This window comes from Streptosporangium sandarakinum, from assembly GCF_050942225.1.
Lineage (GTDB): Bacteria > Actinomycetota > Actinomycetes > Streptosporangiales > Streptosporangiaceae > Streptosporangium > Streptosporangium nondiastaticum.
Map to the genome: position 1 here is coordinate 4,073,118 of NZ_CP192034.1, position 221,895 is coordinate 4,295,012.

Annotated in this window: 225 protein-coding genes and 17 pseudogenes (1 of these 242 cut by a window edge); 130 read left to right on the plus strand and 112 right to left on the minus strand. The window is 69.8% G+C overall.

What is annotated here, in order from left to right; genetic code table 11:
• Both ACQP10_RS18845 and ACQP10_RS18850 read left to right on the plus strand, forming a co-directional pair.
• Positions 1–101, plus strand: the final stretch of a protein-coding gene (locus ACQP10_RS18845; protein ID WP_346021421.1) for a polyprenyl synthetase family protein. The gene continues 889 nt to the left of window position 1, outside the view; 101 of the gene's 990 nt are visible here — the last part of the coding sequence; the start codon falls outside the window, past its left edge; it ends in the stop codon at positions 99–101.
• A complete protein-coding gene (locus ACQP10_RS18850; protein WP_433541841.1) occupies positions 94–1,269 on the plus strand; it encodes an oxygenase MpaB family protein in 1,176 nt (391 codons plus the stop codon). Before ACQP10_RS18845 ends, ACQP10_RS18850 begins: the two co-directional genes overlap by 8 nt.
• 232 nt (positions 1,270–1,501) lie before the next feature.
• Here the strand turns inward: ACQP10_RS18850 and ACQP10_RS18855 are convergent, their stop codons facing one another.
• Positions 1,502–2,194, minus strand: a complete 693-nt coding sequence (locus tag ACQP10_RS18855; protein ID WP_433541842.1) for a TetR/AcrR family transcriptional regulator — start codon at positions 2,192–2,194, stop codon at positions 1,502–1,504.
• A gap of 3 nt (positions 2,195–2,197) precedes the next feature.
• On the opposite strand from ACQP10_RS18855, the gene ACQP10_RS18860 reads away from it, so the two are divergent.
• A complete protein-coding gene (locus ACQP10_RS18860; protein WP_433541843.1) occupies positions 2,198–3,421 on the plus strand; it encodes an FAD-dependent oxidoreductase in 1,224 nt (407 codons plus the stop codon).
• Between the two features lie 105 nt (positions 3,422–3,526).
• Here ACQP10_RS18860 and ACQP10_RS18865 read toward each other — a convergent pair whose 3' ends face one another.
• Both ACQP10_RS18865 and ACQP10_RS18870 read right to left on the minus strand, forming a co-directional pair.
• Positions 3,527–4,762 (minus strand): epoxide hydrolase family protein, encoded by a 1,236-nt coding sequence (locus ACQP10_RS18865; protein WP_346021417.1) that lies wholly within the window; start codon positions 4,760–4,762, stop codon positions 3,527–3,529.
• Positions 4,763–5,402: 640 nt separating this feature from the next.
• Positions 5,403–6,050, minus strand: coding sequence for a TetR/AcrR family transcriptional regulator (locus tag ACQP10_RS18870; RefSeq protein WP_346021416.1), 648 nt, complete (start codon positions 6,048–6,050; stop codon positions 5,403–5,405).
• A gap of 165 nt (positions 6,051–6,215) precedes the next feature.
• Between ACQP10_RS18870 and ACQP10_RS18875 the strand changes: the two genes are divergently transcribed.
• From ACQP10_RS18875 to ACQP10_RS18895, 5 genes are all read left to right on the plus strand, one after another.
• Entirely contained in the window at positions 6,216–6,350 is a 135-nt protein-coding gene (locus ACQP10_RS18875) for a hypothetical protein (RefSeq protein ID WP_346021415.1), read from the plus strand.
• 30 nt (positions 6,351–6,380) lie between these two features.
• Positions 6,381–6,770, plus strand: coding sequence for a VOC family protein (locus ACQP10_RS18880; RefSeq protein ID WP_346021414.1), 390 nt, complete (start codon positions 6,381–6,383; stop codon positions 6,768–6,770).
• A gap of 64 nt (positions 6,771–6,834) precedes the next feature.
• A complete protein-coding gene (locus tag ACQP10_RS18885; RefSeq protein WP_346021413.1) occupies positions 6,835–7,491 on the plus strand; it encodes a CatB-related O-acetyltransferase in 657 nt (218 codons plus the stop codon).
• Entirely contained in the window at positions 7,488–7,619 is a 132-nt protein-coding gene (locus ACQP10_RS18890) for a hypothetical protein (protein ID WP_346021412.1), read from the plus strand. Before ACQP10_RS18885 ends, ACQP10_RS18890 begins: the two co-directional genes overlap by 4 nt.
• A gap of 24 nt (positions 7,620–7,643) precedes the next feature.
• The gene (locus ACQP10_RS18895; protein WP_433541844.1) at positions 7,644–8,297 is read left to right on the plus strand and encodes a DUF5701 family protein; all 654 of its coding nucleotides are present in this window, start codon (positions 7,644–7,646) and stop codon (positions 8,295–8,297) included.
• A 233-nt stretch (positions 8,298–8,530) separates the two neighbouring features.
• Here ACQP10_RS18895 and ACQP10_RS18900 read toward each other — a convergent pair whose 3' ends face one another.
• A complete protein-coding gene (locus tag ACQP10_RS18900; protein WP_346021410.1) occupies positions 8,531–9,271 on the minus strand; it encodes a TetR/AcrR family transcriptional regulator in 741 nt (246 codons plus the stop codon).
• 102 nt (positions 9,272–9,373) lie between these two features.
• On the opposite strand from ACQP10_RS18900, the gene ACQP10_RS18905 reads away from it, so the two are divergent.
• Complete coding sequence (locus ACQP10_RS18905) at positions 9,374–10,123, plus strand: DUF2306 domain-containing protein (protein WP_346021409.1); 750 nt, start codon at positions 9,374–9,376, stop codon at positions 10,121–10,123.
• A gap of 620 nt (positions 10,124–10,743) precedes the next feature.
• Positions 10,744–12,585, plus strand: a pseudogene (asnB, locus tag ACQP10_RS18910) (asparagine synthase (glutamine-hydrolyzing)); the annotation flags it as partial.
• A 114-nt stretch (positions 12,586–12,699) separates the two neighbouring features.
• Here asnB and ACQP10_RS18915 read toward each other — a convergent pair.
• Positions 12,700–12,912 (minus strand): hypothetical protein, encoded by a 213-nt coding sequence (locus tag ACQP10_RS18915; protein WP_386151152.1) that lies wholly within the window; start codon positions 12,910–12,912, stop codon positions 12,700–12,702.
• 646 nt (positions 12,913–13,558) lie between these two features.
• Between ACQP10_RS18915 and ACQP10_RS18920 the strand changes: the two genes are divergently transcribed.
• From ACQP10_RS18920 to ACQP10_RS18930, 3 genes are all read left to right on the plus strand, one after another.
• The gene (locus ACQP10_RS18920) at positions 13,559–15,643 is read left to right on the plus strand and encodes a prolyl oligopeptidase family serine peptidase (protein ID WP_433541845.1); all 2,085 of its coding nucleotides are present in this window, start codon (positions 13,559–13,561) and stop codon (positions 15,641–15,643) included.
• Positions 15,644–15,734: 91 nt separating this feature from the next.
• Positions 15,735–16,229, plus strand: a complete 495-nt coding sequence (locus ACQP10_RS18925) for a helix-turn-helix domain-containing protein (RefSeq protein WP_433541846.1) — start codon at positions 15,735–15,737, stop codon at positions 16,227–16,229.
• Between the two features lie 629 nt (positions 16,230–16,858).
• Entirely contained in the window at positions 16,859–18,262 is a 1,404-nt protein-coding gene (locus ACQP10_RS18930; protein ID WP_346021405.1) for a non-reducing end alpha-L-arabinofuranosidase family hydrolase, read from the plus strand.
• A 207-nt stretch (positions 18,263–18,469) separates the two neighbouring features.
• Here ACQP10_RS18930 and ACQP10_RS18935 read toward each other — a convergent pair whose 3' ends face one another.
• From ACQP10_RS18935 to ACQP10_RS18945, 3 genes are all read right to left on the minus strand, one after another.
• Positions 18,470–19,201 (minus strand): hypothetical protein, encoded by a 732-nt coding sequence (locus ACQP10_RS18935; RefSeq protein ID WP_346021404.1) that lies wholly within the window; start codon positions 19,199–19,201, stop codon positions 18,470–18,472.
• A 236-nt stretch (positions 19,202–19,437) separates the two neighbouring features.
• Complete coding sequence (locus ACQP10_RS18940; RefSeq protein ID WP_433541847.1) at positions 19,438–19,635, minus strand: hypothetical protein; 198 nt, start codon at positions 19,633–19,635, stop codon at positions 19,438–19,440.
• Between the two features lie 138 nt (positions 19,636–19,773).
• On the minus strand, positions 19,774–20,760 hold the full coding sequence (locus tag ACQP10_RS18945; RefSeq protein WP_433541848.1) for a GlxA family transcriptional regulator: 987 nt from the start codon (positions 20,758–20,760) through the stop codon (positions 19,774–19,776).
• Positions 20,761–20,885: 125 nt separating this feature from the next.
• On the opposite strand from ACQP10_RS18945, the gene ACQP10_RS18950 reads away from it, so the two are divergent.
• Entirely contained in the window at positions 20,886–21,476 is a 591-nt protein-coding gene (locus tag ACQP10_RS18950; RefSeq protein WP_346021402.1) for an isochorismatase family protein, read from the plus strand.
• Positions 21,477–21,498: 22 nt separating this feature from the next.
• Complete coding sequence (locus ACQP10_RS18955) at positions 21,499–21,936, plus strand: hypothetical protein (protein WP_433541849.1); 438 nt, start codon at positions 21,499–21,501, stop codon at positions 21,934–21,936.
• A gap of 162 nt (positions 21,937–22,098) precedes the next feature.
• Here the strand turns inward: ACQP10_RS18955 and ACQP10_RS18960 are convergent, their stop codons facing one another.
• The 7 genes from ACQP10_RS18960 to ACQP10_RS18990 all read right to left on the minus strand — a co-directional run bounded on the left by ACQP10_RS18960 (position 22,099) and on the right by ACQP10_RS18990 (position 28,130).
• Positions 22,099–22,737, minus strand: a complete 639-nt coding sequence (locus tag ACQP10_RS18960) for a LuxR C-terminal-related transcriptional regulator (protein WP_390004279.1) — start codon at positions 22,735–22,737, stop codon at positions 22,099–22,101.
• Entirely contained in the window at positions 22,725–23,936 is a 1,212-nt protein-coding gene (locus ACQP10_RS18965) for a sensor histidine kinase (RefSeq protein ID WP_346021399.1), read from the minus strand. Before ACQP10_RS18965 ends, ACQP10_RS18960 begins: the two co-directional genes overlap by 13 nt.
• The gene (locus ACQP10_RS18970; protein WP_433541850.1) at positions 23,933–26,344 is read right to left on the minus strand and encodes an FtsX-like permease family protein; all 2,412 of its coding nucleotides are present in this window, start codon (positions 26,342–26,344) and stop codon (positions 23,933–23,935) included. Before ACQP10_RS18970 ends, ACQP10_RS18965 begins: the two co-directional genes overlap by 4 nt.
• On the minus strand, positions 26,341–27,066 hold the full coding sequence (locus tag ACQP10_RS18975) for an ABC transporter ATP-binding protein (protein ID WP_346021397.1): 726 nt from the start codon (positions 27,064–27,066) through the stop codon (positions 26,341–26,343). Before ACQP10_RS18975 ends, ACQP10_RS18970 begins: the two co-directional genes overlap by 4 nt.
• Positions 27,063–27,230 carry a hypothetical protein gene (locus ACQP10_RS18980; RefSeq protein ID WP_346021396.1) on the minus strand — a complete coding sequence of 56 codons (168 nt, stop codon included), beginning with the start codon at positions 27,228–27,230 and terminating at the stop codon, positions 27,063–27,065. The genes ACQP10_RS18975 and ACQP10_RS18980 overlap by 4 nt, the downstream gene beginning before the upstream one ends.
• A 176-nt stretch (positions 27,231–27,406) precedes the next feature.
• On the minus strand, positions 27,407–27,550 hold the full coding sequence (locus ACQP10_RS18985) for a hypothetical protein (RefSeq protein WP_433541851.1): 144 nt from the start codon (positions 27,548–27,550) through the stop codon (positions 27,407–27,409).
• A gap of 58 nt (positions 27,551–27,608) precedes the next feature.
• Positions 27,609–28,130 (minus strand): helix-turn-helix domain-containing protein, encoded by a 522-nt coding sequence (locus ACQP10_RS18990; RefSeq protein ID WP_433541852.1) that lies wholly within the window; start codon positions 28,128–28,130, stop codon positions 27,609–27,611.
• 282 nt (positions 28,131–28,412) lie between these two features.
• Between ACQP10_RS18990 and ACQP10_RS18995 the strand changes: the two genes are divergently transcribed.
• The 3 genes from ACQP10_RS18995 (at position 28,413) to ACQP10_RS19005 (ending at position 31,003) form a co-directional block, all read left to right on the plus strand.
• Complete coding sequence (locus tag ACQP10_RS18995) at positions 28,413–28,958, plus strand: RNA polymerase sigma factor (RefSeq protein WP_433541853.1); 546 nt, start codon at positions 28,413–28,415, stop codon at positions 28,956–28,958.
• Positions 28,955–29,857 (plus strand): hypothetical protein, encoded by a 903-nt coding sequence (locus tag ACQP10_RS19000; RefSeq protein WP_433541854.1) that lies wholly within the window; start codon positions 28,955–28,957, stop codon positions 29,855–29,857. The genes ACQP10_RS18995 and ACQP10_RS19000 overlap by 4 nt, the downstream gene beginning before the upstream one ends.
• Before the next feature lie 318 nt (positions 29,858–30,175).
• Complete coding sequence (locus tag ACQP10_RS19005; protein ID WP_399500810.1) at positions 30,176–31,003, plus strand: MarR family winged helix-turn-helix transcriptional regulator; 828 nt, start codon at positions 30,176–30,178, stop codon at positions 31,001–31,003.
• 72 nt (positions 31,004–31,075) lie between these two features.
• On the opposite strand, the gene ACQP10_RS19010 is transcribed toward ACQP10_RS19005, so the two are convergent.
• Together ACQP10_RS19010 and ACQP10_RS19015 are read right to left on the minus strand one after the other, a co-directional pair.
• A complete protein-coding gene (locus tag ACQP10_RS19010) occupies positions 31,076–31,345 on the minus strand; it encodes a hypothetical protein (protein WP_346021390.1) in 270 nt (89 codons plus the stop codon).
• Between the two features lie 253 nt (positions 31,346–31,598).
• Entirely contained in the window at positions 31,599–32,585 is a 987-nt protein-coding gene (locus ACQP10_RS19015; RefSeq protein ID WP_433541855.1) for a phosphotransferase family protein, read from the minus strand.
• Between the two features lie 239 nt (positions 32,586–32,824).
• Between ACQP10_RS19015 and ACQP10_RS19020 the strand changes: the two genes are divergently transcribed.
• Entirely contained in the window at positions 32,825–33,484 is a 660-nt protein-coding gene (locus ACQP10_RS19020) for a recombinase family protein (RefSeq protein WP_346021388.1), read from the plus strand.
• 13 nt (positions 33,485–33,497) lie between these two features.
• On the opposite strand, the pseudogene ACQP10_RS19025 reads toward ACQP10_RS19020, so the two are convergent.
• Positions 33,498–34,648 (minus strand): annotated as a pseudogene (locus ACQP10_RS19025) (transposase).
• Here ACQP10_RS19025 and ACQP10_RS19030 point away from each other — a divergent pair.
• A complete protein-coding gene (locus ACQP10_RS19030; protein ID WP_433541856.1) occupies positions 34,584–35,246 on the plus strand; it encodes a GntR family transcriptional regulator in 663 nt (220 codons plus the stop codon). The pseudogene ACQP10_RS19025 and the gene ACQP10_RS19030 sit on opposite strands and share 65 nt — an antisense overlap.
• A 356-nt stretch (positions 35,247–35,602) precedes the next feature.
• On the opposite strand, the gene ACQP10_RS19035 is transcribed toward ACQP10_RS19030, so the two are convergent.
• Complete coding sequence (locus ACQP10_RS19035; RefSeq protein ID WP_433541857.1) at positions 35,603–37,168, minus strand: glycosyl hydrolase family 18 protein; 1,566 nt, start codon at positions 37,166–37,168, stop codon at positions 35,603–35,605.
• 303 nt (positions 37,169–37,471) lie between these two features.
• Here ACQP10_RS19035 and ACQP10_RS19040 point away from each other — a divergent pair.
• Positions 37,472–38,071 (plus strand): annotated as a pseudogene (locus tag ACQP10_RS19040) (IS256 family transposase); the annotation flags it as partial.
• Between the two features lie 232 nt (positions 38,072–38,303).
• Here the strand turns inward: ACQP10_RS19040 and ACQP10_RS19045 are convergent.
• On the minus strand, positions 38,304–38,675 hold the full coding sequence (locus tag ACQP10_RS19045) for a DoxX family protein (RefSeq protein ID WP_346021385.1): 372 nt from the start codon (positions 38,673–38,675) through the stop codon (positions 38,304–38,306).
• A gap of 83 nt (positions 38,676–38,758) precedes the next feature.
• On the opposite strand from ACQP10_RS19045, the gene ACQP10_RS19050 reads away from it, so the two are divergent.
• From ACQP10_RS19050 to ACQP10_RS19065, 4 genes are all read left to right on the plus strand, one after another.
• Complete coding sequence (locus tag ACQP10_RS19050; RefSeq protein ID WP_433541858.1) at positions 38,759–39,637, plus strand: LysR family transcriptional regulator; 879 nt, start codon at positions 38,759–38,761, stop codon at positions 39,635–39,637.
• A 37-nt stretch (positions 39,638–39,674) separates the two neighbouring features.
• Positions 39,675–40,331 carry a HAMP domain-containing sensor histidine kinase gene (locus ACQP10_RS19055; protein WP_433541917.1) on the plus strand — a complete coding sequence of 219 codons (657 nt, stop codon included), beginning with the start codon at positions 39,675–39,677 and terminating at the stop codon, positions 40,329–40,331.
• 396 nt (positions 40,332–40,727) lie between these two features.
• Positions 40,728–41,210, plus strand: coding sequence for a hypothetical protein (locus ACQP10_RS19060; protein WP_346021383.1), 483 nt, complete (start codon positions 40,728–40,730; stop codon positions 41,208–41,210).
• A 976-nt stretch (positions 41,211–42,186) separates the two neighbouring features.
• Positions 42,187–42,615 (plus strand): endonuclease domain-containing protein, encoded by a 429-nt coding sequence (locus tag ACQP10_RS19065; protein ID WP_433541859.1) that lies wholly within the window; start codon positions 42,187–42,189, stop codon positions 42,613–42,615.
• On the opposite strand, the gene ACQP10_RS19070 is transcribed toward ACQP10_RS19065, so the two are convergent.
• The 3 genes from ACQP10_RS19070 to ACQP10_RS19080 all read right to left on the minus strand — a co-directional run bounded on the left by ACQP10_RS19070 (position 42,588) and on the right by ACQP10_RS19080 (position 47,330).
• Positions 42,588–43,115: a hypothetical protein gene (locus ACQP10_RS19070; RefSeq protein ID WP_433541860.1), complete on the minus strand. Its 528-nt coding sequence runs from the start codon at positions 43,113–43,115 to the stop codon at positions 42,588–42,590. The genes ACQP10_RS19065 and ACQP10_RS19070 overlap by 28 nt on opposite strands.
• Positions 43,116–45,190: 2,075 nt before the next feature.
• A complete protein-coding gene (locus tag ACQP10_RS19075) occupies positions 45,191–45,889 on the minus strand; it encodes a hypothetical protein (protein WP_433541861.1) in 699 nt (232 codons plus the stop codon).
• 595 nt (positions 45,890–46,484) lie between these two features.
• Positions 46,485–47,330: an SDR family oxidoreductase gene (locus tag ACQP10_RS19080; protein WP_433539387.1), complete on the minus strand. Its 846-nt coding sequence runs from the start codon at positions 47,328–47,330 to the stop codon at positions 46,485–46,487.
• A 103-nt stretch (positions 47,331–47,433) separates the two neighbouring features.
• On the opposite strand from ACQP10_RS19080, the gene ACQP10_RS19085 reads away from it, so the two are divergent.
• Positions 47,434–48,441, plus strand: a complete 1,008-nt coding sequence (locus tag ACQP10_RS19085; RefSeq protein ID WP_346021374.1) for a helix-turn-helix transcriptional regulator — start codon at positions 47,434–47,436, stop codon at positions 48,439–48,441.
• 441 nt (positions 48,442–48,882) lie between these two features.
• On the opposite strand, the gene ACQP10_RS19090 is transcribed toward ACQP10_RS19085, so the two are convergent.
• A complete protein-coding gene (locus ACQP10_RS19090) occupies positions 48,883–49,884 on the minus strand; it encodes a GlxA family transcriptional regulator (protein WP_346021373.1) in 1,002 nt (333 codons plus the stop codon).
• A gap of 173 nt (positions 49,885–50,057) precedes the next feature.
• Between ACQP10_RS19090 and ACQP10_RS19095 the strand changes: the two genes are divergently transcribed.
• From ACQP10_RS19095 to ACQP10_RS19110, 4 genes are all read left to right on the plus strand, one after another.
• Positions 50,058–50,642, plus strand: a complete 585-nt coding sequence (locus tag ACQP10_RS19095) for an HD domain-containing protein (protein ID WP_346021372.1) — start codon at positions 50,058–50,060, stop codon at positions 50,640–50,642.
• Between the two features lie 596 nt (positions 50,643–51,238).
• A complete protein-coding gene (locus ACQP10_RS19100; protein ID WP_346021371.1) occupies positions 51,239–52,423 on the plus strand; it encodes a tyrosine-type recombinase/integrase in 1,185 nt (394 codons plus the stop codon).
• A gap of 189 nt (positions 52,424–52,612) precedes the next feature.
• Positions 52,613–53,011, plus strand: coding sequence for a hypothetical protein (locus ACQP10_RS19105; RefSeq protein ID WP_346021370.1), 399 nt, complete (start codon positions 52,613–52,615; stop codon positions 53,009–53,011).
• Between the two features lie 604 nt (positions 53,012–53,615).
• A complete protein-coding gene (locus ACQP10_RS19110; RefSeq protein WP_346021369.1) occupies positions 53,616–53,861 on the plus strand; it encodes a hypothetical protein in 246 nt (81 codons plus the stop codon).
• A gap of 372 nt (positions 53,862–54,233) precedes the next feature.
• Here ACQP10_RS19110 and ACQP10_RS19115 read toward each other — a convergent pair whose 3' ends face one another.
• Positions 54,234–54,740, minus strand: a complete 507-nt coding sequence (locus ACQP10_RS19115; protein ID WP_346021367.1) for a hypothetical protein — start codon at positions 54,738–54,740, stop codon at positions 54,234–54,236.
• A 471-nt stretch (positions 54,741–55,211) separates the two neighbouring features.
• Between ACQP10_RS19115 and ACQP10_RS19120 the strand changes: the two genes are divergently transcribed.
• Positions 55,212–55,448 carry a hypothetical protein gene (locus tag ACQP10_RS19120; RefSeq protein ID WP_346021366.1) on the plus strand — a complete coding sequence of 79 codons (237 nt, stop codon included), beginning with the start codon at positions 55,212–55,214 and terminating at the stop codon, positions 55,446–55,448.
• 265 nt (positions 55,449–55,713) lie between these two features.
• On the opposite strand, the gene ACQP10_RS19125 is transcribed toward ACQP10_RS19120, so the two are convergent.
• Entirely contained in the window at positions 55,714–59,187 is a 3,474-nt protein-coding gene (locus ACQP10_RS19125) for a protein kinase domain-containing protein (RefSeq protein WP_433539388.1), read from the minus strand.
• A gap of 57 nt (positions 59,188–59,244) precedes the next feature.
• On the opposite strand from ACQP10_RS19125, the gene ACQP10_RS19130 reads away from it, so the two are divergent.
• Complete coding sequence (locus ACQP10_RS19130) at positions 59,245–61,842, plus strand: AfsR/SARP family transcriptional regulator (RefSeq protein WP_346021364.1); 2,598 nt, start codon at positions 59,245–59,247, stop codon at positions 61,840–61,842.
• A gap of 437 nt (positions 61,843–62,279) precedes the next feature.
• Here ACQP10_RS19130 and ACQP10_RS19135 read toward each other — a convergent pair whose 3' ends face one another.
• Entirely contained in the window at positions 62,280–62,702 is a 423-nt protein-coding gene (locus ACQP10_RS19135) for a Rid family hydrolase (protein WP_433539389.1), read from the minus strand.
• A gap of 92 nt (positions 62,703–62,794) precedes the next feature.
• On the opposite strand from ACQP10_RS19135, the gene ACQP10_RS19140 reads away from it, so the two are divergent.
• A complete protein-coding gene (locus ACQP10_RS19140) occupies positions 62,795–63,295 on the plus strand; it encodes a MarR family winged helix-turn-helix transcriptional regulator (protein ID WP_346021362.1) in 501 nt (166 codons plus the stop codon).
• 546 nt (positions 63,296–63,841) lie between these two features.
• Here ACQP10_RS19140 and ACQP10_RS19145 read toward each other — a convergent pair.
• Entirely contained in the window at positions 63,842–65,035 is a 1,194-nt protein-coding gene (locus ACQP10_RS19145; protein ID WP_346021361.1) for a hypothetical protein, read from the minus strand.
• A gap of 150 nt (positions 65,036–65,185) precedes the next feature.
• On the opposite strand from ACQP10_RS19145, the gene ACQP10_RS19150 reads away from it, so the two are divergent.
• From ACQP10_RS19150 to ACQP10_RS19170, 5 genes are all read left to right on the plus strand, one after another.
• On the plus strand, positions 65,186–65,983 hold the full coding sequence (locus ACQP10_RS19150; RefSeq protein WP_189251355.1) for a hypothetical protein: 798 nt from the start codon (positions 65,186–65,188) through the stop codon (positions 65,981–65,983).
• Between the two features lie 7 nt (positions 65,984–65,990).
• Positions 65,991–67,100: a sensor histidine kinase gene (locus tag ACQP10_RS19155; protein ID WP_346021360.1), complete on the plus strand. Its 1,110-nt coding sequence runs from the start codon at positions 65,991–65,993 to the stop codon at positions 67,098–67,100.
• Positions 67,097–67,738, plus strand: a complete 642-nt coding sequence (locus ACQP10_RS19160) for a response regulator transcription factor (protein WP_229812086.1) — start codon at positions 67,097–67,099, stop codon at positions 67,736–67,738. Before ACQP10_RS19155 ends, ACQP10_RS19160 begins: the two co-directional genes overlap by 4 nt.
• 180 nt (positions 67,739–67,918) lie before the next feature.
• A complete protein-coding gene (locus tag ACQP10_RS19165) occupies positions 67,919–68,194 on the plus strand; it encodes a hypothetical protein (protein ID WP_346021359.1) in 276 nt (91 codons plus the stop codon).
• A gap of 500 nt (positions 68,195–68,694) precedes the next feature.
• Positions 68,695–69,099 (plus strand): Ig-like domain-containing protein, encoded by a 405-nt coding sequence (locus tag ACQP10_RS19170; protein WP_433539390.1) that lies wholly within the window; start codon positions 68,695–68,697, stop codon positions 69,097–69,099.
• Between the two features lie 45 nt (positions 69,100–69,144).
• Here the strand turns inward: ACQP10_RS19170 and ACQP10_RS19175 are convergent, their stop codons facing one another.
• Entirely contained in the window at positions 69,145–69,519 is a 375-nt protein-coding gene (locus ACQP10_RS19175) for a hypothetical protein (RefSeq protein WP_433539391.1), read from the minus strand.
• A gap of 331 nt (positions 69,520–69,850) precedes the next feature.
• A complete protein-coding gene (locus tag ACQP10_RS19180) occupies positions 69,851–71,185 on the minus strand; it encodes a serine/threonine-protein kinase (RefSeq protein WP_433539392.1) in 1,335 nt (444 codons plus the stop codon).
• On the opposite strand from ACQP10_RS19180, the gene ACQP10_RS19185 reads away from it, so the two are divergent.
• Entirely contained in the window at positions 71,184–71,543 is a 360-nt protein-coding gene (locus ACQP10_RS19185) for a helix-turn-helix transcriptional regulator (RefSeq protein ID WP_346021355.1), read from the plus strand. The genes ACQP10_RS19180 and ACQP10_RS19185 overlap by 2 nt on opposite strands.
• 104 nt (positions 71,544–71,647) lie before the next feature.
• Here ACQP10_RS19185 and ACQP10_RS19190 read toward each other — a convergent pair whose 3' ends face one another.
• Entirely contained in the window at positions 71,648–71,878 is a 231-nt protein-coding gene (locus tag ACQP10_RS19190) for a hypothetical protein (RefSeq protein ID WP_346021354.1), read from the minus strand.
• 38 nt (positions 71,879–71,916) lie between these two features.
• Entirely contained in the window at positions 71,917–72,351 is a 435-nt protein-coding gene (locus tag ACQP10_RS19195) for a hypothetical protein (protein WP_346021353.1), read from the minus strand.
• Between the two features lie 154 nt (positions 72,352–72,505).
• Here ACQP10_RS19195 and ACQP10_RS19200 point away from each other — a divergent pair, with 154 nt between their 5' ends.
• Positions 72,506–73,687, plus strand: a complete 1,182-nt coding sequence (locus ACQP10_RS19200; protein WP_346021352.1) for a sensor histidine kinase — start codon at positions 72,506–72,508, stop codon at positions 73,685–73,687.
• The gene (locus ACQP10_RS19205; RefSeq protein ID WP_433539393.1) at positions 73,684–74,352 is read left to right on the plus strand and encodes a response regulator transcription factor; all 669 of its coding nucleotides are present in this window, start codon (positions 73,684–73,686) and stop codon (positions 74,350–74,352) included. The genes ACQP10_RS19200 and ACQP10_RS19205 overlap by 4 nt, the downstream gene beginning before the upstream one ends.
• 979 nt (positions 74,353–75,331) lie before the next feature.
• Here ACQP10_RS19205 and ACQP10_RS19210 read toward each other — a convergent pair.
• The 3 genes from ACQP10_RS19210 to ACQP10_RS19220 are packed head-to-tail and all read right to left on the minus strand — an operon-like array spanning position 75,332 to position 78,620.
• Positions 75,332–76,096 carry an ABC transporter permease gene (locus ACQP10_RS19210; protein WP_433539394.1) on the minus strand — a complete coding sequence of 255 codons (765 nt, stop codon included), beginning with the start codon at positions 76,094–76,096 and terminating at the stop codon, positions 75,332–75,334.
• 32 nt (positions 76,097–76,128) lie between these two features.
• The gene (locus tag ACQP10_RS19215; RefSeq protein ID WP_433539395.1) at positions 76,129–77,706 is read right to left on the minus strand and encodes a hypothetical protein; all 1,578 of its coding nucleotides are present in this window, start codon (positions 77,704–77,706) and stop codon (positions 76,129–76,131) included.
• Positions 77,703–78,620 (minus strand): ATP-binding cassette domain-containing protein, encoded by a 918-nt coding sequence (locus tag ACQP10_RS19220; RefSeq protein WP_346021348.1) that lies wholly within the window; start codon positions 78,618–78,620, stop codon positions 77,703–77,705. The genes ACQP10_RS19215 and ACQP10_RS19220 overlap by 4 nt, the downstream gene beginning before the upstream one ends.
• Before the next feature lie 169 nt (positions 78,621–78,789).
• On the opposite strand from ACQP10_RS19220, the gene ACQP10_RS19225 reads away from it, so the two are divergent.
• Both ACQP10_RS19225 and ACQP10_RS19230 read left to right on the plus strand, forming a co-directional pair.
• Positions 78,790–79,125, plus strand: coding sequence for a hypothetical protein (locus ACQP10_RS19225; protein WP_433541918.1), 336 nt, complete (start codon positions 78,790–78,792; stop codon positions 79,123–79,125).
• 234 nt (positions 79,126–79,359) lie between these two features.
• Positions 79,360–79,743, plus strand: coding sequence for a hypothetical protein (locus ACQP10_RS19230; protein ID WP_433539396.1), 384 nt, complete (start codon positions 79,360–79,362; stop codon positions 79,741–79,743).
• Here the strand turns inward: ACQP10_RS19230 and ACQP10_RS19235 are convergent.
• Positions 79,678–80,283 (minus strand): Cgl0159 family (beta/alpha)8-fold protein, encoded by a 606-nt coding sequence (locus tag ACQP10_RS19235; RefSeq protein ID WP_433539397.1) that lies wholly within the window; start codon positions 80,281–80,283, stop codon positions 79,678–79,680. The genes ACQP10_RS19230 and ACQP10_RS19235 overlap by 66 nt on opposite strands.
• Positions 80,284–80,443: 160 nt before the next feature.
• Here ACQP10_RS19235 and ACQP10_RS19240 point away from each other — a divergent pair.
• Both ACQP10_RS19240 and ACQP10_RS19245 read left to right on the plus strand, forming a co-directional pair.
• Positions 80,444–80,839: pseudogene (locus ACQP10_RS19240) on the plus strand (VOC family protein).
• Between the two features lie 37 nt (positions 80,840–80,876).
• A complete protein-coding gene (locus ACQP10_RS19245) occupies positions 80,877–81,530 on the plus strand; it encodes a Tn3 family transposase (protein WP_433539398.1) in 654 nt (217 codons plus the stop codon).
• 19 nt (positions 81,531–81,549) lie between these two features.
• Here ACQP10_RS19245 and ACQP10_RS19250 read toward each other — a convergent pair whose 3' ends face one another.
• A complete protein-coding gene (locus tag ACQP10_RS19250; RefSeq protein ID WP_346021344.1) occupies positions 81,550–81,909 on the minus strand; it encodes an ArsR/SmtB family transcription factor in 360 nt (119 codons plus the stop codon).
• An 81-nt stretch (positions 81,910–81,990) separates the two neighbouring features.
• On the opposite strand from ACQP10_RS19250, the gene ACQP10_RS19255 reads away from it, so the two are divergent.
• The 7 genes from ACQP10_RS19255 to ACQP10_RS19285 all read left to right on the plus strand — a co-directional run bounded on the left by ACQP10_RS19255 (position 81,991) and on the right by ACQP10_RS19285 (position 87,791).
• Positions 81,991–83,094 (plus strand): flavin-containing monooxygenase, encoded by a 1,104-nt coding sequence (locus ACQP10_RS19255; protein WP_433539399.1) that lies wholly within the window; start codon positions 81,991–81,993, stop codon positions 83,092–83,094.
• 112 nt (positions 83,095–83,206) lie between these two features.
• Positions 83,207–83,359, plus strand: coding sequence for a hypothetical protein (locus ACQP10_RS19260; protein ID WP_433539400.1), 153 nt, complete (start codon positions 83,207–83,209; stop codon positions 83,357–83,359).
• A 26-nt stretch (positions 83,360–83,385) separates the two neighbouring features.
• A complete protein-coding gene (locus ACQP10_RS19265) occupies positions 83,386–84,792 on the plus strand; it encodes an FAD-dependent oxidoreductase (RefSeq protein WP_433539401.1) in 1,407 nt (468 codons plus the stop codon).
• 14 nt (positions 84,793–84,806) lie between these two features.
• Positions 84,807–85,070 carry a hypothetical protein gene (locus ACQP10_RS19270; RefSeq protein WP_346021340.1) on the plus strand — a complete coding sequence of 88 codons (264 nt, stop codon included), beginning with the start codon at positions 84,807–84,809 and terminating at the stop codon, positions 85,068–85,070.
• Complete coding sequence (locus tag ACQP10_RS19275) at positions 85,067–86,341, plus strand: MFS transporter (RefSeq protein ID WP_433539402.1); 1,275 nt, start codon at positions 85,067–85,069, stop codon at positions 86,339–86,341. The genes ACQP10_RS19270 and ACQP10_RS19275 overlap by 4 nt, the downstream gene beginning before the upstream one ends.
• Positions 86,338–86,736: a metalloregulator ArsR/SmtB family transcription factor gene (locus ACQP10_RS19280; protein WP_399501586.1), complete on the plus strand. Its 399-nt coding sequence runs from the start codon at positions 86,338–86,340 to the stop codon at positions 86,734–86,736. The genes ACQP10_RS19275 and ACQP10_RS19280 overlap by 4 nt, the downstream gene beginning before the upstream one ends.
• Positions 86,733–87,791 (plus strand): ArsO family NAD(P)H-dependent flavin-containing monooxygenase, encoded by a 1,059-nt coding sequence (locus ACQP10_RS19285; protein ID WP_433539403.1) that lies wholly within the window; start codon positions 86,733–86,735, stop codon positions 87,789–87,791. Before ACQP10_RS19280 ends, ACQP10_RS19285 begins: the two co-directional genes overlap by 4 nt.
• A gap of 42 nt (positions 87,792–87,833) precedes the next feature.
• Here ACQP10_RS19285 and ACQP10_RS19290 read toward each other — a convergent pair whose 3' ends face one another.
• On the minus strand, positions 87,834–88,655 hold the full coding sequence (locus tag ACQP10_RS19290) for a sulfite exporter TauE/SafE family protein (RefSeq protein WP_346021336.1): 822 nt from the start codon (positions 88,653–88,655) through the stop codon (positions 87,834–87,836).
• Between the two features lie 244 nt (positions 88,656–88,899).
• On the opposite strand from ACQP10_RS19290, the gene ACQP10_RS19295 reads away from it, so the two are divergent.
• Positions 88,900–89,139 (plus strand): hypothetical protein, encoded by a 240-nt coding sequence (locus tag ACQP10_RS19295; protein WP_346021335.1) that lies wholly within the window; start codon positions 88,900–88,902, stop codon positions 89,137–89,139.
• Positions 89,136–90,374 carry a M28 family peptidase gene (locus tag ACQP10_RS19300; protein WP_399501588.1) on the plus strand — a complete coding sequence of 413 codons (1,239 nt, stop codon included), beginning with the start codon at positions 89,136–89,138 and terminating at the stop codon, positions 90,372–90,374. The genes ACQP10_RS19295 and ACQP10_RS19300 overlap by 4 nt, the downstream gene beginning before the upstream one ends.
• A 43-nt stretch (positions 90,375–90,417) precedes the next feature.
• Here ACQP10_RS19300 and ACQP10_RS19305 read toward each other — a convergent pair whose 3' ends face one another.
• The 6 genes from ACQP10_RS19305 to ACQP10_RS19330 all read right to left on the minus strand — a co-directional run bounded on the left by ACQP10_RS19305 (position 90,418) and on the right by ACQP10_RS19330 (position 94,977).
• On the minus strand, positions 90,418–91,110 hold the full coding sequence (locus ACQP10_RS19305; RefSeq protein WP_399501589.1) for a hypothetical protein: 693 nt from the start codon (positions 91,108–91,110) through the stop codon (positions 90,418–90,420).
• An 89-nt stretch (positions 91,111–91,199) separates the two neighbouring features.
• Positions 91,200–91,616 (minus strand): arsenate reductase ArsC, encoded by a 417-nt coding sequence (locus ACQP10_RS19310; RefSeq protein WP_346021332.1) that lies wholly within the window; start codon positions 91,614–91,616, stop codon positions 91,200–91,202.
• Complete coding sequence (gene arsB, locus ACQP10_RS19315) at positions 91,609–92,718, minus strand: ACR3 family arsenite efflux transporter (protein ID WP_433539404.1); 1,110 nt, start codon at positions 92,716–92,718, stop codon at positions 91,609–91,611. The genes ACQP10_RS19310 and arsB overlap by 8 nt, the downstream gene beginning before the upstream one ends.
• A gap of 11 nt (positions 92,719–92,729) precedes the next feature.
• Complete coding sequence (locus ACQP10_RS19320; protein ID WP_346021330.1) at positions 92,730–93,071, minus strand: ArsR/SmtB family transcription factor; 342 nt, start codon at positions 93,069–93,071, stop codon at positions 92,730–92,732.
• 328 nt (positions 93,072–93,399) lie between these two features.
• On the minus strand, positions 93,400–94,629 hold the full coding sequence (gene arsM / locus ACQP10_RS19325) for an arsenite methyltransferase (protein ID WP_433539405.1): 1,230 nt from the start codon (positions 94,627–94,629) through the stop codon (positions 93,400–93,402).
• A 12-nt stretch (positions 94,630–94,641) separates the two neighbouring features.
• Complete coding sequence (locus ACQP10_RS19330; protein ID WP_346021328.1) at positions 94,642–94,977, minus strand: ArsR/SmtB family transcription factor; 336 nt, start codon at positions 94,975–94,977, stop codon at positions 94,642–94,644.
• Between the two features lie 68 nt (positions 94,978–95,045).
• On the opposite strand from ACQP10_RS19330, the gene ACQP10_RS19335 reads away from it, so the two are divergent.
• Positions 95,046–95,909: a tyrosine-type recombinase/integrase gene (locus tag ACQP10_RS19335; protein ID WP_433539406.1), complete on the plus strand. Its 864-nt coding sequence runs from the start codon at positions 95,046–95,048 to the stop codon at positions 95,907–95,909.
• A 415-nt stretch (positions 95,910–96,324) separates the two neighbouring features.
• Here the strand turns inward: ACQP10_RS19335 and ACQP10_RS19340 are convergent, their stop codons facing one another.
• The 4 genes from ACQP10_RS19340 to ACQP10_RS19355 form a co-directional block, all read right to left on the minus strand.
• Positions 96,325–97,200: a cytochrome c biogenesis CcdA family protein gene (locus tag ACQP10_RS19340; protein WP_346021327.1), complete on the minus strand. Its 876-nt coding sequence runs from the start codon at positions 97,198–97,200 to the stop codon at positions 96,325–96,327.
• Between the two features lies 1 nt (position 97,201).
• Positions 97,202–97,981 carry a DsbA family protein gene (locus tag ACQP10_RS19345; RefSeq protein WP_433539407.1) on the minus strand — a complete coding sequence of 260 codons (780 nt, stop codon included), beginning with the start codon at positions 97,979–97,981 and terminating at the stop codon, positions 97,202–97,204.
• On the minus strand, positions 97,978–98,142 hold the full coding sequence (locus ACQP10_RS19350) for a hypothetical protein (protein ID WP_433539408.1): 165 nt from the start codon (positions 98,140–98,142) through the stop codon (positions 97,978–97,980). The genes ACQP10_RS19345 and ACQP10_RS19350 overlap by 4 nt, the downstream gene beginning before the upstream one ends.
• A 192-nt stretch (positions 98,143–98,334) precedes the next feature.
• Positions 98,335–98,487, minus strand: coding sequence for a hypothetical protein (locus ACQP10_RS19355; protein WP_346021324.1), 153 nt, complete (start codon positions 98,485–98,487; stop codon positions 98,335–98,337).
• Positions 98,488–98,619: 132 nt separating this feature from the next.
• On the opposite strand from ACQP10_RS19355, the gene ACQP10_RS19360 reads away from it, so the two are divergent.
• Positions 98,620–99,057 (plus strand): MarR family winged helix-turn-helix transcriptional regulator, encoded by a 438-nt coding sequence (locus ACQP10_RS19360; protein ID WP_390004950.1) that lies wholly within the window; start codon positions 98,620–98,622, stop codon positions 99,055–99,057.
• Positions 99,054–99,398: an ester cyclase gene (locus ACQP10_RS19365; protein WP_433539409.1), complete on the plus strand. Its 345-nt coding sequence runs from the start codon at positions 99,054–99,056 to the stop codon at positions 99,396–99,398. Before ACQP10_RS19360 ends, ACQP10_RS19365 begins: the two co-directional genes overlap by 4 nt.
• Positions 99,399–99,443: 45 nt before the next feature.
• Here the strand turns inward: ACQP10_RS19365 and ACQP10_RS19370 are convergent, their stop codons facing one another.
• On the minus strand, positions 99,444–99,839 hold the full coding sequence (locus ACQP10_RS19370; RefSeq protein WP_433539410.1) for a hypothetical protein: 396 nt from the start codon (positions 99,837–99,839) through the stop codon (positions 99,444–99,446).
• A gap of 571 nt (positions 99,840–100,410) precedes the next feature.
• Here ACQP10_RS19370 and ACQP10_RS19375 point away from each other — a divergent pair.
• The 5 genes from ACQP10_RS19375 to ACQP10_RS19395 all read left to right on the plus strand — a co-directional run bounded on the left by ACQP10_RS19375 (position 100,411) and on the right by ACQP10_RS19395 (position 104,215).
• On the plus strand, positions 100,411–101,229 hold the full coding sequence (locus ACQP10_RS19375; protein WP_433539411.1) for an alpha/beta fold hydrolase: 819 nt from the start codon (positions 100,411–100,413) through the stop codon (positions 101,227–101,229).
• Positions 101,226–101,699, plus strand: a complete 474-nt coding sequence (locus ACQP10_RS19380) for a GbsR/MarR family transcriptional regulator (RefSeq protein ID WP_433539412.1) — start codon at positions 101,226–101,228, stop codon at positions 101,697–101,699. The genes ACQP10_RS19375 and ACQP10_RS19380 overlap by 4 nt, the downstream gene beginning before the upstream one ends.
• A gap of 263 nt (positions 101,700–101,962) precedes the next feature.
• Positions 101,963–102,691 carry a hypothetical protein gene (locus ACQP10_RS19385; protein WP_346021318.1) on the plus strand — a complete coding sequence of 243 codons (729 nt, stop codon included), beginning with the start codon at positions 101,963–101,965 and terminating at the stop codon, positions 102,689–102,691.
• A gap of 364 nt (positions 102,692–103,055) precedes the next feature.
• Entirely contained in the window at positions 103,056–103,646 is a 591-nt protein-coding gene (locus ACQP10_RS19390) for a CGNR zinc finger domain-containing protein (protein ID WP_433539413.1), read from the plus strand.
• Positions 103,647–103,687: 41 nt separating this feature from the next.
• Positions 103,688–104,215, plus strand: a complete 528-nt coding sequence (locus ACQP10_RS19395) for a phosphatase domain-containing protein (protein ID WP_399501605.1) — start codon at positions 103,688–103,690, stop codon at positions 104,213–104,215.
• Positions 104,216–104,449: 234 nt separating this feature from the next.
• On the opposite strand, the gene ACQP10_RS19400 is transcribed toward ACQP10_RS19395, so the two are convergent.
• Positions 104,450–104,644 carry a hypothetical protein gene (locus ACQP10_RS19400; protein WP_433539414.1) on the minus strand — a complete coding sequence of 65 codons (195 nt, stop codon included), beginning with the start codon at positions 104,642–104,644 and terminating at the stop codon, positions 104,450–104,452.
• A gap of 1,346 nt (positions 104,645–105,990) precedes the next feature.
• On the opposite strand from ACQP10_RS19400, the pseudogene ACQP10_RS19405 reads away from it, so the two are divergent.
• From ACQP10_RS19405 to ACQP10_RS19420, 4 genes and pseudogenes are all read left to right on the plus strand, one after another.
• Positions 105,991–106,422: pseudogene (locus ACQP10_RS19405) on the plus strand (LuxR C-terminal-related transcriptional regulator); the annotation flags it as partial.
• A 183-nt stretch (positions 106,423–106,605) separates the two neighbouring features.
• Positions 106,606–107,964 (plus strand): erythromycin esterase family protein, encoded by a 1,359-nt coding sequence (locus tag ACQP10_RS19410; RefSeq protein ID WP_433539415.1) that lies wholly within the window; start codon positions 106,606–106,608, stop codon positions 107,962–107,964.
• A gap of 201 nt (positions 107,965–108,165) precedes the next feature.
• Positions 108,166–108,506: pseudogene (locus tag ACQP10_RS19415) on the plus strand (helix-turn-helix domain-containing protein); the annotation flags it as partial.
• Positions 108,507–108,547: 41 nt separating this feature from the next.
• Complete coding sequence (locus tag ACQP10_RS19420) at positions 108,548–108,742, plus strand: DUF397 domain-containing protein (RefSeq protein ID WP_433539416.1); 195 nt, start codon at positions 108,548–108,550, stop codon at positions 108,740–108,742.
• Here the strand turns inward: ACQP10_RS19420 and ACQP10_RS19425 are convergent.
• Positions 108,714–109,583, minus strand: a complete 870-nt coding sequence (locus ACQP10_RS19425) for a DUF1963 domain-containing protein (RefSeq protein WP_346021313.1) — start codon at positions 109,581–109,583, stop codon at positions 108,714–108,716. The genes ACQP10_RS19420 and ACQP10_RS19425 overlap by 29 nt on opposite strands.
• 284 nt (positions 109,584–109,867) lie before the next feature.
• On the opposite strand from ACQP10_RS19425, the gene ACQP10_RS19430 reads away from it, so the two are divergent.
• Positions 109,868–110,674, plus strand: coding sequence for a transposase family protein (locus tag ACQP10_RS19430; RefSeq protein WP_433541919.1), 807 nt, complete (start codon positions 109,868–109,870; stop codon positions 110,672–110,674).
• 51 nt (positions 110,675–110,725) lie between these two features.
• Here ACQP10_RS19430 and ACQP10_RS19435 read toward each other — a convergent pair whose 3' ends face one another.
• The 3 genes from ACQP10_RS19435 to ACQP10_RS19445 form a co-directional block, all read right to left on the minus strand.
• The gene (locus ACQP10_RS19435; RefSeq protein ID WP_433539417.1) at positions 110,726–111,376 is read right to left on the minus strand and encodes an Lsr2 family DNA-binding protein; all 651 of its coding nucleotides are present in this window, start codon (positions 111,374–111,376) and stop codon (positions 110,726–110,728) included.
• Positions 111,377–111,946: 570 nt separating this feature from the next.
• Complete coding sequence (locus ACQP10_RS19440; RefSeq protein ID WP_390004930.1) at positions 111,947–112,798, minus strand: LLM class flavin-dependent oxidoreductase; 852 nt, start codon at positions 112,796–112,798, stop codon at positions 111,947–111,949.
• Positions 112,786–113,175 (minus strand): hemerythrin domain-containing protein, encoded by a 390-nt coding sequence (locus ACQP10_RS19445; RefSeq protein WP_346021311.1) that lies wholly within the window; start codon positions 113,173–113,175, stop codon positions 112,786–112,788. The genes ACQP10_RS19440 and ACQP10_RS19445 overlap by 13 nt, the downstream gene beginning before the upstream one ends.
• Positions 113,176–113,278: 103 nt before the next feature.
• On the opposite strand from ACQP10_RS19445, the gene ACQP10_RS19450 reads away from it, so the two are divergent.
• Positions 113,279–113,638 carry a winged helix-turn-helix transcriptional regulator gene (locus ACQP10_RS19450; RefSeq protein WP_308426318.1) on the plus strand — a complete coding sequence of 120 codons (360 nt, stop codon included), beginning with the start codon at positions 113,279–113,281 and terminating at the stop codon, positions 113,636–113,638.
• 1,372 nt (positions 113,639–115,010) lie between these two features.
• On the opposite strand, the gene ACQP10_RS19455 is transcribed toward ACQP10_RS19450, so the two are convergent.
• A complete protein-coding gene (locus ACQP10_RS19455) occupies positions 115,011–115,247 on the minus strand; it encodes a hypothetical protein (RefSeq protein WP_346021310.1) in 237 nt (78 codons plus the stop codon).
• On the minus strand, positions 115,247–115,846 hold the full coding sequence (locus ACQP10_RS19460) for a DUF6245 family protein (protein WP_433541920.1): 600 nt from the start codon (positions 115,844–115,846) through the stop codon (positions 115,247–115,249). Before ACQP10_RS19460 ends, ACQP10_RS19455 begins: the two co-directional genes overlap by 1 nt.
• A gap of 622 nt (positions 115,847–116,468) precedes the next feature.
• Here ACQP10_RS19460 and ACQP10_RS19465 point away from each other — a divergent pair.
• On the plus strand, positions 116,469–116,648 hold the full coding sequence (locus ACQP10_RS19465; protein WP_346021308.1) for a hypothetical protein: 180 nt from the start codon (positions 116,469–116,471) through the stop codon (positions 116,646–116,648).
• Between the two features lie 183 nt (positions 116,649–116,831).
• Here the strand turns inward: ACQP10_RS19465 and ACQP10_RS19470 are convergent, their stop codons facing one another.
• On the minus strand, positions 116,832–118,340 hold the full coding sequence (locus ACQP10_RS19470) for an MFS transporter (protein WP_433539418.1): 1,509 nt from the start codon (positions 118,338–118,340) through the stop codon (positions 116,832–116,834).
• A gap of 103 nt (positions 118,341–118,443) precedes the next feature.
• Here ACQP10_RS19470 and ACQP10_RS19475 point away from each other — a divergent pair, with 103 nt between their 5' ends.
• The gene (locus tag ACQP10_RS19475; RefSeq protein WP_346021306.1) at positions 118,444–119,295 is read left to right on the plus strand and encodes a helix-turn-helix transcriptional regulator; all 852 of its coding nucleotides are present in this window, start codon (positions 118,444–118,446) and stop codon (positions 119,293–119,295) included.
• A gap of 718 nt (positions 119,296–120,013) precedes the next feature.
• On the plus strand, positions 120,014–120,340 hold the full coding sequence (locus ACQP10_RS19480; protein ID WP_433539419.1) for a hypothetical protein: 327 nt from the start codon (positions 120,014–120,016) through the stop codon (positions 120,338–120,340).
• 19 nt (positions 120,341–120,359) lie between these two features.
• Here ACQP10_RS19480 and ACQP10_RS19485 read toward each other — a convergent pair whose 3' ends face one another.
• The 5 genes from ACQP10_RS19485 to ACQP10_RS19505 form a co-directional block, all read right to left on the minus strand.
• Positions 120,360–120,662 carry a hypothetical protein gene (locus ACQP10_RS19485; protein ID WP_433539420.1) on the minus strand — a complete coding sequence of 101 codons (303 nt, stop codon included), beginning with the start codon at positions 120,660–120,662 and terminating at the stop codon, positions 120,360–120,362.
• A 66-nt stretch (positions 120,663–120,728) separates the two neighbouring features.
• Complete coding sequence (locus ACQP10_RS19490) at positions 120,729–122,156, minus strand: DJ-1/PfpI family protein (protein ID WP_346021303.1); 1,428 nt, start codon at positions 122,154–122,156, stop codon at positions 120,729–120,731.
• A gap of 169 nt (positions 122,157–122,325) precedes the next feature.
• A complete protein-coding gene (locus ACQP10_RS19495) occupies positions 122,326–123,297 on the minus strand; it encodes a GlxA family transcriptional regulator (protein ID WP_346021302.1) in 972 nt (323 codons plus the stop codon).
• A 397-nt stretch (positions 123,298–123,694) separates the two neighbouring features.
• The gene (locus ACQP10_RS19500) at positions 123,695–124,417 is read right to left on the minus strand and encodes a hypothetical protein (RefSeq protein WP_433539421.1); all 723 of its coding nucleotides are present in this window, start codon (positions 124,415–124,417) and stop codon (positions 123,695–123,697) included.
• A gap of 65 nt (positions 124,418–124,482) precedes the next feature.
• Positions 124,483–124,686 (minus strand): hypothetical protein, encoded by a 204-nt coding sequence (locus ACQP10_RS19505; protein ID WP_346021300.1) that lies wholly within the window; start codon positions 124,684–124,686, stop codon positions 124,483–124,485.
• A gap of 234 nt (positions 124,687–124,920) precedes the next feature.
• On the opposite strand from ACQP10_RS19505, the gene ACQP10_RS19510 reads away from it, so the two are divergent.
• From ACQP10_RS19510 to ACQP10_RS19520, 3 genes are all read left to right on the plus strand, one after another.
• The gene (locus ACQP10_RS19510; RefSeq protein ID WP_428837523.1) at positions 124,921–125,874 is read left to right on the plus strand and encodes a helix-turn-helix domain-containing protein; all 954 of its coding nucleotides are present in this window, start codon (positions 124,921–124,923) and stop codon (positions 125,872–125,874) included.
• A 300-nt stretch (positions 125,875–126,174) separates the two neighbouring features.
• On the plus strand, positions 126,175–127,158 hold the full coding sequence (locus ACQP10_RS19515; protein WP_346021298.1) for a hypothetical protein: 984 nt from the start codon (positions 126,175–126,177) through the stop codon (positions 127,156–127,158).
• 273 nt (positions 127,159–127,431) lie between these two features.
• Positions 127,432–127,830: an excalibur calcium-binding domain-containing protein gene (locus tag ACQP10_RS19520; protein WP_433541921.1), complete on the plus strand. Its 399-nt coding sequence runs from the start codon at positions 127,432–127,434 to the stop codon at positions 127,828–127,830.
• A 113-nt stretch (positions 127,831–127,943) separates the two neighbouring features.
• Here the strand turns inward: ACQP10_RS19520 and ACQP10_RS19525 are convergent.
• The 7 genes and pseudogenes from ACQP10_RS19525 to ACQP10_RS19555 all read right to left on the minus strand — a co-directional run.
• Positions 127,944–128,380, minus strand: a pseudogene (locus ACQP10_RS19525) (MBL fold metallo-hydrolase); the annotation flags it as partial.
• A 139-nt stretch (positions 128,381–128,519) separates the two neighbouring features.
• Positions 128,520–128,885, minus strand: a complete 366-nt coding sequence (locus tag ACQP10_RS19530) for a thioredoxin family protein (protein ID WP_346021297.1) — start codon at positions 128,883–128,885, stop codon at positions 128,520–128,522.
• 26 nt (positions 128,886–128,911) lie between these two features.
• Positions 128,912–129,796, minus strand: a complete 885-nt coding sequence (locus tag ACQP10_RS19535; RefSeq protein ID WP_346021296.1) for a sulfite exporter TauE/SafE family protein — start codon at positions 129,794–129,796, stop codon at positions 128,912–128,914.
• A gap of 17 nt (positions 129,797–129,813) precedes the next feature.
• The gene (locus ACQP10_RS19540; protein ID WP_346021295.1) at positions 129,814–130,401 is read right to left on the minus strand and encodes a rhodanese-like domain-containing protein; all 588 of its coding nucleotides are present in this window, start codon (positions 130,399–130,401) and stop codon (positions 129,814–129,816) included.
• Positions 130,402–130,432: 31 nt separating this feature from the next.
• The gene (locus tag ACQP10_RS19545; protein ID WP_346021294.1) at positions 130,433–131,773 is read right to left on the minus strand and encodes an MBL fold metallo-hydrolase; all 1,341 of its coding nucleotides are present in this window, start codon (positions 131,771–131,773) and stop codon (positions 130,433–130,435) included.
• A gap of 205 nt (positions 131,774–131,978) precedes the next feature.
• Complete coding sequence (locus tag ACQP10_RS19550; RefSeq protein ID WP_433539422.1) at positions 131,979–132,248, minus strand: metal-sensitive transcriptional regulator; 270 nt, start codon at positions 132,246–132,248, stop codon at positions 131,979–131,981.
• A gap of 466 nt (positions 132,249–132,714) precedes the next feature.
• Positions 132,715–133,305 (minus strand): GNAT family N-acetyltransferase, encoded by a 591-nt coding sequence (locus ACQP10_RS19555; protein ID WP_346021292.1) that lies wholly within the window; start codon positions 133,303–133,305, stop codon positions 132,715–132,717.
• 322 nt (positions 133,306–133,627) lie between these two features.
• Between ACQP10_RS19555 and ACQP10_RS19560 the strand changes: the two genes are divergently transcribed.
• The gene (locus tag ACQP10_RS19560) at positions 133,628–133,855 is read left to right on the plus strand and encodes a hypothetical protein (RefSeq protein WP_433539423.1); all 228 of its coding nucleotides are present in this window, start codon (positions 133,628–133,630) and stop codon (positions 133,853–133,855) included.
• Here ACQP10_RS19560 and ACQP10_RS19565 read toward each other — a convergent pair.
• Positions 133,814–134,362, minus strand: a complete 549-nt coding sequence (locus ACQP10_RS19565) for an NUDIX hydrolase (RefSeq protein WP_346021290.1) — start codon at positions 134,360–134,362, stop codon at positions 133,814–133,816. The genes ACQP10_RS19560 and ACQP10_RS19565 overlap by 42 nt on opposite strands.
• 121 nt (positions 134,363–134,483) lie before the next feature.
• On the opposite strand from ACQP10_RS19565, the gene ACQP10_RS19570 reads away from it, so the two are divergent.
• From ACQP10_RS19570 to ACQP10_RS19600, 7 genes are all read left to right on the plus strand, one after another.
• Positions 134,484–134,621, plus strand: coding sequence for a hypothetical protein (locus ACQP10_RS19570; protein ID WP_433539424.1), 138 nt, complete (start codon positions 134,484–134,486; stop codon positions 134,619–134,621).
• Positions 134,587–134,748, plus strand: a complete 162-nt coding sequence (locus ACQP10_RS19575) for a hypothetical protein (protein WP_433539425.1) — start codon at positions 134,587–134,589, stop codon at positions 134,746–134,748. Before ACQP10_RS19570 ends, ACQP10_RS19575 begins: the two co-directional genes overlap by 35 nt.
• 45 nt (positions 134,749–134,793) lie before the next feature.
• Positions 134,794–135,063, plus strand: a complete 270-nt coding sequence (locus ACQP10_RS19580) for a hypothetical protein (RefSeq protein ID WP_433539426.1) — start codon at positions 134,794–134,796, stop codon at positions 135,061–135,063.
• Positions 135,064–135,266: 203 nt separating this feature from the next.
• Positions 135,267–135,626 (plus strand): hypothetical protein, encoded by a 360-nt coding sequence (locus tag ACQP10_RS19585; protein ID WP_346021286.1) that lies wholly within the window; start codon positions 135,267–135,269, stop codon positions 135,624–135,626.
• A 59-nt stretch (positions 135,627–135,685) separates the two neighbouring features.
• Entirely contained in the window at positions 135,686–135,850 is a 165-nt protein-coding gene (locus ACQP10_RS19590) for a hypothetical protein (protein WP_433539427.1), read from the plus strand.
• A complete protein-coding gene (locus ACQP10_RS19595; RefSeq protein WP_433539428.1) occupies positions 135,847–136,365 on the plus strand; it encodes a signal peptidase II in 519 nt (172 codons plus the stop codon). The genes ACQP10_RS19590 and ACQP10_RS19595 overlap by 4 nt, the downstream gene beginning before the upstream one ends.
• A gap of 424 nt (positions 136,366–136,789) precedes the next feature.
• The gene (locus ACQP10_RS19600) at positions 136,790–137,080 is read left to right on the plus strand and encodes a hypothetical protein (protein WP_346021283.1); all 291 of its coding nucleotides are present in this window, start codon (positions 136,790–136,792) and stop codon (positions 137,078–137,080) included.
• Between the two features lie 712 nt (positions 137,081–137,792).
• Here the strand turns inward: ACQP10_RS19600 and ACQP10_RS19605 are convergent.
• Positions 137,793–138,650, minus strand: a complete 858-nt coding sequence (locus ACQP10_RS19605; protein WP_346021282.1) for an aminoglycoside phosphotransferase family protein — start codon at positions 138,648–138,650, stop codon at positions 137,793–137,795.
• A 171-nt stretch (positions 138,651–138,821) separates the two neighbouring features.
• On the opposite strand from ACQP10_RS19605, the gene ACQP10_RS19610 reads away from it, so the two are divergent.
• Both ACQP10_RS19610 and ACQP10_RS19615 read left to right on the plus strand, forming a co-directional pair.
• Positions 138,822–139,442, plus strand: coding sequence for a hypothetical protein (locus ACQP10_RS19610; protein ID WP_346021281.1), 621 nt, complete (start codon positions 138,822–138,824; stop codon positions 139,440–139,442).
• Positions 139,443–139,705: 263 nt separating this feature from the next.
• Positions 139,706–139,942: pseudogene (locus ACQP10_RS19615) on the plus strand (transposase); the annotation flags it as partial.
• A 967-nt stretch (positions 139,943–140,909) separates the two neighbouring features.
• Here the strand turns inward: ACQP10_RS19615 and ACQP10_RS19620 are convergent.
• From ACQP10_RS19620 to ACQP10_RS19635, 4 genes are all read right to left on the minus strand, one after another.
• On the minus strand, positions 140,910–141,518 hold the full coding sequence (locus tag ACQP10_RS19620; RefSeq protein WP_433539429.1) for an AAA family ATPase: 609 nt from the start codon (positions 141,516–141,518) through the stop codon (positions 140,910–140,912).
• A gap of 690 nt (positions 141,519–142,208) precedes the next feature.
• Positions 142,209–142,976, minus strand: coding sequence for a class I SAM-dependent methyltransferase (locus ACQP10_RS19625; RefSeq protein ID WP_433539430.1), 768 nt, complete (start codon positions 142,974–142,976; stop codon positions 142,209–142,211).
• Between the two features lie 221 nt (positions 142,977–143,197).
• On the minus strand, positions 143,198–144,535 hold the full coding sequence (locus ACQP10_RS19630; RefSeq protein ID WP_433539431.1) for an MFS transporter: 1,338 nt from the start codon (positions 144,533–144,535) through the stop codon (positions 143,198–143,200).
• An 84-nt stretch (positions 144,536–144,619) separates the two neighbouring features.
• Entirely contained in the window at positions 144,620–145,192 is a 573-nt protein-coding gene (locus ACQP10_RS19635; RefSeq protein ID WP_346021277.1) for a TetR/AcrR family transcriptional regulator, read from the minus strand.
• A 176-nt stretch (positions 145,193–145,368) separates the two neighbouring features.
• Here ACQP10_RS19635 and ACQP10_RS19640 point away from each other — a divergent pair, with 176 nt between their 5' ends.
• Genes ACQP10_RS19640 through istB form a run of 4 tightly spaced genes read left to right on the plus strand, consistent with a single transcriptional unit; the run spans position 145,369 to position 149,355 of the window.
• Entirely contained in the window at positions 145,369–146,523 is a 1,155-nt protein-coding gene (locus tag ACQP10_RS19640) for an MFS transporter (protein ID WP_346021740.1), read from the plus strand.
• Positions 146,524–146,572: 49 nt separating this feature from the next.
• Positions 146,573–146,962 carry a nuclear transport factor 2 family protein gene (locus ACQP10_RS19645; protein WP_346021276.1) on the plus strand — a complete coding sequence of 130 codons (390 nt, stop codon included), beginning with the start codon at positions 146,573–146,575 and terminating at the stop codon, positions 146,960–146,962.
• Positions 146,963–147,001: 39 nt separating this feature from the next.
• Positions 147,002–148,510, plus strand: coding sequence for an IS21 family transposase (gene istA, locus ACQP10_RS19650; RefSeq protein WP_433539432.1), 1,509 nt, complete (start codon positions 147,002–147,004; stop codon positions 148,508–148,510).
• A gap of 23 nt (positions 148,511–148,533) precedes the next feature.
• On the plus strand, positions 148,534–149,355 hold the full coding sequence (istB, locus tag ACQP10_RS19655) for an IS21-like element helper ATPase IstB (RefSeq protein ID WP_346021274.1): 822 nt from the start codon (positions 148,534–148,536) through the stop codon (positions 149,353–149,355).
• Positions 149,356–149,420: 65 nt separating this feature from the next.
• Here istB and ACQP10_RS19660 read toward each other — a convergent pair whose 3' ends face one another.
• Positions 149,421–149,591: a hypothetical protein gene (locus tag ACQP10_RS19660; RefSeq protein WP_346021273.1), complete on the minus strand. Its 171-nt coding sequence runs from the start codon at positions 149,589–149,591 to the stop codon at positions 149,421–149,423.
• Between the two features lie 178 nt (positions 149,592–149,769).
• Between ACQP10_RS19660 and ACQP10_RS19665 the strand changes: the two genes are divergently transcribed.
• On the plus strand, positions 149,770–150,675 hold the full coding sequence (locus ACQP10_RS19665; protein ID WP_433539433.1) for a helix-turn-helix transcriptional regulator: 906 nt from the start codon (positions 149,770–149,772) through the stop codon (positions 150,673–150,675).
• A gap of 291 nt (positions 150,676–150,966) precedes the next feature.
• Here the strand turns inward: ACQP10_RS19665 and ACQP10_RS19670 are convergent, their stop codons facing one another.
• Positions 150,967–151,455, minus strand: coding sequence for an NUDIX domain-containing protein (locus tag ACQP10_RS19670; RefSeq protein ID WP_433539434.1), 489 nt, complete (start codon positions 151,453–151,455; stop codon positions 150,967–150,969).
• A 518-nt stretch (positions 151,456–151,973) separates the two neighbouring features.
• Positions 151,974–152,780 carry a hypothetical protein gene (locus ACQP10_RS19675; RefSeq protein ID WP_433539435.1) on the minus strand — a complete coding sequence of 269 codons (807 nt, stop codon included), beginning with the start codon at positions 152,778–152,780 and terminating at the stop codon, positions 151,974–151,976.
• A 113-nt stretch (positions 152,781–152,893) separates the two neighbouring features.
• Between ACQP10_RS19675 and ACQP10_RS19680 the strand changes: the two genes are divergently transcribed.
• The 3 genes from ACQP10_RS19680 to ACQP10_RS19690 all read left to right on the plus strand — a co-directional run bounded on the left by ACQP10_RS19680 (position 152,894) and on the right by ACQP10_RS19690 (position 156,521).
• Positions 152,894–153,391, plus strand: coding sequence for a tyrosine-type recombinase/integrase (locus ACQP10_RS19680; protein ID WP_433539436.1), 498 nt, complete (start codon positions 152,894–152,896; stop codon positions 153,389–153,391).
• 469 nt (positions 153,392–153,860) lie between these two features.
• A complete protein-coding gene (locus tag ACQP10_RS19685; protein WP_433539437.1) occupies positions 153,861–155,537 on the plus strand; it encodes a protein kinase domain-containing protein in 1,677 nt (558 codons plus the stop codon).
• Between the two features lie 846 nt (positions 155,538–156,383).
• On the plus strand, positions 156,384–156,521 hold the full coding sequence (locus ACQP10_RS19690) for a helix-turn-helix domain-containing protein (protein ID WP_433539438.1): 138 nt from the start codon (positions 156,384–156,386) through the stop codon (positions 156,519–156,521).
• Positions 156,522–156,708: 187 nt separating this feature from the next.
• Here the strand turns inward: ACQP10_RS19690 and ACQP10_RS19695 are convergent, their stop codons facing one another.
• The 3 genes and pseudogenes from ACQP10_RS19695 to ACQP10_RS19705 form a co-directional block, all read right to left on the minus strand.
• Positions 156,709–156,831: a hypothetical protein gene (locus ACQP10_RS19695; protein ID WP_346021267.1), complete on the minus strand. Its 123-nt coding sequence runs from the start codon at positions 156,829–156,831 to the stop codon at positions 156,709–156,711.
• A gap of 18 nt (positions 156,832–156,849) precedes the next feature.
• Positions 156,850–157,011, minus strand: a pseudogene (locus tag ACQP10_RS19700) (hypothetical protein); the annotation flags it as partial.
• A gap of 3 nt (positions 157,012–157,014) precedes the next feature.
• Complete coding sequence (locus ACQP10_RS19705; protein WP_433539439.1) at positions 157,015–157,956, minus strand: tyrosine-type recombinase/integrase; 942 nt, start codon at positions 157,954–157,956, stop codon at positions 157,015–157,017.
• Between the two features lie 371 nt (positions 157,957–158,327).
• Between ACQP10_RS19705 and ACQP10_RS19710 the strand changes: the two genes are divergently transcribed.
• A complete protein-coding gene (locus ACQP10_RS19710; protein WP_433539440.1) occupies positions 158,328–159,443 on the plus strand; it encodes a hypothetical protein in 1,116 nt (371 codons plus the stop codon).
• Positions 159,444–159,917: 474 nt separating this feature from the next.
• On the opposite strand, the gene ACQP10_RS19715 is transcribed toward ACQP10_RS19710, so the two are convergent.
• The 4 genes and pseudogenes from ACQP10_RS19715 to ACQP10_RS19730 all read right to left on the minus strand — a co-directional run bounded on the left by ACQP10_RS19715 (position 159,918) and on the right by ACQP10_RS19730 (position 164,880).
• The gene (locus ACQP10_RS19715) at positions 159,918–161,618 is read right to left on the minus strand and encodes a hypothetical protein (protein WP_433539441.1); all 1,701 of its coding nucleotides are present in this window, start codon (positions 161,616–161,618) and stop codon (positions 159,918–159,920) included.
• A 633-nt stretch (positions 161,619–162,251) separates the two neighbouring features.
• Positions 162,252–164,008 (minus strand): annotated as a pseudogene (locus ACQP10_RS19720) (Tn3 family transposase).
• 88 nt (positions 164,009–164,096) lie between these two features.
• Positions 164,097–164,597 carry a DUF4158 domain-containing protein gene (locus ACQP10_RS19725; protein ID WP_433539442.1) on the minus strand — a complete coding sequence of 167 codons (501 nt, stop codon included), beginning with the start codon at positions 164,595–164,597 and terminating at the stop codon, positions 164,097–164,099.
• Entirely contained in the window at positions 164,515–164,880 is a 366-nt protein-coding gene (locus ACQP10_RS19730; protein ID WP_433539443.1) for a DUF4158 domain-containing protein, read from the minus strand. Before ACQP10_RS19730 ends, ACQP10_RS19725 begins: the two co-directional genes overlap by 83 nt.
• On the opposite strand from ACQP10_RS19730, the pseudogene ACQP10_RS19735 reads away from it, so the two are divergent.
• From ACQP10_RS19735 to ACQP10_RS19745, 3 genes and pseudogenes are all read left to right on the plus strand, one after another.
• Positions 164,879–165,148, plus strand: a pseudogene (locus tag ACQP10_RS19735) (thermonuclease family protein); the annotation flags it as partial. The gene ACQP10_RS19730 and the pseudogene ACQP10_RS19735 sit on opposite strands and share 2 nt — an antisense overlap.
• 17 nt (positions 165,149–165,165) lie before the next feature.
• Positions 165,166–165,360 carry an excalibur calcium-binding domain-containing protein gene (locus tag ACQP10_RS19740; protein ID WP_433539444.1) on the plus strand — a complete coding sequence of 65 codons (195 nt, stop codon included), beginning with the start codon at positions 165,166–165,168 and terminating at the stop codon, positions 165,358–165,360.
• Between the two features lie 173 nt (positions 165,361–165,533).
• Positions 165,534–165,794 carry a hypothetical protein gene (locus ACQP10_RS19745; protein WP_346021259.1) on the plus strand — a complete coding sequence of 87 codons (261 nt, stop codon included), beginning with the start codon at positions 165,534–165,536 and terminating at the stop codon, positions 165,792–165,794.
• Between the two features lie 306 nt (positions 165,795–166,100).
• Here ACQP10_RS19745 and ACQP10_RS19750 read toward each other — a convergent pair whose 3' ends face one another.
• Positions 166,101–168,110, minus strand: coding sequence for a WD40 repeat domain-containing serine/threonine protein kinase (locus ACQP10_RS19750; protein WP_433539445.1), 2,010 nt, complete (start codon positions 168,108–168,110; stop codon positions 166,101–166,103).
• Positions 168,111–168,712: 602 nt separating this feature from the next.
• Positions 168,713–169,441 (minus strand): TetR/AcrR family transcriptional regulator, encoded by a 729-nt coding sequence (locus tag ACQP10_RS19755; RefSeq protein WP_399501617.1) that lies wholly within the window; start codon positions 169,439–169,441, stop codon positions 168,713–168,715.
• A gap of 85 nt (positions 169,442–169,526) precedes the next feature.
• On the opposite strand from ACQP10_RS19755, the gene ACQP10_RS19760 reads away from it, so the two are divergent.
• Positions 169,527–170,360, plus strand: a complete 834-nt coding sequence (locus ACQP10_RS19760) for an alpha/beta fold hydrolase (protein ID WP_433539446.1) — start codon at positions 169,527–169,529, stop codon at positions 170,358–170,360.
• A 914-nt stretch (positions 170,361–171,274) separates the two neighbouring features.
• Here ACQP10_RS19760 and ACQP10_RS19765 read toward each other — a convergent pair.
• Entirely contained in the window at positions 171,275–171,958 is a 684-nt protein-coding gene (locus tag ACQP10_RS19765; RefSeq protein ID WP_433539447.1) for a helix-turn-helix domain-containing protein, read from the minus strand.
• A gap of 274 nt (positions 171,959–172,232) precedes the next feature.
• Here ACQP10_RS19765 and ACQP10_RS19770 point away from each other — a divergent pair, with 274 nt between their 5' ends.
• On the plus strand, positions 172,233–173,222 hold the full coding sequence (locus ACQP10_RS19770) for a hypothetical protein (RefSeq protein WP_433539448.1): 990 nt from the start codon (positions 172,233–172,235) through the stop codon (positions 173,220–173,222).
• Positions 173,223–173,332: 110 nt separating this feature from the next.
• On the opposite strand, the gene ACQP10_RS19775 is transcribed toward ACQP10_RS19770, so the two are convergent.
• From ACQP10_RS19775 to ACQP10_RS19795, 5 genes are all read right to left on the minus strand, one after another.
• The gene (locus ACQP10_RS19775; RefSeq protein WP_433541922.1) at positions 173,333–173,482 is read right to left on the minus strand and encodes a hypothetical protein; all 150 of its coding nucleotides are present in this window, start codon (positions 173,480–173,482) and stop codon (positions 173,333–173,335) included.
• 133 nt (positions 173,483–173,615) lie between these two features.
• Positions 173,616–174,062: a nitroreductase family deazaflavin-dependent oxidoreductase gene (locus tag ACQP10_RS19780; RefSeq protein WP_390004777.1), complete on the minus strand. Its 447-nt coding sequence runs from the start codon at positions 174,060–174,062 to the stop codon at positions 173,616–173,618.
• Positions 174,059–175,075 (minus strand): alpha/beta hydrolase, encoded by a 1,017-nt coding sequence (locus ACQP10_RS19785; RefSeq protein ID WP_399501621.1) that lies wholly within the window; start codon positions 175,073–175,075, stop codon positions 174,059–174,061. The genes ACQP10_RS19780 and ACQP10_RS19785 overlap by 4 nt, the downstream gene beginning before the upstream one ends.
• A gap of 95 nt (positions 175,076–175,170) precedes the next feature.
• Positions 175,171–175,701 carry a PadR family transcriptional regulator gene (locus ACQP10_RS19790; protein WP_433539449.1) on the minus strand — a complete coding sequence of 177 codons (531 nt, stop codon included), beginning with the start codon at positions 175,699–175,701 and terminating at the stop codon, positions 175,171–175,173.
• Between the two features lie 310 nt (positions 175,702–176,011).
• Positions 176,012–176,161 (minus strand): hypothetical protein, encoded by a 150-nt coding sequence (locus ACQP10_RS19795; protein ID WP_433539450.1) that lies wholly within the window; start codon positions 176,159–176,161, stop codon positions 176,012–176,014.
• 533 nt (positions 176,162–176,694) lie between these two features.
• Here ACQP10_RS19795 and ACQP10_RS19800 point away from each other — a divergent pair.
• Positions 176,695–177,672, plus strand: coding sequence for a PLP-dependent cysteine synthase family protein (locus tag ACQP10_RS19800; protein WP_399501624.1), 978 nt, complete (start codon positions 176,695–176,697; stop codon positions 177,670–177,672).
• 144 nt (positions 177,673–177,816) lie between these two features.
• Here the strand turns inward: ACQP10_RS19800 and ACQP10_RS19805 are convergent, their stop codons facing one another.
• From ACQP10_RS19805 to ACQP10_RS19815, 3 genes are read right to left on the minus strand one after another with little or no spacing between them, the layout of a single operon-like run.
• Positions 177,817–178,821 (minus strand): ABC transporter substrate-binding protein, encoded by a 1,005-nt coding sequence (locus tag ACQP10_RS19805; protein ID WP_433539451.1) that lies wholly within the window; start codon positions 178,819–178,821, stop codon positions 177,817–177,819.
• A complete protein-coding gene (locus ACQP10_RS19810) occupies positions 178,818–179,612 on the minus strand; it encodes an ABC transporter ATP-binding protein (RefSeq protein WP_433539452.1) in 795 nt (264 codons plus the stop codon). Before ACQP10_RS19810 ends, ACQP10_RS19805 begins: the two co-directional genes overlap by 4 nt.
• 2 nt (positions 179,613–179,614) lie before the next feature.
• Entirely contained in the window at positions 179,615–180,706 is a 1,092-nt protein-coding gene (locus ACQP10_RS19815; protein ID WP_433539453.1) for a FecCD family ABC transporter permease, read from the minus strand.
• Positions 180,707–181,043: 337 nt separating this feature from the next.
• Between ACQP10_RS19815 and ACQP10_RS19820 the strand changes: the two genes are divergently transcribed.
• The 6 genes and pseudogenes from ACQP10_RS19820 (at position 181,044) to ACQP10_RS19845 (ending at position 186,518) form a co-directional block, all read left to right on the plus strand.
• Positions 181,044–182,054: an ABC transporter substrate-binding protein gene (locus ACQP10_RS19820; protein WP_433539454.1), complete on the plus strand. Its 1,011-nt coding sequence runs from the start codon at positions 181,044–181,046 to the stop codon at positions 182,052–182,054.
• A gap of 116 nt (positions 182,055–182,170) precedes the next feature.
• On the plus strand, positions 182,171–182,938 hold the full coding sequence (locus ACQP10_RS19825; protein WP_346021253.1) for a class I SAM-dependent methyltransferase: 768 nt from the start codon (positions 182,171–182,173) through the stop codon (positions 182,936–182,938).
• Positions 182,935–184,023, plus strand: a complete 1,089-nt coding sequence (locus tag ACQP10_RS19830; protein WP_346021252.1) for a FecCD family ABC transporter permease — start codon at positions 182,935–182,937, stop codon at positions 184,021–184,023. Before ACQP10_RS19825 ends, ACQP10_RS19830 begins: the two co-directional genes overlap by 4 nt.
• Positions 184,020–184,844 (plus strand): ABC transporter ATP-binding protein, encoded by an 825-nt coding sequence (locus ACQP10_RS19835; protein WP_346021251.1) that lies wholly within the window; start codon positions 184,020–184,022, stop codon positions 184,842–184,844. Before ACQP10_RS19830 ends, ACQP10_RS19835 begins: the two co-directional genes overlap by 4 nt.
• A gap of 13 nt (positions 184,845–184,857) precedes the next feature.
• Positions 184,858–185,496, plus strand: a pseudogene (locus tag ACQP10_RS19840) (class I SAM-dependent methyltransferase); the annotation flags it as partial.
• Positions 185,497–186,173: 677 nt separating this feature from the next.
• A complete protein-coding gene (locus ACQP10_RS19845) occupies positions 186,174–186,518 on the plus strand; it encodes a hypothetical protein (protein WP_346021250.1) in 345 nt (114 codons plus the stop codon).
• A gap of 405 nt (positions 186,519–186,923) precedes the next feature.
• On the opposite strand, the gene ACQP10_RS19850 is transcribed toward ACQP10_RS19845, so the two are convergent.
• Complete coding sequence (locus ACQP10_RS19850; protein ID WP_346021249.1) at positions 186,924–187,382, minus strand: MarR family winged helix-turn-helix transcriptional regulator; 459 nt, start codon at positions 187,380–187,382, stop codon at positions 186,924–186,926.
• A gap of 63 nt (positions 187,383–187,445) precedes the next feature.
• On the opposite strand from ACQP10_RS19850, the gene ACQP10_RS19855 reads away from it, so the two are divergent.
• Positions 187,446–187,814, plus strand: a complete 369-nt coding sequence (locus tag ACQP10_RS19855) for a VOC family protein (RefSeq protein ID WP_327584152.1) — start codon at positions 187,446–187,448, stop codon at positions 187,812–187,814.
• Positions 187,815–187,909: 95 nt separating this feature from the next.
• Positions 187,910–188,053 (plus strand): annotated as a pseudogene (locus ACQP10_RS19860) (ISL3 family transposase); the annotation flags it as partial.
• On the opposite strand, the pseudogene ACQP10_RS19865 reads toward ACQP10_RS19860, so the two are convergent.
• Positions 188,049–188,522: pseudogene (locus ACQP10_RS19865) on the minus strand (ISAzo13 family transposase); the annotation flags it as partial. The pseudogenes ACQP10_RS19860 and ACQP10_RS19865 sit on opposite strands and share 5 nt — an antisense overlap.
• A 126-nt stretch (positions 188,523–188,648) precedes the next feature.
• Entirely contained in the window at positions 188,649–189,710 is a 1,062-nt protein-coding gene (locus tag ACQP10_RS19870) for a protein-L-isoaspartate O-methyltransferase family protein (RefSeq protein ID WP_433541923.1), read from the minus strand.
• 482 nt (positions 189,711–190,192) lie between these two features.
• On the opposite strand from ACQP10_RS19870, the gene ACQP10_RS19875 reads away from it, so the two are divergent.
• Together ACQP10_RS19875 and ACQP10_RS19880 are read left to right on the plus strand one after the other, a co-directional pair.
• Complete coding sequence (locus tag ACQP10_RS19875) at positions 190,193–190,846, plus strand: hypothetical protein (RefSeq protein WP_346021248.1); 654 nt, start codon at positions 190,193–190,195, stop codon at positions 190,844–190,846.
• A 385-nt stretch (positions 190,847–191,231) separates the two neighbouring features.
• Positions 191,232–191,702 carry a hypothetical protein gene (locus ACQP10_RS19880; protein ID WP_346021247.1) on the plus strand — a complete coding sequence of 157 codons (471 nt, stop codon included), beginning with the start codon at positions 191,232–191,234 and terminating at the stop codon, positions 191,700–191,702.
• Positions 191,703–191,952: 250 nt separating this feature from the next.
• Here ACQP10_RS19880 and ACQP10_RS19885 read toward each other — a convergent pair whose 3' ends face one another.
• Positions 191,953–192,567 carry a class I SAM-dependent methyltransferase gene (locus tag ACQP10_RS19885; protein WP_346021246.1) on the minus strand — a complete coding sequence of 205 codons (615 nt, stop codon included), beginning with the start codon at positions 192,565–192,567 and terminating at the stop codon, positions 191,953–191,955.
• Positions 192,568–192,826: 259 nt separating this feature from the next.
• Here ACQP10_RS19885 and ACQP10_RS19890 point away from each other — a divergent pair, with 259 nt between their 5' ends.
• From ACQP10_RS19890 to ACQP10_RS19925, 8 genes are all read left to right on the plus strand, one after another.
• On the plus strand, positions 192,827–193,351 hold the full coding sequence (locus ACQP10_RS19890; RefSeq protein ID WP_346021245.1) for an RNA polymerase sigma factor: 525 nt from the start codon (positions 192,827–192,829) through the stop codon (positions 193,349–193,351).
• 50 nt (positions 193,352–193,401) lie between these two features.
• Positions 193,402–193,830 carry a hypothetical protein gene (locus tag ACQP10_RS19895; protein ID WP_346021244.1) on the plus strand — a complete coding sequence of 143 codons (429 nt, stop codon included), beginning with the start codon at positions 193,402–193,404 and terminating at the stop codon, positions 193,828–193,830.
• The gene (locus ACQP10_RS19900) at positions 193,827–194,522 is read left to right on the plus strand and encodes an ABC transporter ATP-binding protein (protein ID WP_346021243.1); all 696 of its coding nucleotides are present in this window, start codon (positions 193,827–193,829) and stop codon (positions 194,520–194,522) included. Before ACQP10_RS19895 ends, ACQP10_RS19900 begins: the two co-directional genes overlap by 4 nt.
• Entirely contained in the window at positions 194,519–195,157 is a 639-nt protein-coding gene (locus tag ACQP10_RS19905; protein WP_399501630.1) for an ABC transporter permease subunit, read from the plus strand. The genes ACQP10_RS19900 and ACQP10_RS19905 overlap by 4 nt, the downstream gene beginning before the upstream one ends.
• Before the next feature lie 2 nt (positions 195,158–195,159).
• Positions 195,160–195,288, plus strand: a complete 129-nt coding sequence (locus tag ACQP10_RS19910) for a hypothetical protein (protein WP_346021241.1) — start codon at positions 195,160–195,162, stop codon at positions 195,286–195,288.
• Between the two features lie 9 nt (positions 195,289–195,297).
• The gene (locus ACQP10_RS19915) at positions 195,298–195,480 is read left to right on the plus strand and encodes a hypothetical protein (protein ID WP_346021240.1); all 183 of its coding nucleotides are present in this window, start codon (positions 195,298–195,300) and stop codon (positions 195,478–195,480) included.
• A 127-nt stretch (positions 195,481–195,607) separates the two neighbouring features.
• Positions 195,608–196,426 carry an alpha/beta fold hydrolase gene (locus ACQP10_RS19920; RefSeq protein WP_346021239.1) on the plus strand — a complete coding sequence of 273 codons (819 nt, stop codon included), beginning with the start codon at positions 195,608–195,610 and terminating at the stop codon, positions 196,424–196,426.
• 23 nt (positions 196,427–196,449) lie between these two features.
• Positions 196,450–197,373 (plus strand): helix-turn-helix domain-containing protein, encoded by a 924-nt coding sequence (locus ACQP10_RS19925; RefSeq protein ID WP_433539455.1) that lies wholly within the window; start codon positions 196,450–196,452, stop codon positions 197,371–197,373.
• Between the two features lie 266 nt (positions 197,374–197,639).
• On the opposite strand, the gene ACQP10_RS19930 is transcribed toward ACQP10_RS19925, so the two are convergent.
• Positions 197,640–198,314: a hypothetical protein gene (locus ACQP10_RS19930; protein ID WP_346021237.1), complete on the minus strand. Its 675-nt coding sequence runs from the start codon at positions 198,312–198,314 to the stop codon at positions 197,640–197,642.
• 132 nt (positions 198,315–198,446) lie between these two features.
• Positions 198,447–198,929, minus strand: coding sequence for a MerR family transcriptional regulator (locus ACQP10_RS19935; RefSeq protein ID WP_433539456.1), 483 nt, complete (start codon positions 198,927–198,929; stop codon positions 198,447–198,449).
• On the opposite strand from ACQP10_RS19935, the gene ACQP10_RS19940 reads away from it, so the two are divergent.
• The 9 genes from ACQP10_RS19940 to ACQP10_RS19980 all read left to right on the plus strand — a co-directional run bounded on the left by ACQP10_RS19940 (position 198,928) and on the right by ACQP10_RS19980 (position 207,757).
• Complete coding sequence (locus tag ACQP10_RS19940) at positions 198,928–199,467, plus strand: putative immunity protein (protein WP_433539457.1); 540 nt, start codon at positions 198,928–198,930, stop codon at positions 199,465–199,467. The two genes, ACQP10_RS19935 and ACQP10_RS19940, sit on opposite strands and share 2 nt — an antisense overlap.
• A gap of 369 nt (positions 199,468–199,836) precedes the next feature.
• On the plus strand, positions 199,837–200,202 hold the full coding sequence (locus ACQP10_RS19945) for a hypothetical protein (protein ID WP_346021234.1): 366 nt from the start codon (positions 199,837–199,839) through the stop codon (positions 200,200–200,202).
• A 357-nt stretch (positions 200,203–200,559) separates the two neighbouring features.
• On the plus strand, positions 200,560–201,183 hold the full coding sequence (locus ACQP10_RS19950; protein WP_399501632.1) for a hypothetical protein: 624 nt from the start codon (positions 200,560–200,562) through the stop codon (positions 201,181–201,183).
• A gap of 650 nt (positions 201,184–201,833) precedes the next feature.
• Positions 201,834–202,367 carry a hypothetical protein gene (locus ACQP10_RS19955; protein WP_346021232.1) on the plus strand — a complete coding sequence of 178 codons (534 nt, stop codon included), beginning with the start codon at positions 201,834–201,836 and terminating at the stop codon, positions 202,365–202,367.
• 26 nt (positions 202,368–202,393) lie between these two features.
• On the plus strand, positions 202,394–203,413 hold the full coding sequence (locus tag ACQP10_RS19960; RefSeq protein WP_399501633.1) for a hypothetical protein: 1,020 nt from the start codon (positions 202,394–202,396) through the stop codon (positions 203,411–203,413).
• Positions 203,414–203,435: 22 nt separating this feature from the next.
• Complete coding sequence (locus ACQP10_RS19965; RefSeq protein WP_399501634.1) at positions 203,436–204,770, plus strand: Dyp-type peroxidase; 1,335 nt, start codon at positions 203,436–203,438, stop codon at positions 204,768–204,770.
• A gap of 40 nt (positions 204,771–204,810) precedes the next feature.
• Entirely contained in the window at positions 204,811–205,680 is an 870-nt protein-coding gene (locus tag ACQP10_RS19970) for a bile acid:sodium symporter (RefSeq protein ID WP_399501635.1), read from the plus strand.
• Positions 205,681–205,751: 71 nt separating this feature from the next.
• Positions 205,752–206,357 (plus strand): winged helix-turn-helix domain-containing protein, encoded by a 606-nt coding sequence (locus tag ACQP10_RS19975; protein WP_433539458.1) that lies wholly within the window; start codon positions 205,752–205,754, stop codon positions 206,355–206,357.
• Positions 206,354–207,757, plus strand: coding sequence for a sensor histidine kinase (locus ACQP10_RS19980; protein ID WP_433539459.1), 1,404 nt, complete (start codon positions 206,354–206,356; stop codon positions 207,755–207,757). Before ACQP10_RS19975 ends, ACQP10_RS19980 begins: the two co-directional genes overlap by 4 nt.
• Positions 207,758–207,985: 228 nt before the next feature.
• Here ACQP10_RS19980 and ACQP10_RS19985 read toward each other — a convergent pair whose 3' ends face one another.
• Positions 207,986–208,357, minus strand: coding sequence for a winged helix-turn-helix transcriptional regulator (locus ACQP10_RS19985; protein WP_346021227.1), 372 nt, complete (start codon positions 208,355–208,357; stop codon positions 207,986–207,988).
• Positions 208,358–208,437: 80 nt separating this feature from the next.
• Here ACQP10_RS19985 and ACQP10_RS19990 point away from each other — a divergent pair, with 80 nt between their 5' ends.
• Both ACQP10_RS19990 and ACQP10_RS19995 read left to right on the plus strand, forming a co-directional pair.
• The gene (locus tag ACQP10_RS19990; RefSeq protein ID WP_346021226.1) at positions 208,438–208,848 is read left to right on the plus strand and encodes a RidA family protein; all 411 of its coding nucleotides are present in this window, start codon (positions 208,438–208,440) and stop codon (positions 208,846–208,848) included.
• 218 nt (positions 208,849–209,066) lie between these two features.
• A pseudogene (locus ACQP10_RS19995) lies at positions 209,067–209,318 on the plus strand (alpha/beta fold hydrolase); the annotation flags it as partial.
• A gap of 40 nt (positions 209,319–209,358) precedes the next feature.
• Here the strand turns inward: ACQP10_RS19995 and ACQP10_RS20000 are convergent.
• The 4 genes and pseudogenes from ACQP10_RS20000 to ACQP10_RS20015 form a co-directional block, all read right to left on the minus strand.
• A complete protein-coding gene (locus ACQP10_RS20000) occupies positions 209,359–210,174 on the minus strand; it encodes a hypothetical protein (RefSeq protein WP_399501637.1) in 816 nt (271 codons plus the stop codon).
• A 101-nt stretch (positions 210,175–210,275) separates the two neighbouring features.
• Complete coding sequence (locus ACQP10_RS20005) at positions 210,276–210,476, minus strand: VOC family protein (RefSeq protein WP_346021224.1); 201 nt, start codon at positions 210,474–210,476, stop codon at positions 210,276–210,278.
• 148 nt (positions 210,477–210,624) lie between these two features.
• The gene (locus tag ACQP10_RS20010; protein WP_433541924.1) at positions 210,625–211,242 is read right to left on the minus strand and encodes a recombinase family protein; all 618 of its coding nucleotides are present in this window, start codon (positions 211,240–211,242) and stop codon (positions 210,625–210,627) included.
• A pseudogene (locus tag ACQP10_RS20015) lies at positions 211,139–211,834 on the minus strand (IS30 family transposase); the annotation flags it as partial. The gene ACQP10_RS20010 and the pseudogene ACQP10_RS20015, both read right to left, overlap by 104 nt.
• A 197-nt stretch (positions 211,835–212,031) precedes the next feature.
• Here ACQP10_RS20015 and ACQP10_RS20020 point away from each other — a divergent pair.
• A pseudogene (locus ACQP10_RS20020) lies at positions 212,032–212,436 on the plus strand (DUF4158 domain-containing protein); the annotation flags it as partial.
• Here the strand turns inward: ACQP10_RS20020 and ACQP10_RS20025 are convergent.
• The 5 genes from ACQP10_RS20025 to ACQP10_RS20045 all read right to left on the minus strand — a co-directional run bounded on the left by ACQP10_RS20025 (position 212,437) and on the right by ACQP10_RS20045 (position 219,908).
• Positions 212,437–214,488 (minus strand): SpoIIE family protein phosphatase, encoded by a 2,052-nt coding sequence (locus ACQP10_RS20025; RefSeq protein ID WP_346021221.1) that lies wholly within the window; start codon positions 214,486–214,488, stop codon positions 212,437–212,439.
• 1,118 nt (positions 214,489–215,606) lie between these two features.
• On the minus strand, positions 215,607–217,040 hold the full coding sequence (locus tag ACQP10_RS20030) for an endo-1,4-beta-xylanase (protein WP_346021220.1): 1,434 nt from the start codon (positions 217,038–217,040) through the stop codon (positions 215,607–215,609).
• Positions 217,041–217,487: 447 nt separating this feature from the next.
• Positions 217,488–218,072, minus strand: a complete 585-nt coding sequence (locus ACQP10_RS20035) for a DUF1697 domain-containing protein (RefSeq protein ID WP_433539460.1) — start codon at positions 218,070–218,072, stop codon at positions 217,488–217,490.
• Between the two features lie 73 nt (positions 218,073–218,145).
• A complete protein-coding gene (locus ACQP10_RS20040; protein ID WP_399501642.1) occupies positions 218,146–219,213 on the minus strand; it encodes an epoxide hydrolase family protein in 1,068 nt (355 codons plus the stop codon).
• On the minus strand, positions 219,210–219,908 hold the full coding sequence (locus ACQP10_RS20045) for an alpha/beta fold hydrolase (protein WP_346021217.1): 699 nt from the start codon (positions 219,906–219,908) through the stop codon (positions 219,210–219,212). The genes ACQP10_RS20040 and ACQP10_RS20045 overlap by 4 nt, the downstream gene beginning before the upstream one ends.
• Positions 219,909–219,990: 82 nt before the next feature.
• Here ACQP10_RS20045 and ACQP10_RS20050 point away from each other — a divergent pair, with 82 nt between their 5' ends.
• Positions 219,991–220,938, plus strand: coding sequence for a helix-turn-helix transcriptional regulator (locus tag ACQP10_RS20050; RefSeq protein ID WP_433539461.1), 948 nt, complete (start codon positions 219,991–219,993; stop codon positions 220,936–220,938).
• The last annotated feature ends 957 nt before the right edge of the window (positions 220,939–221,895 follow it).

Below are 221,895 nucleotides of genomic sequence, written 5' to 3' on the forward strand. Positions count from 1 at the left end.
GCGCCCGGGCCGCACAGGCGGCCATCGACGGGGCCCGGCTGGCGACGGACGCCGCCGAAGCCCTGACCCGACTGATATGCGAGGTCACCGCGGATGCATGACTACACCGAGGAGTACATGAACGGGCTCCGGCTCGAAGGCGACCGGCTTGCCGACGCGACCGTCGAGGCCCTGTTCGCCGGTGGCGACGTAGGCAGGTTCAACACCCTCATGCGCTGGTTCACCACCTCCGGTCAGGCGTTGCCCGAAGGTCTTCCCGACGCCGCCCGCGAGTATCTGAACGCCACGGCCACACCGCCGGACTGGGTCGACTGGACGGTCATGGAGCAGGCCAGGCAGTTCTTCGTCGACAACGACGTGCACATCTCCACCGCCCTGTCGTTCGCGGCGATGCCGGCGTGCTACATGATCCCGCACGTGGCCAAGCTGCTGTCGGCGACGCACTCGCTGGCCTACCCCTCCCGGCGAATGGCTGAGACCGGACAGTTCACCGTCTATCTCATGCAGCCCGACGCGTTCCAGGCGGGCGGGCGGTTCCTCCCGGCCGCGCAGAAGGTACGGCTCCTGCACGCCTCCATCCGCCGCCACCTCAAGCAGGAGGACAGGTGGCCGGAGCCCGTTCCGATCTGCCAGGAGGACATGCTCGGCGGGCTGATGATGTTCAGTCTCCAGGTGCTGGACGCCCTGCACCGGATGGGCGTCCACATCAGTCCCGACGGGGCCGAGTCCTACTACTACGCCTGGAAGGTCGTCGGCACCATCCTGGGCGTGGATCCGGCGGCCATCCCCTCGGATCTGGAAGCGGCCCGCCGGTTCTCCGACCGGTACATGCTCCGTCATATGGGACCTTCTCCAGAAGGGGCGCATCTGACGCGGCAGCTGATCGACATGTACGAACAGGTCGTCCCTGGAACGTTCCTTGATCCCGTCGTGCCCGCCCTCGTCCGCTTCCTGATCGGTGACACCGCGGCCGACTGGCTTCAGGTCCCCGGCTCCCGCTGGGACTCCATCGCGAAGATCGGTCCGGTGCTCCTGGACGCGCTCGAACGGTTCGAAGACAGCGGCCCCTGGGCCGAGCAGCTGTCCGACCGGCTGGGCCGCCTGGTCACGAAGCTGGAACTGTCGTCGCTGACCCGAGGCCGCGTCATGCACTACGCCATCCCCGAGGAGCTCAAACCCGACTACGGGATCGCCCCGCGAGCAGCACGCTGGACTCCGCCTCCGCCCGCCTCGACGTCAGCCCCCCCGGGGAACAACGGAAGCCGATAGCGCTAGGCGCTCCCGGAACCCCGAAAGCGTGTCACCGTGCGGGCTGTGACTCGGCCCGGGGCTCGGGGGCCTCTCCGGCCTGGATGGCGGCGAAGTCGGCACGGACCTGGGCGACGGCTTCGGGGTACGCCTCACGCTCGGCGTGCTCGGCGAGCGCCCGGGTGAGGCGCCCCTCGCGGCCGATTCGGCGGCGTCACGCGGTGCCACGGACGTCACCCGGAAGTCCTGGGCGTCACGCCGGCGGCCGGGTGAGTTTGGCGGCCACGGCATCGAGGACCCAGTCCAGGCCGGTCGCGAAGGACGTCTCGGCGTCCACCTCCGTGCCGTCGTGCACGACCCTGGCGAGCGCGGGGAAGCGGCCCGTGGCCAGCATCCTGGTCACATGCGGGCCGTGGGCACGCTGCCAGTCGAGCTTGGACAGGCCCGTGGCGCGCTCGGCCCGCAGGTTCGCGATCTCGCGCCTGATCGCGCCGGTGGAGTAGGCGCTGACGGTCTCCACGGCGCGCATGACGGTGTCGAGGTCGGCGAGGCCGTCGAGGGCGGCCAGCGTGCCCTCGGCCACGGCGAGGGCGTTGGGGCCCAGTGCCGGACGGCCGCCGAGCAGGTCGGCCAGCCATTCGTGACGGAGGGCGGCTTGCCTGATGCGGTGGGAGTGGACGCGGAGCGCCTCCCGCCAGTCGCCGGGCCGCTCCTCGGGGAGGATCTCCGCGTAGACCTCGTCCACCATGAGGTCGAACAGCTCCTCCTTGGTGGAGATGTATCCGTACAGCCGCATCGGGCCGACGTCCAGCCGGGCGGCGACCTTGCGCAACGAAACCGCCTCCAGCCCGCCCTCGTCGGCCAGCGCGATGGCGGCGGCGACGATTCGCTCCCGGTCGAGCGGCACGGGGCGAGCCGGCGGCTCCGGCCGATCCCACACAGTCATACGGTGCATCGTACTGTTGCGATACAGCGTAATAATAAAATACAGTGTATCGATATGAGACAGCGTATCGCCGTGATCGGGGGCGGCCCCGCCGGCCTCACCTTCGCCCGCGTCCTGCACCGCCACGGTCACCCCGTCACCGTCTTCGAACGCGACCCCTCCCCCGGCGCCCGTCCCCCAGGCGGCACGCTGGACCTGCATGAAAACCTGGGCCAGCTCGCGCTGGACAAGGCGGGGCTGCTGGCGGAGTTCCAGGCGCTGTCCCGTCCCGAGGGGCAGGCCATGCGCATCCTGGACGTGGACGGGACCGTCCTCCGCGACTGGCGACCCCGCCCGGATGACCGGGCCAATCCCGAGATCGACCGCGGGCAACTCCGTGACCTGCTGCTCGGCCCCCTGGACGTTCAGTGGGGGCGGGGCGTGACGGAAGTGGGGCCGGGAACCCGGGACGGCGTGCCGGTCCGTTTCGCGGACGGACGACAGGAGACGTTCGACCTCGTGGTCGGCGCGGACGGCGCCTGGTCCCGGGTCCGCCCGGCGGTATCGTCCGCGACGCCGCACTACACCGGCGTCACCGTGGTCGAGACCTCCCTGGACGACGTCGACACCCGCCACCCCGACCTCGCCCGGCTGATCGGTGACGGTTCCATGGCCGTGTACGGCATGAACCGCGCCCTCGTCGCCCAGCGCAACAGCGGCGGCCACGTCAAGGTGTACGCCCAGTTCCGCGCGCCGCTGGACTGGCACACGAACCTGGAGCGGCATATGGGCCTGAACCGGCGCGCGGGCCTGGACGCGGGCCTGGACCTGGCCGACGCCGAGGCCGTGCGATCAAGCCTGCTGGCCCTGTTCGACGGCTGGGCCGCTCCCGTCCTCGACCTCCTCCGCCATGGCACCGCTTTCGTCCACCGCCCCCTCTACGTCCTGCCCGTGTCCCACACCTGGGCCCACGTCCCCGGGGTGACACTGCTGGGCGACGCCGCCCACCTGATGCCCCCGCTGGGGGTGGGCGCGAACCTCGCGATGCTGGAAGGCGCCGAACTCGCCGAGTCCGTCGCCTCCGCCCCCGCCCCCGGCGATCTGGACGAGGCCGTCCGCGCCTTCGAGGAACAGATGTGGGCACGGGCCGGCAGGTGGGCGAAGATCACGACGGCCGGCCTGGAACGCCTCGTGAGCCCGGACCCCGCCGAAGCCCTCGCCCTCTTCGACGAGCTTCAGCCGTCCTGACCGCCGAACGCGAGAGCGCCGACACCAGCGGCTCGCCGGGTCAGGCGACGTCCCCGGCGGGCAGTGTTCGCCTGGCCCGTCGCCACAGGAGCCCGCGGAGGTCGTTCAGGGCCTGCGGCCGTGGAAGGTGCGGCGCAGGTCGTTCACCCAGGCGTCGGGGTTCTCCCAGGGGATGAAATGGCCGCCGTGGTCGTGAGCGTTGACGTTGACGTGGTTGAACCAGTCGCCCTGAGGGCCGGTCTTGAACGCCTGGACGCGCTCGGCGGCGGTGTGGATGCCGGGCGGGTTCTCGTATGTGACGAAGGTGATGCCGACCGGGGCCTGCACGACCGGGGTGCGGTCGTGGGCGGGGGCCCAGGGGTAGCGGTTGGCGTTGGCGTAGTAGCGCATCGAGGTGGCGATGGAGTTGTTCACCCAGTAGATCGTGGCGTGGGTGAGCAGGTCGTCCTTGGTGAAGACGGATTCGACGTCGCCGCCGTTGTCGCTCCAGGCGTTCCAGCGCTCCAGCAGCCAGGCGAGCAGTCCGGCGGGTGAGTCGCTCAGCCCGTGGGCCAGGGTGGCGCCGTCGAGCGTGTGCACGGCGAGGTGGGACGCCGAGCGGTGGTCCAGCTCGATGATGCGGGCGCGGACATCGGCGGGCTGGTCGTCGGTGAGGGGCCGGTTCCGGGCGAAGTCCCAGGCGCGGGGGCCGTTGAAGAAGTCGAGCGGCAGCCCGGAGCCGATGTGGATGCCGTACAGCTCGTCGGCGTACTTGTGGCCGAGCTGGCTGGAGACGATCCCGCCGATGTCGCAACCCCCGGCGGCGTACTTCTCGTACCCCAGGGTCTCGGTCATCAGGGTGTGCCAGAGGTCGGAGACCTTCCAGAAGTTGACGTCCGGGAAGCCGGTGAGCGGGCCGGGGAAACCGAAGCCGGGCAGAGACGGCACGATGACGTCGAAGGCGTCGGCGGGGTCGCCGCCGAACGCGGCCGGGTCGGCGAGCGGGTCGATCACCTTCGACCAGTGCCAGAACGTCCACGGCCAGCCGTGGGTGAGGATCAGCGGGATCGGACGGGGGCCGCGGCCGGGCTTGCGCATGAAGTGCACCGGGACACCGGCGACGCTCACCCGGTAGTGCTCGTGGACGTTGATGGCGGCCTCGGCCTTGCGCCAGTCGTAGCCGTCCCGCCAGTAGGCGACCAGCTCGCGGAGATAGCCGCCGGGGACGCCGTAGGACCAGTCCCCATTCCCCTCGTCCAGCGGCGGACGGGTCGATGCGAGGCGGGCGCGCAGGTCATCGAGGACCTCGTCGGGCACGTGGATCGGAACGGGCTTGAGGGGGAAGGCATGCGGGGTGCTCATCGCGTGGTTCCTTACTGGGGTGTGCCGTCGGCCTGCTGGGCGGCGAGCCGATGGTCTTCCGCCAGGATTCTCCGGCCGCCCGGCCCGTCGGCCGACCATCGAATGACGACAGACACAGCGAGTGCCCAACGAACCAGGACATTCTGGTGCGAAGGTGCGTCGCCAATCCAATCACATTCGATTCCGATTCATGACAGGGTTCAACCACAGATAGGCTCCGTCCTCCGCCCGGAGAGGACCCCGACGGCGGACCTGGTCTGCGAACGGGTCTCGACCGGCCGGCGGTCGGCCGACCGCCGGCACCTCGTCCTTACCGGGGCCCAGATCGAGGACCCGGGCCGCTTCGGCCGCCTCCATCCGCTCCCCCCTGCCCGGGTAGATCATGACCAGCAGGTGCTGCGGGGTCCAGGCGTCGTCGTCGGGTCGGCCCGATGCGCGACGCCGAGGTCGGTGAGAGTTCGGGGTTGGCTCGTGTCGGCCGTCCGACGGCAGGGCGGCCTGTGGCGGGCTCGGGGACGTACTCGTGGATGGTCGAGCGGCTGACGCCGAGCAGATGGCGATGGAGGGACAGCGTTCCGCGGCCGTTGACGGCCCCGCACGGAACGCCGGCCCGGCGGTCTGAACGGGTGGGATGCGCCTGTCAGGCGGCGCCGTAACCGGACAGGGCGGGCTCCAGCAGGTCGAATGCTTCGTTGGCATCGGTGGCGATCGTCTGGGCGATCTGATCGTTGGGGTGTCCGGCGAGGGTGAGGGTCTGGATGCGGTGGAACAGCATGCGGTGGACGGCGCCCAGCAGGGCGGCGGCGGTCTGCACGGTGATGTCGTCGGGCTGAGCGGCGGTGACGTCGGCGAGGGCCCGGGCAAGGTGGTGTTCGCGCTGGTCGTGCAGGCCGCGCAGGCAGGCGCTCAGAGTCGGGCTGTCGGCGATCATGCGGGCGAATCGCCGGCCGGAGAAACCGGCGACGGGGTCCTGGGCGGCCACGGCGTCGGCGAACACGCGGCGCAGTGCGGCCAGCACCGACTCTCCTGGGCGCCGGGTGGCGACGGCGTCGGCCAGGGAGGCGGCGAACTGCTCCTGGTGGTCCAGGGCCAGGTCTTCTTTGCGGGGGAAGTAGTTGGTGACGGTCTTCTTGGCCACGCGGGCGGCGGCGGCGATCTCGGCGATGGTCGTCTGCTCGAAGCCCTGGGCGATGAACAGCCGGGTCGCGTGGTCGGAGATGAGCTGCCGGGTCTCGTGCTTCTTGGCCTCGCGTAGCCCGGCGGCCGGGGCGGGAGTGTGGGTAGCCATGACGCAATCTTACCCTCGTAGCATCTTTATGTTGACACCATCGACGCCTTGGGCTAAATTTACCTCCGTCGTAAGTTTACGATGATGGAACACCGAGTCCGAAGGAGGGCGTCCATGCTCCGGCACACCCACGACGCCGCCGCGCCCCGGGTCGAGCCTGGTCGTGTGTCTCAGACGCGACAGCCCGAGCAGGCCCCGCTGCGCGGCGCCGAACTGCGTCGTCCGCCGTCCGACCACAACATTCGTGTGTCGCAGCAAGCCCGGGGCCGGCGCATCGCCCCCCGGCGCCGCAGCTACTGACCCCACCCCACCCCACCAAGAGGAGATGCCGTGCAGTTCATCGCTTCCACCGTCTCGCTGACCGTCGACGACGTCGCCGCCTCCCAGGCGTTCTTCACCACCCACCTGGGCTACACCGTCCAGCGGGCCGCCGACGGCTTCGCCTCCCTGTCGCGCGACGACGCGACCGAGATCGTCCTGCTCGCCCGCGGCATCGAAGTGCTGCCGCCCGAGCAGCGCGACCAGCGTGCCAGCGGTCTGATCCTCGCCTTCACCCTCGCCGGCGGCCTGGCCGAGCAGGAGAAGCGGCTGCGTGACGCCGGGGTACAGATCACCATGCCGCTGCGCCAGGAGCCCTGGGGCGAGGCCCTGTTCCAGGTCACCGACCCCAATGGCGTGATCGTCCAGTTCGTCGAATGGGTCGCCTCCGAACACGGCTGACGCGGCGTCCACTTCGGCGCCCCGACCGGGCACACCATCGAAATGATCACGGAAGGAACCCCGCTTGGCCCCCGACCCGATGACCGTGCACCCACTGCCCGCCCACGAACGAGTGGTCTTCCTCAAACCGCTGGTCAGCTCGCCGACGATCACCGTGGGTCAGTACACCTACTACGACGATCCCGACGGCGCCACCGGCTTCGAGCAACGCAACGTGCTGTACGCCTACGGGCCGGAGCGGCTGATCATCGGCAAATACTGCGCGATCGCCTCCGGCACCCGCTTCCTGATGGCCGGCGCCGGCCACCCGACGATGGGCGTGTCCACCTTCCCGTTCACCATGTTCGGCGGCGAGTGGGCCGAACGCACCCTCGACATCATCACCGGCATGCCCAGCCGGGGCGACACCGTGGTCGGCAATGACGTGTGGTTCGGCTACCAGGCCACCGTCATGCCCGGGGTGACCATCGGCGACGGAGCCGTCATCGCGGCCGGCGCCGTGGTCACCGCCGACGTGCCGCCGTACACGATCGTCGGCGGGAACCCGGCCAGGACCATCCGCCGCCGCTTCGCCGACGCCGACGTCGAAGCACTGCTGCGGGCCGCCTGGTGGGACTGGCCCGTCGGCCTGGTGACCGAGAACGCCCGCACCATCATGGCCGGCGCCCCGGCCGACATCGCACGCATCGCCGCCGCGCACGGCCTGGAGAAGAGCCTTTGACCCACCTGACCATCGAAGAGTACGCCGTGGCCGACCGCGCCGCCGGGCCGTACGCGATCGCCACGGGACCGGACGGCGCCCTCTGGGCGGCGCTGGAAACCGGCGCCCCCGCCCGCATCGCCCCCTGACCACCGCAGCGCCGAAAGGATCCCATGACGGCAATCGACGCAGCCGCGGAATTCGACCGTCAGGTCCACAACCTGATCGAACGGGAGTACCCGGCGATGGCCGGTCTGACGCCCGAGCACTTCCGGTCTCTGGTCGCTCCCCTGCGCGACCTCGCCGCGACGACCGGAAACCTCCCCCGCGAGCCCGGCAACGGCCGGTTCCCGTTCGTGCTCGTGGTCACCCGTCAGGTCGTCCCGATCGAGCAGATGATGCCGCGCACCACCCTGCGCGGAAAGGCCGGACCGGGTTTCGTCGACCATTCCTTCGAGCCCGGCTCCCTGGAGCGATTCGTCGCCATCACCGAAACCGAGCTTCCGGACCAGCCGGTCCACCTCCTGGTGGACATCGAACGCGGCGAGGAGTTCTGCGGGGCCGTACCCCGGGACGCCATGGACACCATCACCGCCCGGGGGCGCACCCTGCTCACCATTGAGGAGGGCATCGCGGTGATCACCCAATTTCCGGAGGCCCTGGTCAAGAACAAGTGCTTCTCCCTCGGCGGCTCCCGCTCCGGTGACCGCCGGGTCCCGGCGCTGTGGATCAGCCAGAACGCCCCCAAACTCGGCTGGTGCTGGGAACGCAATCCGCACACCTGGCTCGGCATGGCCTCCGCAGGCGATCGTCACGCGGCCGCATAGAGGCCGCACCGCGCTGCTCACGGTCACCGCCAAGGACGAGCCACGCCGTCAGCCTCGGAGAGAGCTCTGGGCATTGACCATGGAAGAAGGCGGCCGTGCCGGATCGGGCCGGGACCGTTCGGACGGGGCGTCGCCATGATGTAGTCGTGATCGGCCGGCTCGGGAAGAGCCGGCGGGCCCTGCGCGGTCAGGAGCGCGCGCAGGGCCTGCCGGGAGATGCCGGCTGACCCGGCTCAGGCCCGGGTGGCGCGTTCGACCGCCGTCTCCACCCCGTCGAGCAGGTGGTCCAGGCCGGCGCGGAAGTCGTCGTCCGGACCGGCCCCCGGGCGGGGGGCGAACACCCCGGCCTCGACGGCGCGGGCCAGCGCCGGGAACCGGCCGGGGTCGGCGAGTTGGGTGAGCAGAGCGGCGTACGCCTCGTCGGCCCTTTCCTCCGGTTCGGCGGCCATGGACGTCAGGAGCTGGGCCGCACCGCGCACGTAGTGCAGCACCAGCATGACCACCGAGAACCGGGCCCGCGGGTCCAGCGGCGTGCCGCCGAGGGTGCGCAGTGCGGCGTCCAGCCAGGCGAGCTGGCCGGGGTCCACCGGCGGGGAGTTCACCAGCTGGACGATCCACGGATGCCGCCGGTAGACGCCGAGCAGCTCGACGGCCCACCGGGTGAGTGAGCCGCGCCAGTCGGCCGGCGCCATGCCGAACTCCGGTGGCGGGCCGGGCGCGGCGTCCAGCATGAACAGCTGCAGGTCGTCCTTGCCGGCCACGTGCCGGTACAGCGACATGGGCGCGCAGCCGAGCCGTTCGGCGAGCCGGGCCATGGACAGCGCGGCCAGGCCCTCCTCGTCGGCGAGGGCGACGGCCGCCGCCACGATCCGCTCCAGGCTCAGCGCGGGCGTGCGTCCCCGCCCCTTCGGCTCGGCCCGCCCCCACAGCACGTTCAGCGCGTGCGGCAGCTCGTCTCCGATGTTGTCCGGCATTCCAGGAGTTTATCAGTTTGCGTATGCCCTACGCTTCGCGTATATGATACGCAATAAGCGTATGCCATACGCATCTGCTCGACCCTCCCCCTTGGAGCCGTCATGCACACGACGATCGACAGTCCTCCGCCGGTACCGGCCCACCGGCGTCCGTGGTGGCGGCGCCGCTGGACGGTGCCGCTCGGCCTGGTCACGGCCGGGTTCCTCGCGTTCTCGCTGCCGCCGTACCTGACCGGGGACTCATCGCTGTCCCGGGTGCCGCAGCCGGAGGGGTTCGGCCTGCACTACCCGCTGCTCGTGGCGCACGTGCTGTTCGCCTCGGTCGCCATGGTCACCGCCTTCTTCCAGGTGTGGCCATGGTTCCGCCGGCGGCACCCGGTATGGCACCGGCGCGCCGGGCGGGCCTACGTGTTCGCCGGGGTGCTGCCGGCCGGGCTGACCGGCCTGGTCATCGGGGCGCGCACCCCGTTCGGGCTGTTCCTCGCGGTCAGCGACGTGCTCCTCGCCCTGCTGTGGCTCGCCTTCACCGTGGCGGGCTGGCGCGCCGCCCGCGCCCGCCGGTACGTCGACCACCGGCGCTGGATGCTGCGCAGCACCGTGCTGACCTACTCCATCATCACCAACCGGGTGTGGACCGGGATCCTGATCGTCGCCCTGCCCCCGCTGCAGGACACCCTCTTCCACGGCGACCCCGACCTGATGGCGTGGACGATCTCCGGGCTGTCCGGCTGGCTCGGCTGGACGATCCCGCTGCTGGCCGTGGAGTGGTACCTGGAGCGCGAGGTGGCCCGCCGCGGCCGCCGCACCGGGGGTGCGGCCGGAATGCGGCAGGAACGGGCCGCGTCCCGCTGAAAGCGCAGGCCGGGAGGCGGGGTCGAGAGCAGCGGTTTCGGCGGTGGCCGCCGTGCGGTGCGCGGGACCGGAAAGGCCCGGGAATCGAAGCGAGGGCGTTTACCTGCGGTGATGCGGCCCCGGAGACCGCACGGAGTTCAGGTTGTGGTGTACGGCCCCCGCGTGGCCGGTCACCCGGACCCGGCGCACCCCGTCTCAGTCCTTGACCCCGCCCCGGCCACCACGAGGCCGCCGTCGCCGACAGTTTTGGCCGGATCGGCTAATACCGGTACAACACGCCTTCCGCCGCTTTTGATCATAACGGCGGGCAGGAGCACCTTCGGTTAGGTTCGTCTCACCGAGGCGTTGTCCGGGAAAGGACACCGTCATGGCGGCGGGAAAACACACCGGCCTCCGGCGCATTGGGCTCACCATCAAGCAGGTGGAGCGGAATGCCCCGGAGCGTGGTCGTCCTCACCCGCCGAGGAGCCGGATATTCAGCCACAAGAGGTGCCGATGCACATGCGTTTCCTACGGGGATACAGGCCGATGCGCCTGCCTCTAGCCCAAGAACATCATGTGAGCGTCACATTCGAAGGCCGCGCCGGTCTGCGCTCTCGACTTCCGAAGAGCAGGGACGTATGTGCGGGATAGCCGGAATGGCGTCGCGATTCGCCTCCGACCTGGAGCTCGTCCGCCGCATGTGCGAGGTGATCACGCACCGGGGCCCCGATGGCGATGGCTTCCACAGCGACGAACACGCGGCGCTCGGCATGCGCCGGCTGGCGATCATCGACCTGACTACGGGCGACCAGCCTGTCTACAACGAAAACAGCCGGATCGTGGCCGTCTTCAACGGTGAGATCTACAACTTCGCCGAACTGCGGCGGGACCTGATCCGGCGAGGACACCAGATGCGCTCCGCGGGGGACTCCGAATGTCTCGTCCACCTGTACGAGGAGTACGGCGCCGACATGGTCCAGCGGCTCCGTGGGATGTTCGCCTTCGCCCTCTGGGACCGTGACAGGCAGCGGCTGATCCTGGCTCGGGATCGAGTGGGGAAGAAACCGCTCTACTGGCGGACCGATGACGCTTCGATCTGGTTCGCCTCGGAGCTGAAGTCCCTGGAGCAGGACCCCCGGATGTCCCGGGAGACAGACCCGGTCGCCCTGCATCACTACCTGAGCTACCAGTATGTTCCGGCTCCGTGGTCGATCTACCAGGGCGTGTACAAGCTCCTTCCCGGACACGTGCTCATCTGGGAGCGAGGCCAGATCACCGTGCGCCGTTACTGGGAGCTGGACCGCACCCCACAGCCGGTGTCCGACGAACGGCAGCAGGAGGAGCGGCTGCGCGAGCTGCTGCTGGAAGCGACCCGGATCCGCATGGTGAGCGAGCGGCCGATTGGAGCGTTCCTGTCAGGCGGAATCGACTCCTCCGCGGTTGTGGCGGCCATGGCCATGCAGAGCCCCGGGCAGGTGAAGACGTTCTGCATCGGCTTCGAAGACAGCCGCTACGACGAGCGCCGCAAAGCGCGCCTGGTCGCCGACCGGTATGGCACCGACCACCACGAAATGGTCGTGACGACCAGCCTGCTCGATGTTCTGCCACGGCTGGCGTGGCACTTCGACGAGCCGTTCGCCGACTCCTCGGCGATTCCCAGCTTCTATGCGGCGCAACTGAGCCGGCGGCATGTCACCGTCACACTCAGCGGTGACGGCGGGGACGAGTGCTTCGGTGGCTACCAGCGCTACGCCCTGATGAACCAGGCCGGAAGGATCCCGGCTGTTCCCCGCGCCCTGGCGGCTGTCTCCTCCCGCATCGGCACCGTCTTCGCCGAGCGGAGTGCCGCCAGATCACCGTTACGACAGCTTGGCCGGCTGATGCGATTCGCCGCCGAGTCTCCGCCGCGGCGCTATCCCAGCTTGATGTCCTGCTTCACGCAGGAGCAGAAGCTCGGGATCTACAGCGACGCGCTCGGCCACCGGCTGGCGGAGGTGGACAGCCACAGTCTGCTGAAGACCGTCTTCGAGAATTCGTCGGCCGACACCGACCTCGGCCGCGTTCTGGATGTCGACACTCTCACCTACCTGCCGAACGACCTGCTGGTGAAGGTCGACATCACCAGCATGGCCAACTCGCTGGAAATCCGCTCCCCGTTCTTGGACCACCATCTGATGGAGTGGGCGGCCACCCTCCCCTCCGCGCTGAAGGTCCGTAACCGCAAGACCAAACTGCTACTGAAACGGGCGGTCGCCCCCTGGCTGCCCGAGGAGCTGCTGCGCTATCCGAAACAGGGCTTCGGCATACCGCTCGCCGCCTGGCTCCGCGGCGAGTTGCGAGAGCTGGTCTGCGACGTCCTGACCGACGATACTGCTCGCGGCAGGAACCTGTTCAGGCCGTCGGCGGTCCGTGACCTGCTTCAGCGGCACATCGATGGCGCGGATCACGGTGACCAGCTGTGGACGCTGCTGCAGTTGGAGCTCTGGCACCGGGCTCATGGGGCCGGAAGCGACCCCGTCGTGACCAAGGCCGAGTGCCCGGCGCTCCAGCCGGTCGGCCCTGAGGAGGTGTGTCTCGTACGTCTTCCCGGGGCGTCATGGAGCGAACAGGACGCGGGGTTCGAGATCGGGACGAGTGGTGGGTTCGGCGGCAGGCGGGGTGAGGTTGAGGGGCCGGTTGCCGAACCGGCGGACGGTGTGGGTTATGTAGTGGGAGATGGTGGCCGGGTCGTCGGGGTCGACCGGGTGGTCTTCGGCGGTGATGGCGTCGGCGACGTCGGTGATATCGCAGGCGGTGGAGTAGATCACGCAGTTGGCAAGTAACTCGTTGAACTTGATGACCTTCTCCTGGTAGCCGGGATCGTTGTGGCCGGACCGGCGGTCCAGTCGGTGATGGCGCCTGGGGCATCGGTGAAGCGGACGGACAGATGTCCGCGACCACTGCCGTGAGTGAACACCACCAGGGCATCGACCCCGGCGCCGACCCGCTCGACATCGCCCGCACCGGCGGCTGGATGGACGGCTCCCAGGCCCTGTGACGCCACTTCGAGGAGGTGGACCGCTGGGCCGACTCCCCCCGGACGACCTGTTGTAGGCCCGCGACTTCCGAAGCCACGGCCAGGGTGAGGTGGCTGTGAGCCATCGGAAAGGCGAGTCACGACCGTGGTCACACACCTCTGGCGAGGCGGGAATCGGGGGCCGGTTCGTTCCCGATGAGGAACTCGATCCCCGTGACCACGTCTGTGACCACGCGATCAGGCTCGGTAGAAGGGAGGGTGTTCAAGCCGCGGCCGATCCATATCGTGCTGAGCCCTTTCGCAGCTCAGGCTCTGTTCGGCGGCTGGTGTCACGTTCGTTGACGGCACCCCGGCATGGCCGTCAGGCGAGCCCGGCGGAGGGAAGCTTGATCAATATCCGACAAGTCACCGGGGCTCCGGCATACGATCATGCGCCTATGAGCGACATCACCGAACCCCCGATCGCCCGGGTGGACGTCGTGCGCGAAACCCTCCACGGCATCACGCTCGAGGACCCCTACCGGTGGATGGAAACCGAAGGCGAGGAGTTCCACCACTGGCTGGACGGCCAGGCCAGGCACGCCCGCGAGCACCTGGACGCCCTGCCGCACCGCGCCGGCCTGCTGACCCGGATCCGCGAACTGGGCAGCGCGCTCACGCGGTACTTCGGCCTCGCGATGGCAGCCGACAAGATATTCGCCCTGGTACGCGAGCCGGACGCCCGCGTGCCGGTGCTGACGGTGACCGAGGCCGACGGAGCGAGCAGGGTCCTGTTCGACCCCGGCACGGTGCCCGGCGACGGGCACCACGCCATCGACTGGTACGTGCCCTCCCCCGACGGCCGCCACGTCGCCTGCGCCGTCTCCGCCTCCGGGTCGGAGGACAGCTCCATCCACGTGATCGACGCCGACTCCGGAGCCCTCCTGGACACGATCCCGCCCACGACGCGTTTCGCCTTCCTGAGCTGGCTGGAGGACAGCCGGTCGTTCGTCTATCACCGCTACGCAGAGCAGCACCTGTTGGACAGCCGCACCTTCCTGCACCACCTGGGCGCCGACCCGGCACAGGACACGGTGGTGCTGGCCCGCGGCCTCAATCCCAACGTCGAGCTGACCCCGCGGGACCGGCCCTTCCTGGTGGTGCCGCCGCGAGGCGAGTGGATGCTGGCGATCATCTCCCACGACGCGCTCAGCCCCTGGCCCTGGACCAGCGAGCAACTGAGCGACTGCACGATATACGTGGCGCCGCGGACCGGGCTGGCCGACCCGGCCGCCTGCCCGTGGCGGCTGGTCGCGGGCGTGGCGGACGGCGTGACCACCTTCGCCACCAGCCACGACACCCTCTACCTGGTCTCCCACCGGGACGCGCCGCGCTCCCGCGTGCTGGCCGTTCCGCTTGCCGCACCCGATCTGTCCCGAGCCCGGGTGGTCGTGCCCGCGGGTGAGCGGGCGGTGGAGTCGGTGCGGGTGGTGGGCGACCGGCTGCTGGTGCGCGATCTCGACGGCGGCGTCAGCCGGATACGGCACGTGCCCCTGTCCGGCGGCGAGCCCGCCGACCTCCCGATGCCGGTGGACGGCACCATCCTGGAGTGGACCACCCACCCGACGCGGCCCGAAGCCCTGCTGCTGGTGGCCGGCTGGACCGACGCGCCGCGGCTCTACCGCTACGACGGCCGGTCCCTCCAGGACACCGGGCTGGCGCCCCGCTCACTGGTGGACTTCGGCGACGTGCACGTCCGTACTCTGCACGTGCCCGCGAGGGACGGGACGCCGATCCCGCTCACGGTCATCCACCACAAGGACCTGGAGCTGGACGGCGACAACCCGGCCGTGCTCACCGGCTACGGCTCCCACGGGTTCATCGACCTGCCGGAGTTCCGTCCCGAGATGCTCGCCTGGTACGAGCGTGGCGGCGTCTACGCCGTCGCGCACCTGCGTGGCGGCGGCGCCTACGGCCGGGAGTGGCACGAGGCCGGGCGCGGCGAGCGCAAGGAGGCCACCATCACGGATTTCATCGACTGCGCCGAGCATCTCATCGCCCTCGGCTACACCCGTCCGGGACGGCTGGCCGCCGAGGGCGCCAGCAGCGGCGGCATCCCCACCGGCGGCGCGCTGGTGCGCCGCCCCGAGCTGTGGGCGGCCATGGCGATGCACGTGCCGACGGTGAACACCACGCGCAACGAGTTCACCGAGAGCGGGCCGATGAACGTGCCGGAGTTCGGCAGCGTCACCACCGAGGAGGGCCTGCGTGCCCTGCTGATCATCGACGCCTACCTGCGGGTCCGGAACGGCGTGCCGTACCCGGCGGTGCTGCTGACCACCGGCCTGCGCGACGCGCGGGTGCCGCCGTGGCAGCCGGCGAAGCTGGCCGCCCGCCTGCAGGCGGCCACGGCCTCCGGCCGGCCGGTGCTGCTGCGCGTCGAGGAGCACGGCGGGCACGGCACCGGCTCGACCAGGGATCAGGAGCAGGCACTGCTCGCCGATGTGCTGGCTTTCGTCCTCCACGCGACCGACGGATCGTGATGACAACACCTCTTTCAGACACGGCACGCGCACGCACCCCAACCACGTCGCGGCCCTGCCGTCCGGCGGCCCGGTCGATCCCGGCCTGCGTGTGACGCTCGACTTCCATCCCGACCGCCCGGTGGGCGAGCCGGTGATCCTCGACAGGCTGGCCAAGGACGGCGTCCAGGGGCTTGAGCAGCAACCGAACGGTCAGTGGCGTCAAGGAGCCGTCGAGGCTCGTCTTATCGCCACTGACCGTTCGGTTGTGGGTGGTGGCGTCAGGAGGGGCGCACGTCCGCGATGTTCCAGCCCGGACCTGCCGTTCGCGACCGCCGACCCGGCAACGCTCGACGCCTTCCGCGCGGCGGCCCTAGGCGACCTCGAGACGGCGGACCCCTCCGGCGCCCTCGTCGAAACCCTCGCGGCCTGGTTGGCGGCCCAGGGGTTCACGGAGGCCACCGCCCGTCGCCTCGGGGTGTACCGGCACACGGTCACCAACCGCATGGACCGGATCGCCCGGCTGACCAATTCGAGGTTGTCCACCCCGGAAGGAGCCCTCGAATATCAGCTGGCGCTTCGCATCCGTGACCTGGGCCGTGCCTGACCCCGGCCGGATGCCGCGGACGCCCCGGCTGCTCACGCCATGAGGTGGGCGCTGATCGCGTCGAACATCCGCAGCTCCGCGTCGCCCGATCGAGAGGGTGGAGGGTGAAACTTTCAGGGCGGCCCGTCCGGAGCGTCGGGACCACTCCCAGCAAGAGGGCGGTGAGCCCCGCACGGTGAGGTGGGGAGCCCGGAAGGGGGCTTGACGCGGTCCGGCGGCGTCAGGTTTGCTCCGCTCCACCGTCACCGACAGAAGAGGACCGGCCACGAGAAAATGTTAACGCTAACATCAGCGGATTCCTTCGAGCACCGGAGAGAGGTCGCCATCCCTCACCGAGTACGGCGACGCCGCAGGCGGCACCCCGTCTCGCCGTCTCCATCGAACCTGTGCTGGGACACCGGCCGAGCTGCGACTCTCCGCCTTCGGAGCGCTCGCGACGACCTCTCCCGGCCGGCCGCGGCCGAGCGCATCGAGAAAGACCGGCGCCGATGACAGGCGCGCGGGAACGGCCCCCCGGCATGTCCACGGCGGCCCACCCGATCGTGACCGAGACCAGCGCGTGAGGATGCCGGGATCTTCACACGAGCATCGACGATTCCTCATCGCAGAAACGCACCCCAGGAGTACGCATGAAAATCCCCCGTCTCCGGCTCTGGCTCTCCGCCGGGGTCGCCGCCGCGGTCGGCGTGGTCGGCACGGTCGGCGCGGTGACCGCACCGGCCGCCGGCGCCGCCGCCGGATGCCGCGTGGACTACACGGTGAGCAACCAGTGGCCGGGCGGCTTCGGCGCGAACGTGAACATCACCAACCTCGGCGACCCCATCAACGGCTGGCGCCTGACCTGGTCGTTCCCCGCGGGGCAGACCATCACCCAGCTGTGGAGCGGCTCCCACACCCAGTCCGGCTCCCAGGTCACCGTGACCAACGTGGACTACAACGCCGGCCTCCCCACCGGGGGCAGCGCGAACTTCGGGTTCAACGGCTCCTTCAACGGCAGCAACCCGGCACCGACGAGCTTCGCCCTCAACGGTGTGACCTGCACCGGCGGCGTGACCGCTTCGCCCAGCCCGTCCACCAGCCCCTCGACCGGCCCGTCGCCGTCGTCCACGCCGACGTCGCCCGGCACCTGCGCTCTTCCGTCGACGTACCGCTGGACGTCGACGGGCCCGCTGGCGAACCCGAAGTCGGGGTGGGTCTCGCTCAAGGACTTCACCAACGTCGTCCACAACGGCAAGCACCTCGTCTACGCCACGACGCACGACACGGGGACGAGCTGGGGCTCGATGAACTTCAGCCCCTTCACGAACTGGTCCGACATGGCCTCGGCCGGCCAGAACAAGATGAACTTCTCCACCGTCGCGCCCACGCTCTTCTACTTCGCCCCGAAGAACATCTGGGTGCTGGCCTACCAGTGGGGCGGGACCGCCTTCTCCTACCGGACCTCCAGTGACCCCACCAACGCCAACGGCTGGTCGGCGCAGCAGACCCTCTTCACCGGAAGCATCTCCGGCTCCGGAACCGGGCCCATCGACCAGACGCTCATCGGCGACGGCACCAACATGTACCTGTTCTTCGCCGGGGACAACGGCAAGATCTACCGGGCCAGCATGCCGATCGGGAACTTCCCGGGCAGCTTCGGCTCGAACTACACGACGATCATGAGCGACACGACGAACAACCTGTTCGAAGGGGTCGAGGTCTACAAGCTCCAGGGGCAGAACAAGTACCTCATGCTCGTCGAGGCGATCGGCTCGCAGGGTCGCTACTTCCGCTCGTTCACGGCCACCAGCCTGGACGGCACATGGACACCCCAGGCCGCGACCGAGGGCAACCCCTTCGCCGGCAAGGCCAACAGCGGCGCCACCTGGACCAACGACATCAGCCACGGCGATCTGGTCCGCAGCAACCCCGACCAGACCAAGACCGTCGACCCCTGCAACCTGCAACTGCTCTACCAGGGCCGCAGCCCCAACTCCGGTGGCGACTACGGCCTGCTGCCCTACCGGCCGGGGGTGCTGACACTGCAGCGCTGACGGCCCGGCGCGGGTCCGGCCCGGGTGTTCCCGACGTTCACGGCGAAGGCGTATGCCGAATCGGGTGAGCGTTGTCGCGGCACGCGATCAGGACCGGGCGGGCCTGGAGCGGGCGGGCTCGGCGCAGGGCCGAGCCCGCCCGTGTCACGCGGTGGAGGGCCGCCGTGGCCACGCTTTGGCCATGGCACATGGCTGTGAAGCCACGGCCTAGCTTGCTTTTATCAGGACATTTCCGGATGTGCTCTTAGCGATGATGGTCTTGTCGCTCCCGGTGTCCTTGAGCTGGGACCGTTCGCTGCCGTGCGTGCTCTTGGCTGTCACGCCGTAGGCGCCGTCGGGCACGGTCGCCGTCACCCGGCCGTCGATGGACAGCACGTCCACCTTGGACGGCGGGGCGGCGAACGACAGGGTGATGTTCCCGGCCGTGGTGCGTGCCCTGACGTCCGCCGACCTGAGCCGATCTCCTGTGATCACCTCATCGTTCCCCCGTAGCCGCAGCCTGCCTTCCGTCTCGTAAACCCTGATGGGGCCGGAGGCGGACACGTCCACGTCCTGAGCCAGCCGGTTGAGGATCACTCCGTCGTCCCCGCCCTCGACCACGAGCCTGACCCCCGGCGGCACCGTGACGTGGTAACGAGCGCCGCAGTCACCGAAAACGCCGGTGCAGTTCCCGCTGAGGCGCAGCGTGTCGCCCTTGAGCGACCACGATGCGTTCCCCTCCGTGGCCGCCTTGCCCCGGACCCACCGCTCCACCCGCACGCTCCCCGCGGCTCCCGGCAGGATCCTCAGCCCGCCGAGCGAGGACTTGATCGTGAGTGCGTCACCGGAGAAGGCGAACCCCCGGGCGGAATGCACCTCCTTCGCGTCCAGTTCCACCCCACAGCCCCCTACGCCCACAACGGCCAGAGCCGCCACCGCCACCGCCATGATTCGCCTCATGCCCATGATCGTGGCCCAGCGCCGGCCCTCCGCCATCGGCCATCCGACCGACCCGCCATCCCCCATTCGGCCGGATTCCCCCACCGGCTTCGCCTGAGGCGGGAGTGCTTTCGGAGCCTCCCTCGTACGGCGGGCGACGTGATGACCCATGGCGATCTCATCCCCGGCAACGTGCTCGTTTCGGCTGGCCGGGATCCGCGATGTCGGCGATCTGCGCACGGCGATCGCCTCCAGGATCAGGCCGTGCAGCACGCCGGCCTGCACCGCCTCCCACTGCGGCCCGTCCAGCAGCCGCGCCCGGGGGTCGGGCCGGCGGTTCGACGGGAGGCGAAGACGTCGCGGCGCCCGAGCGCCCGGTAGAGCTGCTCCAGCACGCGCACCACGTATGCGTCGCGGTCCACCGACCCCTGCGGCAGGCCGGGGTTGGAGAACACCGCCTTCTTCCAGGCCGGCGGCCGGCCAGCTGGCGGCGACCGTCGTGGCCCGCGCGTCCGGCACAGAGCCCGCTACGCGCCTCTGCCCTCGGAACCGATCCTCCCGCCACCGCCATGGTGGCCGGGCGGCGTCGCCTCTCACCCGATCCTGAACCGCTTCCTGTATTCGCCCGGCGTGACGCCGAGGGCGCGCCGGAACGCTCGGTTCATCGTGTCGACGGTGCCGAAGCCGCAGCTGGTCGCGATCCGGCCCATCGTGTCGTCTCCGGTCTCCAGCCGGTTGCGGGCTGCCTCCAGGCGGGCGGACTCCACGTAGGCCGCCGGCGTCATACCCAGCTCGTTCTTGAAGATCCGGGTGAGCTGTCGGTCGCCGATGTGCAGGAACTCGGCAAGGTCGGTCACGGTGAGCGGGTCGGCGAGGTGCCCGGCGATGTAGTGCCGCAGCTCGTCAACCCGCCGGGTCGTGGAGATCGGCTCCAGCGGGACGCTGAACTGGCTCTGGCCGCCCGGCCGCTTGAGATAGACCACCAGCTGGCGGGCGACCTTCTGCGCGAGCAGCTCGCCGAAGTCGTCGGCCACCAGCGCCAGCGCCAGGTCGAGGCAGGAGCTGATGCCGGCCCCGGTCCACACGTCACCGTCGCGGATGAAGATCGGTTCGGCGTCCACGGTGATCTGAGGGTGCTCGGCGGCCAGCTGCGCGGCGGTGGACCAGTGTGTCGTCGCGCGCTTGCCGTCGAGCAGGCCCGCGGCGGCGAGGATGTGGGCCCCGACGCACACCGAGGTCATCCTCCTGGTGCGCTCGGCGAGCCTGGCGACGTGCTCGACGATGTCCGGCTCGACCAGCGCGGTGACGCGGCGGTCCTCGTCGACGGTGACCGCTCCGGGCACAATCACCGTGTCGATCGAACGGCCCTCGAGGTCGTCGAAGGTCGCGTCAGGCAGGATCCGCACGCCGGCCGAGGTGATGACCGGATCCATGGTCCTGGCGACGAGCAGGACGCGGTACCCCGTGGGCTCGTCCATCTCCCGCTGCAGCAGCGAGAACACCTCGGGCGGCCCGGTCACGTCGAGCAGGTCGACCTGGTCGAAGACGACGACCGTCACCAGGCGTTCGATCGTGGTCATGCTGGGCCTCCGTTCGGCGATGTCGGTATTTGCAGGTTACGCGACATTGCCGACATGACGCGGGCTCCATAGCGTTGGAAGCGCCCATGGACCAGTGGGCACGACACGCGGCGAGAGGACATTCCATGGCACGCACCACCCTGCGCCGGCTCAACGGCTTCGACGACACCCCGGCATCGCTGAAGGACGCGACGCTGGTGATGGTCGACTACCAGAACACCTACACCGAGGGCGTGATGGAGCTCGAGGGCTGGGAGCAGGCGCTCGACGCGGCAGCGGACCTGCTGGCCCGCGCCCGCGAGGCCGGGGCGACGGTCATCCACATCGTCAACGACGGCGGCGAGGGCACCCCGTACGACGTCAAGGCCGAGATCGGGCAGATCCATCCGAAGGTCGCGCCGGTGGGCGGCGAGGCGGTCGTGGTGAAGACCGCGCCGAACGCGTACGTGGGCACCGAACTCGGGCAGCTGGTCGACGAGGCGGGCAATGACGATGTCGTGGTGGCCGGCTTCATGACCAACATGTGCGTGACGTTCACCGCCGAGGGCACCTTCCTGCACGGGAAGAAGCCCACCGTGGTCGCGGACGCCTGCGCGACCCGGCCGCTGGAGACCGCCGTGTCGGCGGTGTCGGCGCAGCAGCTGCACGACGCCGCGCTGGCGACGATCGGCGACCTGTACGGCGTCGTCGTGAAGACCGCGGGCGACCTGGGGTAGGCCCGCCAGGGAAGGCGACCGGATGGACGAAGACCCGTGGAGCCGACCTCCACGGGGTTCTTCGCGTCCGGACGGCACCGTCGACGGCGACGCCGAGACGGGCATGCCGACCGTCCGACAAGAGTTCCTGCGTTGCCGTCGCGACGCCGCCCACGACCCGCTGGCCACGAGACGCTGGGAGCACTGGTCGACCCTGAGGCGCATTCGCTCGATGCGGCAGTCCGGCCGAGGGCGACCACCGATGACCCCGCGCTCGCGCGACCTCCATGCCTGCTCTGATCCGATCTCCGTGGTGCTCGCGGCGCAGACGAGCGATGTCGCGTCCGAGGTCGCCGACGTCCGACCAGACGACGTGATCGCCCGCTGCGCTGCCCTCGAGCACCTTGACGCCGAAGCCCCGGGAAAGCCCATATTGAACCGTCTCGCCGGCCGTGACCGTGCCGGGATGGGGCTCGGCTGAGCTCATTGAATGGCCGGGCAGTTGGGCTGACGGTACGGCGCGCCGGGGATGTATCGCCGCCACTCCTCGGAGGTGAACGGCCTAACGTGCCTGACAGGCCTCCAACCAGCTATTTCGCTTAACTACCCCAGATAACGATCACCGCGCCTGCTGAGCGGCGGCTCAGCGGCCCTCGTTGAGGAAGGCCAGCACGGCGAGCACACGCCGGTGACCACCATCGGACACCGCAAGGCCGAGCTTGGCGAAGATGTTGCCGATGTGCTTGTGCACCGCGTTATCGGTGATCACCAGTTCTTCACCGATCTCGGCGTTGCCGAGGCCGCGGGCCATCAGTGACAGCACTTCCCGCTCGCGGTTGGTGAGCGTCTCGAGTCCGCTGCCCGCCATGAGTTGGGCGACCACCTCCGGGTCCATGACGGTGCCGCCCGCGGCCACCCGCCGCAGGTCCTCAACGAACTGGCTCACCCGGCTGACCCTGTCCTTGAGCAGGTAACCCACTCCTCCGGAGCCGTCGGCGAGCAGTTCGCGGGCATAGAGCTTCTCGACGTACTGGGACAGCACCAGGACGGGCAGACCGGGATCCGCCGCCCGCAGAGCGACAGCGGCCTTGATCCCCTCGTCACGAAAAGACGGCGGCAACCGTACATCCGCGATGACCAGGTCGGGCCGGTGCTCTGCGACCGCGGCCATCAGGCCGGGCTGGTCAGGCACCACCGCGGCGACATCGATTCCCTTGCTGCCCAGTAGCAGCTCCAACCCGCTCGAAAGGAGGACGTTGTCTTCGGCGATCACGACGCGCACGGCAACTCCACGGTGATGGCGGTGGGCCCGCCGGCTGGACTGTCGACGGTGACGGTCCCATCCAGCGCGGCGGTTCTGAGGCGGATCCCGGTGATGCCGGTGCCGCGGCTCTCGTCGATGCCGCCCCTGCCGTCATCAGTGATCTCGATACGGAGCGTATCGGCCACGGCCAGTCGTACAGAGACCTGGGTGGCGCCGCTGTGCTTGGTCGCGTTGGTGATCGACTCGGCCACGATGAAGTAGGCGGCGGTCTCGACCGCGGCGGGAACGGGCGCGAGGCCGTCCAGGTCGGTCTCGACAGGCAGGCCGGCTCGCGCCGCGATCGCGGTCACCGCGCCGGACAGCCCCCGGTCGGCCAGGATGGGCGGATATATGGAACGGATGACCTGCCGCAACTCGATCATCGCCTCCTCGGTACCCTCGTGCGCTTCCTTGACGAGCCGCGCGACGATCCCGGTGTCGTCGCCGAGTGCTTCCCTGGCGACGGCCAGCCGCATCGCGATGGCCACCAGCCGTGCCTGCGTACCGTCGTGCAGGTCGCGCTCGATCCGGCGCAGCTCGGCGGCGTGCGCGTCGAGCACCCCCGACCGGCTCTCGGTCAGCTTGCCGATCCGCTCGGCCATCCGGTCGGCGACGGACGGCTGCAGCGCCGCCAGGCAGATGCGGGCGTGCAGGCGGGCCAGCTTCGGCACTCCCCACCGGCTCAGTGCCGCTCCGAGGCCGACCTGCGCGAGGCCGAGGCCGATCGCCGCCGGCCAGTCCCGCACGGGGAACACCACCAGCAGCCGCAGCGGGTCATCGTGCGGGAACAACCACCACAAGGGCGCTTCGAGGAGGGCGCTCACCACCTGGCCCACCGCCGCGATCGCGGCAAGCGCGATGGGCAGGCCCACCCCGACGTGCAGGAGCATCCATCGCAGGTCGCGCCGGCTCTCGGGGCTGCGGACGAGCTCCCGCCACTCGACCACGCTCGCCTGCTGCTTGTCGACGGTCACGTGCAGGAGGCCGGCAGCCCGCCCGCGGTGCCACTCGGCCCATCTGCGCAGAATGAACATCATGCGCGGAACCACGATGAGTCCGATGCCGCCGACTCCGGTGAGCAATACCCCCGTGACCAGGAGCGGCAGGGCGACCATCATCGCCAGCGCCGAGGGGAACACGATCAGGCAATACCCGACATATCTCCAGAAATCTCTCAATTGATAATCTTTCTGGCAGGGACCTCCATAGCTAGACAAACTATCAACATCACCCCTGCAACAGAGACGGGTGCCAGCCACAGCGGCCCCGCCGGCAGTGGACGCCCAAGAAACCCGATGCCGAGCAGGCTCAACGGCACGGCGCAGAGCGCCAGCCCCGCCGCCGACGCTCCCGCGCCCACCAGTAGCGCCTCCCAGCGAACCATCCTCCGCAGCTGCCGGGGCGCCGCGCCCGTCCTGCGCAGTCCGGCGAACTCCTCACGCCGTGCCGTCGTGGTCGCGACGAGGCGGTTGGCGACAGCCACCAGCACGTAGCCCATCAAGACGGCGAGCACGGCGAAGTTCACCAGCGACTGAGCCGAGGTGGCGGCGTGCTGCGGACCGTCCGGCGTGCTCGCCAGCGTGATGCCCGGCCGCCGCGCCAGGGCGCCGAGATCGGCACCGTCGGCGGCGCGGGCCAGGATCGCGCTGTCGAGCCCAGTCGTGGTGTGGGCGGAGGCCAGGTCACGGGAAACCACGATCGGCCCGAATCCGAGGCCTCGGCGGTAGGTGGCGACCACCCGCGCGCGTACCTTGGCGCCGTCCCCCATGATCACGTCCAGGTGTTCCCCCACCCGGCCGGCCTTCTCGTCCACCGCGACCGCGTCACCGGTCAGCCTGGCCAGGCTGCCTGCGGCGATGTCCAGGTCGATCAGGCCCTCGGCGTCCGGACCGAGAGCCATGGCAGGTCTGGCCATCAGACCGGAGTCGTCGCCGAGCAGGAGCGGTTCTGTCACCACGGTCGTCATGGTCACGGCTGTGGCCTTCGTGGTCGCTCGAACGTCAGTGAGCAGGTCGTGGGGGATGCCGCCGAGCTCGTGGGCGGTGATGGTGACCAGGCCGCGCATCCCCTCGGCTGCCTGAGCGGACTGGGCCGTGGCGATCGTGGTCTGGGTGAGGGCGACGCTGAGCCCTAATGTGAGCGTCATGCCGAGGGCGGCCACGGCTCCTGCGGTCCTGAGGGCATAGCCATGGCTGTTGTGGACCGCCAGCCAGATCGGCCCGGGTGCCCGCGCCATGAGACGCGACCCGGCCAGCGCTCCCGTGAGCTGCTGGATCAGCCAAGGTCCGGCCAGCGCCAGGCCGATCACGGCCAGGATCGCCGACGTCGCCGGGCCGACCGCGGCCGACTCGGTCCGGACGAACAGCGGCAAGGTCGCCAGCACCAGTGAAGCGAGCATGACCAGCAAGCCGGCGTTGGTGCGCACCTTCGACGGGGTGCGCGGCTCGGGCAGCCCGGCGATGACCGGCATGCGCGAGATCCGCAGGGCCGCCGCCCACGCGGCCACCCTCACGACGCCCAACAGCAACAGCGTCGCGGCCACCGCCGGCAGCGGTCCGTAGACCAGCGACTGGTCGGCGCGCAGCAGTCCGACGCCCGTCAGCAGATCACCGAAGCGCGCGGCCAGGAGGTAGCCGAGGGCGGCGCCGGGGAGCGCGGCGGGGAGCGCGGCCGCGACCGCCTGAACGGTGACGACCCGCCGTACCTGGCGTGGGGTCGCGCCCGCCGCGCGGATCAGTGCCAGGTCGCGGCGCTGCCGGTTGACCGAGAGTGCCAGCCCGCCGCCCACTACGAAGCCGACCACCATGAGGCTGATGCCGCCGATCGAGCCGGGCAGGAGCAGCAGCAGCCCCCGGCTCGCGGCCGCCCCTGGCGACTCCGCGTCGGCCCTGTCCCTGCCCGCGCTCACCTCGTACCCGCCGGCCGGCCCCGCCCCCAGGCGGTCGGCCACCTTCTGGGCCAGCGCCCCCGGATCGATGCCGGCCGCCGCCCGAACCGCGACCAGGTCCACGGCGCCACCGGCCCTGTTGGCCAGGGCGATGGCGGCGGCGTCGGTGAAGTACACGCCGGGAGCATCGACCACGGCCGTGACCCGGTAGGTGCCGGGCTTTCCTGCCGCCATCACCTGGAGCCGCTGCCCGACCTTCCCGCCGCTCACCGCTATCTCGTCGGGAGCGCGTGGGGCCCGCCCCGCGATGATGCGCCCGCTCATGGCCAGGGAGGACCATCCGTGGCCCGCCGTCGCAGGATCGCTGGTACGGCCGGCCGTGCCGGACAGAGCGGCGGCGGGGAAACTGAGATCGCCCACCGCGTGAGCCACGCCGGGTACCCCGGACACCGTGGCGACCAGCGAAAGAGGCAACCGTGCCCGCTCCGGGAGCGCGACCGGCAGATCCTCCTTGCGCGGTATCGACTGCCGGGCGGACACCACCACGTCGGCTCCGGCCAGCCGTAGGGGCGGCTGGGCACGGAAGGCCGAGTCCACCAGCACCCCGGCCCCGGTGACCAGCGCCATCCCGCCGAGCACCGCCGCGAACACCACGAACAGCCCGCCCACCTTGGCGAGCGCCAGCGACAACCGGATCATGCCACGGGCTCCGCGGCCAGGTGCGCCAGCCGTACGGCGAGCTCGTCGGCCGTCGGAGCGGCCAGCATGTCGATGACCTTGCCGTCGGCCATGATCAGGGTGTCGTGCGCCCGGGCCGCAGCCGCCGGATCATGGGTGACCATCACGACGGTCTGCCCCAGCTCGTCGACCAGTCCACGCAGCACATCCAGCACCCGGACGGCGTTGCGCAGGTCCAGCGCTCCGGTGGGCTCATCAGCGAAGACCACGTCGGGACGCGCGACCAGCGCCCGTACGATGGCGGCCCGCTGCTGCTGGCCTCCCGACAGCTCCGTCGGCCGGTGCCGCAGCCGCTCGCGCAGTCCCATGCGGCCGACCAGTTCGTCCAGCCACGCCCGATCCGGGCGGCGGCCCGCCAGGCGCAGTGGCAGCGTGATGTTGTCCTCGATGCTCACGGTGGGCAGCAGGTTGTAGGACTGGAAGACGAACCCGATGTGCTTGCGGCGCACCTCCGTGCGCTTGGTCTCGGACAAGCGGGTCACGTCGACTCCGCCGATCAGCACCTGCCCCGAGGCCGGCGGTTCGAGCCCGGCCGCGCACTGCAGCAGGGTGGTCTTGCCCGACCCCGATGGCCCCATCACCGCCACGAACCTGCCGCGCGGAAAGTCCAGCGAGACGTGATCGAGTGCGGTCACCTCGCCGTAAGTCTTGTGCACCCGCTCCAGCGACACCACCGCGCTCATGAGCGGCGTCCGGTGATGTACAGGCCGATCAGCCCGGCGATCGAGGCCACGCCGACCACACCACCGGCCAGTCCTACGAGCGTCAGGTCGCCGCCCGCGGCGAAGTTGGATACCAGATTCACGGCCACCCCGGCCACCATGGCAACCCACAGAAGTTTCTTCATGCGGATCACGCTAGGGACGCGGGCGCCTCGGCAGAATCCAGCAGACAACCCAGGTGAAGGTACAGCCAGCTGTAGCAGGACCATGCGTCCGCTCCAGCCGCGAGCCGTCCGCGCCGTCACGCCTTCGGCGCCGCCGCGTGCTCCGCACTCAAGGTCACCGGCCCGCCAGCGCCCCTTCAGACCACGTTTGCCTTCTTGACGATCCTGCGTAGCCGCTCGTCGTTGGTGTGACGGTTGCGCCAGGCGACGTAACGGCGGATCACGCTGCCCTGCTCGCGGTGGCTGTCGTGGTCGGCGCCATTGAGGGTGAACTCGCGCAACGCGCTCGGGGCCCTTGTTCTCTCCGCCGACGTCGGTCCACTGCTTGCCCGAGCGCGGTTACAGGTTGAGCGGCCCGAACTCGTCCACACAGAAGATGACCGAGGGTTCGCCGTCGTCGGGGATGACCTGACCGTCAGCGATCGCGTACAGATGCTCGATGCGGGCCTTCTTGGCCGCGTAATCCGGATCGCGAGAGCCCTTCCACGTCTTTATGGCTTGAAATGCCACCATTTCCGCACGCAGAAGCTCGCGCAAGCCCTCATGGCTGATGTCCTCGACCACCCCCTCGGCCACCAGGAAGCCGGCCAGCTTGACCAGGCTCCACCGGGAAAACGGCAGGCCGTGCCCGGCGGGCTGGGACTTGGTGATCTTCCTGATCTCCACCCGCTGGGGCAGGACGAACTTCGGCTGCCGCCCGCCCTTGTATTTGGGATACAACGAGCCGAACCCGTCGGCGTTGAAGTTGCGGATCACATCGCGAACCCGGTCTTCGCTGGGGAACGCCAGCTCCGCGGTCTTCTGGACGGTCATGCCCTGCGCCGACCACAGCGCCATCTGCGCCCGCCGCCAGGTGACCACGGAGCCGGAGCCCCGCCGCACGATCCGTAGCAGCCGGTTGCCTTCGTCATCATCGATCTCGCGTACGCGAACTCGCTCAGCCAGGCCCGCATTCTGAAGTGATCACGCCCGACGACCCGGGAGGCCGGCCTCGCCGCTCTCCGCGAGCCACTCTGGACAGGAGAGTGACGAGGCCGCGCGAAAATTCTCCGGTTCCGGGCGAAATGATCGGGGCGCCTCCACCCATGAAGAGAGCGCTCGTACCCGTACCGGAAGTGGAGGATGTCACGATGGGAACCGCCTGTGTCAGATGACACTCACAGGTTCGAAGCGGTCTACCGGGCGACCTACGACCAGATCACCGCCTACGCCGGACGCCGCTGCGACTCGCCGCAGGACGCGGCCGACGTGGTCGCTGAGACCTTCGTCATCGTCTGGCGCAAGATCGAGGAACTGCCCCCGGGCGCGCAGGCGAGGCTCTGGGTCTACGGAGTGGCCCGCAACGTGCTGGCCGACCACCGCCGCAGCGCGCTGCGCCGCCAGGCGCGGCACCGGGACCTCGACGCGGAGATGGCCGACCTCTACGGTGATCTCGCCGACCGCAGCGTCGAGAGGAACGCGATCGCCCAGGCGTTCGCGACGCTTCCCGAGGACGACCGCGAGCTGCTCGCGCTGGTCGCGTGGGAGGGCCTGGACCGCAGGGAGATCGCCGCGATGCTGGGGCTTTCCCGCAACGCCGTCCGTATCCGGCTCCATCGCGCGCGCAGACGCCTGTCCCGGGCGCTCGAAGTAGCCGACGTTCAAGTCACGCCGACCGACGCGGTCGTTCCCGCGGGGAGATCACTATGAGGGACATCGACGAGATCAACGAGCTGCTGAGGCCGCTGGCCCGGATCAGTCCGGACGAACCAGGCGGGCGTGCTGGCGGTGCCCGCGCGCAGGCGCTGTTCGCCGACATCATCGCTCAGGAGCGGGACACGACGGCGGCGGCGGCGCTCCTACGGCGCCCGCGCGGGCGTCGCTTCGGGCATCGCGCGCTGCTCGGGCTCGCCGCCTCCGCGGTCCTCGCCCTCGGCGTCGTCCTTGGACCGAGCCTGCTCGGCGGCGTCGCGACCTCCTACGCCAACTCCGCGGTGGAGATCCACGAGGAGGCCGACACCTACGTCGCCCGGATCAAGGACCCCTACGCGGACCAGCGGAAGTTCTCCGAGGCGTTCCGTTCCCTCGGCCTCAACGTCGAGCTCAGGGTGATCCCGGTCTCGCCCAGCGCGGTCGGCGAGATCGTGAGCCTGGGCGGCGGCGACACCCCGGTGAACGTGCCCATCGGGGCCCGCAAGGAGCCGGCGGACTGCGATCTGGCCGACAGCGACTGCTTCATGGTGGTGACCGTCCCGGCGGCGATCAAGGGTACACCTGACGTGGTGCACTTCGAGCTGGGCAGGCCGGCCAAGCCGGGGGAATCCTACGAGAACAACTGGCAGTCGGCCACCCGTCCCGGAGAGCCGCTGGCCGGCGTCAAGGTGAGCGGCCGGACCGTCGACGATGTGCTGGCCGAGTTCGGCAAGCACGGCCTGAGTGCGGAGTTCCGCCGCGTCGTGGTCCATGAGGGCGGGTACACGGTCGAACCACTGGCCGCGGATCAGGTGGGCGGCGACTGGATCGTGTTCAAGGTCATACCTGCGCGTGAGGGTGTGGTCGGTCTGGAGGTCACCGCCGAGCGCCAGACGGGCCTTGAGTACGCGGACTGAGCACCGGAACCCCGCCGTTCCATCGCCTGGCGCAACCGCCACACCAACGACGAGCGGCTACCGTGGGCTCTTTGCGCAGACGGATGGCCGACATGACCTGTGGCGAGCACGGACCGAGCCTGGCCCAGCCAGCGACCAGACCGCGGCGACCGAGCGGTGACCGGGTCCGGGTGACACCCCGATGCTGTCCGGCAGAATCGACCGGAGTTGTCGTATCTGGGCCGCGTCGTTCGTAGCCAGGGTGAACGGTCGCCCACGAGGGCGCTGTCACGACCAGCTGTCACGACCAGCTGTCACGACCAAGGGAGATGCCGACCGATGCAGCAGCACCCACAGGCCAAGATCCACCGCATGTTCGAGCTCGTCGAGCCGATCGCCACCGTCACCTTCTCCGAGGTGGTGAACGAGGCGTTCCTGGCCCTCGGCATGCGCAACTACTGGGACGGATACTTCGCGGGCCGGGCCGCACCGCTGGGGCCGGCACCGGCTGCGGTGGTACACGCGGTCTTCTACAACTTCGCCGACGGCGAGGTGGCACGCCACATCCCCTGGGTGTGGGGAAAGATCACCCCGCAGGAGGCAATCACCGTGCGCGAACGGGGCAGCGCCGCGGCCCTGCGGCAAATGATCGGAGAGCTCGCCGACTCGCCCGGTCTGGTGCGGGCCGCCGACCTCGCCACCCGAGCAGCGGTCAGCGCGCCGACCGAGGGCCGGCCACTGTACGCCGGGCTGCGGGCGCTCGACGTGCCCGAGGAGCCGGTGGCCAGGCTCTGGCACGCGGCGACGCTGCTGCGGGAGCACCGCGGGGACGGCCACAACGCCGCCCTTCTCGCCCACGGCATCGGCGGCACCGAGGCCCACGTCCTCATGGCTGTTTCCCTCGGAATGAGGGCGGAGGAGTTCGGCCGGATCCACCACCTGCCCAAGGCACGGCTGACCGCCGTGGTGGACGGGCTGCGCGGCCGCGGCCTCGTGGACGCCGCCGGCGGGTTCACCGACGCCGGCCGGGAGACCAGGCAGCGGATCGAGGCGCTCACCGACGAGCTGGCCGCGCCGGCGTACGACGTGCTCAGTGCGGACGAGTTCGACGAGCTGGCCGCGGGGCTCGAGCCGATCGCCGCCGCGGTATGGGCCTTCGACAACTGAGCGGGCGCATCAAGCTGCCGGGACGGCCACGACCCAGCCCGGCCACCGAGGTGAGCAGGTCGTTGCGCGGGATCACCCGCCTGGCGTAGATGCCTGAATCGTCCCGAGCAAAGACGCCCCGAGGGCGGTCGTCATGTACAGGACGTCGCGGCCGGATCGCTCGCGGGCGACCAGCCCGCTCGACAACACGTCGGAGTGGGCGCTCTCGTCGGGGGCCCATGCCCAGGCGCGGCCGCTGAACCCGGGATCGGGTCCGGCCAGGACGGTGCGCACGTCGGAGGCGGCCGACCGCAGCGTGGGGGCGCCGTGCGGATTCAACTCCTTGCCGATGCGCCTGCTCACGCGCAACCACGTGGCGTACTCCTCACACGGCCCGTCAAACCACACAGGCCGCCGCCGCGCCGTGCGTCCGGCAGGGACAGCGGACCTACCTCGCCAGTTACTACTGGAAGAACGTGCTCGGCATGCAGCTGGGCAGCGGCTCGGTCTCAGTCGACACCTCCCCGTCCCTGTGGGCCCTCCGCTCCCGAAGCTGGCCCCAGCCCCAAGGTAGGTCTTGATGGCACCGTGGTGCCTCGCAGACCTCATAGCGGTCTCACGGTAGGAGCGCCAGGGCCTCCTCGGTGTTGTGCTCGGCGATCGACTGCATGAACGAGCGGTCGGGGAAGTCTCCGTCGAGGAGGCGCAGCGGACCGGCCACCAGTGACAGGCGCATCGCGAGCATGAACAGATCGAGGCGTTGCGGATCGAGACCGGGCTGGGACAGTGCCGCGTATCGCTCGCCGAAGCGGAGCCGGAGGAAGACGTGCTCCCACTCCACGTCGAAGTACATCAGCCCCTCGATGTCGATCAATACAGCGTGCCCGTCACCGTCGACCAGGACGTGGTCAGGACCCAGCTCTGAGTGGATCAGCCCGTACTCCGCGCGCGGGGTCACCCGGACAGCCAGTTCCCGCAGCCGGTCGCCCAACGCTCCGGTCGCTGCCGCGATCCTGCCGGCCCGGTCCGCCGCCTCCTCCAGGTCCCGCAACGCGCGTTCGAGCACCAGAGCCTCACACGAGGCGCCACCCGCTGTGACGCCCTGCTCCAGCAGGTCCACCCGGCCATACCGTGGGGAGTGGTGGCGGTGCATCACCTTGAGCATCCCGGCGAGGTCACCCAGGGCGACCGCCGCACGCGCGGGATCGGTGTCGAAGAGCCCCTCGAGCGGGCCGCCACAGACGTCCTCGACTACGGCGACGTCCGCCCGATAGCGGTGCCGGCTGTCATCGGCCAGGAGTAGTCGTGGAACCCGCACTCCAAGTCTGTTTAGGCTCCGCTGCGCGGCCAGGAAAGCTAGCAGGCCGGACGCCGGCGCAAGTGGGTCGGCGGTGCCGACCTCTTGCGCGGCAGGCCAGAAATTCTCCGTCTCGGCCCAGCTGTACACGACCACGCTCGCCACGCCAGCTCCATCAACGCGGACCCGGTACACGCCCTTCTTGCTCCCCCCGCGCAACCGGTCCACTGCGACAACACGGCACCCCGAACCCAGCGCCTCACGCACAAGTCCAGACAGGTCTTCGATCTCCGCGAATCTCCGCATCCCCACAACCTAATGAAGACGTCGAGACGCCGACGCACCACGATCGCGCTGCCGTGCCTTCGCAGGGGTGTCGGGATTGGAAGATTTAACGACACCCTCTGACCGGGCCCCACAAGCCCTCACAAAAACCGGACATCAAGTGACGAACCGTGACATCGGACGGCCGGTTCCGCACACGAATTGACGACAGGTTTTTCCGACAGGAGGATCGGGCTCCGATCCTTCCCGAGGAGAGCCCGGTGCAGATCGTCTACTCCCGCGTCTCCACCGCGACCCAGTCCCTGCTGCGCCAACGCCACATCCTCACCGAGGCAGGCCTACTTGTGCGCACCGAAGGCGTCGCCGAGGGATTCCGGCCCGCCGACGGCGTCCTCCTCTTCGAGGACCCAGCCATCACCTCCAAGATCCCCGCCCTTGACCGGCCCGCGTTCGGCAAGATCGCCGCCAAGGCCCACCCCGGCGACACCCTGACGGTCTCGGAGCTGTTCCGGCTCTGCCGCGACCTGCTCGACATCCACGCCGTCCGCAACTGGTGCCAAGCCCGTGGCGTCGCCCTGCGCGTGCTGTCCGGGCCGCTGTCGAACTTCCACGACCTCGCCGCCGAAGACGCCACCACCGCCGTCATCATCAATGTGATCACCGCCGTCGGCCAGTTCCAGCGTGACATCCAGAACGAGCTCACCGTCGAGGGGATCGCCGCCGCCGAGGCCGAAGGCCGCTACCGCGGGCGCCCGCCCGCGCTGGACGGTGACCAGCGCGAGGACGTGCGGGCGGCCTTCGGTGAGGGTGCCTCGATCGCGGCCCTGGCACGGGCTCACGGGGTGAGCCGGGCGGCCGTACGAACCGCCCTGGCCGATCTGCTACCCGGTCAGGGCGTCCCGCCCCGGCCATCGGCGTGATCAACGGGAAGGGTCAGGCGACCAGGTCGAGGTCAAGACGGCGGCCCATGTCGATGTCGATCGTGCCGTACAGGTTGGCGTTGGACCAGAACAGGGGCGAGAGTCCTCGCCTGTCGGCGTCGGTCATCTTCTTCTGCCAGGCGGGGTCCTTCAGGACGGACTGAACCAGCAAGGTGTTGATGAAGACCAGCGCCGACTGGAGCAGGTGAAGGCTGAGCATGGAGACCTCCTGGTGCTCCTTGTCGCTGCCCGGCAGGGTGCCGGCGCTGCCGTAGAACAGGGCGGTGTTGGCCGAATTCCAGTTCTCCACGACCTGCAGACCCTCGTGAATCTCCCGGCGCAGCCCCTCGGAGGCGACGAACACGCTCTTGACCGCCTTGCCGAGTTCCTCGATGGCCTTATAGGTGGGGTGCTTGGGGCCGCCGCGAGTGAAGCGGCCAGCACCTGCTCAGCCTCGGCCGTGCCCAACCTGAGCGCGGTGGCGTACTTGACCATCTGGTCGTACTGCTGGGCGATGATCTCCCAATCGATCGGCTTGTCGGCCACCATGCCCTCCAAGCAGGCCGGGACCTGGTCGCCGGCGTCGATCTTCACCAGCTTTTGGTGGGCGATCCTCTTCATCCGCGGCAGCAGCTTGAACCCCGGCAAGTAGGAGAACGCGAACCCCACCAGGGATTGGCCGTGACTGTCGGTGTACTGGCGGTCGATGGTGGTGTCGGTGCAGTGCCGCAGCACACCTTCCATCATCGCGGCGACCTCGGAGGCGTTGCAGGAGCGCAGCCGGGAGTAGACGCACACCGACTTGCGATCCACATGCCAATAGATCATGACGCCGGGGCCGCCGTACCGGGCGTGGTACTCGGTCATCAGGTTCGACGACCACGACCCGAACTTCTTCGAATCCGACGCGCACGCGGTCCCGTTGCCCCACCACAGCGGATCCCGCATCCTCAAGGTGGCGTTCACCAGCGTGGCGATCGCGGCGCGCAGGTTGTCGTGGTTGACGAACAGATGCCGGGTGGCGCGCAGCGCGGCCTCGCTCTCCCCGTGGCGGCCGCCGTCGGCGACGCGTCTAATCCCCACGTTCGTGCCGAGCTCGATGCCGACATCGACGCCACCGGCGTCACGGCGGGAGTGGATCTTGAACTGGCTCAGGCAGGCCATCGCGACCGGCGAGATGAAACCGGGAGACCGCCTGGTCGAGCGAGAGCTGTCGGCTCGCTCCGGAGTCAGCCGCGGCCCCGTCCGAGAGGCGATCATGATCCTGGAGCAGGAGGGGCTCGTGGTGACCCACCCCTACCGGGGGGCCGAGGTCGCCGGGATCTCGCAGCGCGAGGTACGAGAGGTCCTGGTGCCGATCCGGCTGACCATCGAGCGCTTCGCCTTCCGCGAGGTCGCCGAGAACCGCTCATCCGAGCTGCTCGGCCGTCTCGAGCGGCTGGTCGAGGAGATGTCCGACGCCGCCGCGAGCGGGGCGTCCCCGGAGCGCCTGGCGGACCTCGACGTGGCGTTTCACGAGGCGGTCATCGCCGCGAGCGGGCACACCCAGGCGCTCCAGATCTGGCGCACCATCCAGCCCCGAGTGCGCGCCTACTTCGTCCGAGACGCGCCCTCGCACCCTTCGCCCGGGGAGATCCCCAGGCAACACCGGGCGCTGCTCGCCGCGTTGCGGTCCGGCACGGCGGAAGAAGTGGACCGCGTCGCCATGGAACACATCGAGACCTACCTCGGCGACGATCCCCCGGCGAACGCGCGTCCCTGATGGTCGAAGAGGCGCCCGCGCGGCCTCGGCCGGCGCCCCGCCGATGCCGGCGCGCAACATGGCGACGAAGGTGCCATGCTGCGCCCGGCGACGAGACCGGGTGTGCGGCGACCGGCGGGAGCCGTGCCGGCTCGGGCGCATTCCGCCGGGCCGCCGCCGGTACGGAGTCTCCACACGATGCCGTTCGGCACCCGGCGATCGTCCCGCCAGGACGGCCCGGCCATCCTGGCGGGAGCGGCTTTTGGAGGATCTCCCACTCCTGACCGGTCAGTTCACGACGGCTCCTGACCGGTCGGTTTTCACGACGGCGAATCACCCGGACATGGGCACGACCTGGATGCTTTCGAAGACGCGTCTCAGCGGCCCTGCAGCGCCTTGACGTTGTCACCGAAGGTCCAGCTCTTCGAGCCGTCCCAGTTGATGGACCAGGTCATCAGCCCCTTGAGGTCGCCGCTGAAGCTGTTCCAGCTCTGGGAGACCAGCGAGGGCGACATGTATCCGCCGCCGGCGCCAGGCTGGGCGGGCAGGCCGGGGACCTGCTTGTCGTAGGGAACCTTGATAGTGGTGCCCTGGATGACCAGCCCGTTGTTCAGGCAGGTGGTCTGGGCGACGAAGCCCTGCACCGTGCCGGCGGAGTAGGAGTCGCCGGCGCAGCCGTACATGCTGCCGTTGTAGTACTGCATGTTCAGCCACCACAGGCGGCCGTTGTCCGCGTACTTCTTGATGATCGGCAGGTAAGCGCCCCAGATCGACCCGTAGGTCACGCTGCCGCCGGTGACGTAGGCCGTCTCGGGTGCCATGGTGAGGCCGAAGTTGGACGGCATCTGGGCGAGCACGCCGTCGATGATGCGGATGAGGTTGGTCTGGGAGGCGGAGAGCTGGTTGATGTTGCCGCTGCCGGTGAGGCCGGTCTCGATGTCGATGTCGATGCCGTCGAAGTTGTACTCCTTCAGGATCGGCACGACGGTGGCGACGAAACGGTCGGCGACGGCGCTGGAGCTGAGGTCGATGCCGGCGGCCGCACCGCCGATGGACATCAGGATCGTCGCGCCCGCCGCCTTGGCCTGGCACATCTCGGCCGGGGTGGCGACCTTGACGGTGGCGTCCATGCCGTCTTCCCACAGCACGGTGCCGTCGGAGCGGATGACCGGGAACGCCGCGTTGATCACGTTGTAGCCGTGCTGGCGAATGCGGGGGTCGGTGATCGGCGTCCAGCCGAAGGGCGGGTGCACGCCGTTGATCGCGCCGTCCCAGTTCTCCCAGTAACCCTGCAGGACCTTCCCCGAGGGCTTCGACTTCACCGGGCACGTCGTGCCGCCCGTCGGCGTCGGCGTGGGAGTAGGAGTGGGGGTGGGGGTGGGGGTGGGCGAGACCGTGGGTGTGGGGCTGGGCGTGGGCGAGATCGTGGGGGTGGGAGTTGGGGTGGGGGTGGGCGGGATTCCGGGACCGTCGAAGCTGACGTCGTCGGCGTAGTACGTGCCCTGGCCGTACCAGCCGTGCAGGTAGACCACGGCGGTGGTCTGGTTGGCCGCGGTGGTGAAGGGGACCGTGAGCTGGCTGTACGCCGAGGGCGAGGAGGTCCAGGTGGAGCCGCCGCCGTTCACGCCGAGGTGCACGTAGCCGCCGCGGACCCAGGCGGTCAGCGTGTAGGCGGTGTTCGGCCGGACCGACACGGACTGGCTGCACCGGGCGGTGTCGGAGGAGTCGGCGGCGCCTGCGAGCGCCTTCGTGCCGGAACGGACGGGGGAGGCGACCACGGACCCCAGCCCGCCGGTGCAGGACCAGGGTGACAGGGCGCCGGTTTCGAAGCCCGGATTCGTGAGCAGGTTGGCCGCGCGGGCCGAGGTCTGGGTGATCAGAACACCCAGGGTCGCGAGCAGTAATGAGACGACTAGCACGAGCGGGCGCGGTATTCGCGTCATCTGGACAACCCTTCTCCAGCCCGGAGACCGGGCTTTGACGGGCGCGGCGCAGGGCATGGAAGGCCGCGATGATGGGGGTGCGCGAGCCTCATTATTGTAAAGAAACCTGCCAATTGTCTACGGTGGCGCAGGTACCGGCGCCACGGAGGCCTCTCACGCAGAGGGGCGTCGGCGTGCTTGTTCTCCGGGTGACCGCTGTGCCCGCGCACCCCGGCCGCTCGATGTCGACCGGACGGCGGCTCTTTCGTCCACCGGGAGGGCCGTCTCTCGCCGCGAGGGGGCCGCACACTGACGGGCCCCGCCGGCGGCGAGGGCGCGAAGTTCTGGCTGCACGTGCTGACCGAGATCAAGAACCGCGGCGTGGCGGACGCGCTGATGGTGGTCTGCGACGGCCTCAAGGGCCTGCCGCAGGCCATTGAGCAGGTCTGGCCCCAGGCCGTCGTCCAGACGTGCGTCGTTCATTTGCTGCGCGCGTCGTTCCGGTATGCCGCCCGCCAGCACTGGGACGCCATCGCCAAGGCCCTCAAGCCGGTCTACACCGCCCCGACCGAGGCCGCGACGCTGGAGCGCTTCATGGAGTTCGCCGAGGTCTGGGGCGGTAAGTATCCGGCGATCGTGAAGCTGTGGGAGGACGCCTGGGCCGAGTTCGTGCCCTTCTTCAACTTCGACACCGAGATCCGCCGGGTGATCTGCTCGACCAACGCCATCAAGTCCGTCAACGCCCGCATCCGGCGGGCGGTCAAGGCCCGCGGCCACTTCCCGAACGAGCAGGCCGCGCTCAAGTGCGTCTACATGGCGATCACGAGCCTGGACCCGATCGGCAAGGGCCGCAAACGCTGGATCACCCGCTGGAAGGCCGCCCTGAACGCCTTCGACGGCCGCCTGACCCCGACCGCCCGCTGAAACCAACCAAGATCAAGATACACCGATTACTGGACAGACCCCGCCGCAGCCATAGGAGCTCCGGGACGTTTCGGCCGCGAAGCAAGAGGGTTGACCTGCACTAACGCAATCGCGTGTACCTGGTGACAGCAGTCTTACCGACACCCCTACTAGCGAGACCTCTTCCAGAGGCGGCGATCCTGCTCGGCCAGCGGGATCAGCGCTCGCCAGGATCGTGCATGGGCTCGGAGATTCAGAGCGGCCACGAGCGGAGACGCCCCCACGCGACGATCGCGGCGATGACGATCACGGCGAGGTTTCCCCCGATCAGGTGTGCCTCGCCTCTTCCCAGGTGCGTGACCGTGGCACCGGCCATGAGGATCACGAAGCCGATCGCCGCCAGCGGTGTCAGTACGGGCGCAATTCGGGTCATCCCGGGAAGGACCAGGCCCGCCGCACCGCACACCTCGATGATCCCGATACCCGCCACCTGGAGCCGGGGGAAGTCCTCCACCCACGGCATCAGCCCGCTGATGGCCTCCAGCGGCGCGACGATCTTGAGCCCGCCGGCGATAAGGAACAACACGGCCAGTAGCGCCTGGAATACCCACAGAACAAGAGACATGTCCCTTAGTGCAGCTCATCGCCCGCAGTACTGTCCAAGACCACTTTCCACCCGCCCGATAGGCTGGACCTATCATGGCCGGAATGGGATGGGACCTGCGCCGGCTGCGATATTTCCAAGCAGTGGCCGAAGAACTCCACTTCGGCCGGGCGGCCCGCCGGTTGCACATCGCCCAGCCGTCGCTGAGCCAGCAGATCAAGGCCCTGGAAAAGGCGGTCGGTGCCACCCTCCTGGAGCGCACCCCACGTGGTGTGCGGCTGACCCCCGCAGGGGCGGCAGCGCTCGACGCGGCCCGCGGCCTGCTCGCCCTTTCCGAGCGAAGCCTGCGTGACATTCGGGACCTCGCCTCCGGCTCCCTGCCCGCGCTCAGGATCGGGTTGTCCACGGGGATCGGCCCCGGTCTGCTCGGTCGGATACGGCTCGCCGCCGGTGCCGCGGGTGTGAGCATCGCCTTCCACGACGCCACCTCCGCGGAGCAAGCGGATCTGCTGGGCCGGGACGAGCTCGATCTCGGCCTCATGCTCGAGCCCGTGGGCCACACGGACCTGCACCTGCTACGTCTGGTCGACGAACCCCTTGGCGTGATCACCGGCAGACGGCATCGTCTGCCGGATCAGCTCACGGCCGACGATCTCGCCGGCAAGCACCTGCTCTGGTTCGACCGCGAAGAAGCCCCCGGCTACCACGACTACGTGCTGGACGCCTGTGCTGCGGCCGGGTGGCGGCCCGAGGTCCAGGTATGCCACAGCCGGCGGCTCAGCGCCATCGTCCTGCTGCTCACCGCCGAGCCTGATCTGGTCTCGCTGGTTCCGGCGGCCAAGGCCACCCATCCTGAGCTGGTCTGGCGCCCTCTCCAGGCTGCCCCCCGCCACCGCATCGCACTGGCCTGGCGCGGCCACGACGATAAGGAGGCTGTCAGCCGCCTCCGCGACGAGCTCGCTTCCGGTCTCGCCCGACCCTGACGCCGGGATCGCCGTCGGCGGGCGGCTGCCGCGCCGGCTGCGGCGGGCCGCGGCCGCCGCCCGCCACGTCAGCGCCGGTGATCACACCGTCCGGGTCGGCGCGGCGATCGGCGGCCGCTCCCACGACGAGGCCGCCGAACTCGCCCACGCCGTCGACGCCATGGCCGAGGCCCTGCAGGCCCGGCTGGAGGCCGAACGCCGGGTCACCGCCGACATCGCCCACGAGCTGCGTACCCCGCTCACCGGCCTGACCACCGCCACCGAACGCCCCGCCCTGACCGACGTCGCCCTCGGCGACTTCACCACACGCCGGACGGCCGCCTTCGCCCCCGACGCGCAGGTGCACGTCCACACCGGCACCGTGGTCGCCACCGACCCGCGCCGCCTGGAGCGTATCCTGGCCAACCTGCTCACCAACGCCGTCCGGCACGGCCGCCCCCCGATCACCGTGGTCGTGGACGGCCCCCGCATCACCGTCCACGACCACGGCCCCGGCTTCCCTGGCCACCTGCTGCGCGACGGACCGATGCGTTTCCGTAAAGGCGGCGACCCGGCCACTACGGGCCACGGGCTGGGCCTGACCATCGCCGCGGGCCAGGCCGCCGTACTGGGTGCCCGCCTCACCTTCACCAACCCGCCCGAAGGCGGCGCGCTGTCCACGCTCGACCTGCCCTCCGTTCCCGACGTCTCGTGACGCGGCCTGCTCGAGAAAATGGACACACGCTGTCTGCCGCTTCAAGGGGTGCCGGTAAGAAACGTGTCATGAGCCCCAAACGGCGTTGATCTTGTTCGGGAATCAATCCAGGGACGCTGGCCGTGAGGTCAAGGACGCCAATGCCGCCGCTTGCGGGCTGCCCGGGTTGAGGACGGAGGTCAGAGAGATTTGGAACGGAATCCGGCGTTAACGGGGTTCTCCCAGGTCAGTGACCCCCTGCCGCTGGGATCTTCCGGACGTGGTTGACGCCGGATTCCGTTCCATCGCACAGACGGGGTTGGCGCTGATAATGATCACGGTGTGGGCGGCAGCCCTGGGTCTCGATGTGGTGAAGGTGCGGCGGGCGGCTGGTGGGGGTCTGGGACGATCTGAGGCATGGCGCGTGGTGATGGCGGCGGCCGGGATGGCCGGGGCGAGCCCGAGTGGCGGCCGGTGAGCGACGTGGACATGATGACCGCAGTCGTGCTGGAGCAGCTGGGTGCCAACCGCGATCAGTTGCGGACTATGGAGCCGGCGCGGCGCGCTCTGCATCTGCTGGACGACCACACCGTCGGGCGGATCAAGCAAGTGTTCGGGGAGCAGCGCGATGACATGTGGTTGTGGGTCGAGACCGGCGAGCGCTGGCAGGCTCAGGACCTGACGGCCGCCGAGGCTGCGAAGGTCGATCAGTACGTGGCCGCGGTGGAGGCGTTCGCGGCGAGCAACACGGTCATCTTGGCGCTGGCCGATGAGCTGGCCGCGGGCACGATCGAGGCGACGCTGGCCAAGTCGGACCTGGAGCTGGGCGTGGAGACCTTGGCGGGGGCGCTGGCCCGGCAGGCGAACCCGTTCCTGGACGCGTCGCCGGTGCAGGTCTGATTGCGCCCGGCGAGCGCGGCCGACGTCGCCAAGGTCTTCGCGGCGATCTGCTCACGGCGGCCGCCGACCTCTGCCCCGCCACCGGGCGAGGTCGGCTGTCCTACCTGCGCGCCGAATACCTGTTCAAGACCGCCTCAGCCCCGCTCGACCCGCACGGCGAAGGCTGGACCCTGCACCAGCTGCGCCACAGTGCGCTGCAACATCTCGCGGAGGCGGGGCGGACCGCGCCGGAGCTGCAGGCCAAGTCCCGCCACCAGCACCTGGCAAGCCTCGGCCGCTACGTCCGCCTGGGCGAGGAGACCTCCGCCCACATCACTGCCGAGCACGACCCCGCGGCCCGGCGACGCAGGCGCTGAGAACTGGTTCTGCGTCGTCCGGCGCGTTGCTGCCTGTACCGGATGCGCTCGTCGTGCGTAGCGCCAAAATCCGGTTGTCCGATCCTCCCCGGAGGCCGGTGTGCGCCTACGACCTGCCGCACATGTTCGCCCGGTCGGGGGGTGACGGTATGGGTGTGGTCAGTCCGGCAGCAGGTGTGACACCAGGGTGCGTGCCCATTCGGGAGTAGGGGCCTGGTCGGTGAAGACGGCGCGGTAGTAGGGGTGCCGTTAAGAACCGTGTCACCAACCGCAGACGAGAGAGAAGGCACAGGTCAGCGGCTTGCCTCGGAGATGCCGAGACGGGGTCGGCGTCTTCGATGCCTCTAGGGGGGCACACCGTTCTGATCTGCGAAAACGTTGCCGTTGGCGGTTGGTGACACCGTTCTTAACGGCACCCCGTCACGGACGCGCATCACGCCCGCGGGCAGGGTGGCCGGTTCGGCCGGCTCGATCCGGGGGGCGGCCGGGCCGGGGGGCGGCGGGGCGGACATGGCGGGGGTCCGTTCGTCAGCTGATGCCCATGCTGGGAAGCCGGACGTCGGCGGGAGCAGCGCAAAGCATTGCTCGCCTACGTCAGGTGGCGCGCTACCCTGCCGGACTTGTCCGGCCTGCCCGAGGAGCAGGCGTGGCGTGCGTTCACGAAGGCCCACCACAACCGGTGCGCACTATGCCGCGTTCCTGACAATGAGAGGGTGGTCGACCACGACCACACCACAGGTCTGGTGCGTGGTCTGCTCTGCCGTTCGTGTAACCGCAAGGCGTTGTCCGGAATCCCGCACATGGCGCTGAGCCGGTACACCGACATCTCACCCGCGCTCGCCCTGTACTGCCAATGGCCGCCGACCTCTGTGGCCGGACAATCCCAACCACGCTGTCAACGAGATCGTCGCCGCCCACGGCCCGGGCTCCGGTCTCCACCGCCCGGCCCCGCTCGCGAGCCATGGGTGGGAGGAGGAAGCCCTCTCGTGATCCGCGAGGCCGCACACGCCCGGACGGGGGCTCACTCCACCCACTCGTCGCCCGAATAGAGGGTGCCGCCCTTCCAGATATAGCGGGCGGCGAAGGGGTCCCAGACGGAGACCTGTGCTTCTACCTTCGTCCGGTACCAGCCAGGACCGCCAAGGCGACGCACACTGGTGTAGTCCATGCCATAGCCCGGCCCGGTGGGGCCCCAGGCGTCCGAGCCCGTCTTTCCCTCCATCCAGTAGCCCGCTCCCCCCATGAACCAGTGCCAGTGGCTTCCATCCCATTGCCAGAGCTCCACGCTGACCCTGGCCTGCATGACCTTCGGGGTGACGCAGTCCGCCTCCAGTGCGTAGGCCGCCCCCCACGCCTGGTTCGCGGACCAGACACCCGGCGTAAGGTGGTCGATGCCTGCCGTGGCCTGGACGCAGTAGGAGGATCCCTGCGCCACCGTGACGTAGGTCCTTTGCGTGTACGCCTGGGCGGGTTGCGGCAGCGCGGTCATCAGCAGCAGCGCGAGGATGGTGGATAACGGGCCGAGGAGCAGGGTGCTTCGTCGCGACATGGCGTCCTCCTTGCGGATCGAACATGGAGTCCACGTATCGCGTCGGCGACACGACGAACGTCAGGACCCGCGCGCAGTGGACCGATGGTGTGCAGGAGCATCGCTTCATTACCGGCGGGCCGATGCGGGAGGACACCCCTCCCCCAAAAGTGATCGGAGGCCTAGCAATCGTCAACCCGGTTCCACGCGGGTTTCGGTGCTCGGTCGCCTCGTCACGCATCCGGCACCCGCAGGCAAGCGGCCAACCGGCGAGGGCTGCGGTCCCGCATCTCCCACGTGGCCGCCACCCTCACCTGCAGCGGCAGGTGCGCTCGCGAAATGCGCCGCCGGTAACGATCAGGCGTTGCACGAGGCGATGGCAGGCCACAGGCCGCTGGAATGGGAGGCATGCCGTTACTGCCGCGCCGCCGTGCTGCCCGCTCGCAACACGATCCCGCGCCGGTCCCTCCGGCGTTATGCCCGCCGCGGGCCGCGGCCTGGTGGATCGTGCTGGCCGTCCTCTTGGTCGGCGCCGCCATCGGCGGCGCGGGCCGAAACCCCGGGAGAAGGGGATGCCGGCACTGGCGAGGGTGCGGCGGGCCACCGGCGCGCCCGCGGAGGTTCGCCATCCGACCGTGGGGCACGCCGCCGGTGTCCTGCACGCCGGAGCTGATCCGCCCCGCATCGTCGCCTCCGGATTCCCCCGTCTCCCCCGCCGGTGACCGCCGCCCGCCGTGTCCGTGGCGGGCAGGGCGCCGCTCGCCGTGGGCGGTGCCGATCCCTGAACCGATTCCTCCTCCGAGGCAGGTTCCCGAGCCGTCGACGATCATCGCCGCGCCTCCTGCCGCCCGGCGGGAATGGTATCGCCGCAGGTCAGAGGGGTGGCAATTGCTTCGGTGATGCCCCTGCCGATTCCTAACCATTCCTTCTGCGGATGACGGTGTTCCGATTCGTGGCGGAGTCGGTGGAAGGATTCGGCGAACGCCGGCGCGTAGCTATCCTTTTGCGGATCGCAAGACGGGATGGCAAAGATGGAAGATGAGAAGCTAGTGATAAGAGATGAGTGTTAAGACGTTAGCGATAGCGGATCATATTGCCGATTCGCTTCCGCGGAGAATAATCCCAAAGCGTGTTGCGGTAGGATTAGCGCAACGAAACCTACAACCGTGCTTCGTGTACTACGCTTAGGAGAGAAGACAGACGGGCCCCGAACCGGGGTGCAGCCAAGAACGGGGACCCGCTGCCTCATCAGGCGGGGGCCGGGCCTGTTAGCAGGGCCCGCCCCCGTTGAGCAACCAGTCCAGCAGGATCAGTATCAGCTGTAGCCCCAGGCACAGCCACTTCTCCTGGTCATCTGGTTGCCCCGGCTCGTGAGCCATCGGTGCTCCGTTTCTGGGACCGGTCCCCTGGAGGCGGTTGCCTCCGCGAAGACGGCCACGGTCCCACTCGGCCGTCTCAATGGAAGGCGGCCGCATGCGACGGAGAGTCGAAGGTCATCGAGCTCACTGGAGTTTAGCAATTCTTGAGGAGTCCCGGCGCCTTTCTTCTCGTGTTTAGGGGCGTTTCCGGAACGCGTTGTAGGAGACCTACAACTATAGTTGTAGCGCTAGCTGGAATATGCCGAGGTCAGCGCCGTGGGGTCCGCAAAAAGTCCGTAAGAGTGCGGCGTGACCACACCGTTTTGATCTTCATCGTGTCGTCCGCGCGCCGCAGGGGAGCGGCCCGGGTGCCCGCCTCGCCCGCTCGTCATGGTCGCCGGCGGGCCGCCGCTCCTGAGTGCGGTGGCGCAGATCTCGGTGGCACCGAACCGTGGCAGGGCGGAAAGCGTCTTTATGATCATCTTCGTCGAAAATTCGACGCGCTGAGGGAGTCGCTGGCGGGCGAACGGCGGACGGCCGGTGTGATGGACTGCGCGAGCCGACCCGGGCCGCAGAGGGGCGCTCAGGGCGCCGGCCGTCGGGAAACCGGATGTATGGGCGGTAATCCGGCGGCGCCCGGGAAGGGGCGGGGCGGCGTGCCCTCCGTGAGACGGCGGGCCGTGGCCGACAAGCCCGTCCCCTGCCCGCCTTTCGTGTGCATGATCGCGCTGGCCGGCGTCAGGGGGAAGGTTCCGCGGCGCGGCCCGGATCCGCGGGATCGGCCGCTGGCCGCGCCTGGGTGGTGAGCTGGGCATACAGGCGCTCGCGCTGCGTGCGCAGGTCGTCCACCTGACCGCGCAGGTCGGCGGCCTGGGCGCGGGTGGCAGCGTGGGTGGCGCGTTCGGCGGCCAGCGCGCTGTGCTGCTCGGCGGCCTGGGCGCGGGCCTGGTCGAGGTCGGTCCGCAGCCGCTCGGCCTGCGCGTCGGCCACCTCCCGAGCCCGCTCGGCCGCGGCGATCGCATCGCGCAGGGCGGCGTGCTCGGCGGCGGCGACCCGGGCGGCGGCGCGGTCCTCGGCGGCGGTGGCGCGCTGCTCGGCGGCCACGGCGTCGCGCTCCAGGTCGGTGTTGCGCTCCAGCAGCCCGTCGCGCAGCTCGGTCAGCAGCCGCAGCTGGTCGGTGGCGAGGGTGATCTGCTCGCGCAGGGCCGGGGCGTGCCGGGCCTCCAGGTCGCGCAGCCGGGCCAATCGCTCGTCGACGGCGGCCTGGGCGCCGCGGGTGCGGGCGGCCTTGGCCTCGGCGGCGCAGGGCTTGTCCGGGCAGTACTCGGGCGGCCGGCCGGTGGTCCGGGGGCGGGCGAAGGAGGCGCCGCGGTGCCGGCAGGTGCGCTGCTCGCTCCCGGCGTCGGGGTCATGGCGATCACCGTAGCACTCCCCCACTTTTCCGGAAACGCGAAACGTTTCGAGTTTCCGGAAAAGAGATCGTCCGGGCTCCATAATTAGTATTATGGAGCCCGTGCCGATTGAAATGATCTTGCTTAGGGCCGGGCCGGACGGCGGCCTGCATCCGGACATGTCTGTCCTGTCTCATTGAAGTTGAGGCAGTCCCACTGATCCGAGGTATCCGGCGTGTCGGCTCATCCTGTTGAAGCAGAACGCCGTCGGGAATGGCGCGGCCGGAGTTATCTGGCGTTGTCAAACGAACCTGCTGGTCAGCCGCTTGAATGCCTGTCAGGCACGTCAGGCACGTAGACTGCCCGGACCGGCCAGGGTGGTCATATGTGGGCAGTAGGTTCGTCCCGGTCTGCCGCTGTCGCGATTGCGTCATCGGCGGTTCTTGGATCAGGGGCGGGATCGCGGGCGTTTGGATCATGCTGGGTGAACAGATTCCCAGAAGGGCCTGGATCGGCAAACTGGCTGAGCTTGCTACAGAAGATGGCGGGGCGGCCGCGCCGGGCGGCGATCGGCGCCGTGCATAGTCGGGCGGATCCGGTTTCGGAGGTTCCTGCCCGACCATCGCGTCTGCTCGATCTCGTCAGGCGGCTTCGAAGTCGGCTCGGTGGTCGGCGGCCCACTCCGCCAGAGTGCGGCCCGGCCGCCCGGTCACCGCGGTGATGGGACGCGGGACGTCGGGGGCGGTGAGGGTGTCGTGCCAGTAGTCGAGCAGCATCTTCATCACCGGCTCGGGGATGAACTGCGCGGTCTCGGCGCGGAACTCCTCTGGTGTCATCTCCACCAGCGGGATCTCCCGTCCCAGGGCCTCGCCGATGATGGCCACCTGCTCGGAGCGGGTCAGGGCCTGCGGGCCGGTGAGCGCGATCGCGTCACCCAGATGCTTGTCGGAGAGCAGGGTCTCGGCGGCGGCCTCGGCGACGTCGTACTCGTGGATCGGGGCCTGCGCCGATGCCAGGTACGGCGCCCGGATCGGTGCGCCGGATCGGATCTGCCAGGACCAGGAGAGCAGGTTGTTGGCGAAGGTGCCGGGCCGCAGGATCGTCCAGGCATCGGTGCGGCCGGTCACGATGGCCTCGACCGCGCTGTGGTGAAGCTGGCTCGCCGAGCCCTGGTCACGCTGGAACTCCTTCGCGGCGGCCAAGGAGGACAACACGGTGAAGCGGTGGACGCCATGCGCGATGGCCGCGGTGACGAACGCCTCGACGCCCTCGGCGGGGAAGACGAAGGCGCGATCGACACCGTCGAACACCTGCGACCCGAGCGTGGTGCCATCGGCCAGGTCACCGGCGACGACCTCGACCCCAGCGGGCAGGTTCGCGTCATCGGGCTTGCGGCTCAGCGCACGTACGACGGCGCCGCGGGCAAGCAGGGTCGCGACGAGGTGACGACCGACGGCGCCGGTCGCTCCGGTGACAAGGATGGTCACGATTGTTCTCCTGAGGGAAGTAGCCCGATCTGTCCGGCTTCAACTGCAATCTAGAGCGGGTTTAGGTCATTTTCTGTCCCTATTTCTCCTAGACTCACGGACCATGCCGGAACAGACCACGACCGAGCGGGCGCTGCGCCTGCTGGAGCTGCTGCAGGCCCGCCGGTCCTGGAGCGGCGGCGAGCTCGCCGACCGCCTCGGCGTCGACGGCCGCACCCTCCGGCGGGACGTGGAGCGGCTGCGCGGCCTGGGCTATCACATCGAGGCACGCCGCGGCCCCGATGGCGGCTACCGGCTGACCACGGGCAGCGACCTGCCGCCACTGCTCTTCACCCCGGACGAGGCGCTCGCCGTGGCCGCGGCCCTCGCCTCGTCGGCCGCGAACGGCGCCGCCGGCGGGGGCGAGGTCGCGCTCACCGCTCTGGCCAAGATGGAGCAGGTGATGCCCCAGACGGTGCGGCGGCGGGTGCGGGCGCTGCGCTCCTCGGTCGCCCTCGGCGACACACCGAACGCAGCGGCCGGCGCGTATCCGGCTCCGCTGAACGCCGATGTGCTGGCAGTCCTGGCGCTGGCGTGCCGGGACGCGGAGCGGGTCCACCTGCGCGTGATGAGCACCAAGGGCGCAGAAACCGGACGGGAATACTCCCGCCACGTCGAACCTGCCGCCCTGGTGCCCCGGCAGACCCGATGGTTCCTCGTGTGCCGCGACCTCGACCGCGGCTGGCGGGTGCTGCGCGTCGATCGGATCACACGAGCATCGCCGACGGGCGTGCGCTTCGAGCCGCGCGAGGTCCCCGGAGGCGACCCGGTCGCGTTCGTCACCAGCCGGCTCGGCGCTCCGCCTCGCAAACATACGGCGACGATCCTGATCCACGCCCCGATCGAACAGGTACAGGCGTACATGGGCGGTTTCGCCACCGACTTCGCTCCGACGACAACCGCCACGGGTCAGGCGGCGACCCACTGGCGCATCGCCGACGTACGCCTGGAGGTCCTCGCCGGCGGCCTGCTCTGGGTACGGTGGCCCTTCGAGGTGATCGACTCCCCCGAGCTCGCCGCCCTGCTGCGGGACCGAGCCGCAGCCTTCGCCTTCGCCGCCGACCCACGCTGATGCCAACTCACCAGGCCGTCACCACCGAGGGTCTCGCGCGGGCAAAGGGACACGCATTCGCGGGCTCCTGCGCGGGCTCGGGCGATCGCCGCCGCGAGCCACCTTCGTCGGCCCACGGCATCGAGCCCGAAGGCCACCTGAGGTGGCGTGATCACGGCAACGGTGACGTAGACACATACGACCGAGCCCTGACGAGATTTCGCAGGTGACGAACGTGCCTGACAACCCCGGATAACGTGCCAGGCACGTTCCTTCATAGCCCAGTTACCTGACATGCCTGACGCTTTCTCGGCACCCCAGATAACAGAGGAGCTTGGAGCAGGTTCGAGCTGCAGATGGCAACGCTTGGGCAATTCATCGGCCGGCCCGGCGCGGCTGGCCGAGGTCACTCCTGAGCCCAGGGCCCGGCGCCGCCGTACCGTACGCCTTTGCCCGGTCCCATCACACTTCGGTCATGCTTCCCCCTGTGGTGAAACGCTCCCGATAGGCCGTAGGCGTGACGCCGAAGCGTTGTTTGAACAGCCGGTGGAGTGTCTCGACCGAGCCGAGCCCGACCGCGTTCGCGATGGCTCTGAGCCCGTTGCCGGTGTGGAGGAGTTGCCGCGCGGCGGCGTCGAGGCGGACCGACTCCACATACTGTGCAGGCGTCACCCCGACCTGCTGACGGAAGAGCCGCGAGAAGTGCCGGACGCTGAGGTTCGTCCGGCGCGCGAGCGCGTCGTTGGACAGGTCCTCGGTGAGATGATCCGGAATCCATGCCTGCAGACGGGCGACCTGAGCGTCCGTGGCCGACGAGTACGCCAGAAGCTCGCTGAACTGGCTCTGACCACCCGGTCGCCGCATGTACATGACGAGCCACCGGGCGACTCGGCGGGCCAATTCGGCATGGTGGTCGTGGGCGACCAGGGCGAGCGCGAGGTCTATCCCCGTGGACACGCCCGCCGACGTCCAGACGTGCTCGTCACGCACGTAGATCGCGTCGGGCTCGACGGTCACCTCGGGATGGTCGGCGGCGAGCTGACCCGCCGTCGCCCAGTGCGTCGTCGCCCGCCGCCCGTCGAGCAACCCGGCGGCGGCCAGCATGTGCGCTCCCGCGCAGACCGAGGCTATTCGAGTCGCGCCATGAGCGGCACCGGCCGCCAGCCACTGAACAAGCGGCTCCGCCTCCAGCGCCTTCACCCCGCTCTCATCGAACACCAGGCCACCTGGCACGAGGAGAGTCCCGATCTCGCGAGGCAGTTCCTCCCATGAGACGTCGGCCGCGATCGAGGTACCCCCGGCACAGCGAACGAGCCCGGACTGGGGACCGGCGACCAGGGTCTTATAGCTGGGGGCATCCTCGTTCAGTAGGCGATCAGCGGTGGAGAACACCCCGAGCGGTCCGGCGACGTCGAGAAGCTCGACGCCGTCGAACACGGTGATCACGACGAGGTGAGAGGTCATGTCACCAACCCTGCAGGATCACCGATAAGTCCGCAATGACAAGAACATGTCATATTCGGACGCGCCCCGCCGACCCAACCGTGTCCGGATCTGACATACCTGCGTCCTTGCGGACACAGGTCGAGCCGCCGACGATGGTGACCGTTCAATTCCTCTGACGAACGGACCAACCGATGATCCCCGCGATTCCGCAAACGCCCACCAGCCGGGCAGCCGCCGACCTCGCCACCGAGGCCGCACCCCCTTACCTGCTCAATCACAGTTACCGCACATACCTCTTCGGCCGGTGCATCGTCCCCGAGTCCGGAGTCGACGAAGAGGCGGCCTTCGTCGCGGCGATGATCCACGATCTCGGCCTCACCGACACCTACGCCGGCGAGAGCGAGTTCGGACGCGTCGGTGCCGATCTCGCGTGCCGCTTCCTCGAAGGGCGCGGATGGGACCTCGAGCGCATCCACCTGGTCGAGGAGGCAATCCTGCGGCACACCAACCTCGTGGCCGAGCAGGTGCCCGTGTTCCGGTTGGTCCAAGCGGGAGCGGCCCTCGACGTCGCCGGACTCGGCCGGGAAGGGCTCGCGACCGATGATCTCGCCGACATCTTGACGGCCTATCCGCGGCTCGACTTCGCATCGAGCATGCGAAACAGCTTCCTCGATGAGGTCCAGCGGCATCCGGAAGGAGCCTTCGCCCACCTCGAACGGGTCGTCGCGCTCTCCGACCGTTTCGGCAGCAACCCGATCGACGCTCCGAGAGCGTGAATCACACCGCAGCATCGTCAAAGCGATTCGGATCCCGAGCTCGCCTACGCTTACGGGCCGAGACATCCAATAATCTGCCTCATGCTCAGTGAGACGCGACTTCGTTGATTCGTCTCGTCGATTCCAAGGCACTGCAGTTCAAGGAGGTCTCACACCTCAAGTTCAACGAGACAGGACAATGTCGGGAGGAATGCCCTGCGCCCCGGGGGCCCATCGCGCCGCGCCGGCTGTCCTGGCTCAGCGAAGGTGGCACGACGCAGCAGACGCGACGCGGACGGCGGTGACCGTGGCGCGCGGCGTAGCGAAGGTGGCCCCTCGCCGGGGCGCGTCATCACCTCCTGCGCCGGAAAGGTCCGCGTGCGTCGGTCGCACCGCGCCGATCGGCTTCCCAGGCGGCTCCGTGAAACCGGCGCACCGCCGGGCAGCGCAGCGCACCCGCGCCACTTTCCCTGAGCCAGGATCGCCGGACGGCGGCCTATCTGCGGGCGAACCCGGCGCACCCTCCGCGACGCCGACGCCGCCGTCCCGGACGGGCGCGCCGGGCCGAACCCGCTGACCCGCGCCCACCCCCAGCCCCGCCATGACAGGACACCCGCATGCCCCACTCCGCACTCCCGACCGACGCCGCGCCATACCCGCCGCCGGACGCCACGGCCACTGCCACCGCCGCGCAGACCAACAACGCTCCGCCTGCGGCAGCGGGTCTTCCCGAGCGGCGGGCCAGCACGGTGGAGCGGCCGCGGACCGGGGTGCGCCGCTGGCTCACCGCCGCCGAGCGTGCCGCGCTGGGCGCCGAGCACAAGATCGCCCGTGAGGCGCTGCGCCGCGCCATCGGGGACGACTCCCCGGCCGCCGGGCCGGTGGAGACCTGGCTCAGCACCGTCGACTCCGACAACACCCGCGCGTCCTACGCCGCCGACGTGCGGGCGTTCGTCGAATGGCTGCGCGAGCGGCACGGCATCAGTGCAGACGACGCCCCGGTCAACCTGCTGGCCGTCACCATGGACGTGGTCGCCGCCTACGCCGACGCCATGCGTGAGATGACCGGCCGGTACGGCAAGCCGTTGTCGGCGGCCACCCGGGCCCGCCGCCTGGCGTCGCTGTCGGCGCTGTACAAGCACCTGGCCGCCCGCCGGCAGGTGCCGACCAACCCGGTGCGCGAGCTGGAACGGCCGCGCGTCAGCACCGAGGGCGTCACCCCGGCGCGCGACAGCGGCGAGATCGGCCGGATGGTGAAGGCCGCCGGCACCCTGCGCGACCTGGCGCTGGTGCTGCTGCTGTACGTCTCGGCGCTGCGGGTCAGCGAGGTCTGCCGGGCCCGCGCCGACCACCTGACCGACGAGCGCGGCCGGACCTTGCTGCGCGTCACCGTCAAGGGCGGCAAGACGCGCACCGTCCCGCTGGACCCGGCGGTGATGGAGGTGGTGCGCCACTACCTCGACGGCCGCACCAGCGGCCCGCTGCTGCGCGCCGACACCGGCACCGCGCTGGCCCGCCACCACGTCCCGCCGATCCTCGCGCGCCTGGCCGCCGCCGCCGGGCTGCACGACCCGGCGGCGATCCGCCCGCACGTCCTGCGCACCTCGGCGATCACCGACCTGCTGGAACGCCACCCCCTGCAACGCGTCCAGCACCTGGTCCGGCACGCCTCCCCGCAGACCACCGAACGCTACAACCGCCGCCGCCGCGGCATCGAGGAAGACGCCGCGCTGTCGGCCACCTTGGCCGCCGAACTGCCACTCAGCGAGGTCCTGGACCACCTGCGTGAGGAGGACGAATAACCGCCGCCCCCCGGCCGCCCGCCGCGGGCGGCGCACGCCCGCGCCGCCGACGCCGACCCGTTCACCATCGCCTGCACCGGCGGCTGGATGGACGGCTCCCAGACCCTGTGGCGCTACTTCGAGGAGGTCGACCGCTGGGCCGACTCCCCTCTGGACGACCTGTTGTAAACCGCTCGAAAGGACACCCGCGTGCCTCAGCATGCCCTCCGGCACGCCGTCGGCGACCCCGACCCGCTACTGCTCAGCCTGCTGCAGCGCCGCATCACCTGCTGCCTGACCCCGGCGCAGGTCGCCGACGCCATGAGCGTCAACGTCCAAAGCGTCTATGAGCTGGAGCGCAAGATCCGCGCCGGTGGCGGTGTCCTGCTCGGCACCGCCCGCAGCTACGCCGCCGCGGTCGGAGCCCTGCTCATCGACGTCGACGACCCCGACTTCGTCCCGCCGTCCCGGCCCGAACCCGAGCAGCCGTCGTGCACCCACTGCCACGGTCCCGTCGTCCCGGGCAGCGGCCGCAACGGATTGTGCGGCGGCTGCCGGATGCACCTGCGAAAGATCGGCCGCCTTCCGCAGGCAGCGCTGAGCGTCTGACCGGCGGCCCGGTGCGGGCACGGCCGCGCCGCGCACTGCTTGCTGCCTCAGTTTGGTGACCGCGGGTCCTCTCCGAACCGAGATGATGCGCGGTCACCCGCAGTCGTTGATGTCACCTGCACGTCTGCCGACCATCCCGCGTGAGGCGACGAGCCATTGCCTTCTTGCTTCTGGTTGCGGCGCAGGAGTAGCGATCTAATGCTTATGTGGAAGCAGGCGATGCGGCAGTGATCGGCGCAGCAATCGGGGCGATAGGGGGACTCGGCTCAGTGGTCGAGGCCGCTGACTCCCTACGGCAGGGCTTCTATGAGCTCGACATGACGGGATTGTCGTGGTTCCGAGCAGCGGAACGGGAGGGTGTTGGTCGCATAGGGGATTTCGAGGCTCGCTTCAAGACAGCAGTATCGGCGAAGCGAGAGGCGGAAAGGGTCTTCCAGCAAGCGGCACGGAAGGCCCTCAACACCGAGCACTAGGACGACCGAGCGTAGGCGCACGAATCAGCTAGCACCGCTTCAGGAGCCAGGTGGGGTCGCATCCTGCGTGAGCAGCCCTTTTCTGGACTGCGCTGCTTCGGCGGAAAAGCCCCGATGGGGGCCTAGCCCCCGTGGTTCCCTCGGCGATCTGGCGCGGTTGTGGCACGCGACCACGACGCCCACCTCCTCGCCAGGATCGGCGCGCCGACGCGGAGGCCGGCGAGGACCTGCCAGCGGTCCAGGCCCTGCTCGGCCACGCCAGCCCCGACACCACCCAGGTCTACGCCCACCCCGACACCCTCAACCGCTCCCCCGCCGACACGATCGACCAGCGCATGGCCGCAGCCGCCGAACGCCGCACCCGCCATGCCCGCTGACAGCGTGTCCGCCCGGCCGGGGAGCGATCGGTGCCGGGAGGCGTGTGCGGTGACGTCGGTGGAGCGGACGGCTTATCGGGTGTTCCCGCGGCTGATGACGACGCGTGAGCTGTATGTCTTCTACTCCCCGACCCAGGATCAAAGGCGGCGGCAGCCGGCCACCCGCAAGGCGGCTGTGGCCGACCTGATCGCCGCTGTCCACCACGCCTGGCAAGCCCAGCAGCGCGGTCACCGCAGACGGTAGCACCGCACCTGCCGCGGGCCTTGTCCTTGCTCTCCCCGTCGTGCTCTCGCCGTCGCCCGATGGCATGCGCGTCGCCAGGGGCAGCGGCGGCACATGCGGTTACTCCTCGCGAGTCTGGGTGTAGTGGATTACTTGTAGTACTGCGCCCAGTACTCGACGGTGTGCTTCTTTCCGAGAACGAATCTCGCCCAATACCATGTGTGCCCGGCGTTGTGGATACGGACGATGCCGTATTTGCCGTTGCAGCGCCACGAGCCGGATTTGGCAAGTTTCTCGGCGTGCCAGCGGGACCTGTAGTAGAGCTTGACATACATCCGTGTGTCGTTGCCCCAGCAGCGGGCCTTGACCTGCATTACGCGGTCACCTGCGGGTCGCTTCCAGGCACGGGTCTCCAAGAACGTGCCGGGGCCCAACGCCTCGTGCCGGATGTTGTACCAGCCGCCTCTTGCCGTTGCGCTTGCGTTGGTCGAGACCTCCCTGCGCGCGATCGGTGCCGATTGGGCGGGGTCCGCCATGGTCCGCACGGCCAGACGGGTGGTGGCGTTGGCGGAGGGGATGGGGGCGCTCATGCTGAGCGCCGCGCCTGCGGTGGCCAGTCCAATAAGTCCGGTCGTGGCCGTTTTGATGAGGGACACTTTCGCTCCTTGGTAATCGATTGGGGGCGATCGTGGGCGGTGGCCCGAGTGGCCGCCGCTGGTACCAATCGTGGGCGTCCGGCACGCTCCACGGCGGGGCGTCTGGGACTTTCAGGGACGCGTCTGTCCCCGACCTGCGGGGACGCGCTGTCCCTGCGGGAGGTTCCGGGACGGGCCGACCTCTGGGGAGGACCGGATCGGATTTTGGCGGTAGCACTCTCTGTGACATAGGTGGCTGACAGTGCAAGCGCGCATTTCGATTCAGATGTTCTTCGCGGCGTGAGTGTGTCGGAAAACGAGGGTGCCAGGGTTATTCGACACTGAGATGAACCAACCTCGCGACTACAAAGAGTGGCAATAGTTGCTCAGCGTTACTCTGCCCCTGGTGACGGCGACCCGAGCACCGGGCCCTGAAGGCAGCGCATCTTCTTGATCGTTACCGGCTCCCACTTACCGTGCGAGCAGGCAGGGATGAACTTCTTCACGATCCGCTTCCCGCAGAGCCATTTGATGCTGGGCCTCGGCGAGCCGGCCTGGACACCCGAGGTCACGGATGCCGAGGCAATGGATGCCGAAGTGGCGGGCGATGCGGCGCTCTACGCTGACGCACTCGGCCCTCCCGCCAGCACCAGCGAGAACACCCCCGCCGCGACAACCGCGCTGATCTTCGTCGTGGCCTTCATGTTGTTTCCTTCCTTCTCCCGATGAGCACGTGGTGCTCGGTTGTGGAGAAGGTAGGGCGCCTTGTGTTGAGAATATGTTGAGTTTCTGTTGAGCATGGCTGCCGGCAGGGACATCTCAGCGGACGATGACGAGCTACGGTGGCGCTCGAAAACCGGAGCGCTTACCCACTCGAAAAGAGTGTCCGGGCGTCCCGTCCGTCGAGGCTCGACGTTCCGGAAACGCCCTGCCGCTGACCGCCCGCCTGGCTCGGGCTGGTACAGCGGTGAGCCCGGGTGGTCGTCTCGGCGCGTCATCCACACACCCTGAAGCGCTGGATCCCGGGGAGGTGTCGCTGCCATTCCTGTGGGGTCATGGTCCGGCCGGCTCTGGCGCAGACGGCCGCCGTGACCCGCTCCTCATCAAGAGGGTGCCGTCGCACGACGCCCTCCGGCGTCGTGCTGTAGAGCGTCTCGCCGTCCGCGCTGAACGCCATCGAAGCGCTCGCTCCGAAGCCGAGGCCTGTCAGGCCGTCGAACACGACACCGAGCAATTGCCTGCTCGGCACGTCCCACAGCCGGATCCGGTCGCCGGCCTCGTAGGAGGCGAGCGTGCGCCCGTCGGGCGACCAGGCGAGGGAGGCGCTTTCGCCGGCGGCGGGCAGGTCGCCGACGGCGGAGGTCAGGGCGGAGTTCCACAGGGAGATCCGGCCGGGTCCGCTGAAGGCGATGAGTCCGCCGTCGGGACGGAAGGCGTAGGGGGTGGAGAGGCTGCCGAGCCCTTCGGGACGTGGGCGGCGGGAGCCGCTGACCGGGTCGAGGGGTTCGGGGACCACGCCGGCCACGAGAAGCCCCCCGCCGGGGCGGAAGGCCGGGGAACCGCCGGCGGCCACGTCGGTGACGGTGACCGAGCCGGTCTTCAGGTTCCACAGCTCCATGGGCAGGATGCCGTCCACCCCGGTGACCGTGATCGCCAGCGTGCCGCCGTCCGGGCTGAACGCCAGGCCGTCGACGCCCGTGGCCTGCCTGTTCGAGACCTCGAAGGAGGTGAGCAGCCTGCCCGAGCCCGCGTCGGCGACCCGTACCCGCCTGCCGGCTCTGTCTCCGGCGGCCACGCGTCTGCCGTCGGCGCTGAAGGCGAACACATTGGCCGGCCCCGGGACGGGCGCGCCGGCCTGCCGGCTCTCGCGGATGTCCCAGAGCCGCGTCCCGTCGCCCACGCCGATCGCGAGGGTCCGCCCGCCCGGTCCCACCAGCGCGCCGCCGTCAAGGGTGCCCCTGGCCACGGGGTGGTCGAACAACGGTGAGATGTCGAGCGTGTGGACCCTTCCCCCGTCCGTCGCCACGCGCAGCACCCGGTCGGCTTCGTCGATGCGGAGGGTGTCCGGCTGCTCGGGCAGCTGTCGCTCCATGACGATGTGCTCGTCGGTGTTCCGGCGCACGATCAGCCCTCCGAGCAGGCTCCAGTGCGCCACGAACCGGGCGCTGAACGCGATCTGCATTCCGGCGGCGCCACCGGGGTAGTCCGTCACGAGGCCACCCGAGGGCACGCGTCTTATCAGCACCCGTCTCTGTTGCGCCCCGTCCACGACGAACGCGAGGGTGCGGCCGTCCTCACTGAACTGGACCTCGCTGAAACGATGCTTCACAGGCAGCCAGGGCGCAGGGACGCGCCTGCCCCTGCGCAGATCCCACAACTCGGCGCGGCCCTGCCCCGTGGAGGCGACCACGCCGAGGCTCCGGTCGGCGTTCACGGCGTCCAGACCCGCCCCCGATCCCGCCCGGAGCGGTGTGCGGCCGACCACGTCCCACCATCGGGCCGCGTAAGCGCCTTCGGGTACGGCCAGCAACCGCCCGGTTCGGTCGAAGGTCATCTCACCCGGCTGGAACTCCTCGACCCCGGCCGCGAATCCGCCGCCGACGGGCCTGCCCGTGGTGACGTCCCACAGCCGCACGTTCCGATCGTCCTGGAGGGCGAGCGTCCTGGCATCGGGGCTGAGCGCGGCCTTCCTGACCGTCTTTCCCACGCCGGAGAAGGCGCGGGTCTGACGGTGTGCCCGCACGTCCCAGATCCGCACCTGGCCGCCGAGGACGGCCGCGAGCGCGCGACCGTCGTGGCTGAGGGCATAGACGGTGCCGGGACTCGCGTGCGGATCGGTGAAGGAGTCGGTCATGGGCTGGGACAGCGCCTCGTAGAGCGCTCCGCGTGACTCGGGCAGTGAGGGGGTCAGCCGCCACGCCGCCACGCTCAACAGCATCGCGAGCCTGGGATCGCTCTGCCGCAGGCCGGCCGCGCGCAGTGCGAGCGATCGGGCCGTGGCCGCGTCCCGTTGCCGGTCGGAGACCCCCCGGCGGTACTCCGCCAGGCCGAGCCCGCCAAGCGCGGCCACCAACAGGACGGCGAGCGCGGCAGCGAGCAGGCCGCGGCGCCTGGACTGCCGTCTGGTCCGTCCCGCCGCGGCGTCGAGGAACTCGCGTTCCAGCTCCATCAGCGTGATGTCCCTGCGCTCGGTGGCGGCCCACCGCAGGGTCCTGTCGAGGTTGGAGCCGTGCAGCAGATCACCGGGCTTGCGACCGTGGCCGTCCCAGAACCGGGCGGCTTCGGTCAGCCGCCGGTGGACGGGCAGACCCTCACGGTTGTCGTCCAGCCACTGCCGCAGCCGCGGCCACGCCTGGACCAGGGCGGGCCTTGCCAGTGTGTAGCCGCGGTCCACGGCGGAATCCACCGTGGCGTCCACCTGGACGATCAGCCCGGCGGCGGCGTAGAGGGACAGCAGCGCATCGACGGCCTCGGAATCCGGGAACTCCGAGCGAGGGACCTTCCTGATCGTCTCGTCGACGTCGATCATCCGCAGGAAGACCTCGGGCGCGACGGCCCTCTCGCGTTCGGAGAGTTCCTCGAAGAGCTCCTCGGCGATCGTGCCCAGATCCGGATCCGCCGGACCCTTCAGCGCGGCGGCCGCGGCGCCGCCCTCGATCAGCAGTTCGCCGCCGTCCAGGTCGTCGGGCAGGCCGAGCAGGCCCAGCAGGACGCCCCTGGCCGAGGGCCGCCGGGCGGGATCCCGTGAGAGCGCCGCGGCCACCAGCCCGCCGAGAGGCTCCGCCAGGCCGTTCAGATCGGGCCGGAAGCCGAGCACGCTCCCGATGACCGTCACGGGGTCCCGATCCTGCACGGCATCGCGCCCCGACGCGGAGAACAGCACCACCAACGCCCAGGCCCAGATGTCGGCGGCGGCCGTGGCGCCGCGACCCGTCAGAACCTCCGGCGCCATGTAGGTGGGCGTACCCATGATCGGACCCGTCGTGGTCGGCCCCACCTGACGGGCCACACCGAAGTCGATCACTCGCGGCCCGTCGGGGCCCATGATGATGTTGTCGGGCTTAAGGTCGCGGTGGACCACCTCGACCTGGTGGATGGCGGCCAGCGCGGTGGCGACCCCGACGGCCAGGCGCCGCAGCGCGTCCCCTTCGTACGGGCCCGTCTCCTCGACCACCTGGCGCAGGTTGGGCCCGGGGACGAACTCGCTGACGATGTAGGGCTGGGCCGCATCGAGATGGGCCTCGATGACCCTGGCCGTGCAGAACGACGCCACCCGCTGCGCGGCCGCGGCTTCGGCGGCCAGCCGACTTCGGGAGGCCGGGTCGTCGATCCTGGGAACCTTGACCGCGACCCGCTCGCCGGCCTCGCCGTAGGCCTCGTAGACCACTCCCTGACCGCCGGCGCCCAGCCGCCCCGCCAGCCGGTAGCGGCCCAACCGCTGCGGATCAGAAGGAGCCAGAGGAGTCATCAATATGGAATTCTGAGGATCAAATGATCATCTGTCCGTCGCATTGAGGAAATTCACATGGAATTTCGCATCATGGGCGCACTTGAGGTACGCGACGATGCGGAGGACCGCACCCCGACCGCGCCCAAGCACCGGGATCTGCTGGCGGTGTTCGTGTTGAACGCCCGGCGGCCGCTGACGGTCGGGCGGCTGCGCGCGCTGCTGTGGCCCCGTGAGGACGGGGAACGCTCCGATTCGCTCGTACGGGGATACATCGGCCAACTCCGGCGGCTGATCGGCGAAGATGTAATCACCACCGTGTCGGGGACCTACACGCTCGCCATCGATGAGGACCAGCTCGACGTCGAGCGCTTCAGGCGGCTTGTGGCGCGGGGATCGCGGGAGGACCTCCGGGAGGCGCTCGCCCTGTGGCGAGGACCGGTGCTGGAGGACGTCGACCCCGACGCCGGGCGCTGGGCGGAGACCGGGCCGCTGCGTGAGGAACTGCAGGAGCTTCGCCTGCTGGCGCTCGAACGCCGGATCGGCTACGAGCTCGACGCGGGTCTCCATCGTGAGGTCCTCGCGGAGCTACGGCGGCTGATCGCGCAGCACCCGCTCTGGCAGGGCTTCCGCGGCCAATACATGCTCGCGCTCTATCGCAGCGGCCGCCGGGTGGACGCGCTGAACGCCTACTCCGCGCTGCGCGACGAGCTCGACGACGGACACGCCATCGAGCCTGACGCGGACCTTCAGCTGCTCCACCACCGGATGCTCCACGACGACGTCTCGCTGCACGTCTCCGCCGGCCCGCCCGTGCTCCTGCCTCGTGACGTGGCCGACTTCACCGACAGACGGGACCTGGTCGACCGGGTGATCGGCGACCTGGTCGTCGTCCACGGCCCGGCGGGCGTGGGCAAGTCGGCGCTGGCCGTGCACGCCGCCTGGCGGCACAGGGAACGCTTCCCCGAGGGAATCCTCTACGTCGACCTGCGTGAGACGACCACTCCCGCCGCGGTGCTCGAGGACTTCCTGCGCTGGCTGGGCTGTCCCGCCCAAGCCGTCCCCACCACCCTCGAACGGCGTGAGCGGCTGCTGCGTACATACGCGGCCAACCGGCGCCTGCTCATGCTGCTCGACAACGCCACCGACGAAGGCCAGGTCCGGCCGCTGCTGACATCGTGCCCGACGGTCGTCACCAGCCGCTCCACGCTCGGCGGGCTCACCGGCGCGACCCACGTGCCCGTCGGCGTCCTCGGCGATGACGACGCCTGCGACCTCATCACCCGGCTCGCCGGGCCGCTGCGGGCGGCTCCGGACGCGACGGCACGGCTCGTGCGCCTGTGCGGCGGCCTGCCGATCGCGCTGCGCGTCGCCGGGTCCCAGCTCGCCACCCGCCCCGCCTGGACGGTCGATCACCTGGTGGGCCTGCTGGAGGACGAGCATGGGCGGCTCGACCGGTTGCGTGTGGGCGACCAGGCCGTCCGTGGGGTGTTGCGTCTCGGTTACGACGGCCTTCCCGAGCCGGCCAGGCGCACGCTGCGTCGGCTCGGCGCGCTGTCGGCGCCCGACTTCGCCGACTGGGCGGCCGCGGTCTTTGGCGATCACGCGGAGGCGCTGGTGGAGGCGGGCCTGCTGGAGACGCACGTGATCGATGTCGCCGGCCAGGTCCGTTACCGCCTGCACGCCCTCACCCGGCTCTTCGCGCGAGAACAGCTGAACGCCGACACCGCCCAGGAGGCGCTGTCGAATCTCGCGGCGGTCGCGACGGCCAGGGTTCTGGCCTCACGGTTCACTCTCGTCTCCGGCGAGTCGGTCTCCTCGCCCGCCGCGACGACGGACATCAGACACTCGATGGAGTGGCTCCACGCCGAGCGGGTGTTCCTGGTGTACCTCGTCGACGACCTGCACGAGGCCGGACTATGGGAGGAGAGCTGGCGGCTGGCGCACCTGCTCACCCCCTTCCTCGAACGACAGCGGTTCCTGCACGACTGGCGGCGGATCTGCGAAACCGGCCTCGAAGCCGCCCGCCGTGCGGGCAGCGCCCGCGGCGTCGCCCTGAGCCTGCGCGACCAGGGCGACCTGCATCGCGCCGAACAGCGGTGGGATCTGGCCCACGACCGGCTCAGGCTTGCGCTGAGCGCCTTCCTGCGCGAGGGCGCCGTGCGGGATGTGGCTCGCACCCGGCACAGACTAGGCCGGGTCTACCTGGAACAGGGCAGACTTGACGAGGCGGAGCGTAACCTCGTCAAGTGCCTGGCCGTGGCCGAGAACGCGAAGGACACGGCGGAGACGATCTGCGCTCTGGGCTCGGTAGCGCACCGGGCGGGCCGCCTCGCGGAGGCGGCCGAGCGGCTTGCGGACGCGGCCTCGCGCCTGGCCGGTCTGGGCGACCGCCACCAGCACGCGGACGCGCTGCTGGAGCTGACTGCGGTACGGCTGGCGCAGGGCCTGGTTCCCGACGCCAGGCAGGCGGCGCAGCAGGCGAGGGGCATCGCCGTACGCCTCGGCGATCGGCTGCTGGACGCCGATGGGCTGCTGATGCTGGCGCGCGTCAACCTCGCGGAAGGCGCCGCGAGCCGAGCGCGCGACCTGGCCGAGGAAGCACTGAAGATCTTCGACGGAGTCGGTGACGACCGAGGCAGGGGCGAGGCGCTCGACGTGCTTCACCGGCTCTGACGGATCCTCGACGTTTCCTCGGCACGCCCGGCCCGTCTTCCTCTCACACCGCACGACACGAGAGGAAGACGACGTGAATCGGCATCCGAACGATGGTGACCAGGAGACCGGCAGCGATCTCCGCACTGTCGGCCGCGATCGTCACGGCCGCCGCGTTGACGGTCGGCGTCGTACCCGGGGCCCGGTAGTAATCGCGGAAAATCCAACGGATATGCCCCTGACCTGCTCTGATGCAAGAGCGTCGCAAGGCTGATGCGCCAGCTGGCGAGCACTGCGCACCGAGCCGAGGGCGCCGCTGACCTTGCCCGGATGCGCTACGTCGACGTTGATCACGATATCCGTTGGATCTTCCGCGATTACTACCGGAACCCCAAGCGGGGCGATTCAGTGCCGATGATGCCGGGCGGCTCGGATGGCGCCTCTCTCTGGTGCGCCGGTCAATCACCGTGGCCGACGATGGCGGTGACGCGGATCTCGACGCGCATCTTCGGGGCGCCGAGGGCGGGAACACCGGTCTCGGTCCAGATCGGTACGCGGTCGCCCATGCGCTTGCGGAACTGCTCCACCATGACGCGATTGTGGACCTCGCCGATGAAGTCGGCGGAGTCGGGGATGTGGTACGAGTTTACGGCGATGACGTCACGCCACGTGGCACCCGCTGTGGCGAGGGTGCGTTCGACGTTCTCGAAGGCTTGGACGATCTCGTCCTCCAAGGCTTCGGGAAAGTTCCAGTCATCGTCCCACCCTCCCTGACCTGAGGTCTCGACGCGGTCGCCGATGCGAACCGCCTGGTTGTAGTGCATGTTGGTGAGCTGTGTCGCGCCATACCCGGGCGTGGCGAAGAACTCCGGCTTGCTCATGGTGATCCTCTCGAAATGACTTCACGTGTGAAGTGAACATATCAGCCTTTCACTTCACGCGTGAAGTCATTGGTGCTCGGTATCGTGTCCCCATGGCCATCACCGCGACCCCGAACCCCAGTGAGGATGCTCCTGGCGAGCCGCTGTGGCTGACGGCGGACGAGAAGGAGGCCTGGACCGGGCTGGTCTCGTTGGTCCTGTTGCTGCCGGGGCGGCTGGAGGCACCTCTGCAGAAGAGCGCAGGCCTGACGTTGTTCGAGTACCTCGCCCTCAGCCACATCTCGGAGGCCCCTGAACGCCGCCTGCGGATGAGCGAATTGGCCTACCTGGCCAACGGCTCCCTCTCTCGCCTGTCCAACGTCGTCAAGCGGTTCGAGCAGCGGGGCTGGGTGGAGCGTTCGCCCGACCCCGAGGACGGTCGATATACCATCGCCGCCCTCACCGACAGCGGCTACGCGATGGTCGTCGCGGCCGCGCCCACGCACGTACACTCGGTACGGCAGCTTGTGCTCGACCCGCTCAGTGCCGCCGACCAGCAGGCGCTGGTCCGCATCGCCGCCAAGCTGCGGGTACGGCCTGTCGACCCGGCCTAGCCGGGCGCCTTCCAGAGCTTGCGCACATCTCGGACGGGGGTCGGCCCTGGTCTCGCGTTCACTCCCGCGGAGGCCGCACCATCAGGTCCCGAAGGCGGGTCCCGGCAGGTCTACCGCAAACTGTAAGCAGGGCAGGCGGTAGGAACGGTGACTGGGCGGGTGACGTCGGACGCGATGGGGACTGCCTGGGGTCCTGCTGTGGTTCGGCCACGTGGCAACGGATGGTCAACCTACCCGCGGCTGATAGGTGTTCCGGACCGGAACTGGTTCATGAACTCAGACGCGGAAGGCCGTCGGCGTAGTCCAACCCTTTACCGACCCCGCCCTCGACGTGCGGGCGGGGGCAGGCCCGGGTGTCGGCGTGGGCGGCGAAGCGTGCCGGACGCCGGCGCTGGCGGCCGCCGTCTCCGGGTTCAGCCTCAGCTAGCCTAGGCCGTCACGTCGAGCACGTCGGCCTCGACCACGTCCGCTGACCACTGGCGGTCAGTAGTGGCCGACTCCTGATCTCGCCGACATTTCTGAGCGAGGAAGATCGCCAAGTGGCTCTCAAAGTCGTCGATGTCTGGCTCTTTGAGTCAGTGACGTAGCCGTGCAAGGAGATCCCGAGCGCGCGGCCGAGCAGGACGATGGTGAGCGCCGCCGTCCGCTACGCGGTGAGCCCGACGGTGCCGTTGCTGGCGGGATCGGCGGCGATGACGGTGGAGTCGTTCCACCCCTCGGGCTGGCCGGTCGGCCATTCCGTGGCCAGGAGCGGTTCGGTGCTGTCGCGCCGTCGTGGGCGAATTCCACCGTCAGCCGACCTGCCCGGTCCTTGCCCACCCAGGTGACCTTGGCCTGTGCCTCGGCGACGGTTCCGAACTCGGCCTCGGAGGCCGGGGAGATGTCGCTGGCGAGCAGCTGGGCGAACCGCCGGGTCGGGCGAAGGCGTTTCAGCTCGTCCCCCTCGACGGGAGTGAGGGTCTGGCGCCACTGCTCCACCACGGGCCCGCCGGCGGTGATCACCTTGCGGACGGTGGCATCGAAGACCGCCTCCGGTCGCTGCCGGTACAGCAGCGACCCCAATACGCGGACCGCGTCGCTCAAGGCTTCTCCAGTCGTTCCCGGATGGCGCGCCTCGGCCTCTTCCTGGCGCAGGCCCACCAGTTCCGCAGCCGCTGCCTGCAGATCCACCGGCGCCTCGGCCGCGCTGCGGGCGGCCTGCTCCAGGTCGATAGGCCAGTCCGGCCGGGCCGGGCGGGCCACCAGACACCAGCCATCGCCGCGTTCGCGCTGGGTAGCGTGTCCTTGGCGTACCTCGGCCAACGTGGCCAAGGCATCGCGGGCCAGTTGCGCGAACGCCTGGGGGTGGCTCTCGGGCATGCCCCAGGCACGAGCCTCCTGGAGCTTGTCGCGTACGGCCGGCCAGTCGGTCGTGGTGTCGGGGATGGTGAAGGTGGCCTCCTGACCGAAGGCCTCCATCCGTTGCACCGCGGCCGGGGTGCAACTGCCCGTCAGCCACATCGGGATGGGGCGGCTGATGACCCGGGCGATCTCGGAAGGGTCGTACAGGCCCGCGGGCTCCACCGGCACGGTGTCGGGGTCGGGGTCGGGGTCGGGGAATTCTTCGTCGTCGTCGACCGGGGCTTTGAGAAACGACAGCAGCCGGTGCCCCGGCTTCGGCCCTGCAGGGCTCGCCTCGGGCACCAGCCGGTAGCCGTCAAAGTTGTAGTAATCGTAGTTGGAGCCCCCGAAGATCCCCATCGGCGTGATGACGATGATCGCGTCCTACCAGAACGTGGGCTCCAGCAGGTGGGCGCGGCCCGACGAGTCATGTCAATACCTCTCAGGTCAGATCTTCTCTGGACCCGGCGCAGACGCGGCCCGCAGACCGCCGCCGGGATCGTTGGCGTCATGCGACTTCAACGAATGCAGATCTCGGCGCTGATCGTCCTGGCGGTCGTCGCGGCACTCGCGCTCGCGCCGCTGCCGACGCTGCCCTACACCACGGGCTTCGCGCCGCACTGGGTAACCGTCCTGGCCGCCGCGCTGGGCGCGATCTTCGTGGTCCGGCCACACCCTGCGGGGCTGCTGCCCGCCGTCCTGCTGCTGTGGTCGGCAGGCGGCGTCGTGCTCGACGGCTTCCGCGCGTTCTTCGCCGTCACGGGCATCCCGGCGGGCGACTTCGCACATGTGGACTGGCCGGGGATGGCCCTGCGCGGGCTCAGCCTGGCCGGTTGCGCGCTGCTGGGCGCGCTGCTGCTGCCTCGCCTCAGGGTCCCGGGCGGGGCGTGGCTCGGCTACAGCGCCTTCGCGATCGGGTTCGTCTATCCCATGGCCAAGCTGTACTGGTCGGCGGGTGGCACGCTGCTGCGTCCGGAGGGTTATGCCGAGGGCTTCCCGTCCGGAGAGCTGATCATGCTGCTGATCGGGGCGGTGGGTTCGCTGGCGCTGGTCCAGCGGTGGGGGCGGTGGCTGCCGCGGCGGCTGGTGCTGGCAGGCGGTTGGACGGGCGCTGCTATGTTGACCACCATGGGGGCCATGTCCGTTTTCGGTACGTTGTCGCAGATGCTCGGCCTCACCCGAGGACCTGTGCCCCTGTCCGACCTCGCGGCGGTGGTGACGGTCGGGTTCGTGTACGGGAGCTGGCTGCTGTTCGGGCTGGCGGTCGGCGGGGCCACGCTGTCCTACCAGCGGGAGACGCTGCGGTGATGCCACAGTGACGCCGCAGCGCGCGGACCTGGCCCTGGCCTTCGTCGTCGGAGTGCCGCTGCTGTCGCTGTCGGTGGTGGTGGCGGTGCTGTCGGTGCCGGGCGGGAGCGCGGCCCTGCTGGTGGGCGCCTGCCTGGTGGCGCAGGCGGCCCTCATCTACCGGCGGAAGACCTGGGCGTTCTTCGTGGTCGCCGCGGCCTTCGCCGTCCAGGTCGCCGTGACCGGACTGTTCCTCGTGCTGCCGTCCGTGGCCGTCTTCCCGATCGCCATCTATTCGTGCACCGCATACGGCAGGCGTTTCCTGCCCTTGGCGACGGGGTTCGCCGGGGCCGGGGTGGCGGCCTATCGATTCGCCCACGACCCGTCGGTCACCGCCGCTCACTTGGGGCCCAGCCCGTGGCTCCTGCTCGGCCTGCTGGCCTCGATCGTGCTGGCGGCCTGGGGATTCGGGCTGTACCGGCGGACCCAGCTCGCCTACATCGCGCTGCTGCAGGAGCAGGCCGAGGTGTCGGCTGCCCGGGCGAGGCTGGCCGAGCGGGCGAGGATCGCGCGTGAGATGCACGACGTGGTCGCGCACGCCCTGGCCGTGATCGTCGCCCAGGCCAGAGGCGGCCGGTTCGCGTCCGAGCGAGCCACCGAGGTCCTGGCCACCGTGGAGGAGACCGGCCGCCGGGCCCTGACGGAGATGCGCGGCCTGGTCGGCGTGCTCCGCACCGATGCCGCCCCGCTGGACCCTTCGCCCGGGCTGGCCGACCTGCCCGCTCTGCTGTACGCATCGAGGGCGACCGGCCCAGCCGAGACGGGTACGGCCGGCTCCATCGGCCCGGCCGCCGAGCTGGCCGCCTACCGGGTGGTCCAAGAGGCGCTCACCAACACCCTCAAGCACGCGGGCCCGGCCGCGACGGCCGCCGTGCGCCTGGACTGGACGCCCGACGCCCTGGTCGTCACCGTCACCGACGACGGCGCGGGATGGAGGACGACGGACGGACGGGGAAACGGCCTGGCGGGCATGCGCGAGAGGCTGTCGGCCGTGGGCGGCACGCTGGAGGCGGGGCCGCGCGAAGAAGGCGGGTTCGCGGTGGTCGCCCGCCTGCCGTACGGGGAGGTGAGCAGGTGATCCGGGTGTTCGTTGTGGACGATCAGGACCTCGTGCGGACGGGCACGGTCATGGTGCTCCAGGCACAACCGGATATGGAGGTCGTGGGGGAGGCCCGCGACGGTGCCGACGCGCTGGCCCGGCTGCGCACCGTGCGGGCCGATGTTGTGCTCATGGACGTGCGCATGCCCCGCATGGACGGCGTGGCCGCCACCCGCGAACTGCTCGCCGAGGCTCCAGGGGCGCCGAAGGTGATCGTGCTGACCACCTTCGACCTGGACGAGTACGCCTTCGCCGCGCTGCGCGCCGGAGCCTCCGGGTTCCTGCTCAAGGACGCCCCCGCCGAGGACATGCTCGCGGCCGTGCGCGCCGTGCACGAGGGCGACGCGGTCATCGCGCCCTCCACCACCCGCCGCCTGCTCGACCACGTGGCTCCCACCCTCCCCGCGCCAGAGCCCGACCCGCTGACCGGCCGCGAACGCGAGGTCCTGCGCCATATCGCCAGGGGGCGGACGAATGCGGAGATCGCGGGCCTGCTGTTCCTGTCGGAGGGCACGGTGAAAACACATGTCGGCCGCATCCTGGCCAAGCTGGAGTTGCGAGACCGCGTCCAGGCCGTCATCTGGGCCTACGAACACGGCCTGACCCACCCGCGCTGACCGCCACTCCGGGGGAACGATCATTCGACGCGACCTCGTCAACGCACCTCGGGCCTCCTGCGGATGGCAAATCTTGGCGCCGGGTCGTTCCTTCAGATCCTCGCCGCCGGGCACGGTCTCCCAGCTGCGGTCTCTGCGGCATTGAGGAGGACGCGGGCGACGACGGCCTGCGCTGACCTCATGTGCCGCGTCCAGTACCCCAACCTTCGCACCCTCGCCGCCGGCGACCACATCCGCTTCGTCTGCGGCCACGACGACGCCCTCACCCGCGTCAAGCGCGTCACCCGCTACCGGACCTTCGAGGACCTTCTCGACTCCGAAGGCCCCGAGCGGGTCAACCCGGCCAGCCCGCGCGATCAGCAGCTGGCCAACATCCGCCGCATCTACGGCCCCGGAAAGGGAGCCCTCGGCGTCCTGGCGATCGAGATCGAGCTGGTCGGCGAACCCACCACCTGATCCCCAGGCACCGCGCGTCAGACTGCGCACGAGGGCGGAGTGCGCCTCCCGCCCTCGTGCGCACGGTCATCGTGCGCACGGTCACGTGGGCTCGGCGTAGGGGTTTACCTCGGCGTAGGCGTCGTCGGCCTCGGTGGGGTCGAAGCCTTCCTCCCACTGGCTGGAGGAAGGCCAGTTGTCCGGGCCGCCCACCCGGACCCCCTGGTTTCAGCGAGGTTCGGCGACGTTCCAGGCGTGCAGATCGGGTGCCCCGCGTTCTGGCGCCTCAGGACCACCGGGGCCGATTCCCAAGCGGGCTTCCTGATCCACGCGGCCATCATGTTCACCAGGATCGGCGGCGCCCCCATCCACCCACCCGTTCGCAACCCTCCTTGACCTGCGGCGGAGGCTTATCGTTCAATTTCGGCCGGATAGTCCCAAGACCCCACAACCGGAGCGTCGCTGGCCTTATGCGACCAGCAGACATTCACCTGAAACGATCACGAACCGCCGGGCGCAGCATGACCATCCGCCCGACCGGGATCAGCAGCGTCCTCGCCGCCCCAGGCCGGCTCGGGAACAACACCCCCGCCCCACCGATCCAGATCGCAGGCGGCCAGTCGATCTCGCCCACCAAGGCCGTCGACGATATCACCAGCACCCAGGGCAAACCCGTCAGCGTGTCCGTCCTGGTCAACGACACCGCGACCGCACCGGTGATCAGCAACGTCGCTACTCCCGGCCACGGCACCGCGACCATCTCCGGCAACACCGTGGTCTACACGCCCGGCCCCGGCCTCGTCGGCAGCGACGCCTTCACCTACACCATCACCACCGCCTGCGGGACCGCCACCGCCACGGTGGAGGAGGCTTCCGCCCGCACCGCCACCGAGCACGATCGGGCCAATCCCCATTATCTGGGGTAGGCGAGCGAACGCGCTGGTCAGGGGCTCGGGGAGATGTAAGGCATGTCAGCCACGTAGGAGTTCCCCGAGTTGTGCTTCTCGATCCTCGCGGGTGCGTTGGAGGGCTTGGCGGAGGCGTTCGGCGGGGACTTCGAACGCTGTGAAGTGGTGGGGATTGCCGTACTGGTAGGGCCCGTACATCGGGGGCCGCCAGTCGCCGTCGACCATGGCTCCGCGCTGGAGCACGCCCCGGTCGAAGAACGGCGCGGGTGCCCAGCGGCCCCGGTCCGGCCGGTCCGGATCGCTCCCCCAGGCTGGCTCGCCGCTCATCTTGTCCTCGGCCCGTCCGGTGAGCTCCCAGCCCCGGTAGGTGTCGGGGTGCCACCCGAGGGCGGCGGCGATCTGGGCGCGGTTCTTGCCCACTCGGACGCGCAGGTGCACGGTCCGACGGTGCGCTGCGTACGCTCCCACCGTTCGTTCAGGGCGAAGTCTGGAGCACGGCACGTCCCTTACGTGGCTGACGTGACGGAACAACCCTTGGATATCCGTAAGCCACGTGCGCACCACCCCACATGCCTTACGTGCCTGACGCCTCACGGCGACCCCAGATGACACCGGCTTCACGATCCCGATGAGCGCGGCGGCGAGCGCCTCGGTCGGCCAGCAGCGACCTCGGTGATGTCCGTCATGTCGGGCTGCCAATCGTGGATGCTGCCGGGGTCTCTCGGCTCGACCAGTGCGGCATCCGACGCTGATCGGATCGTGCGGTCGATCATGATCGTGTTCGACTTTTGATCGTTTCGCGCCGAACGAGGAGTTGCGAGCTCAAGGCCGACCCGACGGCGACGAGGACGACGATACTGATCAAGGCAAGCGACGTCGTCGCGGCCTCTCGGGGCAATAGATTCATCTCGTTCCGGAAGATTTCGCCAGCGCCGTGGAAGGCGAAAGCAGTCGCGCCACAGCCGAAGACGAGCCCGGCGACACCGACGACAGCAATGACGATCTTGCCGACGTTCACCGGCATGAACCGCGCGAGACTGGCGCACACCAAGCCAGCCAGAACGACATCGGCAACGCTGAGCACGACGGCGCCCTCGAGATGCTCGAATTCCCCCCACGTTTTGCCGGCATCGGGAAGTCCGGCGACGGCGAGTGCCGTGATGACCGCCAACGCTGTCATGACCCCCATCAGCGCGGCAACTGCGACCGGCTGCCGCTTCTTCGGCCAGGCCGGCAGGATCTTGGTGTCGTGCCGCAGATGGACGGTGTTTGCGGGCTGCTCACCTGCCATGTCTCCTGCCATGGCCAGTGCTTCGTCGACCGTCGGCCTGCCGCCCGGGTCCTTGTCCAGCAGTCGGGTGATGAGCCGCGTGAGCGGCCCGGCTCGTTGCGGCGCTGGCGCCTCCTCCAGGAGCACCGCGGCCAAAGTCGCTTCCTGGGTATCACGGCGGAACGGCGAGAACCCCTCGACGGCTTGGTAAAGAGTCACGCCGAGGGAGAACAGATCCCCGGCGGGAAGGCCGTCAATGCCGCGCAACCGCTCGGGTGCCATGTACTCCGCCGAGCCGATGAACATCCCGGTGGCGGTCAGCGCGGAGTCAGTGTGGTGGATCGCTGTCCCGAAGTCGGTGAGCAGGACCTTCCCGTTCTCGGAGAGCATGACGTTGGCCGGTTTGATGTCGCGGTGCACGACACCTTCCCGGTGCGCTGCGCCGACTGCCGTCAGCAGTGCCACAGCGACTGCGATGACCCTGTCCACCGGAAGAGGGCCGTGCTGCTTGATGTGCTCGCTCAGCGAGCAGCCGTCGATCAGTTCCATGACGATCCAGGGAAGGCCGTCATCGATGACGACGTCGTGAATCGCGACGATGCCGTCGTGTTTGCGCAACCGTGCGGCATTGCGGGCCTCGCGCGTGGCCCGCGCCAGCCGCTCGGCTCGTTCGGTTCCCGGCATCTCCGGCGGCAGTCGCAGTTCCTTGATTGCAACGTCTACGTCGAGAGTCTCGTCGTGAGCCCGCCAGACCCGCCCGAAACCACCGGATCCCAGTTCGGTGGCAAGCCTGTAGCGCCTGCCGACCACGTCACCGGCCAGCCTCGAAGTCATGCCCCGTCTCCCGCCATCGCGCTTGGCCCGAACAGTTGATCAGGGTACAAGTCACCATCATGGTCAGTGGGGTTGCCCTCAGCAGCGGCTGCGAGGGTTTTGCGGACGACGCCGACGGAGACCTTCACTGTCCCGTGCCGCCTTCGCCCGGCGATTCACCCATCTGGTCGGCCAGCCGCCGCTCACCTACCTGACATGGTGGCGGATGACCACCGCCGCCCGGCTTCTGCGCGCCTCCGACGCCCCCGTCAACACGATCGCCCAACAGGCCGGCCACAGCTCGCAGTACACCTTCACCCATGCCTTCAAACGCCAGTACGGGTCACCGCCCGGCAGTTACCGGCACCACGCCGGCTGAAGCACAACACCCGCGCGTCCGGGGCCGACGTGGACGCCCCCGCCGGCGGCCGAAGGCGTTGCACGCCGACCGGGGCATGATCGCCTCGCCTTCGACGATGCCGCTCAGTCATCGGTGGTGTCCTTTGAGCGGGTTCGGCGGTGACGACGGTCGAGCCAGACGGAGAGTACGGCGCCCAGCAGAGCGAAGGCGGGGAGAAGCGAGCCGAGGATCATGCCGAGCACAGACGGTGTGCCGCCGTCGCCGGTGAGGGCGTGGGCAAGGACGTCCTGGAGCACGATCGCGAAGAGCAGCCCTCCGATCAGCCCGAGGACGCCGATCCCGGCGGTGCGCATGGCGGTTTCCCTCTCGGTTGTCGCGCTCGTGCCGCTCGTCATTCGCCTCCGGATTCGCCCCTGGGAGTGGTGGATGGCCGGATGCCGCGCGCACGCTGGAGCGCGAGTGCGACTCCTCCCGCGGCCGTGCCCCAGACGGCGTTGATCAACAGGGCGGGCACGATCGCGATCGGATTCGCCAGCGGGCCGTCGAGGTGTCCGTCGATGATCGGGGACAGGATGCCGCTGAGGACGATGGAGAGCACGCCGTAAGCCAACCCGGCGAACAGGAGGGTCGGTACGGGTGCGGGGTTCGCGCTCAGCCCGACGACCGCGATCCAGACGATCGAGATGACGACGGTGAGGATGATCGGGACCGCTGGCCGGTTCTCGATGCCGAGCCCGGATTCGGCGATGCGGACGAGGGGGCGGATCAGCGCGAGGGCGCCGAGCCCGATGATCAGACGCCAGTTCAGGGCGCGGATGTTGGTCATGACGACGACGCTACGAATGCGCGCGTCGCCGGTCATCGGCCCTGACGCTCGGCCCGGATCGCTTCTCGGCGTGACACGAGTACGTCAGAAAGCGACATCGGGATGGTCCCGGCAGCGCATGCCCGGATTCGGTCCCGGCTCCTACCCTGGACGGGTGACGGAGTGGCACGGGGATGACGGTGCGGGGCGGGTCGCGCCCCGGGTTCTTGATGTGCTGCTCGCCGTGGTGGTCGCGGTCGTGTTGTCGGCGATCATCGCCGTGTCCCGGGCCGGCGGCGACGCGCCCGCGAACGTGATTGCCTACGTGTTCGCCCTGGGGTTCGGTGCGGTCCTTCTCCTGCGGCGCCAGATGCCGGCCCCGGTGGTCGTGCTCAGCGTGCTGGGGACGTTCGCGTACTACACGCTGGGATATCCGCCGATCGGCGTTGCCCTTCCGGTTGTGGCGGCACTGTACTCGGCCGCCGAACTCGGGGCGACCCGATGGGCGGCCGGAGCGGCGGCGGTCGTGTTCGTCGTCTCGCTGTACTTCCGGGTCCGCGACGACCCGCAACCCGTCGGGTATGTGCTCGGGACCGACTCGGTGTCCAACGTCGCGCTCATGGCGGTGGCGATCGCCCTCGGCTACGGCATCCGGGCACGCCGCCTGCGCGCCGCGCAGCAGAGGCGGATCGACCGGCTCATCCGGGAGCAGTCGGCACGAGAGGCTGAGCTGCGGGTACAGAGTGAGCGGGAGAGCATCTCCCGCGAGTTGCACGACACGCTGGGGCACGCGCTCTCGGTCATCGCACTGCACGCGAGCGTCGGCAGCGAGGCCGTCGGCCGGGACGACCGGGCCGTCGTGGCCGCTCTCGACCGAGTCCGGGAGCAGAGCACCGCCTCGTTGCGGGAGCTGCGGTCGATGCTTCGCCTCCTGCGCGCCGGTGCCGACAACGACGGGACACGCCACGTCCGCTCGCTCGCCGACGTGCAGGCGATCATCGATGAGGCGAAGGCCGCGGGAGTCGACGTCACCGCCGACATCGACGTCGCCGTCCACGACCTGCCCGCTGCCGTTGACGCCGCCGCCTACCGGGTCATCCAGGAGTCACTCACCAACATCCTCCGGCACGCTCATGCGACGACGGCGCGGGTGAACGCCGTCATGGAGGCCGGCCTGCTGCGCATCACCGTCGCCGACGACGGCCGTGGTACGGCCGGAGGCGACCGAACGGGTGGGTACGGCATCACCGGCATGACCGAGCGAGTGCGTCTGCTCGGCGGCTCCCTCTCCACCCGCAGCGCACCAGGCGCCGGGTTCACCATCGAGGCCACGATCCCCGCGAGGCTGGCATCGTGATCCGCATCGTGCTGGTCGACGACCAGGAGCTCGTACGCACAGGCCTGCGGTCGCTGGCCGAGTACGACGGCGACATCGAGGTCGTCGCCGAAGCCGCGGACGGGCAGGCGGGCCTCGATGTCATCCGCCGGCACCGCCCCGATGTCGTGCTCATGGACATCCGTATGCCTCGCCTCGACGGCATCACCGCCACCGAGCGGATCGCGGCGGACCCCGGCCTCGGCGACGTGCGTGTCGTCGTGCTGACGACCTTCGACGAGGATGAGAACGTGCTGGCCGCCATCCGTGCGGGAGCGGCGGGGTATCTGCTCAAGGACGTGGCCCCCGGCGATCTGCGCGCGGCGATCCGCGTCGTCGCCGCGGGCGGGTCACTGCTTTCACCGGCGATCACCACCAAGGTCATGGGGCACCTCAGTGCCCGCCTCGGCACGCGGGTACGCCCCGAGCTGCTGGACGCGCTCACCGAAAGGGAGCGCGACGTGCTGGCCGGGATCGGCCGAGGCGAGTCGAACGACGAGATCGGCGCCAGCCTGCACATCAGCCCCGCCGCCGCCCGCACCTACGTCAGCAGGCTCCTGGCCAAACTCGGGGCCCGTGACCGCGCCCAACTCGTCGTCCTCAGCTACGAATCCGGACTCGTCACCCCCGGCGGCCCGGCGGAGTAGTGAACACCACGCTGCCGCACCTCCCATCGACGGCGGGCTGCACCCCCGTCGCGGCGATATGTACCGTGGCGATCACTCCTCTGCTCGACCCGCTCCCCCGGCTTCGGGAACGCATGACGGCGGCCACCGCGACCGACAGGATGCCCCCCTTGCACCCTTCACGTTGATCTGAGCGAATCGAAGTACTACGACGAAGCGGCCGTCTGTTGTCACATGGATCTCACCCGTGCCGGCGCCAGGCCTGGGAGCGCTTCGTCAGGTCGACCTGTTGCGACTGGTCGATGTCACTGCGTGATGGTTCGCACCGGATGTGACCCGGGCGCATGCTTGCGCGCTGCTGCTGTCTCCACCGGCGGGACACGCGGCGCGCACCGTGCCGGTGGTGACCGACGACGCCGGTGGTCTTGCTGACACCTCGTGGCCCATCCACTGACACCCACTGGCAAAAGCCCGGGACGACTTTGCGGCACTCCGCAGCCGAGCGAGGACAACACGTTCGGGAGAAGCCCCCGTACCTGGATATTAAGGGTTGCGATAATGGAGCTTATCGAAACCCTCCTTCATTGAACCCATCAACCCTTGTTTCGTTTCGTATCAGAACAAAATCCTATCGTTCGCAAACGAAACGCATCTAGAGGAGCATGTGCGCCTGGGTTTCCCTGGGGAGGTCCGGCGGGACCGGATCGTGGTCGTGGCTTCGCAGTTGAGTTGGCGAGTTCTCGCTGACTTGGCGAGAGAGGTGGCGCATTCTCGCGATCGCTACCGGAGCGGATCGCACAGCGCCGATGCACGCTCGGATGAGCCGGGCCCCGGCGGGTCGCCGGCCGCGCGGGGCGGGCCGCTCGGGTGACCCGCACCGCCGGCCAGGTCCGCGCCAGGAGCGCTGATGCTTTTCTCGGACCTACCGGCCGGCGTCGGTGGCGTCACTGCCTCACCCGGGGCGTCCGGCCCTACCTGCCGCCCGAGATCCGGCCGGCGACTATGCGTCGCGCATCCGTAGGAGCAGCCCGCCGCCCAGGAGCGCCGCGGTGGCCCATGCGGCGAGTACGCTCAGGCCGGCCCATGGGCTGAGGGGGAGGCCGACGAGGTTGGTGGTGGCCTGGATGGCCAGCCCGGCATTCATCGGGGAGATCTGCCAGAGGAGCCGCTGCCAGTCATCGTCGGCGATCATGAGGATGAGGGCGGGGAAGAGGTAGAGCAGGCCGAGCACGACCCCGACGGCGGCGGCGGAGTCGCGTACGGCGGTGGCGACCCCCAGGCTGAACAGGGCGATCAGCACCAGGTAGAGGACCGAGCCGACGGCGGCGCGCAGCATGGGACCGCTGGTGAGGAGGAGCGTTTCGGCGGGGAAGCCGTGGTCGAGCAGGATGCGCCGCGCGGCCAGCGCGGAGGCGAGCACGGCGACGCTCCCGGCGACCAGGGTCAAGCCGACCAGAATGATCGCCTTGGCGGCCAGGACGCCGGTCCGGCGCGGCATGGCGGCCAGGGTGAGGCGGATCATGCCGGTGCCGTATTCGCCGGTGATTGCAGAGACGGCCAGGATGGCGACGACCGCCTGGCTCACCTGGACCCCGAAGAGGCCGATCTTGGCGGGGTCGTAGCCGCAGCCGCGCGGGACACAGGACACGACGGCGGAGGCCGCGACGCTGACGGCGACGGTCAGCACCACGATCGTGAGCAGCAGCCAGCCGGTGCCGGCCAGGGTACGGAGTTTCGTCCACTCCGCATGCAGGTGCTCTCTCATACGACACCAGGAGAGGTTCCGATGATGATGTCTCATGCGTCCCTCCTGCGGAGTTGAAGGACGGCCAAGCAGAGAGCGAGCGCGGCATAGCCGGCCGGCACGGTCAGACCGGCCCATGGCGGCAGCGGGTAGAACCCGGCGATGGGCGCGTAGTGGCCGAGCACGTGCGCGTACTGCGGGATGCTCTGCTGCGTGGCGAAGCCGGCCGCCGGGGTGAGGCGCAGCAGCCATTGCGCGGCGCTGTCGGGCAGGACCGAGGTGGTTGCGAGGACGTGCGGGACCACGATCAGCGCGGTGGCGGTGATGACCGCCGTCACGCCGCGTCGCAGCAGCGCGCCGAGGGCGAGGGAGAGCACGGCGGCGAGCGCGAACAGCGTCGCCATGCCGACCACGATGCGCACCTGGGTGAGCGGGGACACCGGGAGGACGGCGTTGCCGTTGTCGCGCAGAATCCGCCCGCCGGCCGTGAACGTGATCGCGGTGGCGGGCAGGGCGGCGGCGAAGGTGACCAGGCCGAGCGCCAGCGCCTTGGCCGCCAGCATCCGGCCGCGGCGCGGGCCGGCCAGCAGGGTGATGCGGATCAGGCCGTGCCGGTACTCGGCGGTGATGAACATGACCGCCACCACGATCACCAGGACCAGGCCGGTCAGCGCGCTGCTGAGCGGACGTTCGGGGGTCGGGCCCTCGATGGCCGGCGCGATGTCGCCGACACCGGTTACGGAGAAGGTGCCGCCGGACTCGCTGGCACGGCCCGGGTGATGCTCGGCCCCGTCGGGCGCGACGGTGACGCCGATGTCGTCGTTGCGCCACGCGCCGGATGTGTTGCCCTGGAGCTTGACCTGGTCGAACTCGCCGGTGGCTTCGGTGAAGCGGGACGCCGCGACGGACCCGCCGAGATCTCCCTGCGTGACTGTGAGGTCGCCCGGGGAGGTGGCGAACAGTCCCATTTGGATGGTCTGCGGTAGTCCGGCCAGGGTCGCGGTGCCGATCGGGGTCCAGTTCGTGCCGTCGGCGGATTCGTACCCGGTGAGGGTGTCGCCGGAGCGGGTCAGCCGGAGCCAGCGCGGCGATTGCGGGGAGACGCCGCCCGCCCGGCCGGCCACGTCGTGGGTGAAGTTGTGCTGCATCCGCACCCCGTGCTCACCGGTCATCATCACCGCCGCGTAGGCAGAGCCCTGCCTGGTGCTCTCCTTGATCATGACTCCGGCCTTCGCCCACGGCACGAGGCCGGGAACCACGTTGCGCTGTCCCGGGGTGACATCGGGCTTACGGATCTGGCCGGTCATGGAGGTGAGGCGGACGGTGATGCCGCCGTCCCCGGCCAGCGGCCGGTGCACGAAATAGAACTTGTCGTCCACCGCTTCGCCGCCCGGACCCACCGGAGGCGGGGGGCAGGCGACCTCGATCGGACCAGAGCCGCACGAGGCGTGGTCGCCGGACGCGGACAGCAGCCCGAGCAACACGGTGACCAGCGCCGCGGCGGTCATGGCGACCATCCAGCCGCGCACCGTCCTGAACTTGGTCCACTCGGCGCGCAGCAACCGCCCGAAGTCCCCGCGTCCGGCCTGCGGTTCGGAGCGGTGCGAGGAGCGGTGTGAAACGGCGCTCATCGTGCCGCTCCCCGGTATTCGGCCGCATCGGCGGTGAGGTCCATGTAGGCCTGCTCCAGCGTCACCCGGTGCGCCGCCACCTCGGAGAACGGCACCCCGTCGGCGTTGAGTGCCGCCACGATGCGCTCCGACGGCAGCCCTGAGACGACGATGGTGTCGCGATCGGTCACGGCCATCGTGGCGCCGGCGTCACCCAGCACGGACATCGCCTCCGAGCGCGCCGCCGTACGCAATGTGACCCGGCCGCGGGAGGCGGTCGTGATGAGGTCGGCCACGCTGGTATCGGCGATGACGCGGCCTTTGCCCACCACCACGAGGTGGTCGGCGGTGTCCTCCAGCTCGCTCATCAGATGGCTGGACACCAGCACGGCCCGCCCCTCACCGGCCAGCGACCGCAGGAAGCCGCGCATCCACACGATGCCCTCGGGATCCAGGCCGTTGACCGGTTCGTCCAGCATGAGCACCGGCGGATCCCCGAGCATCGCGGCCGCGATACCGAGCCGCTGCCGCATGCCCAGCGAGAAGCCGCCCGCCTTGCGCCGGGCTGCGGACCGCATCCCGACCTGTTGGAGCACCTCGTCGACCCGACGGCCGTCCAGGCCCTGGGAGTGGGCCAGCCACAGCAGGTGGTTGCGCGCGGTACGGCTCGGCTGAAGCGCGCCGGCGTCGAGCAACGCGCCGACGTGGGTGAGCGGGTTGGTCAGGCCGGTGTACGGCCGTCCGCCGATCAGCGCGTGGCCCTCGTCGGCCGCATCCAGGCCGAGGATCACCCGCATCGTGGTGGACTTGCCCGCCCCGTTGGGGCCGACGAACCCGGTGACCTGGCCGGGCGGCACGGTGAACGACATGCCGTCCAGCGCCAGGGTCGCGCCGAACCGTTTGCGCAACCCGCTGACTTCGATGCTTGCTTGCATGCGATCGGTTGTACGGACCCGGCCCTAACACGAGCCGAACAGGAGCCGTCACATTGCCGTCAGGGGTGCCGCCGGAGCACGGCGGAAACGCACCGCGCCGGGGCCGCGGACCAGCGGAACCTCAACCCCGTGCGGTCTCGGGAATCGCATCACCACAGGTCATCGCCGGCTGTTCGGCGAACATCTCACCGACGTGGCGGCCGAGATCACCGCCCGGCTGGCCGGACACGGGAGAAGCGTGCGCACGGTGGGATCACCGGTGATCCGGCTGCGTCAGGGGCCGGCCGGCTCTCACGCGTTCACCGGGGACGGGCGGTGTTTCGACGGCCTGGACCACGTCGCGCTGTGTGTGGGCGTCGACAGGCCCGCGACGGCGGCGCGCTCTGGCAGCCCGTCACCATCGAGGCGATGCACGAGTCGGTCGAGCTCATCTGGCACGCCGTGCCCGACGCCGAACGGCGCCGGTTCCTCACTCGCTGGCACCGGAAATTCATCAGCCTGCTGAGCCCGTTGCCCCAGCAGAGGGCCATCCGGCTGCAGCCGGCCGCCGACACGGGACAACTGCGGGTCGTGCGCGGTGTCCGCGGGATAAGGCCCGGTGAATCCCCGCTTCCCGCCTTTCTCGCCTCGACCGGTGCGGGCGACGCCGCGGCCGACGTCGTGGTCAACACGATGCGCCCGGCCGCTCGGCCCGCTGCTCCGGCGTCAGCGCGCTGCGGCCCGATCCGAGTTGAACGCCGTGACGGGCCACGTCACCGCGCTGCTGCTGGCGGACCTCGTCACCGGGCGCGAAGTGCGGGCCAGCCTGCCGGGCCCGCTCGGGCTGCCCGGTGGTCATCCCGTCCGCATCCACGGGCGGAGCCTGGCACTGGATCTGCCCGCGGACATGCCGCCGGCGCGGGCCGTCGCCCTGAACAGCGCGTGGGCGGAACGGGACGGGGTCAGCGTCGGGAGGAACGGGGAGGTCGGGTTCCCCACGCCGGCCTCGCTCGCGATGAGGTCCGAGCTCCCGGACTTCCCGGGCACGGTGTGCGCGAGGGACATCCCGGAGCTCCGCTCACGGCTGCCGGACCTGAGAGACCGCCTGCGACGGGCCCAGGCCGCCCCGGCCGGCCACCGTTGAACGGTCCGCCGTGAGGAACCCGCCGTGGACGAACCGCCGTGCCACAGCCCCGCCCAAGGCGGCCCTCACGCGCCAGGCGCGCCCCCGGATCACGGCCTCCGGCGACAGGTCATTGCAGATCTTGCCGTTGCTCCATCGGGAGATGAACGGCTCGACCATCGCGATCAGCTTGCGGTCGTTGAGCTCGTTGACGGCCCGGGCCGTGTTCTCCAGGCCAGAAGGCGTCGCCGCGTCCTCCAGCGCGATCCGGGTCAGCGTCCTGCCTCCGTCGAAGCCCATGGAGGCGATGGTCTCCGCGTCGTAGGCGGTGAAGCGGTCATCGATCTCGAACGTCGAGCCGGCCAGGCCGGTCCGGTTCATCGATCCGAACACCGACTTGCCGTCCAGCACGCCGAGCAGCAGCAGGTCCTCCAGGATGTCGGCGGTGCCCATCACCCCCGTCACCCCTGGGCGTTCCAGCGCCACACAGAGCCGGTCCAGGAGCGCGCCCCGATCCGCCATGGCCATCGAGTCCCCGCCGGCGCCCTGCGCCCACTGCACGACCCGGACGCGCCGGAGCTGGACGAGGACGACGACGGGGGCCAGCCGGACTAGGCGGTTTCCTCCGGATCAAACCCGTCTGATGCCCCTGATCAAAAGATCTCGAATCCGTCGGACAGGCGGCCTACGCTGAGCCCCGTTCGTACGATCTGGGAGAGGTATGACAGGCAGGTTCACCGAGTTGAGTGTTGACTGCCACGACCCGGAGCGGCTCGCCGCCTTCTGGTGCGAGGTCTTCGATTTCAAGGTGATCGACCGTAGCGAGGACAGCGTCGAGATCGACTCCTGGGTGCCGACCGTCTAAGAGGTCCGGGCCCGTCAGATGCCAACCACCCTGGTGTTTGTCCAGGTGCCGGAGGGTAAAGCTGTGAAGAACCGGCTTCACCTCGACGTCAGCCCGGTCGACGCCGGCACCGAGGACGAGATGACCAGGCTGCTCGGCCTCGGCGCCACCAGGACGGATGTGGGCCAGGGCCCGGACCGGAGCTGGGTGGTCATGGCCGACCCCGAGGGCAACGAGTTCTGCGTCCTGCGTTCCCTGGCACCACAGGTCTAGGCCGTTCCTGTCAGATCATCGGATCGTTGGTTGATGTGTGTCGTTGACTGACGCCCAGTGGGCGCGCATCGAGCCCTTGCTGCCGGACCGGACGCCTCGGCGGGGAGGGCGGTGGCGGGATCACCGGCAGGTGATCGACGCGATCGCGTTCAGGTTCCGCACCGGGACTCCGTGGATGGACCTGCCCGAGCACTTCGGATCGTGGAAGGGTGCCCACGACCGGCTGCGGCAGTGGGCGGCCGACGGCCGCCCCACCGGCCTGGGCGAGGCGTTCGTGCGCTACGGCCGCATCTTCAAAACCCTGCATCTGCTGCAGTTCCTGCATGATGAGGGCTACCGCAGGATGATCGGCACGCAACTGAACGTGCAGGAGGCCCGCCACCGGCTCGCCCGCAAGATCGCCTTCGGCAGCCGCGGGCAGTTGCGCCGGCGCTACCGCGAGGGCATGGAAGACCAGCTCGGCAGCCTGGGCCTGGCGCTGAACGCGGTCATCTGGTGGAACAGCCTCTATCTGGATGCCGCCGTGCAGCGGCTGCGCGCCCAAGGCTTCCCGGTCACCGACGAGATGTGCGCCCGGCTGTCGCCGATCGCCTACGAGCACATCAACTTCCTGGGCCGCTACGCCTTCACCCGCGCTGACGTCGGCTCCGGGCTGCGCCCCTTCCACGACGTGCCCGCCCCGGCCGGGTGAGCTCGCCGTCGACGGGCGGTCAACAGCAGAACTTCAGGTAGTTCTGCAGGTCGGCGAGGATGCGGGCGACACCGTCGCGGTCGCCTCGATAGAGGACCTCTTTGCCGTCGCGGCGGGAGGTGACGATGCCGCCGCGACGCAGCAGGGCGAGCTGCTGGGAGGCGGCGGACTGGCTGATGCCGGCGCGTTCGGCGACCTGGTTGACCGACAGCTCGGCGCCCTGGGCGAACAGCAGCATGATCTGCTGGCGTCCGGGGTTGGCCAGGGCCTTGAGGAAGTCCTGGGCGGCCAGGGGTAGCTGTGGCGCGCACGTGGCGCCCACCGTGCTGTCCGCCGTCGCGTCCGTCGGCGCGGCTGGTGATGTCGTGGGTTCGGCCATGGGGTGCTCCCTCCTGCTCCGGCACTCTACCCCTCATACCAAGATATTGACATATTAGAAAATGACGGTACGTTCTGCGGCATGCCCATCGCCAACGACAACATCGTGATCGTCGGAGCCGGACAGTCCGGCCTGGCCGCCGCGCATGCCGCCCTGGAGCAGGGACTACGGCCCATGCTGCTGGAAGCCTCCGATCGGGCCGCCGGATCCTGGCCGCGCTACTACGACAGCCTCGCCCTGTTCTCGCCCGCCCGCTACAGCAGCCTGCCCGGCATGGCCTTCGGCGGCGACCCCGAGCGCTACCCGCGCCGCGATGAGGTGGTCGCCTACCTGGAGCGGTATGCCGCCGCCCTGGTCGAGCGCGGCGCCGAGCTGCGCGCCGGCGCCCGCGTCGAGGCCGTCCTGCCCGCCGGCGAGCCCGGCGCGAGCGGCTTCCTCGTGCGCCTGGCCGACGGGCAGGAGCTGACCGCTCCTGCCGTCATCGCGGCCAGCGGTTCCTTCGGCCGCCCGCACCGGCCCGCGCTGCCCGGCCTGGACACCTTCACCGGCCCGGTGCTGCACGTCGCCGGCTACCGCTGCCCGGCCTCGCTACCCGGTGAGCACGTCGTCGTGGTGGGGGCGGGCAACTCGGCGGTCCAGGTCGCCTACGAGCTGGCCGCCGAGCGCCGGGTGACGCTGGCCAGCCGGGAGCCGATCCGGTTCGTGGCCCAACGCCCGCTGGGACGTGACCTGCACTTCTGGTTCCGCCTGGCCGGGTTCGACCGGCTGCCGCTGGCCCGCGCCGAGGCCCCGCCCGGCTCACCGGTGCTCGATGACGGCCGCTACCGCCGGGCGCTGCGCGAGGGCCGCTACACGCGCAGGGCGATGTTCACCCGCCTGGAGGGCGATCACGCGGTCTGGCCCGATGGCGAGCGCGAGCGCGTCGATGCGGTGCTGCTGGCCACCGGCTACCGGCCGAACCTGCCCTATCTCACCGACCTGGGCGCACTGGACGACGGTGGTCACCCGCGCCAGCGCCGCGGTCTGTCTGTGACCCATCCCGGTCTCGGCTACCTGGGCCTGGAGTGGCAGCGCACGCCCTCCTCCAACACTCTGCGCGGCGTCGGCGCGGACGCCGCGTACGTGGTGGGGATGCTCGCCCGTCACCTGCGCGGCGCTCCCCAGCGCGCCGGGGAGCGATCCTGAGGCCGCTCGGGGTCTCCTGTTCCGCCTCGACCACAATCTGATTTGACTTACGTCTAAGCAGTGACGCATGATGACTCCTGCTTAGATGAACTTCTATCCAAGGGGGTGCGTGATGCGCGCTCTGTTCACCCGCCGCCGCCCGTCCATCGACCGGGCCGGCTTCACCGTCGACAAGGCCACCTCACGGGTGTGCGACCTCGACCGCCGCGCCGATGCCGCCATCGAGCGCGCCCGCCTCTACGCCACGTTCCCGTCCTTCCGCTAGCCCACGCGCCTACCTGGAGAGCCGTCATGAGTGACAGTTGCTGCGGCACCACCGCGATCGAGATCGAGCAGTTCACCACTGCCCAGCAGACCGCCCCGGGGGTGACCGGCCTGCCGGTCGTCGTGATCGGCGCCGGGCCCGTCGGACTGGCCGCCGCCGCCCGATTGGCCGAGCGCGGCATCGACTTCCTCCTCTTGGAAGCCGGTGACCGGGTCGCCGCGTCGATCGCGCAATGGGGACACGTGCGGGTGTTCAGCCCGTGGAAGTACAACATCGACGCCGCAGCCCGCCGCCTCCTGGAAGCCGACGGCTGGAGCGAGCCCGACCCCGAATGGCTGCCGACCGGCGCCGAGCTGATCGATGACTACCTGGTGCCGCTGGCTGAGCTGTTCGGTGACCGGATGCGGCTCGGCGCCACGGTGAGCGCGATCAGCCGCCTCGGCTACGACCGCGTGCGCACGGCAGGCCGCGAGCAGGCCCCCTTCCTGATCCGCCTGGCCGACGGCACCGAGCTGCAGGCCCGTACGGTCATCGACGCCTCCGGCACCTACACCAGCCCGAACGTGCTCGGCGCGAGCGGCCTGCCCGCCCACGGCGAGGGCGAGGTGTTCGTCGACCACGCGCTGCCGGACGTGCTCGGCGCCGACCGTGACCGATATGAGGGCAAGCGCGTGCTGGTCGTCGGCGCAGGCCACTCCGCAGCCACCACCCTGCTCGCCCTGGCCGAACTGGACGACACCCCGATCACCTGGGCGATCCGCGCCGGCAACGCCACCCGTACCTACGGTGGCGGCGACGCCGACGCTCTCCCGGCCCGCGGCGCGCTCGGCACCCGGCTGCGCGCCCACGTCGAATCCGGCCGCATCCAGTTGCTGACCGGCTTCTTCACCCACCGCGTCAACGCCACCGACCAGGGCGTCGAGGTGATCAGCCGCGACCCGTCGGGCCACGAGCAGACCGTCACCGTGGACCGGATCGTGTCGGCCACCGGCTACCGCCCCGACCACTCCATCGCCTCCGAACTCCGCCTCGACCTCGACCCGGTGCTCGGCTCCACCCGCGCCCTGGCCCCGCTGATCGACCCCAACCAGCACTCCTGCGGCACCGTCCCGGCCCACGGCGTCGACGAACTCGCCCACCCCGAGCCCGGCTACTACGCGGTCGGCGTCAAGAGTTACGGCCGCGCCCCGACGTTCCTCATGGCCACTGGATACGAGCAGGTCCGCTCGGTCGTGGCGGCGATCGCCGGGGACTGGGAGGCGGCCCGGGAGGTTCGGCTCGACCTGCCCGAGACCGGCGTGTGCTCCTCCAACCTTGCCGAGGCCCAGGAGCAGCGGGTTGGCCTGGCCACCGGCATCAGCGGCGGCCTGCTGTCCACCCCGCTCCCGCTCGCCACCGTCTCCGCTTCGGCTCAAGGCGGCTGCTGCGGCTGAAAGGAACAACCCCGATGTCCGACGGCTACCCCACCGCCGCCCAGAAAGAAGCGTTGCGCCTCATCTGCGACCACGAGCCGATGCCCGCCCACCGGCTGGCCGGCGAACTGGTCGCCACCCGCAGGCCCAGCACCAACCCCGGCTACACCCCGGCGGCCGCCCGGATGGCGGGAACCCTCGCCTGGCGGCTGCAGGCCCAAGGCTTCATCGTCGAAACCCCCGCGGGCGGGTGGGCGACCACGGCTGAAGGCCGCGCGCTGATCGCCTGCCCCGCATGAGGTCCCCCGCCGAGACCGCCGCCCTCGAACAGCAGGGCGGCGGTCCGCCGCGTACCGGACATGGCCGGCGGGTCGTCGCCGCGCTGGCAGTCACCCAGACCATCGGTTACGGCGTGCTCTACTACGCCTTCTCCGTCTTCCTCGCTCCCATGGCCCGCGACCTGCACGCCACCAACGCAGAGATCGCCGCGGCGCTCACGCTGTCCATACTGATCGCCGCCCTCTGCGCGCCGCTGGTCGGCCGCCTGCTGGACACCCGCGGCGGACGCGCCCTGATGACCACCGGATCGGTGCTCGGCGCCGCGGCGGTGCTGGCCTGGTCGCGGGTGGAGAGCCTGCCGCAGCTGTACGCGGTGTTCGCCCTCGTCGGCGTCGCCTGCTCCATGGTGCTGTACGAGGCCGCCTTCGCCGTCATCGTCTCCCTCTACGCCGGCAACGAGCGCGGCCGGGCGAACGGGCTGCTGGCGCTGACCATCGTGGCCGGGTTCGCCTCCTCGATCTTCCTGCCGCTAACCGGCCTGCTGGTCGACCGGTACGGCTGGCGTGCGGCGCTGGTGATCCTGGCCCTGGTCTACGGGATCGCGGCGATCCCGCTGCACGCCCTCGTGCTGCGCCGCCGCGCCCGTACCGCGAGGACGCAGGCGTCCGCCGCAGCGCGGGAGCGGGCCGCCATCGTCAAGGCGGCCACCCGGGCGCGGCCGTTCTGGCTGCTGGTGATCGCCTTCACTGCCAACGGCGGCGCGGTCGCCACCGTGGCGGTCCTGCTCATCACCTACCTGATCCATCTGGGCCACCCGCCGGTGCTGGCCGCCACGCTGGCCGGGCTGCTAGGCGTGCTGTCGGTGACCGGACGGCTGATCACCACCGGCCTGCAGACCCGGCTGCCCGCCGCCCTCATCGCCGCCGCCATCTTCGCCCTGCAAGGCGTGGCCGTCTTGCTGCTGCCGCTGATCGGGCGCGGCGTGGTGGGCGCGATCGGTGCGGTGCTGCTGTTCGGGCTCGGCTTCGGCATCGCCTCGATCACCCTGCCGCACCTGCTGGTCGGCAGGTACGGCACCACCGCCTACGCCTCGCTGGCCGGCCGCATCGCGATCTTCTCCGTCGCCGACAAGGCATTGGCCCCACTGGGCGCGGTCGCCCTCGCTCAAGCCGTTGGCTATGGCTGGGTGATGAGCGCTGTCGCCGCCGCCTGCGGGGTCGCCGCGTTCGCACTGGTGGCCTATCATCGCCTAGGGTTTAGACAAGCTTCGAATCAGGAGGGCTTGTCATGACCGTCCCGTCCGGCCAGTGCTGCGCCCCGATCGCCCGTGAACCGCTCGGCGAGGCCGACGCCGCCGAGTTGGCCACGCTGCTCAAGGCCGTGGCCGACCCGGTACGGCTGCGCCTGCTGTCCATGATCGGCTCCCACGCCGGCGGCGAGGCGTGCGTCTGCGACCTGACCGGCACCTTCGACCTGACCGCGCCCACCATCTCCCACCACCTCAAGGTTCTGCGCACGGCAGGCCTGATCGACGGAGAGCGGCGCGGCACCTGGGTCTACTACCGCATCATCCCCGAGGCGGTGAACAGACTCGGCGCCCTGTTCACCCCGCTCACCGAGTCCGCTCCCAGGCCCGCCCCCCAGCCTGCGGCGGGACGCACCGAGCTGGAGCTGCTGCCCGCATGACAGACGGCCCCCGGCCCGTCGACGTCCTGGTGATCGGCGGCGGGCAGGCGGGCCTGGCCGCCGGCTACTACCTGCGCCGCGCCAAAGCCGACTTCGTCATCCTCGACGCCCAGGACGCCGCCGGCGGCGCGTGGCAGCACGCCTGGGACAGCCTGCGCCTGTTCTCACCGGCCCAGTACAGCTCACTGCCCGGCCGCATGATGCCCATTCCACCGGACGGCGGCTACCCGAGCGCCGCCGAGGTCGTCACCTACCTGACCGACTACGAACGCCGCTACGACCTGCCGGTACTGCGCCCGGTCACCGTGAACGCCGTCCGGCGCGGCGACGGCCGCCTCCTGGTCGAGACCGGCCACGGCACCTGGCAGGCCAAGCACGTGATCAGCGCCACCGGCACCTGGTGGCGTCCCTACGTCCCGCACTACCCCGGCCTGCGCGACTTCGGCGGCGAGCACCTGCACACCGCCGGCTACCGCGGCCCTGAACCGTTGCATGGCAAGCGCGTGGTCATCGTCGGCGGCGGCAACTCCGCCGCCCAGCTCCTGGCCGAGGTGTCCACGGTCGCCGAGGTCATCTGGATGACCCAGCGCCCGCCCCGCCTGCTGCCGGACGACATCGACGGCCGCGCCCTGTTCGACCTGGCCACCCGCCGCCATCGCGCCGCCCAGGCGGGCGAACAGGCCGAGAGCATCGCCGACCTGGGCGACATCGTCGCCGTCCTACCCGTGCGCGAGGCCCGCGATCGCGGCGCATTGAAGGCCGAGCCCATGTTCGCCCGTTTCACCCCGTACGGCGTTGCCTGGGCCGACGGCAGCACCCTGGCCTGCGACGTGATCCTGTGGTGCACCGGCTTCCGTCCCGCCCTGCGCCATCTTGCGCCCCTGGGCTTGCGTGGCCGGGACGGCCTTGTCCCCACCCGTGGCACCCAGGCGGTCGGCGAGCCCCGCCTGCACCTGCTCGGTTACGGAGACTGGACCGGCCCCGCGTCGGCCACCCTCATCGGCGCGGGGCGCACGGCACGGCAAGTGGCCGCAGAGATCGTCGCCCAGCTGTAGATCTGCGGTCCCCGGACCGCCACCGGCCTGCGCATGGTGCCGTCAGCCTCGGGCGTGACGGGCCGTTTTGACCGCTGAGATCAGCAGGACGACGGCAAGGGCGGGAATGAGCACAAGATCGGGCACCACCCCGAGCAGTAGCCCGCCGAGGAGCGCGCCCGCGACAGAGCCGGCGACCATGATGACGGAGAAGCGCAGATTGGCGCCCAGGACGGCGAAGCTGCCGTCCCGGCTGTAGCGGGCGAACGCGACCAGCATGGTCGGCAGCGACACCACCAGCGACAGGCTGCCCGCAGCCTTGATATCCACGGCGTACAGCAACACGATCGCAGGGATCAGCAACTCGCCGCCGGCCACACCCATGATGGCCGCCACCATCCCGATGCCGAACCCGGCCACGACGCCGGTCACTACCAGCAGCGGGCCGGGCAGGGCGAGCGAGCTCACTGCCGTGGTATGGGTGAGCACCAGAGCCGCGGCCATGAGCACCATCAGCGCGCCAAGGACCTTGTAGAGGGTGGCGGTGCGCATCCGGACCGCCCACGAGGCTCCCGCCCAGGCCCCCAGCAGACTGCCGGCCAGCAGGTTGACCGCGACCGTCCAGTGCGCGGCCAACTCGGCCAGGGGGACGGCGGCCAGCCGGGCAGGTAGCGCGACCAGCACCACGATCAGGCTCATCGCCTTGTTCAGGATGACCGCCGACAGTGCGGCGAACCCGAACAGGCCGATCAGCAGGGGAAGTCGGAACTCGGCCCCGCCCAGGCCGATCATCCCGCCCAGCGTGCCTACCGCCGCGCCGGCGGTGAAGGCCAGTGGCAGCGAGCGTGCCGCCGGCGCGGGCATGGTGCTTTCCTTCAGGGTCACCGACCACGCTCCTGGCTCGCCACGCCGCCCGCCGTGTCCGGCGTGATCGGCCCCCTTGTGTCCGTTCGGCTCACGCTATCGACGGAGCCAACGGGCACGTCACTGCCTCAGTCGCCTGCCGGGATAATTCGATTCTTGTCTATCTTGACGTCTATCTAAGTAAAATGAGACCATCGGACTGCTTAGGCATATATCTAACTACTGGGCGGCGGCCCTGCCGCTGTCCAACACGAAGGGGACCACGATGACGAACCAGACCAGCGGCGGCTTCATCGGCGACCTGGAAGAGGCATTCGCCCCGTCCGCAGCCGGCGGCTGCTGCGGAGCCCCTGCCGCACTCAGCACGAGCGAGGCCGACCAGGCGGCCACCAGCTGCTGCGGAAGCCCGGCCGCGGCCCAGGAGGCCGCTCAGTCCGGCTGCTGCGGCCAGGCCCCGGCCCCCGTCGACGCTCAGGCCGCAGACGCCGCCGGGTGCTGCGGATGACATCCACGCCCCCGGACGTGGACTCGCCCCCGGCCGGCCTCGCCACACTGCTGAGCCAGGTGTCGGCACAGCGGATGGAAGCCACGGTCCACGAACTGGCCCGCGACCACTACACCGGGCGGCGCGTGGGCACCCCCGGCGGCCGCGCCGCCGCCACCTGGCTCGCCGAGCGGCTGCGCGAGCTGAGCGCCGACGTCGAGCTCGACTCCTTCCCCGTCGCCGACGTGCGGGAGCTGTATGCCACCCCGGTGCTCGAATGGAGCGCAGGCGGCCAGGTGCTGCGCCTGGAGCACCGCCGGGACTTCGTCGAGCACCTCGCCTCCGCCGAGCTGCCGGACCCGCGCACCGCGCCGCTGGCCGCGGCCTCCGAGGCCGATCTGGGCGGCCGATGGGTGCTGGCCGCGGCCGGGGACTGGGCGCGGGCGTGCGAACGAGCCGAGGCCCACGGCGCGGCCGGGGTGCTGACCGCGCGCGGCACCGACTCCGAAGGGTGGATGCCCAAGATGATCGCCGGACCGGCCGCCCGCGCCGTCCCGATCATCGCCCTACACCCCGACCGGCACACCCATCTGGCCGAAGCGCTGGCCGCCGGCCCGGTGCAGGTGACCGGGTCGATGCCGCTGCGGCAGGTCTCCGCGGACGGCCACAACGTCTGCGCCCGCTTCCCCGCCCCCTCCCACGCCGGAGGGGCGGGGAGCGGGCCGCGGGTACTGCTGACCGCGCACTACGACGGCGTCGGTGACGATCCCAGCATGCGGCTCCCCGCGGCCGCCGACAACGCCTCCGGCGTGGCCGCCGTCCTGGAGGCCGCCCGCGTCCTGACGGCGGTCCCGGCCCTACGGGCTGGGCTGTCGGTGGCCTTCCTGGACGCCGAGGAGAGCGGGGCATGGGGCTCGGCCCACCACGCGCCCGCGTTGCCGGCCGACACGCTGGTGATCAACCTGGACGGCGCCGCGCACCTTCACGAGGCCGCCTCCGTCGAGGCCGGCGGCCCCGCCCACGCCCTGCTGGCCACCCTCGACCAGGCCGCCCGCCTGGTCGGTGTGCCGCTGCGAGCGGGCGCGATGGCCTCCGACAACCGCCGCTACGCCGCCGTCGGCCTGGCCTCTATCGGCGTCGGCATGGGCATGCCCGGCTACCAGACTCCGGCCGAGACTCCGGATCGCGTGCAGCCGAACACACTGATGGCCGCCGCCCGGCTGCTGGTGGCGACTGTCATGCTGCTCAACGCCTAGGAGGAACGCCAAAGCGGGGAACAGCTCCCCGTCACCTGAGCCATCACGTCGGCCAACGCCCATTCGACGGCAGGCCAGAGAGCCGGCCAGGCCACAGCCAGGACGATGATGACGCACGACGGCCAGCGTGCCGGGACGCTATCTGGTCGGCGGTGCCCCGTATCGCGCGGTGAGAGGGGCGATCCTCCAGATCAGGCCGATCACCAGCCGCGCCGGCGGCGACCATGAAGCTCAGCCGGCCGGGGCCCGACTCATCCGGCAGGCCGGGCGGCCCCGAGCTGTGAGTGATCGTACCGTCGATGTCGGCGAGGGGCACGCCGTAGCGGAGGAACTCCTCCACCGCCTGTCGCTCGGCCGAGTCGACCGGCACCTGCAGCTCCAACGAGCCGGTGATCGGACGCAGGCTGAACGACTCCACCGCTCGCGCCACCAGGCGCATCACCAGGTAGTGCCGCTCGTTGAGCTGCAGGTAGCGCACGAAGGCAGTGCCGTCGAGGTGATCGCGGTCCATCCAGCTGATGCGCAGCCCGCTGCCCGCGGCCAGCCGCTCATGGGTGGGATTCCAGAGCGTGACCAGCGTCCATGAGCGGACCGGCAGCACCGACAACGTCTCATCGACGAAGCGCTGCCAGGAGTTCTCCACGTCGGTGACCTGCCGGGAGGTCAGCGGCCGGCAGAAGCGTTTGACCTGGTAAATGTCGTAGCCATCCGGGTTGGCGACAGCGTCATACAGCACAGCAAACCACCCAGCGCCGACAGTCATCCGGGGCGCGGACCTGCCGCAGGCCCCGCCATCTGATCTTGGGCGGGGCCTGCGGTGGAGGATCAGGCCGGCACAAGGTCCGCCAGCAGCTTTTCGATACGGCGGCGGATGTCGTCGCGGATCGGCCGGACGGCTTCGATGTCCTGTCCGGCCGGGTCGTCGAGCTTCCAGTCCTCGTAGCGCTTGCCGGGGATGATCGGGCAGGCGTCGCCGCAGCCCATCGTGATCACCACGTCGGATGCCTGGACGGCGTCGGCCGTGAGGATCTTGGGCTGCTCAGAGGTGATGTCGATGCCGACCTCGCGCATCACCTCGACGGCGACCGGGTTGACCTGATCGGCCGGGACCGACCCGGCGGAGCGGACCTCGACGCGGTCTCCTGCCAGGTGGGTGAGCCATCCGGCAGCCATCTGGGAACGTCCGGCGTTGTGCACGCAGACGAACAGCACGCTGGGCTTGCCGGGGACGCGGTCAGGCACGGGCGGCCTCCTTGGCGGCGAACAGGCGGCGGCCGGCCAGGCTGACGTAGACCAGGGCGACCAGGACGGGAACCTCGATCAGCGGGCCCACCACGCCCGCCAGGGCCTGGCCGGAGGTGACGCCGAACACGCCGACCGCGACGGCGATCGCGAGTTCGAAGTTGTTGCCAGCGGCGGTGAAGGCGAGCGTGGTCGTCTTGTCGTACGGCAAGCCGATCGCCTTGCCGGTCAGGAAGCCGCCACCCCACATGAGGGCGAAGTAGGCCAACAGCGGCAGCGCGATGCGGGCCACGTCGCCAGGCTGGGAGGTAATGGTGTGGCCTTGCAGGGCGAACAGGATGACGATGGTGAACAGCAGCCCATACAGTGCGATCGGGCCGATGCGCGGCAGGAAGCGCTGCTCGTACCAGTCGCGGCCCTGAGCGCGTTCGCCGAGCTTGCGTGAGGCGTAGCCCGCGAGCAGGGGGATGCCGAGGAAGACGAGCACGTAGAAGGCAATGTCCCAGGCTGAGACGTCGAGCGCGGACTGGGGTAGGCCGAGCCGGCCGGGCAGCACCTGCAGGTAGAACCAGCTCAGTGCGCCGAACGCGACGACCTGGAAGACCGAGTTGAGCGCCACCAGGACGGCGGCGGCCTCACGGTCGCCACAGGCCAGATCGTTCCAGATGAGCACCATGGCGATGCACCGCGCGAGCCCGACGACGATCAGCCCGGTGCGGTACTCGGGCAGGTCCGGCAGGAAAACCCAGGCCAGCGCGAACATGACAGCCGGGCCGAGCACCCAGTTCAGCACCAGGGAGGAGAGCAGCAGGCGGCGGTCACCGGTGACGGCGCCCAGGCGGTCGTAGCGGACCTTGGCCAGCACCGGGTACATCATCAGCAGCAGCCCGAGCGCGATCGGCAGCGAGATCTCGCCGACCTTCACCGCTTCCAGCGCGGTGTTCAGCCCCGGTACGAGCCGTCCGAGCAGCAGTCCGGCGGCCATCGCCGCGATGATCCACACCGGCAGGAACCGGTCGAGGGTGGACAGGCCGGCGATGACGCCCTGTGCGGGCGCGGCGGCCGGCGAGGCCGATGAAGCCGGGGACGTGGAAGAGGACATCGCGCTGCTCCTCAGACGGTCGCGGGCACGTCGAGCAGGGCCGACAGCTCACCCAGCGTCTCGGGCACCAGCCGGTAGTACACCCAGGAGGCGCGCCGCTCGGAGGTCAGCAGCCCGACCTCCTTGAGTACCTTCAGGTGGTGGCTGATGGTCGGCTGGGACAGCTCGAAGGCGCCGGTGATGTCGCACACGCACACCTCGCCGCCGGCGCGGCTGGCCACGATCGACAGGATGCGCAGCCGCACGGGGTCGCCCAGTGCCTTGAACACCCGCGCCACCCCGGCCGCCTGCTCGGTGTCCAGCGGCTCGCGCATCAGCGGCGGGCTGCACTCCAAGAGCTCCAGAGGTTCCACATCTTCTCCGTATAGACAGTCATCGAAATCGATGTCTCTCTATATTGACATACATCGAACCCAGGAGGAGCCGGCGGAGGGTGTGTGAGATCTCGTAACGGCGAAGGCCCTCGCCAGCTCGGCGAGGGCCCCTCAGCCATCACGTGTGCGTACCGGTGTGCGTGTCGCCTCTCGGCGAAGGGCACAACGCGGCTCCAGCCGAACGGTAGTCCGCGAAGGCGATAGGTGAGGCCCGGGGACACTGAGCACACCGGCCACGACGGATGTAACCACCAGGCGGCCGCCCATGTTCCCGCCCGCGTTCCCGGCCGCCGTCCCGAGTCGCGACTCAGATCCCGGTCAAGGTGCTGCGGCGCTCGATCATCACCACGTCCCGCCAAAGGCCGCGGTGACAGCCGATGCGCTCGCGGGTACCGACCACCCGGAAACCGAGCGCCTGGTGCAGGGCCAGGCTGGCGGCGTTCTCCGGGAAGACACCCGACTGGATCGTCCAGACACCGGCATCCCCGGCGGCGGCGATGAACGCCGCCAGCAGCGCCCGGCCGATGCCGTGGGCCTGGCAGCCGGGGTGGACGTAGATGCTGTGCTCGACCACTCCGGCGTAGACCGGGCGGGACGACACCGCCGAGGCGGCCACCCAACCGAGTACCTGGCCGGTGCCGGTGTCGCAGGCCACGTAGCGCAGGTGCGGCAGCCGGGCCGCGGTGAAGCCCTCCCAGCTCGGGGTGAGAGTCTCGAAGCTGGCCTGGCCGGTGTCCAGCCCGGCCTGGTAGATGGCCAGCACTTGTCCGGCGTCGCTCTGGCGCATCGGCCGGATCTCCACCTCTGGCGGGGCGTCGGGCTTGGTGGCCTGGACGATCGCCGAGTGCACGCCGTCGCCATGGTCGGCGGTCAGCGTGATGCGCATGCTCGTGAACCCGGCCCCGGCCAGCAGTCGCCGGTATTCAGCCACCGGCAGTGCCCCGGCCGCGCAGCCGATGCGCTGCTCGGCCGCCGCCCGAGCATCCGCGTCGAGCGCGCCGTCGACCACCACGTCGCTGACGCCGAACCGGCCGCCCGGCCGCAGTACTCGGAACGCCTCGGCCAGCACCGCGGCCTTGTCGCCGGACAGGTTGATCACGCAGTTGGAGATGACCACGTCCACCGACCGGTCCGGCAGCGGCACGTGCTCGATGCTGCCGTGCAGGAACTCGACGTTGCGCGCGCCGGCCTGTTCGGCGTTGCGCCGGGCCAGGGCCAGCATGTCGGCGCTGGCATCCACCCCGTACACCGTGCCCTGCGGGCCGACCCGGCGGGCTGAGAGCAGCACGTCGATGCCGCCGCCTGAGCCGAGATCCAGCACCGTCTGGCCGGCGCGCAGCTCGGCGACGGCCACCGGGTTGCCGCAGCCCAGGCTGGCCCGCACCGCCCCCTCGGGCAGCATGCCGAGCTCCTCATAGCCGGCCGCGCCGAAGCCGCCCTGCTCGAACGCGTCCTGCCCGCAGTCGGCGACCGACCTTCCGGCATCCGCGGCACGGGCCAGCGCGGAGTAGTGGTCGATGATCTCGTCGTACGCCATGAGCAGGCTCCTTCACTCGCAGGTGGGCGCGATCGGCGCGGGGTTGCCCATGACCACGTCGGCGGCGGTCGGAAAACAGCTCACGCAGTTATCGTTGATCCGGTACAGGCTGGAGGTGCCTTGCCTCTCGACCAGCACGAACCGCACCTCGGCCAAGATCTTCAGGTGGTGCGAGACGGTGGACTGGCCCACCCCGGACGCGGCCACGATCTCGCCCACGTTCATCGGCGCGCGTCGCCGGGCCAGCAGCGACACGATCTGGATGCGGGTGGCGTCGGCCAGGGCCTTGAACCAGCTCGCGTACTCTTCGGCCTCCGCGCGCGGCAAGGGCTCCTTGTTCTCATTCATCGCCCATCGACGATATTCGATGAAGCGGAAAAGCGGAAGCCCGGTGACCCCTGCTCGCGGAAGACTCCATGCCGTGCACGGCCAACTCCAACACTCACCGCGCCTACGCCTCGGCCATCGACCGCGTCATCGCGCTGCTCGGCCGGGACCGGTCGCTCGCCGACGTCACCGACGCCGAGATCGGCGCTGCGCTCACCGAGCTGTGGGGCCGATGCGCGCCGGCGACCTGGAACCGCAACCGCGCCGCCGTCACCTCCTGGCTGCTCTGGTGCCAGACCAAGAAGCACTGGGCGGCGCCCTGCGTCCCGGCCGAGGCCGAACGCCGTAAGGAGAGCGCCGGCGAGACCCGCGCGGTCGCCAAGACCATCGTTCACCGGCTGCTGTCGCGCCGCGACATCCCGCTGCGGGAGAAGACGCTGTGGCGGATGCTGTACGAGACCGCAGCCCGGGCCGCGGAGATCCTCGCCCTTAACGTCGAGGACCTCGATCTGGAGCACCGTCGCGCCCCTGTCCGCTCCAAGGGCGGCGCGATCGAATGGGTGTACTGGGACAGCGGCGCCGCCCACCTGTTGCCCCGCCTGCTCCGGCTGCCGGACGGCAGTACCCGCACGCACGGCCCGCTGTTCCTGTCCGAACGGCGCCCCGTGCCGGCCCGCCGCCCGGGCGCCGGCGACATCTGCCCGCACACCGGCCGCGCCCGCCTGGGTTACGACCGCGCCCGTGTCCTGCTGGAGAAGCACGCCGGGCTCGGTCTGCACCAGCTGCGCCACAGCGCCGCCACCCACCTCGGCGACGCCGAGATCCCGCTGCAGCTCATCATGGGCAAGACCCGGCACAAGAACCCCCGCACCGCCATGCGCTACGTCAAACCCGGCCCTGAGGCCATCGCCAAGGCCACCGAGGTCCTGGCACCCCGCCGCCGAACCCACTGATCACCCCAGTGGCGACTGGCCGGAGCTGCGGGAGTTCCTGGCCATCACGGATCACTAACAGGCGAAGAAGCCCCAGGTCGCCACCGCCAATTCCTGCACTCAGCCTCCTCGAATGCCACGATCGCTGTGGGGACCGCAGCGGGACGGTCCGCTGGGGAGATTCGTCATCGGAACCGGCGGCAGGGACCGCCACCAGCGGCGCGAGGGCCACCGGCGGAAGAGGCGGGCGTGGACCCCTCGGGAGCCGCCGCCGGACTCGCCGGCGCCGCCGGCCGATCAGATCAGGGCCGCCGCGGCGCCCCGGCCGGCGGCGAAGGCCTCCATGACGAGGCGGGACCGGCCGCCCCGTGAGGGAACGGCCGGAGGAAGGCCCCACCTCGCCTCAGGTGAGGCGTCTGCCGAGGGTGATGCGGCGCTATGGCTGCCCGGTGCGCTGCGGCGGGGTGGCGGGTGAATCCGCGGCGGGGCGCCGGTCGCGGCGATGAGCACGGCGGCGGCGTAGCAGCCGGAAAGCGCCGGTGAGCGCGATGAGCACGACGGCGGCGGTGATGACGGCGACGTTGGAGATGTCGGCGCCGAGCCGGGCGATGCCGGTTTCGAGGGCGTATTGGGCCCCGATGGGCAGCAGCCCGGTCGCTTCGGGATCGCGTGCGGTGATGAGCAGAAGGGCGCCGAGTAGAAGTGACAGCGTCCCGGAGATGAGGGCGTGCCAGCTGTTCGTCCAGCGGCCCAGGTGGAGCATGCGATGCCGGAGCCAGGCCCGCAGGCGGCCGGACCAGCGTTTCCAGGCCAGGGCGAGCAGTAGCAGCGGCAGCGCCATCCCGGCGGCGTAGATGGCCAGCAGGACGGCCCCGTAGACGGGATCGGCGCCGGCTGCCGCGATCATCAGCACGGATCCGAGGATGGGGCCGGTGCACACGCCGGCGACGCCGTAGGCGGTGCCGAGCAGGAACACCGTCCACGCGGTGCCGGGCTCGCGCCGCCCCGCGCGGCCGAACGCCGGCAGGGGGACGCCGAGCACCTGAACGAGACCGAAGGCGATCACCACGATGGCGACGACGGTGAGCAGGGTGGCGCGTTGCTGGGACAGGAACGCACCCGCGGTCGCGGTGAACACGCCGAGCGGCACGAGCGTGGTGACGAGCCCGAGGTAGAACACGCCGGTGCGGGCCACCAGGAGCGCGGGCCGGGAGAAGGCGTAGGCGAAGAACGCCGGCAGCAGCATGGCCGAGCACGGCGACAGCAGGCTCAGCAGACCGCCGAGGAACGCGCCGAGGTAGCCGATGTCCATCTCAGCCCTTCCCGGCCTCGGCCAGCTGGGCGTCGATGAGCCGGCGGAACACCTCGATCGGTTGCGCGCCGTTGACGATCTCCTCCCCCACCACGAACGTGGGGGTGCCGCTCACACCGAGCGCGGCGGAGGCCTGCGCCTCCTTCTGCACGAACTGCGCGACGGCGGGGTCGTCGAGCGCCTTGGTGAACGCGGGCACGTCCAGCTTGTCGATGGAGGCGGCGATGTCGATGAGCTCCTTGCGGCTCCAGCCGGAGTCTCCGGCGAAGGTGCGCGCATACAGGGCCTCGTAGTACTGCCAGAACAGGTTCTGGCGGGCGGCCGCGCGGGCGGCGACCGCGGTGTCGACCGAATGCTGGCTGAGCACGGGTGCGTCACGCCATTCGATGCGAAGTTTGCCCTGCTCGACGTACTGCGACAGAAGGGCGGGCAGGGTCTCCTCGGCGAAGGCGGCGCAGTATTTGCAGGTGAAGTCGGCGTACTCGATGAGCACGACGGGCGCGTCCACCGGGCCGATGGCGGCGGGGTCGCCGGGGTCGCGCCGTACCAGCTGCGCCAGCGGGCTCTCACCTTTCGCCGTGGTGGGGGTGGCGGCCGGTGCCGCGGCGCCGGTGTGCGGCTGGGACACGGTTCGCTGCGACGTTTGCGCCAGGATCCCGATCACAGCGACAACGACCATCCCGAGCGACACGGTGATCAGCCGTGCGGTGCGTGAGCGGCTCTGCTCGGTGCCGGTCCGGGGCTGCGCCGTACCGGAGGTGGAGGTGGTGCGCTCGCTCACGGGAGGACCTCCGCAAGGCCGGTCTCCAGGGCGTGCCCGGCGGCTGCCTGCCGCGGGATCCGGGCCGTGGCCTGGGATGGGGCCGGCCATGTCGCCTCGATGTCCACCGGCATGGGTCCGCCGGCGTCCGGCACCTCCTGCCGGATGGTCGGGTCGGTCACGTCTCGCATGTGAGGCATAGGTGTGCTTTCAAAGGTCCGTAGTGTGGTGGGAACACCGGCCGAGCCGACGGCTCGGCCGGCGGTGGCCGGGCGTGAGCGGCGGGGACGCGGCGCCGCTCGCGGCATGGCTGGATCGGCGCTGCTCACGAAGCCGCTCAGGGCCGGACGCTCATGACCGGCGCGTAGGTGTGATCATACGTTCCATCCGCAGACGACCAGGTATCCGTCGACGGTGGTGAGCCGATCGGAGATCGGGGCGTCGGGCAGGGCATGGCCGCGGTCGCGGTCGCGGACCTCCAGGTCGGGTGCGGGGCCCGGTTCGGCCGCGGTGAGGTTACGGATCATGAAATGGGCCACGTGCGCCTGGTGCCCGAGGTGCCGGCCGATGGGGCTGGAGTCCCGCTGTGGCTTTCGGGCTCACCTCGGAACCCCGAAGGCCAATCTCTTGATTAGATCAAGAGTTGACAGTATAAAGAGATGGTGCATGAAGAGACGTCCGAGGACAGGTTCTTCCGCGAGCTCGGCGGCGTATGCGCCGATCTGCGGCAGGCGTTCGCCCGGCACGTGGGCATGAGCCCGCACCGAGTGCAGGTGCTCGTCCGGCTGCGGCGTAACGGCGAGACCAGCCACAGTGATCTGCGCCAGGCGCTGGGCATCGACGGTGCAAGCGTCACCCGGCTGGTCAAGGAGTTCGAGGCCGAGGGGGTTGTCAGGCGTCGTCTCGACCCGACCGACAACCGCTACACCCTGGCCGCGTTGACCCCCGCCGGCGAGCGGGTAGCGGCCGACCTGGAGCGATCGCACCAGGCGTACCAGGAGCGGCTGCTCGCCGGCGCCACCGCACAACAGCAGGAGATCGTGCTGGACGTCCTACGGCGCATCCGCGCGAACGTGACCGAACAGGAGAACCGATGACGGACGAAGTGCGGGCCGCCGCGTGGCGCATGTACGCGGCGTTCAACGCCCACGAGCACACCGCCACGGAGGAGATCTTCACGACGGACTTCTTCAGCCATCCCCTGGGCGCCACCGGACCCGAAAGCGTCACCCGGGCATGGCAACAGTTTCACGAGGCCTTCCCTGACGCGCAGGTCATCGTCGAGGACATGATCGTCGAGGGGAACACCGCCGCCGTCCGCTCGAGCGTACGGGGCGTTCCCGGCCGGCAGCCACCGACCATGCTGGAGATCTTCCGGGTGCGCGACGGGCGCATCGCTGAACTGTGGGCGCTGTCCTCCCTGCGCCGCGACTCCTGAAACCGGCTGCCGGCCTTCACGTCGCAGGCGTTCGTACGGCATCGGCTACCGCGGCCAGATCTGACGGGCGCGTGGAAGGTCCTCGATTCCACCGCCGAGAGGAATCACGCCCCATAGGAACGGGATGACGTAGCCGGGCGGCCCGCCGAGAAGGTCCGGGAGATCATCTTCGGTGATGTCGAGGGAGAAAGGCCTGCCCCTGCGGTCCGGCGCCCATCCCTTGTCGAGTGCACGTCGGATGGTCGATTCCACCAGGACCGGGCGTACAGCGATGGCCCGCTCTCCGAGCCAGTTGTCGGGCCGGGCACAAGGGAGGGTGACCTTGAGGACGCCGGCGGGTCGTGCGGCGTGTTCCACCGAGAAAGAGAGAGGAGTCCAGCCGCCGCCCTCGCAGTAGGTGGGCCTACGGCGGATGCGCCACCGGAACACCACGTCGGCCACGGTGATGAGCCGAGAGCCCTTCCTGGGCATCGCCATGAATCTCTCCTGCTCCGCCCATGTCCCGCGAGGCGCCGGAACCAGAGCCGCACCATGGTGGCCCCCTGGGAGCGTAGCGTGCGGCTCGACCTCGCGCGCGGTGACGCCGTCGCGCCCCCCGGCAGCTCAGGCGTACGCGGCGCCCGGCGCGGCCGGGCGTCTTGCGCCGCGAGGCCATGGCCGGACCGTCCCCGCCTTCGCCCGACCGCCTGGGGTGATGGCCGGCATCGGACATTTCGGCCGGCACCCCTCCCCCAGCCACCGTCATGCGCATGCTCCGCGCCCACGACACCGGCATCACCGAGCCGGGCGCCGGAGCCGACGATGGGAGGCAACAGCCGTAGTCCCTGGCCGGCACCCGGGCCACGAAGCATCCTCGGTGTCATGACCCAGCACCGCGATCAAACCGGGACGCCAGTCGGACACTCCTGCGTTACCGCAGGTCAGGCGCAACTTCATTGAAAATTTCTTCGCTGCCGCCGAAGCCCCTCGCCGATCGCGGGCACCACCCAAGAACGTATACTATTTTTAGTAAATGGTGAATTTGAAGTCGGCGCTGCCGCTGCACGGATGCGCTCTCCGTTACGACGACAGCGGCGGGGACGGCGTGCCGATCATGTTCTCGCACGGCGCCGGGGCCGATCACGTGATGTTCGAAGCCCAACGCGAACACCTGCGCGCCCAGGGGTATCGGGTCGTGCTGTGGGACATGCGCGGCCACGGCTCATCCCGCCCGGCCGGCACCCGTTTCACCGCTGAGCGGGCGATCGCCGACCTGCTCGCACTGATCGAACACCTGGCACTCGACCGGCCGGTGCTCGTGGGACAGTCGCTCGGCGGCAACCTCAGCCAGGCCATCGTGCGCCGGCATCCGGACCTGGCTCGGGCGCTGATCGTCATCGGCGCGGCCTGGAACACCGCGCCGCTGTCATGGCAGGAACGCCTGCTGGTGAAGGCGGCCACACCGAGCCTGGCGATGATCCCGGCCAGGAAACTCCCCCGCCTGATGGCGGAGACCTCCGCGACGACCCAGGCCGCGCGGGCGGATGCGCGGCGAGCCTTCGCACAGGTGCCGAAGAAGGAGTTCCTCCAGGTGTGGCGGGCCACCGTCGACTTCCTCACCCCCGACCCCGGCTACCTTACGCCGGTGCCGCTGTGCCTCATCCGCGGCGAGCACGACCGCACGGGCAACATCGCCGCGTCCATGCCCATGTGGGCGCGGGCCGAGGGCATCGACGAGATCGTCATCGCCGGCGCGGGACACATCGCCAACCAGGACGACCCGCAGGCGGTCAATGAGGCGATCGAGACGTTCTTGCGCACGGCCTCGGCGTCGAAGCGGACACGGCGATGAGCGCGACCCGGCGCCACTCGTTCATCACGTCGGTGGGTGACCTGCTGGCCTCGTGGAACCTGCCGCACGCGACCGGACGTGTCTATGGGCTGCTCCTCGTCACCGAGGAGCCCGCCTCCCTCGACGCGATCGCCGCCGAGCTCGGGCTGAGCAAGGGGGCGGTGAGCACCGCGGTGCGGCAGCTGGACTCCTGGGGACTGGCCCGGGTGATCCCGCAGCCCGGCAGCCGCAGGCTGCTCATCGAGGCCACCGCGGGGATCGAGTCGCTGCTGGCGGCCAGCCACGCGCGGGCCAGAACCCTGATCGCCGCCCTGCGCGACGGCGAGAACCTGGTTGAGCCCGGCCCGGCACAAGAGCGGCTCCGTGACGTGATCGGGCTGTTCTCCGGCTATGTCGACGTCGGTGACCAGATGCTCAGCACAAGCCGCCGGCAGCGGCGTGAACCCGGCGCGCGCGACCCCCGGCCCTGAGCCGGCAACGGTATCGTGCGACCCGATCCAGGGTGCAGCAGTCCGAGCACCCGTGCACGACGGTCCGAACAGCTGACGAACCCGCCATCACCCAGGTCCGGCTCAGCGACTCCCCGGCATCCCTGTCGAGGGGACCTCCGGTGAGACAGCCGGGCGACGGCCTCCCGGACCGCCTGCCCGTCTCGACGCCGGGGAACTTTCCAGCAGCATCACGCATCTAACAGCCCATGATCGAAATGTCTGGCAAGAGAGCGATGATATCGATGATCGCAACGGCGGTCATGGTGGCCTCGGCGGTCGGCGCGGCCAGTACGGCCCAGGCGGAGACCGCCAAGATCCCCAAAGGGTTTCTGCTGACCGAGGCCGAGGCGACCAAGCCCCTCACCGAGGATCAGGCGGCCGAGGAGTGGTGGACGGTCAGCGACAAGCTGACCAAGCCGCTTGAACTCAACCCCTGCCGCTCCAAGGACAAGCCCCGCGATGGCCGCATCGCGATGCGGACCATCATCGGGGGGACCAGCGCCCCCTCGTACGTCACCGAGCAGCTCGTGCTGTATCCCAGCGCGAAGAACGCCGGGACCGCTTTCCGCAAGCTCCGCGCCGACGTGGAAAAATGCGCCAAGGCCAAGGCTCCGCGGACGGCGACCGTGGCCGGGGACTTTCACCGCTACACCGGCAAGAAGGTGAACATCGCAGACGAGGCCCTGCTGGTCAAGGGGAGCTCCTACGAAAGGGGCACGGAGGAGCCCCTCAAGGGCGAGCTGTACGTCTCCGGCGGAGAGCGGTACGTCGCCGTCCGCCGCGGGAGCGCCCTGGTCCTCTACACCGCCGACTCCTACTGGGCCGGCGAGGACACGACCAGGATCCTCACCAACAGGGCGAAGAAGATGGCCAAGAAGGTCTGCGACCTTCCCGGCGTGTGCACTCGGCGAGCAGGGCTGCCGACCCGGGCGGCAGCCGCCGTGGCACATCGAACAACTTTCCGATCATAGTCAGGAACGGTAGGCCGAGCCGCCCGCCCGGCGGAATGAGGCGTCCGCCCGCCTGAACCTGCGGTTTTCCGCACCCCTGGTACGGCCATGCGCCTCCTTCCTGTCCCCGACCGCCCCTTCATGGCCTCGGAAGCATGACACGCCGGCTGGTCGAGACCGCGCCGCGCGAACTCGTGGCCGACACGGTGTTCCGTCGGCGAAAGCGTGCCTTGACCCGCTTTCCCCTGCGCTCTGCGCCCCTGCCATGACCTGGTCTTACCGATTCTCGGCCGGACTCGCGTCACCTCGGCCGCGTTCGGTCGCCCCTACGCGATCATGTAAGGGATATAGTTTTATTTATTCGGTTACCGAGGTGAGGTGAAGCGTGCGGATCTCCATCACCGACTACACGGTCGGGGCGACTCTGGCCGGTGACCTGGCCAACACCTCGTCCACCGTGCAGGCCGCGGCGGGCGAGGCCCTGCCGACCCCGGATGCGTTGCTGGAGTTCCTCACAGGGCACGGGCTGCGGCTCGACGCCGTGGCGGAGGGGCGGTCGCCGACCGGCGACGACGTCCGCGAGGTCCACCTGCTGCGCCGGGAGGTGCGCGGCGTCGTGGAGACCGAGACGGAGAACCAGGCCGTCGCGGGCGGCACCGTGCTGGCCGGGCGGGCAGGGCTCAGTCCGGTGCTGGACCGCGATCCCGGCGGGCGGTGGCAGTGGTACGTCCCGACCAGGCCGGGCGCACCGCTGGCCGAGGAGCTGGCCACGCTCATCGGCATCGGGCTGCTCGGCGCCGTCCGGACGCTCGGGCACGACCGGTTCCGCGCCTGCACCGCCCCGGGCTGCCGCGGGGTGTTCGTCGACATCAGCCGCGGGGGGCGCCGCATCTACTGCAGGCCCGACATATGCGGAAACCGGATCAATGTCGCGAATCACCGCGAACGGCGGCGGCTTGACAGCACCGCTCGCTGAAGAAGACGTCTCCGCTTTCTGAAAGACACAAGGAGAACCCCATGAACGACTCCATGGACGGCACGACGGCCCGTCCGGTGAGCGGGCCGCCGCTCACCGGCGCTTTCCGGCTCCCCGACGGCACCTGGATCCGCGGCCGCGGCCTTCGCCATCCGCTGCCGGAGGGGCCCATACCCGATTTCGGTCTTTACCTGGGCTCCGACGGGCTCCGCCGCCGCCACGAGGGTGAGCTGCAGTGGCCGCACGCGTGGATCCAGTGGCCCGATTTCCTGCTGCCCCGCGACCGCGACATGGCCGTACAGCAGATCCGTGCGCTGCACGAGCGGGCACGGGCGGGCGCCGCGGCTGAGGTCGCCTGCGGAGGCGGCGTCGGCCGCACCGGCACAGTCGTCGCCTGCCTGGCCATCCTGGCCGGCCTCGACCCGGCCGACGCCATCACCTGGACACGCGAGCACCATCATCATCGGGCCGTCGAAACCCCATGGCAGCGCCGCTGGGTGCTGCGCTTCCCCCCGTCCCTCCGCCCAGATTCACACGACCAGGCCGCTGACCGCGAGACATCACGCTGAACCCCATCGCCACCGGCGCAGACTCAAGCGCCCTCAGTCTCCCCACGAAGTCTGCCCGGACCGACCAGCCGTCGACCTCACCTGACCGCGACCACGGCCGGGAGACGACCCTCGCCCCCGCGTGCTGCCCGATCCGCTCCCAGACCGGGCCACTGTCGCCGCCTCCGGGCAAGCCCGCACCCTGGGCCATGGTGCCAGACTGGACAGTAGCGCGGGCGTCGCCGTATCGGAGGGCTAGCTCCCCACAGGCGGCCATCCTGATGTGTCGCTGCCGTCAGCGTCCCGCTGCGGGTCGTCGATGACGACACACGGGCCGACATCACCGGAGACCAGGAGCATAGCGAACCTCCAGAACACCTTTCCCGTCACGAGGGGCTCCTTCTCATCGTCCTGCTTGCCGGCGAACTCCAACACCAACGTCTCGTCCACGCCGATGAGCCGAGGCTTGATATCCAGCCCGCCCTCCCCCGCACGGTGACGAACCCGTCCGGAGCCAGAACGCTCCCTCCTCTGTTCTCCTGGCACTGCCCCGCAAGCGGGCGTCATCGTCGCGCAGCACCTGCGCGGGAAGAGCGTTCATCAAGTTCTCGGCGTAGTAGAACTCCTGCGGCACCGGGGCCGGCGGCCAGCAGGGCGCGCATCGCGGAAAACCACACCCGCTGGTAGGTGGTGGCCGCGCCGGCACAGCCCAGCGACACCGCGCCGCGCACCAGCTCCAGCCGGATATCGGCCCGACGCGGCTCGGCCGCGCTCCCGGAAAGCCGCCGCCCGAGCTGTCGAATGACACACCTGGCAGCCGACCGGCAAAAGCCGTCACCGGCGCGACTTGGAACAGGCACGCCCACAACTGCAACACAAGCGTCAGTAGACCTTCCACTCCCTCCCCTTCGGAGCTGGGTTTTGTCGGTAGAGATGAGGGAGGTGTTCAGAGAAGACGCCTTTACAATGTAGATTCGAACAATTCGGATTCCGACCTTTCGGGAACCATCCGTGGCGGACCTGTGCATGGCTCGCCAAGCGCGACACTGAGCGCGGCCGGGGCTGGGGCCGGGCAACTGCGTCGATTCGCCTGCCGCTACGGGCATCGCTGTGGCGGCCCGGATGGACGGCTCGGCTCCCCCAGCCTTCGGCTGCCGTTCCCTAACAGGATGCGGTGCTTGCGCGGCCCCGGCTTCACCACGGCGACCGGCGCCCTCTCGGGCATCTCCCTCTCCCCCACCGCGCCCGCGCGAGCCAGCACCACACGGTCCACTCGGAGGCGGCCAGGCACGAGGCCACCAGTCGTACATGCCCGGTCGTCAGCTCACCGCGCGTGTCCAGGTGGTGGAGTCGCTGATCGGGCCGATCCACCGGACCAACGCGCGCGCCGAGCGGCGAGTGGAGAAGGAGTTGGTCGGGCAGCTCGCCGCGGTTGCCAGGGAACCGATGGCTATTGCGCGTGTGGTCGCCGAGCGGATCCACTACCAGTTGCGGAGGTCCTACTCGCACTACTACCGGCGGATGCTGGCGCCGCTGCTGGCCGCGTTGGAGTTCAAGTGCCACAACATCGCCTACCGGCCGGTGATGGATGCGATCGAGTTGCCGGCTCGCTACGCGGGCGTCGATTCCGACCAGCGGCACTACGCGCCGGCAGAGACGGTGTCGATCGACGGGGTGGTGCCCAAGGCGTGGCGCGCTGGTGGGCTGCCTGCGATTGCACTCCAATGGCGCCGCGCCCATAGGGCGGGGGTCAGCTGCTGGAGGGTGGTGCGGGCGAGGGCGTCTGAGGGGTGGCGGCCAAGCGCCTGCAGCCGGGCCTGGGGGTGCTGGTGCTGTCGGCGCATGTCGAGCAGGCGTTCGCGACCGACCTGCTGGCCGACGGCACGCACGAGGTCGGCTATCTGCTCAAGGAGCGGGTCGGCAAGGTCGAGCAGTTCCTTGAGGCGCTGAACCGGGTCGCCGGCGGCGGCACCGCCATCGACCCGGACGTGGTGGCCCAGCTGTTCACCCGCCGCCGCGACCCCCTGGAGGAGTTCACCCCGCGCGAACGCGAGGTGCTCGCGCTGATGGCCGAAGGACTGGGCAACCTGGCCATCGCCGACAAGATGGTGATCACCGAGGGAGCGGTGCACAAGCACATCCGCAACATCTTCGCCAAGCTCGGCCTGGCTCCCAGCGACCGCGTGGACCGCAGGGTCGCCGCCGTGCTGCGCTACCTCGGCGCCTGAAGCCGGCCTCTGACACCCGGCCTCTGGGTAACAGCCTCGGGGAACCGGCCTTGTGAGCTGGGCCGCGGGCGGCGTGCGGTAGCCAGCACCACCATCGACCGGCCAGCAGGCGGGATCGAAACCGCCTGCGCCCATCCCTACGTTGGTGATTGCTTCATCCGACACCCAACGTAAGGATCTGTCTTGGCGAGCAACACTCTGCGTCGTACCGTGCCGGTCACCCTGGCGCTGGCGGCCTGTCTCGCGAGCGTGAGCGCTCCGGCATTCGCCACCCCTGCCCCCGCCCCCGCCGGCGTTGCCACGGCGGCCGTCGCCGCCGGCCAAGAGCGGGTGGTGGCGAACCTGGAGCGCCACGCCCAGGAACTGCGCAGCACCGTCCCGGGCGGCCCGTCCCGCGACCTGCGGGCGTTGTCGGCGATGACCAAGGGCGCCACCATCGTGGGGATCGGCGAGGTCACGCACGGCTCGAAGGAGCTGTTCACGCTGCGGCACCGGATGTTCCGGCACCTGGTGCAAACCCAGGGCTTCACCACACTGGCGCTGGAGGCGACCTGGTCGGCCGGCGTCCGCCTGGACGCGTACGTGCGCACCGGCAAGGGCGACCTGCGCACGATCATGGCCGAGGAGTTCCAGCAGTCCTACGGCTCGTGGAAGACCCAGGAATGGATGGACCTGTATGAGTGGATGCGCGACTACAACCGCACCGCCTCACGCAAGCTGCGCGTGATGGGATTCGACATCGGCGACGTCCATCCCGAGCAGTACCGGCGCATCCTCGCCTGGGCCGAGAAGCACAAGCCGTCGCTGGAGCCCGAACTGCGTCGCCGCTACGCGGGCCTGCTGGCCCTGCCCGCCGGTGTGGAAGAACGGATGAACGCCCTGGCCGCACTGCCGGCCGAGCGGCGCGCCGCCCTGGCCGGCGACGCTCAGGCCGCCTACCGCCTGCTGGATGACAGCGGCAAGGTGAGCCCGCGGGTCCTGCAGGAGGCCCGCGTCATCGTCCAGATGTCCACCATGTACGCACTGGACGGCGCGGCCCTGCACCGTCACCGTGACCAGGCCATGGCCGACAACACCGTGTGGTGGCAGCGCCACACCGGCACCAAGACTGTGGCGGCCGCGCACAACGGGCATATCGGCTACGTCTCAGCCTGGCCCGACCATTACCCGGTCACCCAGGGCGCCGTCCTGCGCTCCCTGGCAGGCACCTCCTATGTGGCGATCGGCACCACCATCCACAGCGGCCGCTTCCGCGCCATCGACCCCAAGACCGGCCAGGTCGCAGTCTTCGACACCGGCGCCCCTGTCCCGGACAGCAGCGAGGCCGTCCTGGACCGGGTACGTTACCGCGACTACTACGTGGACCTGCGCCGCGCCGGCCGTACTCCGTCCACCCGAGCGTGGCTGGACACCGCCCGTCCGACCTTCACCATCCCGGCCACGTACGTGCCCGAGCAGTTCAACCGGCCGCTGGCCCTGGGAGCGGCCTTCGACGTGATCGTGCACCTCAACCGGGTCGAGGCAGCCACCCCGCTGCCCTGACCCTCCTTCCCGCAGGCTGGTCGGCCGATGGTGAAGCAGGTCACAGGGCTCCCCAGCAAGAGACGTCATGTAGTTGACCAATGACACAAAGTGAACCTTTTCCAGCTTGCGGCGGGAGATCGGCTGTTGGGCTGACAACGAGGTGAAGCCCCTGGTAGATGGGTCTTCGACCAAGAGAACCGTCTCCACCAGAGGCTTCGCATGCTTGTCTACCCGTCCGGCGTCGACGTGTCCGGCTCCGCCTTGCGCTTCCCGTCCGCCCGCCTGCGGCGGCACCGCCGTGTGATCGGCTCTTGCCGGCGGCGGCTGAGCGCCGGTCGCCAGGCCCTGCTGCCCCTCGCCCACCTACGCATGGACACACATATGCCCAGCTCGCAGCCGGATTCGGAGTCGGCACCACGACCGCCTACCGATATGCGACCGAGGCCGTCGAGCTCTTGGCCGGCCTCGCACCCACGCTGGCCGACGCGACACGGACTGCCGCGACGAAGACATTCGTGATCCTCGACGGCACCCTCCTGCCTATCGACCGCATCACCGCACTGGTCCAAGCCATCCTCGCCCTACATCCGGCCGGCTTAAAGTGAGGCTAGAAGAGGCTCAGTGTGTCGAGGTAACCCAGAGCGACGCCTGCCCCACCGTTCCCGTCCGCGACAGCAAGAACCCCACCGGCCCGATCGTGACCATTGGCGCGGACGCCTGTGAACAGCCTTCGCCAGCCCCCCGGGACAGAGGTGCGTCGAACCTGGTCACGGGGCCTCGAAATTGGTCACGGTGAGCGCCTTGTCCCACCGAGCGGCGGCCAGGTCGTCGTGGCGGATCATAAATTTCGTGTAGTACTCCGTGTAGATCCGTCCTTCATTGGCGAGCGGTATCCATTCGCTCGCCAGCTGGAGCGCGTCCTCGTCCAGATAGGAAAACCATCCTCCCTTCGCGAGGGTCTTCGCCATGATGCTGCCGATCGTCTCCTCGTCATCGGCGTACCCGCCGATGACGAGGTAGGCGCCGGACGACCAGAGGCCGTAGGCCAGAGATCGAAGTTCGTCCAGGTGCGGCAGTTCACGCTCCATGTACCGGGCCAACCGCTGCTGGAAGGCTGACATGTCGTCCCACTCGAGATCCTCCCAGAACTCGTGCCAGTCCTCGTCCTCGTCGCCCTCCTCGAGCCAAAGGGGTAGATCGGCTCTGAGCTCGGCGCAGACGTCGATCCGCTCGCCGACACACGCGGAGTCGGGGGGTTCCGCGACCGCGGTTTCGGTGCCGTCCGGTACATACACGACTCGCGAGTACTGCCCCGGATCGGTCGGCGATTCGTCGAAGTCCATCTCTTGGTGAACGAAGAAGAGCAGCGTCCCGTCCGCCGGCAGGTCGAAGCCGTCGACCCTCGGCAGCGCCCCACAATCGACGGAAAGGAGTAACGGCAACGGAATGTCCCCGGCGGACGGCCACTTCATGCCCACCGGCAGCCGGGGCAACCCACCGATGTGCCCAACCGGAGAACCATCGCCACCCCCGAACAATCCGATCGCCAAACGAAGGTGCTGGCTGAACCTGCTGATCTCGTCGTCCGGGATGCCCAACTCAAGCGCTGCCCGACGAAACTCTCCCTGGTGATCCATGCCCGAGAAGATAAACCCTTTCCAACTCGGCTGTAGAGCTGCTTCTTGCCGTCTCGAAGAGCTGATGGTCGCCTTGCCCTTGGCCTCCTGGGAGACGCGCTTCATCACGCCCTCGCCGAGCCGCGGTTGAAGCTTGACCAGCGTGCGGCCAACCTCGTTCTGCTTGCCGAGGCTGACTATCCTGAGGCTTTTCCAAACTGATCTTGCAGCTCAGGATGGGTGTGGCGAGCCTGGAGACCGATGAGGGCGAGGCTCCAGGCAAGACAGCAGCCGACCAAGATTTGATGCCCCGACCGGGAGCCTCGCCCGCGCTGTCTTGCCCCTCCACGATCCCGCTGTCCAGCCGCACCCTGAACCACCTCGCCGACCTCATCCGAGCGCACCGCAACCGGCATCGATCTCGGTGGCGGCGTCTCGGCCCCGGCCGACAGGCGCCGCTCGCCCTGGCCCACCTGCGCAACGGTGACACCCACACCCGGCTCACCGCCGGATTCGACGTCGGTGCCGCTACCGCCTGGCGGTATGCACAAGAAGCGATCGTGCTGCTCGCAGCGGTCACCGAGGACCTGACCATCGCAATGCCGCGCATCCAACGCCTGGCGTACGCGATCCTGGACGGCACGCTGATCCCGATCGACCGCGTGGCAGACCAGCGGCCGTACTACTCCGGCAAGCACAAGCGGCATGGCGTGAACGCGCAGGTCATCGCCGACATCGCCGACCGGCTCGTGTGGGCTTCACCGGCACTGCCGGGCTCAACGCACGACCTCACCGCCGCCCGAATCCACGGCATCATCGATGAGCTGACCAACTCAGACGTGATGACCTTCGTCGACAAGGGCTACCAAGGCGCCCGTGGCGACGTGCGCACGCCGTTCAAGCGGCGCCGCTTCCGACCGGAGCTGTCACGCCGGCAGAAAGCGGTCAACCGCGCTGACGCGAGAATTCGTGCTCGTGGCGAACGAGCCATCGCCACCCTCAAGACCTGGAAGATCCTGGCTAAGCTGCGCTGTTGTCCGCGCCGAGCGATCGCGATCGTGCAGTTCATCCTCGTTCTGCACCACGTCGAAGCCAACCGCTACGCAGGATGAAAACGGCTCAATGAGGCCGAACAGATCACCCTGAACCATCTTGGGTGGAGGTTACTGTTCTGTAGAGCAGTCATCCAGTTCATCCCGGGAGAGGGCGTCTGTTGCGTAAGCGAGCCAGACCTCGCTGGTCACCCGGCCCCGCGCGCCCAGCTTCTGACCGTTGAGCTGTGCCCAGTGCTGGACGCGTGCTTCTTCGAGGAGGCCGTCAGCCCCCAGGACATCGAGCCGTCCCGCCTGGCTCAGTCGGTAGGAGGCTGTGATCCGAGCCGGGACTCGGCCGTTCTCCCCGGTTTCGATGCCCCATCCTCGCGCCCAGGCACGTACAGCTTGCGTCTCAGCGCGGGATATGACAGAGCGCCGCTGTCGTCTGGCCTGGTCGCGTAGACATCCGCCACTCTTGGTGTTGCCCGAGGTGACTTGGGCCTGGACCGCCGTGAACGGGTGCGGGTTGCCGCAAGCACATCGATAGTCGCGAACGATTTCCGCAGGTCGGTCAGGGTGGCTGTACGGTGCGTCGACGGGCGTTAGAAGACTGTCGCGATGGGGTGGCGTTCCTCTGAGGTCGCGCAGGTGTCGGGCCTTCGCCCGTTCAGGTTTACGCCGCGGGGGACGCGGTTCCCCCCAGGTGGCGAGAATGTACGCGTCTGCCTGATCTTGGAGCTGTGCTCCTCCGCGCGCAAGGTGGCGATTGCTTCGCCACATCAGGGATATCGGCGACCATGGTCTTCCCTCGCCCACCCGTACGGTCGGCCCACTGCCCCTTCACAGTGATCTTGTGCTGGTCCCAGAAAGCTTCGACTTCCGCCTGACGGGCCTTCGCCACTTCAACCTCGGCCTGTACGCGTTCACGACGAGCGCGGTTGAGGTCGTTCCAGAAGCCGCGCATGCGCTGAAGCATCCGCATCCGGGCCTCTTGGCTGCCTCCGGCCGGATCCAGCGATTCCGGGCGAGGCGGCCATGTGGCGAGCGTGACGTCGGACGCCGCAAGAACACACTCAGCGGTGGTGCCCTCAGAAACATCGGGAGTGCCGGCTCCGGGCATGGGGTGAGGTTACGAGACAGGGCCGACAATAGATTCATTCCAGTAGCCACGGGCTATCTGCTCCGGCCGCTCGGTTGAGTCGGCTCATGAGTTCGCGGCTGGCCGCGCGGACGGTCATCGCGTCGGGCTTCGTGCGGCCCGGCCCGAGCCCGGCGCCGGTTCCGTGCGGCCCGACCGGCGTCGGTCCGGCTCGGCCTGAGTCCGGCCCCCCGGCCGCGCGGGCCGCGCCCTCACCGGGGAAGGCCGGGCAGCACCCTCTCCGCGAAGAGCTCGGCCTGGCTCAGCACGTCCGCACCGAAAGGCGCGAACACCACCGAGTCGAACCCCAGCTCCGTGGTGTAGCGGCCGATCATGTCCACCCAGAACTCCGGCGGCCCCTGCACGGGCCGCGTCTCCTCCTCCGAGCCCCGCCCGCCGGCCGTGATCGTCCCGACCACGTTGTAGCTGCGGTGGATCTCGCGTGGATCCCTTCGCGCCGCCATCGCCGCCGCGTCGATGAGCCGCTGCCGCTCGGCGACCTTCGAGGGGGGCACGTAGATGTTCGCGGGGGCCTGCCAGCCGTCGCCGTACCTGCCGGCGAGCGCGAGCGCGCGCGGCCCGTGGGCGCCGACCCAGATCGGCACCTCACGGACCGGGCCGGGCATCGCCTCCTCCAGCCGGTGGTGACGGCCCGCGAAGTTGACGGGTCCCGGCTCCCGCATGAGTCTGAGCACCTGCAGGGCCTCCTCGAACGCTCCGAGTCCCGGTGCGGCCGCGCCGTACGAGGGGGCGTCGCCCGCCGGGCTGCCGGCTCCGACTCCGAGCAGCACCCGCCCACCGCTGATGACGTCGAGGGTGGCCGCCGCCTTGGCGAGCATGGCCGGCGGCCTGAGCGCCAGGTTGGCCACGTTCGTCAGTACTTTGAGCCTGGTCGTGCGGGCCGCGACGGCGGTCAGCAACGTCCAGATCTCCAGGTGGCCGGGGATGTACGGGTGGTCCTGCATGGCGGCGAAGCCGAAGCCCCCCTCGTCGGCCAGCCGGGCCGCGGCGAACGCCGTCTCGTGGTCGGCGGGGTCGACGTAGAGCCCGATCACGACGGCCACCTGTCCAGTTGTGCGAGCAGCGGCGCGAGCTGCTCCTCCTCCCAGTCGAGGTGCGCGAGCAACTCGTCGGCCAGCCGGTCCAGTTCCTCGCGGAAGTCCGCCGCCTGCTCGATCGCCCGGAGGATCTCCGCGACCTTCGCGTGCTCCTCCTCCAGCCGGTCGATCACCTCTCCGGACGCGGGGAACCGCTCGCGCAGCGCAGTGAACAGGTAGAGGCTCTCCACGGTGTGGTGCGTCTCGACGTGGTGGCAGTAGTACATGCAGCGGACGCGCAGGTCGTGGGTCACCCGTTCCGCGCCCCTGAGTTCCTTCAGCTCGCGTCTCAGCCCGTCGTGCACGGCGATCAGCTCGCGCACCAGCGCGTGATCTCTCGACATAGCATCTCCTACAGTTATTTCTGGTAACTAACCACACCGCCGACTACTGTCGACAGATCGCACTTTTTCCTGTGTTAGTGACATGGAGAGAACCGTGCAGTTCATGACCGAGACCGAGGCCAACTGCCGGGCCCGCGAGATCCTCGACCGGGTGGGCGACAAGTGGTCGGTCGTCGTGCTCTACCAGCTGAGCACGGGCACCATGCGCTTCACCGAGCTGCTGCGCGCCATCCCCGGCATCAGCCAGCGCATGCTCACCGTCACCCTGCGCGGACTCGAACGCGACGGGCTGGTCCGCAGGACCGTGCATCCGGTCATCCCGCCGCACGTGGACTACGACCTCACCCCGCTCGGCGAGACACTGCGCGAGATCGTCTCCGCCCTGCTCGACTGGACGCACGAACACCTGGAGGAGATCGGCCGGGCACGCGACAGCTACGACGCCGGCGTCCCGACGGGGTGACGACCGGGCATCGTGACATGCCAGGGCGTGATCACGTGCGGAGCGGAGCACGGCCGGCGACAGCGGGGCGGCATCGACACCGCCCCCCACCACCGGCGGAAAGGGTGTCGGCGTTCACGGTTCTCCTTCGTTTCCGCAGGTGAGGGAGCTGCCCGACACCGTAGTGCGCAGCGGCCGGTCAGGGCCGATGGATGCGCCAGGCGGCCCGGGGGTCGTGGCGGGTCCAGGCGTGGGCGGCGGGGGTGAGGCGGCAGCCGATGCACCAGCGGGCGCGGTGGGGCCGTTCTTGAAACGGCTGATGGTTGGTTGACGGGATCCCGTCCGATCTTGAGGATCGAGCGGGATCTTGTCGTTCCAGGAGTTTCCGAATGGGGTTCGTCCTGGTTGGGGGCGTGTGGAGCGGGTGCCTGAGAAGGCTCGAGTGGTGTCAGGCCTCCGGCGGAGCGCGGTGAACACGCTGCCGGGCATGGTGAAGCCGGCGACGGGCGGGTGCAGGGAGATGATCTGCTGCGCGTGATCCTGGGGTTGGGCAAGATCGCCTTATGGGCCTGACTCGCAACCGCCGCGCTCTGCTCTTCACCGGGGCGACCGGACTCGCCTCGCTCCTGACGCTCTTTGAGGTGAGCACTCCCGGCCTGTCCGTCCGGGCATTGGCATTGGTGCCGTACTGACTGGCGCTCGCCATTGCCTGGTCGTGGATGTTGGGTCGCGGGCCGGGTCGGCGGGGGTGGGCGCCCTGGATGTCCGTCCCGCTCGCACTGGTGCTGGGCACCGTGCTGCTCGTCAAGACCGACGCGCCCCTTCGGGAAGGTATGAGCACTTCGCGGGCCCCTGGTACATCTGGTCTGACGGCCCCTGAACCTCACGTGATGCATGACCTCCCGGTTCCTCACCGATGTGTGCCGCGCGCAGAGCGCTGTCAGTACCCGAAGGCACCGAACAGCTGGGAAACGATCAGCTACGTTGCGGGAAGCGATCACCACCGTGACCGACTCGGTGCAGGCCACGCCCATTCGTGAACGCCCCGGTAGCCGCACAGCCCGGCCGCCAGGCAGGCGGCGGCCGGGCCACCGGCAGACAGCCCGGTCGCGGGCCGCCGGCGCCCACGCGCAGACCGAGCCGCTCGCGCCCTCCAGACGAGTACGTCCGACGCGTCGCCGCCGACCAGATCCTCACCCAGCGGAAAACGTCGCCGACCTCCCCCGCCCAGACCCGGGCGGAGGAGCGGGACCCCGGCGCCGCCCTCGTCCGCCGCCGGCTCACGCTTCCGGGCGGCGAACTGAACAACGCCGCCCAGCCCCTGATCCGCCACATCGAGGTCGACGCCGTATCGGGCGCCGGAGGGCTAGGACCGCTCCCGAGTAAGGAAGGCTCAGCCGGTCAGACGCTGACGTAGGTACTGTTTGCCCTGCTCGGCGCCTTTACGGCTTTCGGCCTGCGCGCGGCGGAACAGATCGGCCAACTCCGAATCACCGGCCCGTTCGGCATCGGCGATGTAGGTTTCCAGCCGTAGCGCGTTGCTCAGGCACTGCTCGACGAACCAGATCAGGTTGTAGTCGGCGTCCTTGGTTCCGGTGACCTCGCCGCTCTCCTGGTGGGCCGAACTCATCAGCACTCCCCCTCGCATGCTTGCCTGGCGACACCACGGGCGGTGTAGCCGACCCCTACCCGGGGGGCGGACAAGGTAAGGCGTGACAGGGGCAATGCCCTGGTCAGAGGCCATGCCGATGGATCTGGGCTGCAGAGGCGTCTTGACCGCGGCCACCTGTGCGATGTCCATTCGCGGTCGAGCGGGCCAATCAGGTCGGTCAGTCCGCTCAGCATGCCGAGCAGGATGTCGACGTTGCCGATCGCGCCGACCAGACACTGGCGGGCCGCCTTCATCTCCGCGATGTGCTCGCGCGCCACCTCCACGTCGGGCAACCGTCCGCCGCAGATGACGCCCAGCAGCTTTTGCAGGCCCTCGGCGGTGTGCGTGGCCACCAGCGGGATCGGCCCCGTGCTGGGGTCCTGGCCTACCAGCTTCAGGAGGCCGGCCACCCGCGGCGCCTGCCAGCGCAGGAACCCGGCCAGTTTCTCGACGTCGTCGGCCATGCCCGCGGTCGCCGACCGCTGACGGTGTGCGGCCATCAGCTCGTCGGGATCGGTGGCGGTGGTCTTGGTGAGCATCGCCTTGATCTGCACTGCGCCGAGCAGGGCACCTGCCAGCCGCTGTGGGGGCGGGCAAGATAAGGCCCAAAGGGGACAATGGGCTGGTCAGGGCCCCTACCGGAGCTTGACATGTGATCGGTTGTACTGGTCGGCCGACGGCAGAGACTCCTGAGCAGCGCCGCCTTTAGCCCGGTGGGGGGTGCCGATCACCGGCTGCCCGCTTCCGGATCAGCCGGCCGCCGGGTCACCCGCAGATCGCCTACGCGAGCAGACGCCACAGCACGCCGGGCCGATCAGCAGGACGATTCCGATGGTGACGGCCGGCCCAGCCAGTTCCGGATCCGGAGCCGGATGAGCTCATTTACAGCGGCGCCAACAGCAAAGGGGATGCCCCGGTCGGTGGCGTTGGCCACGATCGCCGGGGGAAGACTGATCGCGTGCAAAGCCGCGACTACGCGGCCGCCACGGTCCTGGACGGCCAGGGGAGCCGACAGGCCCGCCATGGCGCAGAGCACGGCCTGTTCGGTTCGTGCGCTGACCACCTCGAGGAAACGGCGCCGCATGACGGGCGGTCCATCGGCCAGGCCCACAGGCAGCAGCCAGCCGAGCCATCTTGCGTCGGGAGGCCATGGCCGGACCGTACCCGCCTTCGCATGGCCGTCTCGGGTGACGACCGGCATTGGACATCGCGGCCGGCAAAGCGAAGATCACCAAAGAGCAGCGGAAGAACCGCGAGGCGCGGTTGCAGGTGCCGGAGGAATACAACCGGGATTCGCGGCTGCAGAAGGCCGGCAGCCAGGATGCAGCCAAGGAACAGCTACGGCAGGCTCGGGGCGCGCTTCGGGACTTCGCCATCTGAGCCGGCTCAGGCCCCCGCTCAGCCCTGCCGCCGCTCCTGGGTCACGGGACAGCCGCGAACGGTCCTCGCGCACATGGCCGGCGGCAACCAATTGTTGTTGGCCAGAAGGTTGGTGATGCCCGCTTTCAGCGCGGCGTGCAAAACCACGATCACGACACTGGACGCCGCGCTGGATTCTTCGGGTCAGCGCCGGGGCAGGGCGAGCGCGCATAGGGCGAACGTGAGGGCGAACGCCGCCTGGACGAGCATGCAGATCGCCAGCGCGCTCATGTAGGCCTGACCTGTCGGGGCCGTGGAACCGGTCAGGGCCGCACCGAGCAGACCTCCGGCGACGGCGACGCCGAGGCCCATCGCGGCCTGCTGTGTGGTTTGAAGCACGCCGGATGCCGCTCCCGCGGACGCTGGAGGGACCTCGGCGATCATCGCTCCGACGAGCGGCCCGAACATGAAGGCCTGACCGACACCGACTCCGACTAGGAGGGCGGCGAACGTCCACGAGTTCAGGCCGGCACTCTGGAGGAACACGGAGGTGGCTGTGATGCCCAAGAGTGCGGCTTGGATGAGTCCGCCGATGGTGAGGAGCCTGCGGAACCCGAAACGGGGCGCGAGCTTCCCCGACCAGATCGACACGGTGAGGAAGCACAGGGAGAACGGCAACAGCACAAGGGCCGTGTGCATGGGAGACCATCCGAGCCCCGTCTGCGTGGAGATCGCGTAGAGGAACGTGAACGCACCGAACGCGGACTGGAGCATCAACGCCATTATCAGCCCGATCCGGTAGGAGCTGAGCCGAAACAGGGGCGGCGGAACGAGCGGAACGCGGTCACCGCGGTGCAGCCGCAACTGCCACCGCCAGAACGCTGCGAACAGCACCGGCGTCGCCCCCAGCAGCGCCCAGCACCAGACCGGCCAGCCCAGCGCGCCGCCCTGGGAGATCGGGATCATGAGTGCCAGCAGGGCGAGCCCGAGCAGTGTCGTCCCGACCAGGTCGAGCGACCGGTGGCCGGGCGCGCTGGTATCGGGCAGCCAGCGCAGCGCGGCGCCGAACGCGATCACGCCCATGAGCACGCTCATCGCGAAGACCATGCGCCAGGGGGCACCGAGCAGGGGGACGGACAGCACCAGGCCGCCGAGGACCTGACCGATCGCCGTGGCCCCACCGGCGGTCGCACCGAACAGCGCGACAGCACGGGCACGTTCGGGCCCCCGGGTGGACGTCGTGATCGTCGCCAGCACCTGGGGAACCATGGCCGCCGCAGAGACTCCGGTGAGGGCCCGCGCGGCGATCAACACGGTGATGCTCGGGGCCAGGGTCGCGACCAGGGAGAACAGGATGAAACCGGCCATGCCGAGCAGGAAGAGCCGGCGTCGCCCGTACAGATCCCCGAGCCTGCCCCCGAGGACCATCGGAACGGCGAACCCCAACGCGTACACCGACACCACCAACGACTGCTCGGCGGCCGTGGCCCCCAGGGAAGCACCGATGTCGGGCACGGCGATACCCGCCGCCGCGAAGCTGACCACCGACAACAGCAACGCCGACAGCGTCGTCAGGAGCCGGCCCATCCCCAGCCCCGGGGCCGGAGGCTCCGACGAACCCGGGGCTGGCGACGGCGTGGCACGGTCGTTCTCCCTGTCGGGTTCGCCTGTGCGGGAGGAGAGGTTGTCATTCAGTGCAGAGGATGTGGCCATGCCGTCAACCTTGAAGGGCCGCCTATCCTGGCACCAGGAGCCCGTTTATGGGGGTACTGGCCGCTACCTGGATACCGGGTTCTCCGCGCGGGAGGATGAGGACATGACGGAGACCAGGCCCGCCGCGATCCGGCGTGAGATCGGTGACTTCCTCCGGAGCCGGCGCGAACGAGTGACCCCGCAGCAGGTGGGTCTCCCGTCCACAGGGCGACGGCGGACACCCGGGCTACGGCGCGAGGAGGTCGCCGTCCTCGCGGGGGTTGGCGTCACCTGGTACACCTGGCTCGAACAAGGCCGTCCCATCAACGTCAGCGTTCATGTCCTGCAGGCGATCGCCCGAGCCCTGCGTCTGGATGACATCGAGAGACGGCACCTGCACCAGCTCGCCGGATCGAGTACGCCGAGGGCCGAGCCCACCGAATGCGCCCCGGGACTCACCGCGGCGTTCCAACCCGTCCTGGACAAGCTCGACCCGTTCCCCGCGTGCCTGCAGACGCCGCTGTTCGATGTGGTGGCGTACAACCGTGCATACCGGTTCCTGTTCACCGACCTTGACCTCATCCCACCTGGTGAACGCAACTGCGCGGTGCAGTTCTTCACCGACCCCGACTGGCGCAGCCGCTACGTCGACGGTGAGCTGGTCGCCGCCCGGATGGTCGCAAGGATGCGCGCCGAAGTCGGCACCGACCCCGGCGCCCTCGCCGGAGTCGTCGACGACCTCCGGGAACGATCAGAGGACTTCGCCCGGCTGTGGGCTCGTCACGACGTGCTGCCACAGCAGTACGAGACGAAACGCCTCGACAGCCCTCTGGTCGGGCAGCTCCGGCTGAACTTCGTCTCCACCAGCGTTTCGGCGACAGGACACCGGATGGTCGTGATGACGCCGGCCGACGAGTCCACCTCCCTGCGTCTGACCCAGATGGCAGACCTCACTGTCGCGACTGCGCGGATGTAACACCTGAAGAAGATCATCGCTCGGAGCGGCGGTCCTCAGGAAGGACGTTCCTTGGCGCGGCCGGGCTCCGCGGGCTCGGCAACGGACGCCGGTAGCCCGCCGTGCCCGGGTGGCGACTCCTTCGCGCCAGAGGGGGTGGCAGCTTCGCGCGCGGCTCCTCGTCGCGCCGCGCGTAGCGTGGCGCTCACCCGCTGCCGGGACATCGGCCGATCGGCCGGGCACGCGACAGCTACGACGCCGGCGTCCCGACGGAGTGACGACCGGGCATCGTGACATGCCAGGGCGTGATCACGTGCGGAGCGGAGCACGGCCGGCGACAGCGGGGAGGCATCGACACCGCCCCCCACCACCTCGGGCCCGCCGTACGGCCGGACCGGACGGTGCTGTCATGCGGTAACCGGTGGCGGCACTGGCTGCCTGCCCACTTCGGCGTCCGGTGCTTAGGCCTGGGTCGGTGAAGATGAGTGCGCCGACTCCCTCTGGGCTGCGTAGCGACTCCGCGCCAAGCGTGTGGCGGTTCCTCGCCCGTGACGTCGCTGCCGACCCCTGTCAAGGTGATCGACAGGGGACTGGGGATACCCGGCGGCGAAGGGACATATATGTGAGACAAGGTCACCAGAGCCAGCGGAACAGCCGTCGCAACGACGACGCGCCGAGGCACCCGTCCTGGGTGTGGGGGCTGTCGCGGCAGGCGTTACGGGTCCAGTTGGTCACGGGCGTGCTCCCCGTACTGGCGTTCGGTGTCTCACTCATCCTGTTCGCCGGAGTCTCCTGGTCTGCACTGATCGCGGGAGTCGTGCTCTATTTCGCGATGTTTGCGCTGCTTGGCCTGTTGGCCCTGCCACTCCCACTGCCCGTGCTCGAACGGCCGGGCACACGCGCGACGATCCCGCCTCTTGCCGGAGCCGTCTTCGAGCTGATCCGTCTGGGAATGGTGCGGCTTCTCGACGCCGACCTGGAAGAGGCCCTGTGGCTGGCCTTCGGACGCGAGAGGGAAGGCGGCGAGGACCGGCGGCCCGCTCACGGTCGAGGCCAGGCCGGATGAGCGCCACCGGGGACGGTCTCTAGCCGGCCGGGGGCGGGCGGCGGAACCGGTCCCGGCGGATCCGCCGATCACGCTTCTGCTGGTGGAGGACCATCCGGCCGACGTCACTGTCGAGCCGGCGCTGGAAGGCCTCAGGGCTGAGCGCGGTCCGGCTCGTGCCGGCGGCCGCAGCGGCATCCATCAGGGCGAACGCCTCGGTTCTGCTCAGCGGGCGGCCGCCGCTGACCGGGCAGCCGTGCGGGCAGGCCAGGCCCTCGGTCGCGCTGTGGATCCGGCAGATCGCCGACCGGACCTCATAGGCCGAGCAGCGGCCTTCTTCCAAGGCCGGGCAGGGGCCCGACCCGGCGACGCCTCGGGCGCCCCGTCTCCTCAGCCGCGTCCACGCCGTTCACGGTAGCCGCTCGTCACGCCTCTCCCGCGTCGCCTCTCCCGCCGCCGGGAACGGCCCGCGCCCGGCGGGCGGTACGGCTGCCCGACCGAGCCGAGTACGGCTCCCCAGGGCGACGGTGAGCATCCCGGCACCGGCGGAGCCGGACAGGGCGAGGGCGAAGATCACCGTGGAACGCCAGGGCCAGCCGGCCCCGGAAAGGCGTAGTTGTCCGACGGGATATTCGGAGAACTTGGCGGTGATCCGGGCAGTCAGATCACCCGCATGGGTGGCGAGATCACGGAGCATCGGGTCGAAACCGAACTCGTCGTCCCGCCGTCCGCCGCCGGGCAGCTCCGGTGTGAGACCTCGCCCCGACGCCCAGCGCACGAGCGTGGGCGTCACGTCGCCGTCCACCCCTGGAACCACGAACCGGTCCAGGCGGGGCACCGCCGTACCCGCCGGCTCGGTGAGCAGGACCATGCCGTGCCGCGTGGTGACCGTTCCGGTGGCGCTGATCGGGATCGCGCGGGAGCTGAATGAGACGCCGGAGTAGACCTCGAACGCCGCGGCGGCGTCGATCTCCCCCACTCCCTCCTCCAGTCCGATGCCGATCGTGGGGCGCAGCCACGGGAACGCCGCGTTCAGTGCGTACGGCAGGTCGGACAGGTCGAGGCGGTTGGGGGTGATCGCGGTGGGGCCGTCCAGGCTCCAGCCGGGATAGCGGAGGGCGCCGCCGATCCGCCGGGCCTCATCCGCACCCGCGAGCCGCTCGACCAGGCGGAGCGCGCCGACGGTTCCGGAGGTGATGCCCGCCGTGGTGGTGATCGAGCCGTCCTCCACGTAGCGTTCGCCGCTCTGCCATCTCACCTCGGGGTGGTTCCGCTTCAGGGAGCCGATGTTGGCCCAGAAGGAGGTCGCCCGGCGGTTGTCGAGCACGCCGGCGGCCGCGAGGAGTTCCGAGCCCGCGCAGACGCCCAGCAGGCGGGAGCCGTGCCGCGATCGTACGGCGATCCACTCGCGCAGCGGCTTCTCCGCCGTGCCGGTGGGATCGACGACGGCGGGCACCACCACCACGTCCGGTTCCGGGACGGCGCCGGTCCCGACCTCGTCCAGGATGTAGTCGGGCAGCAGGTGCACACCACCGGAAAGCGGGGACGGGATCCGCCGCGCCGCCACGGTGTAGACGGCGAATCGTTCCGATCGGGCGAACACCTCGTAAGGGGCGAGAACATCGGCGGAGACCGAGCCGGCGTTGCTGACCACGACCGCGACGGTGATCCGTCCGCCGGGTATCGCCTTAGGAGCCGGCCGGCCCTGGGCGGGCAGGCGTCGACCGAACTCGGGGTAGCTCTGGCCCATCGTGGTCGCGACACCGGCGGCGCAGATCCCGCCCAGGGAGGCGAGGAACACGGCGGTGCCCAGCAGGACACGCCCGATCCGGCGCACGACGGGCCTTCTCGGGCGCGCGGTCGGACGGCTTCGGACAGGGGACACGGGAGGCTCTCTTCTCTGTACGGCCATGAAGGCACGACGAGTCCACGGCAGCACGGATCGGCAGCGCGCGTCAGCAGCGTGATCGGCGCCGTGGAAGGGGAATCAGGGGGAGGTCCGCCGCTCAGCGCGCGTGCCGGCGCGCCTCGGACGGAGGCATCCCGTACCGGGCGGAGAACAGGCGGCGGAAGTGGCGGACGTCGCGGAAGCCGCAGCGGCTCGCCACGGCGTCCACGCCGAGGTCGGTGTCGGCCAGCAGCCTCGACGCGCGTTCCAGACGCAGTCGCTGCTGGTACTCCAGGGGACTTATGCCGATCGCCATGGCGAACGCCCGACTCAGACCCCGCGGGGACAGATGGGCCACGGCGGCCAACTCGGCGAGGGTGTGCGGGGTGTCCAGGTGCTGGGCGAGATGGTCCTGCACCCGATGGACGGCCGGGTGCAGGTGCGAACGGTGCTGGAGAAAGGGGCTGATCTGAGATGCGGAGCCGTTCCGCCGCAGGTAGACCACCAGTTCCCGGGCGACGGCGGCGGCGAGTGCGGGACCGTGATCGCGTTCGACCAGCGACAGCGCCAGATCGATCCCGGACGAGATCCCCGCGCTGGTGCTCACCGGGCCGTCGTGGACGTACAGGACGCCGTCCTGGATCCGGGCCGCCGGGTATCTCCGCCGCATCGCCTCGACGAGCGACCAGTGGGTGGTGCACCGACGTCCGTCCAGCAGTCGGGCCTCGCCCAGCGCCGCCGCGCCGGTGCACACCGTCGCGATCCGGGCGCCGCAGTGGTGCGCCGTACGCAGCCACTGCGTCACCGAGTCGGGAACCAACGGCTTACCCGGCCCGAGATCCTTCAGCCGGGTTCCCGGCACCAGCACCAGGTCGCCGGGTTCGGTCGACGGCAGGCTGGCGAATCCGGCCAGCCGCAGCCCCTGCGCGGACACCGCCTCTTCGGTGTCGGACACGTACTCCAGCCGGTAATCGGCACCCAGATGCGCCGCGGTGTCGAAGACCTGCACCGGACCGCCCAGGTCCAGCAGGTTCACGTCCGGAAGGACCAGCACCAGGACCCGGCCCGTGCTCGCCACTCGCTCACTCACGGTGCCTACGCTAGACCGCCCGCACCGGGCTCCGGGAGGGCCGTACGGACCACATGCCGGACGGATCAGGCACTCGCCAGAGCCCGAGAGCGTCCAGTGAACGCCGCTCTCCGTGGGCGCGGATCTGGATGGGCGGGTGGACCAAGCGGGTGAGAAGCGGATCCCACGTTCCGTGGGACCGCACGTCACCGGCTCGCCGTACCTGGGGCTGCGACACCACTTGAACAGCGCCGACCCGGAAGAGGAGGTGGTCGTGTGCGGCGAGCTCGGCCTGCGCCTGACGTACGAACCGGGGTCTGAGATTGGTAAGTGTCGTTAATCGGGTGGCGTGTATTCCTCGCAGGGGGCCCGGTGTCTTTCACCGTGTGTGCTCCGTTGGACGAGTGGCGGGTGACGGTCAGGGTCCGTGCAGCCAGATGCGGAGTGGGCCGAGTGCGGTGAAGCCGCTGGCGAGCGCGTGCGCGAGATCGTCTCCGTGCACGTAGCCGACCAGGGGAAGGCCGGGGAAGTGGTTGGCGGCTGCGGTGATCGCTGATGACCAGGCGATGGCAACGTCACTGCTGTCGACCGCGAAGAGGTTGGAGAGGCCGACCATCCCGGAGCTGTGGTTCAGGACGACGCCCCCGCAGAGGTCTTCGCCGTTGTGAAGGGCGAGTACCAGCACGGACGGGTCGTCAAGCAGCGCTGGACGGAAGACGTCCGGGGTTCCGTCACCGCCGTGCCAGGTGGCCTGCCAGTCGCGGAGCTGGGCGGCTGTGGAGACCCGCTCGGTGCGCAGGGTCGGCGTTGTTGCCCTTGTGGGGGTTTCTGCTGGGCGGTGGATCCACTGGGCGGTGAAGAGCTTGACGAAGCCGTCCGAGGTGAGGTCGAGAGCGGCGAAACTGTCCTTGATCGAACACCCGGGTGACGCCGTGTCGATCTCGGACAGGAAGTCGGCCGGCACCGCGTCGGGGTGCAGGGTGACGGCATCGGGGTAGTACGGCGGCGTGCGGCGGGCACTGTGCCAGGCCGTCTCGCTGAAGGTGTTTGGTATGCCGTGGGAGCGGCAGACTGAGGCGCACCAGTCGGCGTTGTTTCGAGCCGCGGCGACACGGATGAAGGTTGTCTCGGCTGAGGTCACCCAGGAAGGTTGGCACTGCTCAGGCCCGACCGCATGCGCGTTTTCCAGTCGGGCTGGTTCGGCTGTCATGGGTGGTCTCCGGGGGCGTAGTGCTTCCAGAGGGCTCCGGCGGCGGCGATGCGGGTGGTGCTCTTGTCGTGGTGGCCGAGTGCCTGGGCGATGACGGGGGCCGGGGCCTGGAGGACGAGTTGGCGGATGGCGGAGGTCCGGCCCTTCTCAGCAGGGACACCAAGTGCACGAAGTGCGTCGCGCAGGGTGGCGGGGTTCATGGGCTGGCTCGCTCGGCGGCCGGGGAAGAGCCAGGGCGAGTTCTGGTTGATGGCGGGGGTGCCGGCGGGTGAGCCGCCGTCAGCTCTCGGACGACCGGGCGAAGGGCCACGGCCCTGCCCTGAGCCCGGGATACGCGCCGGATGTCATGTCTTCAGTCTCGGGCGGGCCTGGCATCCGGCGACAGCGGCAGCAATGCCAGGATGCGGGAACTTCCTGCCATACTGGCGTCCGTGATTCGCAGGGTCGTGGCCGTGGTCGGAGACAGGGTCGCCGCGTTCGAGCTCGGTATCGTCTGCCAGGTGTTCGGCCTGGATCGCAGCGATGACGGGTTGCCCGTCCACGACTTCGCGGTCTGCGCGCCGGAGCCCGGCGTGATCCCCACGACCTCGGGGTTCGCCGTCCAGGTCGAGCATGGGCTGGACCGCCTCGCCGACGCGGACCTCGTGGTCGTCCCCGCCTGGCCGCAACTCGACGCGCCCGTCGCCGAGCCGCTGCCGGCGGCTCTGCGGGAGGCCGCCGGGCGTGGCGCCAGGGTGCTGACGGTCTGCACGGGCGCGTTCCTGCCGGCCGCGGCCGGGTTGCTCGACGGCAGGCGCGCCACCACGCACTGGCAGTTCACCGACCTGCTCGCCCGTCGTCACCCCCGCATCAGCGTCGACCCCGGCGTCCTGTACGTCGAGGACGGCCCGGTGCTCAGCAGCGCCGGGGCCGCGGCCGGGATCGACGCCTGCCTGCACCTCATGCGGCTGGAGTACGGGGCCGCCACGGCCAACGCCCTGGCCCGGCGCCTGGTCGTGCCGGCCCATCGCTCCGGCGGGCAGGCCCAGTACGTGGAGGCGCCCATGCCGCCGCGGCGCACGCCGTACGAGTTGTCGGAGCTGCTCGACTGGATGCTGGAGCATCTGGACCGGCCGCTGACGGTGGAGGCGCTGGCGGCGCGCGCGGCCATGTCGCCGCGTACGTTCGCCAGGCGGTTCAAAGCGCTGACCGGCACCACCCCGCACCGCTGGCTGCTCGAACGCAGGCTCCAGCTCGCCGAGGAGCTGCTGGAGACCACCGATCTGGGGGTGGACGCCGTGGCCGTCCGAGCCGGGTTCGGCGGCGCCGACACCCTGCGCCACCACTTCGCCGCCCGCCGCGGTGTCGCCCCCGCCGCCTACCGCCGCGCCTTCCGCCGCACCCCGTGACCGGCCGCCCGCGCGAACGCGGGACGTGCCGCGCCGGGCCGAACGGGTGCGCCGGGTCGCCCGGTGCCGGTCAGCCGGGGCCGCCGGATCGTGTGGATCGTGCGCGCCGATCGCACCAGTGGCTTGCGGCCAGGCGGTACGGCACGTGCCCTGCGGAGCCGGTGACCGGGCGGCAGAGCGGGATGGTCGAAGTCGCCGGAGCGGTCATGGACCGTGCCGAGCCGGCATGGCAGGAAATTCCCGCATGTGAGCAGTACTGCCACTGCCCTGTGGTTCTCCCTACCGCACAGACTCAGGGGCATGACATCGAGCACGCACCCGCGTCCCCGGTCCGCGCCGTCCTTTCCCCTGCCCGGGAAGGAGCGCCACGTGGTCGCCGTCCCCGCGCCCGGCGCCGGACCGCAGCGCTGGGCCGGCGCGCCGAGCGCCGCACTCGACACCGACGGCACGTTCGTCCTGGCCTACCGCGTACGTGACGGCGGCGAGGACCACAACGTCGTGGCCCGCTCCGCGGACGGTGAGCGCTTCACCACCGTCGCCGTCCTGCCGCGCCGCCGCTTCGGCGCGGCGATGGTGGAGCGCCCCGCCCTGGTGCGCACCCCGTCCGGCCGGTGGCGGTTGTACGTCAGCTGCGCCACGCCCGGCACCAGGCACTGGTGGATCGGGGTCGTCGAGGCCGCGTCCCCGGAGGGCCTGGCCGAGGCGCAGGTGCGGCCGGTCTTCACCGGTGACGCCCATACCGGCGTCAAGGACCCGGTGATCCGGTACGGCGGCGGGCGATGGCATGCCTGGATCTGTTGTCACCCCCTGGAGGTGCCGGGCGCGGAAGACCGCATGAGCACCGCGTACGCCACCAGCCGGGACGGGCTGTACTGGCGGTGGCACGGCACCGTCCTCACCGGCCGGCCCGGCGCGTGGGACGCCCGCGGCGCCCGGCTGACCAGCGTTCTGTCCGACGGCCGTGCCTGCTACGACGGCCGCGCTTCGGCGGCGGAGAACTGGCGCGAACGCACCGGGCTGGCGACGCCGGCCGGACCGGGCGGGGCGCTCCGCGGCCCCGGTGGAACCTTCGGCGGCGGGGTCCTCGACGGCCTGCCCGCTCATCGCGGCATCCCCGGCGGTGGCGCCGGCGGCGTGCCGCTGCTGACGCCGGTGGACGGCCCGCCCGTCGCGGACGTCCGCTACCTCGACGTGCTCGCCCTTCCCGACGGCTCCCACCGGATCTTCTATGAGGCGCGGCTGCCCGACGACAGCCACGAACTGCGCACCGAACCGGTGAGGTGAAACCGCTGAGATGTGCCGCTCCCCCGCCCGCCGAGCGCGGCATGCGCATCACCGGCAAAGCGGAGATCACCACGTCGGGACGACGGGCACGGAGACGCGGAAGTAACGGCATGCCCACCATTCCAGCCGCCCGCGGCCCGCCCTTGGCCGGACTGCATCCGATCGTTACCGGAGCGGATCGCACAGCGCCGATGCACGGCCGGATGAGCCGGGCCCCGGCGGGTTGCCGGTCGTGCGGGACAGACGCTGCTGCCTGCCGGGTCGACGGCGTACCTGCTCGCCGATCGGGAGCCGAAGGACCGCTACGGTCGCGCGCTCCGGTACGTCTGGGGCAGTACCGGGGTGTTCACCGACAGGAACCTGGTTCGCTACGGGTACGCCAAGGCCGAGCGGGAGCGGCCCAACGACCGCTACATCGACGTGATGCGCGCCGAGCAGGCCAAGGCCGAGCGGGAGCATCTGCGGATCTGGTCCGGCCGCTGCGACACCGGCACCCCGGCCCCCACCCCGACCCCTGCTCCGACGCCCGACCCGCCGGCCGACAACGATCCGCGGTTCGGCACCTGCGCCGAGGCCAACCGGAACGGGTACGGCCCGTACCGCCGCGGCGTCGACCCCGAATACGCCTGGTACCAGGACCGCGACGGCGACGGCCTGGTCTGCGAGCGCTGATCCGGTCAACAGGCGCCCCTCCGCCCCATAGGGGAGGTGCGAGCCCGGCGCGCTTCCTGGGACCGGCCACGACGCCATGTCCTCTCCGTACAGGGAGGGCGGGGGGCGGGGCCGCGGCCATCGTGGCCGATGAACAGCGCGTCGCCGGTCAGCACGCCGTACGGCACCGCGTCGCCGGCGTGCGCGTGGACCAGGATGCTGATCGACTCCGGCGTGTGGCCGGGCGTCTCCATGATCTCCAGCACGACGTCGCCGAGGTGGATCCGCTCGCCGTCCGCCAGCGCGCGGATCGGGTACTCGGCCTCTGCGACGCGGCCGTACCCGATCCAGGCGCCGGTGCGCGCGGCCGGCTCCAGGTGTCCGGCGAGGAAATCGGCGTGGAAATGGGTGTTGATCACCCCTCGATCCGCAGCCCGTGCGCCTCGGCGTCGGCGAGGTACTCGGACACGTCGCGCCGGGGGTCGACCACCACCGCCCTGCCGGTCGACGAATCTCCGATCATGTACGACGCCTGTGAGAGGCAGTCCAGGTAGTACTGCGCGAAGAACATCCGTTTCCTCCTCGGTGGTGAAATATACGCCCGGGGGTATTCGGCCTGGGCATAGGGGTGTGAAAGGCGGCGGTATGAGAGCGGCCGATCTCGATGTCGACCGTTGGGGCGTCGGGCACGGTGTGCTCCGCCCGTCCGCTCAGCGCCGTGCGGGCCGCCCCTGCACGTGGCGGCGGATTTCGGTCATGTCAAGCGCTCTGACCTGGCCGACGAGGTCCTCCAGCGCGGTTTCGGTCAGCGCCCCCGGCTGGGAGTAGACGATGACCCCGTCACGGATCGCCATCAGGGTGGGGATGGAGGTGATCCGGAAGGCGTCCGCGAGCTCCGGCTGCGCCTGCGTGTCGACCTTGCCGAAGACGAGGCCGGGATGACGGGCGGACACCGCCTCGAAGACCGGGGCGAACCGGCGGCACGGACCGCACCAGGCCGCCCAGAAGTCCACGAGCATGATGCCCCCGGAGGTGACCGTCCCGCTCCAATTCTCCTTGGTCAGTTCGGTGACCATGGCGGTTCCTTTCCCGGCTGACGCCGTCAGGTGCGGTTGAGGTGACCGGTGCGCAGGTCCTGGCCGCCCCGGCGCCTGCGCACCAGCAGATGGACGATCCCCGCCACGACGGCCGCGCCGCCGGCCACCAGCGCGGCGACGCCCCACCTGGTGTGGAACAGTTCGGGAGGGGCCTGCTGAATGAGCACGAAACCGCCCATCACCAGGACGAACCAGCCGAAGCCCTTGCGCAGGCGGTCGGCGTCGATGCGCCCGGCCAGCCATCCGCCGACCAGACCGCCGGCGACCGCCGCCACCGTGACCGGCAGGGCGATCGACCAGTCGACCGGGACGGTCTGCAGGTATCCGGCCAGACCGGCGAACGACTTCATCGCGATCACCAGCAGGGAGGTGGCGACGGCCGTGCTCATCGGCATGCCGCCGAGCAGTACCAGCGCGGGGACGACCAGGAAGCCTCCGCCGGCGCCGACCAGCCCGGTGACCAGGCCGACGACGACGCCTTCGACGACGACGTGGAGGATCGGCAGGTCCTTGCGGGCCGTCGCGTGCTCGGGTGTCCGGCGGCCGCGGATCATCGCGATGGCGGTGGCCAGCATCATCAGCGCGAACGCCGACATCAGCACCGCCGCGGGCAGGTGCGGCCCGATCAGGCCGCCGCCGTACGCGCCGGCCATTCCGGCCAGGCCGAAGACCAGGCCGGTCTTCCATCGGATGCGGCCGGCGCGGGCATGGCTGGCGGCGCTGACCACGCTGGTCACGGCGACGACGAACAGGGACATGGCGATCGCGGACTTGGCGGGAACGCCGGCGAGGTAGACGAGCAGGGGGACGGTCAGGATCGATCCTCCGCCGCCGAACAGGCCCAGGGTCAGGCCGACGACGATGGCGCCGGCCAGGGTGAGAGTGGTCATGTCGTCGTCTCGACCCGTCAGGCCGCGTTGCGCCCGGGGCGGCGGATACAGGCAAGGGCGGCGTCCACGTCGGCGCCCTCGCCGCGGTTGTACGGCAGGCGGGCGAGCAGCATGCCCATGGCGCAGGTGTCGGTCATCCCGGCGAAGACCAGGCCCGCTCCGACGAAGGCGCCGACGAACCGCGCTCCGGGCAGCCACAGGTCGGCCACGATGGACGCCAGCACGATGCCGCCGGCGACCACGCGGACCTGACGCTCCAGGCTCCACCGCTGCCTGCCACGCGCCACCGGGGCGCCGGAGGCGATCCAGGCGTTCATCCCGCCGGTCAGGACGACCGCGTCGGGCAGTCCCGCGTCGCAGAGCTTCTTGTGCGCCTGCGTGGCCCGGCCGCCGGACTGGCAGATCAGCAGCATCCGCCCGCCGGCGTCGGCGACGATCCGCCGCAGGTGGGTATCCACCTGGTCGAGCGGCAGGTTGATCGCGCCGCTGATGTGCGCGGTCTCGAACTCGGCGGGGGTCCGGACGTCCACGACCAGCACGTCCGGGTTGGAGGCGATCAGCGCGCGGGCCGTAGCGGTGTCGATGGTGTGGGAGTCGGTGTTCATAGCTCTCTTCTCGTTTCGTCAGGGTGAGAGGTCAGGCGGTCTGGAGGGTCCGCAGCGCGGCGACCAGGTCTGGCACGCCCGCGCCGTTGAGCACGACGGGGACGTATCCCTCGCGGGCGAGCAGGGTGGCGGCGACGACCGCGCGCCGGCCCGATCCGCAGGCCACCAGCACCGGGCGGTCGCGGTCGAGCTCGGCGGGGATACCGCCGGTCACCAGGTCGGGCAGGAAACGTTCGACGGCCCCCTGCAAGGGGGCGGCCGCCTGCTCGTTCGGCATGCGGACGTCCAGTACCTGGGCGCCGGGCTGGTTGGCCCGCGCCGTGAAGGCCGCCAGGTCCAGCAGTTCGAACGTCGCGACCGCGGCCTGGCCGAGGTCGCGTACGACGCCGCGCACGGTATCGATTCCGATCTGCGCCAGCTGGGTGACCGCCTCGACCGTGTCCTGGCCGGGCTCGGCCACGAGCACGATGGAGGACTGGTACGGCATCAGCCACCCCGCCCAGCTGCCGAAGTCGTCGGCGAGCTCGATGCCGATCGAGCCGGGCAGGAAGCCGTCCGCCTGCTTGCGGCGCGGGCGGATGTCGACCACCTGCGCGTCCTGGGGCAGGTCGGTGACGGCGAGTTCGGGCACCTCGGCCGGGGGCATCGGCGGCACGCCGAGCGTGTTGGCGGGGCCCATGTACTGGTAGAAGGCCGGGATCGGCATGGGCGCGGCGAGCAGCTCGTCGGCCAGGCGTTCGGCGTCCTCGATGGCGAGCAGGGGGTTGGAGCTGATCTCCTCGCCGATGGTCGAGGTGTAGCGGCCCGCTCCGCTCGCGGTGCAGAAGGAGCCCTCACCGTGCGTCGGGAACAGCCCGATCTCGGGCGGCAGAGCAGCCAGCCGGCGCAGCGAGCCGTACTGTAGCCGGGCCAGGGTGCGGGCCCGGGCCGTGCCGAGCAGGTCGGGTCGGCCCGCCGAGGACACCAGAAGGCTGCCGCCGGAGAACACCGCGACCGGCAGGCCCTCGACGAGCACCAGGTAGCTGGTGTGCTCGGGGGTGTGCCCCGGGGTGTGGACCGGCCGCAGCGACAGGCCGTTCCCGCCCTCGATGTCCTCCAGGTGGAAGGCGGGGGTGTGCGGGTAGGCGGGCGCGGCGGCGGCGGGCAGGACCAGTTCGGCGCCGGTGCGCACGGCCGCCTGCTCACCCCCCGACACGTAGTCGTTGTGCAGGTGGGTCTCCAGCACGAAACGCAGTTCCACGTCGCGTTCGGCCGCCGCCCGCAGGAACCGGTCGATGTCGCGCTGAGGGTCGACGAGCACCCCCTTGCCCTCGTGTGTCAGCAGGTAGGTCTGGTCACCGAGACCCGGGGTGCGAAAGGACACGACTTCCATGGGGAACACCTCTTTCCTTGATACCCAGGGGGGTATATGACGAGCAAAAAAAGGGACGGGTCAGGACATCTGCACCGCTCGCCAGCCGCCCGCCCGGGCCTCCGACGCGATGCGCCACCGGCCGCCGAGCACGTTTCGACGCCGGCCTATACCCGGGGGGGTATGTTCGAGACATAAGAAGGCCGACCTTTACCAGAAAGGCCACCTAGGCGAGGGCCAGGAACAGCTTCTCCAGCTCCGCCACGCTCATCGGAGCCTCCTCGCCCCGCGTTCGCGCCGCGTGACAGTGCCGCATACCGCTGGCGACCAGCTTGAACCCGGCCCGATCGATCGCCTTGGAGACCGCGGCCAACTGAGTCAGCACCTTGGTGCAGTCTTCCCCCGCCTCGATCATCGCGATCACACCGGCGAGCTGGCCCTGCGCTCGGCGCAGGCGCGTCACCGAGTCGCCGACCATCGCCTCGTTCATCTGCATGCCGCATGTATACCCCCGGGGGTACAAGAAGGCAAACGGGCGGAGTCCCGTCATGACGATCATTCGCCGAAGTCCCCACGTGACGACCCCGGTCCGCCCGGCGCGAGGGCTTGGCGGTACGGGGTTGTGATGAACCTCAAGCCGATCCAAGAAGCGGCACCGGCTACCCGACGGCCGGGAGCGGACTCGCGCGGCACCGGTTCCTCACCCCCCGATCCGCCATGGCCGACCGATCGGCGACCCGCACGGCCGCCTCACCGCCGAAGCCGTCACCGACGTTATCGCCGCCGCGGCAAAGACGGCCGGGCTGACCGGCACATGCACCGGCCACTCGCTCCAGCGCGGGGCTGGGGTGGCCGGCCTCTCATCGCCGTCTCATCAGAGCCATCTAGCCCGGTGATCGTTTCCGGTCACAGTGCTGCAGACAACGGGGCGGCGCAGAGCTGTGATCGTCGTGCCTGCTGCTCTATCCGCCGCGCACGCAGGTGAAGATCCGCTCCCCCGGGTCGGCCTGGATGCGAAAAGGAAGGCCGAGACGGTCGCGGAGGCTGAAGACGGCTCCCTCATCCAGGACGTCGAAGCCCTGCCGGGCATAGAAGGTCTCCAGGCCGCTGCCGGTGCGGAACTGACCGTAGGCGGCACCGAAGCCGAGCTGGAAGTACAGGTGCAGGCAGCGGGTCAGCAGCGCCGAGCCGATGCCCTGGCCGCGCGATGGCTCGTCGACGGCCACGGCCCGGATCTTCACCACCGCGGTCAGGGCGGCGATCGTGGTCTCGAAGGGGACGCCCCGGTCGGCGGCGCTGGCCACGATCGCCGGGGGAAGGCTGACCGCGTGCAACGCCGTGACCAGGCGGCCGTCGCGGTCCTGGACGACCAGGGGAGCCGACAGGCCCGCCATGGCGCAGAGCACGGCCTGCTCGGTTAGCGCGCTGATCACCTCGAGGAAACGGCGCCGCATGACGGGCGGTCCGTCGGCCAGGCCCACAGGCAGCAGCCAGCCGAGCGTCCCATCGCGCACCGCCGCCCAAAGAGCGTCCTCGCGTGCGGCGCCGGCCATCTCCACCAACTCCAGCCGGCGTTCACCCCGGCCGTCGGCCGCATACGGATCCTCGTGCCGTTCGGCCCGACCATCCGCGCGCGAGGCGGTCCGGGGAGATGGCCGGGATGCGGTCAGTGCGGCCGGGCGTCTTGCGTCGAGAGGCCATGGCCGGACCGTACCCGCCTTCGCGTGGCCGTCTGGGGTGATGACCGGCATCGGACATCGCGGCCGGCCGCCGATCGCCGCCACCGGCCTCGACGTCCCCCGGCCGGGCGTCCCCCGGGCCCGGTCGAGTCGTGACAAGCACCGAGCGAGCGGGCGTCCGGCATCCTTTGTGATTGTGCGAGGCATGCAGGACCTGGCGGCACTGCTGCGTCTCGGCGCGGGCCTGGTCGCGATCGTGCACGGCGGCGGCCAGCCGCCCGCGCAGGCCTTCGGCCACGCGCTCACCATCGCGCCGGACCTGGGCGGTCCCGGCGCGCAACGCGCCGCGGCTGCGATCCCGCTGCCATCGCCTCCGCCCGTGTCACACGATCCATGTGTAGTTGTCGTCGGTGACCGCAGGTAAGCCCGCGTCAGTGATGGCGGCGTGAGGGGCCGACAGGCCGGCCAGGGCGGGGCCGATCGGCGGGAAGATCGGCAGATCCCGGGTCGTGCGGTAGTCCCTCCACTCGATATGGCCCACCTCGTGGGTGCCGTCGGGGAGTTCGTCGTATTCGACGGTGGCCAGACCGGCGCGCACCCGCGGGGTGACGTGAACGCGGTGGATCAGGTGGAGCTTGCGCGGTGAGGGAGCCTGGCCGGGGCGGGAGACCATTTGATCGACCACCCACAGCAACTCGGGCGCGGTGGCCTTCCCCGGGTCCAGGCCCAGTTCTTCGTGCAGCTCGCGGCCCAGCGCGGCGAGCACGTCCTCCCCCGTTTCCACGTTTCCCCCGATCGGCGTGTAGTGGGTGGAGGTGGGCCGGTCGCGGCGGATCAGGGCGACGTCATCACCACAGAAGACCAGCGCGGCCACGCGGATCATGATTCTGCTGAACGGTGCCGCCGCGCCCGCTGGAAAGGTGTCCGTCATGGCGTCCAGTATCACCGGGGGCGCGGGTTGCCAGCCGGGAAAGCGGTGGCGGCGTCTTGTGCGCCGGCGTGGCCGCGGGAGCGCCGCGCCCACGACAGGACCGAGGTGGAAGGCAGGACATATGGATACACGCACCGTACGCCGGACGAGCGTCACATTGCCCGACCTGGACGACGCCGGCCTGAACAAGGTCGATTCGCTGGAGGGTGAGCACGGCGAGCTGCGTGACTTTCGATGGCGGCACCTACCGCGGCTGTGACCTGCGCGGCAACGACCTGTCCGGCCTTCGCGGAGTGGGCGCGCTCAAGAAGGTCATCGTCGATCGGTCGCAGCTTCCGGGCCTGGCCCAAGCGCTCGCGGCCGACCTGGAGATCAGCGTCGATTAGCACCACAACCCTCTGCGGCGCGCAGCCATCCAGAAGAAACCCGCCGTGCTCGTCGACCTGGCCGCCGACGGGATGAACGGCCTCGGCGTCGACGACCTACGCCGCCGGTACGGCGTCCGCCTGGCTGTTGGCGGCCCGCGCGAGCCGGTTACCCTCGACGCCGGCGGAATCATGGTCAGGTTCGACGGCGGCGGAGACGGCCACCGGCCGGTGCCTGGACGCGACCGGGTAGAGCTCGGCCGACGGTACCCCGTTGCAGATCTGGAGCTGCACCAACAACGCGAAACAGAAGTGGACCTTGCCCGCATGAACTGAGCGCTCACCATCCTCACGTCCGGGGCGGCCGTCCCGGCCTGGGCGCTCAGTGAGGGCGTGCTCCACCGATTGGTTGATCGGCTCCACCACCTGAACGGTCGCCCGAATCCACCACCCACCCGGAGGATCGGGCGATCCACGCGGGGTGCCTCCGTTGCGACGCTGGATCCTGTCGGCGAGCACCAAGGACGGAGATGGTCGAGATGCGCAATGTGGGGTGGCTGGTCAGGGGGTACGTCGCGGTCAGCGTGCTGACGCTGGTGACGATGGTCGTGTTCAGGAGCGACGGGGTGATGGTCACCGACTCGGTGTGGATCCGCGGCACGCTCGTCGCCGTCGCCTCGCTGGTCACGTTGTTCTTCGCGGTACGGGCGGCCAGAGGCGAGCGGAAGATGCCGCTGCGACTGCGGATCATCACCTCGATCATGCTGGTCGCGATCGTGGTGATCATCGCGTTGCCCGGTCTGTTCCCGCTCTGGTTCAAGCTGGAGCAGGGTGTCTGCGGTCTGCTCCTGCTGCCCGTGGTCGTCCAGCTCAACTGGCGGCCGGCGGACCGGCGCTGAGCGCGTCGATCGACGCGGCGGCCCTGGAGCGCGCACCGACCCGAGGACGGGCGCTGGACGTGGCGGCCGGGGTGCGCGGCGACGTGCTAGCGGCGCTGGACGAGCGGGAACGGGCGCTGCCGCGCGACCTGCTCCGCAAGGCGTTCGCTGGCATCGAGCCGCGCCCGCGCGACCCGATCAGGGCTATGATGCGCGAGATCATTAGTTGCGGGGTGAGATGGTGACCGGGCGTTCGCAGGCGGAGGGACAGCCGCGGCTGTACGTGTGGATGATCGTGCTGGCCGCCGTGGTTCTTCTCGCGGACCAGATCTCGAAGCTCTGGGCGGTTTCCGCCCTCTCCGGGGGAGAACGCATCACGGTGCTCTCGCGGCTGCTTGAGTTCCACCTGGTGTACAACCCCGGTGCGGCGTTTTCCTTCGCAACGGAGGCGACGCCGGTGTTCGCCGTGGCCGCCGCCGCCGCGGTAGCCGGCATCCTGTACGTGGCGCGACGGCTGCGCTCGGCCGCCTGGGCCTATGTGCTGGGTGCGCTACTGGGCGGTGCCGCGACCCACCTGCTCGATCGCCTCCTGCGCTCTCCCGGATTCGGCCGAGGGCATGTCGTCGACTTCATCGACTACGGCGGCCTCTTCGTCGGCAATGTCGCCGATATCGCGCTCACCGCGGGCTGTGTTCTGATCGCACTGCTCACCCTGCGCGGGATCTCCATCGGGGCAGAACCCGTCGACGAGCGCCCCTGAGCCGCCGCGCCCGTCCTCTGCCGATCAGGGCCACGCTGTCTCACTTTCGGCAGAGGAAATGAACTCCTTGACGTACGTCGAATCACCCGAGCCCCATCGCGAGATCCCGCCCATCGTCGGGGACCACCGCCGTCCAGCACATGCCGGCAGCGCCGGGCCACTGCCTGCTGCTCCTCAGTCGCCGGTAGTACTCGCACAGGTCGGCGGCCAACGCCACCTGCTGGACCGCGCGGCTCCTACTTCCCCGACAATCAGTACCCGCGCTTCGTCGATGTGCCCGTCACGGCGTTCTTCTCGCCGAAGGTTCCCTGATGGTCCTCGCCGTCGTCTGGCAGGCGGCCCGGGCCGCCTGCCGCTTCGAGAGAGGATGAGGGCTCTGTCAGCACCCCGTGACAACCGTGCGGTCGCGACCGCGTTGATGGTCGTGGCGCTTGTTTCCCTGAGCGCCTGCCAGGTCGGGCCGGATGAGCTGTTCACCGTGGTCAACGGCACCGAGGACACCGTCGTGGTGACCTGGAACGGCCACATGTACGCGACGCTCCCTCCGGGAGAGCAAAAGCAGATCGGGTTGCCGGGCGACTGCGACAGCGTTCCCCCACCGGTGGACCGGCTGTCCGCCACGTCGGACAAGGGCGAGCGTTACGACTACCCCGGTCCTGTCTGCAACGGCAGGACGTGGCGGGTGGGTCCGACGGCCTCCCCCTCGCCGAGGTGAAGGGCTCAGCGGCGGCGGCGCGGGATGGTGGGGCGGTGGATCTGGGGCGGTGAGCTTGCCGACGACCCCGGAGGAGACGGCCGAGGACAGCGCCTTCTCACCCACCTGCCATCCAGGGCCGCAAAGCCTCCTTGCTGAAGCTCAAGCTAGCTGCCGATCAGGTCGACAACAGCGCAGCCTTCGAGGCGGCCTGCCGCACGCGGGCGAGAACATCGAACATATTTCATCCTGCTTCGCGATCCTGCAGGACGAAGATGGCTGTGACGAGCTGACCTGCACGAAGTGGGTAGCAGCGTGGCTTCCGCAGGATACGCCAGGTCTTCCCGTCAAAGATCACGTGCGTCAGTCCATCCTTGGCGGCCCTGCGCAACGCCTGATCGAGCTTGGGCGAGCGAGCCGTCGGCGCCGTCCCGGACGCGCATCACGCCCGCGGGCAGGGTGGCCGGTTCGGCCGGCTCGATCCGGGGGTAGGCCGGGCCGGGGGGCAACGGGGCGGACCTGGCGGGGGTCCTTTCGTCAGCTGAGGATCATGCTGGGGTGCCACCGGGATACGGCGGAACCGGGCCGCGGGACGGTAGAGCCGCTGGTCAGCGCTGGGTTGGCGCCTCGTAGGCGGTGGAGCGGCCGATCTTGAGGGTGCGGGCGGCCTCGGTGCCCGAGACGCCGTCGTCGAGCAGACGGCGTGGTGTGGCCGGTTCGGCGGGGGCGCCGCTCAGTGGCCGCCACCGGTGGCGTGCTCCCGGCGGTCGAGGCCGGCCTGCATCTGGGCGAGCCACTGTCGGCCCCTTCTGCGCCCGTCGGGGAGTTGGTCGTCGCGGTCCCAGCGCCAGGAGACCGCGAGGGCGAGGCTGAGGATTCGGCAGTCGGCGAGCAGTACGGAGTCGGCGCCTGGGTAGTGTGCGGCGACGTCCTTTGGAGCATGCGCGAGGTCGAACTCGACGGGTCCGCGGCAGGCGGTCTCCAGGTCGATGAAGAGCGGTCCGTCCGCGGTGGCGAGCAGGTTGTCGGGGTGCGGTTCGCCGTGCAGGAGCTGTCGCCGTGTGCCGCGGTCCAGGATCGCGCGGCTGATTTTGTGGAGGGTGTCGGTCAGCAGGGCGCGTTCTGCGGTGCCGAGGTCCGGGCTGACGGTGGGGTCCTCGACCACCCGGAGGGCGTCGGCGACGCGGTCGGTGAAGTGCGGTGCGGCGAAGTCGATGCGGCGCAGGCCGGCGTGCAGCCGGGCCAGGGCGTCGGCGTAGGCGGCGGGTGGGTGGTTCCCGGGTGCGGCGGTGGGCTCGTAGTAGGTCCAGAGGGTGACGGCGAAGCCGTCGCGGACATGGACGCGGGGCTCGGTCCTCGGATCGGGACCCGCCACCGGGCTGCCGGTCCCGGCGAGGCGCCGGGCGATCTCGACCTCGAGGTCGAGGTGGTACGCGAGGGGCGCGACCCGGGCGAGGATGCCGCTGGGCCGCAGCCGGACGGCGATCCGGTTCGATGTGTGCAGCACAGCGGCGTCGTCGGCGCCCAGACCGTACTCGGCGGCCGTGTCGACGGCCGCGGCCACCGCCCGCGGGATCTCGGTGTCCTTCACGTGTTCGAGTTTTATCTAGGGTTGGAGGACCCTTCCAGCAGATCAGAGGACGATGATCTCTTCTTTCACGTAGGCCAAGTTGACCGAACGCAGCCCGGACCCAAGAAGAACCGGGCGTGCGGAGAGCGCCTCGAGGTCGTTAAGAGGTCGCGCAGGTAGGTGCAGAGGCTGATGTTGGTCATGCACGACAACGGCACCGTCCGCCGCCCGGCGGTTGATAGCGTGATCGTCGTGACAGAACTGGAAGAGCTGGTCCTGAGCCCCGGCGAACGGGCCCGGGGGGTTCACGTCGACAGCGTGATGTTCACGATGGACTGGGCCGGTGAGGACTACCCGGGCCGGCTGGCTGCGTTCGTGGCTGGTCGAGTACGGGCCTTCGGGGCGGAGCTGACAGACGTCGACACCAACGTCATCTACCGAGCGGCCGAGACCGACCCGACTCTGCGCCGCGGTGATTTGCCGGTCCGTCAGCTCGATCACCTGTCCGGTGTGCTGGCAGATCTCCGCTGCACGCTCATGGTGTGGGAGAACGGCACCGACACCTACGAGGTACTGGTCGCGCTGACCGATGAGCGTGAGCCGACCGGGTTGATGCACCAGGGCCTCCCGGTGCGGGCCTGGGGCTCGGAACCCGAAGAGACCCTGGTCAGCCTGGACTGCCCGAACTGCTCGCAGATGCTGGTCTGGGAATTGTCGGCGGACCAGACCCTGGCCGACGAGCGCTGCGATTGTGGAGCCGCGTTGTTCGACGCCACTGGCCGTCCGCTGCCCCACGTCACTCTCCACGGCTGAGCCGCTCAGCGCCCTCTGACCCCGACTCGTCCTCACCGATGCACTGCTCATCGAATGCAGCGCCTACTGATCCGCACGAACCGCGCCTGCCCGTCTTCACGTCACAGCGATCTACACTCGGCACTTCATGCTCGTCGGGTGCGGATCGCGCACAGAGACGCCGGTGGTCAAGGCCGTGGCTCGATGGTGGGGCCCGGCAGCAGGACAGGCACGGGTGCCAACGATCAGGGAGTTGCGACGCTCTGTGATCACTGGGGAGACTTGTGGCCGCGCTTCCATCATGGCTGACAGAACCGCCCTGGGGCCAATTCACAGCCCTGCTGCCCGAGCGGCCGGAGTACCACCCCGGCCATCCGCTCGGCTGCCACCGTCGGCGCATCAGTGACCGGGTCATCTTCGACCAGCTCCTGCAACTGCTTCGTTTCGGCTGCTCTTACGAGGCGATTGCCGACACAACCTGCTCGGCCACCACGATCCGCAGCCGTCGCGACGAGTGGATACCGTCATCGACGCATTCTTCGACCTCGCCGACACGATCATTACCGTGCGTAGCCTGATCAGGCAGGCATGGACGACTCACCGCCGGGACGAACGCCCGGACCGCCGACCGTGACCGCACGCCTATCCGCGCGACCTCTAAAGCGATCGGGTCATCTCGTTCCGGCCACGTCTTTGCCGAACCCGGCGTTCCGCTCAAGGCCGGCCAGGCGGCCAGGCGGCGCAAGTGAGGCAGGCGCGGTCGACGTGAAATACGTCTTCGAGACGCGGAGGCGTTTGATGGTCGGCAGGCGTCCGGCCGGGGACCGGTGACGTCGTCTTCCAGGGGCGCTTCGCTTTCCGTGGCGTAGCACGGATACCGCAGCGGGACCCCGCGACCCGGGGATGATCGCACGAGCCGGGCCTCTACCGCCGATGAACGCACCCCGGGGCCGGTGAGCACGCTGGTGTCGATGCTCGGGGTCCCAGCAGCAATTGCGGAAGATCCAACGGATATGCGCCTGACCTGCATCGATGGGCTCTGGGGCAGCCGTCCCGCGATGGTGTTTCTCAAGGAGTTCCCGCAGGTCAGCAGCAACATCGTTGGATTCTGCTCCGTTGCTACTGGGACCCCTACAGGAGGTCCGGGCCAAGACCGGCGGGTGCGGTCCACGTGCACGTGCGCACCGGGGACGGCCGGCGATCGCCATGATGGCCCTGTGAACTCGGAGCGGACGGCCAAGACCGCGCAGCTGCGTACCACCCGTGAGGTACGCAGCGACAGACGGAGCGTTCGGGAGTGCCGTAGCTCCGGCCGTCCCATCAGTGAGTCCCTTTCGAACCCCAACGGCCGCATGGGCTACGCCCATGAGACGGCCGTCCGGAATCACCGCGGCCCCTCAGTGTTCGCCGGCGTGTCGACGCCGGGCAGGGGCGCTCCCCCCCGCGGTGACCTCGTCCCGGCGGCCAGGCCGAGTATCGCCCGGGTGTTCAGCTGGCCGTGCGGAACTCGAAGAGCCGCGCAGCCTGGGAGGGGGTGCGGTGTTGCGCGCGTCCGGGTACGTCCTGCACCAATGACATGCCTTCTGCGTAGAGCTGACCGGTGCTGGCATGCTTGGCCATGAGTGCCGCGTAGCGGGAGACCTCGGCTGCAGGCACGGCATTCCTCCGTTCCTGGTTCTGCTCCAGCAGGACCTTCTCGGGCTGGATGAAGCGTAGTGCGGTGACCGGCATCTGAAGCCGGTCGGCTATGGCGAGCAGTCTGGCGCGCGCGTGAGGGAGCACGTTGGTTGACTCGGCGATCGCGGTGCGGCCGGACGCAAGTCGCGCAGTGACTCGGCGATCTCGCTCCTGGAAGATCTGGGGGTCGGCTGATTCACGGTCAACAGAAGTGTTGCGGTAGTGCTCGGCGATGGCGTCGCTGGACACGACGGCCTCAGGAACGATCTTGTCTTGGTCGATCAGCGCCTGAATGAAAGAGCTCTTGCCCGAGGCCGGCGGCCCGGCCAGCAGCACGAGCCCGACAGGGATCCAGACCTGTTCAGGCTGTCTGCCGTCGCCGGCGCCGGCGCCGTTGCGGATCTCACTCCCGAAGGCCATGGTCAAACAATAGATCTGCGCCCTGCGTCGTGACTTCATGGTTTATCGGCCAGGCCCTTGGCGTCATCGGCAGCCTCTCGCCGGGCGGATCACGGGGAGAGCAGCGGACCGGCACGTCCCTCAGCGCCGACGGTGCAGCGGAGTGACGGTCGGTCCGGGCAGCTCCGACTGCGCCCTCAGCTCCTGGTTCTTTAGGGTGAGCTGCTGGACGGCCCGGACGGCCCCATCTGAACACCGCCACCAACCCCGCTGCCCGCTGGCTCTTTCCCGGCCGCCGAGCCGACCAACCCGCCAACCCCGGCACCCTTCGCGAACATCTACGTCTCGCTGGATTCCTCACCGGCACCGCACGACCAGCAGCACTACGCCAACTCGTCCTCCAGGCGCCCGCAGCGGTCATTGCCAGGGCCCTCGGCTTCCACGACAAGACCACCACCCGAGTGGCCGCTGACGCAGGCGGCACCTGGAACCGCTACGCCCCCAATGACCACTCACAGTGAACGCCCTCAGCGTGACTGGCTCGAATACAGACCACTTGATCAACGACTTCTACCAGTCTCAAAGGCCTCTCCAGCCGCCCTCCGTCCGGCCACACCTGAATGACGGCCCCGAACTCCTGAGGCTACGGCGAGCCGCAAAGTGGAACGAGACCAAGAGCCCGACCAGGAGATCAGGCGTGTGGCCATACCGTTAGGGCTCGCCGTGCCGGCGCGCGAGGTGGACAGTGATGTCGGCGATGATCTCGACCGTTTCCGGCAGAACCTTGATGATCTGGCTGAACACCTGCTCGCGCTCCGCGTCCGGCAAGAGGAGATAAGCCGAGACGGTCGAGAGATGACCGATGTAGTCGTAAGCGGTCAGCGTCAGGCGGCGTTCGACCACGGCCTGCCGGACATCGGTGAACCACTCCGACCGTTGAAGCTCCGTGCCCGGCCACTGCATCTCCGCCTCCGGAGGCGTCCCGTCCGGAGAGGGAACACCATCACCTGCCAGGAACGGCGATCGCGCCGCGCGGACCGCCCGTTCCACAGCCGGGTCGGCCAGTTCGATCGGGCCGCCGAATGAGGCGAACACACCGCCCGGCTCGACCAGCGAAGCCACCCGTGACCACCTACCTTCCGGGTTCGTCCAGTGCAACGCCGCGGCCGCGTAGACCAAGCCGTACCTCTTTCCCGGCCGCAGGTCCTCCAGCGCGGCCTGCACGGTCCTGACGTTCGCCAGCACGTGTCTGCGCAGCTCGGTGAGCATGGCCCCATCGGGATCGGTCGCGGTCACCGCGATCCCCCGTTCAGCGAACAGGCGGGTGGCCTTGCCCGTCCCGGCGCCGATCTCCAGGGCGGTCCTGACCGGCCGGGCAGCGTACGCCATCACCATGTCGAAGAGCTCCACGGGATATCCCGGCCGGAACCGCTCGTAGGCTTCCGCCACTCCCCCGAAGCTCAGCGCGCGATCAGACATGCCGAACATCCAACCGCTACTTTGCGGCTCGCCGTTACTTCAGGAGCCCTGGGCCATCGCCGGGCGGATGATTTCGCCCGGTACCCGTGCGTCCGGTGTCGCCGGGGCCCGGCCGTATCAGGCCCACGCGCTCGGCTTCGGCCATAGAGCGCCAGGGCAGCCGCGTCCATGCGCGCTTCGGGGAGAGGCCTGGCGCTTCCTCCTTCCTGGCCGTACGGCAGTCAGTGGGTCTCGGCCGTGGGCCGGCGCAGGAACAGCACGGCAAGGAGGGCACCGGCTATGCAGACGATCCCCGCCGTGAGCATCGCCGTGTGCAACCCGCCGAGTGTGGCGAGCGTGGGGCCCGTCGCTGAGAGCGCCTTGGCGCGTGCGGTGGCGATGGCCGCCAGTCCCGCGGTTCCGATGGCGCCGATGAATTGCGGCAGCTGTGACAGACCGGCCGCGATGCCTTGTTCGTCGTCCCGCAGTCCGGACGTCAGCGTGGTGATGAAGGAGACCACGGTCAGCACGTGTCCGAAGCCCATGGCACCAGATGTCAGGAGCAGAAGCGCCAGACCGCCGCCCTCAGGCAGCAGGAACATCGCGGCAGTGCCGAATCCCTGTACGACCAGGCCGGTTGTCATGGCCCCCACCTTGCCGAGCGCGTCGATCAGCCGGGCAGCGAGCAGGCCGGCGACAAACGCGGTGATGCCCTCTGAGAGGAAGCCCGTACCGGTGGCCAGCGGCGAGTAGCCCAGCACGTCCTGCATGTACAGGCTCAGCAGAACCGTCGTACCGCCGCACATTCCGAGCGTGATGAAACCGATCAGCCCGCTCCACTTCACCGTCGGTTTGTTCAGCAGCCCCAGCGGGATCAGTGGTGCGGCATGCCGCCGCTCTAGGAGGAGGAACGTGGTGAGGGAGACCGCGGCCAGGGCGAGGGAACCCAGGGTGGATGCGCTGTTCCAACCGGCCGCGGCCCCCGTGGAGATCCCGTACACCAAAGCGAACAGGCCGATGCTCGCCAGGACCGCACCCGCGATGTCAAGACGGGCCGGTGCACGCGTATCGGTTGTCTTGGGCAGCACGGTGGTCGCGCCGACCAGCACCAGAGCGCCGATGATGACCAGGATCAGCATGGTCCAGCGCCAGTTCAGGCCGCTGGTGATCACCCCGCCGCCGAGGGTGCCGAGCACGAATCCCAGAGACAGCACCGCGCCGTTGACGCCGAGCGCCTTCGCCCGCTGCGGGCCCTCCGGGAACACCGTCGTCATCAGCGCGATGGCGGTCGGTGCGATCATGGCGGCCGATGCGCCCTGGCCCACGCGGGCCACGATCAGCATGGCCGGGCCGGTCGCCAGCCCCGCGAGAAGAGAGAACCCGGTGAACAGGGCGACGCCCGTGGTGAACAGCCGGCGGCGACCGACCAGGTCGGAGACACGGCTGAACAGCGGCAGCAGACTCGCCGTGGGCAGCAGGCAAGCCGTCGCCACCCACTGCAGCGAACCGGTACTCGCGAAGCCCAGATCGCGCCCGATCTCTGGCAGGGCCACGGTGTTAGCGGACAGCAGGAATTCCACAGAGGTGGACAGGCGAGGTCACACAACAGCGGACAGGCAATTCCCCATGCTCGCCGAAGCTGAGCGCTGTGTTTTAAGGGTTCTTCACTCGGTGTGAGTGGTCGGTTGAGTCGCAAGAGTCTGGACGGCCGCGCTGATCGCGGATCGCAACTGCTCTGGGCTTCGGTCCGGCCCGAGGACCATTCGGCGTACCTGGGGCATCGCCAGGCTCCAGCCGACCAAGCCGAGCGTGAAGAAGAGCAGCGTTCGGGGGTCGAGTGTGTCCGACGCGGTTTCGGCGGCCTTGACCTTGCCGACGTAGTGCTCGGCCCGAGCTTCTTCACCCGGAACGGGGCCGTCGCCGATTTCCAGCGCCTCCCACAGCAGTAGTCGGAGCGTTTCGGGGTGGGCCCGGTGGTAGTCATACAGCCTCGCGGCGTAGGTGCCCAGGTCGGATTCGTCGGGTGGGACGGCCTTGGCCAGATCGGTCATCAGATGGTGCAGGACCGCGGCGAACAGCGCCTGCTTGTCTCCGAAGTAGTCGTAGATCGCCCGCTTGTTGGCCTTGGCGCTGGCGGCGATGCGGTCCACCCGGGCGCCGGCGACGCCGTATTCGGCGAACTCGGCCGCGGCTGCGGTGAGGATGCGTCCCTTGGTGGCCGCTGAGTCGTAAGCCATACCGTCCAGTTTAAACGAACTGGTTCGTTTGACATGTTCCGGTGATCCCTCCTAGCATCCGAACCAACTAGTTCGATCGATTGGAGGAGCCCATGGCGGCTACCCATGCCCATCCCACACCTGCAGGTCAAGTACGCTCACCCAGCAGCCGACGGACGCGGCCGCTGTTGTTCACCGTGATGGCGCTCTGCAGCGGCGCCGCCGTCGCCAACGTCTACCTCGCTCAGCCGTTGCTGGAGCTGTTCGCACGCAGCCTGCATGCGAGCCCGTCATCGACCGGCGTGGTGGTCACCTGCGCCCAACTCGGCTACGCAACAGGGATCATGTTCCTCGTGCCACTGGGGGACGTGCGACGGCGCAAACCGCTGCTGGCCGTCCTGACCGTTGCGACCGTGGCCACGCTGCTGGGCGCCGCCGCCGCCCCGAGCCTGGCGGTCTTGGCTGCGGCCACTGCGCTGATCGGCGGCGCCACCGTGATCCCCCAGGTGCTGGTGCCTCTAGCGGCCGAGCTGGCCCCGCCCGAGCGGCGAGCCTCGATCGTCGCATCCATCCAGATCGGGCTGATGACCGGGATCATCGCTTCGCGGGTCGTCGGCGGGACGGTGGGCGAGTTGCTCGGCTGGCGAGCGGTCTACCTGCTGGCAGCTGCCCTGACCGCCGCCGCAGGGATCGCGACCATCAACCTGCTGCCTCGCGAGCACGCCCGCCCAGCAGCCACCGGCTACGGAGCCTTGCTGGCCTCGCTGCCCCGCTTGCTGGCCACCGAGCCGGTCCTGCGCCACTCGAGCCTGCTGCACGCACTGCTGTTCGGCGCCTACACCGCCACCTGGACCTCGCTGGTACTGGTCCTCACCCATGAACCCTTCCACTACAGCAGCGCGATCGCCGGGCTGTTCGGTCTGCTCGGCCTAGCCGGAGCGATCGCGGCCCCATGGGCGGGCCGATTCATCGACCGCCGCGGGGCACTCCCGATCATCACCGCGGCGCTGCTGCTGACCCTGCTGTCCGCCGGCGCCTACGCACTCGGCCAAACAAGCCTGGCCGCCATGATCGTGGCCATCGTGCTGGCCAACGTCGCCGTGCAGTGGAGCCAGATCGCCAACCAGGCCCGCATCTTCACCGCATTGCCGCATGCCCGCAGCCGCGCCAACACCGTCTACATGGTCGCGGTCTTCCTCAGCGGCGCCCTCTGCGCGGCACTGGCCGCAGCCTGCTACGCCGCAGGCGGCTGGCCAGCCGTCTGCGGCCTGCAGACCCTCCTGGCCACCGCCGGCCTGCTGGTCATGCCCGTGGTCCGCCGGCATGACCGCACCCAGCCAACCCCAGCCTGACGACCTTTCCTCCCCGCCAACCCATCCCGACGAACAGGAGCACACATCAATGATCATGCCTGCCATGCCCGCCGCCGTCATGCAGTTCTTCACCGCCTCGCAAGCCGGCGACACCGACGCCTGGGCCAACGCGTTCGCCGAGAACGGCATCTTCCACGACCCGGTGGGACAGCCGCCCATCGTGGGCCGGACCGCGATCCGTGACTTCATCGCCGGAGTGCTGCCCGCCTTCCAACCGTTCCTCGGCCTGACTGCGCGCGAGGTCCACATCGTCGGCGGTTCGGTCGCGGTCGCGTGGAGTGGCGCGGCCATCGCAGCCAACGGCACCGCGGTCAACTGGTCGGGGATCAACATCTACGACCTGGACCAGGACGGGCTCATCCGCGAGGCCAAGGCCTACTTCAACCGTTCGATCTTCCAAGCCCAGCTGTCGAACTAACGAGGGCGGTCGTGAGCCGGTCGGTGTCGGCGACTCGTAGTGAAAACGAATGAGGAGATCATGGAGATTCTGGCCGCCTACGATCTGACCGGCAGCTACCGCAAGGCCGCGGCGGTGGTCGGCTGCGACCACCACACCGTGCGCCGTTACGTTCGCCTGCGCCGGGCCGGAACGGCGGCCCCCGAACCGGTCCGGCGCGCCAAGCTGATCGACGCATTCATGCCCAAGATCGAAGAACTCATCGAGCAATCACACGGGAAGATCGGCGCCGATCAGGTGCACAAGCGCCTGGTCGCCGTCGGGTTCGTCGGCACCGACCGGACCACCCGCCGAGCGGTGGCCGCCGCCAAGCAGTCCTACAGGGCCGGGCACCGGCGAGTGCATCGCCCCTGGATGAGCGAGCCGGGCCTGTGGGTTCAATGGGACTGGGGCAACGGCCCACGACTCGGCGACCGGCAGGTCACCTTGTGGTGCGCCTGGCTGGCCTGGTCACGGTTCCGGGTGGTGATCCCGGTGTTGGACAAGACCATCCCAACCATCGCCGCCTGCCTGGACGTCACCTTCCGCGCCTTCGGCGGGGTGCCGACCTACTGCCTGACCGACAACGAGAAGACCGTCACCACCAGCCACATCGCCGGGATCGCCGTGCGCAATCCCGACATCGTGGCGATCGGCCGCCACTACGGCACCCAAGTCCGCACCTGTATCCCAGCCGACCCCGCCTCCAAAGGCGGCGCAGAGCACACCGTGAAGATCGCCAAACGGGACCTGCTGCCAACCCAGGTGAACCTGCGCCCGGCCTACGCCACCTTCGCCGAGGTGGAGGCCGCCTGCGATGCGTTCATGGCTGAAGTCAACGCCCGCCCGCACCGCGAGACTCGCCGCACGCCGCTGGAGATGCTCGCCGAGGAGCGCTTCCGGCTGCACCCAATCCCCGCCCAGCCCTACACCGCCGCCTTCGGCACCACCCGCCGGGTGCATGACAAGGACGCCACCATCCGCGTCGACCAGGTCCGCTACTCGGTCCCGCACAGGCACGCCGGACAACAGGTGTTCGTCCGCTGGCACGGCGACGACCTGATCGTCACCGCCCTGATCGACAGCGCCCCCGTCGAGATCGCCCGGCACCACCGCTCCAGCCCTGGCAGCCCCGTGATCCTAGACGAGCACTACCCACCCTCGGCGCGCGGGCAACGCACACCGCGGCCGGTCAACGCCGCCGAAGAAGCGTTCCTGGCCATCGGGCCTGGCGCAGCCGCCTGGCTGGAAGAGGCCGCCGCTGAAGGCGTGCGCTCCATCGTCTCGAAGATGGCCGAAGCCGTCGCGCTGGCCAAACTGCGCGGCGCCGCAGCCGTCGACCGGGCGCTGAGTACCGCCGCCACCGCCGGCCGGTTCACCGAGGGCGACCTGCGCTCAATCCTGGACCATCAGACCGTCCGCGACGGCGCCACCACCAGCCTCACCTGCGCCGGCGAGAAACACAGCCTGCAACCGGGCACCGGCGGCTGGACCGGCTTCGGTCAACAACTCGACCCTCGCTCCCACTGATCTACGACAGAAACGAGGACCGCATGCCGGTCGACGCCCCCGCCCCATCCCGCCTCAAGGCCCCGGCCACAGCCACCGCCGCCGCGCTCGGATCGGCCTTCGATGAGGCCATCGCCCTGGCCAAAACGCTCAAGCTGCCGCACTTGCGCCGAGCGTTGGCCGAGGTCATCCCCACCGCCAAGGCCCAACGCTGGGACCCCGCCGAGATCGTGCGGGTCCTGCTGACCGAAGAAGCCGCCGGACGCGCCGCTTCCAATCTGCGCACCCGCCGTCAACGCGCCAGCTTCCCCACCGGCAAAACCTTCCATATCTGGAACGAAGACGCCTCCTCCATCCCCGTCCCGACCCAATCCGCACTGCGCACGCTGGAGTGGATCGGACGCCGCGAGAACCTATGCGTCTGCGGCCCCAGCGGGACCGGCAAGAGCCACTTCACCGAAGCCCTCGGTCAGGCCGCTATCGACTCCGGCATGACCGTCGCCTGGTTCACCATCGAAGACCTCGGCGGCCTGGTCCGCCGCCACCGCGTGGACGACACCGTCGCCAAGGCCTTCGCCCGCCTGACCCGCACCGACCTGGTCATTGTCGACGACATCGGCCTGCTGCCGGTCTCTACCGACGCCGCCGAAGGCTTCTATCGCCTCGTCGACGCCGCCTACGAGCGCCGCAGCCTGGCCGTCAGCTCCAATCTGCACCCCAGTGGATTCGACGAGATTATGCCCAAGACCCTGGCCACCGCCACCGTCGACCGGCTCCTCCACCACGCACACGTCGTGGTCACCACGGGTGATAGCCACCGCCTCACCGAAGCCACCACTGGCAACGGCGTCGTCGCCCTGTCATGACTCGGCCCCTGCGAACGCCCGGACCAGACCCCTCTCGGTCTGTGGAGTTTCATGTCCGCGCCAGATCAGATGGGGAGGAAACCATGTCCGCTGACAGCCACGGTCACGACCGAGAAGTCCAGACCTGTCATGAAGGTGGCACCGCACAGCGTGACCAGGATCAGCCAGCCTTTGGCGCCGAGCCTGTCCGTGACACCCTCATCAGGGTGGGCGCGTGAGGTATCGGTTACTGCCATGGGCTGCCTCCGGTATGAGTCGATGGACATACGCAGATCGCGGCACCGATTGCGTCGCCGCGCCCTCAGCCTGTGCCGTACGGCACGCGTTACCCAGCCCTCTGCCAGAGGTACCCCTGCCGTGCCTACACCTGGCGGGTATAGGCAGGACGCGGCGGAAGACGGCATCCTGGAGCTCATGGAACGGGGATCGGAACTCGGTGAATTCCTGCGCGCCCGGCGAGCCCGGCTGCGGCCTGAAGACATCGGGCTGCGCGACTACGGCGGCCGGCGACGTGTCCCCGGCCTGCGCCGCGAGGAGCTGGCACAGCTCGCGGGCGTCAGCGCCGGCTACTACACGCGTCTGGAACAGGGCCAGAGTCCTAACGCCTCCGACGCCGTGCTCGACGCGATCGCTCGAACCCTCCGACTCGACGAGACCGAACGGTCCCACCTTCACAGCCTGGCTCGCCACAAGCCGAAACCCCGCCGGCGCTCCCGCCCCGAGCAACTGCGCCCGAACGTCCGGCTGATGATTGAGGCATTCGGCGACGTTCCCGCGCTGATCATCGGCCGTTGCAGCGACGTGCTGGCCTGGAACCGCACGGCGCACGCTCTGCTGGCCGGGCACCTGCCCTACCAAGCGCCCGAGCAGCCCCGACAGCGACCCAACATCGCGCGCCTGGTCTTTCTGGATCCCCACACCCGCGAGCTGTACGCCGACTGGCGGAGTAAGGCCCGCGACACCGTCGCCGACCTGCGTATGACCGCCGCCCGCTACCCGGACGACCCGGAGCTGGCCGAGCTGATTGGCGAACTCGCCCTGAACAGTTCGGAGTTCGCATCGTTGTGGGCGGCTCATCCCGTCCACAAGTGCATTGCGCCCACCCGCGTTTTCCAGCACCCGCTAGTGGGCTCCATGACGCTGAACAACGAGCTCATGGAGCTGTCCCATGACGAGGGCCAGCGAATGGCGGTGTTCACCGCCGGCACCGATTCCCCCGCTGCGGCGGCCCTGCGGCTCCTCGCGGACCTCAGCGCCACACCCCGGGAACACGCCCCGACACGGCCATGGACGCCAACGGCTCTTATCTCTGACCACTAGACGCGATGGCGCGATCTCTGTCGCTGCCGAACCGGAAGCCTTGCAGGTATGTCCATCAGCCGCCTCAGAGTAATCCGCTGCCCCACGCGGCAGACCCCCAGCGGTGACAGTGTCCCGGCTGCGGTGGCCACATCGTAGGTGCCGTGGGCGTTCGCCTCCGCTTCGCCCGGCAACTGCCCGCTGTGGGCTCGGGCGATGGCAGACGCCGACGTTGACGCCCGCCTGCGGGCGTTACCGGGCTGAGCCGGCCGGATTCAGCGCGGCCGACGGTTTGGCGACGAACCGGTGCATCTACGGGTCCAGGCGCGCGCCCGCCCACGCCGCGGCGTCATCGAGTCCGAACCAGCGCACCTGGGAGAACTCCCGCGGGCCGGGCTCGATGGCCGCGCTGCGATCGGCGGCGAAGACGAACCACAAGGTGACGTCGGTATGGCTGCCGACGCCACGCGTCCGGGTAATGGTCAGGAAGAACGGGTCGCCGCCGAAACGCTCGTGAAACGGCGGGGCGATCCCCAACTCCTCGGCCAGCTCCCGCCGCACGGTGATGCGGGGGTCCTCCCCCGGGGTCCACGTGCCCGCCGGGCAGCCACGATTGCGCCTTGACGTGGTCGACGAGCATGAGGCTGCGGACGGCCTCCTCCAGCAGTGCCGCATACACCGCCAGATGCCGCGGCGGCGTGGCGGGCTTTTCGGTCCGAAACAGCGGAGCGCCGGAGCCGACCCACTCCACGATCGCGGCCTGATCCGCGGCTTCCTCCTCATCCCAGGGAGAAATGGCATCCACCAGCGCCTGAACCCTCACCCGCGCAGCATCGACCGGCAGCATCGCCCATCCTCTGGAGGTTCGACAAAGACCGGCACGCCAGGCACGCAAGGACACATGCCCCCATGCGTCACCGGCGCCAGAAACTCCAGCGTCAGCTCACCCGCGCTGACAGATGATCGGCCGTCCACCAGGGGCGCCCGGATCGCTGAGCGCCACGGCCGGGCCACGTCCCGGGCGCGCCGCTTCAGCCGGGCTGACCGGTCGGTTCGGCCGAGATCCTGGCGTGCCGTTCCTGCTCCGGGGCCGGTTCCCGGCAGCGGTCAAACCCCTGGCACCCGCCGCACGGATCCGCCGCGTCTTCGCCCCCGGCGGCACCTACCTCACCGTGCTCGCCGCCCCGATCGTTATCTTGGGTTGTCAAGCGAAATAGCTGGTCAGCTGCTTGAAGGTCTGTCAGGCACGTAAGGCAAGTTGACTTACTGGATGCGATGACGAGGCTCCGCGTCAGGACGTCCGAGTAGCACTGGGCGGGCTAGTCGACGGGCCCGGAGCAGTAGGGCGCGCTAGTTCTGCTGAGGTTGCCGGCCAGTGTAACGCCGAGTTCCCTAATCACGATGCGCACTTCGTCCCCATCCTTGTTGAATTCGATCTGGCGCCTCCCTCTGGAGGAGCCTTCGAATCGGGCGAGCAGGCCAGAGCGCTCGCGGCTCCATGCGATGCCAGCGGGATCAACGAACACGACGCGGGCGACGTCCAGATCCAATCGGGAGCCGGAGTCGCGGTCCTTGAAAGTCAACCTCAGCCTGCTGATGCTGCAAGGGGGAAGACCGATCTGCATCTGGCCGGACTCTGCCAGGAACTGTGGGGTGTTGTGCGCTGGGGAGGTGCTGGATTCAGGAAGGGAGTGCCGGCGAAAGGAGAGGATGAGGGGCTCGATGGACGCGGGCATGGGCTCGTGGCTGCTGTTCTGGATCGTGAGAGTGGTGACCCGATCCTGGGTGGTGTGCTCGGTCCACCAGGTGACCTTGGAGGCGAAGCCGGCGACTCTGCGCTGCTGCTGGTCGTCGTTCTGTTGCTGCTGAATGATGAAGGTCATGTAGGAGACCACGAGAGCGGCCAGGGCGGCAATGCCTGCGAGCACGGTGCCAATCATCGTCCAAAGGGAGATCACGCGGCCGGTGGCGTTGGTGGTGTCGATCGGTGGGGTCTGCGCCGCTAGCGTGCTGCCCAGCTGGTGTACTGCCTGACCGGTGTGCTGCGTGGTCTTGCGGCGCTGGGCCGCGCGTGCGCCGACGAGGAAGATGACGGCCAGCGTCAAAAGCGTCCGGGGGCGTCCCATTGCGTAATTGTAGGTTTCGCCCTGTGCCAGGCTGAGGGCTCTTGCGGAGGTTCCCCGATCTTGACGGCTCAGTCGAGAAGCCCCAGGATTTCCGGCGTTTCCCAGGCCGTCGAATGCCGCTCAGGGTCGGTTTCCTCCTGCGGGAATTGGTGGATCAGGTCGGCGAGGGCTTGCTGGTCCTGTCCGGGGAGGCGCTGCAGCTACCGGTCAAGAGCGGCGGCATCCACCCCGTCAAGGTCAGCTCGTACATGGGCGCGCTGATCGACGGCTACCTCACCGAACGCGGCACCGCCCCCGGCCCCCTGTTCGTCTCGCGCACCGGCCGCCCGTTGCAGCGCACCTACATCCGCGAGCTCATCCAGCGCCTCGCCGCCGCCGTCGGCGTGCACGACGCCCGGCAGCTGTCCATCCACGGCATCCGCCACAGCGTCGCCACCGCCCTGCTCGACGCCGGCGAGGACCTGTCGGTGGTCCAGGCCCTGCTCGGCCACGCCAGCCCCGACACCACCCAGGTCTACGCCCACCCCGACACCCTCAACCGCTCCCCCGCCGACAGGATCGACCAGCGCATGGCCACAGCCGCCGAACGCCGCACCCGCCATGCCCACTGAGGGGAGCATCCGCCCAGCCGGGGAGAGGGAGGGATGCCGGACAGAAGCGGGGTGCGGGCCGAGACCGCCGGTAGGCCGCCGCACCAGGTCATGGCGGATGCGGTCGCGCCGTCATGGTCGCACCCGGCGCGGTGCCCGGCGCAGTTCGGGGGCGGCCACAGCCAGGCCGGCAGAATCACCAGCGGGCCGGCCTGGCTGCGCAGAGGCAGAGGGCCGGATTGGCCCCTGCAGCGGCCCTACTGGGCTCTCCGCTCGGGGCCGTGCGGTGAGCCCCAAAGTAGAGCGCTGCCGCAGGCCCGGGAACCGACGTGGGAGTGGTGACCTGCGGTGATGCGATTCCGGAGGCCGCACAGTTGAGGTTCTGTCCGGTCAGCGCCCCGGCTCGGCCCATTTCTGCCATATTCCAGTGACACCTCTTTTGGAATCATCGACACCGACCGGCGAAGATCTCGACGAGGAATGAGCCACCATGACCGACCCCCTGCGCGACGGCGACCCGGCTCACATCGGCTCCTACCGGCTACACGCAAGGCTCGGCGGGGGCGGGATGGGAGAGGTGTTCCTGGGCCGCTCTCCGGGCGGGCGCCTGGTCGCCGTCAAAGTGGTGCGCCCGGAGCTGGCCGGCAACAGCGACTTCCGGCGTCGCTTCGCTTCCGAGGTGGACGCCGCCCGCAAGGTCGGCGGGTTCTATACCGCCCAGGTCGTGGACGCCGACACCGACGCCGTCCGGCCGTGGTTGGCCACCGCCTACATCCCCGGCCACTCCCTGCACCAAGCCGTCGACGAGCACGGGCCGCTCCCTCTGGAGTCGGCCGCGGTGCTCGGCGCAGGGCTGGCCGAAGGACTCGCCGCCGTGCACGCCTGCGGGATGGTGCACCGCGACCTCAAACCCGGCAACGTCATCCTTGCTGAGGACGGGCCTCGCCTGATCGACTTCGGTATCGCCCGCGCCCTGGATGCCACCAGCCACACCCAGACCTCCACCGTGCTGGGCACCGCCGCGTTCATGTCGCCTGAACAGGCCATGGCCCGGGAGGTCGGGCCGCCCTCGGATGTGTTCTCGCTCGGCTGCGTGCTCGCCTTCACCGTGACCGGCCGCAGTCCCTTCGGAACGGGGCCCGTTCACGCGGTCGTCTTCCGCGTGGCGCACGCCGATCCCGATCTTCAGGGAGTGCCCGCGCCCCTGGCCGCTCTGGTGGCGGCCTGCCTGGCCAAGGACCCCGCCGCGCGGCCCAGTCTGGAGCAGGTGCTGACCCGGCTCACCGCGCTCGCTTCGCCTGACCAGGGGCGGTGGCTGCCTGAGGCGTTTACCCAGGTCATCGCCGACCGCCGGACCCTGGCGCTGACCGCCTTTCACGACCCGGCCACCGCGGCCGACGGTGGCGGCCCCCGAACGATGGCGCCACCACCGTTCGGCCACGCGGATCAGCCGCGGGCCCCCCGGCCCTCGTTGGTCAACGAACGCCGCCATATGCGCGGCCGTGACCTGCTGCACTCTGCCACCGGCTACGAGATCACCGGCTCTGTGCTGCTTGCCCTCTTCACCCTGGTCTCCGTGAGCACAGTGATTCACCAGCTCAATGTTGCCAAGGATGCAGGACGGTGGTACCAGGCAGAGACCTACGACGGCCTCCGCAATTTCGATGAGACGGCCAGCAAAATCATGTTGGTGGCCCAGATCGTCTCCGGCCTGGGACTGACGGCGTGCTGGCTGCTCTGGTTCTTCCGGGTAAGAGTCGTCGCCGAACGGCTCGCGCCCGGCGGGCTGCGCTACCGCCCCTCCATGGCCGTATTCGGCTGGTTCATCCCGATCGGCAACCTGTGGCTGCCCAAGCAGATCGCCGACGACATCTGGCACGCCTCCAGCCCCCCTGGACGCGGCGGCACGACAGCCCCGGCCGGTCTCCTGCACACATGGTGGGCCCTGTGGCTGGTCACTTTCCTGACCTGGCCTCTCTTCTGGATCGAGTGGACGAAACTCCTCACCACAGATTATGACTACAGCACCTCTAGCCTGAGGTACGAGTTCACGCCAGGCGCCTGGGCCAGCCTGGTCCTGCACGTGTTGGTCGTGCCGACGGCGATCGTCACCGCTCGGTTCGTGCGGCGGCTCGGCACCATGCAGGCGGCCAAACTCGACAGCTGACGACCAAGTCCCGCACGTCGGCTGTCGAGCATCCCGAATCGGCGTCCTCCTCCCGAGCGTGGGCCCCAACCGTCAAGTAGACCGATCGTTACAGGTCGCGTGGGGGTCCGCGCCGGATAGCGCGAAGGCCGAGGTTTCGGCACCGGAGGGTGGCACTGGGATGCTCCCTCACGCTGCGTAGCATCTCGATAGTCCCACTGCAACCATTGGGGTGGTGTCAAAACTCAACAACACACTCCGGCGCCCGTCAGGACTGGTGTCGAAGCTGGCCTACAAACGGTGTCGCGAACCGCCTACAGAACCACCGCCGGGTTGCCCGCAGCCTGGGGCTCCACCTGCGCATCGGTGCCGACGAAGCAGACGCGGCGCTGCCGCACCTGGCTGCCCGCCTCCAGAACCCGCCTGTCCTCCTGAAGCTCAGACAGCGTTACCGGGGCGCAGACCAAGTAACGCCGAAAGGGACAGCCTCCTGGTCACGGCGGGTGTGTGCGCGAGGATTACGGCTCGAACATGGCGGGATAAGTCCGGCGCGATAGCGATCACAGGGGCGTTTCCGCAGGTCGGGTTGCTTGATATCAAGCTTTGTGTCAACCGGCTGTCCCTTCCAGCCGTACTTGGGCTATGGGCCACTCACAGCTACTTTGCGGCTGGTGACACGAACCCGAGCGGAGGGCCGAGAAGGGCCGCATCCGGGTGGCCTGCCGCCGCCACCCCTTCACCGGCCAGGACGTGGAGCGGGAGCGTACGCTGACCGCCCTCATCCAGGAGGACGCGCCGTGACGTTTACCGCCGAGCCTGAACGCCGGCTTCTGGAGCGTGGCCGCGCAGGCGGCCGGCCCCCGCGCGGTGAGCGAGGACGTCCTGGCCGCCGCCCGCGCCCGGCGGAGCCGCGGCCAGGCGGCCACCACGATCGCCAAGGATCTCGGGGTGGGCCGGTCGACGCTGTATCGGGCCCTGGAAGGCGGCAGCTCATCACTCTGTTGAAACCTGTTCCAAGCCCTCATGGCAGATAGCGAGGACATCTCCGCCGAGCCCTCGCCGAGGGCGGCGGATTCGGTGATGGCTTCCGGTGCCTCGTCGCGCCGCACCGGATCCACCATCCGGATCGAGAGGTTGTTCAGGCCGGTGGCGAGGCTGGGCAGGAAGGCGCCGGGATGGGCCTCGGCTGACCTCATCGAACGGCCGGGCAGTTGGGCTGACGGTACGGCTCGCCGGGGATGTATCGCCGCCACTCCTCGGGGGTGAACGACCGGCCCGCGATGCCGCACACCGCCCGCAGGAGATCATGTGGCAACGCCACATTCCAGATCCGTACCGTCTTGTCAGGGCCGCCGCTGGCCAGGCGGGTACCGTCCCGACTGAAGGCCACCGAGGTCACGGCCTTCGAGGAAGCTGAGTGCAGGAATTGGCGGTGGCGACCTGCGGCTTCTTCGCCTGTTAGCGATCGGTGATCAACCAGCAGCCGCCACTCAATTGATCAGTGGGTTCGGCGGCGGGGTGCCAGGACCTCGGTGACCTTGGCGATGGCCTCAGGGCCGGGTTTGACGTAGCGCATGGCGGTGCGGGGGTTCTTGTGCCGGGTCTTGCCCATGATGAGCTGCAGCGGGACCCCGGCCTCGCCGAGGTGGGTGGCGGCGCTGTGGCGCAGCTGGTGCAGACCGAGCCCGGCGTACTTCTCCAGCAGGACACGGGCGCGGTCGTAACCCAGGCGGGCGCGGCCGGTGTGCGGGCAGATGTCGCCGGCGCCCGGGCGGCGGGCCGGCACGGGACGTCGTTCGGACAGGAACAGCGGGCCGTGCGTGCGGGTACTGCCGTCGGGCAGCCGGAGCAGGCGGGGCGGCAGGTGGGCGGCGCCGCTGTCCCAGTACACCCATTCGATCGCGCCGCCCTTGGAGCGGACGGGGGCGCGACGGTGCTCCAGGTCCAAGTCCTCGACGTTGAGCGCCAGGATCTCCGCGGCCCGGGCTGCGGTCTCGTACAGCATCCGCCACAGCGTCTTCTCCCGCAGCGGGATGTCGCGGCGCGACAGCAGCCGGTGGACGATGGTCTTGGCGACCGCGCGGGTCTCGCCGGCGCTCTCCTTACGGCGTTCGGCCTCGGCCGGGACGCAGGGCGCCGCCCAGTGCTTCTTGGTCTGGCACCAGAGCAGCCAGGAGGTGACGGCGGCGCGGTTGCGGTTCCAGGTCGCCGGCGCGCATCGGCCCCACAGCTCGGTGAGCGCGGTGCCGATCTCGGCGTCGGTGACGTCGGCGAGCGACCGGTCCCGGCCGAGCAGCGCGATGACGCGGTCGATGGCCGAGGCGTAGGCGCGGTGAGTGTTGGAGTTGGCCGTGCACGGCGTGGCCAGGAAGGCGCCGGCGGCCGCGGCGAGGCTGACGCCTCCACCACGAAGGGCGGTGACCTTCGGCACGGCGCTCATGCCGCCCGCCTGGCGACGCTTGTGGTGATGCACCGGATAACGTACCGGAATCGCGCACCGCCTCGGCGGACGGAGCTCCAGGTCGCCACGCCGCCATGATCGCCCATGTACGTGACAATGGGCTGTTATCACGTACATCACTATCGGGTGAACGCCGCCTTCGATGGGGTCTTGCAGGAGTGCCTGCACGCGGATGCGGCCGTCGGCGAGAAGCAGAACTGGGGCGCCGCACGCGGTGCTGCCCGGGTACCGTGCCTTGCAGGGTCGCCCGGCACCTTGGGGCGGTGTGGCATCTGCTGGACGTCGCCCGGGCGCTGGAAGCCGGCCTGGACCGTTGACCGGGTGGTTGTCCCGGGGAAGTGGGAGAGGACATGCGATTTCTGGAGCGGGAACGCGCCACTGTGGCGAAGCTGCTGCCGGGGCTGGACGAGAGCCTGCGGGCGTTACCCCTCATGAAGCTGGAGGGCCCTGATAGCCCCGGCCTCCAGCTCTTCCGCGACAACGGCGGCCTCGGGCTGGTGGCGCCGAGCGACCAGCGGGGGCGGGGAGCCACCGCCCTGGACGCTCTGCGGGTGCAGCGCGCGCTGGGCAGCAGGACACCGTCGCTGGCCGTGGCCACCACCTGGCACCACCTCTCGATGGCCATCCTGGTCGGCCTGGCCACCCCCGACGATGACCAGAGGTCGATGCTGGTCGAGAGCTTGGCCGTCGGCAATCAGCTCGTGGCGTTCGGCTTCGCCGAGGAGCGTCCCGGCGCCGGCATCCTGTCCCCCGCGATGACCGCCACGCTGTCGCCCGACGGCCTGCTGACCAGCGGGAGGACGCGCCCGTGCAGTCTGGCCCGGTCGATGGACCTGCTCGCCGTCAGTGTCATGGCCCCCAACTGGGAGGACGACCGCCGCGAGGGGATACCGGTGGTGGCGCTGGTGCCCGCAGGGCTTGACGGTATGAGCGTCGGCGGGGCGGGGGCGGGCAGCGAGCAGGTCACCCTCGACAACGCCCTGGTGGAGCCGGACTGGCTGGTGCGCGCCTCGGCCCCCGAGGGGCAGCCGGAGGTCATACTGACCGCGGGCTTCGCCTGGTTCCAGCTGCTGATGACCGGCAGCTATCTCGGGGCCGTCAGCGCACTGGTCGAGCGGGTACTGCTCGACAACCAGGTGCCCGAGGCCGAGCAGGTCGGGCTGCTGGTGGAGGCCGAGGGCGCGATGTCGGCCGCGGAGAGCGTCGCCCGCCGGATCGACGACGGCAGCCCGGACGAGTCGACGCTCGCCGAGTCGCTGTACGTCCGCTACTGCGTGCAGGACACCCTCGCCCGGGTGGTCCCGCGCGCGGTCCAGCTGCTCGGCGACCTCGACTCCATGGCCTCCACCGAGGTCGGCCACCTCGCCGCCTGCGCCAACGGGCTGGAGCTGCATCCGCCGGCCCGGGACCGGATGACCGCTCCGCTGGCGGCGTACCTGGGCGACGGGCCGCTCACCATCGCCTGATCCCCGGCGTGCCCGGCAGCACCTTCGGTCGCGCACTGACCGGTGGGTCGTCGGCATGCGCCAGGGCCGCGAGCACCCCGCTCACCCGGCCGCGCCACGTCGATCAGGCCAGGCACTGACGCTCCCTCCTGCCCGCCGTCGCCCTGCACGGGCCGTTCGCGCCCTGCGACGGCGCGGCTTACCGCCACCGGCTGTTTCGCCGTTACTCCGCCCCGGGAGGCCTCGCCGCCGGTGCAGTTGTTGGCCGGCGGCGTCCCATGTCCATGATCACCGTCGGTCGCGGCCGGGGCGGTTCTTCCCTCCTGGGTCCGGTGAGGGGGCGCACGAGCCGCTGGAGCGGGACAGACGCGACGCGCTTGGCAGGGCGCTGGTGATCAACGCGCCTTACCTGCATCACCTCCACGACGACATGGGCCGGAGTATCCTCCGGGCCCATGTCGTGTGCAGGGGTTGTTTCCTTGAGCGGTGGTGAAGTCAGGAAGTTTCGTAGCCGACCCAGTTGAGGTGCCAGCCCATCCGCTCGGCATCGGCGACCGTCAGGGGCTGGTTGTCGCGCCATCTGAGGTAAACGGTGAAGCCGGTGGCGCTGGGGTAGAAGATGACACTGGTGCTGATGTCATATCCCAGGCCGTCGGTACCTTCGATGGCGATGAGGTAAAGGGGGCTGCTGGTGAACCCGGCGGCGGAGGTATCGACGGTGATGGCGAAAGCGTTCCCTCCAGTTTGCCTCCAGCCATACCTAGGGGTGCTTCGTCCTGAGGCCACTCCGCCGTTGACCTTGCGGGCGTACAGGGTGCCCAGGTCGTTGGAGCCGAGTGCGCTCCAGAGTTTCATTCCGCCTTGGAGGAACCTGATGTCTCCGTCACCATCGTTAGGTCCGCTCACGTAATCGGCTCTGATGCCGCTGACGTGCAGGGTGCCCGGATCGTTGGAGCCGAGTGCGCTCCAGAGTTTCATTCCGCCTTGGAGGAACCTGATGTCTCCGTCACCGTCATTAGGTCCGCTCACGTAATCGGCTCTGATGCCGCTGGCCTCCAGAGTGCCCCGCACGCCGGAGCCGCCTTCATGCCAGATCTTCACCCCGCCGGGGTAGAAGCCGATGACTCCCTCGCCGCTGTTGAACCCCTGCACATACCCGGTGTACAAGCCGCTGGCCTCCAGGGTGCCCCGCTCGCTGGAGCCGAGTGCGCTCCAGACTTTCACCCCGCCCTGGAGGAAGGTGATGTCTCCCTCGCCGGCGTTAAGCCCCTTCACATACTGGGTGGCCACGCCACTGAGGATGGCATCGCCGGCCGTCAACGTCCCCTTTACGCCGGAGGTGTCGGAGATCTCCGCCCCTGTGCCGGTGATGGTGAGGCCCCAGTTGCTCGCGATCCCTTGGACCCGGGGTGTCTTGATCTCGGTGGTGGCGGTGAGCGTTTCGAGTTCGGGATTGCGCACCTGAACGGTCGTGGTGAGGAAGTGCTGCTGCTGCGTGGCGGGGTCGGTGGCGATGAGGATGTAGGTGGTGGCCCGCTTCGGGGCGGGCGGTGACCAGCTGCTCCCGGAGACGGGGACGGGCTGCGGCGCGCCCGGGTACATGATCTGGTAGCCGAAGCCGGCGGGCCCCTCCCAGCGCAGCACGGGCTTTTCACCGGCGTCCACGTCCACCATGGCCTTGTCCGGACGGAAGCTGTGCGGCGAGAGCTCCTTTGAAGCGGTCTTCACCACCGCCACCATCGTGTCGCTGGGGGGCAGGCTCTTCCCGGGCTTGGGGTTGGTTCTGCCGGTCGTCTCGGTCACCGTCAGCACGGCCAGCCCGGCGGTGCGGGCGACGGTGACGTCGTTCAGCGTCAGCACCATGTAGTCGCCGCGGTCGAAACGGCCTGTGCCGGCAGAGGCGGTGACCTGGAAGGCGTTGGAGCCCTGCCGCTGGACGTTCACCGACGGTGGGGTGCTCGGCGAGGTGCCCGGCTTCGGGACGTACCGGACCTTGGGCTTGATCTTGTTGAAGTTCGAGGTGAGGTGGCCGTCGCCGTTGCCGACGGGCATCGACACCGTGATCGTGGACCAGTACGCCGCCTGCTGTCCGGTGTTGGTGACGAGCAGGTACACCGTCCCCATGGACGGCCGCCCGGCCGCTGACGCTTCCAGGGACGCCGGGTCGGTGAGGACGGTGTAGGTCAGCATGGGCATGGTCACGATTCCTTCTCTTCGAGGACGGCGCGGGCCGATGACTCGCCCGCGGCAAGAGAACCGGGCCGGGCGGGACAGGCAGTGACATGGATGGCGCCTCGGCAACCCGCCTGTGACGCACCGGAGAAGATCACCTCTTGATCCAATCGTCCAGCGTTGGAGCGTGACAATGCCACTCAAGGCGGCCATAACAGGGCGGACCGGCAACATCATCAGCGTCTTGACGAGCATCGGGACCATGCGTCACCGGCGTCAGTGAAAGCATCCTCCCGAATATGTCCTCAGCCCCAAGGCGAGCCGATCTGCGCAGGTCACGGCACCTCCGAGAGGATCATGTTTCGGAAGCGGAGACGGCCACGACTTCCGAGCCCCGCCAGCGCGGCCGCGGTGGCCAGGCTGTTGGCCAGGAGTTGCGCGCCAACGTCGCCCGACAGGGGGGCGGCCATGATGCCAGAGCCGGCTACCACCCTCACCAGCGCGCCGGTGCCGACCAGCTCGGCCGGCGCCCGTCGCGCCAGCAGGCCGGCGCGGAAGCCAGGCCGCCGTGGGCGGGGCGGCTGCTGAAGCGGTACCTGCCCCGGCCTCGTACGGCCCCCGCCCTGACGGCTCCCGCGCTCTCGGGTGTGGGGGTCGTCAGAGCGGGTCGCCGGTGTGGAAGGGCCGCAGCCCGTCTCCGGCTCCGGCACGGGCGAAGGCGTAACGGCCCAGGAAGTTGGTGTGCTCGTAGGCGATCGGCGACAGCCGGGCGCACATCTCGTCGGTGACGGGGAAGCCCTGCTCGCGCAGCTGGGTGACGGCGGCGTCGAGGTAGAGGCTGTTCCACCACACCACGGCGTTCAGCGCCAGGCCCGGAGCGCCGAGCTGGTCTTCCATGCCTTCGCGGTAGCGCTGGCGCAGCTGGCCGCGGTTACCGAAAGCGATCTTCCGCGCGAGCCGGTGGCGGGCCTCCTGCACGTTCAGCTGGGCGCCGATCATCCGCCGGTAGCCCTCATCGTGCAGAAATTGCAGCAGGTGCAGAGTTTTGAAGATGCGGCCGTAGTGCACGAACGCCTCCCCCAGGCCGGTGGGACGGCCGTCGACCGACAGCATCCGGATCAGGTCGTAGGCACGCACCGTGCCCATCGTCAGCGAGCCGGCCACGCGCAGCTGTCGCCCCAGTGGGAGCGGATCCGATCCAGGCGGACGACATGGCGGGACATGTTTTCCAGCGGGCCGTAGGTGGCTGCGGTGTTGGTGCGCCACAGCCGGGTGTCGGCCAGGTCGGCGATGCGCGGGGAGAACTGGTAGCCGCAGATCGCGAACAGGCCGAAGACGATGTCGGAGTAGCTGGCGGTGTCGGTGACGACGGTCTCCGGCCGCGGTCCGCCGTCCAGGTTGAAGATGGCGTCCAGGATGAACAGCGAGTCGCGCAAGGTGCCGGGCACGACCAGCCCACCGATGCCCATCACCTGGTCGTTGACGACGTTCAGCCAGGTCGCGCCACTCTGCCGACCGAAGTAGATCGGGTTGTGCACGGCATGCAGACTCTGCACTGGGACGACGAAGCGCAGCCCGTCGGCCGATGCGATGTGCCCGCTGCCCCAATGCCGGACGATGCCGATGCCGGACTGGGCGGCGATCAGCCGGGCGTTGGCGGCCGCGATCGTCTCGCCGCGCAGATAGCCCTGGTCGACCTGCTGCAACCGGGCCCGCGTGAGGGCGGGCACGTTCGGTTTCTCGATCGGCACTAAGCCCACGTTGCACGCCTCGGCCACGATCAGCGCGGCCAGACTCATCGGGAAGTCCTCCATCGCGGTGTCGGCGCCGGAGACGTGGGTGAAGTCGGCCGGCAGGCCGGTGCGGTCGAAGACCTCCAGCAGCAGCTCGGGGAAATCCACTCGCGGCAGCATGCCGCCGACCAGCGCCCGTAGTTCCTTCATCAGCGGCGGCTCGGCCAGCGCGCCGAGTTTCTCCAGCCGTAGCCGGCCGCCGACGAACTGCACCGCGGTGTTGCCGCCGAGCCCGTCCAGTACTCGGGTGTAGGCGGCCTCCAGCGCGCCGGCGAGCTCGGCCAGGTGCCCGGCCGGCTCCAATTCGTGTTCCAGTGAGGCCAGCACCTGCGGTCGCGCCCGCTCCCACGCCTGCCCGGCCAGCAGCCGGGCGCGGGGGTCGCTCCAGCGTTCGGAGCCCTCGGCGAACACATTGCACCGCCGCAACGCGCCGTGCAGGTGCATGAGTGCACACAGCACGAACGCCGCCTTGTCGACCTGCCCGGCGGGCAAGTCCGGGTTGCGGTGCACCAAGCCCCGCCAGGAGCCGGTGATCAGCTCGTCGTGGGCGGCGATGTCGGCCGGGCTGTAGCGGCGTCGGCTCTTGGCCATCGCCGCCGCGGTGCGCACCATCGCCAACATCGATGCGCCCGCCTCCACCGCCCGCAACCGGATCACCTCCAGCAGCGGCTCGATGAAGCCCTGCACCGTCCGGTAGCGCTTGACCAGCTCAGCCCGCCACTCGGCCGCCGCGTCGTCGTCGGTGACCGGCACGAACTCCACCACCGTCTCCACCGCGGCCGCCAGCCTCTCGCGCGGCACCACCTCCTCGATCGCCTTCCACACCTCCACCAGCGACACCAGCCGATCCTCCGTCGCCTCCGGCGCGGCGATCAGCACCTCCATCGCCGAAGCCATCGTGCGGGCCGCCTTGCTGGTGCATGTCATCCGACAGCCGGCCCGACAGCAGCGCGTACACCCGCTCGGTCTCCGCCCGCCGCACCTCGCCGACCAGCCGTACCAGCACGCTGATGCCCGGCAGCAAGATGCGCTCCTTCAGCAGGTGCACCTGCGCCCGGTCGAACAACGCCCGCGGCCCTTCCACTGAGGCCCACACCCGCGCGGCCACGAACTGCCGCACCTCAGCCTCACATGCGCCGAAGTCGGCGGTAGCCAAGCAGCTCGCGGATCTCCCACGCGTGTTCGTAGGCGGTCTTAGGACGCCGGCCATAGTCAGCCAGGCAGGCCGGGTCGAGGTCAAGCTGCTCGGCGACGAAAGCGACTGCGCCGGAAGGCACCACGAGCGGGTCCTCGGTCAGGAACACCCCGAGCATCCGGACCGTCCCCCACTGCACCGCCCACCCCAGCATCGTCGCAGGGCGCCGCTTGCTCGCCAGAGCGTCCAGGGCCGCACGGTCCAGCCGGAAGAACTGCTCCAGCTCTGCCGGTGAGGGCTCCTCAGGGAAGCGACCATAGCGGGCGATCTGCTCATCAGAGAGAAATTCGAAAGGCATGGCCCAGGAACGTAGGCCCCGCAACCAGGACAAACGAGAGCAGTCACCGAACCGAAACGAAGATCACGCTCCAAGCGCCAATTTCTGCACCCAGACTCCTCGAAGGCCCTACGGTCGCGCGCTCCGGTACGTCTGGGGCCGTACCGGGGTGTTCACTGACAGGAACCTGGTGCGCTACGGGTACGCCAAGGCCGAGCGGGAGCGGCCCAACGACCGCTACATCGACGTGATGCGCACCGAGCAGGCCAAGGCCGAGCGGGAGCATCTGCGCTTGTGGTCCGGCCGGTGCGACACCGGCACACCGGCCGGACCACCCCGACCCCGGCTCCGACGCCCGACCCGCCGGCCGACAACGATCCGCGGTTCGGCACCTGCGCCGAGGCCAACCGGAACGGGTACGGCCCGTACCGCCGCGGCGTCGACCCCGAGTACGCCTGGTACCAGGACCGCGACGGCGACGGCCTGGTCTGCGAGCGCTGATCTGGGCAACAGGCGCCCCTCCGCCCCGTAGGGGAGGCGGGGCGCCTGTCGCGTTCCGGACGCAGGAGGAGCGGGAGGGCTTGGCGGCCAAATGGCAGGCCCTCGGCGAGGCTGGGAACGCCGCCGACGTCCGAGGGTGCTTCGTGCCACCTGAGCGGGCAGAGAGGCGCTGCTTGATCGCACTCGTGGTCGGCCTGGATCGCCGCATGGCCTACGAACCACCTCCTGACCTGCTGAAGCTCAAGACCGACTTCCTCACCAACGAGGCCGAGCTGCCCACGCTGGCGGGCGAGAAGTGGCAGACCGCGTTTGCGCGCAGCCAGAAGTTGGCTCTGGAGATTCATCGGCATGCGTGGTGGAGCGAGGTGGACAACCGTCATTCGGCGTGGATGGCGCTCCTACAGGCCGCCAAGGAGCAGCAGGCCCGCCGGTAGCTCGCCGGCCGGTACCCCATGAGGCAACGCGGCCCCGTCCTTGTGCGGAGGGCGGGGCCGCTGCTGGGTGTGAGGTCAACTGACCCGGCTCTCGGGGCAGGGCTGCCCGCACCTGCCGTCCCCTCTCGCAGGGCGGGGCCATGATGGCGAGGTGCTCCGGTTCCGGCCTTCCTTCGCCCTGGCTGAAGACCGCCGCCGCGACACCGAGAACGGCCCGGAGGCCGCCCGCAAACGCGGCCAGGCCGGCGGCCCGGCGCAGTGCGTTTCTGCCGTACCGCGGTGGCACCCCCATCTGAAGGGAAGGGGTCAGGTGAGCTTCCACAGCCGGGCGGTGTTGTCGCGGCTGCCGGTGGCGAGAGTCTCACCGTCCGGGCTGAACGCCACCGAGCAGACGCCGTCGGTGTGGCCGGTGAGGATGGTGTTGATGAAGCCGGTGTCCACCTCCCGCAACCACACGGCGTCATCGCCGCTGCCGGCGGCGAGGAACCTGCCGTCCGGGCTGAACGCCACCGAAGAGACCGGTTCGGTGTGGCCGGTGAAAGTGGCGGTGCTATGTCTGTTGAAGAAGAAGGGGACGGTGCGGCCGATGACCACCTCCCACAACCACACGGCGTCATCGCCGCTGCCGGCGGCGAGGAACCTGCCGTCCGGGCTGAACGCCACCGAGTGGAAACCGCCGGTGTAGATGATGGGAGGGGACAGGGGGGCGGTCGGCGAGGGGACGGTGCTGCGGTTGGTGAGGGTGGCGGTGGTGCGGCCGGTGGTCACCTCCCACAACCGCACGGTCTTATCATCGCTGCTGGTGGCGAGAAGCTTGCCATCGGGGCTGAACGCCACCGAGGAGACCGGTTCGGTGTGGCCGGTGAGGGTGGCGGTGGTGCGGCCGGTGGCCGCCTCCCACAATCGCACGGTGTTGTCGCCGCTGCCGGTGGCGAGGGTTCTGCCGTCGGGGCTGAACGCCACCGAGGAGACCGGTTCGGTGTGGCCGGTGAGGGTGGCGGTGGTGCGGCCGGTGGTCGCCTCCCACAGCCGGACGGTGTTGTCGCCGCTGCCGGTGGCGAGGGTTCTGCCGTCGGGGCTGAACGCCACCGAGGAGACCGGTTCGGTGTGGCCGGTGAGGGTGGCGGTGGTGCGGCCGGTGGTCGCCTCCCACAGCCGGACGGTGTTGTCGCCGCTGCCGGTGGCGAGGGTTCTGCCGTCGGGGCTGAACGCCACCGATAAGACATCGTCGGTGTGACCTGTGAGGGTGATGTGGGGGTCGAATGCGGTGTTCAGCAGTAATGCCACGGAACCGCCGGCGAGGACGGCCACCCCGAGACCGCCGAAGAGAACGGTGCGGCGCCGTATTCGGCTCGGGGCGTGCGCTGGTGGCGGCGTAATGTGCCGTACCAGCAGGAGCGGCGTTGGTTTCACCGCGGGCGCGTCCGGGGTGTCGATCGTCTCTGCCGGAGGGCGTCGGCTCTTTTGCGCCTGAGGTGGCTCGTCAGGGAATCGGCGCAGGCGTTCGGCGACGGACGCGGCGCTCTGGGGCCGGTCGCCGGGTTGCTTGGCCAGCAGGTCCAGTACCAGCGCGTTGAGATGGTCGGGGATCTCCGGGCGTGACGATTTCGGTGGCGCCGGGTGCCGGTCGAGGTGCTGGTAGAGGATCGCGCCGACATTGGAGCCGGTCTCGATCCAGGTGGTCCCGGTGAGCAGTTCGTACAGGACGCAGCCGAAGGCGTACAGGTCGGTGCGGTGGTCTACCTGCCCGCCCCGGATCTGCTCGGGCGCCATGTACAGCGGGGTCCCCGCCGAAGAGCCGGTGGCGGTGATCTTCGTGGCGTCGGCGAGACGGGCGATCCCGAAGTCGCAGATCTTCACCCGGCCGTCCTCCAGCAGGAACAGATTGGCCGGTTTGATATCACGGTGCACCACACCACGGCGGTGGGCGGCGGCGAGCGCATCGGTGATCTGCACGGCCAGCTCCGTCACCCGCTCGATCGGCAGGCCCCCGGGGCTGGCGGCGAGCAGGTGACGCAGGTCGCGGCCGACCATCAGCTCCATCACCAGAAACAGCCAGCGCTCATCCCCGTGCAGGTGTTCGTCGATGTCGAACACCGTGGTGATACCGGGATGATTCAACGCCGCGGCGACCTCGGCCTCCCGCCGGAATCGGGCCACCCCGGCCGGGTCCGCCGCGATCGTCAACGGAAGGATCTTGACAGCGACCGGACGCCGCAGCCGCAGATCGACCCCCCGCCACACCTCCCCCATCCCGCCCCGGCCCAGCGGCTCCTCCAGCCGGTACCGGCCGGCCAGTTCCACCTTCGGCTGCATCCCTCGCCTCCAGCCCTGCCCGCACCCAGGGAAAGATCACAACCGCTACATTCCATCAGATATGCGCGATTTGGTACCCGTGAACAAACCGATCGTGACCGTTCCCGGGCCGGGTGGGGAGAGCCGGCACAACGCCTCCTGCGAAGAGTGACCTTGCCGGTGGCACCAGCGGCGTCGAAGCCCTGCCGCCCCCCGAGGGTCTGCCGCCGTTGTACGCCCCCGCCCTCGCCGCTCTCACCTCGAAGGAGGGGCGCCATCGGAGCACGGCGGAAATGCACCGCGCCGGGGCCGCAGACCAGCTGAACCTCACCTCTGTGCGGCCTCGGGGATCGCATCACCGCAGGTCATCGCCATTGCATCGGTTCGCGGGCCATTCCGGTCCCGCGCACCGTACGGCGGCCCACCGCCGAAGCCGCTGCTGTCGGCTCCGCCTTTCGGCCTGCGCTTTCAGATGGACGTGGCTCGTATCTGCCGTATCCCGGCCGCATCCCTCTTTGACCGGCTCGCTCGTCCTCGGAGTCGGGCTCGGCCCGCACCCCGATCGCCCTCAGCGCCGCCGCATACACAGCAGCCTGCTCCCCGGCCCCGCGCGTCGCTCGGGGCTATGACGGGGACGGGGTCGCGCACCGGGTGGCGAGGCCGTCCAGGAGGCAGCCGAGGCCGAACGCGAAGCGCCGCTCGCTCTCGCGTTCGACGTCGATCTCGCCCGCGGCGGCCATCCGGCCGGCCAGCGTCGGGTGGCGTTCGGTGACCTGGCGCAGGTACTCGGCCGCCCGCTCGTCCCAGCCGGACCCGGTCCCGCTCATGCGGGCCAGCGTGTCGCGCCAGGCGACCTCTGTGATGACCGCGCCGACCACGTGGTCGTTGACGGCGGCCATGGCGGCGTCGAGGTCGGAGCCGGCGAACCCGGCGCGCTCCAGCAGGCGCAGCCCGGTCTCGGCCAGGGCGAGCGCGTTCGGGCCGAGATTGGGTCTGACGGTCAGCTCGGAAAGGGCCCACCGGTGGCGCAGCAGCATGGCACGGTTGCTGCGGGCCAGCGCCGCCAGGCCGTCCCGCCAGTCGGACGTGCCGGGAGCGGCACGCACCTCGGCCAGCACGCGGTCGAGGGCCAGCTCCAGCAGGTCGTCCTTGGTGTGGACGTACCAGTACAGCGACCCGGCGGTCACCCCCAGCTCGGTGGCGACGCGGCGCATCGACAGGCCGCGGTGACCCTCGGCGTCGAGGACGGCGACCGCCACGTCGACGATCCGCTCGCGGGTGAGCTGACGGTCGCGCGGCGGCCGCTCGGGACGCAGCCACACGGACCCGCCGGAGGACTCTGACGACGGCACGCGATCACCCTACCTGCCTTGACGTCGCCTTCAATTTCCTTATACAACGTTCAAGAGCATTAAACGCCGTTCAAGGAGGAGTCGGATGTCCGCCCCCACCCCGATGTTCCGCGCGAACGGCCCGCTGCCGGGCGACGTGCACGTGACCGCGCTCGGCCCTGACTCCGGGCCGCCGGCGGTCTTCGTGCACGGCTCCACGAGCTGGGGCGACGACCCGGTGTACGGGTTCGCAGCGCAACGCCCGCTGGCCGGCCGGTTCCGGCTGCTCCTGATGGACCGCCGGGGCTGCGGCGGCAGCCCGGACGCCGGGGACAGGTTCCCCGGCGACTACCTGGCCGACGCCGACGACGTCGCCGAACTCCTCGGCGCGGGCGCGCACCTGGTCGGCCACTCCTACGGCGCCGTCGGAGCCATGATCGCGGCGGCGCGCAGGCCGGAGGCGGTGCGCTCGCTCACCTTGGTCGAGCCAGGCTGCTACCAGGCGGCCGCCGACCACCCCGCCGTGGCCGAGGCGCTGCGCGCCAACCGCGCCGCCTACGCCGGCCTTCCCGACCTGACGCCCGAGGAGTGGCTGCGAGCCGCCGCCGACTCGGCCGGCACGCCGGAGCCGGAGATGGGCGATAGGCGGTTGCGCGCGGCCGCCACGGCGCTGCGCGAACGCGTCTGCTGGGAGGCGGGCCTCCCGCTGCCGGCGCTGCGGGCGGCGGCCTTCCCCAAGCTGGTCGTCTCGGGCACCTGGGAGGGCGCCCCCGGCCCGTACCGGGAGCGCGGCGGCGTTCCTCTCATGGCCTGCGCACGGGTCACGGCCGAGCGGATCGGCGCCCGGCACGAGCAGGTGCCAGGCAGTGCCCACTACCCGCACGTCGAGGCGCCAGAGCGGCTGAACGCGCTGCTCACCGCCCTGTGGTCCGGTGCCTGAACGGGCCGCGCCGGTCCTGACCGGCCCCGAGAGCGTCATGACCAGTTGGGCCAAGGCTGCGGTCAACGCGGCCGCGGTGGCGATGAGCGGCACAACGTAGCCATGATGCTCTGTGCGCGACCAAACCACGGCGTCGACATGGGCAGACGAACACAAGCTCCAGGTGGTCAGCGTGCTGGAGCCGAGGACGCGACCGAGCACGTCAGGCTGCGTGAGCGCGGCGGTGCCGCGTCTGCTGCCCCGAGGTCACACCGCCGGCGTGCGGGTCGAGCCGGTTCACCGCGGGCGGCGGCCGCGACGGGTAGGTCATCATCGGTTCGCAGTGCCCGGGATCGGTCCATGCACGCCATCGCCACCCACCAGGCCACCGGAACCGGGATCGGCTATGTCGCGCGGGAGATCGCCCACGTCATAGCGCCCCTTGTCGGGTCTCAACGACAGACCCGCCGCTCACGCCACTGTGCAACCGCTCTCCTCCCGGGCACCGTCCGCCCTGGAGCACCGGGACGCGGTCACCGTTCGCACCCGAGATCCGCCGGGCCGGCGTCGGCTGACGATAGGGCCCCGGCCCGGGCCGGAACCCCGGACGGTACGGCCGAGCAGCGCAGGACTCGATCGCCGATGCACCGGTCACGCGACCCGGGATGCCGTTAAGACTCGTGTCACCCGGTACACGCGATCGCGTCAGACCTGGTGGCGAGCATGGCGACACCGGACGACACTGTCGTTCCGTCGGGTCTGCCGCTCAGCAACGGAAACTGCTGAGCGGGCTCAATGCGATCGCGTGTACCTGGTAGCAGCTTCGTTGACGGCAGGCCCGGTTTCGTTCACGGGGTCGAACAGGGCCTCGTGGGCGTTGAGGGGGCGATTGGACGACAGCACTGGAAATCCGGGACACAATTCCAGCGGTCCGATCACGGCGGGAGGTCGCGCCAGCGTTCGGCCGACGCCAGAGCGTCCAGGCTGATCCGCTCCAGGAACGCACCGCCCCTGACCAGGCGGCGTCCCACGGGCGTGTCGAGCCCGAGCGCCTCCCCAGCCGCCTTCGTGATCTCCGCCGCCGCGAGCGTCTGCCGCGCGCTGGTCACCGTCGAGTGGTACCAGGCGTCGTCGTCGACCACGTAGACGTCGCGCCGCCGCTGCGGATCACGCTCGCGCCTGATCAGCCCTTGTCGGGCCAGGTAGCCCACCGCCATGGAGATCGAGGCGGGACTGACGTTCAGCCCGCGCGACAGCTCGGCCGCAGTGAGCCTGCCGTCCTCGCTCAGCCACAGGCCGATGAGTACCCGCGCCACCATCTTCGGCAGGCCCATCCCGACCGCCATCTCGACGGCCCCCTCTTCCACCTCCAAGACCTTGCGCTCTCGGGGTTCGGCATCGGGCGAACGGGCCGGGGTGCCGCGCCGCGCCCGCCGCGCCGCCGCCTGGTGCGCCCGCTCGGGACGGTAATCACCGGGGCCGCCGCTACGGCCGACCTCACGGCTGATCGTCGAGGTCGGCCGGTCCAGCCACCTGGCGATCTCGGCGTAGGAGCGGCCTTCGGCGAGGCCGGTCGCGATGCGCTGGCGCTCCCGCAGAGTCAACCTTCCTTCGGGCATGACACCACTATTGCGTTCGACGCCACACAATGCAACGTTTCGTTGCATTCAGCTTCAGGATCAACGCATCAATATACCCGTCTTTAAGTGCATTTATGCATATCGACTGATTGACGGAATTTTTGAAAGCAACGTAGCTTTCAATCATGTCGAACACGCACTGTCGCGACGAGCCGGCCACTCCGTCTCTCGATCGCGTATCCGCCTGTACCTTCGCCCCCGCCCCTTCGCGGACTGCCCCGCATGCAGAGCTCTGCAACCGGTGAGGGCAGACGTGTTCAAACGCATTCTTCCAGCGCTGAGCCTGCTGATTCTCGCGCCGCTGGTCGGTGAGTATCTGCTGGGCAACATCGCCATCGACGCCCTACCGATGATCATCGGGCTGATCCCACTCTACGGCGGTGGCGCGCTGCTGATCCGCGAGGTCGCCCGCCGGTGGCGGCTGGGGTGGCCGGGGATCATCCTGCTCGGGCTCGCCTATGCCGTTATCGAGGAGGGCCTGCTCACCCGGTCGCTGTTCGATCCCGACTATGTCGGGCTGCGGTTGCTCGACTACGGGTTCATTCCGGCGCTGGGCATCGGCGCCTACTGGACCGTGTTCGTCCTGGCCATCCATGGGGTGTGGAGCATCGCGGTGCCGATCTCGATGGTAGAGGCGGGCTCACGCCGGCCGGACACCCCCTGGCTCGGCAAGGCCGGCCTCACCGTGCCAGCCATCCTGTTCCTGCTAGGCGGCGCGGTGCCCATCGCCCTGGCAAGTCCGGCTGCCATCTACCCGTTGTCGGCCGCTCAGATCACCGGGACGACGATCACGGCCGTCACCCTGATCATCACCGCGTTCCTGTCCGCTCGATTCCGCCGCCCCCTCCTCCCGGCCATGCCGGCCAGCCCGTGGACCGTCTTCGCGATCACCATCGCGGCCGGGCTGGCGTTCTGGATCCCCAACCTGCTCGCCATGGTGGGGATCAAGCTGGAGTCCGTCGTGCCCGCGTGGATCACGGTCGGCTTCTACCTCGCGCTCTACGCCACCATGACGCTGCTCATCCTGCGCTGGTCCCGGTGCACGGGCTGGGGATCCTGGCACAGGTTCGCCCTGGGCGCTGCCGGCCTGGTCACCTACGCCTGGCACGGCTTCCCGCAGCCGCCGAGTTTCCCAGCGCCCGCGCATGTGGACCTCATGGGCAACGCGGTCTTCGCGCTGGCCGCCCTCGGGCTGCTCGCCTTTGTGGTGGTACGGCTCCGCCGCACCGCTCCGCCAATCTGATCTTTAACCTCGGCGCTTGCGAGATCGCTCCAGTTCCGGGAGCCAAGGAGGTGCGGCTTCGCGCGAGAGCATGAGGCTTCTCGTGGCGTGAAGCCAGCCGGCCCCCGAATTCAGCGGTGGAGCTCGGCCGGCGCCAGGCCGCGGCCGAGCCGTTTGTGTTCGTGGACGACCAGGGTGACCGCGACGCCGGAGGCGCGCACCTCCCGGGCCAGGGTGATGGTCCGTTCGAGTTCGGGGCGCCGTGTGGTGCGGGTGGAGATCTTCTCGGAGAAGGCCCGGGTGACCCCGGCGGTCCTCGAGACCTAGAAAGCGATCTCAAGACTGGCCAAGGTCACGCTCAACGTCGTGTGTGCGGTCAACGAGATGCGCATGGGGCGTGGCTGCGGATCATCGTCAGCCGAGGTCTGGCATCGCCGCCCGCTCGATGATCACGATCGGGATCTGTCTTGACGTCTCTCGCTGGTAACCGGTGTAGCGCGGCCATATTCCGGTCATCGTCTCCCACAGGCGCAGCCGCTCGTCCTCGGCCGCCAGATGGGCCACCGCGTCGAACACCTCGGCCCCGACCTGCACCTTGACCCGTGGCTGGGCGAGCAGATTGTGGAACCAGAGCGGATGGTCGGCGGCACCGCCGTTGGAGGCGACCACGAGGTAGCGGTCGCCGTCGCGGCCGTAGATGAGGGCGGTGCGCCGAGGAAGTCCTGAGCGGCGGCCGATCGTCGTGATCAGTAGCGTGGGGGCGCCGTGGAAGAGGTGACCGCGAGCGCCGCCGGACTCGGCGTAGCTCTTGACGTGCCTGGCCACCCACCCGGTCGGGCTGTCGATCGGCTCGTGGCTCATCGCGCCGCTCCGCCCACGCGGCGGTCGGCCCACGCGCGTGCCTGGGCGAACCAGTGGGGCGCGGTGCGGTGGCCGTTGAGCACGTGCCCGGTGCCGGGGACCACGACGGTCTCCAGTTTGGCGCGGGGACTGTAGAAGGGGGCCTCCTGGGCGTGCAGCGCGGCGGAGGAGGAGCGGGCTCCGGCCAGTAGCTTGTCGTGCTCGCCGTTGATGATCAGTACGGGGGCCTGGATGTGCTTGTTGATCGAGGGCGGGGTGTAGGAGTCGCCGGGAGGGAAGACGTCGGTCGTCTTGGTGGCCTCGTCGGCGGTGATGACCTTGGAGTCAGCGTTGGGCCGGTGGTAGAACCAGGTGGCCCGCAGGCCGGGCCGGGTGGTGAGGTAGCCGTCGTCGAGCCCGCGCCCGGCGAAGGCGGGGTCGTCGGCGGCGCGGTGGATTCCCGCACCCATCTGCTCGAAAGCGGCCTCGTTCGGCACGCTCGATTCACCGGTCAGGATGACGCCGTCCACCTCCGCTGGATGTGCGGCGGCCACCGTGCGGGCGAGGGTCGAGCCCAGCGAGTGGCCGACCAGAACGACCTTGGCGAACCGTCCGCCGCCCAGACGGCCTTCGCGCAACTTCCGGATGAGCTGGCGGATGACGATCTGGTGGGTGTCGCGCCCGAAGCGGGCGCTCGGCGGGTAGGAGCTCGCCCCGGTACCGAGACGGTCTATGGCCAGCGTGGCGTACCCGGCGGCGGTCATCGTCTCCACGTAGGAGGGGCGCTGCCGGTCGCCGTGCATCCGCCAGTAGGCCTGGCCATAGAAGCCGCCGGGAATGAGCAGCTGAACGGTGGCGGCATGGCCGCGTGGCAGGCACAGGGTGCCGGCGACGTGCTGGTCGGCGGGGCCGCTGGAGGTCATCGCCACCTTGGCGCTGACCGGCCGGCAGACGGGGGCGGTGATCGCCGCCACTGGGATCGGGGTTGCGGGGATCGAGACGAGCCCTAGAAGTACCGCTGTCGTGATGCGCATGAGACTCCTTCGAGATACCCAAATTTGGTTAACCAAATTTGGGTATCGAACTATGGCTCATCCACCCTCGTACCGTCAAACCGGTCTGCGGCCGATCAGGCCGACTCCTCGCCGCGTTCCAACCGCCCGATCAAGTCACGGATCCACGCCGCCTCGCCCGCCGCCTGCGCCGCGCGCAGGGCGAACAACTCTGTCACGGCCCTTGGGCGCTTTCCCTCCTGGGCCGTGGCCACGATCTGCGCCCGCTCACCCTCCAAAGCGCGCACCCGCTCCTTGAGCAGCGCGATCACCTCCTCCTCGGGCAGCGCGGGAAGCAGCACAAGGGCTGCGTTGAGCAGTTCCGGACGCCGATCGGGAACCCTCAGGGCGCTTCTGAGCAGCCCGAGGAACTCCGCCTCGCCCTTGTCGTTGATGGCGTAATCGACGCGCCCCGGCCATTCGTGCACCTCGCTGGTGTCCAGAAGACCTTCCTTGGCCAGCTGACGCAGCGCGTGGTAGATCGACCCCGACCTGAGCCCTGCCCATTGCCCGGCCTCCCACGACTCCAGTTCAGAGCCCACCAGATAGCCGTGTGCCTGACCGTGCAGCCGCACCACGCCAAGGACCAGCAGTCGCGTCGCCGACATCGTCTCCCTCACTCGCCGGGGCCCGGCACCCGTCAAAGCCCTGCCGAACAGGCTATCTGTCGTGCCCGTGGAGGCGAGAAGGCGACGGGCGAGGCAGCGTCGCCTTCGATGCCGAGACCATGACGGCCGCCTACAGCATGCTCCACGTCATCGTCGCGCTCACCCAGACCGGGCCGTAAGCACCAGAGGGTGGCCCGCGCCCGGCGCAGACCACCCTGACGATCACCGCCTAGCGAGGGGGAAGGCGGCGAGGACCGGCTGCCTGCTCCCGGCCGAGACCAGGCCGCAGGAGCGCCACCGTGGACGGTCTCTAGCCGGCGGGTCGTGCGGCGTGTTCCACCGAGAAAGAGAGGGGAGTCCAGCCGCCGCCCTCGCAGTAGGTGGGCCTACGGCGGATGCGCCACCGGAACACCACGTCGGCCACGGTGATGAGCCGAGAGCCCTTCCTGGGCATCGCCATGAATCTCTCCTGCTCCGCCCATGTCCCGCGAGGCGCCGGAACCAGAGCCGCACCGCGGTGGCTCCCCGGGAGCGGAGCCTCTACCCGAGGACCTGAGCGACCGAGTGATCAGATGAGCGGCGGGGGCGTCCACGCGGACCTCCTGGGGACCACGCTGGGACCACACGTCATGCGCGTAGCCGCACGACCCGCACGTCACCGAACGTCGTTCGTCGCTCCCTGAGGGGGCCACCGGAGTACGGCGGAAATGCACCGCGCCGGGGCCGCAGACCGGCTGAACCTCACCTCTGTGCGGCCTTGGGGATCGCATCACCGCAGGTCATCGCCATTGCATCGGTTCGCGGGCCATGACGGTCCCGCGCACCGTACGGCGGCCCACCGCCGAAGCCGCTGCTGTCGGCTCCGCCTTTCGGCCTGCGCTTTCAGATGGACGTGGCTCGTATCTGCCGTATCCCGGCCGCATCCCTCTTTGACCGGCTCGCTCGTGGCGAACGGGCGCGGTCTTTTCGGGCCGCACCGGGCATGGTGGAACGGTGAACTGGAACACGCGAGCGCTCGACGTGCTGACGGTGGGCGAGTCCACCCCGCTGATCGACTTCCCAGTAGCGGCACCCGGGATCAGACTGCTGCTGAAGGACGAGTCCGCTCAGCCGACCGGGAGCCTGCGGCACCGGCACGCCAGGGCACTGTTCCGCCAGGCCGTGCTCGACGGGGCGATCGCCGAGGGCGTGACCGTGGTAGAGGCAACCGGCGGCAACGCGGCCGTGGCCCAGGCGTGGTTCGCGCGGCGGCTCGGGCTGCCGTACATCGTCGTCATGCCGGGCGAGCGCAGCCGGGCGCGGGCGCGGCCGGTGGAGGAGCTGGGCGGGGAGTGCCGATTCGTGACACCGCCGCTGGCGATCTACAACGCCGCACGGGAGATCGACGGGCACTTCCTGGACCAGTTCGGGCGGGCCGCGCCGCACGACCTGGCGGAGGAACTGTTCGGGCAGGTGCGGCCGGACTGGGTGGTGACGGGCGCGAGCACCGGAGCGACCTCGGCCACCCTCGGCCAGTGGATCCGGGCCCACGATGAGAGCTGCCGGGTCGCGGTGGCAGATCCCGAGAATTCGGCCTACTTCCCGGGATGGACCCTCGACGCGCCCGACTACAGCACCGGGATGCCCTCGCGGATCGAGGGCATCGGACGCCCGCGCGTCGAGCCCGCCTTCCGGCCCGACCTCGTGGACCTGATCGTCCCCGTGCCCGACGCGGCCGGTGTGGCGGCGGCCCGGCATATCCGCGAGGTCACCGGGCTGCCGGTTGGCGCCTCGTCGGGTACCGCATTGTGGGCGGCGCTGGAACTGGTCGAGCGCATGCAGGCCAAGGGCGAGACCGGCACAGTGGTGTCGCTGATCGGCGACGCGGCCGACCGACATCTGGCGACCTATCACGACGACGGGTGGGTCGCTGGGAAAGGGCTGGACGTAGGACGGTACACGGGCACGCTGCGGCAGCGAACCAGCCTGTAGCCGGCGTGCGGCTTGCGGCGGCGAGACGAGCGGCGAGTGCTGGTTCCTGCCCTTGGTCCGAGGTGCTATCCGGACCTCGTCGATCTTGGAAATATGCATGATCACTGCTCGGCCTCCTGTCGCTGCCCGTCTCGCCGTGACTGCTCATCTGTCCAGCTCGCGGAGGTAGGCGGCGAACTTCTCCAAGCCGTCGAGGTTGCGCGGCCCGCTGATGCCCTCGTTGTAGTCGAGGATGAAGAAGCGGTCGTTGACGACGGCGGGCAGCTTGCTGGTGGCGGGGAACTCCTTCAGGAACTGGATCTTCTCCTGGGCGGGCTTGTCCCCGTAGTCGAGGATGATGATGACCTCCGGCTTGGCCTTCATGACGGCTTCCCAGGTCACCTCGGTCCATCGGGCGTCGAGGTCGGCGAAGACGTTGCGGCCGCCGGACAGGCGGATGATGTCGTTGGGCGGCACCTGGCTGCCGGCGGTGAAAGGCTTGTCGGTGCTCGAGTCGTACAGGAAGACGGGGACCTGCTCGTCCTTGGGCGCCTGTGCCCGCACCGCCTCGACGCGCTTGCGGTACCCGTCGACCAGGGAGCGGGCCCGGTCCTCGACGCCGAAGATCTTCCCGAGGCGCTCCAGGTCCGTGTAGAGGCCTTCGAACGGTGTCACCCGCTCGGGGTGTCCGGGGTAGTTGAAGCACGATTCGGTGTGCATGAAGCTCTGGATCTTCAGCCCGTCGAGGATGGCCGGGGTGATGCCGCGCTGGTCGCTGAAGCCCGAGCGCCAGCCGGCTACCACGAAGTCGGCCTTGGCCTCCACGACCAGCTCGCGGTTGAGCAGGTCGTCGCCGAGGAACTTCACCTTGGCGTACTCGGCTGCCCAGGGTGACTCGGTGACGGGCGGGTTGGCGGGTGGCATGACGTAGCCGTGGACGTGCTCGGTGAGGCCGAGGGCGAACATCTTGTCGGCGCTGCCGCCTTCGTAGACGACGGCGCGGTGCGGAGTGGTGTACTCGACCGGCTGGCCGCACCGGTTGACCGTCACTTTTCGGGCGGCTGCGGGGCCGTCCACCCGGGCTCCGCAGCCGGTCAGCAGCAGGACACCCACCAGGGCGGGGACGGTGAGGCGCAGTGGGCGGGACGCCAGCGGGGAGCGCGTGGTCACGCGGGGTTTCCTTTCGCGGTCGGGGTCGAGCCCAGGTTGTAGAGCACCTGGGGGACGCCGGTGAGGGGGTGGGGGACGATGCTCGCCGCGACGCCGAAGACGTCGCGCAGGAGCGCTTCGGTGAGGACTTCGGCGGGAGGCCCGCAGGCCACGAGACTCCCTCGGGACAGCACCGCCAGCCGGTCGCACGCGGCGGCGGCGAGGTTGAGGTCGTGCAGGGTGACCAGCACGCTGAGACCGGATTCCTTGAGCATCGACAGCAGCCGGAGCTGGTGGTGCAGGTCGAGGTGGTTGGTCGGCTCGTCCAGGATCAGCACCCGGGGTTCCTGCACGAGCGCGCGGGCCACCAGGACCCGCTGGCGTTCACCGCCGGACAGCGACAGCACACCGCGGCCGGCCAGGTGCGCGATCCCCGTCTGCGCCATGGCCCGGCGGCACAGCTCGCGTTCGGTTGCGCTGAGCGCCTGGTTGCCGCGCAGGTGCGGGGTGCGGCCGAGCGCGACGACCTCCCCGACGGTGAAGTCGAGGTCGGCCCCTCCTTCCTGGGTGAGCGCCGCGATCATCCGGGCGCTCTCGCGCAGGGGGATCCGGTCGAGGTCCCTGCCGTCGATGCGCACCACACCGCCGGTCGGCCGCAGCGCCCGGTACACGCAGCGCAAGGCCGTGGTCTTGCCTGAGCCGTTCGGGCCGATCAGGCCGACGATCTGCCGGGGCCCGACGGTGAGCGCCAGGTCGCGCAGCAGGGCCGCCCCGTCGACGGAGACCGAGATCTCATCGAGCAGAAGGGTCATCGTCAGCGGCCTCCGAACAGGTAGCCGCGGCGGCGCAGCAGGAGAAGGAAGACCGGGACGCCCACCAGCGCGGTGATCACACCGATGGGGAGTTCTCGCGGGGCGACCATGGTCCGGGCCAGCAGGTCCGCCCAGACCATGAAGACCGCGCCGGCCAAGGGGGCGATCACGAGTACCCGCGCGTGTGCCGCGCCGGCCCACAGGCGGACCATGTGCGGCAGCACCAGTCCGACGAACCCGATCGCGCCGCTGACGGCGACCATCGCTCCCGTCGCCAGCGAGGTCAGCACGAACAGTCCCCGGCGGAGCCGGCGGGCGTCGACCCCCAGGCTCGCGGAGGTCTCGTCGCCCAGGGCGAGCACGTCGAGGCCCCGGCCGAGCCGGTGCAGGACGACGAGCGCGGCGGCCACGGCGGCGGTCACGACGGGCAGGGCCCCCCAGGTCGCCGCCCCGAAACCGCCCATCGACCAGAACAGCACCGTGCTGGTCGCCTCACCGTCCGGCACGAAGTACACGATCACGCTCATCACGGCCTGGAAGCCGAACGCCATCGCCACGCCGGTGAGCACCAGCCGTAGCGGCGCCAGGCCCGCGGCACCCCGCGAGGCCAGGTAGACCAGAGCCGAGACGAGCAGCGCCCCGAGGAACGCGCCGGCCGACACCGCGTAGACCCCCAGCGCCGCGAGGGAACCGGAGACGGTGACCAGTACCGCTCCCGCCGAGGCCCCCGAGGACACGCCCAGGACGAACGGGTCGGCCAGCGCGTTGCGGACCATGGCCTGGATCGCCACGCCGACCGCGCTGAGCCCGGCTCCGACCACGGCTGCCAGGAGCACGCGCGGGGTCCGCACCTGCCAGATGATCTGGTACGACGTCACCTCCTCAGCGGTGATCCGCCCTCCGGTGAGAGCCGCCCACAGATAGCGGAGCGTCTCGCCGGGTGGCACGGCCGCGGCGCCCAGGCCGATCGCCAGCAGCACCGAGACGGAGAGGGAGCAGACCAGCAGGATGACGGCTGCGGACATCGGCAGCGCCCGCGCTGTTGGCCGGGGGGGTTCCTCCGGCGGAGCCGGAGCGGGAGGGGTGGAGCGCACGTCAAGGTCCGGGCGCTGTGGGGCGGAGGACGAGCCCACGAAACACTCCGATAATGAGAACCGTTTTCACGAGACGGTATCAGTGATCGGAGGAGTCGGATCCATGGGGTTCACCCTCGATCCATCAGTGGACGCCTGCCGATGCTCGGCGCCGCTCGTCTTGGCGGCGTGCCCTGCGGGGTGAGCATGGTCCGCCGCCGGTCATCACCACTGCGCCCACCTCGGCCTTCACACCGCTTCGCCGGTCCATATCAGGATGCGACCTCTGTGCCGACAAGGTGCTCATGGGGAATTCTGCCGCTTCTGTTCCCGCTCTCCTCATGTATAGTCCCCGAACATGAAAACCATTCCCATCGGGATGGCCGGATGCCTGCTGGTGGCTCTCACCGCCTGCGCAAGCCCCGGCGGCGTATCCTCCAGCGGCACCACCGGCGCCCCGCCGCCCGGCACGCATGCCGCCGTTGAGCTGATCAGCTGCGGCCTGCCTCTTCGCATCACCTCACCGCCGCGCCGGGCGGTCTCCATGGAGCAGAACGCGACGGAGATCATGTTGGCGCTGGGCCTCGCGGACCGGATGGCCGGCACCGCCTACCGGACGGACCCGGTGCTCGACGAGCTCAAGAGCGACTACGGCAAGGTCCCCGTCCTGGCCGCCCAGTACCCCGGCCGTGAGGCCCTGCTGGCCGCCACTCCCGACTTCGTCTACTCGATGCGCGCCTCCGCCTACGCCCCCGACGCCGGCGGCACGCGCCAGGACCTGGCCAAGCTCGGCGTACCGGCCTACCTGTCCCCCAACGACTGCGAGGACCGCGCGCTGATCCCCGCCGCGGTGTCGTTCGACGCCATCTTCGCCGAGATCGGCGACATCGCGAAGATCTTCGGTGTCGAGGAACGCGGCCGCAGCGTGGTGGCAGACCTGCGCCGGCGCCTGGACACCGCCACGGCCGCGGCCGGCACCGGCAAGGAGGTGAAGCTGATGTGGTACTACTCCGGCACCAAGACCCCGGCCATCGCCGGTCGCGGAGGGCTCCCCGACACCATCGGCACGCTCCTCGGCGCCGGCAACGCGTTCTCCGACATCACCCGGCAGTGGGCGGAGGGCGACTGGGAGACGATCGCCGAGCGCGACCCCGACATGATCGTGCTGGCCGACCTCACCCGCGGCGGCGACGGCGACAGCGCCGAGGCCAAGAAGGCGTTCCTGCGCTCCGATCCCGTCGCCTCCAAGCTCACCGCCGTCAAGAACGACCGCTTCATCATCGTGCCCGGCTCGGCCATGGATCCCTCGATCAGAAGCGTCAGCGCTGTGGAGCAGGTCAGCCGGGGGCTGCAGAACCTCTACGACTGATCATCCGCTGCGTCGTCACCCGTCCAGCCACACCCGGTCCGGCGACCGCCGAGACCTTCACGACCGGTCCGCAGCTCGTCCGACGCTCCGCCGACCATCCCGCTCAGGAGTCCTCGATGACCGTTTCCCTCACCTCACCGACCTTCAACGACCTGTTCGTCCAGTGGGAGCGACAGCAGGCCGCCTACGTGGCACATCGGCAGAACCGCTTCCAGGTGATGCTCGACGTGCTCGGCCTGCACGGCCCCACCGATCCCACGGTGCTCGACCTGGCCTGCGGACCCGGGTCGATCGCCGACCGGGTGCTGAGCCGCTTCCCGGGCGCGCGTGCGGTGGCCGCCGACTACGACCCGGTCCTGATGCGGATCGCCCGATCCGTCCTCGCACGACACGACGACCGCGCCACCGTGGTCGAAGCCGACCTGGTGAGCACCGACTGGTCCTCGGCCCTGCCTGAGTGGACCTTCGACGCCGTCCTCAGCTCCACGGCACTGCACTGGCTGTCTCCCGGGCACTTGCTGGCCGTCTACACCGAGTTGGCGCGGCTGCTGCCTCCGGGAGCCGTGCTGCTCAACGCCGACCACCTGCGATTCGGTGACGACCGGCCGGCCCTGCGGCGGCTGTCGGCCGAGCACGACACCGCCGTCCAGCGGGAGGCGTTCACCGATGGCGCCGCGACCTGGCAGCAGTGGTGGGATCTGGCGGCCCGCCATCCCGAACTCGCTCCTTTGCTGCCCGAGCGTGAGCGGCGCTTCGCCGACCGCCCGCCGCAGCCTCCGGCGTCCCTGGAGTTCCACCTCGCGGCCCTGCGGACCGCCGGCTTCACGGAGGTGGGTACCGCCTGGCAGTACCTGGACGACTACGTCGTCTTCGCCCGGCGATGACCTCCCACGCACCGCCGCCGACGGCGGCACCCGCCGGCCCGGCGGCACCCGGCACCGCCGCCGCCCGTGGCAGGCGGTGGCCGGGCGCGGTCTCGCTGGGCGGCGCCGGTCTGGTGGCGCTTCCGCTGTCCGTGGCGCTCGCGGTGACCGTCGGCGCGGCGGGCCTGTCGGTCGGTGAGGTGTTCCAGAGTCTCGCGGCGCACCTGGGCCTTCCGATGGCGCCGCCTCCCCCGCTGCAGGACGCGATCGTCTGGGAGCTGCGCCTGCCTCGCGTGCTGCTGGCGGCACTGGTCGGCGGTGGCCTCGCCGTGTGCGGGGCGGTTCTCCAAGCGCTGACGCGCAATCCGCTGGCCGACCCCTACCTGCTCGGCATCTCCTCCGGCGCCTCCACCGGGGCGGTGGCGGTCCTGATCCTCGGCCTCGGATCCGCCGCCACCGTGACCACGGGGGCCTTCGCGGGAAGCATCGCGGCCTTCTGCTGCGTCCTCGCGCTGGCCGGCACGGGGACGAGGAGTGCCGTCCGCGTCGTCCTCGCCGGGGTCGCGGTATCGCAGTTGTTCAGCGCGGTGACCAGCTTGATCGTCATCTGGGCCGGTGACGCGCACAGCACCCGCAGCATGACGTTCTGGCTGCTGGGTTCGTTGGCTTCGGCGTCCTGGAGTGGTGTCGCCCTGTGCGCGGCGGCCGCCGGAATCGCGCTGGCCGTCTGCTGGAGCGCCGCCCCCGCATTGGACGCCTTCGCCTTCGGGCGCGAGACCGCGGCCTCCCTGGGCGTCTCCCCGGCCAGGACACAGCTCACGCTGATGGTCACCACCGCGCTGAGCACATCGGCCCTGGTGTCCGCGAGCGGAGTCATCGGGTTCGTGGGCCTGGTCGTACCGCACGCCGTCCGCTTCCTGGCCGGCTCCCGTCACCGCCTGCTGCTGCCGGCCTGCGCCCTGTACGGAGCGATCTTCCTCGTGTGGGCCGACACCGCTGCGCGGGCGCTGTTCGCCCCCCGGGAGATACCCGTCGGCGTGCTCACCGCGCTGATCGGTGTGCCCGCCTTCGCAGCCGTCATGCGCCGAAGGAGCACCACGAGATGAGCCTGGACGCCCACGACCTCACCTGGAGCGCCGGCGGCACCCCCGTCATCGACGGGATCACGGTCTCGATACCCCAGGGCCGCCTCACCGGGCTGCTGGGACCCAACGGCAGCGGGAAGTCGACCCTGCTGCGGTTGCTGGCCGGGCTGCTCCGCCCACGGGCGGGAACGGTCCTGCTGGACGGGCGCCGCCTCGGTGAGCTACCGCGGCGCGAGGTCGCCCGCCGCCTGGCCACGGTCGCCCAGGAGACGTCCACCGACATCGACATGACCGTGGCCGACGTCGTGATGCTGGGCCGCGTCCCGCATCGGAGAGGGCTCGCCATGGTGAGCCACGACGATCCGCACGACGTGCTGGAGACCGAGAAGGCCCTGGCCCGATGCGGCCTGGCCGGCTGGGGAAGCCGCCGATGGTCGACACTGTCCGGCGGGGAGCGTCAACGCGTCAACATCGCCCGCGCCCTGGCCCAGGACCCCACCGAGCTCCTCCTGGACGAACCCACCAACCACCTCGACATCCACCATCAACTCGACCTGCTGCAGATGCTGGCCGATACCCCGGCCACGGTCGTCGCCTCGCTGCACGACCTGAACCTCGCGGCCCGGTACTGCGACCACCTGCTCCTCATGGAAGCCGGACATCTGGTCGCCTCCGGCCCCCCGGCGCAGGTGCTGACCGAACAGTGGATGGAACGCGTCTACCGCATCCGCGCGACGGTGAGCCTGTCGCCGGACGGCCGCCCCCACCTGCGCTACGCTCCGCTGATCTCCACCCCCGTACGGCGACCCGCAACGGACGCCGGCCCGGGCACGAAGAGGTGACGGCCAAGCCCGCGCAGCGGCCTTCGCCCTGCTCGGAGCTGGCGTGACGGTTCTCGACATCTCCTCCGGGCAGTTGGAGCGGGACCGCTTGGCCGCTGAGCACTACGGCGTCGGCATCCGCACGATCCAGGGAGACATGCGGGACCTGTCCGCCCTCTACGACTCCACATTCGATCTGGTCTGGCATCCGTACTCGCTGACCTTCGTCCCGGACTGCCGGATCGTTTTCCGCCAGGTCGCGAGGGTCGTCGGGAAAGGCGGCCACTACTACCTGATGTGCGCCAACCCGTTCTTCGCCGGGCTCACCCACGACTCCTGGAACGGGGAGGGCTACACGCTGAGGCAGCCCTACATCGACGAGGCCGAGACCAGCTATCCCGACCAGGACTGGGTCTACGGCGGGAAGCCGGCCGGTGACCGCATCCGCCAACCCAGGGAGTACACGCAGACACTGAGCCGGATCGTCAACGGCCTGATCCAGGAAGGCTTCATGCCGACGCGCCTGTCCGAAGTCCGAAGCGACGACCCGGGTGCGGAACCGGGCAGTTGGCCGCACTTCACGGGGGTGGCCCCGCCGTGGCTGGAATTCGTCTGGCGGTACCGGCCCGGCGTCACGTCCCCGGAAGGCGAGGGCGTCCAGGGGCACGGGTGACCGCGAACCACTCGAACGGAGATCGCGCGGCCACGCCACCGCTACCCTGCGATGAGGAACAGCGCGAGACAGGCCGTGACCATGATCTGAACGGGCACCGAGAAGTGTCGGCCACGGCCATCACGAGATCTTCAGATGTCTTCACAAACTCCGAATGATCACGCGGTGACCGTCTCCATGCGGCCTCAGTCGGCAAGATCGCGAAGTGTCACCGGAGCATCAGACGTCCCCGTGCCGCAGATGCTCGAAGAGCTACGCCGCGACCTCCTCATGTTCTGAGCGTCGTCAGGCCGGAGCACCAGGGTGTCCGTCCAGCTCGTATGCCTGCGGCGAGATGCTCATAGGCCGGATCCGGTAGAGCCGCAGGGCGCCGACGATCGTCGAAATCAACATCTCCGGTGTTGGGGTCGCACTTTCGGGTGCCAAGCGCCTAGGCCCCACAGTTGGGCTTGCGCGAACCGATCCCGCCTTGCTCGCTGCAAACCGACTATGTTTGGGTTCCTATGGGCACATGGGCCGCTTACCTCGCGTGTCAAGCACCGAGCGACGCTGCGAAGATCCTTCCGGCTGGTGATTCCTGGGGCCCTGACCCATGGGAGGAAGCAGTCGCCCCAGGTTGGTCGGTCGCCCAGACGGAGCTTCTTGCCATTGAAGACCCTGTAGCCATCTTGTCGCAGATGGCTGGGCATGCGTTGTTGGCGTTCGTATTGGATAGCGACTTCGCACATGTCATAGGGGCGGCGGAGGGTGGGACTTGCTGGGAGCTATATCTCAACGAGCAACATGCCGAGGCATACGACGCTCCACTACCGGCGATCGCCTATGCCGAGGACGTTGACCTTCACTTGCGGATAGCTGCCTGGATCGAGGCTGCTACAGGCAACGTCGTGTCACCAGAGCAAGTTTGCGAGGTCATCTCTACTCGTCGCACCTTCGCCGATGACGCCCTGCGCTCTCTGCTGTACGTCTTCGGCATTGTCACCGAGCACATGTCGTTCAGCGTTGATCGCCCAGGTTCATGACGCTTACGAGACGCCATCAAGATGTTCGCGCGCAGACTCGCACGTCTCGCCTCCCTGATCACCCCGTCTGCCTCGGCCCACCGTGAAGCGGCAGCGGGCCGGGGAGGGAGGTGCGAGCCCGTCCTCCCGTGCTCCATGTTCCCGGTGGCCTTCCTCGCCCGCTGATCGTCCTACCGGTACAGACGGGCTTGCACTGAAGGGGCCGGTCTGCTGGGCTCTGCCTGGGGCGTGGCAGACGGGGTGATCAGGCTCCTACCTCAGTCGACTACGGACTCCTGCTCCAGTAGTGCTTTGTCAGGCGGTTTAAGTGGCTCATCGCAGAAGAGAGCGTAGTCGGGGTCTGTCGGTTTTCGAGGTCGCCTGCACTCCTATCCGGGCGCGACGAGACGTGCGCCGGGGAACGAGCTATGCACCGTCGTTGCCATCGCGCAGGGAACGGATCATGCTCTGCAGGATCCGGAACGCGTCCGACTGCTCGGTCTCGGTCATGCCGGCCAGCATTCTGACCTCGACGGACCGGACCGCTATGGTCGCCTTCTCGAGGCTCCGTCGGCCGCGAGGCGTGAGCCGCGTGGGAAGAACCTTCCCGACGGGTGCCTCCGCAGGCCTGGTCACGTAGCCGTCTCGTTCCAGGGCCTGGAGCAGCACGTTCATCGTCTGCCGTGTCACGAACGCGCCCCGTGCGAGCTCGGAGTTCGACAAGCCCGGTCGTTGAGCCAGCAACTCGAGGCAGGAGTAGTGCGTCACGCTCATCCCGAGCGGTCGCAGCACCTCCTCCATAGCTGCGCGGAGCGCGCTCGAAGCCTCTTTCAGCAAGTAGCCCAGTGATTTGTCCAGGTCGATGCCGACACCGTTTTGACTCATGTCAGTATTCTGACATAGGTTAGCCCGTGTCAGAAAACTGACACGAAGAGAAGGAGCATCATCATGCCCGCCACCGGCCCCGACTTCATCTCGCTCCAAGCGCGCGACCTCGACGCTTCGCAGGCGTTCTACGAGCAGTACCTCGGCCTCATCCGCTCACAGGCCGGGCCTCCGCACGCCGTCGTCTTCGAGACGAAGCCGATCGCGTTCGCACTCCGCGACATCGTTCCGGGCACCGATCTCGCATCCGCTGCTCAACCCGGCATCGGTGCCGCGATCTGGCTCCACGCCACAGACGTCCAGGCCATTCACGATGCTCTCGTCGCCGACGGTCACACCATCGTCTCCGCACCGATCGACGGCCCCTTCGGTCGGACATTCACCTTCGCCGACCCCGACGGCTACCAGATCACTCTCCACGACCGCGCCTGACAGGCCAAACGCCACCGGACGATCACCGGCCCCCAAAGACCGCGGTTGCGCCCGAGGCTCGATAATCCGGGCGACGTTTGTTCACCCGGCGTGAGATCCGCCGTTACCGGTGCGGCGGCTGCGGGCATGTGTGGCGCCAGGACACCACCCGTGCTGCCGAGCCACGAGCGAAGCTCTCGCGCCGCGGGCTGCGGTGGGCACTGGAGGCGATCGTGGTCCAGCACCTGACCGTGGCGCGGCCAACGCGGTCAGTTCGCTCTTCCAGACCCGATAACGGTAGCCGTTGGAGCCACCCGCGTCCGCGGTGATCAGCAGACGGGTCGCCGCCGGGTAGTCCAGGTGGCCGCGCGCTTTCCACCAGCGGCGGATGGACTCCACCGCGAACACCGAGGTGTCATGGTCGACCCCGACGTTCACCCAGCCGGTGTTGGCTGTGATGTCGTAGATGCCGTACGGGATCACCTGCTCGACGTCCGGACCGGAGAAGAAGAAGTGGTGGTCTTCAACCTCGATCGGCTCGCCCTTGGGCCGCCACTCGCGTCCGGCCATCGGCAGCCGGCCCAGTTGTTCCCGCTTCTTGGTGACCACGCTGATCACCGGCTCGCCGTCGGTCTGATGGGCTTTGACCTGCTCGTTGATATAGCGGAACTGGGCGTCACGGTCAGGGTGCTGGGCCCCTTCCAGAGTCTTGACGTTGGCCGCCAAGGAGCAGATCGCCAAGGAGCAGCAGGCCCGCCGGTAGCTCGCCGGCCGGTACCCCCGTGAGGCGACGCGGCCCCGTCCTTGTGCGGAGGGCGGGGCCGCTGCTGGGAGCGAGGTCAGCGGATACGGCCCTCAGGGCAGGGTCACCCGCACCTGCCATCCTCCCCCGCCGGGCGAGGCCATGACGGCGAGCTGCTCTGGTCCCGGCCGGCCCGCGCCCTCCCACTCGGTCAGGGCGTCACGCAGTTCGGCCAGTGCGGATGAGTCCTTTCGGTCGGCGCGCAACTGCCCGCTGTCGGTGAGCACCGCGGCGTGGCGGCCGCAGCTGAAGCCGACGCCGTTATCCCAGCTGGGGGCGCCGCTGCCCCAGGTGGTGAGGCTGGAGGTGTCCAGGGCGTGGTCACGGGCCGCCAGGTAGGCGCAAGCGTCACGCCAGGCGGCGGCCCGCTGCGGACCCTCCTCACCGAGCGGGTGGTCCTCGAGGTGAGCGGGCGCGTTCAGCAGGGCCAGGGCCGCGTCCGGGTCGTCGCGACCTCGCCACGCCACCGAGAGGTAGGACTCGCCCGCCCGGGCATCGACGTAGAACAGCGGCGTCCCGAGCGTGGTGTTGACCTCGTGGCCCATGTCGACGTAGGCGGCGCCGCCGAGCCGCAGGCCGGTGAGGGTGGCCTCTTCGGTGACGGTGGCGCGCAGATGCCCGACGGCGCGGGCCACCGGCGCGATGGAGACCGGGGTGGAGATGATCCCGCCCGGGCGGATCTGCTTGATCCAGGCGCCGGGCACGATCGTCGGCGCGCACCAGCCGATGATCACATCGAACGGGGCGGCGTCGGGGACGCCGTCGTGGCCGTCGCCGCACACCACCCGCACCGGGCGGTTCCGTTCGGCGTGCAGGCGGCGGGCGCGGCCGACGAGCCGGGCGTCGATGTCGACGCTCATGACCGTTCCGCCGGGGCCGGCGAGCTCGGCGAGCAGCGCCCCGGTGTAGCCGGTGCCGGTGCCGATCTCCAGGATGCGCCTGCCCGTCAGGTCCCCCTCCCCCGCGGCGCGCAGGATGTCCCGCTCGATCGTGGCCTGCGCGGTGGTCTGCGGTGGGCTGCCGTGCACCGGGTGGTCGGTGTAGTGCTGCCGAGGCACGGCGGCCACGGCGGCGGCGAGGGTGTCGGCGTTCACGGTTCTCCTTCGTCTTCGCAGGTGAGGGAGCTGACCGACACCGTAGTGCGCAGCGGCCGGTCAGGGGCGGTAGATGCGCCAGGCGGCCCGGGGGTCGTGGCGGGTCCAGGCGTGGGCGGCGGGGGTGAGGCGGCAGCCGATGCACCGGCGGGCGCGGTAGGGCCGTTCTTGAAACGGCTGATGGTTGGTTGACGGGATCCCGTCCGATCTTGAGGATCGGGCGGGAATCTTGTCGTTCCAGGTGTCCTGTCGCAGCGAAAACTGAGCACTGTCATCGAAGGTTGATGACCACTACGGTGTCTCACCGAAGGTTGAGTGACTGCTGGGGCTTGATGTCCGTTGCACCTCACCGACAGCGCGTTCGAGGTCCGCTACGTCATGGAGGGCCGCGGGTCGTGCGGCGTCCCGTTGGATGAGGCGGGTTGCAGTGCGCGGGTTGGATTCACAGGTTGGCGGGAGAGCGTCCTCACATGGAGCAGTGCTCGCCGACCGGGTCTGGAGGCGTGATCGACGAACGATCGCATGCGTTAACCGCGACCATGGTGGCGAGCTGGCTCGTGGTCGTGACTGGACGGTATCTGCTGTGGCTGGAGTACTACGATCGGATCATCGAGCAGCTGGTCCTTGGGATCGCGTTCGTCGTGGCCGTGCTTTCCACGTCGTGGTGGGCGCAGAGACTCGTACGCCGCCGTGGTGACATCCGCAGTTACGTCGCGGCCGGTGCGGCGGTCGTCCTGTGCGCCGCCGTTGTGGTGCTGCCCTGGGACGGGATCTTCGGACGTACGTGGTTCGCGGTCCATCACGGCAAGTTCACCGCGCTGGCCCAGCTGGCCAAGGACAGGAAGCTGTCGGCGGACATGCCTTCGGGTGGCTGGGTGCATCTGCCTGATGAGTTCGATGCCCTGCACTTTGATCATCTCGATACGCAGGATGTGCCGATCGAGCTTTACCCCGGACGTGTTCTCACGATGGGCCTGTCGAACGAGGAAGTGTCGGAGAACATGTTCCTCCACATCTATGACCGGCCTGACGCCGCGCGGGTAAGTCCCTGTGAGCTCACCGCGACCACGTTCGACGATTACTGGTGGTGCAGCCGGCTGGGTGACGGCTGGTGGTGGCTGGCGCGCAAGTCGAACTATCCGAATGTGGACGAATAGGCGCGAGGCTGAGCGGGGCCGGTATCGCGACCACAGGGACACTTGAGTTCCAGGAGAGACGGTGAGGGAACCGGCAGGTGCGTACGGCGATCCCGCACTCAGCGCCTTTGACCTGGAGTTCTCCGATGGCGAGCGGCGACTGCGGGCCCGGTTGGGCGACGGCGCCGGGGCCGAGGGGGGCGCACTCTTTGTTCCGGTGGGGTCTTCCTACGGACGCGAGGAGGAAGGCGGCGAGGACCGGCGGCCTGGCGCAGCCGCCGGCGCTCGCGTGCTCCCCTGCCGATGACGTCGGTGCAGTCGATCGAACCGCACCACCCCTGGCAGGCCACCTGCGGGATGCGGTGGAAACGAGCCGCGCGGCTCGTCAGCGGCGGCACTCGCCCGGGTGATTGCAGCTCTCATCGCTCTCCGTGATCATCTCTGGCAGAAAGTTATTGATCGATTTGCTCGGCTTCTAGGAGGTTCCATACCGTCCGCCACCGCCGCCGCCTGCCTGGCCACCGCAGCCCTGACGGTCACCGCGCTGACCGGTCTGGCCAGCACCGCTGCGGCCGAGACCGACGCGCCCTACGCCCAGGCCACAGCCTCCGTCGCCACCGACGGCACGGTCGTACACAGCAAGAACGTCACCTCCGTCAGCAGGAAGAGCACCGGCGTCCACTGCGTTCAGGTCGACGGCCGTATCAACCTGTCGAACGTCGTCATCCACGTCACCTCCGGCGGATGGCGGTTCGTCAGCGCCGCAACCCCCTCCGCCTTGTGCGGCAATGCCGCCGACAGCATCGCCGTCGCCTTCGCCAACAACAGCGGAACCGCCACCGACAGCGCCTTCTTCCTGTCCATCCTCCAACGCTGAACCCGGGATCCCAGGGCGGCGGGTTGCCCACCGCCCTCGCCCTGACATGGCCCGTTTCTGCCGTATTCCGGCCGCACCCCTGATGCTGCTGCCGGCCTGCGGTGTCCTGCGACAGGAGATCGTCCTCAGAGCTGAGCTCTGACCTGGTGTGAAGAATCCTGAGCGGCGAACCGAGGGAGCACAGCCGAAGGTTTCGCCAATGGGTCTCGCTCAATGCCGTAGGTGCCGATGCGTTTTCCAAACAGCACCACTAGCGGCCGGGTTTTTCCCAGGTCAGTGAGTACCGGCGGAGCACGTGCCGGCGATAGCGCGCGCCGGGCAGCAGTCGCCGCGCCGCGGCCCGCACCTGTCCGTAGCTCATCTGCGGCTCGGTGACCGGCATCCCCTCCGGGCCGTGCGCGCGGCGCAGCACCTTGGTGATCCGCACGACGGGGGCAGCCGCGATCGTCACCGCCCACTCCGCCGGCGTCGTCTCGCGGGCCAGGCCGATCACCACCAGCGTGCCACCGGGGCGCAGCATCTGGCGCATGCGGGCCAGCGCCGCTTCGAAGTCCATGTGGTGGATCGCAGATACCGAGCAGATGAAGTCGTAGCCCGCGGTGGGCAGGTCGGCGGTGAGAAAGTCATCCTCGACGAAGGTGAGATCCGGGTGGCCGGCGGCGAGTTCACGGGCGCGGGCGATCATCTGGGGAGAGTTGTCGATGCCGGTGACGCGCTTTGCCCTCTCGGTCAGCTTCCGCGCGAGCAGGCCGTCCCCGCAGCCGACGTCCAGCGCATCGCCGCATCCCTCAGGGACGGCGCGGAGGATGCCCGGGTGCCGGGCGACGTTGGTGTTCCAATAGGGCTTCGGGTCGGCCTGGCGCATCAGATCATCGTAGGGGTGCCGTTAAGAGACGTGTCACCAACCGCAGGCGAGAGAGAAGACGCAGGTCAGCGGCTTGCTTCAAAGATGCCGAGACGAGGTCGGCGTCTTCGACGCCTCTAGGGAGGAACACCGTTCTGATCTGCGAAAACGTTGCCGTTGGCGGTTGGTGACACATTTCTTAACGGCACCCCAAGGTGATCCGGAAATCGTGAACCTTCTTGGCTTCTCGCCCGACTGTGCAAGATGACGGGAGGGCGAGATGACCGATGAGCTGCTGGTGGTGCGCGCTCAGCTGGGCGAGCGCGCGGCGCTGGCCGAGCTGCTGGCTCAGTGGCGGGTGCCGGTGTGGACGTACGTGCGCCGCATGCTGGATGCCGACCGGGCCGACGACGTGACCCAGGAGATTTGGCTGGCCGTAGTCCGCGGCCTGCCCCGGCTCAGGGAGCCCGGCCGGTTCGCGCCGTGGCTGTTCACGATCGCCCGGCGATCGGTCACCGACCGGCTGCGCGGCGAGTATGCCCGCGAGCAGGAGACGCTCGCGGCCGACGACGTGGCCACCGAGGACCCGGTCGAGGCCATGGTGGATCACGCCGCGCTGATGAACGTGCTGTCGGAGCTGCCTGTGCTGGAGCGGGAGATCCTCGTGCTGTTCTACCTGGAGGACCTGCCGGTCGAGGAGTGCGCGTACATCTGTCGGATCCCGGCCGGGACAGTCAAGTCCCGACTCAGCCGCGCCCGTCGTCTGCTGCGTGAGCACCTCAAGGAGAAGGGATACCGGCCATGACAGAAGAGCCTCGTCTGTCGGCGCAGGACATAATCGATCGACTGGCGCCTGTGTTGTCGCCCAGAGTCCGGATCCGGGCGGTGGCGGCACTGCTGGCCGGCGTCGGCGGCACGGTGTTCGTGGGCACGTTGTGGTGGTCGGAGCCAGGACCGCTGCCAGGGCGCACGCATCTGGCGTTCGCGTTGTTCACCGTGTTCTGCCTGGCCTGGGCGACGTACGGCGGGTGGCTGCTGACGCGCCGGGTTCCGCTGTTCGCCACCGATCGGGTGATCGCCGCCTGGATCGGCCTGGCCGCCTCGCTGGCCACCACGGCGGTCGTGACCGTTGTGGCCGTGCAGCGCGGCACCGGGTCGGGGCTTGCCCTGGCGGTCGGGGGCTTGTTCGTCGCTGTGGCCCTGGCGCTGGCGGTGCGCGCCCATGCCCGGCGCGCAGCGCTGCTGCGCCGTATGCACGAGCTGACCGGCCGGGAGGAGCGGTGAACGCGCTGCGGACCAGCGGCCTGGGCAAGCGTTACCGGCAGCGGTGGGCGCTGCGCGAGGCCACCATCGCGGTGCCCGCCGGGGCCAGGGCCGCGTTGGTCGGGCCGAACGGGGCAGGCAAGTCCACGCTGCTGAACCTGGCGGCGGGCCTGCTGACGCCCACCACGGGACGTGTGGAGGTCTTCGGCCGGTCGCTGGAGACGGCCGCGGTCGCGTTCGTCGCCCAGGACAAGCCTCTGTATCGCCGGTGGAGCGTCGCCGACCTGCTGCGCTTCGGCTCCGCGACCAATCCCCGATGGGATCGCGCGGCTGCGCAGTCTCTGCTGTCCGGGCACGACATCAGCCTGCGCGAGCGGGTGGACCGATTGTCCGGCGGCCAGCGCACGCTCCTCGCGCTCGCGCTTGCCGTCGGCAAGCGCGCCGATCTGGTGGTGCTGGACGAGCCGCTGGCCGAGCTCGATCCGCTGGCCCGCCTGCAGGTGATGAGCGTGGTACGCGAGCTGGAGGCCACCGTGCTGCTGTCCTCCCACATCCTGACCGACCTGGCCGAGGTGTGCGATCACCTGATCCTGCTCGGCGCCGACAGGGTCCGGCTGTGCGGCAGCTTCGCCGACCTGCTGAACAGCCACTCCGCCACCGATCTGGAGGACCTCGTACTGCACTATCTCCGCAACCCCGAGGCGGTTCGATGAGCGGCCCGCTGTGGGTGGCCTGGCGCGGACAGCGCGCCCAGGCCGCCGCCATCGCCGCACTGCTCCTGCTCTACGGTGCCGCCGCCGCGGCCGAGCGGCTGGAGCCGGACCTGAGCGGACTCACCTTCCAACTGGCCGGCTTCCTGGCCGGCGCAATCTGCCTGATCTGGGGCGCTCCCCTCATCGCCCGGGAGTTCGAGGCCGGCACTCACAAACTTGCCTGGACCCAGAGCCTGTCACGGGGCCGCTGGCTGGCCGCCGTCCTCGCCGTCGCGACGGCCGGCGCCCTGACCGCGACCGCCGCCCTCGCCGCGGTGCTGACCTGGACCCTGCCGGGCACCGAGGGTAACCCGATGGCCTGGCCGTACTACGAAAGCCACGGCCTGGTTCCGTACGCCAGGGCGCTGTGGGCGCTGACCCTCGGCGTCGCACTCGGTGCGGTGACCCGGCACACCCGCATCGCCATGCCGCTATCGGTACTCCTGGCCGGTGCCGGTCAACTCGCCGGTCGGGCCCTGCGCGGGCGATTCGATCTGTCCTTCTGGACCGTGCAGTGGACCGAAACGGCCGTCTACCTGGCGTTCACCCTTGCCCTGACCGGAATCGCCTACTTGGCGATACGACGCCGAGCCTGACCATGAAGGAGATCACGATGGCCCACAACCCGAAATTCGTCCGCCGACGCCTTGGCACGACAGCCCTGGTCGTGGTGACCGTGCTCGTCGCCGCGATGCTCCTGGCCGGCGTGATCACGCTGCTGGGCTGAAGTGCCTGCGTGGTGAGCCGGACGGTGGTGATGGTGGCGCATCGGATGCGGACCGTCCGGCGCGCCGACCGCATCGTCTTTCTGGACGGCGGCCGGATCGTGGAGGAAGGCACCCACGACGAACTGCTCGACCGCGGCGGCCGCTACGCCGGCTTCTGGAACATCTCCATGGCTCCCGCCGCGCGGGAATGAGCCCGCCGGGCCCGTGTTCCGGCCTTGGGGCCTTGGTACAGCCGTCATGGTGACGGCCGCGCGGGTTTCGACTCCGCGGGAACATTTGTCCAAGACTGGCGGCCGGCCGCCCGTGCACAGTCTCCCTATGAGTGAATACGACATTGAGCACTCGCATGGGATGCACGTGGTCCATGACGGCCCGCGGCAGGCGCCGCCGTTGCTGCTCATCCACGGGTCGGGGGCCTCGGGCGGTTTCTGGGGTCCGGTGGTCCCGGCGCTGGCCGGCCACCATCACGTCATCCGCATCGACCTGCCGGGTTGCGGCCAGTCTCCGCCCGCGCCGTCGTATGACGTGCCCGCGCAGGCGGGCCAGGTGGCGGCGCTGCTGGACGACCATGGGCTTCGTCATGTCGCCGTGGCCGGGCATTCCAGCGGCGGCTACGTCGCCACCGCGCTCGCCGAGCAACGTCGCGACCTCGTCGGTTCGCTTTCGTTGATCAGTAGCGGCCCGAGTCCGGCTGCGCTCCTCCGGCAGCCGTTCATTCTTCGGGTGCTGCTGGCCCCGCCGTTGGGCCCGCTCATTTGGCCGAGGCGTTCGGATGCGATGATCCGCAAGGGGATCAGCGCGACGGCCGTTCGCCCGGTGGACCTCCCGGACGACGTGGTCGCCGACGTACGGGGCATCACTTACCGCGTGATGCGGACGGTGCTGCGCCAGAACACCGCCTACATCGCCGAACGGAGCGTGCCTGAGCGTCTGGCCGCCCTCGGCCTCCCCGTACAGGTCATCTTCGGCGCTGCCGACCCCCGCTGGGAGCCGTCCTCGGCGCACCGCTACGACGCGGTGCCGAACGCCCGGGTCGAGCTGCTGCCCGGCGTCGGGCACCTGCCCATGCTGGAAGCGCCCGAGACGGTCGGCGAACTGCTGCTGCGCTTCACGGCAACGGCCGCCGACCACCCGTAATGCCTGATGCCTAGACTGGCCAGGTGTTGCCGACCGGGACGTCACCTGACCGGGCCTGGGTGGACGTCGCGATCCCGCGGCCGCCGGTTGGGCTGCCGGGAGTCAGCATGGCCGGGTTCCGCCATCGCGCCCCGGCCTCGGTGGACATCGCCATGGTCGCCTACCCGTCCGTCACCCTGCTCGTCGATCTGAGCGAGGGAGAAGGCGTCGCCTACGAAACCCATGGCCGGCACGAGCACGGCAGTGTCGTCGTCGGGCTCCTGCCCGGCGACCTCCGGATGACTGGCCGGGGAGTCGGCGAGCTGCTCCAGATCCGGCTGGAGCCGGTCGCGGCGGCCACGTTGTTCGGCGCATCGGCCGAGCTCAGCGGGACGGTGGCAGCCCTTGAGGACGTCTGGGGCCGCGACGCCGGGCGAGCCGAGGACAGGCTGCGCGCCGCCTCGTCATGGGACGAACGCTTCACGATCGCGGCGGACATCCTCGGGCGGCGGCTGGGCGCCCACCCGCCGGTCGCCCCCGAGGTCGCCCACGCCTGGCGGCGGATGTTCACCAGCCGGGGGCGGGTGCGGATCGACGGCCTGGCGGACGAGGTCGGCTGGAGCCGCAAGCGCCTGTGGTCCCGTTTTGGGTCCCAGCTCGGCATCACACCCAAACGCGCCGCCCGGCTGCTGCGCTTCGACCACGCCGCCCACCTACTCGCGGCGGGTCACGCCGCCGCCCGCGTTGCCGCCGAGAGCGGCTACGTCGACCAGTCCCACCTCCACCGCGAGGTCACGACGTTCGCCGGGCTCACGCCCACGGCCCTGGCCGTCGCGCCGTGGCTCGCGATCGATGACGTTGCGTGGCCGGCTTCATCGCCGACCCAGTGCCCGGCGAAGGATGGCGAACGCTTGCAAAGACGCCTGCCGATCTTGCCGGACCTGGACAGACCCAGCTCAGCGCATTGATCGCGTTCCCCGTGACTTCCCTCGATCACCGCCTCATCGCGCACGCAACGCGGCATGGCAACGGGGGCCGCCCCTTATCGGCTCGATTCCCCTGCCTGGCACGGAGCTTCCAGCAGGCCCGGACGAAAGACGGAGTGAAAGATCATCAGGTGCTGCTCGGGGCTCCCGCTGCATGCAGCGCACGTTGCGATAAGAGACCAGGCATCAGCGGTGCTGGACCCAGACATTCGGTTCGATGAGTTCTCCCAGGTCATGCACTTGATCAATCACAACCAGGGCGAGGCACCAGGAACTACGTAGGAGCCAGGATCAGGAGAGGCCATGCCGACCCAGTTCTCCCAGTCTGCGACGGAACCCGTCATGACCATGGAGCGCTCCGCCGGGCACAGCATGTGGGCGCCCATCCTTTGGTGGGTTCGCAGCCATGGGTCCAGCGGAGCGCCATCCGGCCGCGTCCAAGTCATGAATCGCCCCGTCGGCGTCAATGGGTAACGCGCCTTCAGCGTCGGGCGGACCGGCGCGATCACTCGCGTCAGCCCGGCCTGCTCACCGGCGTCAGCGAGTCGCCGGAGCATCTGTGCTGCCGGTCCCTGTCCCTGCAGGTCCCGACGTACCTGGGCCGCGGCGATGACCAGAGTGTCGGGCCGGCCACCGTTCTCATGCAGTTCTACTGCCTGCCTCAATGCATCGTCGTAGCCGCCAGGCAGCTTGTCGGCAGTGCCGTCCCATCGCACCGGGACGCCCCACCCCCCAGCGACGATCTGATCATCCCCGTCGACTAGGAGCAGGCTCATGTCCTCGAAGAATTCCCGCACCCGTCCCATGTACTGATCGGCCACCGGGTCGTGAAAGATGAACTCGGGCCAATCGGCGCTGAAGATCTGGTTGGCCTGCTGGTGCAGGTCAGGTCGTTCGGCGAAGATGAAAGATCGGATGCCCACGGTTGCAGAGCCTGCGCAGCATCGCAGTCTCATGTGCCTGGAGCCTTGGGTCCGCGCAGGCCAAAGCGGCCGATGGCACCGACACCCGGTGGGCCGGGGCTGAGGCACGAAGTCCCGACCCGTCGATCGCCCTCAACCCCGTGTGATGGCCAGCCACAGCATGGCGATCGTCGTGCTGCATCTGTGTGCGACGGCGCGTCCCCGGCCGGCGGGTGAGGCTTGGTACGTGTAAGCGGCCATCAGCTTCTCCGGGTCGGCGGACACGCCGTTCCAGGTGGACGGCCAGGCGGGTCTTGGTGGACGGACAACGAGAATCCTGGTCGGCGGCCAGGTAAGCCGTGATCGCGTCAGGAACATCCGCAGCGCGGCTATATGGCGCGGAGCGTAGGCACGGTAGCCGTGTGGTGAGCACTCGGCCGGCGGCAGGGTCCCCGCCTTCTCGTGGTCGCGCACCGCCCGCACGGACAGGCCGTGCTCGCCTGCCAGAACGATTAGCCGCCACCGCATTTGAAAGTTTGCCCGCGTCAACCGTAGTAATTCGCGCCAAAGTTTACACCGGAGATTCAACATTACGGTTGAAGTGACTTCAGCCCCACACAGAAGGGACGGCGTCATGGTGGGGGACTCCACGACGATCGAACTCAGCCTGTCCGAACTCCGCGAGGTCGCCAGCTATGCGGTGGCGTGCGCGCGGCCCGCGTTGGCGGTCTTCGAAGGTGAACGCCCTGACGATCGGCGCCCACGAGCCGCGATCGAGGCTGCGCAGGCGTTCGTGGACGGAGCCAAGCGGACCAAGGCGCTCCGTGACAGCGCGTGGGCGGCAATGCGCGCGGCTCAGGAAACCCGCGATGCAGGATTCGCCGCGGCAAGTGACGCCGCACGCGCGGCCTTGGCCGCGGCCAGTGCGGGGTTCCTTCATCCCCTGGCGAAAGCCACCCAGGTCAAGCACATCCTCGGATCGGCCGCTCATGCCGCACGAGCGTTCGAACTCTCCGCCGGAGACGATCCCAGCGTCGGAGCCGATCACATCGCACAGGCGCGGCTCCTGGCCCATCCCGTCGTGGTGGACGTCCTGAGGCGCTACCCGCCCGCCCCACCCGGCGGTGGGCGGGTCGGAGAACTGATTCGTCAGCTGGACGCGTCGCTCCGGTGATCCCCGACGATGACCGCGGCGTCGTCCCACTGGTCGCCGACCCGCCTCCAAGTGACCACCTACCAGGAACTTTGATGGCCGCCATCCTGGAGAAACTCCTGACCGTTCACAGTACGGCGGGCGCCGCGTACGGCGGACGGCCCGAAGTCCCGCCGCTGGCCGGGACCGGCCCCCGGGCCGCATGCCCGGCCGGCTGGCCGCCGGGCGCGCGGCGGGCCGCGCGGCCGTAGGGCCGCCGCCCTTGATCCCTATAAGAACAATTCGGCAACGCCGCTGCGTTTGAGGGGGATGCTGGATGTCAAGACCTGTCATCTGCTCGACGCTGAAGGATCGTGAGCACCGTCCGACCGCCTCCGGAAAGGTTCGCCGATGGACACCTCAGGCCTGACCCGCTTCGATGAGCTCGTCCAGACCGCAGAGCTACGCCCCCTGGAGCTGGCCGAACTGCACGAGATCGGTGCTGTGCTGAGCAAGGTGCTCCAGACCGCCTCTGCCCTGGCCACCCGGGTGGAAGCCGGGACCGCGACCCTGCCGGAGCGGTACGCCCTGCGCGACACCACCGGCGACCCCGATCCACAGGCGCGTCTGGCCGAGGTCGGCGAGCGTATGAGACGGATGGTCGATCTCCTGCAGAAAGCCGACCTGCAGGCCCGCCGCTCCCATGCCACGATCGGCCGCATCGTGCAGACCGGCCCCGACGCCGCCACGGATCGGCCCGTAGCGTCGGGGGGTTGAACGAGGCAACGGGACACCTGTAGATCAACTTGCGACCAAGCTCGTTGACCAAGAGGTGCCCCGTTGCGGGAGAAGTCTGTCATCACACGACGATCACGGTAGCCGCAGACGCGTTCGCCCCCGGCCACCTGGGCGAGCTGACCCAGAGCGTGGCGGTTCCTCGCCCGTGACATCGCTGCCGACCCCTGTCAAGGTGATCGACAGGGGACTGGGGATACCCGGCGGCGAAGGGACATATATGTGAGACAAGGTCACCAGAGCCAGCGGAACAGCCGTCGCAACGACGACGCGCCGAGGCACCCGTCCTGGGTGTGGGGGCTGTCGCGGCAGGCGTTACGGGTCCAGTTGGTCACGGGCGTGCTCCCCGTACTGGCGTTCGGTGTCTCGCTCACCCTGTTCGCCGGAGTCTCCTGGTCTGCACTGATCGCGGGAGTCGTGCTCTATTTCGCGATGTTTGCGCTGCTTGGCCTGTTGGCCCTGCCACTCCCACTGCCCGTGCTCGAACGGCCGGGCACACGCGCGACGATCCCGCCTCTTGCCGGAGCCGTCCTCGAGCTGATCCGTCTGGGAATGGTGCGGCTTCTCGACGCCGACCTGGAAGAGGCCCTGTGGCTGGCCTTCGGCCAGACACTGGCGGGAACCTTCTTCTTTTTCATGACGACGGGGCTTTTCGTGTTCGCGCGTCCCCCGTCGCTCGATGAGGACCAGGTCGCGGCAGGCAGGTCCCATGCGGCTTCCTACACTCGCGGCCTGCTCAACTGGTTCGGGGACCCACCGTTGAACATCGGTCTCTGCCTGCTGGTGGCGTACAGTTCCTGGCTCGGGTGGGTCACCGTGCCCGCTGGAGCGGCATTGGCGGCCATCGGACTGATCCCGGGCCACGACGAGGGGGCTGTCTTCCTGCGAGTGCAGTTCGGGACGCTGCTCGCCGGGATTACGGCGACGGTCACCGGGCTGGCTCTGTTCGGGGCGCTCGGATAGTGCCCGACGCCGTGAATTCAGCGGAAACGTTCTTTAGAACTTACTCATCTAGGGCCTGTATCAAAGTCGGCCAGAGCCATTCGTTGATCACGGCGACGAGAACCGTGGCTTCGTAGCGCACGGCGCGTTCGTCGTATCGCGTGGCAACAGCGCGGTGACGCTTGAGCCGGTTGATGCCGCACTCGACGGCGTGGCGCTGAGCGCGGGTCTCAGGGGCGAAGGCGGGTGGCCGCCCGCCCCTGGACCCCTTGGCCCGGCGGTTGACGTTCTGGTCGGCCTTGCTCGGGATGGTCGCCTTGATGCCGCGCCGCCGCAGGTAGGTGCGGTTGGCCGTGGAGGTGCAGGTCTTGTCGGCCAGGACGCGGCACCGCCTCCGCCCGTGTCACACGATCCATGTGTAGTTGTCGTCGGTGACCGCGGGTAAGCCCGCGTCGGTGATGGCCGCGTGAGGGGCCGACGTCCCGCACGAATACCCGCATGCCGCTTGACTTGCATGGATGCTCCAGGCCTTACGCCGTCACGGGCGTAGCGGAAGACGGGTGCCGCGTTCGCGTGTGAGACTGGGACTCGGCGCCGCACCATGGGACAATAGGGTCAGTCGGGTCGCTTCACCCTTCCTCCCATGAGCACGTCGAGGGGGGAGAACGGCCATGGAGATCAGGCCGCAGGCGGTCGTCATCCCGAAGGAGACCGACCACCTGGAGCAGGGGAAGTACGGGCCCGTCTTCCCACGCAGCCCCGCGTGTTACGGATTCACCATCATCGCCAGGGTCAAGCCCGGCCGGGCCGATGCGATCCGGGGCTACGGCCACACGCTCGCCGAGGCGCTGGAGGACGACCCCGACCTGCTGGCCCCCCTGAAACTGCACTACCTGCGCTGGGTGCTGTTCGACGACGACACCCGCTTCATGTACCAGGGGATCTTCGACACCGACTTCGACAAGTACACCGAAGACGCCATCGCGCTGTTCACCAGGGCGGGAGTGAACACCGTCTTCGAGAACCTCGAAGGTTTCCCCGAGGACTGGAAGACCAACCCGGAGGCTTTCGTCAGGTTCGTCCGCGCGCATCACTGCCCGAGCTTCATCGAGTACGGCGAGTACCCGTACATCACCGCCGACGAGATCAAGAAGGCTCTACGGATCAAGAGCGCCCTGTCGGAGATGCTCGACCAGCTGCAGTGACGCCCTCGGACAACGCAGGAGATCAGATGAGTGAGTTCGCAACGGCGCGCACCTACAACCAGAACCACGTGCCGCGCCCGTACGCCCCCGGCCGGCGGCGGGTGAGCATCTACGTCGCGTGGAGCTACCCGGCCGAAGCAGGCAGGAACACGGCCGAGCTGGACAACCGGTTCTCCACGATGACCGAGGTGCGCCGCGTACAGTGGCCGGCCTACGAGGACCCGCAATGGTCGGATCCCCTGCGCTTCCAGCAGGGCATCGCGGGCGGACTGGAGCTGTTCTTCTGGGGCTGGCTGCCCTTCCAGCAGTTCGTCCAGGAGGCCACCGGATATCCGGTGCCGGTGTACCAGCGCGTCGACCAGGCCGGGTTCCACACCCCGCTGGACGAGCGGGTGCTGGCCGACACCGACACCCTGTTGGTGTGGGGACTGGACCACATGATCACGGGGCAGGACGCCGCGGCCGCGGAGATCGAGGCGGTGCGCGCGTTCCTCACCCGCGAAGGGACCTGCCTGGCCCTGGGGCCGCATCATGACGTCGGCGCGACGGACGACCTGGCGATGCGCGACGTGGAGTACCACCATCACGGCGACGCGCTGGTGCCCCGGCAGCAGCGGTTCGGCAGGTACACCCGATCGCTGATGGCGGGCCTGGGGCTGCCGGTGGAGAACCGTTACGGGCTGCGTCCCGCGGTGATGGGAAAGGGGCAGAACGCCCCGCTGTCCATCGCCGGGGATCTGGACACCAAGGGGTGGCTGGAAGGGGTGTCCCACTTCAACTTCCACATGCACCTCCCCCACTACGCCGTCACCACCGACGACCCGGAAGCCGTCCGGGTGCTGGGCCGGCAGCCGATCGACCTGACCAGGCCGCCGCACCCGTTCGTCGAGGCCGGGAACACCGAGTTCAACATGTTCCTGTGGCTGCCCCCGCGCGGCGACCGGGCCGGGGATGTGATCTTCGCTGACTCCACGATCTTCAGCTCGCTGTTCGGCATCGACGACAGCCTGCGCGCCTTCTGGAACAACCTCCTCAGAGCCAGGTAGCACGACAGGGAGGCGCAATCCGGTGACCGAACACACTGCGGCCACGCTCGAACTGGACGACATCCAGCGCGGAGTCCTCAGCCCGCGGCCGACCCCGTACGCGGCGACCTACATCCTGTTCCGCATCGACGATCGCGCGCAGGGCCGGGAACTGATGCGGCGCCTGAGCGCGGCGGTGACCTCCGCCGCCGACTCGGTGAGCCCTTTGGGGGACACCTGGGTCAGCGTCGCGCTCACCTACCAGGGCCTCAAGGCCCTCGGCGTGCCGCAGGCGTCGCTGGACACGTTCGCGTGGGAGTTCAGGCAGGGCATGGCCGCGCGCGCCGCCGCGCTGGGCGACACCGGCGACAGCGGCCCGGCCCGTTGGGAGCCGCCGCTCGGCACGCCCGACGCGCACGTGCTGCTGGTGGCGCTCGCGCCCGACAGCGCGCGGCTGCAGGCCGCCGTCGACAGCGCCCGCCCGGCCTACGAGGCCCTGCCGGGTGTGACGGCGATCTGGCGGCAGGACTGCCACGCCCTGCCCACCGAGACCGAACCCTTCGGCTACCGCGACGGCGTCAGCCATCCCGTCATCCAGGGCAGCGGCATCGCCGGTTCCAACCCGTTGGAGGTGCCGCTCAAGGCGGGCGAGTTCGTGCTCGGCTACCCCGACGAGCTCGGCGGCGTCCAGGCGCCGCAACCCGACGTGCTGGGACGCAACGGCACCTACGTGGCCTTCCGCAAGCTTCACCAGCGGGTCGCGCTGTTCCGGCGCTACCTCAAGGACAACGCCACCGGCCCGCAGGACGAGGAACTGCTGGCCGCGAAGATCATGGGCCGCTGGCGCAGCGGCGCGCCGCTGGCACTGTGCCCGCTCCACGACGACCCGGACCTCGGCGCCGACGCCGCACGCCGCAACGCCTTCCTGTACCAGCAGAACGACCCGGCGGGCTTCACCACTCCCGGCGGCTGTCACATCCGCCGGGCCAACCCTCGTGACGCGGCAGTGGCCGGAGTCCCGAGGCTGCACCGCATGATCAGGCGCGGCACCGTCTACGGGCCGCCGCTGCCCGACGGCGTCCTGGACGACGACGGCGCGGACCGGGGGCTGATGTTCGCCTTCATCGGCGCCCACCTCGGGCGGCAGTTCGAGTTCGTCCAGACCGAATGGCTGAACGACGGCGTCTTCTTCGGCGCGGGCCCGGCCAGGGACCCCCTCACCGGCTCCACCGACGGCTCCGGCGATTTCACCATTCCCCAGCGTCCCGTCCGGCGGCGCCTGTGCGGCCTGCCCCGGTTCGTCGTCACACGTGGCGGCGAATACGGCTTCATGCCGAGCCTGACCGCACTGCGCTGGCTCGGCGACCTCACGGACTGAGCGTGATGACGCCGCTCAGGCTCGCAGGCCGGAGGTGTCCATGAACACCCTGCACCTACTGTTCAACGCCGTCACCGTCATCTTCATCGCGGCCACCATGTTCGCCGCCGGCCTCGGCACGACATGGCCGGACCTGCGGGCCGTCCTCATCGACGGCCCGCTGCTCGCGCTGGTGCTCCTGGCCAACCTGGTCGTCCTGCCGCTGCTCGGCTGGGGCATCGCAGCGCTCTTCGGCCTGCCCGCGCCGGCGTTCGTGGCGCTACTGCTGATCGCGTCCTCACCCGGCGGGCCGTTCGGCGCCAAGCTCGGCATGGTGCAGCGCGGTGACGTGGCGGCGGGAGCGGCGGCGCAGGTCCTGCTGGCCGCCGTCGGCAGCATCACCTTCGGCCCGACGGTGAACGTCCTGCTCAACGCGGCGAACATGGGCGGCGGGGTCTCGCTGGAGGTCGCCACGCTGATGCTGACCGTGGCGGTCCTACAGCTCGTTCCGTTCGCCGTCGGCCTGGTCATGCGCCATCACGTGGCGCCCACGGCACGAGCGTGGCACCCTGCGGCGGCGACCGTGTCGAACGTGACGTTCCTCGCGGTGCTGGCGGGCATGCTCGTGGGCAACTGGCGTGACATCGTCGCGCTGATCGCCTCATTCAGTCTGCTGGCGGGTTCCCTCCTCGCCGCCGCGGCCTTCGTGCTCGGCACAGTACTGGCCACCGGGCCACGGCCACGCCGCACCACCATGGGCGGCGTCGCGGCCGTGCGCAACGCCGGGCCGGCCCTCGCCGCCGTCGGTATCGCCTTCGGCAACGAGCCGGCCGTTCTAGGTGCCCTCGCGGCCGTTCTGCTGAGCGGCCTGGCCACGGCCCTGCCCATCGCGACGGTGCTGAGCCGTCGCCGGAACGGCCCCATCCCATGAAGCCCTCTGCCTTCTCCAGAGGCCGTTCTTGAGACGGCTGGAATGAAGTCGGGCCAGGCGGCCCGGGGGTCGTGGCGGTCGGCACCGGTGAGCAGGGGCTGGCGGAGGTCTCGGCGTCGCTTCCCGACCTGGTGCTGCTGGACCTGATGCTGCCCGGCATGAGCGGGCTGGAGGTCTGCCGCCGGATCCGCGCGTTCAGCCAGGTCCTCCCTATCGTGATCCTGTCGGCGCGCGGCGACGACGTGGACGTCGTGGTGGGCCTGGAGACGGGCGCCGACGACTACGTGGTCAAACCGGCCAGCGCCGAGGTCATCGAGGCCCGGATGCGCGCGGTGCTGCGCCGCGTCGCGCTCGCGCAGCCGGAGGCCGCCGACGACCGCGCCTTCTTCGGCGACCTGGAGATCGACCGGACGGCGCTGCGCGTGCTCAAGCACGGCATGGAGGTCGCCCTCGCACCCTCGGAACGCAAGCTGCTGCTGTTCCTGTCGGTCTCGCCCGAGCGCACCTACAGCCGTCAGCAGCTCCTGGAGCACGTGTGGGAGCACACCTTCCACGGCGACTACCGGCTGGTCGACGCCGGGGTGATGCGGCTGCGGGCCAAGATCGAGGACGATCCGCGCCGCCCCCGCTACGTCCAGACCGTGCGCGGCTTCGGCTACCGGTTCGGACCGCTGTGAGAGTGCCGCGCGGGCTGCGTACCCGCCTGGTGGTCGGGTTCGTGCTGGTCACCGCGCTCGGCGCGCTCACCACCGCCGCGCTGACCTTCGGCCAGGCCCGCTCGGCGATCCTGGAACGCGTCCAGAGCAGCGCTGTGCACGACCTGCGCACGCAGATCGACTCGCTGGCGCTGGACCTGCCGTCCGATCCAGACCAGGCCGACCTGCGCGCCCTGACCCTCCAGCTGGACCGCGCGGGCGGCTCCCGCGGCTGGCGCACCGCCGCGTCGCTCCACGACGGACCGCTGGTCGTCGCCGCCTCGGCCGCTCCCGCGCTGCCCGCGCAGTTGAGGAGCGCGACGGCCACGGCGACGACGGCTCTGGTCCAGCGCTTCCAGCGGGACGGCCGGCCCTGGCTGGCGATCGCCGTCCCGGTGCGGGACGCCGCGCGGCCCGCGGCCCGGCCTCCGCTGGTGGTGTTCGCCTCCTTCTCGCTGGCGGCCCAGCAACGTGACGTGGATTCGCTGGTCACCGCCGCCCGCGCCGGAGCGCTGCCGGTCGCCCTGGCCGCGACCCTGCAACGCGACACCGCCGTCCTGCGCGACATGGAGGCCCGCGCCCGCCGGTTCGCCGCCGACGTCTCCCACGAGCTGCGCACGCCGCTGGCCGCGATGACCGCCGTGACCGGCCTGCTGGACGAGGACGTCGCGGCAGGCCGGATGCCGCCCGAGACCGCCGAGGCCGTGGGCCTGGTCGCCGACGAGACACGCAGGCTCGCCCGGCTCGTGGACGACCTGATGGAGGTGTCGTGGTTCGACACCGGGGCCGCCGTCCTCACCCTCGACGAGGTCGAACTTGTGCAGCTGGTACGCAAGACACTCGCGCTGCGGCACTGGCAGGACCGCGTCCCGGTGGACATCCCGGACGGGCTGCGCATACGGCTCGACCCCCGCCGCGTGGACGTGATCCTGGCCAACCTCGTCGGCAACGCGCTGCGCCACGGCGGACCCGCGGCCACCGCGCTGGAGGGCGCGACGAGCGGGGCTCCCGCCGTGCACGTGTACTTCTCCTCCGCGCTCGGGCTGGAACGGGTGTCGCGCCTCCACCGGGGCGCCGACGCGCTGCACGTCACGCTCCAGGCGCTGGTGCAGGGCCCGGACGCCGTCGAACGCGCGCGTGGCCTGGTCAGCTTCGTCCCACCGGGCGCTCCGCTCCCCCTTGTCCACATCGGCCTGCGCGGGCCGGTGGACGTCCGCCTGTCCTTCGGCTGGGGCATCGACCGTACCGCCGAACGGCAACTGGTGTGCACCGTGGCCGACACCGTCAGCACGACGACCCGCGCCGCCCTGGGCTTCGTCCGGGTCAAGATACATCGGGTCGACGGCTCGACCGGCACCCGCACCCGCACCCGCACGCCGTGACCGTCCTGATCACCAGCTGACATGGCCTGACCGCCTCCGGCAGGGCGGGGGGCAGCCCAGAGTCGCGGGCCTGACGGGCGAACTCGGCGACGTCCTCTGAGCGGACGATCGCCGCACCGGGGCGAGGTGCGGGTATGAAAACCCGCACGACAGCAGGGAAGGCATCGATGCCCGGCCGCCCCGCCACGGGCCTCAGCCGCAGGCTCGAACGGGGCCAGGACACAGGTCTCAGAGGCCCGCGTCCTCGCGCACGTCGAAGGCGTCGCGGGCGTGTTCGATGGCGGGCATGTGCTCGGACGCCCAGGCCAGCAAGACGTCAATGGGCTGCCGCAAGGTCTTGCCGAGCGGTGTGATCCGATACACGATCGCCACCGGCCGCGTGGAGAGGACCTCGCGTTCGATCACCCCGTTGCGCTCGAGGCGGCGAAGAGTCGCGGTCAGCGACTTCTGTGTGACCGCGGGCATGGCCCGGCGTAGCTGGTTGAAGCGGCAGGGGTGTTCGCAGAGTTCGTTGAGCACACCGAGGGACCACTTGTCGAGCACCTGGTCGAGGAGTTCGCGGTGTGGGGCGTCGATGCGGAGTTCGCTGCCGGTATCCATGGTGAAACCTGGTCTCGTTGAAGTGTCTTTCTCCTACTAGGTAGCTTACAGATACCTACGTTGACGAGGAGAAACAAGCTATGGCCGTCAAGCACTTCACCCCTGAAGGGCTCCTCCAGCCCACCCCTTACCACCATGTCGCCGTCGGCACGGGCACGACGCACGTCCATGTCAGCGGGCAGGTCGCACGGCAGGCCGACGGAACCCCGGTGGCCCCTGGCGATCTGGCCGGACAGGTCGCGCAGGCCCTGCGCAACACCGCCGTCGGCCTGGCAGGCGCAGGCGCCTCGTTCGCGGACGTGTTGCGCCTGACGTTCTATGTGACCCGGTGGAGCCCGGAGAAGATCGGCGACTTCATGGCCGGAGTCGAGGCCGTCGCCGAGGAGATCGGCCTTCAGCTCCCCATGCCGCCGGCCTCCCTCATCGGCGTCGACCACCTCTTCGAGCCGGACGTGCTCGTCGAGGTCGAGGCGACCGCACTGCTCGACTGACTCGGCGCACGCAACCGGGCCCGGTCACCGCGGGAGCACGCAGGCACGAACACCACTCGCCGATCGCTTGAGGGACATCCGCTTCCCAAGCGATCGGCGTCGTCGTTCCCGCGGGTTCATTGGACGCGTCGGCTGCCTGTTATCGAACGACGGCACCCTCAAAGGATCAATGCACCACCCGGGCCTACCGCTGCGAGCGGGAGACCGGGGTACCGATCGTGCTGCTCCACGGACACGGCGCCAATTCCTCCACCCGGTACCACCAGGTTGCTGAACCCGGACGACATCATCCCGTGTACGCGATCGACACCATTGACGACCCGGGTGCCAGCGTTCAGCGCCGGCCAGTCATCGGTTCCGCCGACGCTGCCGACTGGCTGACGCAGGCACTCCTTGGCCTCGGCCTGGACCGAGTGCATTTGACCGGGCTCTCCTACGGCGGATGGCTCGTGCTCAACCAGGCCATCTACCGGCCCCTCGCAACTGCTGGACCGACTCGGCCCGGAAGGCTCAGCCGAGCTCGGAGATTAACCGGCGCAGGGTGTGGAACGCGGGTTTTGGGGAGTAGTCGTCGCGCAGGACGCCGAACCGATGGAACAGGCTGTCCTTGGAGCTGTCGGCGTCGCGGAGGGCGAACAGTTCCCAGTGGGTGACATTCAGGTCCGCGCGCAGGGCATGCACGGTGCGGACAACGCTCTCCAGGACGATCGCCTGCTGCTCCTCTGGCCGGTCCGGGCTGGTCGGCCAGCCGTTCTCGCAGATCCGGATCGGCGTCGAGGCCGAGATGCCCGCCGTCGCCAGGTCGCGTTCTCGAAAGTCGCGCAGCGACCGCTCCACGGCCGCCGGCACCTCGTCCAGGTTCAGCCTCGGACCGAACACGTCGGGGTAGATGTCGATGCCCGCATAGTCGACCGCAGCCGCGAACTCCGTACCTCCCGAATTCCGGATCCCGGCCCAGAAGCCACTGGCCGCGGGATCGAGGTCCGGGACCACCGCGAATCCGATCGCCGCCGTCGCTCCCACTTCCCGCTTGGCCGCCGCGCCGGCCAGCACCCCTTGCACCAGAGCGTCCCGCGCGCCGGGGAACGCCCCGTCCGCGGCGGCTGCGGCCCAGGTCAGATTCGGTTCACCGGTAACCTGCAGCGCGGCGAAGTCCCGCCCGTGCCGGGCCATCACCTGCGACACGAACGCGGCCCACGCCGCCACATCACCGCCGGGATCTCGATAGCACAGCACCAGGTCCACCGGCACGGCAATCGTGGCCAGCTGGGCCACCTGCGCGTTGGCCGCCGCGGTCGACTCCGGCCCGGACCAGATCACATACATCCGCAGCAACAGGGCCTGCCCGTCGCCCCGCAGTTCGCCGAGCGCGCGCCCGATCGCTGCGAAGTCGTCCGGCGGCCCCGCCGCGAGCCCGTCGGAGAGTTTCAGTGGCTGACGTATTCAAAGGTTGCGCCGTCCGGGTGTCGGGCGATCAGCCGGCGGCCGTTTGGTGTCACTGTGATGGGAGCGACGATCTCGGCTCCGAGGTCGGTGAGCAGTTCCTGCGTTGCGGAGAGGTCGTCGACGGTGAGGGTGGCAGCGACGCTCGCCAGGCGCTCGGCCCCCGGACCCGGTGTGAAGAGCAAGAAGGGCCCGACTGCGGCGAGTTGCGCGTTTGCGAAGCTGAAGCGGTGTGCTTGCTTCCCGGTCAGCTTCTCCTAGAACGGGAGGTCGTGGGCGAACCACGGTCGGGCGCGGGCCGTCAGGAGGAGCTTCGGCGACGTCATGGTGCTCTCAAGGAGCCGAGGGCCGGTCAGCGGAGTTGCCCTCGGCGGAGGCCGCGAGGGTCTTGTGGACGACACCGACGGAGACCTTCACCCCGGCGGCGATGGCGCGGATGGATTCCCCACGACGGCGGCGAGCGAGGATCGCGGCGCGCTTGTCGTCGTCGACGACGGGGCGGCGGCCTCCGACCTTGCCTTGCTCGCGGGCGGCCTGCAGGCCGTTCTTGGTCTTGCGGACGATGTCGCGGCGACGGTCCTCGGCCAGGGCGAGGGCCAGGGCGAGGATGAAGGAGCGTTCGGTGTGCTCACCGGCCGCGATGCCCTCCAGGACTTTCACGCCGATGCCACGCTGGAAGAGGTCATTGAGGACGATGAGCCCTTCCAGCAGGTTGCGGCCGAGCCGGTCGACCTCCTGGACGGTCAGCAGGTCGCCCTCACGGATGTAAGACAGCGCAGTGAGCAGGTCGGGCCGGTCAGCGGTGGCGAGCTTGCCGCTGGCCTTTCCTCGATGACCTTCAGGCAGATCGGATCGAGGGCGTCGTGCTGCCGCTGGGTGTTCTGCTTGTCGGTGCTGACCGCCGTTTGCAGAAGTAGACCGGGACGCCGGTGTCGTTGCTGAAGAGGCGATGCTCGGCCATCTCCCGGCCGCGATCCCAGGTCGGCGAACGGCGCATCTGCGGCGACAGGCCGGTGAAGACGCGGGTCAGATGCGGCCGGACCTGCGCGGCCTTGATTCCATCGGGCAGCGCCACCAGCACCACGTAGCGGCTGGTGCGCTCGACCAGGGTGGCGATCGCCGGGGGACGGCTGCCCATCACCGGATCGCCCTCCCAGTGACCAGCGACCAGACGGGTCTCGCCCTCGACCGGGCGAGCTTTGATCGAGACCATGTCGCGCAGCCGACCCCGGCCCGAGGCGTGGCGGGCCGTCCGTGGATGACGCATGGGCCGGCCGGTGCGCAGCTGCCGCGACAGGTCCCGGTTGATCGCCCGGTGCCGCGGGTCGAACAACGAGCGATAGATCGTCTCGTGGGAGACCTGCAGGTGCCGGAGCGAGCGTCGTGCGGCAGGAGGCCGGACGCCGCCGGTCTGGGCGAAGAAGCGGCGTACATGCTGCAGCGGAGCACCGACGCCTCGGGCGATGGAGCTCAGCGACTCTCCGCTGCGCCATCGCTGCCAGACCTCGTCTTGGCGATCGGGTGATAACCCGTAGTCCCGCACACGCACCTCCACTAATGATCAAGGTCATTTGTGGTGACGCGTTGACCCCTTGAGACCGCCTCCGTTAGACGGACACCTGGACGTCTCCACCGATCCGTCCCGCGGTGTCTTTCTGCCGTACTCCGGCCGCCCCCCAGCTAGCGAAACTGGGCCGGCCGTAGGGGGCGCCAGCCACCGGTGTCGAGCTTGACGAGCTCGAGCGGTTCTTCCGGCTGGACGCCAAGGCGCTGCAGGCGCTGGCCGGTAAGCGCCGCCCCGCGACGAAGCTGGGGTGGGCGGTGCAGTGGGGCACCGGGTGGATGCTCGGCACCTTCCTGGCCGAAGACCCACTGGATGTACCGGGACAGGCGCTGGAGTTCATCGCCGAGCAGCCCGGCATCGACCCGGCGTGCGCGCCGGAGTACCTGACCAGGCCGAAGACCGCCTACAAGCACGCCTGGGAGATTCGGGACCTGCTGGAGCTGTCGGAGTTTTCCAAGCGCGAGCAGGAGGTCCGCGACTACCTGGCCGCCCGGGTGTGGTCGACGATCGAGGGACCACGGGCGCTGTTCGACCGCGTCGTGGTGCACATGCTGCGCGGGGGCATTCTGCTGCCCTCGTGATCACTCCTCGGCCGCGGGCGGGAGCCGCAAGGCGATGATGGCGATGTCGTCGAGGCCGGTGCTGGGCAGGCCGCTGAGCACCTGGTCGCAGAAGCTCTCCAGCGGTTCGGCGGCGAGCGACTCCGCCACCCGGCGCAGGCGGCCGAGGCCGAGATCCAGGTGCTCGCCCGACCGTTCGATGAGCCCGTCGGTGTAGAGCAGCAGCGTGCTGCCCGGCGGTAGCGGCTCGGTCCGGGAGGCGCGGGTCTCGTCCTCGGGGAAGCCGAGCAGCGGGCTGACCGCTCCTTCCAGGAAGCGTCCGTGGCCCTGGGCGGTGACCAGCAGGGGCGGCGGATGGCCGGCCACCGCGAACCGCAGCCGGTGACCGCCGGTGCCCTCCTCCACGCGGGCGAACACGCACGTGGCCGTGACGTCGGGGGACAGCGACTCCATCACGACGTTGAGCCGGGTCAAGATCTCGCCGGGCGGCTTGCAGCGGTCCATCGCCAGCGCCCGCAGCATGTTGCGCAACTGGCTCATCAGGACGGCCGCCGACAGGTCGTGCCCCGCCACGTCGCCGATGACCAGCGCTGGGACGCCGTCGGGCAGGACGAAGGAGTCGTACCAGTCGCCGCCCACCTCGGCGGCGCTGGGGCTGGCCCGGTAGCGGGCCACGATCCGCAGGCCGGTCAGGTGCGGCGGCTCTGCGAGCAGGCTGTACTGCAGGGCCAGCGCGACCTGCTGGGTGCGCTGGAAGCGGATGGCCCGGCTCAGGGCGTCGTGGGCGTGGCCGAATATGTTGCCCAGCAGCGTGATGTCGGCCCGGTTGATCGCCGGACGGTCCTCGCACGTCACCACCCCGACCACGGCGGGGACCGCGCCGTCGACCACGACCGGCAGGACCAGCATGCTGTTGGCGCCGCTGGCCGCCAGCCACGCACGGGTGCTCGCCGGCGCCAGGTCGGGCGGCGGGCACCCGGCGGGGAACGTCTGCAGCACGGGCCGCCGCCGGCGTACGACCGTCACGAAGACGTTGCCGTCGCCGAGCTGCTCCTCGCTGTACGGCGACAGCGGCACCAGGCCGCGACGCGCCGCGGTGACCAGCCGCTCGACGACGAACGGCCCCCCGCCGCGCCGCTCGCCGGTGAGGTCGGTGATGAGGTAGACGCCGCAGCCGTCGGCCAGTTCGGGCACGATGACGTCCGACAGCGCGCCGAGCATCTCCTCCAGGCTGGTGAGCTGGGCCGTGGCCGCCGCGGCGCTGTCGAGCAGGCGCTGTCGCCGCTGCTCCTGCCACTGCTCCTCGATGTCGGTGCACGACCCCACCCACTCCACGACCTGGCCGCTCTCGCAGATGGGCACGGCGCGCAGCTCGAAGTGCCGGTAGGAGCCGTCGGCGGTGTGCAGCCGGTAGACGTGCTCCCAGGTGTCGGTGGCCCTGCCGACCGCCCGGGACCACGACCTGATCGTGTCCTGGCGGTCGTCGGGATGGACCATCTTCAGCCAGCCCTGGCCGCGGTGCTCCTCCCACGGCTGCCCGGTGACCCGCTCCCAGCTCGGGCTGGGCTCGTGCACGTAGCCGTCGCGGGTGGTCACCCAGACGATCTGCGCGCTGACCTTCATCAGGCTCTCGTAGCGGTGCAGGATGCGGCGGCGCTCCTCGGCGATGGCCTCGATCCGGCGGGCCGCGGTGACCTGGTCGGTCACCTCCATCACCACTTCGAGCACGCCGTAGTCGCCCGGCCCGAAGACCACGCGCGACAGGCTGGAGGTGAAGAACCGCCGCTCGTCGCACTGCGGCCCGACGACGTACTCCGGCTCCGCCGTGGTGACGAACGGCTCGCCGGTGGCGTAGACCCGGTCGAACTGCGCGCGGAAGTGCACCTGGACGAACTCCGCGAACGCCTCCTCGACCGGCAGCCCGGTGCGGCTGTCGGCGAACAGGGAGCGGTAGACGGCGTTGGTGTAGACCAGGCGGTGGTCGGGGCCGCGCGCGACCGCCACGCCTACCGGCGCCGGTTCCAGTACCTCGAACGCCAGCTCGCTGCCTGCGGGCTCGCCGTCAGCCCCCATCGTGACCTCCCCCGACGGCTAACAGCCTCCCTCTCCCCTACCCGTGCACGATCCGCCCCGAACGCGCGCCGCGGGGGCCGGTCAGCCGTGGACGCCCGGCGGGACCGGGCCCGACGGCTCCTCCGGGTAGGCGATGGCCCCGACGCCCAGCGCATCAGGAGCCCCGCGTGGCGTCGACAGAGTCGGTGTCAGCGTGTGGTGCCTCTCACAATGATCATGGAGAAGGGCAAGCAGCAAGATAGGTGCCAAGAACGCCCTTGCCAGATGACGATCAAGTTCGAATGATCACCAGAAGCGAAGCAGCAAGATGGTAAATCAGAGGTTCTGATCGAAGAACGATCGCCAGGTCAAGATCAACAAGCTTGCCGGCTCAGCCATCGCTCGACGGTTCCCGTGCAAAGGCCGCACGAATACGGCAGGAATGGATCGTGGCGATCGAAAGACCGCAGGCGGCGGTCGGGACGGAGCCGGGGTGACGTACCCACCCAACGTGCTACGGGCGAGGCGGCCAGGCCGTAGCGCTGGACCGAGGGTCGGGGTCTATCAGCACGACCGGGTAGCCGGACGGAACATCGGGAGAGGCGTCGGTTGGGTCGCAGTCGACGATGACCACGCCCTCACCCGGCTCGGGTGCAGGAGATACCACGGGGGCTTTCGTCTTGCCGGTCCCTGCGCGCTGGAAGTCGTCGGCGGACACCTGCATCGGTCACCTCCAAAGGAGGGTGATCACCAGCTCGCTGGCCTCGCTGCGAAGGAGCACCCGTAACCGGACGGAATCGAAGCCCTATCCGGTCAGGACGTGGACATCCCTGCCTACCGTATTCCCGGCGACACCCCTGTCGAGGGGACCTTCGGGGAACAGCCGGGCGACGGCCTCCTGGACCGCGTGCTCGATGTGCCGGGCGGTGTTGTGCTGTGCCTGCTGGAGCTCGTGCAGCCGGGCCTCGGCGACGGTGGTCGCGTCGCGCTCGCGGTGCGCCTCGCGCAGAGCCTGGTCCTGCCCGGCGACCGCATGGCGAAGGTGTCGGTGGCCGCGGTGACGGCGGGCGCGGTGACCGCGGCCCCGAGCAGTGCTGGGGGCCGCGGTCCCGCTGTGGTGGCGCTGAGAAGGCCGGCGGTTACGGGTGTCCCGGCATGTCGGGCAGATGCCAGACCGGGGTGCCCGAGCACGGCACCAGTTCAAGGACGGCTCCCGCGGCGGTGCTCCGGTCCTCGACAGCGACGCATCTGGAAGTGCTGAGGGACACGAGCTGCTGCCCGTCCCCCGACGGACGTAGCTCGAACTGGTAGTCGCCGATCAAGGGCGCGCACGCGGAGTGGGTCAGGCTGTTCTCGATGCCCGCCCTCGGGATCCCCACCTTCAGGCACTGGTCTCCGGACGGGTCGGAGATCTGGTACGTCTTCGTTCCCACGCGGCGGAACAGCAGCCGCTGGTCCGTCCCGCACGCCGCCTGGACGACCTGCGCGCCGGACGAGAAGGACAGGCACTTGTCGGAGTGGCTCGCGACGGCGGTCGAGGTGAAGTCCCGGTTCTTCAGTTCGGACCGCAGCTGCAGGTAGGCGGGCTTCTTGGCCAGGTTCTCGTCCAGGGGGTGGGCCGCACCCCAGCCGGGAACCCCGGACGGCACCCACGAGTACTTGTCGGTGAGGCTCCACATGGTCAGCGACACGCAGCGGGCGACGGCGAGGCACGCCGCGGCGGCCCGGCGGTAGACCTCGCCCTGGGCGGCCAGCTTGCTCTCGTCCACCGGCAGCTTGAGCCGGACGTCCAGCTCGGTGACGGCCACGTCGACGCCCAGCCCGGCGAACCACTGCAGAGTGTCCTTGAGCTGGTTCAGCGGCATCGTGTCGGGCATCGGGTCCTGGATCATGGAGTGGGTCTGGAAGCCGACGCCGTCGATCGGCACGCCCTGGGCCCGCAGGTCGTGTACGAGGTTGTAAAGGCCGGCCCGCTTGGGGGTGCTCCACTCGGTGCCGAAGTCGTTGATGTAGAGCTTGGCGGAGGGGTCGGCGGCCCTGGCCCACCGGAAGGCGTCGGCGATGTAGCCGGGGCCCAGGCGCTTGAGCCAGATGGACTGCCTGAGGGTGCCGTCCTCGGCGAGGACCTCGTTGACGACGTCCCACACGGCGACCCGGCCGGCGTAGCGCTTAACGGTGGTCTCGATGTGCTTCTGGAGCGCGGCGCGCAGTTCCTGGTCGCTGAGCGAGCCGTCGCTGACCCAGGTGGGCAGGCCGCCGTGCCAGACGAGGGTGTGACCGCGGACCATCTGGTTGTTCTCCTCGGCGAAGGAGACGATGGCGTCCGCCTTGGCCCAGGTGTACTCGCCCTGTTCGGGCTCCAGGTTGACCCATTTCATGGCGTTCTCGGGCGTCACGCTGTTGAACTCGTACTTGAGCTTGTCGCGGTAGCCGTTGTCGGTCTCCAGGGCGCGGTCGTTGACAGCCGCCCCAATGCGCAGGTTTCGGCCCGCCGCCACGGTACGCAGGGTCTCCTCGGCGGCGGAGGCGGGGACGACGGCCGTCGCCGCGACGCCGAGCAGGACGGCGCTCATACCGGCGAGGGACAATAGGGATTGTTTCATCTCTTCTTTCGCAATCGGATCACGAGCCGGAAGCTCGTTGTGAGTGTGGCAGGAGGCTGGGCACCCGAACAGGAAGAACGGGCCGGCTCAGCAGGCGAGCCCGCATCCGGCCCCGGCGCCGCCCACCGCCAGAAGAACGGGGTCGATCGGGAGATGGGTGATCGGGTCCTGCGGCGAAGCGCTCGCCGCCCTTGTACGGCGCGGCGGCCGTCCGGCCGGGGACGGCGCGAGCCGCGGCCTGCGCGGGCCCGGAGGCGACCGCCGCCAGCAGTGCCGCCTGCGGTTCCGGCACCGGCCAGGCACCGCTGCCCGCGCGGACCGGACGCGCCGAGGGCACGGACGCCGTAGCCGGGCGCCTGCGAGGGGGCGGGGCGCGCAATCTCGGAAGTCGGGCTGTGGTGATGTGCAGCCGGGCGGTCACTGTCGCTCGCCATAGCTGTGGGCCGGGGCCGTCATCGGCTCAGTGAAACGCCTGACCAGGCGCTTGACCGTCCTTGCGGTGCGGGTGGTGGCGGGGACTTCAAGCCTCGCCTCCACCTCGGCGGTGGGACTGCCGGCCCGGGTTGCGATCCTTTTGATGACGCTCAACGCCACGCCACCGCCGATCTCGATGATGCGGACATCGCCTCGGTCATTCGTCCAGGGCAGCGGGGCACTGAACTCCTGAACGCTGTCGAAGAAGGTGAAGGTCTCGCGATAGATGTGTTCGTCGCCGCTGCCAGCGAAGGGGTCGCGCTCAAGGATCGCTGCGAGTTGGTCGACAGGACGCACGAACACGGCGTCGTCGTAGCCGCTGACCGTCAGCAGCCGTGGCGCCGCCCGGTCCACCACCTCGCGGGGCGAGGTGTCGCCGACCTCGATCAGGACCGTCCCGTTCGTCTGGAACGACCGTGCCGACGAAGCCCCTGCGGCGCGCAGCGTGTCTTCGAGCATCGCCCGGGTGGGGCTGTTCGGGTGGCCTAGGTTCATGTTCCGGTAGAAGACGACGAACGCGGTCGGCATGCGCCTGTTCCCATTCGTGTTCCCAATCGGGTGAAGACCACCGGTGCCGCGGCCGGTGCGCTTGCGGGCGACGTCATCGGCGGAGGGTGAAGAACATGCGGAGGTCGTCGGCGAGGAGTTGGGGTTCCTCTTGCGCGGCATGGTGTCCGCCTTTGTCGTAGGTGTTCCAGTGCACGATGGCGCTGTGGTCGCGTTCGGCGAGCGGGCGGATGGAGGGGAAGAAGTCGTCGGCAAAGCAGGCAAGGCCCAGCGGGATCGATGACGGTCCGGCAGGCGGCCTGTTGCCGTGATAGCCGATCAGGGCCGAGCTGCCGGAGGTGTCGGTCAGCCAGTAGATGGCGGCGTTGGTGAGGATGTAGTCGTCGCTCACCGCGTCGCCGAACAGCTGCAGGTTCCAGGCCAGCTGGCCGGCCGGGGAGTCGGCGAGCGCGTGCGCGAGGGTCTGCGGCTGGGTGGTTTGGAGGTTGAGGTAGGCGCTCCGGCCGGCCATGAAGCGTTCCAGGGCGGCCAGTTTCGCCCGGTCGTCGCTTCCCAGCAGGGCGCGCTCCGCCGGATCGCCGGAGGGCAGGGAGAAGATCTGGGTGACGTGCACCCCGACGACGCGGTGCGGATCCAGGCGTCCGAGCTCGATGGAAATCATGGAGCCGACGTCGTTGCCGTGTGCGCCGTAACGTTCGTACCCGAGCCGGCGCATCAGCTCCGCCCACGCTGCGGCGACGCGGCGGCGGTTCCAGCCCGGCTCACGCGGTACGCCGGAGAACCCGAAGCCGGGCACCGAGGGGATGACGAGGTGGAAGGCGTCGCTCAGGAGGTCGATCAGCGGCAGGAACTCGACGACCGACATGGGCCAGCCGTGGGTGAGAATGAGCGGCAGGGCGTCCGGCCGGGGCGAGCGGATGTGCAGGAAGTGCACGTCCAGCCCATCGATTTCGGTCAGGAACTGCGGGTGGACGTTGATCCGCCGCTCCCAGGCGCGCCAGTCGTAGCCGTCGCGCCAGTACTCGACCAGGTGCTGGACGCGGTCGGCGGGCACGCCGAGCCCGTTGCCGGGCAGCGGGCGGGTGAAGCGGGTCGCGGCCAGCCGAGCGGCCAGGTCGTCCAGGCTCTCCTGCGCAATCTTCACCCGGTATGGCCGCGTCATGACCGGGCCGCCTCGTCCAGCACCCGGGCCAGCGACTCCGGTTCGGTGATCATCGGCCAGTGTCCGGAGTCCAGCATGATCACCTCCATGCCCGGCATGCGCGGCGGGCCGCCTGGGTCGGCCGCGCAGGCGATGTAGGTGCGGGGCAGCCTCTGCGCCGCGCTGAGGTCTGTCGGCGCCGGGTCCTGGTAGGTGCCGATGGGCTGGCCGGCGCCGCGTGCCCGCAGCCAGGCCCGGTCCTCGGGGGTGAGCCCGTGCTCGCCGAAGTTGGCGTCGATGATCTCGTCGCTCATCACCGGGATCCGGCCGTCCCGTACAGTCTGCATGATCGCTTCGGCGACGGGCGCGGGCGTGCTGTCGAACAGGCTCTGGCCCGGCTCGGGCAGCAGCGCGGCGAGATAGATCAGCCGGGCGATCCGTCCGGGAATCATGGTGGCGGCGATCGTGGCCGGGGCTCCGCCGTAGGAGTGCGCCACGAGCACCACCTCGCGCAGCCCGGCGTACTCGATCGCGGCCGTGATGTCGCGGGCATGCGTGGTGAGCGTCGTGTCCGGCGAGCCCAGATGCGCGCGGTCGCCGAAACCGGTGAGCGTCAGCGGATGCACCTGGTGGCCGTAAGCGGTCAGCAGCGGCGTGACGCGCTCCCAGGCCCATGCGCCGAGGAACGAACCGCCGACGAAAACGATGGTCGACATCGCGTCGACTCCTTTCGATCTCTTACCGGCGTAAGGCTAGGGATGATTGTGGACGCTTTCTGTCCTCATTAGGATCGCGACCGTGTCCCGTCCCGCGACCCGTGTCCTAGCACTGCTGGAGATCCTGCAAGACCGCGGCCTGGTGCCCGCCGACGAACTGGCCCGGCGCCTGGACGTCGACGCCCGTGCTGTCCGCCGCTACATCACCGCCCTGCGCGACATGGACATCCCCATCGAGTCCGTCCGCGGACGCTACGGTGGCTACCGACTGGCCCGCGGCGGACGCCTGCCGCCCCTGATGCTCGCCGATGACGAAGCGGTCGCCGTCGCGGTCGCGCTAGCCACCGGCAAGCAGCACGAACAGGTGGGAGAGCCCGGCCCGACCGACCGGGCGCTGGTCAAACTCAACCGCGTCCTGCCCGCGCCCCTGCGCCGGCGCGTCACCGCGTTGATCGCCGCCACCTCGGCGACGGCAGGCCCGCTGACCCCCGAACCACACCTGGCGCTGACGCTGGCTGCGGCCGTCCACGCGCGGCACACCGTCCGGATCGAGCACACCCGCGGCGTACGCGAGGTGGACCCGTACGGGCTCGTCGTGCACGCACGCCGCTGGTACCTGGTCGGACACGACCATCTGCGCGCCGCCATCCGCATGTACCGCCTGGACAGGATCAGCGGCGCCGCCGAACTGCCCGGCACATTCACCCCACCCGACGGTTTCGACCCCGTGACCCATGTCCTGCGCACGTTGACGCTCGGCGCCTGGACCCACCGCACCGAGGTATGGCTCGATACCGACCTGGACACCGCCCGCGACCAGTTGCCGGCCACCTTCGGCGACCTGCATGCCTGCCCTGACGGCGGCGTGCTTCTGGTCAGCGGCGCGGAGAACATGCCCGCCATGGCGCGCATCCTCACCGGCCTGCCCTGGCCCTTCACCGTCCGCAGTCCGCCCGCGCTGGTCGCAGCGCTCGCCGAGCACGTCACCGCGCTCACCCTGGCCGTCGCCCGCTCCCGTCCCGCACCGTAGCCGTCGGCGCCTCACATCCCCGCTGCGCGGCGGTGTCATCGTCGCCGGCCCCCGAATTCAGCGGTGAAGCTCCGCCCGGGGCAGGTCAGGGCACGACCCGGAGGAAGGGGACGCCGGCACCGGCGAGGATGCGGTGGGCCACCGGCGGGGATTCGCCATCCGGCCGTGCGCGCGGCACGCCGCCGGCGTCCTGCACGCCGGAGCCGATCCGCCCCCCACCGTCGCCCCCGGATTCCCCCGTCTCCCCCGCCGATGGCCGCCGCCGTGTCCGCGGCGGGCAGGGCGCCGCTCGCCGCGGGCGATGCCGATCGCCGAACCGATTCCCCTTCCGAGGCAGCGGACGAGGCAGGTTCCCGCGCCGCCGACGATCATCGCCGTGCCCCCTACCATCCGGCGGAAATGGCAAAAAGTCCACAAGAGCGCGGCGCGATCATGCCTTTTTTGATCTTCATCGTTTCGTTCGCGCGCCGCGGGGACGCGGCTCGGGAGTCCGCCTCGCCCGCTCGCCGTGGTCGCCGGTGGGTCGCCGCTTCCGAGTGCGGCGGCGCAGATCCCGGTGGCGCCGACCCTGGACGGGGCGGAAACCACCTTTGTGATCATCTTCGCCGAAACGGCGGCGCGCTGAGGTGGTCGCCGCCGGACGAACGGCGGTACGTCGGGATGATGGGGATGTGCCCGCCCGGCCGGGCCGCAGAAACGCGCTCAGCGCCTCGACCATCGGGGAATCGGATACTCGGACAGGAACCCGATGGCGTCCAGAGGCGCCGATGGTCGCCGGTCCTCCGCGCGACGGCACGAAGCACCGGCCCGCGCGGCCTCTGGTGTCTGTCCCGTGCAACGAGCCCGCCCCGGCCGGCGGCCCGCCCCCGGGCGGTGCCACCCCGATCCGGCGCGCCGCCCCGGTGACGACGGTGAACGCGCCGGGCACGTCGCCGGCACAAAGACCGCTCCCGGATC

Excerpts from the sequence above, each read along its gene's own strand:
- ACQP10_RS18850 (WP_433541841.1), top strand. The coding sequence starts at position 94 with ATGCATGACTACACCGAGGAGTACATGAACGGGCTCCGGCTCGAAGGC.
- ACQP10_RS18855 (WP_433541842.1), bottom strand. The coding sequence starts at position 2,194 with ATGACTGTGTGGGATCGGCCGGAGCCGCCGGCTCGCCCCGTGCCGCTC.
- ACQP10_RS18865 (WP_346021417.1), bottom strand. The coding sequence starts at position 4,762 with ATGAGCACCCCGCATGCCTTCCCCCTCAAGCCCGTTCCGATCCACGTG.
- ACQP10_RS18870 (WP_346021416.1), bottom strand. The coding sequence starts at position 6,050 with ATGGCTACCCACACTCCCGCCCCGGCCGCCGGGCTACGCGAGGCCAAG.
- ACQP10_RS18895 (WP_433541844.1), top strand. The coding sequence starts at position 7,644 with ATGACGGCAATCGACGCAGCCGCGGAATTCGACCGTCAGGTCCACAAC.
- ACQP10_RS18900 (WP_346021410.1), bottom strand. The coding sequence starts at position 9,271 with ATGCCGGACAACATCGGAGACGAGCTGCCGCACGCGCTGAACGTGCTG.
- ACQP10_RS18905 (WP_346021409.1), top strand. The coding sequence starts at position 9,374 with ATGCACACGACGATCGACAGTCCTCCGCCGGTACCGGCCCACCGGCGT.
- ACQP10_RS18920 (WP_433541845.1), top strand. The coding sequence starts at position 13,559 with ATGAGCGACATCACCGAACCCCCGATCGCCCGGGTGGACGTCGTGCGC.
- ACQP10_RS18930 (WP_346021405.1), top strand. The coding sequence starts at position 16,859 with ATGAAAATCCCCCGTCTCCGGCTCTGGCTCTCCGCCGGGGTCGCCGCC.
- ACQP10_RS18935 (WP_346021404.1), bottom strand. The coding sequence starts at position 19,201 with ATGAGGCGAATCATGGCGGTGGCGGTGGCGGCTCTGGCCGTTGTGGGC.
- ACQP10_RS18945 (WP_433541848.1), bottom strand. The coding sequence starts at position 20,760 with ATGACCACGATCGAACGCCTGGTGACGGTCGTCGTCTTCGACCAGGTC.
- ACQP10_RS18950 (WP_346021402.1), top strand. The coding sequence starts at position 20,886 with ATGGCACGCACCACCCTGCGCCGGCTCAACGGCTTCGACGACACCCCG.
- ACQP10_RS18955 (WP_433541849.1), top strand. The coding sequence starts at position 21,499 with ATGGACGAAGACCCGTGGAGCCGACCTCCACGGGGTTCTTCGCGTCCG.
- ACQP10_RS18970 (WP_433541850.1), bottom strand. The coding sequence starts at position 26,344 with ATGATCCGGTTGTCGCTGGCGCTCGCCAAGGTGGGCGGGCTGTTCGTG.
- ACQP10_RS18975 (WP_346021397.1), bottom strand. The coding sequence starts at position 27,066 with ATGAGCGCGGTGGTGTCGCTGGAGCGGGTGCACAAGACTTACGGCGAG.
- ACQP10_RS18980 (WP_346021396.1), bottom strand. The coding sequence starts at position 27,230 with ATGAAGAAACTTCTGTGGGTTGCCATGGTGGCCGGGGTGGCCGTGAAT.
- ACQP10_RS19000 (WP_433541854.1), top strand. The coding sequence starts at position 28,955 with ATGAGGGACATCGACGAGATCAACGAGCTGCTGAGGCCGCTGGCCCGG.
- ACQP10_RS19005 (WP_399500810.1), top strand. The coding sequence starts at position 30,176 with ATGCAGCAGCACCCACAGGCCAAGATCCACCGCATGTTCGAGCTCGTC.
- ACQP10_RS19015 (WP_433541855.1), bottom strand. The coding sequence starts at position 32,585 with ATGCGGAGATTCGCGGAGATCGAAGACCTGTCTGGACTTGTGCGTGAG.
- ACQP10_RS19030 (WP_433541856.1), top strand. The coding sequence starts at position 34,584 with ATGCCGACATCGACGCCACCGGCGTCACGGCGGGAGTGGATCTTGAAC.
- ACQP10_RS19035 (WP_433541857.1), bottom strand. The coding sequence starts at position 37,168 with ATGACGCGAATACCGCGCCCGCTCGTGCTAGTCGTCTCATTACTGCTC.
- ACQP10_RS19045 (WP_346021385.1), bottom strand. The coding sequence starts at position 38,675 with ATGTCTCTTGTTCTGTGGGTATTCCAGGCGCTACTGGCCGTGTTGTTC.
- ACQP10_RS19050 (WP_433541858.1), top strand. The coding sequence starts at position 38,759 with ATGGGATGGGACCTGCGCCGGCTGCGATATTTCCAAGCAGTGGCCGAA.
- ACQP10_RS19060 (WP_346021383.1), top strand. The coding sequence starts at position 40,728 with ATGGCGCGTGGTGATGGCGGCGGCCGGGATGGCCGGGGCGAGCCCGAG.
- ACQP10_RS19070 (WP_433541860.1), bottom strand. The coding sequence starts at position 43,115 with ATGTCGCGACGAAGCACCCTGCTCCTCGGCCCGTTATCCACCATCCTC.
- ACQP10_RS19085 (WP_346021374.1), top strand. The coding sequence starts at position 47,434 with ATGCCGGAACAGACCACGACCGAGCGGGCGCTGCGCCTGCTGGAGCTG.
- ACQP10_RS19090 (WP_346021373.1), bottom strand. The coding sequence starts at position 49,884 with ATGACCTCTCACCTCGTCGTGATCACCGTGTTCGACGGCGTCGAGCTT.
- ACQP10_RS19095 (WP_346021372.1), top strand. The coding sequence starts at position 50,058 with ATGATCCCCGCGATTCCGCAAACGCCCACCAGCCGGGCAGCCGCCGAC.
- ACQP10_RS19100 (WP_346021371.1), top strand. The coding sequence starts at position 51,239 with ATGCCCCACTCCGCACTCCCGACCGACGCCGCGCCATACCCGCCGCCG.
- ACQP10_RS19120 (WP_346021366.1), top strand. The coding sequence starts at position 55,212 with ATGAACTTCTTCACGATCCGCTTCCCGCAGAGCCATTTGATGCTGGGC.
- ACQP10_RS19125 (WP_433539388.1), bottom strand. The coding sequence starts at position 59,187 with ATGACTCCTCTGGCTCCTTCTGATCCGCAGCGGTTGGGCCGCTACCGG.
- ACQP10_RS19130 (WP_346021364.1), top strand. The coding sequence starts at position 59,245 with ATGGAATTTCGCATCATGGGCGCACTTGAGGTACGCGACGATGCGGAG.
- ACQP10_RS19135 (WP_433539389.1), bottom strand. The coding sequence starts at position 62,702 with ATGAGCAAGCCGGAGTTCTTCGCCACGCCCGGGTATGGCGCGACACAG.
- ACQP10_RS19140 (WP_346021362.1), top strand. The coding sequence starts at position 62,795 with ATGGCCATCACCGCGACCCCGAACCCCAGTGAGGATGCTCCTGGCGAG.
- ACQP10_RS19145 (WP_346021361.1), bottom strand. The coding sequence starts at position 65,035 with ATGGGGATCTTCGGGGGCTCCAACTACGATTACTACAACTTTGACGGC.
- ACQP10_RS19150 (WP_189251355.1), top strand. The coding sequence starts at position 65,186 with ATGCGACTTCAACGAATGCAGATCTCGGCGCTGATCGTCCTGGCGGTC.
- ACQP10_RS19165 (WP_346021359.1), top strand. The coding sequence starts at position 67,919 with ATGTGCCGCGTCCAGTACCCCAACCTTCGCACCCTCGCCGCCGGCGAC.
- ACQP10_RS19170 (WP_433539390.1), top strand. The coding sequence starts at position 68,695 with ATGACCATCCGCCCGACCGGGATCAGCAGCGTCCTCGCCGCCCCAGGC.
- ACQP10_RS19185 (WP_346021355.1), top strand. The coding sequence starts at position 71,184 with ATGCCCCGTCTCCCGCCATCGCGCTTGGCCCGAACAGTTGATCAGGGT.
- ACQP10_RS19180 (WP_433539392.1), bottom strand. The coding sequence starts at position 71,185 with ATGACTTCGAGGCTGGCCGGTGACGTGGTCGGCAGGCGCTACAGGCTT.
- ACQP10_RS19190 (WP_346021354.1), bottom strand. The coding sequence starts at position 71,878 with ATGCGCACCGCCGGGATCGGCGTCCTCGGGCTGATCGGAGGGCTGCTC.
- ACQP10_RS19195 (WP_346021353.1), bottom strand. The coding sequence starts at position 72,351 with ATGACCAACATCCGCGCCCTGAACTGGCGTCTGATCATCGGGCTCGGC.
- ACQP10_RS19210 (WP_433539394.1), bottom strand. The coding sequence starts at position 76,096 with ATGAGAGAGCACCTGCATGCGGAGTGGACGAAACTCCGTACCCTGGCC.
- ACQP10_RS19215 (WP_433539395.1), bottom strand. The coding sequence starts at position 77,706 with ATGAGCGCCGTTTCACACCGCTCCTCGCACCGCTCCGAACCGCAGGCC.
- ACQP10_RS19220 (WP_346021348.1), bottom strand. The coding sequence starts at position 78,620 with ATGCAAGCAAGCATCGAAGTCAGCGGGTTGCGCAAACGGTTCGGCGCG.
- ACQP10_RS19250 (WP_346021344.1), bottom strand. The coding sequence starts at position 81,909 with ATGGCCGAACCCACGACATCACCAGCCGCGCCGACGGACGCGACGGCG.
- ACQP10_RS19255 (WP_433539399.1), top strand. The coding sequence starts at position 81,991 with ATGCCCATCGCCAACGACAACATCGTGATCGTCGGAGCCGGACAGTCC.
- ACQP10_RS19260 (WP_433539400.1), top strand. The coding sequence starts at position 83,207 with ATGCGCGCTCTGTTCACCCGCCGCCGCCCGTCCATCGACCGGGCCGGC.
- ACQP10_RS19265 (WP_433539401.1), top strand. The coding sequence starts at position 83,386 with ATGAGTGACAGTTGCTGCGGCACCACCGCGATCGAGATCGAGCAGTTC.
- ACQP10_RS19270 (WP_346021340.1), top strand. The coding sequence starts at position 84,807 with ATGTCCGACGGCTACCCCACCGCCGCCCAGAAAGAAGCGTTGCGCCTC.
- ACQP10_RS19275 (WP_433539402.1), top strand. The coding sequence starts at position 85,067 with ATGAGGTCCCCCGCCGAGACCGCCGCCCTCGAACAGCAGGGCGGCGGT.
- ACQP10_RS19280 (WP_399501586.1), top strand. The coding sequence starts at position 86,338 with ATGACCGTCCCGTCCGGCCAGTGCTGCGCCCCGATCGCCCGTGAACCG.
- ACQP10_RS19285 (WP_433539403.1), top strand. The coding sequence starts at position 86,733 with ATGACAGACGGCCCCCGGCCCGTCGACGTCCTGGTGATCGGCGGCGGG.
- ACQP10_RS19295 (WP_346021335.1), top strand. The coding sequence starts at position 88,900 with ATGACGAACCAGACCAGCGGCGGCTTCATCGGCGACCTGGAAGAGGCA.
- ACQP10_RS19300 (WP_399501588.1), top strand. The coding sequence starts at position 89,136 with ATGACATCCACGCCCCCGGACGTGGACTCGCCCCCGGCCGGCCTCGCC.
- arsB (WP_433539404.1), bottom strand. The coding sequence starts at position 92,718 with ATGTCCTCTTCCACGTCCCCGGCTTCATCGGCCTCGCCGGCCGCCGCG.
- arsM (WP_433539405.1), bottom strand. The coding sequence starts at position 94,629 with ATGGCGTACGACGAGATCATCGACCACTACTCCGCGCTGGCCCGTGCC.
- ACQP10_RS19330 (WP_346021328.1), bottom strand. The coding sequence starts at position 94,977 with ATGAATGAGAACAAGGAGCCCTTGCCGCGCGCGGAGGCCGAAGAGTAC.
- ACQP10_RS19335 (WP_433539406.1), top strand. The coding sequence starts at position 95,046 with ATGCCGTGCACGGCCAACTCCAACACTCACCGCGCCTACGCCTCGGCC.
- ACQP10_RS19340 (WP_346021327.1), bottom strand. The coding sequence starts at position 97,200 with ATGGACATCGGCTACCTCGGCGCGTTCCTCGGCGGTCTGCTGAGCCTG.
- ACQP10_RS19355 (WP_346021324.1), bottom strand. The coding sequence starts at position 98,487 with ATGATCCGTAACCTCACCGCGGCCGAACCGGGCCCCGCACCCGACCTG.
- ACQP10_RS19360 (WP_390004950.1), top strand. The coding sequence starts at position 98,620 with ATGGTGCATGAAGAGACGTCCGAGGACAGGTTCTTCCGCGAGCTCGGC.
- ACQP10_RS19365 (WP_433539409.1), top strand. The coding sequence starts at position 99,054 with ATGACGGACGAAGTGCGGGCCGCCGCGTGGCGCATGTACGCGGCGTTC.
- ACQP10_RS19375 (WP_433539411.1), top strand. The coding sequence starts at position 100,411 with ATGGTGAATTTGAAGTCGGCGCTGCCGCTGCACGGATGCGCTCTCCGT.
- ACQP10_RS19380 (WP_433539412.1), top strand. The coding sequence starts at position 101,226 with ATGAGCGCGACCCGGCGCCACTCGTTCATCACGTCGGTGGGTGACCTG.
- ACQP10_RS19385 (WP_346021318.1), top strand. The coding sequence starts at position 101,963 with ATGATCGCAACGGCGGTCATGGTGGCCTCGGCGGTCGGCGCGGCCAGT.
- ACQP10_RS19395 (WP_399501605.1), top strand. The coding sequence starts at position 103,688 with ATGAACGACTCCATGGACGGCACGACGGCCCGTCCGGTGAGCGGGCCG.
- ACQP10_RS19425 (WP_346021313.1), bottom strand. The coding sequence starts at position 109,583 with ATGGATCACCAGGGAGAGTTTCGTCGGGCAGCGCTTGAGTTGGGCATC.
- ACQP10_RS19430 (WP_433541919.1), top strand. The coding sequence starts at position 109,868 with ATGCCCCGACCGGGAGCCTCGCCCGCGCTGTCTTGCCCCTCCACGATC.
- ACQP10_RS19435 (WP_433539417.1), bottom strand. The coding sequence starts at position 111,376 with ATGTGGCGAAGCAATCGCCACCTTGCGCGCGGAGGAGCACAGCTCCAA.
- ACQP10_RS19445 (WP_346021311.1), bottom strand. The coding sequence starts at position 113,175 with ATGTCGAGAGATCACGCGCTGGTGCGCGAGCTGATCGCCGTGCACGAC.
- ACQP10_RS19450 (WP_308426318.1), top strand. The coding sequence starts at position 113,279 with ATGACCGAGACCGAGGCCAACTGCCGGGCCCGCGAGATCCTCGACCGG.
- ACQP10_RS19455 (WP_346021310.1), bottom strand. The coding sequence starts at position 115,247 with ATGAGTTCGGCCCACCAGGAGAGCGGCGAGGTCACCGGAACCAAGGAC.
- ACQP10_RS19470 (WP_433539418.1), bottom strand. The coding sequence starts at position 118,340 with ATGGCCACATCCTCTGCACTGAATGACAACCTCTCCTCCCGCACAGGC.
- ACQP10_RS19475 (WP_346021306.1), top strand. The coding sequence starts at position 118,444 with ATGACGGAGACCAGGCCCGCCGCGATCCGGCGTGAGATCGGTGACTTC.
- ACQP10_RS19505 (WP_346021300.1), bottom strand. The coding sequence starts at position 124,686 with ATGAACCCCGCCACCCTGCGCGACGCACTTCGTGCACTTGGTGTCCCT.
- ACQP10_RS19515 (WP_346021298.1), top strand. The coding sequence starts at position 126,175 with ATGACATCGAGCACGCACCCGCGTCCCCGGTCCGCGCCGTCCTTTCCC.
- ACQP10_RS19530 (WP_346021297.1), bottom strand. The coding sequence starts at position 128,885 with ATGGTCACCGAACTGACCAAGGAGAATTGGAGCGGGACGGTCACCTCC.
- ACQP10_RS19535 (WP_346021296.1), bottom strand. The coding sequence starts at position 129,796 with ATGACCACTCTCACCCTGGCCGGCGCCATCGTCGTCGGCCTGACCCTG.
- ACQP10_RS19540 (WP_346021295.1), bottom strand. The coding sequence starts at position 130,401 with ATGAACACCGACTCCCACACCATCGACACCGCTACGGCCCGCGCGCTG.
- ACQP10_RS19545 (WP_346021294.1), bottom strand. The coding sequence starts at position 131,773 with ATGGAAGTCGTGTCCTTTCGCACCCCGGGTCTCGGTGACCAGACCTAC.
- ACQP10_RS19550 (WP_433539422.1), bottom strand. The coding sequence starts at position 132,248 with ATGCAGATGAACGAGGCGATGGTCGGCGACTCGGTGACGCGCCTGCGC.
- ACQP10_RS19555 (WP_346021292.1), bottom strand. The coding sequence starts at position 133,305 with ATGGCCGGCGCCGCACGCGAGGACGCTCTTTGGGCGGCGGTGCGCGAT.
- ACQP10_RS19565 (WP_346021290.1), bottom strand. The coding sequence starts at position 134,362 with ATGACGGACACCTTTCCAGCGGGCGCGGCGGCACCGTTCAGCAGAATC.
- ACQP10_RS19570 (WP_433539424.1), top strand. The coding sequence starts at position 134,484 with ATGGATACACGCACCGTACGCCGGACGAGCGTCACATTGCCCGACCTG.
- ACQP10_RS19585 (WP_346021286.1), top strand. The coding sequence starts at position 135,267 with ATGCGCAATGTGGGGTGGCTGGTCAGGGGGTACGTCGCGGTCAGCGTG.
- ACQP10_RS19610 (WP_346021281.1), top strand. The coding sequence starts at position 138,822 with ATGTTGGTCATGCACGACAACGGCACCGTCCGCCGCCCGGCGGTTGAT.
- ACQP10_RS19620 (WP_433539429.1), bottom strand. The coding sequence starts at position 141,518 with ATGGCCTTCGGGAGTGAGATCCGCAACGGCGCCGGCGCCGGCGACGGC.
- ACQP10_RS19625 (WP_433539430.1), bottom strand. The coding sequence starts at position 142,976 with ATGTCTGATCGCGCGCTGAGCTTCGGGGGAGTGGCGGAAGCCTACGAG.
- ACQP10_RS19635 (WP_346021277.1), bottom strand. The coding sequence starts at position 145,192 with ATGGCTTACGACTCAGCGGCCACCAAGGGACGCATCCTCACCGCAGCC.
- ACQP10_RS19645 (WP_346021276.1), top strand. The coding sequence starts at position 146,573 with ATGATCATGCCTGCCATGCCCGCCGCCGTCATGCAGTTCTTCACCGCC.
- istB (WP_346021274.1), top strand. The coding sequence starts at position 148,534 with ATGCCGGTCGACGCCCCCGCCCCATCCCGCCTCAAGGCCCCGGCCACA.
- ACQP10_RS19660 (WP_346021273.1), bottom strand. The coding sequence starts at position 149,591 with ATGGCAGTAACCGATACCTCACGCGCCCACCCTGATGAGGGTGTCACG.
- ACQP10_RS19665 (WP_433539433.1), top strand. The coding sequence starts at position 149,770 with ATGGAACGGGGATCGGAACTCGGTGAATTCCTGCGCGCCCGGCGAGCC.
- ACQP10_RS19670 (WP_433539434.1), bottom strand. The coding sequence starts at position 151,455 with ATGCCATTTCTCCCTGGGATGAGGAGGAAGCCGCGGATCAGGCCGCGA.
- ACQP10_RS19675 (WP_433539435.1), bottom strand. The coding sequence starts at position 152,780 with ATGGGACGCCCCCGGACGCTTTTGACGCTGGCCGTCATCTTCCTCGTC.
- ACQP10_RS19680 (WP_433539436.1), top strand. The coding sequence starts at position 152,894 with ATGCCGCTCAGGGTCGGTTTCCTCCTGCGGGAATTGGTGGATCAGGTC.
- ACQP10_RS19685 (WP_433539437.1), top strand. The coding sequence starts at position 153,861 with ATGACCGACCCCCTGCGCGACGGCGACCCGGCTCACATCGGCTCCTAC.
- ACQP10_RS19705 (WP_433539439.1), bottom strand. The coding sequence starts at position 157,956 with ATGAGCGCCGTGCCGAAGGTCACCGCCCTTCGTGGTGGAGGCGTCAGC.
- ACQP10_RS19710 (WP_433539440.1), top strand. The coding sequence starts at position 158,328 with ATGCGATTTCTGGAGCGGGAACGCGCCACTGTGGCGAAGCTGCTGCCG.
- ACQP10_RS19715 (WP_433539441.1), bottom strand. The coding sequence starts at position 161,618 with ATGCCCATGCTGACCTACACCGTCCTCACCGACCCGGCGTCCCTGGAA.
- ACQP10_RS19725 (WP_433539442.1), bottom strand. The coding sequence starts at position 164,597 with ATGGCCGGCGTCCTAAGACCGCCTACGAACACGCGTGGGAGATCCGCG.
- ACQP10_RS19730 (WP_433539443.1), bottom strand. The coding sequence starts at position 164,880 with ATGCCTTTCGAATTTCTCTCTGATGAGCAGATCGCCCGCTATGGTCGC.
- ACQP10_RS19750 (WP_433539445.1), bottom strand. The coding sequence starts at position 168,110 with ATGCAGCCGAAGGTGGAACTGGCCGGCCGGTACCGGCTGGAGGAGCCG.
- ACQP10_RS19760 (WP_433539446.1), top strand. The coding sequence starts at position 169,527 with ATGTCCGCCCCCACCCCGATGTTCCGCGCGAACGGCCCGCTGCCGGGC.
- ACQP10_RS19765 (WP_433539447.1), bottom strand. The coding sequence starts at position 171,958 with ATGCCCGAAGGAAGGTTGACTCTGCGGGAGCGCCAGCGCATCGCGACC.
- ACQP10_RS19780 (WP_390004777.1), bottom strand. The coding sequence starts at position 174,062 with ATGAGCCACGAGCCGATCGACAGCCCGACCGGGTGGGTGGCCAGGCAC.
- ACQP10_RS19785 (WP_399501621.1), bottom strand. The coding sequence starts at position 175,075 with ATGCGCATCACGACAGCGGTACTTCTAGGGCTCGTCTCGATCCCCGCA.
- ACQP10_RS19790 (WP_433539449.1), bottom strand. The coding sequence starts at position 175,701 with ATGTCGGCGACGCGACTGCTGGTCCTTGGCGTGGTGCGGCTGCACGGT.
- ACQP10_RS19795 (WP_433539450.1), bottom strand. The coding sequence starts at position 176,161 with ATGGCGATGCCCAGGAAGGGCTCTCGGCTCATCACCGTGGCCGACGTG.
- ACQP10_RS19810 (WP_433539452.1), bottom strand. The coding sequence starts at position 179,612 with ATGACCCTTCTGCTCGATGAGATCTCGGTCTCCGTCGACGGGGCGGCC.
- ACQP10_RS19820 (WP_433539454.1), top strand. The coding sequence starts at position 181,044 with ATGAAAACCATTCCCATCGGGATGGCCGGATGCCTGCTGGTGGCTCTC.
- ACQP10_RS19825 (WP_346021253.1), top strand. The coding sequence starts at position 182,171 with ATGACCGTTTCCCTCACCTCACCGACCTTCAACGACCTGTTCGTCCAG.
- ACQP10_RS19830 (WP_346021252.1), top strand. The coding sequence starts at position 182,935 with ATGACCTCCCACGCACCGCCGCCGACGGCGGCACCCGCCGGCCCGGCG.
- ACQP10_RS19835 (WP_346021251.1), top strand. The coding sequence starts at position 184,020 with ATGAGCCTGGACGCCCACGACCTCACCTGGAGCGCCGGCGGCACCCCC.
- ACQP10_RS19845 (WP_346021250.1), top strand. The coding sequence starts at position 186,174 with ATGGCTGGGCATGCGTTGTTGGCGTTCGTATTGGATAGCGACTTCGCA.
- ACQP10_RS19850 (WP_346021249.1), bottom strand. The coding sequence starts at position 187,382 with ATGAGTCAAAACGGTGTCGGCATCGACCTGGACAAATCACTGGGCTAC.
- ACQP10_RS19855 (WP_327584152.1), top strand. The coding sequence starts at position 187,446 with ATGCCCGCCACCGGCCCCGACTTCATCTCGCTCCAAGCGCGCGACCTC.
- ACQP10_RS19885 (WP_346021246.1), bottom strand. The coding sequence starts at position 192,567 with ATGCGCCAGGCCGACCCGAAGCCCTATTGGAACACCAACGTCGCCCGG.
- ACQP10_RS19890 (WP_346021245.1), top strand. The coding sequence starts at position 192,827 with ATGACCGATGAGCTGCTGGTGGTGCGCGCTCAGCTGGGCGAGCGCGCG.
- ACQP10_RS19905 (WP_399501630.1), top strand. The coding sequence starts at position 194,519 with ATGAGCGGCCCGCTGTGGGTGGCCTGGCGCGGACAGCGCGCCCAGGCC.
- ACQP10_RS19910 (WP_346021241.1), top strand. The coding sequence starts at position 195,160 with ATGAAGGAGATCACGATGGCCCACAACCCGAAATTCGTCCGCCGACGC.
- ACQP10_RS19920 (WP_346021239.1), top strand. The coding sequence starts at position 195,608 with ATGAGTGAATACGACATTGAGCACTCGCATGGGATGCACGTGGTCCAT.
- ACQP10_RS19940 (WP_433539457.1), top strand. The coding sequence starts at position 198,928 with ATGGTGGGGGACTCCACGACGATCGAACTCAGCCTGTCCGAACTCCGC.
- ACQP10_RS19935 (WP_433539456.1), bottom strand. The coding sequence starts at position 198,929 with ATGACGCCGTCCCTTCTGTGTGGGGCTGAAGTCACTTCAACCGTAATG.
- ACQP10_RS19945 (WP_346021234.1), top strand. The coding sequence starts at position 199,837 with ATGGACACCTCAGGCCTGACCCGCTTCGATGAGCTCGTCCAGACCGCA.
- ACQP10_RS19955 (WP_346021232.1), top strand. The coding sequence starts at position 201,834 with ATGGAGATCAGGCCGCAGGCGGTCGTCATCCCGAAGGAGACCGACCAC.
- ACQP10_RS19960 (WP_399501633.1), top strand. The coding sequence starts at position 202,394 with ATGAGTGAGTTCGCAACGGCGCGCACCTACAACCAGAACCACGTGCCG.
- ACQP10_RS19970 (WP_399501635.1), top strand. The coding sequence starts at position 204,811 with ATGAACACCCTGCACCTACTGTTCAACGCCGTCACCGTCATCTTCATC.
- ACQP10_RS19985 (WP_346021227.1), bottom strand. The coding sequence starts at position 208,357 with ATGGATACCGGCAGCGAACTCCGCATCGACGCCCCACACCGCGAACTC.
- ACQP10_RS19990 (WP_346021226.1), top strand. The coding sequence starts at position 208,438 with ATGGCCGTCAAGCACTTCACCCCTGAAGGGCTCCTCCAGCCCACCCCT.
- ACQP10_RS20000 (WP_399501637.1), bottom strand. The coding sequence starts at position 210,174 with ATGTATGTGATCTGGTCCGGGCCGGAGTCGACCGCGGCGGCCAACGCG.
- ACQP10_RS20025 (WP_346021221.1), bottom strand. The coding sequence starts at position 214,488 with ATGGGGGCTGACGGCGAGCCCGCAGGCAGCGAGCTGGCGTTCGAGGTA.
- ACQP10_RS20030 (WP_346021220.1), bottom strand. The coding sequence starts at position 217,040 with ATGAGCGCCGTCCTGCTCGGCGTCGCGGCGACGGCCGTCGTCCCCGCC.
- ACQP10_RS20035 (WP_433539460.1), bottom strand. The coding sequence starts at position 218,072 with ATGCCGACCGCGTTCGTCGTCTTCTACCGGAACATGAACCTAGGCCAC.
- ACQP10_RS20040 (WP_399501642.1), bottom strand. The coding sequence starts at position 219,213 with ATGACGCGGCCATACCGGGTGAAGATTGCGCAGGAGAGCCTGGACGAC.
- ACQP10_RS20045 (WP_346021217.1), bottom strand. The coding sequence starts at position 219,908 with ATGTCGACCATCGTTTTCGTCGGCGGTTCGTTCCTCGGCGCATGGGCC.